Source organism: Tistrella mobilis, assembly GCF_041468085.1.
GTDB lineage: Bacteria > Pseudomonadota > Alphaproteobacteria > Tistrellales > Tistrellaceae > Tistrella > Tistrella mobilis_A.
Genome location: NZ_CP121017.1, coordinates 1 through 225,333 on the forward strand (window position 1 = coordinate 1; position 225,333 = coordinate 225,333).

Below are 225,333 nucleotides of genomic sequence, written 5' to 3' on the forward strand. Positions count from 1 at the left end.
CGTGGCCCGAGAGGGGGCGGCGCGGTTGCCGTTCGTCCGCATGAAGCCGGACGACCCCCGCCAACTCCGACTGCCGCTGCCCATGACCTCGGTTTCCGATCCCGCTGACTTCGCCGAATATGAGGCACAATGGGCCCGTGTGCGCGACTCGCTCCGCAACGAGTTCGGTGATGCTGCATTCTATTCCTGGTTGAAGCCGTTGGCTCTCGCTTCGGTCGCCGATGGCCGGGTGACGATCCAGGTGCCGACCCGCTTCATGCGCGACTGGGTGGTGTCGCATTATGCCGACCGCATCCGCGTGCTGTGGTCGTGGGAGAACCCGGCGGTCCGCCGGGTCGATATCGCCGTGGCCGGTGTGAAACCCGTTGCCGCAGAGGCTGCGGCCCGGTCAGCCGCCCGGCCTGCGGAGGTCGTGGATCTGCCGCCGGTGCCGATGGCCATGACGGCACCCGTGGCTTCCAGATCCGCCGTTGCTGCTGCCGCCCCGGCGCGGGCCGCGACACCGCGTGCCGCCTCGGCGGCGGCGCCTGCGATCGTCATGGCCGATGGGGATGCCGAGGCGGAGGCGGGCAGCCGCGCGGCGGAGCGGATCGATCAGTGGTCGGCCGGGCTGGACCCGCGCTTCACCTTCGACAATTTCGTTTGCGGCAAGCCCAATGAACTGGCCCATGCGGCGGCGCTGCGCGTTGCCGAAAGCGAAACGGTCCAGTTCAATCCACTGTTCCTCTATGGCGGCGTCGGTCTGGGCAAGACCCATCTTATGCATGCCATCGCCTGGCATATCCGCGGCCGCAATCCGCGCCGCAAGGTCGTCTATATGTCGGCCGAAAAATTCATGTACGAGTTCATCCGGGCGCTGCGCTACAAGGACACCATGGCGTTCAAGGAGCAGTTCCGCTCCGTGGACGTGCTGATGATCGACGACGTGCAGTTCATCAGCGGCAAGGACTCGACCCAGGAAGAGTTCTTCCACACCTTCAACGCGCTGGTGGATCAGAATCGCCAGATCGTGGTTTCCGGTGACCGCTCGCCTTCGGACCTGGATGGTATGGAAGAGCGGCTGCGCTCCCGCCTCGGCTGGGGCATGGTCGCCGACATTCATCCCACCACCTATGAACTGCGCCTCGGCATCTTGCAGCAGAAGGCGGATCAGCTGGGTGCGGTGGTGCCGGTGAAGGTGCTGGAATTCCTGGCCCACAAGATCGCCTCCAATGTCCGCGAGCTGGAGGGTGCCCTCAACCGTGTCGTCGCCCATGCGACCCTGGTCGGCCGGGCGATCACGCTGGAGACCACCCAGGAAGTGCTCCAGGATCTGCTGCGCGCCAACGAGCGCCGGCTGACGATCGAGGACATCCAGAAGCGGGTGGCCGAGCATTTCAACATCCGGGTCTCGGACATGCACTCCGCCCGGCGCTCGCGCGCCATCGCGCGGCCGCGGCAGGTGGCGATGTACCTGGCCAAGCAGCTCACTCAGTCGAGCCTGCCCGAGATCGGCCGCAAATTCGGTGGCCGCGACCACACCACGGTGATGCACGCGGTCAAGAAGGTCGAGGAACTGGCCGGTCAGGATGCCGGTTTCTCCGACGATATCGAGCTGCTGCGGCGGATGCTGGAAAGCTGAACGGAGCCATCCGTCCCGTCCCGGCTGCGCGGTCCGCGCCCCGGTGAAATCTGCCGTCGCACTGGCTTCACGCGCGCGCGGGCGGTATACTCCTAGCCCCTGACGGGGCCAGAGTCCGGAACCGTCTCCGGGGCCGTCACCGCCCTCTCAGATCTGCCGGCCGGGCATGCCCCAAGCCGATCGACAGCCCTCACCGGGAGCGCACATGAAGCTGACCATCGAACGCGCCGCCCTGCTCCGCGCGCTGACCCACGTGCAGAGCGTCGTCGAGCGCCGCAACACGATTCCGATCCTGGCCAATGTGCAGGTCGAGGCGGAAGCCTCGGGCCGGCTTCGCCTGACCGCCACCGATCTGGATCTGTCGGTGGTGGAGGATGTGCCGGCGACGGTGGGGCAGCCGGGGCGGACCACCGTGCCGGCGCACACGCTGCACGACATCGTCCGCAAGCTGCCCGACGGAGCCGAGGTCGAGCTGGCGCTTGATGCCGCCAAGGGCCAGGTGAAGCTGACTGCCGGGCGCTACGCTTCGGCGCTGTCGGTGCTGCCGGCCGAGGATTTCCCCGAGATCGCCGAGGGCAACCTGCCCTTCGCCTTTTCGCTGCCGGCCGAGGAGCTGAAGCGGCTGATCGATAAGACCCGCTTCGCAATCTCCACCGAAGAGACGCGCTACTACCTGAACGGTATCTATCTGCATGTGGCCGAAGGGCCGGATGGCCGCCGGCTGCGTGCGGTCGCGACCGATGGTCACCGCTTGGCGCGTGTCGAGGCGGATGTACCAGAAGGCGCGGCCGGCATGCCTGGCGTGATCGTGCCCCGCAAGGCGGTGGGCGAGTTGCGCAAGCTGGTCGACGAGGTCGAGGCTGAGGTGTCTGTGGCACTGTCGGAAACCAAGATCCGCTTCGTCTTCGGCGATGTGGTCCTGGTCTCGAAGCTGATCGACGGCTCGTTCCCGGATTACGAGCGGGTGATCCCGGCGGGCAACGACAAGATGGTGCGCATCGACTGCAAGCCCTTCGCGGCCGCGGTGGATCGTGTCGCCACGATTTCGAGCGAGAAGTCGCGCGCCGTACGGTTCTCGCTCACCGATGGCCGGCTTGATCTTGCCGTGACCAGCCCGGATAACGGCTCGGCAAGTGAAGAGCTGACGGTCGACTACGAAGGCCAGCACATCGATATCGGCTTCAACTCGCGCTATGTGCTTGATGTGGCCGGCCAGATCGACGGCGATCTGATGGAGCTGGCGATCGCTGACGGGGCTTCGCCGGTGGTGATCCGCGACACGGCGGACGCCGGTGCGCTCTATGTGCTGATGCCGATGCGGATTTGATCACGTCCGACCTCACCGATTTTCCGGAGCGCGTGACCGGTGCCGCGTCCTTGCGGCCCGGCGTGATGCGACCGGCCATCACCAGGCTGGTCCTGACCGGCTTCCGCAATTACCCGACCCTGCGTCTGGCGCTGGATCCGGCACCGGTGGTGCTGACCGGGCCCAATGGTGCCGGTAAAACCAATCTGCTTGAAGCCGTGTCTATGCTGGCTCCCGGGCGCGGTCTGCGCGGTGCGCGGCTTGGGGAAATGGACCGGCTGGCTCCGGGCGAGGAGATCCGCGCTGCCGGCGGCGGTTGGGCAGTTGCGGCGACGGTCGAGACGGCCGACGGTCCGGTCGAGGTCGGCACCGGCCTGGCCGGTGGCGGTCTGGAGCGTGAGCGCCGGATTGTCCGGGTGGATGGGCGTAATTCGAGCGCAGCGGAACTCGGGCGGCGCTGGTCGGTCCTCTGGGTGACGCCGGCGATGGACCGGCTGTTCGTCGAGGGGGCGGGCAACCGGCGGCGGTTCTTCGACCGGCTGGTCTATGGGCTGGATCCCGACCATGCCGGGCGGATCGCCGCCTACGAGCAGGCGATGCGCGAGCGGGCGCGTTTGCTGCGAGATGGCCGGCGGGATCCCGCCTGGCTTGGCACGCTGGAGGCGACCATGGCCGCCAAGGGCGTTGCGATCGCGGCTGCGCGGCTGGGTTTCGCAAGCCAGCTGAAATCGGTTCTGGTGGCGGGTGGTCACGGCTTCCCCAAGGCCCGGATTGCGATTGAGGGCGAGGTGGAGGCGGCACTTGCCGGCCAGCCCGCCCTTGCGGTGGAAGACGGGCTGGCCCGACGGCTGGCCGAAAACCGGGGGATCGATGCCGAGACCGGGACGACCCGGGCCGGTGTCCATCGCACGGATCTGGCCGTGACCCACGAGGGCAACGGCATGCCGGCGGCGCGCTGCTCCACCGGCGAACAGAAGGCGCTGCTGCTGGCCCTGGTGCTGGCGGTGGCACGGCTGAAACGGACGGTGGAAGGATCGGCGCCGATCCTGCTGCTGGATGAAGTTGCAGCCCATCTCGATGCCGAGCGACGCGACGCGCTGTATGACGTGCTCGTTTCGCTTGGCGCCCAGGCCTGGCTTACCGGCACCGACCGCCCGCTCTTCGCCGGGCTCGGCGGCGGACGGGCGCAGTTCGTGCGGATCACCGATGCCTCGGCGATCCGCGACCAGATCGTCGACCCTGCCGGCACTTCCCTGCCGGCGGCGGACGACCATGACCGAGGATGATGGAACCGGTTCGATGACAGAGCAGCCCGCACACTCCCCGTCCGAGACTGCCATCGCAGCCACGTCCTATGGCGCCGATTCGATCAAGGTGCTGCGCGGCCTGGATGCCGTGCGCAAGCGTCCCGGCATGTATATCGGCGATACCGACGACGGCTCGGGCCTGCACCACATGGTCTACGAGGTGGTCGACAATGCCATCGACGAGGCACTGGCCGGCTGGTGCGATACCGTCGATGTGGTGTTGAACCCGGACGGGTCGGTGACCGTGCGCGATAACGGCCGCGGCATCCCGGTTGATATCCACGAGGAAGAGGGTGTGTCGGCGGCCGAGGTCATCATGACCCAGCTGCATGCCGGCGGTAAGTTCGACCAGAACTCCTATAAGGTCTCGGGCGGTCTGCACGGCGTCGGCGTGTCGGTGGTGAATGCGCTGTCGGAATGGCTGGAGCTGCGCATCTGGCGGGCGGGCAACGAGCATTTCATGCGGTTCCGCATGGGCAATGCCGAGGCTCCGCTTGAAATCGTCGGGCCCTCCGGCGACCGGACCGGCAGCGAAATCACTTTCCTGCCGTCGACCGACATCTTCACCAGGACCGAATTCGACGCGGCGACCCTTGAACGGCGCCTGCGTGAGCTGGCCTTCCTGAACTCCGGCGTGACGATCGAGTTCACCGACCTGCGGGCGGAGACACCGGCGGTCCATCGCATGCATTACGAGGGCGGTATCGAAGCCTTCGTGCGCTATCTGGACCGCAGCAAGTCGCCGCTGCACTCGCTGCCGATCACCGTGTCGGGTGAGCGCAGCGGGATCACGGTCGAAGTATCGATGCAGTGGAACGACAGCTATCACGAGAATGTTCTCTGCTTCACCAACAACATCCCGCAGCGGGACGGCGGCACCCATCTGGCCGGTTTCCGTGCGGCGCTGACCCGCACGATCAACGCTTATGCGGCGTCTTCCGGCCTTGCCAAGCGCGAGAAAGTTGCGATCTCGGGCGAGGATGCGCGCGAGGGTCTGACCTGCGTTCTGTCGGTGAAGGTGCCGGACCCGAAATTCTCGTCCCAGACCAAGGACAAGCTGGTCAGTTCCGAAGTGAAGCCGGCGGTTGAGAATCTGGTGGGCGAGCGTCTGGACCAGTGGTTCGAGGAACACCCGCAGGACGCCAAGGCGATCGTCGGCAAGGTGGTCGAGGCGGCGGTGGCGCGCGAGGCGGCACGCAAGGCCCGCGAACTCACCCGGCGCAAGAGCGCGCTCGATATCACCAGCCTGCCCGGCAAGCTGGCCGACTGTCAGGAGCGCGACCCCGCCAAGTCCGAAATCTTCCTGGTCGAGGGTGATTCGGCAGGCGGCTCCGCCAAGCAGGGCCGCAATCGTGCCAATCAGGCGATCCTGCCGCTGCGCGGCAAGATCCTGAACGTGGAGCGCGCCCGCTTCGACAAGATGCTGAGCTCGGCCGAAATCGGCACGCTGATCTCGGCGCTGGGCTGCGGCATCGGCCGGGACGACTTCGATCCCGACAAGCTGCGCTACCACAAGATCATCATCATGACCGACGCGGACGTGGACGGCAGCCATATCCGCACCCTGCTGCTCACCTTCTTCTATCGCCAGATGCCCGAGCTGATCAAACGCGGCCATCTGTTCATCGCCCAGCCGCCGCTCTACCGCATCAAGCGCGGGTCGAGCGAGGTGTATCTGAAGGGCGAGCTGGAGCTAGAGAACCACCTGATCGCCCAGGCGCTGGAGGACACCGTTCTCACCCTGGCCTCGGGTGCCCAGCATGCCGGCGGTGACCTGCGGGTGATCGTGGAGCGCTCACGCGATGTCGCCAACCAGCTGAAGGCCATCGCACGGCGTGCGCCGCTCTGGCTGCTGGAAGAAGCGGCCCTCGCCGGCGCGCTTTCCGAGGCTGCCTTTGCCGACCGGGCGGCGGCGGAACGCGCCGGTACCGTCCTGGTCAGTCGGCTGGATGCCCGTGCCAACGAGCATGATCGCGGCTGGTCCTTCGCGGTCGAGACCGGTGCCGCGGAAGGCGAGATCGGCCCCTCGGCCGGTGCCGGCCGGGCGGGCGAGGTGCGGCGGATCCGGGTGCGCCGCGAGCTGCGCGGCATGCAGGAAAGCTATGCCATCGATGCCAGCCTCTCGCGTGGCGGCGAGGCGCGGCTGATCAGCCGTCATCTGGCCGAACTGGGCCCGGTCTTCGACGGCGTTGCCACGATCGCCTTCGACAAGGGGCGCGAGGTGCGGGTCGTCGCCCCGCGTGATCTCTTCGAGGCGGTGCTGGAGGCCGGGCGTCGCGGCATTCAGGTGCAGCGCTATAAGGGGCTGGGCGAGATGAACGCCGACCAGCTGTGGGAGACCACCATGGATCCCAACAGCCGCACCCTGCTTCAGGTTCGGATCAATCACGCCGACGAGGCGGATGAAATCTTCACCACCCTGATGGGCGATGTGGTGGAGCCGCGCCGCAACTTCATTCAGGACAACGCGCTGAACGTTTCCAACCTGGACGTGTGATCTATGGCCGATGATGCTCTGCAGGGACGGCAGTCATTCAAGGACGCACTGCTGATCCTTGCAGAAGCATCGCGGAAACTGGAAGCGCAAGGGGTTGCGCGGCCGATCCTGGTGGGTGGAGCAGCTGTAGAATTCTATACGGCTGCACGCTTCATTTCGGGCGATTTTGATATCGTTACTCCCAGCCAGGATAAACTCGAAGCGGTCTTGCGCGACTCGGCTTTGAAACGCCACGCGATGGGACGCATGGATTGCAAAATTACGCGTTGAATATTGGTATAGAGGTGGTTGGTTCACGTCTCCTGGACGGCATGGGATCGATCGACCATGTTTCGCGGATCGAATTTGAGCCGGGGTTTTATGTCGATTTTATCGGAGTGGAAGATCTGATTGCTGACCGGGTGGCGCAGGCTGATGCGACGTCTCGGTTGGATCGCGATCGCCTGGAGCAGGCGATCGTGCTGTTCAAAATGCTTGTTGACCGGATTGATCGCCCATATCTTTCTCACCAGATTGAGCAGCAGGCACCCGGACGATCCTTGGAATGGTTCGAGGTCGAAGTCTATGCGTTTCCTGGGAAAATATGACGACTTCACCCGCGAACAGGCGCGCCGCGCCCGCGAGATCGGGCTGACGGATGATGTCGTGCAGCGCTTGCGGACCCGGGATGAAACTCGCACACCATCCAAGCTGATTCTGTTGGCAGCCATCCGAGAACGCAGTCAGGATGAAGACGCGCCGGTCTGGTAGCCGCGAGGCTCACCTGCGTCAATCGAACCGGAACGCCGAAACCGTCGTCTCCATCACCCGGTCGGAAAAGATCTTCCGGCCCCGTCCTTCGGGTGCCGCACCCGCGGCGACCATGAGCGGTATCAGGTGCTCTTCCGCCCGGGGCGGGTGGCAGAGCCGTGCCGCGGGTGCCTCCGCCCAGTGCGTCAGCGCCGCATGGCGGGCGGCGGGGGTGGCCTCTACTGCATCGGTCAGCCAGGCGTCGAAGCTGTCGGAGATCGGGGCGAAGCGCGGATCGCCATAGCCACGCATGTTGTGGAAGCTCATGCCGCTGCCCAGGATCAACACGCCCTCGTCACGCAATGCGCCAAGGGCTGTACCGGCGGCGAGGTGGCTTGCCGGATCCAGATCATTGCGGATCGACAGCTGAACCACCGGCAGATCGGCCTCGGGGGCTGCGAGCAGCAGCGGGATGAACATGCCGTGGTCGAAACCGCGCGCGGGGTCGACATGGGCGGCGAGGTCGGCGGCCCTCAGCAGATCGACTACCCGGGCGGCGAGGGTGGGATCGCCGGGCGCCGGATAGCGCAGCTGATAGGTGTGTGGCGGGAAGCCGTAATAGTCGTAGATCAGCTCCGGCGCCGCGGCACCGGTGACGGCAAAATCGTCGGTCATCCAGTGGGCGGAGACCATCAGGATCGCGCGCGGCCGCACCGGCAGCCCGACGATCAGCCCGCGCAGAAAGTCGCCCATGCGGGCCCAGGTGTCGCGGGGCGTCCAGTCCATGAAGAAGCAGGGGCCGCCGCCATGGGGGATGTAGATTGCGGGTATGCGCGCGGTCGCGGCCTGGCTCATGGGGGCGTCCTCCGGCTGGGGTTCGATCCCGAGTATGCGTCTACGGACTGATCCGGCAAAGTCGCATGAAGGTCACGACCTGGAACAGGCCGTTCCACGTAGTGTCCGCAAGTGCAAAGTCATTGTTCCCGCCCCGTTCCGAGACCTGCCATCCATGCGCCGAGCCTCAGTTCCCGTCCGTCGTGATCCCGTGCTGTCGCCGGCTGCCGCCGAGGTCCCGGGACGGGATGGCCCGCTTCTGATGGCAGAGCGCCGCCCCTCTGGCGGTGAGGCCAGAGCATCGGGTCGTGGTGGCGGCAACGGGCGTCGTGGAGCGGGAAGGGGGGGGACCGGTGGCCGCGGCGGTCGGCCGCCGCGACGCTGGTTGCGCCGGGTCGGCATCGCTGCTGGCGTGGTGGCGCTGGTCTTTGCCGGCTACATCGCCTGGGTGTTGCGCGATCTGCCGTCGCTGGATGAACTGAACAAGCCTGCGGCGGAGCCGGGCATCACCGTGCTGGCGCGCGATGGTACCGCAATCGCCGTCTACGGCCGGCTGACCGGCCGCCAGATCACCGTCAACGATCTGCCGCCGGCCCTGGTCGAGGCGGTGCTTTCCACCGAAGACCGGCGGTTCTACGAGCATCCCGGTATCGACATCTTCGGCATCGGTCGCGCGGTCTATGCCAATCTTTCGGCCGGCCGGGTGGTGCAGGGCGGCAGCACCATCACCCAGCAGCTGGCCAAGATGCTGTTCCTGACTCCGGAACGCTCTTTCGAGCGTAAGCTGCGCGAAGCGGTGATGGCGCTCCGCCTGGAGGCGGTCTACGACAAGAACGAGATCCTGGCCCGCTATCTGAACCGGGCCTATTTCGGCGCCGGCGCCTATGGCATCGACGCGGCGGCGCGGCGCTATTTCGACAAGCCGGTCGAGGAGCTTGATGTCGGCCAGTCTGCGATGCTCGCGGGTTTGCTCCAGGCCCCCTCGGCCTATGCACCGACCTCTGCGGCCGAGCGGGCGGAGCGGCGGATGAGGGCGGTGGTCCAGAACCTGGTCGATGTCGGCTATCTGACGCCGGAGGCAGCGAAAGAGGTGCGGGTGCCCAAGCTCGCTCCCTCGGCCCGGGCGACGGTGGGCGCCACCAACCGGCGCTGGTTCGCCGACTGGGTGCTGGACCAGCTCTCGGCCCATATCGAGCCCACCACCCGCGACATCGTGGTCCGCACCAGCCTGGATGCGGAGTTGCAGAGTGCCGCGGAAGCCGCGGTGAGCGAGGTGCTGGCAGCCGACGGGCCGCAACTCAAGGCGGGCCAGGGAGCTTTTGTGGCGGTGGCGCCTGATGGCGGCGTTCTGGCGATGGTCGGCGGCCGTGACTATCGCACCAGCCAGTTCAACCGCGCGACCCAGGCCTGGCGGCAGCCGGGGTCCACCTTCAAGCTCTTCACCTTTCTGGCCGCGCTGGAAGCGGGTTGGGCGCCGGACAGCCTGGTACTGGATGCGCCGGTGACGGTAGATGGCTGGTCGCCGGCCAATTTCGAGCCGGAATATGCGGGCGAAGTGCCGCTGGCGCAGGTCGCGGCGCGCTCGCTCAACACCGCAACCGTGCGGGTGGCCGAAGAAGTCGGGCGTGATCGGGTGATTGCCACTGCCCGCCGGCTTGGCCTGTCGGGCGACCTGCCGCGGGTGCCGAGCGTGACTCTGGGGACCGGTTCCGAGACCCTGCTGGAGATGACCGCGGCCTATGCGGCACTTGCCAATCAGGGCCGTCCTGTCCAGCCCTGGGCCATCGAGGACGTGCGGGCGGCTGACGGGAGCGTGCTTTATCAGCGTACGGCGCCGGACCCTGTCGAGCCGGTTCTGTCGGCCCATACCGTCGAGGCGATCAACGCCATGCTGGTCAAGGCGGTGGAGACGGGGACCGGCCGTGCCGCTCAGCTGCGGGGCGCCGTCATCGCGGGCAAGACCGGCACGACCCAGGACTACCGTGACGCCTGGTTCATCGGCTATACCGGCGCCGTCTCGGCCGGTGTCTGGGTTGGCAATGATGATGACGCGCCCATGCGCGGCGTGACCGGTGGCCGGCTGCCGGCCAAGATCTGGGCGCGGGCGATGTCGGAAGGTGGCGGCCGGATGATGCTGGTGCCGCCGCCGGTGCTGGAGACCAAGGCACCGGCACCGGTGCCCCCACCGTCGGATGATCCGCTCTCGCGCCTGCTGCGCGGCCTGTTCGGTGAGGAGACGACAGAGCCCTCTCAGCCTGGGCGCCCGTCGGCACCGCAGCCTGCTCACCCGGCACCTTCCCAGCCGTCACGACTTTCGAACCCACCGGCCTTCCCCGGGGAGCGTTTCGACCGCTGACGGCGAATGCCGGTTCAGGCCGGCCGGTTGGGCCGGTGGACCAGCAGCCTGTTGGCGGTGAGGGCAATGGTGGCGAGTACCAGGATGGTGCCCGCGATCGGGATCGGCGTGCCGTCGGCAAGCGGCGCCGTGGCGGCAGCGACGATACCGCCCGTGGTCATCTGGGTGCTGCCGATCAGCGCGCTGGCGGTGCCGGCCATGTGGGGATAGGGCAGAATGGCCGCGGTGAAGGCCTGAGGCAGGGCGAAACCGGCACCGGCAAGCAGGAAAGCGGCGCCGGCGGTGACGCCAAGGGCGCTGTCGGTGCCGGTCAGCGCCTGGGCCAGCATGACCAGGCCGCCGGTTGCCATCAGGCAGAGTCCGATGGTCAGCAGACGCAGCGAGCCCAGCCGCATCACCAGCCGCCCGCCGATACCGGCACCGGCCACATAGCCGGCGACGGCCAGACCGAAATAGAGACCGAAACGCTCAGGCCGGATGCCGTAGCCCTCGATCAGCAGCACCGAGGAATTCGACACCCAGGCGAAAAGCGCGCCGAAGGCGGAGCAGGTGCAGATGCCCAGACCCACGAAACGGCGGTCGTGGAGCAGGTCGCTCATCGCCCGCAGGATGGCGACCGGCCGGATCCGGCTGAGATCGCGATTGGTGATCGGCTCCGGCAGAATGGTGACGGCGCTTGCGATCAGCAGAATGCCGAGCACACCGAGGGCGGCGAAATTGCCGCGCCAGCCGAACAGCACCTCGATCTGCCCGCCGATCATCGGTGCCACCATGGGGGCGAGCGCGGTTGCGGAGGTGATCGAGGCAAAGATCGATCCGGCGCGTTCGGGCGGAAACAGGTCGCGGACCAGGGCGCGGCCGATCACGGCACCCGCACAGGCGCCTGCCCCCTGCAGCACCCGGGCCATGACCAGCTGGTCGATGGTCGCAGAATAGAGACAGAGAACCGAAGCCACGACCTGCACCGCCATGCCGGCGATCAGCACCGGCCGGCGGCCCAGCGCATCCGATACGGGGCCGTAGACCAGCTGGGCAAGGGCCAGCCCCCACATGTAGCCGGTCAGGGTCAGCTGTGCGGTCGCGGCATCCGCGCCCAGATCCCGCCCCATCGCCGGCAGCGAGGGGAGATAGAGATCGGTCGAGAGCGGCCCGAGGGCCGTCAGCGCGATCAGGACCAGGGTGATACCGCGGCTGGGGGCGGCACCGCGGCCGGAGCCGGGGGTGGGGGAGGACATTGCGGCGATGCCGATCGGAAGCGCGTGGAGATCTGCCAGCTTATAGGCTGTCAGGCGTTGCCGGCCAAGGGGCACGCCTTGATCGCCAGGCGCACCGCAGAGTCTCGCTTTGTGAGACAAATTTCGCCGGACAGGATTTCACACCTTGTCTCGAAGAATACTTATGCATGATGATTTCTGCTCTGGCACCTCAAAAATGTCAGCGATGCTGACATGTCTGTTTGAAAATAAGAACGGGATTACAGTAGGTTGTGAAATATCGGCGAACCGATGGCCGTCCGGACAGGTCTGAGACAGGTTGTTGCGTAACGGGCGTTTCCGTCATTCTATGGTGACATGTTGTCCCGCGATAATCGCGAATAAATTGACGGACTGCCGCCTGCGGAGTTATATCTCCCCCACATGTTGAGGCCCGGACGCAGGGGCCCCCCGGAAATCCGACGCCCGCCCCAGCGGGCGGCGCCGGCAGCGAGGGACTCCGCCGACGGAGCACGCCCCGTAGCTGGAGAGGATTTGAGCGTGACGATCAATGCAGGTCTCGAAGGGATTGTCGTCGCCGAGACGGATCTGTCGCTTGTCGACGGCAAGAACGGCTATCTGGTCTATCGTGGCAATTGGGCCAAGGATCTCGCGATCTCCCGCACCTACGAGGATGTGGTCCACCTGCTGTGGCGCGGCCACCTGCCCGACGAACGCGAGAGCGAGGCCTTCCGTGCCGAGCTGGCGGCCCGCCGCAAGCTTCCCGACTATCTGAAGACGATCATCCGGGCGCTGCCGCCCGAGACCGACACCATGAGCGTGCTGCGCACGGCGACCTCGGCGATCGGTGATCGCAGCTTTGCCTGGCCGCCTACTTTCGAGCAGGCCTCGGAGATCCTGGCCAAGGCGCCGACGATCATCGCCTATCGCAATGCGCTGAACACCGGCCGCGATCCGATCGAGCCGGATGAGCGCCTCGGCCATGCCGAGAACTATCTCTATATGCTCCATGGCGAGAAGCCGACCCGGGTCCATACCCGCGCGCTCGACGCCTACATCATCCTGACTGCTGAGCACGGGCTCAATGCCTCGACCTTCACCGGTCGGGTGATCACCTCGACCCGTTCCGACATCGCGTCTGCGATCACCGGCGCGATCGGTGCGCTGAAGGGCCCGCTTCACGGCGGCGCGCCCTCGGAAGTCGATACGATGCTGGAGGAGATCGGCACCAAGGAGAATGCCGAGCCCTGGCTGCGCCAGCAGATCGAGGCCGGTGAGCGCCTGATGGGCTTCGGCCACCGGGTCTACAAGACCATGGATCCGCGCGCCGTGGCACTCCGCCAGGTGGCAGACAGCTTTGCCGGCGAGGATCCCTGGTTCGATCTCTCGGTCCATGTCGAGGAGACCGCGGTACGACTGCTGTCGGAATACAAGCCCGGCCGTAATCTCTATCCGAATGTCGAGTTCTGGGCGGCGGCGGTGCTGCGCGGCGTGCGCATCCCCACCGACCTTTATACCCCGACCTTCGGGCTGGCGCGCATGGCCGGCTGGTCGGCGCATATCCTGGAACAGGCCGACAAGAACCGCCTGATCCGACCGGAATCGACCTATGTCGGCGAGATGCCCAAGGCGTCCTGACCTCTGGCATCCTGACATCTGGCGCCTCGATGCAGAACGGCCGGTCGCCCCGTCGGGGCGGCCGGCCGTCTGTTGATGACGACCTTTGCGGTGGCCGATCAGTCGCGCGGCAGAGGGCTCACGCGCCAGTGGCCGGGACGCTTCGGATCTGCCGCCAGCCTGCGGGCGCACCAGTCCAGCAGATCGGCCATGCCTTCTTCAACCGGCCAGGCGGGGTTGATTGCGATCAGCCCGGTGGTGGTCATGCCGTCGGCTGTGCTGCCGGGTGGCAGGATCGACAGTTCCGCGCGCAGGCCCTCGACATGGGGTGGCAGAGCGCGGCCAAGTCTCCGCGCCAGATCTTCGGCAGCGTCGGCCCGTTTCACCGGATACCAGATCAGGTAGCTGCCGCTGGCCCAGCGTTCGATCGCAGCCTCCATGGCGCGGGCCAGACGATCGAACTCGTCCACTTCTTCAAAGGGCGGGTCGATGATCGCAAGACCGCGCCGTTCTCCCGGCGGCAGGCAGGCCTTGAGCACGCCGTAACCGTCATGGCGCAGCACCTCGATCCGCGGGCCCGGGCGGGGCGCCCGCGCGGTCAGAACCCGTTCCAGCCGCGCACGCACCGGGTCGACGGTCTCTGCCGCAATCAGTCGGTCCCCCGGACGCATGGCAAGGGCGGCAATGAGGGGAGAGCCGGGATAGCGTCGGCGCGTGCCGATGGCACCTCGGCCGTCATCGACGGCATCCAGTGCCCGCCGCAACCCGGCGATCAGCGCAGGTTCGTCGGTGGCAGGCCGGTCGGCGATACGGAATATGCCGCCACGAGCCTCGCCGCTGCGCAGGCTTTCGGGGGCTTCCAGGTCATAGAGCCCTGCGCCGGCATGGGTATCGATCACCACGAAGGGCTTCGACTTACGGGCCAGATGAGCGACCGTGGCGGCCAGCGCCGCGTGTTTGATGATGTCGGCAAAATTGCCGGCGTGAAAGTCGTGGGCGTAGTTCATGCCTGGATCGGGCCCTGTCCTGGAAACGCCATGGGCGGTCACCCGGATGGTGACCGCCCCGGCGTCTTTCGACAAGGCCTGGCTGGCCGGTATCAGCCTTGCGTGCTCTGCGTTGGCTTCGAGAAATGCACATCCTCGGGCTTCAGCCCGTAGAAGCGCATGGCATTGGGGCCGAAGATCAGGTCCTTATGCGCATCGGGCACGTCGTCGCGCTCGCGGATCGAGCCGAAGGCCTCCCCCAGCTTGCCGCCCGCATAGTGGGTGTGCGGGAAGTCCGCGGCTCCCAGAATGCGATCGGCACCGATCAGATCGACGAAGGCCGGCAGGTTGGCCTCGTCACCCTCGACGGTGAAGTAGATCTCGCGCTCGCGCAGATAGTCGATCGGTGCCTTTTCCGCCGGCCAGACCTCGGCCGCGGGTGTCACCCGCCACTTGTCCATCCGGTCGAGCACGGTGGGGAACCAGCTGGCGCCACCTTCCAGGAAGCCGACCTTCAGCGACTTGAAGCGATCGAGGATGCCGCCGCCCAGGAAGCTGAAGAAGCCGAAGACGATGGTCATCTCGAAATTGAGGATGAAGGCTGCAGCCGGGCTGTCGAGCCCTTCGCCGATGCCGTCATGGGCCCAGCCGACATGGACGCAGATCGGCAGGCCGACCTCTTCCGCTGCTGCCCAGACCGGATCGAACCGGCGATCATGCAGCAGAACCGATCCGACCGTGCCCAGCACCATCAGGGAGGTCGCCCCCAGGGCCTTGGCGCGATGCACCTCCTTCACCGCCTGATCGGGCAGGCGCATCGGCAGAAGTGCCGCCCATTTCAGCCGGGTGGGCTTCTTGGCGCAGGTTTCGGCCATCCAGCTGTTATACGATCGCATCAGCGCCGCCTCGAACAGCGGATCGCGGGTCAGCGGCTGGAGGAAAAGGGTCGAGTAGATCGTCGCCACATCCAGCTGAATCTCGTCCATCTTCGCGCAATAGGCGTCGACGTCGAGAATGCCCTGGATGGCGGTGCTGACCGGCTTCAGCTTCGCATAGTCGGTGACGATCGGGCTGGCATGACAGGACGCCTGATAGCCCTGCATCTTGGGGCGCATCTCGCCATCGATCAGCCAGGCATAGTTGCGCTGGGTTCGATGGGCGATCATGTCGCCGATATGGACGATCTTGGGCCGCCGGTGCCAGTAGGCACGGTCCAGATAATCGAAGATGCCGTCGTGATCCTCAATGTGAGAATCGGCATCGATGAAGGGATGTTTTTTCTCGGCCGACGCGAAAGCGCCACGCCGGTTCGGAACGGACTGATAGGTCATCGGGCTGCTCCGCCGTGCTGCCTGCCTGAAATGGCAAATGTCTCATTCTGCGAGACGATTTCGGGCGATCCACCATTGCGTGATATTGGCCGCCCTGTCCTAGCCAAAAATGAGCACCGAAAACCGGCTTGTCAATTTTTGCGATCTATTCTGCCGTAAATAATCGCCGCTACCGCGATATCTCCGGACCTTGGCGGGGAATGTCTCGTTATATGATACTTACGCAGACAAATTGCTCGCAAAGGTTGAGAAAACGGGTTGCCGGTTAGATAGCGATGTTTTAGGGTCTTCCAACTGATGGTAGATAATCCGTCAGGATAGTCATCGGTGGGAACGATCGCCAGCGGCATTGCACCGGCACAAAGCCGGGCGAGATCGCGCCGGAAGGGACGGCGGCTGGTGGCGGAACCAGGGCAAGTGGCGCAGGCGATGCGGCGGGCAAGCCGGCTTTGTCTGCGAAGTGGGGCAGTCGCGAACGGGGGGCCGGCGGGTACTGATCTGCCGGCGTGAAGACGCAGACCGGATGTGAAGCGCGCAGCGGCAGGTCGCCGCCACGCGCAGTGGGTGAGCCATTGCCTGCGGTCCGGTTTGAGGATCAACCCTGATGGCACGCGACCTGTTCCTTCAAAGGGAGCATGTCCGATGCATCACGATCTTCCGACCGTCGCGGCCAGCGGGTTTCGGACAGCCAGACTGGTTGACGCTTCTCTTGCCGACGGCCGCGGTGCGACGGCACCGACGGCGAAGCGGCTGGATATCCTGCTCGCTCTCGACGATCTGGGCATTGATGCGGCGCTGATCGGTTATCCGGCGGCCCGGCCTGCGGATCTGGCCCTGCTGGAGGCCAGTCGTGGACGTTGCCGGCAGGTGGCCCGCATGGTCTGCACCGCGCTGGCCGATGCGCCGGTTCTGGCGGATCTGCTGGGCCGCACCGGACCGACCGAAAGTGGGCCTCCTGTCGAGGTCGTGCTGGAATGCGGCACGGACCCGCGTCTGGCAGAGGGGGGGGATCCGGTGGCGCTGCTGACCGGCGCAATCATCCGTCTGGCGCCCCGGGCACCCGTCTGGGTAGAGCTTGCGGCGATTGCTGCAGCCGCGCCCGAAATGCTGCGGAGTCTGGTTCATGCCGCCCTTGCCGCTGGCGCCCGGGGGCTGATCCTTGCCGATACCACCGGCCGGATGCTGCCGGCCGAGACGGCGGCCACGCTCGGCATGCTGCGGGCGATCACCGGCCCGACGATCCCGGTGATCGTGGCGCCGGCCGACGATCTGGGCCTTGCCACCGCGAATGCGTTGGCCGGGCTTGCCGCCGGTGCGGATGGGGTGTTGGGCGCCATTGGCGGTTTGGGGGAGCGGGCCGGTCTGGTACCGATCGAGGAGGTAGCGACCGCGATCCGCTATCGCCCCGATCACGTCCGACTGGACCATGCGATCGATCTTGCGGCCCTGGTCCGCACCGGCATGGCAATCGCCGAAAGGCTCTCCGTCGATCTGGGGCGTAACAAGGCGCTGCTCGGCGATTACGTCTTCGGTACGGCGGCGGGGCTGCATCAGCACGGGCTGCTCAACCACCCGATCACCTACGAATATCTCGACCCGGCGGATTTCGGCCGTGAGCGGCGGATCCTGATCGGTCGCCATTCGGGGCGTGCGGTGCTGCGCGCCCGGCTGACCGAGGCCGGAATCAATCTGGAGCCGGCAGGGCTGGAGGCCGTCTATCAGGCGGTGATGCGCAGCGCCGATCCGGAACGGTTTAACGACACGGCCGAACTGGTCGCGCTCCACCGCCGGTTGTCGACCGACGATGCGCTGGCAGGCCCTGTCGTCCACGTCAGTCAGGGGGCATGAGGACGATGGAAGTAGCACTTGGCGTACCCGATGACGAGGTCGTCGACGATGCCGAGGTGGAACATGTGTTGGGGGTCATCCGCGGCGGCGGCCTGACCTTGCTCAAAGCCAATATCGGCTATGGGCTGATCGGCCATACCGAACGCTCTATCCGCCGGATGTACGAGGTGAAGGGCCGGCCGCTGACCAATCCCTGCATCACCATCGGCAGCATCGATGTGCTGCGCGATCTGGTGATCATGGAGGATCCCCGGCTGCTGGACTGGATTGCCGAGGTATCCGAGATGACGACGCTGGCGGTGATCAACCGGCTCAATCCCGAAAGCCGGCTGTTTGCAAAGCTGACGCCTTATGTCCGTCGGCAGTGTAGCGAGAACGGCACGGTCGCGACCTTCATTCGGACCGGCGCATTCATCGAGCGGCTGGTCGAGAAGGCGCTGGCCGAGGATGTCCTGCTGGTCGGATCTTCGGGCAACATCTCATCCACGGGCAATCGCTACACGTTTGCCGACGTCCAGCCGCAGGTTCTGGAGGGCGTGGACTTTTGGCACGAGAAAGGTGATGCCAAGTATCTCAACGACCAGAAACTGGCGACCAGCATCGTCAACCTGACCAACTTCACCTTCCGTCGCAAGGGCGTGAACCACGAATACATCGCGGCCAGCCTCGACGCCTTCAGATCGCGAACCGGTCTCTGAGGTCGGCCGGCCTCTGATGTCGGTAGTGCGACGTCGACACGGGATGCAGTTTCCAGGGACATGGACAAGTCGGCCCGCCCGCGGCGGGCTTTCGGAAGGACGATGACGCATGTCGGAATATTTCGAGGAGTTCGACCGGATCATCCAGGCCAACAAGTATTCACGCCACTCCTTCGTGAAGGAGATCGAGGCGGGCCGGGTGACGCGCGACCAGATGAAGCGCTGGGCGATCCAGAAGTACCATCAGGTCTATCTGCAGAACAGCTGCTACAGCGGCATTCACGCCAACAGCTGGCACGAGGACGTCCGCGCCTTTGAAATGGAGCAGCTGATTGCGGAAGAAACCGCGATCGCCGACGGGTCGGACAGCCATTACAATCTGATGAAGCGCTTCGCGCTGGCCCTCGGGGCCACCGAAGCCGAGATCCGGGAAACGCCGGCGGCGCCGGAAGTCTGGGATTTCGTGACCTATCTGGTCGGTCACTGCCGGAACAATCACTTCGTCTACGGCATCCTGGCGATCTATGTGAATGAAAGCCAGACTTCGGAAAGCGCCATGAAGATGTATCGGGCGCTCAAATCCGGCTTTCAGCTGGATGATCACGCGCTCGAATGGTTCACCGTCCATGGCGAAGCCGATATCGAGCATTCGTCGCACGCCAAGGATCTGATCGTGAAATACGCCCACGAGGCGCCGAATTTTGAATGGCGCGGCCGGCAGGTGGTCGAGACCGGATCGAAGATGTGGACCAAGCTCCACGACTTCTACTACGGCCTCATCACCGGCTGAGACCGGGCCGGGTTCCGCCGCGGCGGCGTCGGGGGAGGCCGCCGCGGCGGATGCCGGGTCGTCAGGATGCCGCCGGGGTTCTGCCCCGCCGTTTCATCGCCGCCATGGCCAGAGCGACCAGGATCGTGCCGACGATGAAGACGAAGGCCGCGGCGGCTATCGCCGGGCTGATGTTCTCACGGATGGTCGAGAACATCTGACGGGCGAGAGTGCGCTGATTGGGCCCGGCCACGAACAGGGTGAGGACCACTTCGTCGAGAGATGTGGCAAAGGCCAGCACCGCACCAGATGCGACCCCTGGCATGGCCAGCGGCAGGGTCACCCGCCGGAAGACGGTGACCGGCGATGCGCCCAGACTGAGGGCGGCGAGTTCGACCCGCCGGTCGATACCGGCGAGCGCACCGGTGACGCTGACCACCACGAAGGGGATCGCCACCACCGCATGGGCGACGATGACGCCCAGATAGCTGCTGGCGATGCCCAACCGGACGAACAGAACCTGCATGCCCACACCCAGTACCACTGCGGGCACGACCATGGGCAACAGGAACAGCGTCCGGGCGATGCCGGCGAAGGGCAGGCGCCTGTTGCGCAGACCGAGCGACGCGGCGGTACCGAGCACCGTGGCCAGCAGGGTCGCCCCCGTGCCGATGATCAGGCTGTTGATGATGGAGCGCTGCCAGACCGCGGCCGTCGCAAGTTCTTCGAACCAGCGGGCGGAGAATTCCGGGATCGGATAGGTCAGGAAGACGCTGGAGGTGAAGGCGAGCGGCAGGATCGCGACCAGCGGTGCCACCAGAAAGATCACCACCGCAAGGGCATAGAGCAGCTTGAACGCCTTGGGCATGGGCTGTCAGCTCCTTCCCGTGGCAGGATCGGCCGAGAGCCGGCCATAGACCGCATAGAGCAGCAGGGTGACCACCAGCAGCACCAGGCCGAGTGCGCCGGCCATGCCCCAATTGGCCGAGCCGGTGGCATAGAAGGCGATGACCGAGCTGATCATCTGGTCGCCCGGGCCGCCGATCAGGGCCGGGGTGATGTAGTAGCCGATGGCCGTCATGAACACGAGCAGCGCGCCCGAGGCGAGGCCGCGGAAGGCGAGCGGGAACACCACGCGCAGGAAGGCCCGGAGCGGGTTGGCCCCCAGAGAGGCTGCGGCCGGAACCAGATTTTTGGGAATGGCGATCAGCACGCTGTAGATCGGCAGCACCATGAAGGGCAGCAGGACATGGGTCATTGCAATGACCACGCCCAGACGGTTGAAGATCATCGGCACCGGTGCGCCGACAATGCCCAGACCGAGCAGAACTTCGTTGATCAGCCCCTTTTCCTGCAGGATCACGAACCAGGCCGCGGTCCGCACCAGCAGAGACGTCCAGAGCGGCAGCAGTACGGCGGCGAGCAGCAGGTTGCGTTTCCAGCCCTCGGCCGCCGCGATCAGCATGGCATAGGGAAAGCCGATCAGGGCGCAGGCGATGGTAACCAGGGCCGCAATCCAGAAAGTGCGCAGCATGATCACCCGGTTGGCCGAGGCCTCGTCGGCCATCGACACCACCTCGCCCGCGGCGTCGCGCTTCAGATCGACAGCGGCGAGCAGGTGGCGATCGGTATAGGGGGAGAGTGCGCCGGCGATCGCCTGCCAGTAGCGGGGTTGATCCCATCGGCGGTCGACCTCGGCCAGGTCGGCCGGCATGTCGCCATCCTCGATGGCCCGGATGGTCTTCGACATCAGGGTGCGGAAGCCGGACTGGGCGCTGTTCAGCCGGCGGACCATGTCGCCCACCGCCTGGGTGTCGGTCGCCGCCTTCAGATCTTCGACGATGGCCGCTTTCATCTCGGGCGTCGGCGGCGACTGACGGTCCCAGTCGGCGGCGACCTCGGCGGTGCGGGGCAGAATGCGCAGCACCGCCGGATCCGACACCGCCTGTGACATCATCGTGGCCAGTGGCCAGAGGAAGAAGACACCCAGGAAAAGCAGCAGCGGCGCCAGCAGCAGTGCTGCGGCGCCCTTCGACCCGCCGCCGCTTGTATGAATTCCACTCATCGGGCCGTCTCCTGGTAGGATGTTTGGCCTGATAGCCGGGAGAGGGTCGCCGCGTTGCGCTCGAAGGATGATCTTCGTGCATGAGATTGGCGCCCTCGCCCGGTGCTTTTTGCCCGAACGGTATCCGGCGGTGTCGTGGCGAGGGGGCGGATGACCGCCCCGATCGGGGCGGTCATCCGCGCATGGACAAGCAGGGGCACGAGCACCGGCTCCGAGGCTTCCGGCTCATCCGCACGGGAGGCGCCATGCAATTCGTCGGCATCGACATCGCGTCGGAAACCCATGTCTTCGCCATCCTTGATGCGGACGGCACGGTCCTGGCCAAACCCAAGCCGTTCACCGAAGACGCGGCCGGGCACGGCGCGTTGCTGGCCGCGCTGGCCCCGCCGGGTGAGGCGCTGGTGGTCATGGAGGCGACCGGGCATTACTGGAAGAACCTGTTCGCCGTGCTGGCGGCCAAGGGCTACGAGGTCGCCCTGATCAACCCGCTGCGCACCCACCGCTTCCAGGGCGAGAGCCTGGAGCGCACCAAGACCGACGCCATCGACGCCCTCGGCCTGGCCCGCTTCGGGCGGGAAAAGCGCCCCTCCCCGACCCGGCTGGGCAGCCGGGCCAGCGAGGAGCTGCGCGAACTGGTTCGCCACCGCGACCGGCTGCGCCAGGATTTCGACGACCGCGTCCGCCAGCTCCGCCGGCTGGTCGATCTCGGCTTCCCGGAATTCCGACGCTATGTCCGCACGCTCGACAGCATGCTGGCCACCGCCATCCTGGCGGAATACCCCACCGCCGAGGCCGTCGCCAAAGCCACGCCACGCCGGCTCGCCAAGCTGCGCTACGATGGCCGCCACGCCGTCGGAAGCGAACTGGCCGACCAGATCATCGCCGCGGCCAAGCGCTCGGTCGGCCAGCACCACGGCCCCGCCTACCGCGTCCAGGTCCGCGACATCTGTCAGGATCTCGATCTGTGGCGCCGCCGCTTGGCCGACCGTGACGACGACATCACCCGTCTGCTCGACGAGCACGAGGTCGGCTCGCTGCTGACCTCCATCGACGGAATCGGTCCCAGCACCGCAGCACGCCTCATCGCCGAACTCGGCGATCCGGCCCGCTTCGACAGCCCCGCAGCCCTGGCAGCCTACGTCGGCGTCATCCCAGCCCTGCGCCACTCCGGAAAGCGCCGCCCCACCCGCGCCGGCATCACCCCGATCGGCAACGCGCGCCTGCGCACCGCCTTGTGGATGCCAACCCTCACCGCTGTCCGCCGAAACCCGTGGCTCAAAGCCTTCTACGACCGACTGCGCGCACAGGGAAAGCCACCAAAGCTCGCCCTCGTCGCCGCCATGCGAAAACTCCTCGTCGCCGTCTACGCCGTCGCCAAGGCTCGAAAACCCTTCGTGCCAAAGCTCGCCGACTGAAAAAAGCGCTTGCTCAGCGTGACGGTATCTCATGGGGCGATGACCCGGCAGTCGGCCGGGCGGAATTCGGCGAAGACTTCGGTTCCGGGCGCCCATTCTCGGGATTTGCGATCGAGCCGGACCGTGAAGCCATGGGCGCCGTCATCGAGTTGAACCCTCAGATGATCGCCCTGATAGATACAGTCGGCGATCCGGGCCGCCAGGCTGTTGCCGGTGCCGCCCGGGCGCTCCACCAGCTCGATCCGTTCGGGACGGATCGACAGCAGAACCTCCTGACCAGGGGCGACGGGTTCGGCGACCGCGGCAATGACATGGCCGCCGGCGGCGAGGACGATCCGCGCCTCGGCTCCCGCGCTGTCTTCAACCCGGCCCTCGGCGAGATTGGTCTCGCCGATGAACTCGGCCACGAAGCGGGTGCGGGGTTCGTCGTAGATTTCGCGTGGGGAGCCGATCTGTTCGATCCGGCCGTGATTGAACACCGCGATCCGATCGGACATCGTAAGTGCTTCGGACTGGTCATGGGTGACGAAGACGATCGTCAAACCCAGCCGGTTGTGCAGGGCTCGGATGTCGAGCTGCATCTGTTCGCGCAGCTGCTTGTCGAGCGCGCCCAGCGGTTCGTCCATCAGCACGACCCGGGGTTCGAAGACGAGCGCGCGGGCAAGGGCCACCCGCTGCTGCTGGCCCCCGGAAAGCTGAGACGGTCTGCGATCAGCCAGCGCCGAGAGCTGGACCATGTCGAGCACCCGCGCCACCCGCTCCGCGATCTCGGCGCGGCCGGTGCCGCGCATCTGCAGCGGAAAGGCGATGTTCTCGCCCACGGTCATATGGGGGAACAGCGCATAGCTCTGGAACACCACGCCCATATTGCGGCGATGCGGCGGCAGGTCATTGATCGGCTGGCCGTCGAGCAGGATAGTGCCCGCCGTGGGATGTTCGAAGCCTGCCAGCATCATGAGCAGGGTGGTTTTGCCCGAGCCGGATGGCCCGAGCAGGCTGACGAATTCTCCCTCGGCAATATCGAGGGTCAGGTCGTTGACGACTTTCAGGGCCCCGTACGACTTGCTGATGCCGTCGAAGCGGATGCGAACGTTTTCCAACAGCGTCCTCCAGCTCTGGCCGGGTCGGCGCGGAGGCGGGCGAACGATCGTGCGGGGGGAACGATGCCGCGCCGGGCGGGTGTCGCCACCCGCCCCTCGCGCCGGTCGCGGGCTCAGCGCGCCAGCCAGGCGTTGAAGCGCCGGGTCAGTTCCTCGGAATTGTCGATCCAGAAATCGACGTCGAGCGGGATGGCATCCGTGATGTTGGCGGGTGCCGTCGGCAGGTCTGCCGCATATTTCGGATCGACCATGCCGGCCGCTTCCTTGTTCGGCAGACCATAGGCGATGGTTGCCGGCAGCTTGATCATGTTCTCAGGCGCGCTTGCGAAGGCGATGAACTCCTGCCCGGCTGCTGCATTCTCGGCGCCTTTCAGCACCACCCAGCTGTCGATCGCATAGATGCTGCCCGGCCAGACCACCTTGAACTGCTTGCCTTCGGCCTTGTTGATGGCGGTGATGCGGCCGTTATAGGCCGTCGTCATCGCCACCTCGCCCGAGGCGAGCAGCTGCAGCGGCTGGGCGCCGGCTTCCCACCAGATCAGGTTGGGCGAGAGTTCATCCAGCTTCTTGAAGGCGCGATCCACCCCTTCGGGCGTGCCGAGCACGTCATAGACCTCGTCCTTCGACACGCCGTCGGCGAGCAGGGCGAATTCGAGCGTGTATTTGGCGCCCTTGCGCAGGCCCCGCTTGCCGGGGAACTTCTCCACGTTCCAGAAATCGGCCCAGCTCTTGGGACCGTCGGCGAGCTTCGCGCCGTCATAGGCGATAGCGGTGGTCCAGACAATGGCACCCACGCCGCAATCACTGCCCGACTGGGCCAGGAACTTGTCCTTGCCGCCGAGCTTCGCCCAGTCGATGGTCTCGTAAAGACCGTCGGCGCAACCCAGTGCCAGTTCCTCGGCCTCGACCTGAACCACGTCCCAGTTGGGTGCGCCGGCCTTCACCTTGGCCTGCAGCACGCCATAGCCGCCATCCCACGATTCATCCAGCAACGGCTTGCCGGTCTTGGCGGCAAACGGCTTGAAATAAATCTCGCGCTGTGCGTCCTGATAGTTTCCCCCCCAGGAAACCACGGTCAGATCCCGGGCGAGTGCCGGTTGACTTGCGGCGACACAGATGCCCGCCAGAAATACGCCACCGGCCCCGATGTTCCGGAATACAGTCTTCATAGGAACAGCCTCCCCTGGCTTCCCTGAACTTGCCCCCTTCTCAGGATGTCCTCACGCCAAAATCCCCAACGTCGTTGCGACGACTGTGAGCGCAGCCCGAGCGTCATAATTGCTGCATCTTTTCCGGCGCTCCGCAACACCTTTTGATGGCGTGTCGACAAGCGGACGTCCTGTCGCAGCGGTATGCAGAGGGGGCGGGGGCCGCCGGATCACTCTCCGGAGGCGAGCAGGCGGCCGTCGCGGCGGGCAGCACGGGTTGCCCGGGTGAAGGCCACTGCCGCCATCACCACCAGCACGGCGTCGAGGGCGAAGGCCCAGGCCAGATGGCGCCAGGGGACGGCGCCGTCGATCAGCACCTGACGCATTCCTTCGAAGATATGCGCCGAGGGCAGGATCCAGGCGACGGGCTGCAACCAGTCGGGCAGCACCTCGATCGGGTAGTAGATGCCCGAGACCGGCTGAAGTACGAAGATTGCCGCCCAGGCCAGCCCCTCGGCACCGAGCCCGACGCGGAGCAGCAGGCTGGCCACCATCAGCCCGATCGACCAGCCCATGATCATCAACGCCGCCAGGAAGGGCAGCAATGGCCAGCCGAGGGTGAAAATGTCGTAATGGTAGAGCGGCCAAGCCAGCGCCGCCGCTGCCCCGGTGCCAATCGCAACCCGGATGCCGGCGACCGTCAGCATGGCGGCGATCATCTCCCAGGGCCGGAGCGGACTGACGAAGAGGGTGGCGAGGTTGCGGGCCCAGATTTCTTCGAGCAGGGCGAGGTTGACGCCCAGTTGCGAGCGGTAGAGCACCTCCCAGAGCAGCAGCCCCGAGAGCAGGGTGCCGGCTGCCTGAGCCAGCCAGTCGGTGCGTTCGGTCAGGAAGAGGGTGATGAACCCCCAGAGCAGCATCTGCATCGTCGGCCAGTAGACGATCTCGACCAGCCGGGCCCAGGAACCGAACAGCAGGCGGAGATGGCGCAGTACCAGCGCCTGGATGCGCTGTAGGGAAGCGGCGGTGCCGGTGACCCGCTCGGGCGCCTCGCTCAACGCCGCTTCCATCGCGGCGGTGGGCGGCATCATCCGTTCGTGGTTCATACCCCCTCCACAGGCTCCGGGTCGGGCGACCGCGCGACGTCGAGGAAGACGTCTTCCAGGCTGGCACGGCCATAACGGGTCAGCAGCTCTGCAGGCGTGCCATCATCGACCACCCGACCGGTGCGCATCATCAGAACCCGATGGGCCAGCCGTTCCACCTCGCCCATATTGTGCGAGGCGAGCAGGATGGCCGCGCCCGACAGCTCACGGAAGCGTTCCAGCAGCCCGCGCAGCCGGTCGCCGGTATCGGGATCGAGCGAAGCGGTGGGCTCGTCCAGCAACAGAAGTTCGGGCCGGTTGAGCATGGCCTTGGCGAGCGAGACCCGGGTCTTCTGCCCGGCCGAGAGCCGCCCTGTAGGGCGATCGAGCAGGGCATCGAGATCGAAGGCGGCCGAGATCTCGCGCACCCGCCGTGCCGGATGAGCGATGCCGTAGAGCCGGGCATAGACATCGAGATTCTGGCGCACGGTCAGCCGGTGAGGCAGGTCGACATAGGGCGATGAGAAGTTCATCCGCGGCAGGGCGTGCTTGCGATCACGGGTCATGTCCTCGCCGAACAGCCGGATCCGGCCGGCAGTGGGGGTCACCACACCCAGGATCATCGACATGGCCGTGGTCTTTCCGGCGCCGTTTCCGCCGAGAAGTGCAACGGTTTCGCCACGCCGGACGGTAAAATCGAGACCGGCGACCGCCTCGACGGTGCCGTAGGTCTTGCGCAGGTGCTCGACGGCAAGGACGATCTCGGTCATGGATACGCCGTTCGGCCGGTGCAGGCTCAACAGAGGGTGGGGGCTCAACAGAGGGTCGGAGCCCTTTCGGGCCCGCAGGCTGTCCGATCGAAGGTGGTCCGGTGCCGGCCGGGGGTCAAGCGCGACGGCCGGGCGACCCGGGCACCATCCGCCTCAACTGGAGCCATCCGTGAGCCGTCTCGACAGTTTCATTCGCCGCCTGACCGCCCAGCGTGCCTGCCTCGATCGTGCCGCAGAGATCATCCGCGATCTCGACGGACCGGTGCTGGAGCTGGGGCTCGGCAATGGCCGTACCTACGACCATCTGCGCAGCATCCTGCCGGACCGGGAGATCTTCGTTTTCGAGCGCAAGGTCGCCGCCCATCCCGACTGCATCCCCGACGACGCGCATCTGATCCTGGGTGATCTGGCCGATACCCTGCCGCAGGCGGCAGGGCGCATTCCGGCAGCTGCTGTCCTTGCCCATGCCGATATCGGCAGCGGCGATGCCGAAGCGACGGCACGGAATGCCGCCCGGGTGGCGGCGGTGCTGCCGGAGCTGCTGGTGCCGGGTGCGGTGGTGGCGGCCGATCAGCCGCTCTATGATCCGAGGCTTCGGCCGATCGACCTTCCCGAGGGGGTGGCGCCTGGCCGCTATCACCTCTACCTCAGGATCGGGGTGCCGACATGAGTGCGGCCGGCCCCACTCTCCCGCCGGCTGCCGCCCTGCCGCCGGGCATGGGCTCTCCCGATGGCGGGCGTGTGCGTGCGCATACACTGGTCACCATCCGCTGGCTGGCGATCGCCGGGCAGCTGGCGGCAATCATGCTGGTCTCGCAGGGGCTGCGTTTCCCGCTGCCGTTGCTGGAATGCGTGGCCGCCGTCGGTGCCTCGGCCCTGCTCAATCTCGCCACCACTCTGGCGCGGCCGGCCAATGCCCGGCTGACCGACGGCCAAGCGGCGCTGTTTCTGGCCTTCGACGTCTGTCAGCTGGCGGTGCTGCTCCAGCTCACCGGCGGTCTGGCCAATCCCTTTTCGGTGCTGGTGCTGGCCCCGGCCACGATCAGCGCGACCGTCTTGTCGGTACGCTCCACCGTCGTGCTGGCCGGCATGTCGCTGATCGCGGTGACCCTGCTCGCGGTCTGGCACCATCCCTTGCCCTGGGACGGTGAGGGCGGGCCGCTTGCCCTGCCGCCGCTCTATGTTGCCGGGGTCTGGGCGGCGCTGGTTCTCAGCCTGCTGTTCCTGACCGTCTATGCCGCCCGGGTCGCGGCCGAGGCCCGGCGGATGTCGGATGCGCTCTCTGCGACCCAGATCGCACTGTCGCGGGAACAGCAGCTCTCGGCAGTGGGGGCGCTTGCGGCGGCGGCGGCCCATGAACTCGGCACGCCGCTCGGCACCATCGCCATCGTCGCCCGCGAACTGGAGCGCGATCTGGGGCCCGGCAGCCCGCAGGCAGAGGATCTGGCGCTGTTGGTCTCGGAAAGTGCCCGCTGCCGCGAGATCCTGGCCCGGCTGGCGCGGGCGCCGGAACAGGCAAGCCCCGCCTTCAAGCGCCTGGGCCTGCCGGAGCTTCTGGAGAGTGCTGCGGCCCCCTATCGGCGTAGTTCCGGACCCGAGATCGTGGTCGAGATCGACCCCGGATCCGACCGTGCGCAGATGCCGGATGCGGCGCCGGTCCCCGAACTGCTCCATGGCCTGGGCAATCTGGTGGAGAATGCCTCTCAGTTTGCCGTCGGCCGGGTAACGCTTTGGCTTGGCTGGGATCCGCGCTATATCACGATCGAGGTGCGTGACGACGGCCCGGGATTCCCGGCGGATCTGCTGCCCTGGATCGGCGAGCCCTACATGTCCACCCGCCGCGAGGCGGGGCGCATGGGGCTCGGCGTGTTCATCGCCAAGACCCTGCTGGCCCGCACCGGCGCCGATGTCCGTTTCGCCAACCGGCCCGAAGGCGGAGCCGTGGTCAGCCTGCGCTGGTCGCGTTCCGCCCTGGCGGGTGGCGGCAAGGGTGCCGCCCGGCCGGTGTCGTTCTGAATGCAGCCTGCCCCTGCTGCGGATCCGTATCGCAAGAGGAAATGCCGTCCGATGTCCACGCCGCCACATGTCGATGCGGAAGATGCCGATCTGATCGACCTCGCTGCCGCAGCTCCCGAAGATCGTGTGCTGATGATCCTGGATGACGACGCGCCTTTCCGGCAGCGCCTGGCCCGGGCGATGGAGCGCCGCGGTTTCGACGTCCATGCGGCCGGCTCCGTCGCCGAGGCGCGCGACCTGCTCACCAGCCTGCGGCCCGCCTTTGCCGTGCTCGACATGCGGCTGGACGACGGCAGCGGCCTGGATCTGGTGCCTGCCCTGCGGGAACGGCGCGAGGACGCCCGGATCGTGATGCTGACCGGCTACGGCAACATCGCGACCGCGGTGGCGGCGGTGAAAGCCGGTGCACTCGACTATCTGGCCAAGCCTGCCGATCCGGATGATCTGGAGCGGGCACTGCTGTCCCGGTCGGGGGTTCTGCCGCCGCCCCCCGAGCATCCGATGTCGGCTGATCGCGTGCGGTGGGAGCATATCCAGCGGGTGTTCGAGCAGTGCGACCGCAATGTCTCCGAAACGGCACGTCGGCTGAACATGCATCGCCGGACCCTGCAGCGCATCCTGGCAAAGCGTTCGCCTCAATAACGCCCGGTTCTGCCTGACAGGTGATGTGGGCTGGTCGCCCGGATCGGCAAGCGATAATCTTTGGGGCATGGATCAATTCCGGCGCGAATTTGTCGCCGACCTGCCCCGAAGGCCGCCAACGCCATGACCACGTCCGAGACCCTGCCGCCCTATACCGCCGACGACCTGCTGATCGATACCGTGCCGCCGCCGACCGATCCGGCGGCCATCGGTCCCGGTGCCGGTCGCTTCCGACTCTGGATCCCCGAGCGCATCCGTTTCGGCGAGACGGATATGCTGGGGCATGTCAACAACGCGGTATATGCCCGCTGGCTGGAACTGGGCCGCACCCGGCTGTTCGATCTCTGCGGTCTCGCCACCCGCTATGATCAGGACGCGCCCACGGTGATGGTCCAGGCGGAGCTTCGGATCGGCTACAAGGCCGAGCTGCGCTATCCGGGGCTGGTGATGATCGCGACCGGGGTTCAGCGCATCGGCCGCAGTTCGATTGCCATCCCGCAGGCGCTCTATGCCGGCGGCGTGCTGATCGCCGACAGCGACAGCATCTGCGTCGCCATCGATCGCGACACCCGGCGACCAGCAGAAGTGCCCGCAGATCTGCGCCGGGCACTTGAGCGATATGCGACCCGTGAGCCCGCCGTGGGGTGACGGACGGGACAGCCGGTCTCAGCGCCGGCCTTCGGCTTCGCGCCGGCTCTCTTCGAATTCGCGAAGGGCCAGCGGCTCGAACGGACCGGTGCCGTTCTCGGCCTCACCAGCCTCCCGCCGGCCGGCGGTGCGGCCGGATTTGAAGGTGCGCTCGTTGACATATTCGACCAGTGCCGAAATCAGCTTGTCGCCCTGGGCTTTGTCGACAATGCCAGTATCGCGCAGCGCGGCGCGGAGATACTCATCGAAACGCCGCTTCACCTCGGGCATGCGCTGGGCCCAGAACTCGACCGATCCGGTGAGATAGCCCAGCATGAAGACCTGATCGGCATGACTGCTGCCGAAATCCGGGCTGGCAAGCGCGCGGGCAAGGGCGACGATCCGGCTGACTTTCAGCAGCACGTCATCATTCTGAATGGTCGGCGGCGCACCTTCTGACAGCTTCAGCTGGCGGGTGATCAGTTCGGTCTGCGGCTTCGCCAGGGCATCACGGGCGCTGGTCAGCACCTCGCGGCGGCGTTCGCGGGCATGCGGCGTTTTCGGGCGAGTCCAGAACTCTACCCGCTCCACCAGCTTGGCCAGGCTTTCCGACTTGATGATGTAGTCGTCGCCGCCTGCTTCCAGGCACGCACGCACGGTCTCGCGCGTGTCGAGCGACGACAGAAAGATGATGGGGACGGTGGACCCCAGGATCCGGCGAATCCGCCCGCAGGCTTCGATCCCGTCCATGCCAGGCATCATGATGTCGAGCACGACCAGTTTGGGCGTGTTCGAGGTGCACAGCTGGATGGCCTGCTCGCCGTTATTGGCGGTAAAAACCGAAAAGCCATGCGCCTCCAGCACGTCTCGGTAGAGCTTGCGGAGACTGTCCTGATCCTCGGCGAGGACGATGAGACCACGGCTGGTGACGGTCATGTTCTGCCTGTACGCGGGCCGACCCGTTGCCGGGTGGTCATCTGACGTCCGAAGTGGACGCGGGCCATTGAATTCCGACGGAGGCGGTGCCGCCGTCACGGGAATCCACACCCCTCGGATACGCCTTCGAAGGTACACCGGGCCGCAGGCGCACACCAAGGAAATCCGCCGCTTGCCGGCTGTGCTGCGCGATTGACAGCACAGGTTCGACGCCGGATACTCGCCCCTTTCCAGCGTGTCCGTTGCCGTTATGACGGGTGCGGACACCCAACCGCCACGAGGAGCGAGGGACAATGATCCCGGCCGTGATGCCGACCTATGCGCGGACCGATCTGACGTTCGACAAGGGCGAAGGCGCGTATCTGTATACGGCGGACGGGCGACGATTCCTCGATTTCGCCAGCGGCATCGCCGTGAATGCCCTCGGCCATTCCCATCCGCATCTGGTCTCTGCACTGACGGAGCAGGTGGGGAAGCTCTGGCACGTGTCGAACCTGTATCAGAGCCCCGGCCAGGAAAAGGCAGCGGAGCGCCTGGTGGCAGCCACCTTCGCCGACACCGTGTTCTTCTCCAATTCGGGTGCCGAGGCGATCGAGTGCGGCATCAAGATGGTGCGGCGCTATTTCGACCTGTCGGACCAGCCCGGCCGCTATCGCATCATCACCGTCCAGGGTGCCTTTCACGGCCGCACGCTGGCGACGCTCGCCGCCGCCGGCAACAAGAAGTACCTCGACGGCTATGATCCGGTGGTGGACGGTTTCGATCACGTGCCCTTCGGCGACCTTGCGGCGGCCGAAGCGGCGGTGACGGATGAAACCGCGGCGATCCTGATCGAGCCGGTTCAGGGCGAAGGCGGCATGCGGCCCGCGGCACTCGACTATCTGCGCGGCCTGCGCAAGCTCTGCGACCAGCACGGGCTTTTGCTGTTCCTGGACGAGGTCCAGTGCGGCTTCGGCCGGACCGGGAAGCTGTTCGCCCATGAATGGGCAGGCATCACTCCGGACATCATGGCGGTCGCCAAGGGCATCGGCTCGGGCTTCCCCATGGGCGCCTGCCTTGCGACCGAAAAGGTGGCGGCGGTGATGGGGCCTGGTACCCATGGCTCCACCTTCGGCGGCAATGCGCTCGCCATGGCGGCGTGCAACGCGGTGCTGGACGTGATGCTCGAAGACGGTTTTCTCGACCGGGTCCGTCAGGCATCCGAACGGCTGTGGGGAGAGCTGTCGCAGCTGATCCCCAACTATCCGGGCGTGCTGGAAGAGATCCGCGGCGCCGGGCTGATGCTGGGATTGAAATGCGTGGTGGCCAACGGCCGCATGGTCGATGCCTTCCGGGCGAACGGCCTGCTGACTGTGCCTGCCGGCGACAATGTGGTGCGCCTGCTGCCGCCGTTGATCATTGGCGATGCCGAGATCGATCAGGCCATTGATGCGATCCGTCGGGCTTGCGACAGCGTCGCATCCGAGGTCGCCACAGAGGAGGCCGCTGGATGACGGCCCTGGACATGACCATCGACGCGCCGCTCACCGCGGCGCGGGTCCCCCGCCATTTCCTGGACCTGGATGCGCTGCCGACCGCGGAGTTGCGACGCATCCTGGATTTCGCTCATGCTCTGAAAGCCCGTCGTGCGGCGGGCGAACGCCCGCCGCTGCTCGGCGGCCGGACGCTGGCGATGATCTTCGAGAAGCCTTCGACCCGGACGCGCGTATCATTCGAAGTTGGCATGAACGAACTGGGCGGCTCGGCCCTGATCCTGAACCCGCAGGACAGTCAGTTGGGGCGTGGCGAGACCATTGCCGATACCGCGCGGGTGCTCTCGCGCTATGTCGACGCCATCATGATTCGTTGCCACGCGCATGAGACCCTGACCGAACTGGCGGCTCATGCCAGCGTGCCGGTGATCAATGGCCTGACCCGCCGTTCGCATCCCTGCCAGCTGATGGCCGACCTCATGACCCTGGAAGAGCAGTGGGGGCCGGGGAACCTGGCTGGCCGCCGCATCGCCTGGGTCGGTGACGGCAACAATATGTGCGTCACCTTCGTGCAGGCGGCCGTGCATTTCGGTTTCGATCTGGCGATTGCCTGCCCTGCCGCCTATCAGCCGGATCCGGACGCGGTGGCGGCTGCCGTGGCTGCCGGCGCCCGGGTGACGCTGGGCGAGGATGTCGATGCCGCCGTGGCTGACGCCGATTGTGTGGTCACCGACACCTGGGTGTCGATGGACAGCAAGGACGCCGAAGCCCGCCAGCGCGATTTCCCGGCCTACCAGGTGAATGATGCGGTGATGGCGAAGGCGGCACCCGGCGCGGTGTTCATGCATTGCCTGCCGGCCCATCGCGGCGAGGAAGTTACCGACGCGGTCATGGACGGCCCGGCCTCGGTCGTGTTCGACGAGGCGGAGAACCGGCTTCATGCCCAGAAGGCGGTGCTCGCCTGGTGCCTGGGTGTCATGGAGACTGAATGATGACCACGACGCCGACCCGCGGCGCCGGAACCCCTGCCGAGCGGTCGACCCTGGTCGACCGCTCGTTGCCGTTCCGGCTCCCCTGGGCCGAGGCCCGCGGCCGTGTTGCACGGCTGGGTCCGGCGCTGGACGAGATTCTTGGGCGCCATGCCTATCCGGCGACGGTCTCGGCCGTGCTCGCTGAAGCAGTGACGCTGGCCGCTATGGTGGCCCATTCGTTGAAGACCGACGGTGTGTTCACGGTGCAGATCCGAGGCGACGGCCCGGTCTCGCTGATGGTGGCGGATGCGACGGCCTCGGGTGCATTGCGGGGCTATGCCCAGTTCGATGCCGATGCGGTGGCGGCCCTGGACGCGGCCGTTGCCGGCGTGCGTCATCAGGGTGCGCCGTCGATGCCGCGCCTGTTCGGCCGGGCTTATCTGGCGCTGACGCTGGATCCGGGCCAGGGCATGGAACGCTATCAGGGTATCGTCGAACTCGATGGCGAGCGTCTGGCCGACGCGGTTCACGCCTATTTCCGGCTGTCGGAGCAGATCGAAAGCGCGGTGCGCTTTGCCGTGACGCCGCCCGATGACGATCGGGGCTGGCAGGCCGGTGGATTGCTGCTGCAGCGCATGCCTGCAGAGGGCGGGACGGCGACGGTGGCCGAGGATGCCGAGGACGGCTGGCACCGTGCGGTTGTTCTGGCATCCAGCCTTCGCGACGGTGAGCTGACCGATCCGGATCTGCCGCTGGAGACCCTGCTGCTCCGCCTTTATCACGAGGACGGTGCCATCGCCTATGAGGCGCTGCCGCTTGATTTCGCCTGCCGTTGTTCGCCGGAGCGGGTCGAGGGGCTGATCCGCAGCCTGCCCGGCAACGACCTGACCGAACTGACCGTAGACGGCAAGGTCGATGTGGTTTGCGAGTTCTGCGGCACATCTTATGTCTATGACGACGCGGACATCGCCCGGCTGCGTGCGGACGATGCTCATCGGCACTGACCGGCCGCCGGATCGTATCAGGGAAGCCGGCCATATCGAGGGAGACTGACCGACGATGACCACCTCCCCGCTTCATCCGATGCGCCTTGATCCGACCCGCCGTCGGGTGTTGGGCCTGGCAGCCGGCCTTGCTGCCGCAGGCCTTCTGGCGGCCTGCGCCTCGGAGCCGCTGCCCGAGGGGCCGAAACCGATCCGGTTCGACGACAAGCCGAAATTCCGGCTGAACGTGGCCCGGGTGCAGCTGCTCGACAACTACCAGCCGCCGCGCAAAGCGCCCAATGTCGAGCATCTCTTTCCGACCTCGCCGGCCAGGGCTGCCGGCGACTGGGCGCGGGACCGGCTGGAGGCGGCAGGTGTCTCGGGAACTGCTCGTCTCGTCATCCGGGATGCCAGCGTGATCGAGAAGCCGTTGCCCCAGACCGGTGGTCTTCGCGGCACCTTCACGCAGGAACCCACCGACGAGTACGCCGCGACTCTGATTGCGACCCTCGAAATCCTGTCGGAGACTGGCGAGCGGCAGGCCTATGTCGATGTCGAGGCGCGCCTGGTTCGTGCGATCGATGCCGGCGGCTCTCCGCTTGCCCGCGAACTTGCCTTCGATCGCATGACCCGCGACCTGCTGGCGGGATTCGATCAAAGGTTGAGTGAAAATCTGAATACAACCCTCAAGGACTATGTTCTCTGACGGTTTGCGTCTGATCGCCGCAGAGCTCGTCTTTCAGTTAAAGCAAAACCCATGGTGGTTTGACAGGGGTGATCATATCGCCTAGGTTCATCCGACCGTCGGCCGCGATTGCGCCGGCTGCGGTCGGAATGGAGGACCGGGGCATGAACCGGATGTCGGGTGTCGAGGAGCTGCCGCGGGTCGTCCGTGGCGAGGGTGGCCATCGTGGGGACGCGGCGCCAGCGGCACGGCGTTCAACCGATGCCGGCAATGTGCAAAGTGTGGCGCGTGCCGCGGCGATCCTCCGCGTCCTCGCCGGTCATGTGGGTGAAGGGGCGCGACTGTCCGAGATTGCAGGTGCGACCGGGCTGCACAAGGCGACGGCCCATCGTCTGCTTGCGGCCCTGAAAGAGCAGGGGCTGGTCGACAAGGCGGCAGATACCCATCGCTACCATCTGGGACTGGAGCTGTTCCTGCTCGGCTCCTCAGCGTCCAACCGTTTCAGCATTCGCGACATCGCCCGGCCGTCGCTGCAGCGTCTGGCGGAGCAGACCGGCGACACGGTCTATCTGTTCGTGCGCAGCGGCATGGACGCGCTCTGCGTTGACCGGGTCGAAGGTGCCTTTCCCATCCGCACCCTCAGCCTCGATGTCGGCGGCCGACGTCCCCTGGGCGTTTCGGCGGGCTCCCTTGCCCTGCTTGCGGCGCTGGGCGATGAAGAGGTCGGGCAGGTGATTGCGGCCAATGCCGAGCGGTTTGCCCGCTTTGACTGCGTCCCTGATGACGTCGGTCGGATGGTCGAAGCCACACGGCGGGCCGGCCATGCCGTCAGCGACGGTATGATCGTGCCCGGGATGTGTGCCGTTGCGGTGCCGATCAACGATCGCACCGGCATGCCGGTCGCCGCCATCAGCATCGGCGCGATCAGCCAGCGTATGGATGCGACCCGCCGTGCCCGCATCGTGGCCCTGATGACGGCCGAGGCGCGGCGCATCGAGCAGGGCCTGCAGCCTGCCGCCGCCCCGGGGCGGCGCCGGCGTGCCACGCGTAGCGCCGGCGCATCCGCCTGATCAGCCGTTAACTTCCTATTCTCAGGACCCGGGTCGTGACGCGGGCGAGCTGGACGGGATCCGGTTCGGTGCCAAGGCCCGGTGCATCCAGCGGGGCGACCAGCCCCCGCCCTGCCAGTTCGACCGGCAGGGTGGTGATGTCGGGTGCGAAGTAGCGGGCGCTTTCGGCGACATCCGATGGATAGATCATGCCGGGCAGGGTCGCGAGGGCGATATTCGTCCAGCGGCCGATGCCGGTCTCGAACTTGGCGCCGGTGAAACAGCCGATGCCCGCGGCTCTGAGGCGATCGTGGATTGCCTTGGCCCGGATCAGCCCGCCCACCCTGCCGACCTTGACGTTGACGGCGCGTGCCGCCTGCCTCTCCAGCAATTCGTCCACGTCTTCCATCGTGTGAATGCTCTCATCCAGGCAGACCGTGGTGTCCAGCCGGGCTTGAAGGGCCGTATAGGCCTTCCAGTTGTGGGCGGCCATCGGCTGTTCCAGCAGCATCAGCCCGAACCGGTCGAAGCCGGCCAGATGATCCAGGTCTTCAGGCCCGTAGGCGCCGTTCGCATCCGCCAGCACCGGCATATGGGGCAGTTCGGTGCGGAGTGCCGACAGCGGCTCGACGTCCCAGCCCGGTTTGATTTTCACCTTGATCCGATGATATCCGCCGTCCTCGGCGCGCCGGGCGGCTGCCAGCAGGTCGGCGACACTGCCGGTCACGCCGATGGTGGCGCTTGCCTTCACCGGCTGAATGTTGCCGCCAATGCGCACCGCCAGCGGCACGCGATCGCGACGGGCGAGCAGGTCGTGGAGGGCGACCTCTAGTGCAGCAACCGTTTCAACGTGGCCAGCGACGTCGCGGAACCGGTCGAGCATCTCTTCCGGGCCTTCGATGTCGTTTCCGACCAGCATCGGCGCCAAGTGGCGCTCGATGATGTGCCAGGCTGTCTCGATGGTTTCGTAATGGTAAAAGGGCGATTCCATGGCCGTGCATTCGCCCCAGCCCGACAACCCGTCCGATCGGATCTCGACGATCAGCTTGGTCCAGCGTTCCATGCGTTGCCAGCGATTGGCGAAGGGCGCCACCATCTTCGGCGTCACGAAACGCAGCACGATCTCGTCGATCCGCATCGGGGAGTCTCCCTGGGGTTGAGATGATCCAGGGATGATAGCGGCAGGAAAATATCAATCCAACGTTGAATATTGAGGTAAGGAAGACCGCGGGGCCGGAGGGCGCCGCGGCCTTGCGGTTCAGCGTGTCATGGCACCATAGACGCCCTGGCGAACGATCAGCCGATAGGGCTCACGTTGCGAGACGCTCTGCATCATGTAGACCACCAGCAGCTTCTCGCGCGGGTCGATCCAGAAATAAGTGCCGGCATAGCCGCCCCAGTAGAGATCGCCGGTGCTGCCCGGCCAGGCGCCGTCTTCACCGCGACGCACGGCGAAACCCAGGCCGAAACCATAGCCCAGAGGCCCCAGCCCACCGGTATCGATCTCGGGCGTCAGATGATCGGCCGTCATCAGTCGCACGCTTGCCGGGCTCAGGATCCGGGTGCCGTCCAGCTCGCCACCATTCAGGATCATGCGCAGGAAGCGCAGATAGTCTCGGGTCGTGCCGTACATACCGCCGCCGCCTGAAAGGAAGGCGTCTGGATGTGCGGGGTCGAGAAGCTCGGGGGGCTTGTTGCCGAAGGCGGTTTCGGGATCGGCGGCAGCCACCCGGTTGCGCAGGGCCTCGGGCACGTGGAAGAAGGTCTCGGTCATGCCGAGCGGTTTCAGCACCAGCTCGGCCACGATCTGATCCAGCGGCTTGCCGGCGGCGACTTCCAGCACCCGGCCGAGCAGGTCGGTGGAGCGACCATACTCCCAAAGTGTACCCGGTTCTGCCACCAGGGGCAGCTTTGCCAGCTTGGCCGCATACTGCTCGTTGGTATCGGTCCAGAGATGGGTGCCAGCGGCAAGGTAGCGGCTTTTGATCGCCGATTTGCCGAACACGCCATAGGTCAGGCCACTCGTATGGCGCAGAAGGTCACGCACCGTCATCTTGCGTGTGGCGGGTGCGGTCTCCACCGCGGGCTTGCCGTCGGCGCCGGTGATTTCGCGGCCGACCTCAAGATTGGCGAAGTCGGGCAGATAGGCAGAGACCGGTGCCGCGAGCAGCAGCCGTCCATCCTCGATCAGGCGCATGGCCGCTACCGAAACGATCGGCTTGGTCATGGAATAGAGCCGGAACAGGCTGTCCTCGGCCATTTTCGTGGCAGCGGCCCGGTCCTGCCAGCCGACGGCACGCAGCGTGATCAGCTGCCCGTCCCGCTCCACGGCAAGAACGGCGCCCGGAATGCGCCCGGCCTCGGCATCCGCCGCCAGCCGGTCGCCAAGGGCGGTGAGCCGGGCGGCATCGAAGCCGACACCTGTGGCATCCGCTACGACGGTTTCCGCAGCCCGGGCGGCGGGCAGCCCGGGCATTGCCGTCAGCAGGGCTGCAGCCACAAGGACGGCGTGCAACGACCGGCGCCGGCCGGTGACCGGCCCGGCAAATGTCTTGAGACAGATCATCTGGGTCTTCCTCCCTCCGTCGCCCGATGCGTTGCCGGGCGATCATGGTCGGCCTGAATGTGGATCCAGGCCTTCCATGATCAGGCGGGGCTGACGGTCCGCTGTCAACGTAGGCGGGAGAGAAAACCGCCATGCGAAACCCGAATCCCCACCAGTCGTCACGCCGGCCGGGTTGCTGCCACCAGGGCGGCGACGTCGCGGCAAAGCGGCTGAGGCAGATTGTCGGGATCGGCCCAGATGGCGTCGCGGGCGTCGTCACCCGCCCGCAGCCCGGCAACTCCCGTCAAGGCCAGGCGAATGGCCACCAGTACGAAATGATGGTCTGGCCGGTCGGCAGCACCTTCCGCCACCTCCAGCACCGCTATGGGTTCCGGTGCAGGCGATGCATCGGCCCGAGCCTTCAGGCCGGTCTCTTCGGCCAGCTCACGGATGGCGGCGTCGACCAGCCCCTCTCCCCATCGCACCCGACCGCCGGGGAAACCCCAATGACCGGCCTGGGGCGGGTTTGCGCGCAGCACCAGGGCGACGCGCCCGCCATGCCAGGCGATGGCAATGATGCCGAGCCCGGGCATGGCCGGATGCGGGAGGGCGGGAGCTGTCTTGGTCACGGGTCGGGGGCTCCGGTCATGGCTTCCCCGCCGGGCCGGTGATCAATGCGGTGCGAGGCGGCGGAGCAGGTCGGCGGTGTAGCGATCGAGCATTGCCTCGGCATTGCTGCCGAGCGAGCCCAGCCGATGGGTGCAATCGCAGATCAGCAGGCCCATCAGATAGCTGAACACCTGACAGAGTTCCATACGCCTGGCGTCCGCGTCCAGCCCGGCATAGGCGGCGAGCGCGTCTCCTATGACGTCCAGCGCCTCGGACAGCTTGCGGTTCAGCCGGCGGTCGAGTTCCGGCGTCAGCCCGGCCGGCTTCAGCCCATGATAGAGATAGAGGCCGAGGCTCATCTCGTCCGGCCGGCTGCGGTAGTAGGCGAAATAGCTGCGCAGGGCGATTTCGACCCGTTCGCGCGAATTCGCGGCGTTGCCGGTCGCCGTGGCCAGGTGCTCGTACAGGCTGGTCAGCCCGTCGGAGAGCACGGCGGCATAGAGTTCTTCCTTGTTGCGGAAATAAGGATAGATCGCCCCGGTGGTGCAGCCGGCTGCGGCAGCGATGCCGCGCATCGACGCTGCTTCCAGGCCCATTTCGGCGAAGACCGACCGGGCGGCATCGACGATGATCTGGCGCTTGAGTGCCCGGACCGCCTGATCGCGCGCCATGCGCGGCCGGGCGGCCGGCGCAGGCCCGCGGGCTGGCAATTTGATGGCTGCGTTTGTCTGCGTGTGGCTGAGCATCATGGTCAGGATCCCCCCTGTGCCGCCCGGCCTGTGATCGGCTGGCGGCCGCGGACCCGGAAATTGGCGGGCATGGTTGATCCATGCTCCGTCCGGGGCGCATGTTCTCGGCATGGCGCCGTGGTGGTCGAGCCCGGTTTTTCGCCTGGGCGATTGCGGATCCGGCAAGCCGGATGCCGCAGGCTCGTTCCGATATGAGGAAAAGCCTACTCGAACCGCAATTTTTAGTTCCTCGGTGTGTTGACAGATGGGATGACGTGAATCATGCTATATGTGCAGAATCTTTTCCAAAATGCCTTATGCGGATCGCAGATTTGGCAGGGTAAGCTTCCGCGTGGCAGTACAGGGGGGCCCTCAGAAGCTGTACCGCATGGCGATCAACCGGGACAGCCGCCCGCGCCGGGGTTATCCTTGACGTACCAGCCGACGATCGGCCGATCGACCGGTGCCCCACCTGACAAGGGATGCCATGCTCTCTGAAGCGAAGTTCCTGACCGTCGCTCACTGGGCAAAGGATCTGAACGAGGAAGATCGCGAACTCGCCCGCCGCAACACGACCGAAAAGCTGCTGCCCAAAGGCGCCTATCTGTTGCATGAGCACGATCATGTCGACGCCTGGTTCGGTGTCATCGACGGATTGCTCAAGATCAGCGTGGTGGCGGAAAGTGGCGAGATGGTCAGCCTGGCGGGCATCTCCAGCAGCGGCTGGGTGGGCGAGGGGTCGGTGATCAAGAACGAGCCACGACGCTATGACGTCGTGGCGCTGCGTGATACCAGCATCGCCCTGCTCAATGGCCGCACCTTCCGGTGGCTGATGGACAACAGCCCGCCCTTCAACAAATTCCTTGTGCGGCAGCTGAACGAGCGCCTGGGCCAGTACATTGCGTTCGTGGGTTACGGGCGGCTGCTTGATCCGACCGCCCGCCTCGCCCGTTCGATCGCCTGGATGTTCAATCCGGTGCTCAGCCCCAACAATCAGCTTCAGCTCGGCATTTCGCAGGAAGAGATCGGCCTGCTCTCGGGCATGTCGCGCCAGACCGCGAGCAAGGCGCTGCGCCAGCTGCAGGCAGAGGGATTGCTCAGGCTGCAGCACGGGCAGATCGAGATCCTCAATCTGGAGCGGCTCAGCCGTTACGGCACCAAGCTTTGAACCCTGCCTGGAACCGGGTCAATCAGCCTTGAGCCTGCCAGCATCAGAAGCAGGCCCGGCAGTTACGAGGATGGAAACGCACCCATGTCGACCACTGACACCGCGCCCCGGGTGGCGCTGGTCACCAACGCGACCAAATATGCCGGCGCCCCGACCGTGGCGGCACTGGCCGCCCAGGGCTGGCGGATCATCGCCCATGACACATCCTTCACCGATGTCGCGGCCCGCGCCGCCTGGGAGGCGGAAAATCAGGGCATGACCGCCGCCGAGGCCCAGGATCCGGCTGGTCTGATCGCCGAAGTGCTCGACCGGAGGGGCGGGCTGCACGGCATCGTCTCCAACGACGCCTATCCCGCCATCCGTCGCCGCATCGAAGAGACCGAGGCGGATGCGCTGCGCGAGATGCTTGAGGCGCTGACCGTCTTCCCCTTCGCGCTTGCCTCGGCGGCGACCCCGCATCTGAAGGCGCAGGGCGCCGGTGCCATCGTGATGGTCACCTCCGCTTCGCCGCGCCGTCCCTATCCGGGGTTTGCGATGTACGCGACCGCCCGCTCGGCCTCGACCGGACTTGCCAAGGCACTGGCGAACGAGCTGGCCCCCCATGGCGTCCGGGTGAATGCCGTGGCGCCGAACTTCCTCTACAGCGAAACCTATTACCCGCGTGCCAAATGGATCGACGATCCCGCCGGCGCCGCCCGGGTGCGCGAGATGGTGCCGCTCGGTCGTCTGGGCCGGCCCGAGGAGATCGGCGAGCTGATCGCTTTTCTGCTGTCGGACAAGGCCGGCTTCGTGGTCGGCGAGACCGTGGGCTTCACCGGCGGGTGGCCGTGACCGCCGCCGGCAGATGCCCCCGCCCGGCCCACCGGATGGCGGGCCGGGCGGGGGGCGCGATCAGCGAAAGACGCCGCCCTCATCCCAGGTCACGACCCAGGGCAAGGTGGTTGTGGAGGTGTTGAACAGCTTGATGTTGCCGTCGAGGTCGGCTCTCAGCTCCAGCAGCCCGTCCTTCACCACGTCATGCAGCGTCATCAATGGCGCAGACACCGATTTGGCTGCCCGGACCTGATGGCAATAGGTGCCACCGGAGCTGCGCACCTCGATCGTGCCCATCCACCCGAATGGAATCTCATCCGCCGCCCACAACGTGATATCGGCGCCACTGGCGAGCCCGCTGCCGCGACGGCTTCGATACCAGCCGGCCGGCGTCCCTGCGGCCAGAATTGCCGCCGGCAATGTGGCGGTCAGCGCCTGTTGGCCGGCCAGATCATGAACCGTCAGCAGGTTCGACGCCGCCATCCGCATGTCCGGACCAAGCAGGGCGGTCGATGGCGGGCTCGCACAGGTCACCCTCAGATCGTTGCCGATCACCGGGCTCTTCACCGTCAGGATCCGACCGATCACGATCCCACCCGCACTGACCTCATCATCGTCTTTGAAGCCGGGCGTGATGCTGCGAATGATCAGGCTGCCATTCGCCTTTGACCAGATAACGACACCTTCGCCACCCGAGGCACCGGTGATGACATCGCCTTCAACCGGCTTCGTCGCCCCCGCATTCACAAGTAAGCTCGCGGAGGTCACCGTGTCGATGGCCATATCGATCGTGGATGGCGACAGGGCATCGACCGTGATCCGGTTGTTCCTGCGCGGCGTGTCCGTGAAGATCTGACCGGTCCGGCCGCTCGCCAGTCCACCGAGGCTGCTCTCGACAGCCGGCGCAAGATCGATCAGCCGCCGGGCCCGGCCCTTGAACACGGCGTCGATGCGGTTATCCGACCCCATGCACGACACGACTGCGCCGATCTGCATGTTGTCGGGATTCATGATCGTCACGTCGAGATGGCCCGATCCGCCGAGCACCTCGATCGCGCCCGACACGTCGCCGGGATATGCGCCCGTCCCGGGGGCGTCGTAATTCTGTGACGATAGCCCGACTTCATAGCCCACCAGCCCGGTCATCCGAACCGAATGCATGGCCGCGACATCCGTATTGATCATTTGCAGCAGACGGACGATCCGCGACACGCGGCGAGCGATCAATCCGTTCACCAGCACATTGCGGATGACCGACTGATCGACATCGTCACGTCCGGCGCTTTCCAGGGACACCGCGATGAATGCGTCCTCAACCCGTGCATCCGAAATGACGACATCCTCGACACCAAACTGGAATGTCAGTGCCTTGCCGCCCTGGCCGCCATTGGTATCGCCGGTGACGTTGTAGACATAGGGACGCTCCAGACGGAAGCGACGGGCGGTCGCTTTGATCCACCGTTCCCATCCACTGGTGCCGAGACCGATGCCGTTGTTGGTCTGGGCCCCTCCGGCATCGATGACGGCGTCAACAATGGTGACATTCTCGACGCTGTCGCCGGTACGCCTCAGGTTGAGAAGGCCTCCACGAAGTGCCAGCCAGTTTGCATCACATGCGATTGGCGTCTGGCCCAACCAGCGCAGCGTCGTGTTGCTGCCGACGTCGATCTGGTGGTGCGCCAGCACCATCGGGTCGCCGCAGTGGTATTTGCCAACGCCGCCCGGCACCTGAACCTCGCCGCCAGCGACGTGAACGGCATCGAGCGCGGCCTGAATGGCCGGGAGACTGTCGACAGCCTCTGTCGCCGATGCGCCGAACCAGCCGATTGACGACACCTGTCCCGCCGCGAAGCGGATATCGCCATCAACAAAGACATGTGCGGTCAGCGGCGCGGTGACCGGGGCGGTGAACGTGATACGGTGTGGCCTGGCAACGTCCCAGTGGGCGTCGATCACCGTCTTCTGGACCCAGATCCGTCGGGGCTGGTCGCGAAATGCCGCGAAGCCCCACAGCGCGTGCGGCTGGAACGCGTGCTGGAACACGGCACTGACCGTCCCCAGGGGCTGCCACGGCGCAGTCGACGCGCCCCGATACTGCAAGGCCGTTCCAACAGGCAATGAGCTGGCGCCGTCGAAGGCGGAGGCATACAGGCGGTTGTCTCTGATGGCGGCGATCGTAAATTTGATGGTCCCTGAGGCATCGGCCACCGCATATCCCGGCGCAAGCGACGGCATCGGCGTGATATCGACATCACAGGCGAAGATGAGCGGCGGCTTCGGCAGCAGATGCATTGCCCGGATCGGATGCGACGCGTCGACCGGGGACGTGCCGTTGAGCCGGAGATAGACGGTCGACTCGTCCTGCTCATCGGCGTTTCCATAGGACCAGCTCTCGGCGCCCATATCGGCTGTGGTCGGCCGTGAGGCCAGGGCGACCTCGTCGATCTCGATACGGGACGGCCTCGGAATCTGGCCGCGCAGCACAATCTGGCCGTCGACCTGAACGTTGCCGTGCCTGAAGTACCATGTGTCGGGAAGAGCGGATTCCGCCCAACTCGCCGTCGCCGTGGGCAGCAGCGCCTCGCCGAACTGGACGAAGCGACGGCCGCGCACGGCAGCCGTCTGGCCGATGAACAACAAATAGGGCGGAACCTCGTCCGCAGCGACGACAGGCCCCGCTTTCTGCACATATATGGGCGGAGAGTCCGATATCGCCGGGGGCGAGTAGGAAATCTCGCTCCCGGTGAACGACAGCACCTCATGCCCCACCACCAGCCGCCCGGCGGCTTCGAACACCACCGGCGCCGTGAAGGTCAGATCCTGATCCACCCGGTGCGGCTGTTCGATGAACAGGCTGCTGCCGATTGTGGCTGCATAAGCGTCGGCGGCGGCGAGTGCGGCGCTGTCGTCGGTGGTGCCATTGCCGGCAGCCCCCCACCAGCCGGCTACCGGGCGGGCGGTGTCGCGGCGCAGCCACCGGCCGGGCTGGGTCGTGGTCAGCGCCGATGGCCGCAGCACGGTGGCGCCATCATCGGGTGCGGATGACGTCTCGTCGAAGCGGAAGGTGCCGCCCCCGGCGGTGGTGCCGGTCGTGGCGCGGATCACTTCGACCAGCAGAATGGCGGGCACGCCGCCGGCAAGCGGCAGGGCGCGCAGATCGGCCAGGATGTCGACGAACTGGATATCGGTGGATGCCACGGATCGGATCCTCACTTGGGTTCAACGCTGGCGGCAGACATGCCATGGCGAGAGACTCGAGTGTCGTCCACATCCGAATAATATAAGTATATCAATGTGTTGTAACGTGCGGCAACATCGCCGGTCCACGAAAAAGGCGCCATGCTGGAAATCCTGCATGGCGCCTTTCGGAAATCTCTGGTGCCGGCGGTAGGAATTGAACCTACGACCTACTGATTACGAATCAGTTGCTCTACCCCTGAGCTACGCCGGCGCGGTGCGGAGAGGGGCGAGCCTCTCCGGACGGCGCGGACGATAGCGCCGGAAGCGGGGTTTGGCAAGCGGTTAAGCTGCGGCCGCAAAGCCGGCTGCCGCCGCGGCTGCGGCAAGCAGAAGGGCGATGGCCACGGGCAGCGGAGTGGCCGCCCGGCGGATGGCCGCTTCGTCGGCGGGATGTGCGCCGGCCAGGGCCGCGGCCATGGCAAGGCGCATGGGGGAGATCATGGTCGCGATACCGCCTGCGGCCAGCAGGGCGGCGGTGATGCCAAGCGGCAGGGGCCCCGTGGTCGCGGCGGCATCGAGCCCGGGCAGGGCGCCGATGAGCGGTGCGATCATGGCTGCGACCGCGACATTGCTGCCGGTCAGGAAGCCCGCAATCCCGGCCAGCGGGGGCACGATGGCCGGGGCGGCTGCCCCGGCCGTGCCGGCCCAGGCCTGGGCCAGGAGTGCGGGCGCGCCGCCTGCGGCCCAGAGCCCAGCCAGCAGCACGAAGGCGAAGGTGGCTGCGGCGGGGCGCAGGCTGCGCAGAAGGCCGGTGCGCGCCGCGCCGATGATGCCCTTGCGGCGGGCATGGAGGGCGACGCCGAAACCGGTCGCGAGCAGCCAGAGGGAGGGATGATGCAGCGGTGCCCAGCCCGGCAGGTCGGCGAAGGGTCGGATCATCGGTCCGCGGAGCAGCCCGGCCAGCGGGTCGATCAGCCGCGTGGCGAGGAGCACCAGGGTCAGCACCAGATAGGGGGCAAGTGCCGTGATGGTGGCGTTCTGCCCGCCCGACTGCCGCCGGCGAAGCAGCAGATCGACGGCGATCGGCAGGCCGAGTGCTGCGAGTGCCGCCGTTTCGGGCCCGATCAGCAGATTGGCGCCGGCAAGCAGCAGGATGGTGAGGGCGATCAGCAGTGGATCGGTCAACCGGTCACGCCCCCGCGGGCAGGGGAATCGCATTTGAAAATCCCGGGTAGCGGAATGGTCAGAGATGGATTCTTTATTCGGTTCCAAGGAGGAACCGATGCCATCTCTGATCACCATCCTGCGCCAGGTGCCCGACCCGCGCACGGGTAACGCGAGACGCCATGAGCTTCTGGACCTCCTGGTGATCGCGCTGACGGCTTCGATCTGCGGCTGCGAGAGCTGCGTCGATTTTGCCGACTTCGCAGAGGACCGCGAGGAGCTCTTCCGGGAGTTTCTCAGCCTTCCCAACGGCTTGCCAAGCCATGACACGTTCTCGCGGCTGTTCCGCCTGATCGATCCCGCAGCGTTGTCGGCGTGCTTCTCACAGTTCCTCGACGATCTCGGAGCCGATGGTCCCGGCGTAATCGCCATTGATGGCAAAACGCTCCGGCGTTCGTTTGACCGGGCTGCGGGTAAGAGCGCGCTGCACGTGGTGAGCGCCTTTGCCGGCGAGGCCGGGCTGGTGCTCGGCCAGGCGGCGGTTCCAGAGGGCGGCAACGAGATCACCGCCGCCCGCGCCCTCCTCGCCATCATCGATCTGAAGGGCATGCTCGTCACCGCTGACGCGATCCACTGCCAGGGCGAGACGGCGCGCCTCGTGCTGGAGCGCGGCGGCGACTACCTCTTCGCGCTGAAGAAAAACCGCCCCGCCACCCTTGCCGACGTCGAGACCTGGTTCGCCGATCCGGCGACGGCGCCGGCCGAGACGCTGCAAACCACCGACGCAGACCACGGCCGTCTGGAGATCCGTCGGCACGAGGTGGTTCATGACGTCGACTGGCTGTTCCCGGAAAAGCGGGACCCCGACCGGCCTGCCATGCCGGCGCTCGCCACCATCGCCCGGGTCGTCGCCACCGTCGAGCGGGACGGAAAGACAAGCACATCTACCCGCTATTACCTCTCCTCCGCCCGCTTGTCCGCCGCCGCCTTCGCCAAGGCCGTCCGCGGCCACTGGGCCATCGAGAACGGCCTGCACTGGGTTCTCGACACCACCTTCCGCGAGGACGAGGCCCGCGCTCGCAAGGACCACGGCCCGGAAAACCTCGCCATCATCCGAAAACTCGCCCTCAACGTCCTCAAAACTGCCAGGCCAACCATCTCCATCCGTCGCAAGCGAAAGCGATCCGGATGGTCCGACGCATTCGCCCGATCCGTCATCGGGCAAATGCGATAGCCCTGCGGACCATCCCCGCACCGGTTGCCGCAGCGCGCGTTTGCACTATACTGCGCCGATCCGCGGCCCCTCGGGGGCCTGGGCGGCGCGCTTGCGGCCGTCCGCATGGTTCCTGCCGCCGCGATGCCCGCACCTTCCGCCCACATCCTGTCGTTCCCGGGGGCTTCAGATCATGAGCCGCGACGTCAAGAAAGTCGTCCTCGCCTATTCCGGCGGTCTCGACACCTCGATCATCCTGCGCTGGCTGCAGGAGAATTACGGCTGCGAGGTCGTCACCTTCACCGCCGATCTCGGCCAGGGCGAGGAGCTGGAGCCGGCGCGCGCGAAGGCCGAGATGATGGGCGCCTCCGAGATCTTCGTCGAGGATCTGCGCGAGGAGTTCGTGCGCGATTACGTCTTCCCGATGTTCCGCGCCAATGCCCTTTACGAGGGCGTCTATCTGCTCGGCACCTCGATCGCCCGGCCGCTGATCGCCAAGCGCCAGATCGAAATCGCCCGTCAGGTCGGCGCCGATGCGGTCGCCCATGGCGCCACCGGCAAGGGCAATGATCAGGTCCGTTTCGAGCTCGGCTATTACGCGCTCGAGCCCGGCATCAAGGTGGTCGCGCCCTGGCGCGAATGGGATCTCAACTCCCGCACCAGGCTGATCGACTATGCCGAGAAGCATCAGATCCCGATCGCCAAGGGCAAGCGCGGCGAGGCGCCGTATTCGACCGACGCCAACCTGCTGCACATCTCGTATGAAGGCCGCGCCCTGGAAGATCCCTGGGTCGAGCCGGACGAGGAGATGTTCACCCGCTCGGTCTCGCCCGCCGCGGCCCCTGACGAGCCGACCTATGTCGAGATCTCGTTCGAGCGGGGCGATGCGGTCGCGATCGACGGCGAGGCGCTGACGCCTGCGGCCCTGCTGACCCGCCTGAACGATCTGGGCGGCGCCAACGGCATCGGCCGGCTCGATCTGGTCGAAAACCGGTTCGTGGGCATGAAGTCGCGCGGCGTCTACGAGACCCCGGGCGGCACCATCCTGCTGGTCGCGCATCGCGCGATGGAGAGCCTGACCCTCGACCGCGGGGCCTCGCACCTCAAGGACGAGCTGATGCCCCGCTATGCGGAGCTGATCTATAACGGCTTCTGGTTCTCGCCCGAGCGCGAGATGCTGCAGGCGCTGATCGACCGGAGCCAGGAGAACGTCACCGGCACCGTCCGGCTGAAGCTGTTCAAGGGCAATGTGATCGTCGTCGGCCGCAAGTCGCCGAAGAGCCTCTATGACGAGGCCTTTGCGACCTTCGAGGCCGACCAGGTCTACGACCAGCGCGACGCCCAGGGCTTTATCAAGCTGAATGCCCTGCGCCTGCGCCTGCGCCTCGGCGCCCGCCGCGGCGACCGCCGCTGAGCGGACCCGGCGGGGCGGCGCCGGTTCCATGAACCGGTCCCGCCCGCGTCGCTTGATGACAAAGCCTTGAAATCTGTGACGCGCGCGGTGGACAAGCCGCGCGCGTCGCCGTTCCATAGAGAACTGACTGTCCGCATCCGCGGACGGACGGACGGCCGGCGCAGCCGGCGTCTCCCAAGGAGTGCATTTCGCATCATGACCAAGCACGCCGCGCTTCCCGGCCGCCTGCTGATGCTCGGCTTCGGCAGCATCGGACAGGGTGTCCTGCCGCTGATCCTGCGCCATATCGACATCACCCCGGACCGGATCACGATCATCTCGCCCGACGATGCCGGCAAGGCCGTCGCGGAGGAATACGGCGTCACCTTCCTGAAGATGGCGCTGACCCGCGAGAACTATGTGGCCGAGCTGGAGCAGCGGCTGGGCCAGGGCGATTTCCTGTGCAACGTCTCGGTCGAGGTGTCGAGCGTCGCCCTGATCCGCAAGTGCCGGGAGCTGGGTGCGCTCTATGTCGACACCTGCGTCGAGCCCTGGCCGGGCGGCTATACCGACCCCGATCTCACCCCCTCGCAGCGCAGCAACTATGCGCTGCGCGAGAGCGCGCTCGACGTGAAGCGCGAGCTGGGTGCCGGCCCGACCGCGGTGATCGCCCATGGCGCCAATCCGGGTCTGGTGTCGCATTTCCTGAAGGCGGCGCTGCTGGACATCGCCAAGGCGAGCGGCATGGACGCGACGCGGCCCGAGAGCCGCGAAGGCTGGGCGGCGCTGGCCCGGGATCTGGGCGTGAAGGTCGTCCATATCGCCGAGCGCGACACCCAGAAGGGCCTGCCGCCCAAGGAGCGTGGCGAGTTCGTCAACACCTGGTCGGTGAACGGCTTCGTGGGCGAGGGCTGCCAGCCGTCGGAACTCGGCTGGGGCACGCATGAGCCCGAGCTGCCGCCGGAGGGCCGCCGCCACGAGTTTGGCTGCGATGCCGCGATCTATCTGATGCGTCCGGGTGCCGGCACCCGCGTGCGCACCTGGGTGCCGAGCGAGGGCCCGATCCACGGCTGGCTGATCACCCATAACGAGTCGATCTCCACCGCCGACTATTACACGCTGCGCAACGAGGCGGGCGAGGTGGTCTATCGGCCGACCTGCCACTACGCCTATCACCCCTGCGACGAAGCCGTGCTGTCGCTGCACGAATTCGCCGGCAAGAACTGGGAACTGCAGCCCCGCGTTCGTATTCTGATGAACGAGACCCAGCCGGGCGGCGTCGACGAACTGGGCGTGCTGGTCAACGGCCCGGCCAAGGGCAGCTACTGGTACGGTTCGCAGCTGACCATCGACGAGGCCCGCGAGCTGGTCCCGCACAACAACGCCACCAGCCTGCAGGTGACGGTGTCGGTACTGGCGGCGATGATCTGGGCAATCGAGAACCCGAATGCCGGCGTGGTCGAGCCCGAGGATATCGACGAGCGCCGTATTCTTGAGATCTCGACCCCCTATCTCGGCACCATGGCCGGGTACTGGACCAACTGGACCCCGCTTCAGGACCGCGAGACCCTCTTCCCCGAGGATCTGGACCGGAACGAGCCCTGGGCGTTCAAGAACGTCATCGTGCGCTGATCCGCAGTCCGGATCGGTTCTGACGACAAAGCCCGGCCCGCGATTGCGGGCCGGGTTTTCTTTTCGCCTGGCCCGGTTCTACGGCCGTACACCCTGAGCGGAGGCCGGAGCCTTTCCGGTCGATTCCGTTCCGAGAAGGGGGACATGCGCCACACGGTCAAGACATCCCTCCGCCAGCTGCATGATGTCTACCGCGTCCACATGGCCCCGGACCGGCAACGGCCAGGCGTCGGCGGCGAAAGCCGCGGCAGCAGCCGTGACCGGGGCTGCCTCCGCGGCGCCGGTCAGGGTCAGATGCGGATCGAAGGGCGTGTCCGGGCGGCGGGTCGGCAGGCCGGGGCCGTCATGCAGGGCGGCGTGGAGGCGGGTGAGCGGCCCGGCGCCGTCGAGAGTACGCAGATAGAAGGCGTATTCGCGCCGTGTGTCGTCCAGATGGGCATGCGGATCGCCCAGTGTCAGGTCGAAGGCCGGTGCGGTGGCCGCAAGGGCAGCCAGGGTGGCTTCAAGGGCCGGGCGACAGGCGATGGCCGCGCCGAACACCAGCGTCAGATGCGGCGGCACCAGGGTCGCCCGCGCCGGTTCGTGGCGGCGGCGGAAGGCATCGATGCGGGCGGCATCAGCAGCGGCGAAGCGCGGGAGGCAGAGGACATAGAGCATCGGCCGTCGCTCCCCTCCCGCGATACCCTGCTCAGAGCCGGGTCATGTCGATGCCGCGCCGGGCGCAGGCGGCCTGCAGTGTGTTGGAGAGCAGGCAGGCGATGGTCATGGGGCCGACGCCACCCGGCACGGGCGTGATATGCGCCGCCACCGCCCTGGCCTCGTCGAAGGCGACGTCGCCGACCAGGCGGTCCTTGCCGCCTTCGGTCGCCGGCGGCAGGCGGTTGATGCCGACATCGATCACGGTCGCACCCGGCTTGATCCAGAATCCGCGGACCATCTCGGGCCGGCCGACGGCGGCGACCACGATATCGGCGGTGCGCACCATCTCGGGCAGATCCCTGGTGCGCGAATGCGCGATGGTGACGGTGCAGTCGCGGCCGAGCAGCAGCTGGCCCATCGGCTTGCCGACGATGTTGGAGCGGCCGATCACCACGGCATGCCGGCCGGCCATGTTCTGGCCGAGGGTCCGGTCGAGCAGCATCAGGCAGCCGAGCGGCGTGCAGGGCACCAGGGCCGGCTGGCCGGTGGCGAGACGGCCGGCATTGACCGGGTGGAAACCGTCGACATCCTTGGCCGGATCGATCGCCTCGATCACTTTCTGGGCGTCGATCTGGCGGGGCAGCGGCAGCTGGACCAGGATACCGTCGACCTCGGGATCGGCATTCAGCTGCGCCACTAGGTCGAGCAGGGCCGCTTCGGAGGTGTCGGCAGGCAGCTTGTGCTCAAGGCTGCGCATGCCGGCTGCTTCGGTCTGGCGATGCTTGTTGCGGACATAGACCTGGCTTGCCGGGTCCTCGCCGACCAGCACCACGGCCAGACCGGGGCGGATGCCATGACGGGCGTAGAGCCCGCCGACGCGGGCCGCGGTGGCGGAACGCAGATCGGCCGCGACGGCCTTGCCGTCGATCAGCTCAGCTGAAGCCATGAGACTGATATCTCCTTGGAACTCGGATCAGGCGTCGCCGCCAAGGCCGCGGGCGCGGGCGGCGATGTCTTCGGCATCGGCGAAGCCCTCGCCTTCGATGCCGAGTCGCTTGGCACGATCGGTCACACCCTGGACGACGCGGACCCGGTTGCGGGCGATGCCCAGCGCCTCGGCGACCAGCCGTTCGACCGCGGCATTGGCTTTGCCGTCCTCGGGGGCGGCGGTCACCTTGACCTGCAGCCGCATCCGGCCATGGCCGTCATCGCGGGCAGGTTCTATGGCGGCCTTGCGCGCCTTGGGCTGGACCTTCACGAAGATCGAGACATTGGCCGGCCCTTCGCGTTCAACCGCAGGCGCCGCCATGCCGGTGATGTCATCGCTCATCGGATCAGTACATCATCCCGTAGGCATAAGGCGCGAGCCAGCCGTTGACCACGATCTTCAGGAAGTTCAGCAGCAGCAGCAGGACCAGCGGCGACAGGTCGAGCCCGCCGAGGCTGGGCAGGACGTTGCGGATCGGGCGCAGCACCGGTTCGGTGATCCGGTGAATGAAACTGCCGATCGTGTAGACGACCTGATTGTTGGTGTTGACGACGTTGAACGCCACCAGCCAGCTCAGGATGACGCTCGCAATCAGGATCCAGGTGTAGATCTCGATGGCGGCATTGAACAGGAAGAGCAGGCCTTGGAGAAGCGACGCCATGCGGGGCTCCCTCGTACTCGGGCTGCCGCATGTCCGATGCGGCGTTCTGACGGGTCGGGCGGAGTATAGCGCAGCCGTTGCGGGCGGCCAGTCGATTGTGACGATTCTCTGAGAGAGGCGCTTGACAGTATCCCGACCTCACGCCAATATCCGCGCCGTTCACCACCGGTGCCCGACGGGCTGCCGGCGGGGCGGGTGCGGGGCCGTAGCTCAGTTGGGAGAGCGCTAGAATCGCACTCTAGAGGTCGAGGGTTCGACTCCCTTCGGCTCCACCAATTCCCGCTTGAACGCGACGAAAAGGCCGGCATATGCCGGCCTTTCGTGTTTGCGGCCGATCATCTTCCGGCCGTTCGCATTCGAGGCTTCCGTGTTTTCCGGGGGGCGCGTCGCCCTGAAGGCAGCCGCCCTGAAGGCACTGGCGCCGCCCAGGAGAGGTGATGCCGTGACCGGACCGTCCGAAACCATTTATGCCGGGCTCGAACAGCTGGGCCGGACCACCGATCTGCCGGCTTCGCCCGATCAGGCCGTGCTGGAGCGGGTGGCCAACCCGCATCCGGGCACGCGCTATGCCGTGCGCTTCGTCTGCCCTGAATTCACGTCGCTCTGCCCCATCACCGGCCAGCCGGACTTCGCCCATCTGGTGATTGACTATGTGCCCGGCGACTGGCTGGTGGAGAGCAAGTCGCTGAAGCTTTATCTGCACGCCTTCCGCAATCACGGCGACTTCCACGAAGCCTGCACCGTGGGTATCGGCAAGCGTCTGGCGGAGCTGCTCGCTCCGGAATGGCTGCGGATCGGCGGCTACTGGTACCCGCGCGGCGGCATCCCGATCGACGTGTTCTACGCCACCGGTCCGGTGCCGGCGGATCTCTGGATTCCCGACCAGGGCGTGCCGCCTTATCGCGGGCGAGGTTGATCCAGCTGTATTCCTGATGAATTGAGAATCAGTCGCAATCTCTCTATCCTGTCGCCCGGGCGCGACGGATGGTCGGAGAGAGGGCGATGGCAGAAGCATGTGCTGCGATCCGTGAGGTGATGCCGGGGTTGTTCCTGGTCACGACGGATTTCACCCTGGATGCGCCGACGGTGGTGGAGAGCACCAGCTTTCCGGTCGCCAGCCTGTCAGTGGCGCTCGACGGTCTGGGCGAAAGCCTGGTACCCGGGCTCGACACCGGTTTTGCGCCAGGTGGCATGGGGCTGGCTGTCGGCGCCAGCCGCCGGCCGATCCGGACCCGTCTTGCCTCCGGCCGGCCGGTGCGCGTGGTAGATCTGGCGGTGGTGCCGGCCTGGTTCGACGGGCCGGGCGCGGCTGATGCGGATGAGACTCTCGACGCCCTGCGTGAGGCGATCGACCGGCCGACGCGATTGGTTCGTCGGCCGGCGGCGCGCCGGTTGCTGGATCTTGCCGGCAGCGTGCTGGCGCCACCTGCCGGCGGTGCGCTCGGGCGGTTGCATGCCGAAGCCCGTGCGCTCGACCTTCTGCTTGAACTGGTTGCTGCGATGGCCGATCTGCCGGGCAGCGGCGCCGTTGCCCGGACCCCTGGGCTCAGGCCGCGGGATCGCGACCGGATCGAGGCACTGCTTGCCCGAATCGATGCCGACCCGGGCTCGGCCGGCAGCCTCGCCCGGCTTGCGGCCGAGTCCGCGGTGAGCGTTGCCAAGCTGAAGCGGGATTTCCGCGCGGTGACCGGTGGCTGTATCGGGGGCTATATCGCCTCCCGCCGTTTGATCCTTGCCCGGGATCTGCTCCGCGACGGCCTGTCGGTTTCCGAGGTCGCCTGGCGCGCGGGCTATGACCATCCGGCGAATTTTGCCACCGCCTTCCGCCGCCGCTTCGGTTGCACGCCGTCCAGCTTGCGTAGTGGCGCCGGTTCGCGCGGGGAAGCGTGAGCCGCCCTCAAACGGGAATGATCCGCTCACAGAGGTCGCGGTGAACGCGACTGCATCTCATACGCAGTATGATCCGGGCGTCTCGTCCTTTCCTCGACGGCGGTGCCTGATGATCCGTTCCCTGCCCCTCTCTCCCGTTCTGCTCCTGTCCGTGCCTCTGATCGTGGACGCCCCGGCCCGGGCGGCGGACGCCGCCGACGCAGAAGCACTGCCGGCATTGACGGTGGAGGCCCAGCGCCGGACGCAGGCGGCCGTCGAGGTGCCGGTGAGCCTTCGCGCCCTCACCGGTGAGGAAGTGGAGGCGCGTGGCATCCGTGATCTCGGAGATGCCTTCGAGGCAACGCCCAATACCGACCTGCGCAGCCAGCGTGGTGGCATGGATGCTGCCACGGTCTCCATCCGCGGCGTCTCGTCGACGGCCTTCGGTGTCGACCCGGCTGTGGCGATCTATATGGATGACGTCTTCATCGGCAGCGATGGCGGTTTCCAGGTGCCGCTCTACGACGTGGAACAGGTCGAGATCCTGCGCGGGCCCCAGGGGACGCTTTACGGCCGCAATGCCCTTGGCGGCGCCGTGAATCTGCGCAGTCACCGGCCTGATCCGGAGGCCGGTGCCGGCGGCTATCTGCGTCTGGGTTTTGGCGAAGATGTCACCCGCCAGGCGGAAACGGCGCTCAATCTCCCGCTTGGCACCGACGCTGCCCTCCGCCTGTCGGCTCGGGGGGATCTGGCCCATGGCCGGGTCGACAATCGTGCCGGTACCGGTGATCCGGCCGATATGGATGATCTGGCCGGCAGAGCGCAGCTGCTTCTGCGGCCGGGGGAGGCGACGGAGGTGCTGTTTGCCGTCGATCATCTGCGTGACCGGTCCAACCCTGCCGCCTATGGCGACTATGAGCGTGTCTGGGACGAGGGGGTAAATCAGGCCATCCCGTTCAATGGCAAACTCGACACATCGGGCGCATCGCTGCGGCTCTCCCATGATCTGGATTGGGCCTCGGTCGAAAGCGTCACGGCCTGGCGGAGCACCGATGCGCGGGGTGATGGCGGCGACTTCACAGCCTCGCCGCTGCGGGTGAACGGCTATGACCGCGACCATGACCAGATGACCCAGGAAATCCGGCTGGTATCGGCATCGGGTGGCCCTCTGGACTGGACGGGTGGCGTCTTCCTGCTCCGGGCGCGGGACGACCGCTACGAATATACCGGGCTGTCCACCGCTCTTCCGGCCGATGTGCTCTTTCCAGGTCAGCCGGCCATTCCCTTTCCCTATCGCGAAGGTACGACGTCGCGGATCGAGAGCACCTCGCTTGCCGGTTTCGGCGATGTCACCTGGCATGCGACCGACCGGTTGGACCTGATCGCCGGCCTGCGGGCCGGATGGGATCGGCGCGAGATCGACTATGATCATCGCTCCAATGTACCCGGCATGACTTTGGGCGCACCCGGTCAGACCCGGTCGACGCGAATCGACGGGACGGATCTGTCACCGCGCGTCGGCGCGTCCTGGGCTCTCACCTCCGAAACCCGGCTCTATGCCACCATCTCCCGTGGTTACAAGGCTGGTGGCTTCAATGTCAGCTTCGCCCAGGGCGCCGACCTTTCCTATGATCCGGAAAGCGCCTGGAATTATGAGATCGGCGTGAAGGGCGATGTGCTTGACGGCCGGCTGGGCTTTGCAGCTTCGGCGTTCTGGATGGATTGGCGGGATCAGCAGGTCTATTCCTTCGACGGCTATGCGCTCTCTATCGCCAATGCACCCCGGTCCCGCAGCATCGGTGCCGAGTTCGAGCTGACGGCCCGGCCACTGCCGGGGCTCGATCTCTTTGCCGGACTGGGTTTGCTGGATGCCCGCTTCACCGACTATCCGAACGTCACTGTCGGGACCGATGGTGACGGAAACCGTCAGCCGCTTGCCTCGCGGACCAGCCTGTCGCTCGGCGCCGAATATCGTGAGCCGGTAACGGAGACGGCCGATGCGGTGGCGCGGATCGACTGGAACTGGCGGTCCGCCTTCTATTACGACGCCGCCAACACCATGCGTGAGCCCGCCTATGGCCTCGTCAACCTGCGCAGCGGTATCGACGGCGGTGATTGGGGCCTGTTCGTGCGGGTCGCCAATCTGTTCGATACGGCCCATCGGGCACTGGCCGCACAGCAGGCGGCGGGTATCCACGCCATTCCCGGCCAGCCACGCACCGTCGGCATTGAAGGCGTGCTGCGCTTCTGAGGCAGGGAGGCCGCTTCGCCATGACCGATCTTTCCCGCCTGAAGGTGCTGGTCTCGGGTGCGGGGCCAGCCGGGTTGACCATGGCTGCCTGCCTGGCAGCCCGCGGCTGCAGGCCCGTGCTGATCGAACGCGCGCCCGCTGCCCGTACCACCGGCTATGGCATCGATGTTCACGAGAACGGATGGGATGTGGCGGCGCGCCTGGGTGTGCTCGATGCGATCCGCGCCGCCGGTATGGAGCTGGGGCCGCTCTGCTATCATGATCTCGACGGGCGGTTGATCGTGCGCCGGGACGGCGCCCTGCTGGAACGGTCGGCCCGGGGCAAGCTGGTGGTGCTGGGGCGCGATCGTCTGGTTGCGATCCTGGAGGAGCATCTTGCCGCAGCCCATGATCTGGCGCCGGAGCGTGGCCGCAGCATTGCCGCCCTCGATCAGGACGAGAAGGGTGTCACAACCCGCTTCGAAGACGGGCAAACCGGCCGCTGGGATCTGGTGATCGCGGCGGACGGCATCCGCAGCCGGACACGTGATCTCGCCTTCGGCTCAAAGGCGGTCGGGGCCGTTCTGCCTCTCGGCTATTCCGTTGCCGCCTGGCACATGCCCGGGCTGGACATACCGGGGAACGGCTTTGCGGGCTTCATGGGCATCGGCCGCCAGGCGTTGTTCTATGCGACCGAGGCGGGGCGGACCGCAGCCCTGTTCTGCTGGCGGACCGACGACCGGCCGCCACGTGATCCGGCGCTTCTGGTGCCGCTGCTTCGTCATCTGTTCCTGGAAAACGGGCCGGCAGCACCCCTGATCCGATCCGCTCTGGAGGGATCGGTAGACTGGTCCCGCGCTCATGTCGATCAGGTGGCCCAAAGCGTCATGCCCGGCTGGTCGGCAGGGCGGGTCGTGCTGCTGGGGGATGCCGCTCATTGCGGCTCGTTCCTGTCCGGGCAGGGCACGTCCATGGCCATGGCGGGGGCCTGGATTCTGGCGCGGGAACTCGCCCGGCTGAACGCAATCCATGACGCGACGGCGGCATATGAGGCGCAGCTGCGGCCGGTGGTCGATCGCCTGCAACGGGCGGCACGGCGGGTCGGGCCGCACTACCTCCCGGCCAGCCGGAGGGCATTGCTGCTCCGCCGTCTGCTGTTGCCGGTGTTGACCTCGGCTCCGGTCTTCGCTTTGGAGAGCCGGGGGTTGATGCCGCGGAGCCTGATCACCGACGCATGATCAGGCTCCGCGGCCGGCTGGATCACTTGAACGGCAGCGGCACGTATTTGCCGTTTTCAACCACGGTCATCTGGAAGGCGCTGGCCATGTTGTTGTCGGCATCCACGCCGGTCAGTTCATAAGGATTACGTTCTGCCGGCAGCGTCTTGGAGGCTTCGGCCAGTGCCGCCATGATCTTCTCGGGATCCTCGGTGGTGCCGGCCAGTTCCATTGCCCGCACAAAGACCATCAGCGCGGTGTAGTTGAGACCGATTTCCGCCACGGCCTCCTCGTTGGCGCCATACTTCTCCTGGTATTTCTTGATGAAGGCCGGCGCGTTCTTCGAGGGGTAGTATTCAAGCGGCAGGTTGCCGACCAGGCCGTTCATCATCTCGATGGGGACGATGTTGTCCATCTCCTCGGGCTTGGCCTGATCCATGATCACGAAGCCGCCCTTGAAGCCCTGTTCGCGTGCCGCCTGCACGATCAGCGCGGTCGGCTGCGAAGGGCCGCCGATGAACAGGACATCGGGCTTTTCAGACAGTGCCTTGGCAACCGCGCCCGAGAAGTCGGTGGTGGTACGATAGTCGACGGCATTATCCGTCAGCACCTCGCCACCCATCTCTTTCCAGGTGGCGCTGAAGCCCTTGGTCCATTCCTTGGCATAGGCGTGGGTGCCGGGGACCATGCCCAGCCGCTTGCCGAACCGGCTCATCGCTGCCTCGGCATAGGGCTTGAACAGGGCATTATAGCGCGGCGGGATCATCATCTGCAGCGGGTTGCCCTGCTTCAGGATGGCAGGCTCGCTGGTATAGGCGCCGATGATGAATTTCTGCGGCCCCTTGGTGTTGAAGCCCTGCGCCGCCAGAATACCGCCCGAATGGGGGATGAACACGATCCGCGCACCGTTCTGATAGACCAGACGCTGGGCGTTGACCGCGGTTTCGTTGGGCAGGTAACGGTCGTCCAGGGACTGGATCTCCAGCTTCACCTTCTGGCCGCCGATATCCATGCCGCCGGCCGCGTTCACATCGTCGGCGGCCATTTCCAGGCCGCGAAGCGCGTTGCGGCCATAGAGTGCCGCGCCGCCCGAGAGCGGGCCGGAATAGCCGATCACGGCGCTGTCGGCGGCTTCGGCCGCGCTGCTGCCGAACAGCGTAGCCCCGGGCAGGGCCATCACCGCCGCCACGGCCGCCGCGATCAGAACCCGGCGGCGGGTCGTCTTCCGGATCTCGTCGATGACCATCTTCATGACATCTTGCCTCCCTTGACTGTCCCGGTTCATTGCCGGGTTTGCCGATCCCTGGTGCGATTCGAGCGTCGTCGTTCCGTTTGCGTCAGGCGCCGACATAGGCGCGGCGGACCTCGTCGTCGGACATCAGCGCCTCGCGCGTGCCCTCGGTGGTGATGTGGCCGGTTTCGATCACATAGCCGCGGTCGGCGATGGCGAGAGCGGCATGGGCGTTCTGTTCGGCGAGCAGCACGGTGGTGCCGCTGCGGCAGATCTCGGCCGCAGCATCGAGTACCTGGCGGACCACCAGCGGTGCCAGACCCAGCGTCGGCTCGTCGAGCATCAACAGACGCGGCCGACCCATCAGGGCGCGGCCGATCGCCACCATCTGCTGCTGCCCGCCCGACAGTGAGCCGGCCGGCTGATCGGCTTTTTCAACCAGGATCGGGAACAGCTCGTGGACCCGGGCGAGGGTGCGGCTGACGGCAGCCTGGTCGCCGCGGCAGGTATAGGCGCCGAGCATCAGGTTCTTGGCGACCGACAGATCGGGGAACAGCCGCCGGCCCTCAGGGCAGTGGGCGATGCCGCGGGCCACGATTTTCGCCGGTGCCGCCTTGGAAATGTCGTCGCCGTCGAAGACGATCCGGCCGCGGGTAACGCGATGCAACCCGCTGATCGTGCGGAACAGAGTGCTCTTGCCGGCGCCGTTGGCGCCCAGCAGCACCACCAGCTCCCCCTGGCCGACCGTGATCGAGATGTCCTGCAGCACCCGGAAGGCGCCGTACTGGACCGAGACCCCGTCAAGCGTGAGCATGGGCGTCGCTCCCCAGATAGGCGGTGATCACCGCGTCGTCGGTGCGTATCTGGTCGGGCGTGCCCTCGGCAATCTTGCGGCCGTGATGCAGCACCATGATCCGGTCGCAGAGCCCCATCACCATCTTCATCTTGTGCTCGATCAGGCAGACGGTGACCCCGGCCTCGGCGATGCGCCGGATCAGCCGACCCAGATCATCGGTCTCTTCCGGATTGATGCCGGCCGCGGGCTCGTCGAGCAGCAGCAGCCGGGGGCCGCCGACCAGGCCAAGCGCAATCGCGGCACGCTTCTGCTGCTCCTGGCTGATCAGCCCGGCCGGACGATGGGCGACCTCGGCGAGGCCGACGAAATCCAGCGCTTCCATCGCCCGCGCGCGCGCTTCGGCGATTTCGCGGCGCTCGCGCGGGCTTGCGATCAGGGCATCGAGCAGACCTGATCGGGTGCGGTGACGATAGCCCACGATCACGTTCTCAAGCACGCTCGCTTCGGCGAAGAGATGCGTGGTCTGAAAGGTGCGGGCCATGCCGCGCGGCGGCATGTCGTGGGTGCGCAGACGGGTCACGTCCTCGCCGCGGAAGGTGATGGTACCCGACGTCGAGCGGTAGAACAGGCTGATCAGGTTGAAGAAGGTCGACTTGCCGGCCCCGTTCGGGCCGATGATGCCGGTGATGCCGCCTTCCTCGACGGCAAAATCCACGTCGCCCACCGCGACGAGGCCACCGAAGGCCTTGGTCAGGCCGCGGGTTTCCAGGATGGCGGTCATGGGCGGACGGTCTCCCCGGTCTGGCCGCGGACGGCGGCGGCGCTGCGCGGGCGCGGCCGGTCGGGCATCAGGCGGTGCAGGATCAGAGTGGCAGCGCCGGCGATGCCATAGGGCATGAAGATCACCAGTGCGATCAGTGCCGGGCCGAAGGCCAGCATCTGGTACTGCTGAAAGGCCTGCAGGAACTGGGTGAGCGTGTAGACCAGCAGCGTGCCGATCAGCGGTCCCGAGATCGAGGCGATCCCACCCAGCAGCACGTAGAGCAGCATGTTGAAGGTGATATCGACCGAGGCGATATCGGGGCCGAGGAAGCCGATGAAGCTCGCATAGAGCCCTCCCGCAACACCGGCATAGATGCAGGCCATGGTGAAGGCCAGCCGCTTGGCCGACATCACGTCGATACCGGAGGCCGAGGCCAGCGGCTCGCTCATGCGCACGGCGAGCAGGGTGCGGCCGAAGAGCGACGATTTGATCCGCCAGGCACAGAGCATGGCAAGCAGCAGGAAGCCGGCGGTCAGATAGTAGCGTGAGGTGAAATCGTCGAAGGTGATCGGCCCGATCGGACTGGGACCGGGAATACCGACCACACCGATCGGGCCGTTGGTCAGGCTCTCCCACTTGTCGAGCACCTGATAGATGATCATGCCGACGGCGAGGGTGAAGATTGCGAGGTAATGCCCCTTGGCACGCAGGCAGATGCTGCCCACCACGAAGCCGGTCGCGCCTGTGACCAGGATTGCGACCAGCAGCGACGGCCAGAAAGGCCAGCCGAGATCGGTGGTGAGCAGGGCAACGGCATAGGCGCCGATGCCGAAGAAGCCGGCATGGCCGAGCGAGAGCAGCCCGGTATAGCCGAGCGCGATATTGAGCCCGTAGGCGCCGATCGCGAAGATGAAACCGGTCAGCACCACCTGCATGTGATAGGGGTTGGTGACGACCATGGGCAGAGCCAGAACGGCCGCCAGGAACAGGCCGAGCCAGACCCGGCTGACCAGCCGGCGGGCGGGGTTGACCGGCGGGCGGGGATCGGGAAGCGCCATGATGTCAGGCCCCCTTCGCGAACAGGCCGGAGGGTCGCAGGGTCAGCACCAGCGCCAGGATCGCAAAGGCGATCAGATCCTGATAATCGGTGGCGAGATAGGTGCCACCCAGGCTTTCGGCGAGGGCGAGGCCATAGCCGCAGATGATCGCCCCGGCCACACTGCCCATGCCGCCGATCACCACGATCACGAAGGCCTTGAGGCCGACGACCAGACCCATCGAGGGTGAGATCAGGTTGATGGGCGCGATCAGCGCCGCCGCCGCGGCTGCCAGGCCGGCAGAGAGCGCGAAGGTGATCATCGAGATCCGCTCAGGATCGATACCGACCAGCTGCGCCCCGACCCGGTCCTGGGAAACCGCTTCGATCGCGGCGCCGAGTGCGGTGCGCTTCAGGAACAGGAAAAGCACCGCCATCAGCCCCATGCCGGCGATGATCAGGATCAGCTTCTGCTCCGTCACCGTGGTGCCCCAGAGGTCGACGACTGCGCCGTAAGGCGACGGCAGTCGACGGAAATCCGCCCCCCAGACCAGCTGTGCGAAGGCTTCCAGGAACAGCATCAGCCCAACGGCCGCGATCATCATATTCACGTGCGGTGCGTGGCGAAGCGGCCTGAAGGCCAGCCGTTCGACCAGAATGCCGACCACGGCGAGAGCCGCCACCGCCAGCGCCATGCCGATCCAGTAGTGCAGGTCGAGCCCGGTGACGGCGGCAAAGGTGACATAGGCGCCCAGCATGTAGAGATGCCCGTGGGCGAAATTCGGGATCTCCATCGTTCCGTAGATCAGTGTCACGCCAAGGGCCACAAGGCTGTAGACACTGCCCAAGACCAGACCATTCATGACCTGTTGGGCAAACAGCTCCATCGCGCGCATCCCTCCCAGGGTGTGCCCGGCCGGGCGTCGGGTGGTGGCGGCTGCGTGGCGCGCGCACGTCTTCCCGGCCCTCCGGTGGCCGGTCGCGAAACACGCCGGCCATTTGTCCCGGAAGCTTAGCGACGTATTTTCATCTCGGTCAAACGTCTAATTGAAATAGATGTCCATCGCGAAATTCTGCATTGCACAATAATTTCGCCTTCGGTGATCAGAACGGCGCAGAATTGCGCCATTCGTGGGCGGACATGCAGCGCAATATGTCTCGGAGATGAATGTCAGCGGCGGCGCCGGCTGCGACCATGGCGGCCCGGCAGTTCAGGCCAGTCGACCAGCTCCGGCGGCCGCTTCGCGATCCAGCGCAGGAAGCCCTGCATTTCGGGCGCGGCCCGCAGCGCCTCGGCGGTGTTCAGCTCGCGGGCGAGGCGCTTCTCGTCGAACAGGCGGTGGATCATGCGATGACAGATCCGGTGCAGCACGGCCTGATCGTGCCCGCCTGCCGATACCGGCACCCAGTGGTGCCGGTCGACCGCTGCCGCCAGCGTCGGCAGCGGTCGGCGGCAGATGGGGCAGATCGCACTCAGCGCCGTGCCATATGGCGGTTGAGCCGGGCCTCTACACGCGCAAAGACGCGGGTCAGCAGCAGGGTGATGACGAGATAGATCACGCCTGCGGCCACGAACAGCTCAGTGACGGCGAAGGTCCGGGAGATCAGGGTGCGGGTGACGCCCATCAGATCGAGGATGGTGATGGTGCTGGCGAGCGCGCTCGCCTTGATCATCAGGATCACCTCGTTGCCGTAGGCCGGGAAGCCGTAGCGGATCGCGATCGGCAGGATGATCCGGCGGAAGGTGAGCGCCCGGCTCATGCCCAGCGCCTGGGCCGCCTCGATCTGACCGCGCGGCACGGCCTGGATGGCACCGCGCAGGATCTCGGCGGTATAGCCGCTGGTATTGAGCGCGAAGGCGATGATCGCACACCAATACGGCTCACGCAGGATCGGCCACAGGAAGCTGCTGCGGATCGCCGGAAACTGTGACAGGCCGTAATAGATCAGGAACAGCTGCACCAGCAGTGGCGTACCGCGGAAGAAGAAGATGTAGCCGCGGCCGAACCAGGCGAGCAGCGGGTTCTGCGAGATGCGCGCCATAGCGACCAGCAGGGCGAGAGCCGCCCCGATGATCAATGCCAGGGCGACGAGCTGGAAGGTGGTGGCCAGACCGCCGGCCAGCCGCTCCCAATTGTCGAAGATGACTTCCCACCGCATCGCTCAGGCCCTCGCGCCGGTCGCGGGCACACCCGATGCGCGTCGGCCCGTACCGCGGGCCGCCCAGCGTTCCATGCGGGCGATGCCGATCTCGGCGATCAGGGTGAAGAACAGATAGATGAGTGCCGCGGCGAAGAAGAAGGTGAAGGGCTCCCGCGTGGCGCCGGCGGCGACATGGGCCTTGCGCATCAGCTCGTCGAGCGCCACCACCGACACCAGGGAGGTATCCTTCATCATCACCAGCAGCAGATTGCCGAGGCCCGGCAGGGCCAGCCGCCAGACCTGCGGCAGAACGATGCGCCGGAAGGTCAGGCGCGGGCTCATGCCCAGCGCCCGGGCGGCTTCGATCTGGCCCTTGGGCAGGGCTGCGAGCGCGCCGCGGAACACCTCGGTCGCATAGGCGCCATAGGCGAGGCCCAACGCCACCACGCCGGCGACGAAGGGACTGACCGAAACCTGGGTCTCGGCACCGGCAGCAGTGAGGGCATTGTTCACGATCACCGGCAGGGCGAAGAAAACGAACAGCACCACCAGCAGCTCCGGAATGCCGCGGATGACGGTGGTGTAGGTCTGGCCGATACCGCGCAGAACCCGCGACCGGCTGGATTTTGCGAGGGCGCCGGCAAGGCCCAGAACCAGCCCCAGCGCCAGCGAGGGCGGAATCAGGGCGAGGGTGATCGCCGCCCCTTCGATCAGCAGGCCGCCATAGCCCTTGAAGTCGAACATCGAAGCGTGACCGTTCCCAGAAAGCGGTGCATCAGCCCGGCGTCAGGCCGATGCCATCGAACCGCGAAAGCCGGGACATTTCTGTCCCGGCCATCCGACGGTTCCAGTCGACAGGACCCGGCCATGAGCCGGGCAGGCGGTCACTCGCCATAGATGTCGAAGTTGAACCACTTGTCGTTGATCTGCTTGAAGGTACCGTCGGCGCGGATCGCGGCGATCGCGTCGTTGAACTTGTTCACGAGCGCGGCATCGCCCTTGCGGACCGCAACACCGATGCCTTCGCCGTACCACTTCGGATCGGCAACCGGCTTGCCCACGAAATGGAAGCCCTGGCCATCGCTGGTCTTCAGCCAGTCACCCAGAATCGGCTGGTCGGCGAGCGTGAGGTCGGCACGGCCCGACACCATGTCCAGATTGGCCTGGTCCTGGGTGTCGTAGAGACGGATGTCGCTGTCCTTGTAATTGTCTTCCAGGTAGGTGACGTGGGTCGTCGACCGCTGGACCGCAATCACCTTACCGGCAAGTGCCTTGGGAGAAGTGTCGTCATAGGTCTTGTCCTTCGGCGCCACGAACTGACCCGCCGACAGGGCATACTTGCTGGAGAAGTCCACCGACTGCTTGCGATCCTCGGTGATCGACATGGCAGCAATGATGGCATCATATTTGTTGGCGAGAAGGCCGGGAATGATGCCGTCCCAATCCTGGGCGACGATCTCGCACTCCGCCTTCATTTTCGCGCAGAGGGCATTGGCGATGTCGACGTCGAAGCCGTCGAGCTTGCCCTGCTCGTTCACGAAGTTGAACGGGGGATAGGCACCCTCGGTCGCGATGCGGATCTTGTCGGCCGCGGCAGCACTGCCGGTGGCCAACCCCAGTCCGATGACGGCGGCGCTCAGGATACGGAAAATGCCCACGTGTCGATCTCCCTCGACGATACTCGACCCTCCGCCCCGCCCGGGACCGGCCCTCAGGCACGGTCCACCGGCTCCCCCGAACCGGCGGCCGGACCCCGCGGGCCTGCCGCTGACGGATGCGGTATTGCTAAGGTCTAGTAAAGCCGGGCCGCAGGGGCCGGTTCAACGACAAAACGCGGGCAAGGCCTGTGAAACGGTCAGGACGCGTGGGCGGCTGACTCATGCTCGTGATGGGCGTGGCCGGCAACCCGCAATGCAGGACGGTCGATCTGGCCAAGCCGGGTCGGATCGGCCGCCAGAACCTCCATCACCTGCCGCCAGGCTTCCGCAGCACCGGGGCCAACGGCCGCGAAGGCCTTGTCGAGATAGCCGGTCTGCAGGGCCGACAGCCGGGCTTCGAGCTTCGCGCCTTCGTCGCTGAGCCGCACATTCAGCATCCGCCGGTTCGACGGCACCGGCGTCAGCAGAACCAGCCCCTGATCCAGCAGCTGGCGCATCGGTCGATGCAGGGCCTGACGCGACACCCTGAGCTTGTCGAGCAGGTCGGTCAGGGTCATGTCGGGGCCGCCATGCCCCACGAAATACAGAATCCGATGGTGCGACCGGTTCAGCCCCCGTTCGGCCAGAATGCGATCAGGTTCCTCGACGAGAAACCGAAACGCGAAGTGGAACAATTCCAGATCACGATCGTTGCTGCCGCCCTCAGTGCAGGATGCCATCAGCTTTGCTCCATGCGCTCGTTATGTTTCTTGCGCAACTGATTTCGGGCAGATCATGAAGCGACATGCCTGATCAGTCACGACCTGTACACAAGATATAGCACAAGAGTTAACTATGTGTATCCAACGCTCCAGAATTATCGCAGTCGGCTTGCAAGAAACTGACGACAACGGTCGTTGACTGGATTTTCAAAGACCTGCTCAGGCGGACCGTCTTCAGCGATGATACCCTGATCGAAGAATGCAACCCGCGAAGACACCTCGCGCGCAAAGCCCATCTCGTGCGTGACGATCAACATCGTCCTGCCTTCTTCGGCAAGACTGCGAATGACACGCAATACTTCGCCGACCAGCTCAGGATCGAGCGCCGAGGTCGGCTCGTCGAACAACATGACGCGGGGGTCCATGGCCAGCGCCCGGGCAATGGCCGCCCGCTGCTGCTGACCTCCTGAGAGTTCCGCGGGATAATGTCCGGTCTTGTCGGCGATCCCGACTTTCTCAAGCAGACGGCGGGCGGTATCGGCCGCCTCGTCACGGGGGCGGCCGAGCACGTGGACCGGTGCCTCGGTCACGTTCTCGAGCACCGTCAGATGGGGCCAGAGATTGAAGCTCTGGAACACCATGCCCAGCCGGGCACGGATCCTGTCCAGCTGGCGCGGATCGGCCGGCTCCATGCCGCCACCGCGTGCCGGCTTCAGGCGAATCTCCTCGCCATCGACACGGACGACGCCCTGATCGGGCATCTCCAGCATGTTGATGCACCGCAGGAAGGTGCTCTTGCCTGATCCGCTGCTGCCGATGATCGAGATCACATCGCCTTCGGCCGCCTGGAGAGAGACCCCCTTCACCACCTCCAGATTACCGAAGCGCTTGTGCAGGCGCTCCACCTCCAGCGCCCAGCGTGTCGTCGTCATGTGCCCCCTTCGTGGCCGCCACCGGCCGTTCTGGTTTCGCCGATCTCCGCCGCCCCTACGGACGAAATCTGTCTCTGAGACGGGATTATGACGGGCGGGCAGCCCGGAGGAAACCGGCAGTGGCATCAATCAGTCGGCGGGTGGCGGCACGTCACTGGTGGTGTCATCGAGCGCGGTGATACGCGCTTCGACCTGAGCGCGTTCCGGCGAGCCCGCCGGCAGCACGTCGAGCAGGCGGTGCCAAAGGCTGCGGGCCTGATCCAGCTCGCCGTCGCGGGCATGCACTTCGCCACCCAGCCAGAGCGCCATGTCGTGTTCAGGGGCCAGCGCCAGTGCCCGGTCGCGGGCTGCATGGGCGGCGGTGATGATCCGGGGATCGAGTTCGCCGTCGTCCGGAACCTCGACCCGCGCCTGCATCAGCGCGAGTTGCAGGTCCATCACCCGCGGATTGGCTTCGGCGCCGCGGGCAAGGGCTGCGCGCGCCGCCGCCGGATCACCGAGAACGGTGTAGGAGCGGGCGAGACGCAGCCAGCCCTCCGGATCCTCGGGCGCATTTTCCAGGCGTGACGCCAGCCCCTGAACCATGCCGCGGATCATTTCGGCCTGGGCAGGCGGCACCGCCATGCCGCCGGGTGCCTCTGCGGCCTCGCCCGGGCTGCGCCAGCTTTCGGGGATGAGGCTTACCACCGGTTTGCCCAGATCGCCGGCGGCGCGACGGATCTGGCGTTCCAGCTCCGCCCGCCAGGGGGCGTCGGCGGGGGTGTCTGCGGCAAGCGCCACCCAGCGCTCCAGAGCCTCTGCGATCCGCCCGGCCTGGGCATCGGCGAGGCCCAGATAATAGCGGGCTGCGGCATTTTCGGGATCGCGGGCGACGGCACGGTCGAACAGCACCCGGGCATGTTCATCCACCTGGCCGCCGCGGGCGATCACCTCGGCGGCGGCAGCACTCGTCAGCAGGTCGACGTCATCGGGGGCAAGGGCCAGCGCCCTGGCAAAGGCACGGGCGGCCTCGTCATGGCGCCCCAGGCTGCTCAGGGCGCGGCCAAGCAGGGTCCAACCGCGAGGATCCTCGCTGTCGGCACCTTCAAGTTTGGTCGCCAGTTCTTCGGCCAGCTTTGCCAGATCGGCATCGCCCGCCTGGGCGAGCGGCCGTTCTGCCGCCGGATGGTCGGGAAGGCCGGGCTGTCCCAGACGCAGATAGACACCGACCGCGATCATCGGTACCAGCAGGATCAGAATCGCAGCCAGGCGATTGGCCCGGCGCCGTTCCTTGCGGCCCGACGGTGCGTGATGGGGTTCCGCCCCGCGGGCGGCATCCGCGGCAAGCAGCCGACGCTGGATTTCGAGCCGTGCCGCCGTCGCCTCATCGGCGGTGAGCCGACCCTGAGCCAGTTCGGTATCGACCTCGGCCAGCTGATGGCGATAGATCGCGATGTCGCCCAGCCGGGCGGCTCCGCGTTCGCGGGCGCGACCTTTCAGAACCGGCAGCAGCAGCACGGTCAGGGCAAGCAGGGTAACCAGGGCGATGACCGCCCAGAACCAGAGACCGGTCATTTCTGGGGGCGTCCGTCCTTGGGCGGCGTGTCGGCTTCGTCAGACCCGGAAGCATCGGGCGCGGCGCCCCCTGCTTCGGTCGCATCGGTGGACGGTGTCGTATCCGCCGGTGCGGCACCTGTGGGCGCGGTCTTGTCCGGTGCCGGGTCGAAGATCTCGTCCGTGCCCGCACGTGCATTGCCCGTCTCGTCGAGCAGCCGGGCCAGACGCCAGGCCTCCTCATCGTCGAGCGGACGGGCAAACCCGTCTTCGGCGGCACGGGCGGTATAGGCGCGGCGCTGACGGCGGATGAAGCCGATCGCGATTGCGGCGCCGACCAGCAGCGCCACCGCCGGGGCAGCCCAGAGCAGATAGGTGGTCGACTTGACCGGCGGCCGCATCAGAATCCAGTCGCCATAGCGGTCGACCATGAAGGTCAGGATGTCGTCGCGGCTGCGGCCGGCCGCCACCTGCTCGCGCACCACCTGCCGCAGGTCGCGGGCCAGTTCGGCATTGCTGTCTTCGATCGACTGATTCTGGCAGACCAGGCAGCGCAGTTCCTTCGAGATCTCGCGCGCCCGGCGCTCTTCGGCCGGATCGGCCAGCGGAATCTCGGGCTGGGCGAGCGGTCCGGGAGCGACACTGCCGGGGGCCGGCATTTCCTGCGGTGCACGCTGTGCCGGGGCGTCGGTCTGCTGGGCCAGTGCCTGCAGGGCGGAGACCGCCAGCAGGGCGGCGATCGCGAGGCAAGCGGCGCGGGTCATTCGGCCGCCTCCTTCAGCAGCGGACGGATCCGGTCCTCCAGTGCCTCTTCGGTCAGCACGCCGATATGCTGTGCCAGGATGTGGCCCTGGCCGTCGACCACGAAGGTCTCCGGCACGCCCGAAATGCCGAACTCGATGCCGGTGCGGCCCTCGACGTCGGCGCCGATGCGGGCATAAGGATCGCCATGGCGGTCCAGCCAGCGACGGGCATCCTCGGGGCGATCCTTGTAGTTGATACCGACGATCCGGACACCCTCTTCCCGGGCCATCTTCATCAACAGGGGGTGTTCGGCCAGGCAGGGCACGCACCAGGATGCGAAGAAGTTGACCAGAACCGGCCGGCCATCAGCCAGATCGGCCGCCGCAAGCCCCTGTTCCCGCCCCTCGATCGGCCCGAGCGCAAAGGCGGGGACCGGCTTGTCGATCCGACCCGACGGTACGGCCCGCGGGTCGAGGTCAAGCCCGGTCAGAAACACCGCGGCCAGTGCCAGGAACACCAGCACCGGCAGGACGTAGATCAGACGCTTCAGCATCGACGCGGCCACTCACTCGGCAGGGGCGGGGGGCAGGGAGCCGGTGGTCTGCGGGGTCCGGGCGCGGCGCGGCGCCCCGACCCTGAGGCGCCGGTCGCTCAGCGATATCATGCCGCCAAGGGCCATGACCAGTGCACCGCCCCAGATCCAGGGCGTCAGCGGGTTGTGGTAGAGCCGGAAGCTCCATTTGCCGTCGACCGGCTCGGCGCCGGCCAGGGCCACATAGACGTCGGCGATGGCGTTGGTCCGGATGGCGGCCTCGGTGGTGGTGGTGCCCTGGGCCGGATAGAAGCGGATCTCCGGGCTGAGCTTCGCCACCGCCCGTGCGCCGGGCCCGTCGCCCGACATCAGACGCAGATCACCCATGGTGCTGCGGTAATTGGGGCCCGGCTGCTGGGTGACGCCACGGAACTCGACCACCCGGCCGCCGATCTCGGCGCGTTCGCCGGGTGCTAGGGTGACGGTCTTCTCTGCCTGCCAGATCGAGGCGCCGGTGATGCCCAGCACCAGAATGCCGACACCGAGATGGGCGACCGCCGTGCCCCAGGCGGCGCGCGGCAGATTGCGGGCACGGCGCCAGGCGGTGCCGGCACCCTTCGCGATCTGGATGCGCTCTGCGACATCGGCCAGGCTGGCGGCCACCAGCCAGACACCGAGCATCAGGCCGAGCGCGCCGAGTGCACCATCGACCGAGATGCCCCCGACGAAAAAGCCGGCCGCCGCGGCGAGCAGGGCCGCGACCATGGCGAAGCGCAGCCGCTGGAGCACGGCCCCCAGATCGCCGCGCTTCCAGGCGAGCGACGGGCCCATGCCGGCCACGATCAGCAGCGGCACGGCCAGCGGCACCACGGTGGCATCGAAGAAGGGCGGCCCCACGGTCACCTTGGCGCCGGCGAAGGCGTCGAGGAACAGCGGATAGAGGGTGCCGATCAGCACGGTCGCAGCCAGAGCCGACAGCAGCAGATTGTTTACCACCAGCCCGCTTTCACGGCTGACCGGAGCGAACAGCCCGCCCGGTTTCAGCGCCGGCGCCCGCCAGGCATAGAGGGTGAGGCCGCCGCCCACCACCACGCACATGAAGCCCAGCACGAACACGCCGCGGGTCGGATCGGTCGCGAAGGCATGGACCGAGGTGATGACGCCCGAGCGCACCAGGAAGGTGCCGAGCAGGCTGAGCGAGAAGGTCAGGATTGCGAGCAGGATGGTCCAGGACTTCAGCGTGTCGCGCTTCTCGACCACGATCGCGGAATGCAGAAGGGCGGTGCCGGCCAGCCAGGGCATCAGCGAAGCATTCTCCACCGGATCCCAGAACCACCAGCCACCCCAGCCGAGTTCGTAGTAGGCCCACCACGAGCCGAGCGCGATGCCGACGGTGAGGAACACCCAGGCTGCCAGCGTCCAGGGCCGGACCCAGCGCGCCCAGGCGGCATCGACCTTGCCTTCGATCAGGGCAGCGATCGCAAAGGCGAAGGCGATCGAGAAGCCGACATAGCCGAGATAGAGGAAGGGCGGATGGAAGGCGAGACCTGGGTCCTGGAGCAGCGGGTTGAGGTCGCGCCCCTCGGCCGGCGGCGGCATCAGCCGGTCGAAGGGGTTGGAGGTCAGCAGCATGAACAGCAGGAAGCCGATCGCGATCATGCCCTGAACCGCAAGCACCCGTGCGCGGAGCGAGGGCGGCAGGTTGCGGCCGAACAGGGCCACGGCGCCGCCGTAAAGCGCCAGGATCGTGGCCCAGAGCAGCAGCGAGCCTTCGTGATTGCCCCAGACGCCGGTGATCTTGTAGAGCAACGGCTTGGCGGTGTGGGAATTTGCCGCGACCAGCAGCACCGAGAAATCGCTTTGGATGAAGGCGATGGTGAGTGCCGCAAAGGCGCCCAGAATCGACAGCATCTGGGCCATGGCGGCGCCGCGGCCGGCGGCCATCAGTGCCGCATCGCCCCGGGCGGCCCCGATCAGCGGCACCACCGCCTGGACGATGGCCATGGCGAGCGCCAGGACCAGGAGGTAGTGGCCGAGTTCGGCGATCATCAGCTGGGATCCCCGCTGCCGGTCTTCAGAAGCTTCTGGTGGCTGCCCTCGGGCGTGCCCTCGCCATGCCAGGTGCCCGCACGTTTCATGGCGTCGACCACTTCGGGCGGCATATAGGTCTCGTCATGCTTGGCCAGAACCTGTTCGGCGGTCACGGTGCCGTCGGGTTCCAGCCGGCCTTCGGCGACGATGCCCTGGCCCTCGCGGAACAGATCGGGCAGCAGGCCGTCATAGCGGATGACCAGGGTCTGGGCACCGTCGGAGACGGTGAAGGCGACATTGGTGCCGGGGCCGCGGATCACGCTGCCGGCCTCGACCAGGCCGCCGACCCGAAGCCGGGTGCCGGGTTCCACCTGCTTTGCCTCAATGTCGCTGGGGCTGTAGAAGAACAGCAGATTGTCGCGGAAGGCGCCCAGCACCAGGGCGACGGCGACGGCGACCAGCAGCAGGATACCGCCCAGCGCATACATTCGCCGACGCTTGCGGCTGAAGCGCCGGGGGGCAGGCGTACGGGCGGCGGTGCCGCGTCCGGCGGCGGAAGCTTCAGGCGCGGGCGGCATCGTCGGCGGCTCCGTCGGTGCGGGCGGCGGTGCCCGGTGTGGAAGAGGCGGGACGGCGGCGGCGTGCGCGCCGGTCCAGCCCCAGCGCCTCGAGCCGGGCCAGGCGGGCCTCGGCACGACGCAGCGCCGCGCGGGCCTGCAGCCACAATCCTGCCAGCACCACGAAGGCGAAGCCGAAGGAGGGCCACACATAGGCGGCATAGCCGCCCATCGCCAGGAAGGTTTCGAGGTCGTTCACCGCCGTCATGTCCTCAACAATGATCGTCGTCCGGCGGGTCCGGCGCGATCTTGCGCAACAGATAGTGTCAGGCCGGGGCCCGCGTCCAGTGCCGCGGCAGGCTTGCGCCGCTATGTCGCGGAAGTTGCGTGACAAAAATCCGCGGAGCCGCAGCGTGTTCCGATCACTCGGCGCGGCCGAGGGCCGCCTGCATCTCCAGGCTGCGCGCCCGCCGCTCCAGAAGTTCCGTCCGCGCGCGCAGGCAGACGATCGCCACGAAGATCAGCGTGAAGCCCAGCGCCATCGCCAGCAGCGGCCAGAGCATGGAGGGGTGGATGGAGGGGGCATCGAGCTTCGAGATCGTTGCCGGCTGGTGCAGCGTGTTCCACCAGTCGACCGAAAACTTGATGATCGGCAGGTTGACCACACCCACCACCGCCAGGATGGCGGCCGCCTTGGCGCCGCGTTCGGGCGCATCGAAGGCGTCGCGGAGCACCATGTAGCCAAGATAGAGGAAGAACAGCAGCAGCACCGAAGTCAGCCGCGCATCCCACACCCACCAGGTGCCCCACATCGGCTGGCCCCAGAGCGAGCCGGTGACGAGCGCGATGGCGGTGAAGGCGGCCCCCGCCGGCGCGATCGCCTTGGCGGTGACGTCGGCCACGCCGTGACGCCAGATCAGATAGACCGCGCTTGAGACCGCGAGTCCGGCATAGGAGAACATCGCCATCCAGGCCGCGGGCACATGGACATACATGATCCGGAAGCTTTCGCCCTGCTGATAGTCGGGCGGCGCCACGAACAGGCCGAGATAGAGCCCGACCAGGATCAGGGCCAGCCCCGCCAGCGCCGCCGGGCGGCGGACGCGGTCGACGATGCGGCCGTAGAGGGTGGGATTGGCGTAGCGATGCATCGCGGACGGGACCCCGCCGGCTGAAGGAACAGATGGAACACAGGTTCCGGAACCCGGATCCGCGAGGAGGTGCACGCCTGGCGGCCGGGCGTCAAGCCTTGCTGCGCCTGCGCGACCATCGGACGCGGATCCGGGTCGCCCAAGTGTCGCGCGCAGGCCGCGATCAGTCCAGCCCTGCGCGCAATCCGGCGGCCGCGGCCAGCGGTGCCAGGGCGAGAGCCAGCACGGAACCTGCGGCAAGCAGCATCAGATGCGGCCCCATGGGCAGACCGTTCGCCGCCGCTTCGACTGCGCCGACCCCGAAGATCAGCACCGGGACATAGAGCGGCAGCAGCAGCAGCGGCATCAGTGCCGCGCCCCGACGGGCCCCCAGGGTGAGCGCGGCACCGATGGCGCCGATCAGCGACAAGGCGGGCGTGCCGAGGGCGAGCGACGCCATCAGTGCGGGGACGAGGCGCAGCTCCGCCTGCAGCATGATTGCGACCAGCGGTGCCATCAGGATCAGCGGCAGGCCCGTGGTCAGCCAGTGGGCCGTCGTCTTGGCCAGCACCACCACGGCGAGTGGCGCGGGCGAGAGGGCCAGACCTTCGAGCGCCCCGTCATTGCGGTCGGCATCGAACAGCCGGTCGAGCGAGAGCAGCACGGCGAGGAGCGCCGATGCCCAGACCACGCCCGAGGCGATCCGCGCCAGCACCTGCGGGCCCGGGCCCACGCCCAGCGGGAAGAGGGTGGCCGCCACCACGAAGAAAGCGAGGACTGCGACGACATCGCCGGACCGGCCGGCGGTGCGGGCCAGGTCGCGGACGAGGATTGCTGTGAAGGTGCCGGCGAGGCTCATGGCGCCGCCTCCTCGATGTCGAGCGGCACGACCCGGTCATCCAGGCCGAGCGCCAGATGCGTGGCGGTGACGACCATGCCTCCCTGGTCCAGGTGGTCGCCGATCAGCCGGGCGACCAGTGCCTGGCCGTCCCGGTCGAGCGCCGTGGTGGGTTCATCGAGCACCCAGAGCGGCCGATGGGCGAGCAGCAGTCGGGAGAGGGCGAGACGCCGGCGCTGGCCGGCCGAGAGTACCCGCACCGGCAGTTCCGCCAGATGCGGAATGTCGAGGGCATCGAGAGCGGCTTCCACCCGTGCCACCCGCTCGGCCCGCGGCACGCCGAGGATCGCCGCCCAGTGCCCGAGATCGGCGCCGGCGGCGAGTTCGGCGGCGATACCGTCGCGATGGCCCAGATAGTGCAGTCGTTCCCGCCAGGGCAGGTCGTGTTCGTCGCGGTCGATCCCGTTCCAGAGCACCTGTCCCGCATCGGCGCGCACGAAACCGGCCAGGATGCGCAACAGGGTCGATTTACCGGCGCCATTGCGGCCGGTGACGACCAGCGCATGGCCGGCATCCAGTTCGGCATCCAGGCCGAGGAAGATCGGCCGGTCGCCGCGGAAGCATGCCAGCTCTTGCAGCGTCAGCCGGTCTGGGGTCTGATCCAGCGGGTCCGTGGTCACGCGATCCTCATGAAACGGCCTCGGTTGACGGCTTCCGGGCTTGCCTTCGGGGCGTCACAATGCATAGACCAAAGGGCGCTTTGCGGAAAGGCCGGGATCCGATCCAGATGGTGAAGACGACAGGAGGACAGATGGCGGAGCGGACGATCGGCGCATGATCCTGTCCAGCTTCCTCGCGGGCATCGGCATCGGTCTGGTGGTCGCGGCCCCGGTGGGGCCGGCGGCTGTGATGGTGATCGGGCGCAGCCTCGATCGCGGCTGGCGGGTGGGGTTCGCCACCGGCCTCGGCGTCGTGCTGGCCGATCTGGTCTATGCCGGTATCGCCGTGGCGGGGCTGGGCTGGATCGAGCAGATCTATGCCTTCGAGCGGCCCTTGCAGCTGTTTGCCGGCCTGCTGCTGCTGATCATGGGTCTGGTGACCGCGACCGGCGCGCTCAGCCGCGACGGCGGCCAGATCACCGCCCTGCCCAACCCGACCTATCACGGCCGCAACCGGATCATGGCGGCCTGTTCCGGTTGTATCGCGACCTTCGCGCTGACCATCGTCAACCCGACCGCGGTTGCGGCCTTTCTTGCCCTGTTCGCGACACTCGGCCGCTTCGCCGAAGACAAGATCCCGCTTCTGGGCGGCATTGCGGCCGGTGGTGCGCTCTGGTGGGCAGGCCTCGCCTGGGGGGCAGCCCATGCCGGCCGCAAGCTGGCCCCGCGCTGGCCGCTACGGATCAAGCGCGGGGCGGGTGCCGTTCTGGCAGTGATCGGTGCCGGTGTCCTGATCTATGCCGGGATCGACTACTGGTCCTGACCCGGCACAGATTTTCAGAAGTAATCCGGATGGCGCTCCATGATTCGGGCAACGGCACTGAGCGTGCCGGAAAGATGGCCGCGCACCGCCTCTTCGACCCCGGCAACGTTGCCCGCGTCGATCTGATCCAGGATCCGGCCGTGGTAATCCAGAATCCCCTGGGCCTTGCCGGGATCGACCAGGTTGAGGGCACGAAGCCGGTCGATATGCCCTGAACGTTCGGCGATCATGTACCAGAGATCGGGGTGGCCGACCGCATCATAGAGCGCCAGATGGAAATGCCGGTCGAGGGTGGAGAACCGCTCGATATCGCCATCGGCGAAGGCCTGGCCCTGCAGATGCAGCAGACGATGGGCATAGGCGGTCAGTCCGGCAGGCGCCTGATGACGGGCGATGGTCTTTGCGACCTCGATCTCGATCGCGAGCCGCAGGAACTGGGTTTCGCGCGCATGGGCGATATCGATCTTGGCGACCACCGTCCGTGACTGGGGAAAGATCTCGACCAGCTTCTCCCGCTCCAGCCGCAGGAAGGCGTCCCGCACCGGCGTCTGGCTGACGGCATATTCCTCGGCAAGCTGGGTACGGGAGAGCAGGGCTCCGGGCTTCAGCTCCAGGTCGATGATCCGGCGCCGGAGAGCGGCATAGATGCCCTGTGATGCCAGCGGTCGGCGGTCCAGATCGGCCAGGGTGGCGATATCGGTGAAGTCGGGCAGGACGGATCGCCTGGGGGACATGGGCGGCGGGCTCCCTGAAGCACTCTCTTCCCGGACCATATCAGATGTTGCGTCCGGGCGACTAATATATTAGTGCTTTTATCAACGAGGTGGACAAAACCCTCGATGCCCCAGGGAGGATATGGAATGCGCCCGACGATCACGGCCCTCGCGGGCCTGGCTGCCTGCGCCGTCGCGATGCCCGCCACGGCCGCGACCTACACCATCCAGACGTCGTTCAATGCCGGTGATTTCTCGACCCAGTATCTGACCGAACACTGGCTGCCGAAGATCGCCGGAATGACCGGCGGCCGGGTGGAAATCACCCTCACCCCCAATGGTTCGGTGGTGCCGGCCAAGGAAACGCCCCATGCGGTAGGGTTGGGCGTGATCGACGGTGACTGGACCTCGGTCAACTATTTCTCCGGGCTTGAGCCCGCCTTTGCCATTCTGGGTGATCTCGTCTCAGGTTATGACACGCCCCAGCAGATGGCCGGCTTCTGCGAGACCGGCCCGGGCGAGGCAGTCTGGCAGAAGGCGCTGGACGAGGTTTCCGATGGCGAGGCCCATCTGGTCGGTTGCGCCCCCTACAGCCGCGAGGCTTTGCCGGCGCGGGTACCGATCCGCACCTTCGAGGACCTGAAGGGCAAGAAGATCCGGGCGCCCGAGGGGTTGGCCTCGGCGGTGTTCCAGGCGGCCGGCGCAAGCCCCGTCTCGATTCCATTCTCGGAAGTCTATGGCGCGCTGGAGAAGGGCATTGTCGATGCGGCGGATGCCTCGGCCTATGTGAACAATGCCAGCACCGGCCTGAACGACGTCGCGCGCTACCCGCTCTATCCCGGCATCCATTCGATGCCGTCGATGCAGCTCTCGTTCAACCGGGAGAAATGGGAAAAACTCTCGGAAGCCGACCGCAAGGCGCTGCGCGACTGGTTCTATATGGCGATGGCCGATCTGACGAGGGTGGTGGCCGAACAGGATGCGGCGCTGGCCGCCAAGGATGCCGCTGCCGGCAAGGTCGAGGTGATCGACTGGGCCCAGGCCGATCGCGACAAGCTGCGCGATGTCGCCCGCATCGAATGGGAAAAGTTCGCAGCCAAGGGCCCGCTCGCCAAGGAGGCGCTGGACGCCAACCTGGCCTATATGAAGCAGATCGGCCTGCTGAAGTGATCACCGGTCGGCCGCGGCACCGCCCGATACGGAGGCTGCCGTGGCCGGCCTGGGTTCAGTTCCGTCAGCGGGAGGCCCGATGAGACGGTTCTTCGCCTGCTGCGCCGCGGCCATGGACCGGGTGAGCGTCTTCACCGGCCAGGCCTGCGCGTCGCTGCTCTTCGCCTGCATCGCCTTCTCGGCCCTGGAAGTGGTGATGCGCTATGGCTTCGATCATCCGACCAGCTGGTCGATCGAGGTCACCATGGCCCTCTGTGCCACGGCCTGGGTGCTCTCGGTCGGTTATGTTACAGAGCGCAACCGCCACATCTCGATCACCATGCTCGAAATCCTGGTCGGCCCGAAGCTCTGGCGCCGCTTCCGCCTGATCCAGATCCTGGTGTCGATCGGCGCCGTGACCGGCCTGATCCTGGCGATCTGGAGCCCGGCCATGCGGGTGATCGCGCGGCCGGAATATTCCGGCACGGCACTCAATTCCATTCAGCCCAGCTACCTGAAGGTCGTGCTGCTGGCGGGGTGCGTGCTCTATGTTGCGCAGCTCTTCGCCAACCTGATCCGCTGGTGCCAGGGGACCGAGAAGGAAGACGGCGGTGGGCATTGAGATCATCACCATCCTGATCGTCCTGGGGCTGCTGGCTCTGATGGCGATCGGCATCCCGCTCGGCGTCACCACGCTTACGGTGTCGCTGGTGACGGCGGTGCTCTATTTCGGTGAACGTGCCGGCTTCTTCATCGTTTCGGCCAATGTCACCGAGGTTCTGCACAAATACGAACTGATCGCCGTACCGTTCTTCGTGTTCATGGCCAATGTGCTGGAGCGGTCGGGGATCGCGCATACGCTGTTCGAAAGCATGGCGATCCTGGGCGGGCGTTTCCGCGGCTCGGTCGCGGTGCAGACGACGGTGGTGGCCGTGGTCCTGGCCGCGATGAGCGGCATCATGGGCGGCGAGATCGTAATGCTGGGGCTGATTGCCCTGCCGCAGATGCTGCGCCTCGGCTATGACCGCAAGATGTCGATCGGCATCATCTGTGCCGCCGGTGCGCTGGCGACCCTGATCCCGCCTTCGGTGGTGCTGATCGTCTACGGGTTGGCCGCCCAGGTCTCGATCACGAAACTGTTCGCGGCTTCGGCTGTGCCGGGGCTGCTGCTCGCCTCTCTGTTCATCGCCTATGTGCTGGTGCGGGTGCGGCTCAACCCCTCGCTGGCGCCGATCTACGACATCCCCGAGACGGGCCTGCCCTTCGTGCAGCGCCTGCGCTTCCTGAACGGGGCCGTCCTGCCGGCCGTGCTGATCATGGCGGTGCTGGGGGTGATCTACAGCGGCGTCGCCACAGTGACCGAGGCGGCGGCAATCGGCGCGGTCGGCGCGCTGGTGGTCGCAGCCGTGCGGGGTGAACTTTCCTGGGCGATGACCCGCGACGCGATGCGGCGAACGGCGCTCACCGTCGGTTCGATCATCTGGCTGGTGCTGGGGGCGGTGTCGCTGATCGGCATCTACAACCGGATCGGTGGCGGCGACTTCCTGCGCGGCATGCTCACCTCGCTGGACATCGCGCCGATCTGGGTGATCGTGGTGATGATGGCGATCGTGATGGTGCTGGGCACCTTCCTTGAATGGATCGCCATCCTGTTCATCACCGTGCCGATCTTCGCACCCGTGGTTCAGGATCTGGGCTACGACCCGGTCTGGTTCGGCGTGCTGTTCGCGATGAACATCCAGATCTACTACCTGTCGCCGCCCTTCGGTCCGGCCTGTTTCTTTCTGAAATCGGTGGCGCCCAAGGATGTCGAACTGCAGGAGATCTTCGCCGCGGTGATGCCGTTCATCGCCCTGCAGATCGTCGGCCTGCTGCTGGTGCTGGCCTTCCCCGACATCGCCCTCTGGCTACCCTCGCTGGTGGAATAAGGAGGCATCGATGCGACCCCACGACCCGATCCAGGATCAGGACGAGGCGGTGACCGCCGCCGCTTTCGCCGCGGAAGAAGCGGCCGAGGGCTTCGATTTCGGCAACTGGCCCGAAATCATCGGCGCCCTCGCCGCCGGCGCCCTCACCTGGCTGATCTTCGTCTTCACCGGATGACCCCCATGACCAGAACCTATGACGAGCTGCGTTCGGCGCGCTGGTTCGCGCCCGACAATTTCCGCGGCTTCGGGCACCGCTCCCGAACCCTGCAGATGGGCTATGACGAGCAGGACTGGGTGGGCAAGCCGGTGGTGGCGATCCTGAACACCTGGTCCGACATCAATCCCTGCCACCAGCATTTCAGGCAGCGCGTCGACGACGTGAAGCGCGGCGTGTTCCAGGCCGGCGGCTTCCCGATTGAGTTGCCGGCGCTGTCGGTCAGCGAGAATTACGTCAAGCCGACGACGATGCTCTATCGCAACATGCTGGCGATGGAGACCGAAGAGCTGATCCGCTCTCACCCGGTCGACGGCGTGGTGCTGATGGGCGGCTGCGACAAGACCACCCCGGGTCTGGTGATGGGCGCGATCTCGGCCGGGCTGCCGGCGATCTATCTGCCGGCGGGGCCGATGCTGCGCGGCAATTGGGAGGGGCGCACCTTGGGCTCCGGTTCGGATGCCTTCAAATACTGGGATGAGCGCCGCGCCGGCACCATCACCGAGGCGCAGTGGAAGGGCATGGAGCGGGGCATCGCGCGCTCCTACGGCCATTGCATGACCATGGGTACGGCATCGACCATGACGGCGATCGCCGAGGCCCTGGGCCTGACCCTGCCGGGTGCCTCTTCCATCCCGGCGGCTGATTCCAATCACATCCGCATGTCGGCGGAGTGCGGGCGGCGGATCGTCGGCATGATCTGGGAGGATCTGACCCCGGCAAAGATCCTGACCGCTGCGGCTTTCGACAATGCGGTGACGGTCGCCATGGCCACCGGCTGCTCGACCAATGCGGTGGTGCATCTGATCGCCATGGCCCGGCGGGCAGGGGTTGACCTCACCCTCGACGATCTGGACGCCAAAAGCCGGGTGACCCCGGTGATCGCCAATGTCCGCCCGGCCGGCTCCACCTATCTGATGGAGGATTTCTTCTATGCAGGTGGCCTGCGGGCGCTGATGGCGCGGCTGGGGGACCGGCTGCACCGCGATTGCCTGACCGTCACCGGCCGCAGGCTGGGCGAGGAGATCGAAGGTGCCGAGGTCTGGAACGACGACGTCATCCGCACGGTCGACAATCCGATCTATCACGAGGGCTCGCTCGCCGTCCTGAAGGGCAATCTTGCCCCCGACGGTGCCGTGATCAAGCCGGTCGCCTGCGACCCGAAATTCCTGGTCCATGAAGGGCCGGCCATGGTCTTCGACAGCTATCCCGAACTGAAGGAGAAGCTGGACGACGAGGACTGGGACATCACGCCCGATGCCGTGCTGGTGCTACGCAATGCCGGCCCCAAGGGCGGGCCGGGCATGCCCGAATGGGGCATGATCCCGATGCCCAGGGCGCTGCTGAAGCAGGGCTGCCGCGATATGGTGCGGCTGTCGGACGCCCGGATGTCGGGGACGTCGTTCGGTGCCTGCGTGCTGCATGTGGCGCCGGAATCCTATGTCGGCGGGCCGCTCGCTTTGCTGCGGACCGGCGATATCGTGCGCCTCGACGTGCCCGGCCGCCGGTTGGACATGCTGGTCGAGGATGACGAGATCGCCCGGCGCCGGGCGGCCTGGACTCCGCCGCCGCCGCGCTTCCATCGCGGCTGGGGCTGGATGTTCACCAATCACATTCAGCAGGCCGATAAGGGTTGCGATTTCGACTATCTGGAAACGTCCTTCGGGGCGCCCGTCGACGAACCCGTGATCTATTGAAGGCAGGCCGTCAGATGACCGGATATCCGTTGAAGGACGAGACACGCGCGAAGCTTGCCCGTGTCTCGACCGCTTCGCTCGCGACCGCGCTGTTCAAGCGCGGCCTGCGCAACCAGTTCATTCAGGGAGCATTGCCAGTGGCCTGGAAGGGCCTGACCATGGTCGGCCCGGCCTTCACGCTCCGCTACATTCCCGCCCGGGAGGATCGCAACCCGATCACGGTCTTCCGCGATCCGGAGCACAGGCAGCGTGTGGCGGTGGAGACCTGCCCGCCGGGCCATGTGCTGGTGATCGATGCCCGCAAGGATGCGCGCGCCGCATCGGCCGGCTCGATCCTGGTCACCCGGCTCCAGATGCGCGGCTGCGCCGGCATCGTCACCGATGGCGGTTTCCGGGACGCCGAGGGCATCGGCCGGCTGGATATGCCGGCCTATCATGCCCGTCCCTCGGCACCCACCAACCTGACTTTGCACGAAGCGATCGAGATCGACGGGCCGATCGCCTGCGGCGACGTCGCGGTCTTCCCCGGCGACGTGCTGGTCGGTGATGCCGATGGGGTGATGGTGATCCCGGCCCATCTTGCCGACGAGCTGGCGGAGGAATCCACGGCCATGGAGAGCTACGAGGATTTCGTGCTGGAGCGGGTGAAGGCGGGGGCGGCGATCATCGGCCTCTATCCGGCGACGAAACAGGACTCACTCGATGCCTATGAAATCTGGCGGCAGACGACCGGGCGGTGAGCCCGGCTGGTGCCCCGGCCCTCATCCATTCCCTCAAAAAAACGCGGGGCGCGGCCCTGGGCCGGCCCCGCGAGATGGGCCGCGGGAGGATGGAAAGGAAGGCTCACTCAATTCGGATACGAGCCCGCTTCAATCATAGACGCGGGCATCCTCAATGACTTTGCCGTCACCGGGCAGGGCGCCTGGGGTTACCAGCTCCACCTCGGCGCGCAGATTGGCCGCCGTACGGAAAGCATCGGCCAGCCGGCCGGCGAGGCCGGCGGCATCGACTTCGGGCACCTCGCAGCGCAGGACAGCCGTGTCCCGGCCTTCGGGGTTGGTGACCACCAGCCGTGCGCGCGAGACGCCGCCCACCGCCTTCAGCGCCTGGGCGACCTGCCCCGGATGGACGAACATGCCGCGGATCTTGGTGGTCTGGTCTGCCCGGCCCAGCCATCCGCGCAGACGCATTCCCGTGCGGCCGCAAGGGCTGGTGCCGGCCATGAAAGCTGAAAGGTCGCCGGTGGCGAAGCGGATCAGCGGATAGGTGCCGCTGAAGGTCGTGACGACCACCTCGCCGATCTCGCCCTCCGGGACCGGATCGCCGGTGCCGGGGCGGACGATCTCGACGATCAGATCCTCGTCCAGAATCATGCCTTCCGAGGCCGGTCCCTCATAGGCGATCTGGCCCAGATCCGCCGTGCCGTAGACCTGGCCCACCGTCACGCCGCGCCGGCCCAGTTCCTGCCGCAGCGTCTGGGTGAGCGCTTCACCGGTGACCAGGGCCTTGGTGATGGTGACGGCTTGCCCGGCCTCTTCCTGCCGCTCCAGCAGCAGCTTCAGGAAGGAAGGCATGCCGGTGAAGGCGGTGGGCTTCAGTTGGGCGATGGCCGCCAGCTGTTGCTCGGTATTGCCGCCGCCGGCCGGGATCACCGCGCAGCCGACGGCCCGGGCGCCGGTGTCGAACATCCAGCCGCCGGGTGTGAAGTGGTAGGCGAGCGTGTTGTGCACCACGTCTCCGGGTCGGAAACCCGCTGCCCAGCAGGCGCGGGCAAAGCGGAACGGATCCGGCCCCGAGCCCTGGGGATCGTAGATCGGCCCGGGGGACATGAAGAGATGGGCGAGTTCCCCCGGCGCCTCGGCGTTGAGACCGCCGAAAGGCGGTTCCGCCGCCTGGCGCGAGGTCAGTTCGGACTTGCGCAGCACGGGCAGCGTGGCTAGGGCTGTGCGATCCCGGATTGCGGGGGCGTCCACCCCGGCCAGCAGCCGGGCCATGGCCGGGGCTTTGGCTTTGGCGAGGGCGATCTGCGCCGGCAGCCGTGCGAACAGTCCCGCCTCCCGCCGCTCGGGATCCATGGTCTCACGGTCGTCGTAATGGATGCTGTCGGTCATCGTCCTGTACCGGATGCGGGGGCGGCGGGCGCCCGTCGGTGTCTGGTTGCGGGAGAGGTGGCCGGCGATCAGAGCCAGCGCTTGCGGCGCTTGAACGACTTGATCGATTTGAACGACTTGCGTTCACCGCCACCGGTGCCGAGATAGAATTCCTTCACGTCCTCGTTGCCCATCAAATCGTCGCGGCTGCCGTCGAGCACGATCTTGCCGTTCTCCATGATGTAGCCGTAGGAAGCGTGCTTGAGGGCCTGACGGGCATTCTGCTCGACCAGCAGAATGGTCATGCCCTGCTCTTCATTGATCTGTTTGATGATCGAGAAGACTTCTTTCACAAGCAGTGGCGACAGACCCATGGACGGCTCATCCATCAGGATCAGCTTGGGGCGTGCCATCATCGCGCGGCCGATCGCCAGCATCTGTTGCTCGCCGCCCGAAAGATAACCGGAAAGCCCGGTCCGCTCCTTGAGGCGTGGGAAGTAGTGATAGACCATTTCGATATCGGCCTTTACCCCGCTGTCACGGCGGGTATAGGCCCCCAGGCGCAGATTTTCGGCGACGGTCATGTCTTCGACCACACGCCGGCCCTCCATTACCTGGAACAGGCCGCGCTTGACGATTTCCTGGGGCTCAAGTCCGCTGATCTTCTCGCCCATGAAGGTAACGTCACCACGGGTGATCTCGCCATCCTCGCTCTTGAGCAGACCTGATATGGCCTTCAGCGTGGTCGATTTGCCGGCGCCGTTGGCGCCGAGCAGGGTCACGATCTGGCCCTGGGGCACGTTCAGGCTCACGCCGTGCAGCACCAGGATCACGTCGTTGTAGACGACCTCGATGTTGTTGACGGTCAGGATCGGCTCGGCTTCCGCAGCGGGGCGGGTGCCGGTGCCGGGCCGGGGGCCGGATGTGGCGGTCTGGGTCATCGACATGCGAGGTCTCGTGCAGGAAAGAGTGGTCGGGTCGGGAAGAGGGGAGGACCCGTCCGCCGCGGCGACGCGGCAGACAGGTCCCGTCGGATCACCAGCCCAGCCACTCGGGACGGCGGTCGATCCGGGTTTCGGCCAGGCGGTTCATGGCGAACTTCCCGTCCTTCACCTCACCCTGATAGACATACATGTCGATCGTCCCGCGATGGTCCTCGGGCGTCCAGGTGGAGGGGAAGCACACGCCTTCCAGGCCGGCTGGCACCCAGTCGGTCTTCTGGTACATGCCCTGCTTGATGTTCGGCCCGGTGACGCCGCCATTCTTGTCGGCCCACTCCATGGCCTCCTTCATATAGAAGGCGGTGCAGACGCCGCGGACATAGTGGACCGCGCGATAGCCGTCACCGCCGGCGATCTCGTGCACCAGTTTCATGCCCGGGGCATCATCCTGCCAGGTGGCGGAGCCCACCACCCAGACCACGCCGTTGGCGGCCGAACCGGCGGCTTCGGCGGCGCTCTCGTCGAAGCCCCAGATATTGGCCATGAACTGGGCGTCGACGCCGACGGTCTCGCAGCTCTTCAGCAGCGAGATGTTGGAGCCGGCAGTGTTGCCCAGATAGGCATAGTTGGCGCCGGATTCCTTCAGCGTCAGGCACTGCGCCTTGAAGTCGGCCGGAGCCAGCGAGTACTGGATCGCCGGCAGGATGTCGAAGCCCAACTCCTTGGCGTATTCCTCACCCGCCTTGCGGGCGGCATTCGGATACGGGTGATTGTCACCCATATGAACGTATTTGGGCTTGCCTTCCTTGCCCTGCTTCTTCCAGTCCTCAGCCGCCCACTGCAGCATGCCGCGCAGCGCATCGGAATAGGACACGTTGTAGAAGAAGTTGTAGGGGGCCGGTGCCTTGACGACATTGGACTTGCCGGTCGGATCGGTCAGATGGGCGGAGTAGGAGCCCGAAAAATAGGGCATCTCGTCCTTGGCCAGGAAGCCGACCAGAGCTTCGGTATCCGCAGTACCCCAGCCGGCGATTGCGACCGCACCGAATTCCGACACCCAGCGCTTGTAGGCGGCGATGGCACGCGGCGCCTGATAGGAATAGTCGACGGTATCGAGGGTGATCTTCTTGCCGTTGATGCCGCCATGGGCGTTGATCCAGTTGAAGGCGTCGATCTTGCCTTCCGAGAACGGCTTGCTGACCGTCGAGGTCGCACCGGTGTAGTCCACCAGATTGCCGATCTTGATGTCGTCGGCCGCGATCGCCGCCGAGGCGGTGCCGGCGACCAGGATGGCGGCGAACGCGCCGGTCAGAGTCTTCCTGGACATGTGTCTCTCCCTGAAGAAGCGGAATGCTTCGTTCTTGTCTTCAGTCGCAGCCGTTGTCGGCTGCGGATGGGGCGGGCGGGGTGCATGCACGCAGGGCGCGAGATCCGGGCCCGCCGGGGCCGGGTCCCGTCGCGGCCGGGGCCGCGACGGCAACGGGTCAGTACGAGAACGGATAGAGTTTCCAGTAGGCCTTGATCTGCCGCCAGCGATGGGCGAGCCCGTCGGGTTCGAAGATCAGGAACAGGACGATGACCAGACCGATCGCAGCCTCCTTGAGGAAGGCGACATTGGTCATGAACGAGGCGCCGATCAGTCCGGCACCGTTCATGGCCGACACGACACCTTCCAGAACCTCGGGCAACAGCACCATGAAAGCGGTGCCCATCAGTGTGCCCATCACCGAGCCGAGGCCGCCGATGATGATCATGCCCAGGAACTGGATCGACAGCAGGATGGTGAAGCTTTCGACCGAGACGAAGCCCAGATAGTGGCCGTAGAGCGCGCCCGCGATGCCGGCATAGAACGAGCTGACACCGAAGGACATGAGCCGGTACTTGGTGAGGTTGACGCCCATCACCTCGGCCGAGAGGTAGTGGTCGCGCACCGCCACGAAGGCCCGGCCATCGCGGGAGCGCAGCATGTTGGTGGCCAGCAGGAAGCAGATCACCATGAAGACGAGCGCCACGTAGTAGAAGTTGTGCTCGCCATAGGCTTCCCAGCCGAACAGCGAGAAGGACTGGGCGAGTGCACCCGCCGAACCGCCGGTGAAGAAGTCCGCCCGCGAGAAGAAATCCTGCAGGATGAACTGCGAAGCCAGCGTCGCGATCGCGAGATAGAGACCTTTGATCCGCGCTGCCGGGATGCCGACGATCAGGCCGACCGCCGTGGTCATGAGCCCGGCGAGCGGGATGGCGAGCACCACCGGTACACCATAGGTGTTGTTGAGGAAGGCAGACGAGAAGGCGCCGAAGCCGAAGAAGGCGGCATGGCCGAGCGAGATCTGGCCCGTGAAGCCGACCAGGATGTTCAGGCCGAGGGCGGCGATGCCGTAGATGGCGATCGTGATCGCCAGATTCATATGGTACTGGCTGGCGATCAGCGGAAAGAGTGCTGCGAGGATCAGCCCCAGGATCGCGAAGTTCCGCGACCACTTTGTCGGGAAGATCGTGGTGTCCTTGGCGTAGGAGGTCCGGTAGTCGCCGCAGGGGCGGAGGGACATGCTGCTCATGGATCCGGCCTCACACGCGCTCGATGTTCTTGGTGCCGAAGAGCCCGTAGGGCTTGATCATCAGGATGATGATCAGGACGTAGAAGGGTGCGACCGCGTAGAGGTTGCCCACATGCAGGAACTGGCCATCGACATATTCGGCCATGTTTTCGAGCACGCCGATGATCAGACCGCCCACGACCGCACCGATGATCGAGTCGAGTCCGCCCAGGATCACCGCCGGGAACACCTTGAAGCCGAAGAGCGACAGGCCGGCCGAGACGCCGTTGACGATGCCGACCACCACACCGGCCAGCGCCGAGACCACCGCCGAAATCGCCCAGGAGATGGCGAACATCTGCTTCACCGACACGCCCAGCGACTGGGCGACCTGCTGGTTGAAGGCGGTGGCCCGCATGGCGAGGCCGATCTTGGAGAACTTGAAGAACCAGGCGAAAAGACCCATCGCGATCAGCGAGATCACCAGGCTCATGACATAGGCGGTCTGGACCTGCAGCCCCAGAATGGTGACGGAACTGGTCTCGAAGATCGGCGGGAAGGGCTGTACGAACACGCCGAACATCCACTTCATCATCGCCTGGAAGAAGATCGAGAGACCGATCGTCACCATGATCACCGAGATGATCGGCTCGCCGATCAGTGGTCGCAGGACGACCACCTGAAGCAGGATGCCGAATACCACCATGAAGGCGAGGGTAAAGAGGAAGGACCAGAAGAAGGGCAGCTGCAGATCGGTCATGATCCACCAGCACACCCAGGCGCCGATCAGCAGGAATTCGCCCTGCGCGAAATTGACGATCTGGGAGGCCTTGTAGATCAGCACGAAACTCATCGCGACCACGCCGTAAAGCGTGCCGACGATCAGCCCATTGACCAGAAGTTGTACGAACAGTGAAGACGTCATGGCGCGGAAAGCTCCTCGCTTGCGCAGGGCCGGCAGTGCGGCCCCTCCGGGCGGAAACCTGGGGCCGCAGCGGGCCCGAAACGGCAGGACGGAGCGGTCAGCTCGCCTTGCGCAGCGGTACCACTGGTGCCCCCAGGTCGACGATGCGCAGAACCGTCTGGATCCGTGCCTGTTTGCCGTCCTGGAAGGTGATGGTCGTATCGATGTCGATGTCGTCGCGGCCGTCGTAGATCGCGTCGATGATCCGGCCATAGCGCTCGTTGATGACGTTGCGCCGCACCTTGCGGGTGCGGGTCAGTTCGCCGTCATCGGCGTCCAGCTCTTTGTAGAGCAGCAGGAAGCGCCGGATGCGCTGGGCCTCGGGCAGGGTCTCGTTCACCCGCTCCACTTCCTGACGCAGCAGATCATAGACATCCGCCCGCGCCGAAAGGTCGGTATAGGTGGTGAAGGCGATGCCCCGCTGCTCGGCCCATTTGGAGACGACCGAATACCGGATGCACAGGATCGCCGAGATGAATGGTTTCTGGTTGCCCAGTACAACGCATTCGCCGATGAAGCTCGAGAATTTGAGCTTGTTCTCGATGAACTGGGGCGAGAAGCGCACCCGGTTCGCGGTTTCGGCGATGTCCTTGATGCGGTCGATGACGACCAGATGGCCCTTCTTGTCGAAATATCCGGCATCGCCGGAATACATCCAGCCGTCGCGCAGATCTTCGGTCGTCGCCTTCTCATTCCTGTAGTAGCCGGCCATCAGGCCGTCATGACGGGCGACGATCTCGCCCACGCCATTTTCGTCGGGCGCGACAATCTTGATTTCCACGCCCGGGAAGGGCTTGCCGACCGTGTTCATGTCGACATCGTCGGCCAGATGCACGGTATAGGCGCCGGCGGTTTCTGTCTGGCCATAGATCTGACGCAGTGGCACACCCAGCGCCTGAAAGAACTTGAAGGTGTCGGGACCGAGTGCCGCACCGCCCGTCGCTGCCGATTTCAGGTTCGAGAAGCCGAGCCGGTCACGCAGTGCCCGCAGCACCACGAAACTGGCGAGTTTCGACCGGCGGCCCTGCTCCAGCGCCTTCAGCGCCCGCTTCATGCCGAAATCATAGAGCGCATTCTTGAGGGGCGTGCTCTCCATCATCCGGGCGCGAACATCGGCGGCGATCTGCTCCCAGACCCGCGGTGCCAGCAGCACGAAGCTTGGCCCGATCTCGCGCAGATCAGCCATCATCGTCTCGGGTTCTTCGACGAAATTGACCCGGATCCGGCAGATCAGCGGCTGAGCCACGGCGTAGATCTGCTCCATGATCCAGGGCATCGGCAGCACGGAGACGTAGTCATCGGTCGGACCTTTGGGGTCGACCATCAGATAGCGCGCGCAGTGTTCGAGGAAGCGACCGCCCTGCAGCATGGCCATCTTGGGGTTCGACGTCGTGCCGGAGGTGGTGCAGAGGATCGCGACGTCGTCACCCTTGCCGGCAGCCACTTCCCGCGCATAACGGTCGGGGTCGCGGCTGTGCAGTGCCCGGCCGAGCTCATAGACCTCGGCCAGGTCCTTCAGCCGCGGGTCGTCGTATTTGCGCATGCCGCGCGGATCGGCATAGACGATGGTGCGCACCGTCGGGATCTCGTCATCGAGTTCCAGCAGCTTGTCGACCTGCTCTTCATCCTCGCACAGCACCACATGGGCACCGGCATAGTTGAGCAGATAGGCCACCTCGCTCGACATGGCGTCCTGATAGATCGCGAGACTCATGCCGCCCAGGGCATGGATCGCGATCTCGCCATAGAGAGCTTCGGGCCTGTTCTTGGACAGGATCGCCACCACCTCGCCACGGGTGACGCCGAGCGAGATCAGACCGAGCGCCATCTCGCGCACCCGGTCGTTGTAGTCGGACCAGGTGAACTCGTTCCAGATGCCGAATTCCTTCTCCCGCAGGGCCACCTCGGATCCGTGGGTGGCGGCGTTGTGCGCGAGCAGCTTCGGCAGCGTGTCGTGGACCGTGAAATCGGGGAATTGCTGGGACATCACGCCACCGCCTCTTCGTCGTCATCCTCGCCGAGATAGGCCTTCTTGACGTGCTCGTCGTTGAGCACGTCCTCGGCCGAGCCTTCGGCAAGCTTGCGCCCGAAATCGAGCACCATGATCCGGTGCGAAATGTCGGCGACCACCCCCATGTCGTGCTCGATCATGATGATGGTCATGCCCCATTCCTCGGAGAGGTCGATGATGAACCGGGCCATGTCCTCTTTTTCTTCAAGGTTCATGCCCGCCATCGGCTCGTCGAGCAGCAGCAGCTTGGGTCTGAGGGCGATTGCCCGTGCCAGCTCCACCCGCTTGCGCAGGCCATAAGACAGCTGGCCCGCCGTGGCACGGCGGACATGGGCGATCTCGAGGAAATCGATGATGTCTTCCACCGCACGGCGGTGTTCCAGCTCTTCGCGGCGGGCGCCGCCCAGCCAGTAGAGCGAGCCGGTGAGGATATTGTTCTTCAGCAGGTGATGCCGGCCGACCATGATGTTGTCGAGCACGGACATGTGGCCGAAAAGTGCGAGATTCTGAAAGGTCCGGCCGATGCCGAGGGCCGCGCGGTGGTTGGGCGACAGCCCGGTCACGTCGCGGCCTTCGAACAGGATGCGGCCCTCGGTGGGCGTGTAGCGGCCCGACACGCAGTTCAGCATCGAGGTCTTGCCGGCACCGTTCGGCCCGATGATCGAGAACAGCTCGCCGGGCCGGACGTGGAAGCTGACCTCGGTCAGGGCGCGCACGCCGCCGAATCGCAACGATACGTCCTTGACCTCCAGGAGCGGGGTCTGTTCGCCCATGGGCCTCGGGTCTCCCTGTATGGGGCGCGACGGGCAACGGCTCCCGGTGTCCATCCATCGGTTCCGCCCGGTCCTCCCCGGCATCCCTGGATGCCAGACCGGTTGCGGAAGCTGCGGCGGCTGCGCCTCGTTCTTTGTTTTGTCATGCCGTTTTGTCATGACATTACATCATCACGCTGGCCCGGGGGTCAAATCCCAAGTGGCGCGACGAGTGTCTGTTTGCCAAAGTTACGAAAGCAAACCCAGCAATATTTCAATAACACCGTTATCATACTGGGGGATGGGGAGCTGTGGCCTTCGTGGTGCAGTGCGGCATAGTCGATGATCTCACACGCGAACTTGAGCTTGCCTGCCGGTGTCCGCTCCGCCCGGCGTGAGACACGCGGGATGAAGAAGCGGTGCAACGGCCGGAACAAAGGGGGGTGTGATCGCCTCAAGATGCGTCGACGGCAACGGTGGCGCCGCGTTGCGGCGGCGGTCCAGTCCACCCCCGACCATCGTGCAATGCGGCGGTTTTCGTGGACTTTCCGGGCGATCCCTGCTATCACGGCGCGCGAACGCGGCATCGACGCCGCGACGTCCGTTTGCGGTGCACCCGCCCGTGACCCTCGGGGTTCGGGAAAGCCCGCAACAGGATGGCCGCGGCGGACGCCCGTCTGTCCGCCGTCCGACCCGACCCCTCTCCGATGCCGGTACCGGTCCACCGACCGCCGCCCGCCCCGGCCCGAGGTGACGCGGCCGCCGGCGAGGCGGGCCCGTCACCCGTCGCCCGAACGCGATGCCCGTCAGTCGATAAGACAAGGCGACAAGGTCCATCGTGAGGAGAGGTCGTCGTGACAGCGAACCGCCTTGACAGCTTCAGCACCCGTTCGACCCTGACGGTCGACGGTAAGGCGTATGACTATTTCAGCCTGCCCAAGGCGGAGGCCGCCGGCCTCGAGGGTGTTTCGCAGCTCCCCTTCTCGCTCAAGGTGCTGCTTGAAAACCTGCTCCGCTACGAGGACGGCCGCAGCGTCACCGACGCCGACGTCAAGGCTCTCGTCGCCTGGGTGAAGGACCGCAAGAGCGATCACGAGATCGCCTATCGTCCGGCCCGCGTGCTGATGCAGGACTTCACCGGCGTGCCGGCGGTCGTGGACCTCGCCACCATGCGCGCGGCGATGAAGCAGCTCGGCGGCGACGTGAACCGCATCAACCCGCTCTCGCCGGTCGACCTCGTGATCGACCACTCGGTGCAGGTCGACCGCTTCGGCACGTCGACCGCGTTCGAAGAGAACGTCGACCTCGAGATGGAGCGCAATGCCGAGCGGTATTCGTTCCTGCGCTGGGGTCAGGGCGCGTTCAACAACTTCCGCGTCGTTCCTCCGGGAACCGGCATCTGCCACCAGGTGAACCTGGAATATCTGGCGAAGACCGTGTGGACCGCCGAGGAAGACGGCCGCACCGTCGCCTATCCCGATACGCTGGTCGGCACCGACAGCCACACCACCATGGTCAACGGCCTGGCGGTTCTGGGCTGGGGCGTGGGCGGCATCGAGGCCGAGGCCGCGATGCTGGGCCAGCCCGTCAGCATGGTCATCCCCGAGGTGATCGGCTTCAAGCTGACCGGCAAGCTCAAGGAAGGCACCACCGCCACCGACCTCGTGCTGACCGTCACTCAGATGCTGCGCAAGAAGGGCGTGGTCGGCAAGTTCGTCGAGTTCTATGGCGAAGGCCTCGACAACATGGTCCTGACCGACCGTGCGACCATTGCCAACATGGCGCCGGAATATGGCGCGACCTGCGGCTTCTTCCCGATCGACGGCGAGACGCTGAACTATCTGCGCCTGTCGGGCCGTGACGACGAGACCGTGGCGCTGGTCGAGGCCTATGCCAAGGCCCAGGGCATGTGGCGCGAGGCCGGTTCGCCGGATCCGGTGTTCACCGACACCCTCGAACTCGACATGTCGACGGTCGAGCCCTCGCTCGCCGGTCCGAAGCGCCCGCAGGACCGCGTGCCGCTTTCGACCGTGCCGGCCTCGTTCCGCGAGAGCCTGCCGACGCTGACCAAGAACAAGGGCACCGCCGCCGACGCCGTCGCCGAGGTCGCCGGCGCCGATTACAAGCTGACGCACGGCCATGTCGCCATCGCCGCGATCACCAGCTGCACCAACACGTCGAACCCCGACGTCATGCTCGGTGCCGGCCTGGTCGCGAAGAAGGCGGTCGAGCGCGGCCTGACGGTGAAGCCCTGGGTCAAGACCTCACTCGCCCCGGGCTCCAAGGTCGTGACCGAGTATCTGCGCGCCGCCGGCGTGCAGGATGCGCTCGACGCGCTCGGCTTCAACCTGGTCGGCTATGGCTGCACCACCTGCATCGGCAATTCCGGCCCGCTGGCCGAGCCGATCTCGGCGGCCGTCAATGCCAATGATCTGGTCGTGACCTCGGTGCTGTCGGGCAACCGCAACTTCGAAGGCCGCGTGAACCCGGACGTGCGCGCAAACTACCTCGCCAGCCCGATGCTGGTGGTGGTGTATGCGATCGCGGGCTCGGTTCTGGTCGATCTCGACAATGAGCCGCTCGGCCACGACAAGGACGGCACCCCGGTCTATCTGCGCGACATCTGGCCGACCTCGGCCGAGATCCGCGAGACCGTCCGCTCGGTCATCACCTCGCAGATGTTCCGCGGCGAATATGCCGACGTGTTCTCGGGCGACGCCGCCTGGCAGGCCATTCAGGCGCCGGAAGGCGAGACCTACGAGTGGGATGACAAGTCGACCTACGTCAAGATGCCGCCCTATTTCGACGGCATGTCGCCCGTGGCGTCCGACGAGATCGCGCCGATCAACGGTGCCCGCGCGCTCGCCATCCTGGGCGACAGCGTCACCACCGACCACATCTCGCCGGCCGGTAACATCGCAAAGAACAGCCCCGCCGCCCGCTATCTCACCGAGCATGGCGTGGCCCCGGCCGACTTCAACTCGTACGGTGCCCGTCGCGGCAACCACGAGGTGATGATGCGCGGCACCTTCGCGAATGTCCGCATCCGCAACGAGATGGTCCCGGGCGTCGAGGGCGGCTACACCCGCCATATCCCGACCGGCGAACAGCTCAGCATTTATGATGCGGCCATGCGCTACATCGATGCCGGCACCCCGCTGGTCGTGGTCGCCGGCAAGGAATACGGCACCGGTTCGTCGCGCGACTGGGCGGCGAAGGGCACCATGCTGCTGGGCGTGAAAGGCGTCATCGCCGAGAGCTTCGAGCGCATCCACCGCTCGAATCTGGTCGGCATGGGCATCCTGCCGCTGGTCTTCGGTGAGGGCTGGGACCGGGCGAAGCTCGGCCTCGACGGCACCGAGACCTTCGACATCGTCGGCCTCGGCAACGATCTGAAGCCGCGCCAGGCGCTGACCCTCAAGGTCACCCGCGCCAATGGCGAGGTGGTCGAGGCGCCGCTGGTCTGCCGCATCGATACCCTCGACGAGCTCGAGTACTACAAGAACGGTGGCATCCTGCACTACGTGCTGCGCCGCATCGCGAGCGGCCAGGCCTGATCCGGCCTCAGCGCGCAGCTCCTCACACGCCCCGGCGCTTCTGGCGCCGGGGCGTGTGTCGTTTCAGCGATAATTCCCGCCCCTGGCGGGCCGCGGGTGGCATGGTCGGGCGCCGCGTGGTTTACTGACCCTGTGTCATCTCACCGGATCTCCGCGCTTCACCGGCGCGCCGGTGCCGCCCTTTTCCGCCAGACAGGACGGCCGGAGGTTCACGGCCGGAATTTTCATCCGATGAGCACGGTTCTCGCCTCAGTCGCCGCGGTGCTGCTCAGCATCGCCATCGCCCAGCTGGGCAACGGCATGCTCTCTTCGCTGGTGGGCCTCCGGCTTGCCGTCGAAGGGGTCAGCACGATCGCCATCGGCCTGGTCGGTGCAGCCCATTTCGTGGGCTGGATCATCGGTGCCGCCACGGCCCAGCGGGTGATCGTGCGGGTCGGGCATATCCGGGCCTTTTCGGCCTTTGCGGCGATCGGCTCGGTGGCGATCCTGTCGCTCGGCTTCTTTCTGGATCTGGTCGGCTGGGCACTGCTGCGTGTCGTTACCGGCTATTGCATGGCAGCGCTGTTCATGACCGCGGAAAGCTGGCTCAACTCGGCCAGCACCAACCAGACCCGCGGCAAGGTGCTCTCGGCCTATATCATCTCGCTCAACCTGGCACTCGCCGGCGGTCAGTTCCTGCTGACGCTGGAAGACGTGCGGATGCCGCTGCTCTATGCGCTCGCCGCCATGGCGCTGTCGCTGGCGCTGGTGCCGTTGGCCCTGACCCGCAGCCTGACGCCCGAGATCCATGCGGCGCCCCGGCTGGGGCTTCTCTCGCTCTGGCGGGTCTCTCCCCTCGGCCTTGCCGCGGTGGTGTCCAGCGGGCTGATCATCGGCAGTATCCAGGGTGGTATGGGGGCCGTGTTCGCGCGCGGCATCGGTCTGGACACGGCCGGCGTCTCGGCTTTCGTCGCCACGGTCTTTCTGGGCGGGCTTTTCCTGCAATGGCCGGTGGGCTGGCTGTCGGACCGCATCGATCGTCGCCGGGTTCTGGCCGGGGCGGCGATCATGGTGACCATCGGCAGCCTGGTGGTGATGGCCGGTGCCGGGGGCATGCCGCAGGCTGAAACGCCTGCTGACGGTGTGCTGGCAGGGTCGGGACTCCTTGCCGGCATCATTCCGGAAGGCACGGCGATCTGGCTGCTGTTCATCGGTGCGGTGATCGTTGGTGGTGCCGGTTATGCGCTCTATCCCGTTGCCACCGCCCATGTGAACGACCTGGTCGAGCCGGGTCGGATGATTGCCGCCGCCGGCGGGCTGGTGCTGGGCGGCGGGCTCGGCTCGGCGATCGGCCCGATTATGGCCTCGGGTATCATGAGCCTTGTCGGCCCCTCGGGCCTCTTCGCCTGGGCAGTGCTGGCCGGAGCGGGGTTGGCGGCCTTCGCCCTCTATCGTGCCCGAATCCGGCCGCAGGTGCCCGCCAGTGCCAAGACGCCGGCCGTGGTCTCGCCCCGCACTACCCCGGCGGTCACGGTGATGGCGACAGACATCTCGGGCGCCGAGTCGCCGCTTGAAAGCGACGAGGCGATGATGGCTGCCGCAACGGCAGAATCTGCCGTCGAGCCCGTCGTCGTTCCCGAAGCGGTGGTCCTGCGGAACGGCGATGTTCCCAGGGAAACGACCGACAGGTTTGCCGAATCGGCCCGCAAGGCGATTTCCGACGAGGAAGGAGGGGGCCCCGACAACGAAAAAAGGGCCACCGACGGATCGGCGGCCCCGGATCGGGATGGTGCGGATGCCTCCGCGCCGAAGGATGATCAGGCCCGGTAAGCCCGGGTCATCAGCTGGGCCAGCCTGCGGGCAAAGGCGGCGGGATCGGCTGGTGCCTCGCCTTCGGCCAGCCGCGCCTGATCGAGCAACAGCTCGGCCGGCTCGGCAAGAGCGGCGGCGCGGGCGGCCGCATCCTCGCCGGCCTCGGCCGCCAGACCCTTCAGGGCCTTCAGCAGGGCATGGTCGGGGTTGATCTCAAGGATCGGCGCCCGCACCGGGCCACCGCGTCCCGAACGCGCCAGCAGACGCTCCAGCGCCGGATCCGGCCCGTCGCTGCCGGCGGCCAGGCAGGCCGGGCTGTCGACCAGCCGGGCCGAGGGCCGCACCGCCCGCACCCGGTCACCCAGCGCCCGCCCGATCAGATCGGCGAGAGCGGCACCGTCGATGCCGGCCTCACCTTCGGCGGCCTCGTCCTTGGTCTCGGGCGCCGCCTTGCCGTCTGCATCCACCTTGGGGAAGGCCGCGAGTTCGTCGTCGGCGACGCGGCCCACGGCGCGGATCGGCTTGCCGTCGAAATCGGGCGCGATCATGGTCCAGAAGCCGTCGATCGGGTCGCCGAGCAGCAGCACCTCCAGCCCGCGGGCCTTGAAGCCTTCAAGCTGCGGGCTGACCCGCGCCGCATCGACACTGTCGCCCACCATCACATAGATCGCCTTCTGCTCGGGCTTCATGCGGGCGACATAGTCGGCGAGGCTGGTCCAGCCGTCGACGGCGGTCGACCGGAAGCGGGCAAGGCCCAGCAGCCGATTCCGGTTCTCGAAGTCCTCGTACAGGCCTTCCTTCACCACGGCGCCGAAGGCGTCCCAGAACCTCGCATAGGCCTCGGCATCGGACTTCGCCCGCGACTCGAGTTCGCCCAGCACGCGCTTCACCAGACCCTGACGGATCTTGGTCAGCAGCGGTGTGTTCTGCAGCATCTCGCGGCTGACGTTCAGCGGCAGGTCGGCGCTGTCGACCACCCCGCGCAGGAAGCGCAGCCAGCCGGGCAGCAGGGCCTCGCAATCGTCGGTGATGAACATCCGCCGGACATGCAGCCGCAGACGCGGCTTGCGCTCCGGCTCGTAGAGATCGGCCGGCCGCTCGCTCGGGATGAACAGCAGGTTGGTGTATTCGATTGTGCCTTCGTTGCGGTTGTGGATCACCGCCCAGGGTTCATCGAAGGCATGGGAAATGTCGCGATAGAAGGCGGTATAGGTCTCGGGCTCGATCTCCGCCTTGGGCCGGGTCCACAGCGCCTGGGCGGCGTTGATGGTCTCGATACCCTCGTCTTCCTTGCCGCCCTCAGCCCTGCGCGGGTCCAGCCGGATCGGCAGGGCGAGATGGTCGGACCAGCGCTTGACCACCGCTTTCAGCCGCCAGGGATCGAGGAACTCGGACGCATCCTCCTTGAGGTGCAGGATGACGTCGGTGCCGACGGTATCGCGGGCGATGGCCTCGATCCGGTAGCCGCCGCGGCCATCCGACGTCCAGCGCCAGCCCTGCGCCTCACCCAGCCTGCGGGTCTCCACCACCACCTCGTCGGCGACCATGAAGGCCGAATAGAAGCCGACGCCGAACTGGCCGATCAGGCTGCCGTCCTTCGCCGCGTCGCCCGAGAGCTTCTTTGCGAATTCAGCCGTGCCAGAACGGGCGATGGTGCCCAGATTGGCGATCAGCTCGTCGCGGTTCATGCCGACGCCGGTGTCCGAGACGGTGAGGGTCCGGGCGCCGGCATCCGGCACCAGGGTCACCGCAGCATCACCGGCCCCTTCCGCCAGAGCCTCGTCGGTCTGCGCCAGGAATCGGCGCTTGTCGCAGGCATCTGCGGCATTGGCGATCAGCTCGCGCAGGAAGACTTCGCGCTCGCTGTAGAGGGCATGGGCGACGATGTCGAGGATGCGGCCGACATCGGCATCGAACACGCGGGTCTCTTCAGTGTCGAGGGCTTCAGCCATGGGATCAGGTCCGTTCGGCAGGGCAATGATGAAAGGGTGAAGGCCGGCCGGTATGCGCGGCCGGCCATGAGCGGTCAGGCATGCACGGGTGGCGCGAAAGCCTGCCCGATATATGTGCGGTCTGTCACGGATCAAGGGCGTGGCCACACCCTCCCGGTCATGGAACGGCTTGCGTCATCCCGCTGTCTTCATTCCGTCGCAGATCCGCACTTGAACCGGAAGCGCAGCCGTACGATTCTTTTCCTATGACGATTGCGCCCGAAGGGTCGGCACGGCTGCGCGCGGTGCTGGGCCCCACCAATACGGGGAAGACCCATCTTGCCGTGGAGCGGATGCTGGCGCATCGCACGGGCATGATGGGTTTCCCCCTGCGCCTTCTGGCCCGCGAGGTCTATGACCGGGTGGCTCGGGCAAAAGGGGCTGACAAGGTCGCGCTGATCACCGGCGAGGAAAAGATCGTGCCTCCGGAGGCGCGCTATTTCCTGTGCACGGTGGAGAGCATGCCGCTGGATCTGGGCGTGGAATTCCTCTGCGTCGACGAGATCCAGCTCGCGGCCGACCCGGATCGTGGCCATATTTTCACCGACCGTCTGCTCCATGCCCGCGGCTTCGCCGAGACCATGTTTCTGGGGGCGGAGACGATCGCGCCGCTGATGCGCCGTCTGCTGCCAGGCATCGAGATCGACAGCCGGCCGCGCATGTCGAAACTGGTCTATACCGGCGCCAAGAGTCTGACCCGCCTGCCACCACGGACCGCAATTGTCGCCTTCTCGGCTGCCGACGTCTATGCCATCGCCGAGATCATGCGCCGTCAGCGGGGCGGTGCGGCGGTGGTGATGGGCGCGCTGAGCCCCCGCACTCGCAATGCCCAGGTCGAGATGTACCAGGAGGGCGAGGTCGATTTCCTGGTGGCGACCGATGCGATCGGCATGGGGCTCAATCTGGATGTCGACCATGTCTGTTTTGCGGCCACCCGCAAATTCGACGGCCGCGACCTCCGGCCGCTGACGGCGCAGGAACTGGCCCAGATCGCCGGCCGGGCCGGCCGCCATCTGCGCAATGGCAGCTTCGGCACCACCGCCGAGATCGGCGGGCTGTCGCCCGATCTGGTCGAGGCGATCGAGGATCACGATTTTCAGCCGCTGCGCCGGCTGTTCTGGCGGTCGCGTGAGCTTGATTTCCGCAGTGTCGATGCCCTGCTGCGCAGTCTGGAGGTCCAGCCGCATCTGGATGCGCTGGCCCCCGCCCCGCCGGCGGAAGATCATCTGGCGCTTGCCCATATGGCGCGCCAGCCGGAGCTGATGGCCCGTGCCTGCGGCTATGAGGCCGTCAAGCTGCTCTGGGAGGTCTGTCGCGTCCCGGATTTTCATGCGGCGGTAGGGGCAGCCCATGTCGGCCTGCTGCGCCGGCTGTTCCTCCATCTGACCCAACCCGAGCGGGAGGGGCGGCTGCCTGGGGCCTGGGTTGGCGAGAATCTGGCCCGGCTCGATCGGGTCGATGGCGATCTCGACCGGTTGACCGAGCGGCTGGCACGGATCCGCACCTGGAGCTATGTCGCCAACCGCCCCGGCTGGCTGGCGGATCCGGGTGAATTCCAGCTGCAGGCCCGGCGGATCGAGGACCGGCTGTCGGATGCGCTCCATGATCGGTTGACCCAGCGCTTCGTCGATCGCGACATGGCCCGTGCCAGCCGCCAGGCCGAAGCCTGGCGGGCGGTGGAGCCGGTGGTTGCCCATGACGGCGCGGTGGAGCTCGACGGCCGCGAGGTGGGCCGGCTCGACGGTTTCGATTTCCGGCCGACGGGAGAGGCGGCGGGGCTGCTTGAGATCCGCCCCGTGCGGGACCGGGTGCGCAAGGCCATCCGGCGCTTCCTGGAGGCGCGCTTCGCCCGGCTGGCGGCCCGCGATGATCTGAGCCCGGTGGTGGCGCTGGTCGAAGAGCCGGAGGACGCCCCTGTCGTCACCGTGGAAGGTGCGGTGCTCGGCAGACTGGGCGCTGAGCCCGATGGTCGGCCGAAGTTGGTGTTGCCCCATCGCGACCATCTTCCGACGGAGGCCACGGCCGATCTGGTCCGCCGGGTTGAGACGGTCCTGGCCGCCCGTGCCGCCGAGGCCGACGAGCCACTGATGCGGCTGGAGACGGCGGCCCTCAAGGGCGCGGCGCGCGGCATCGCCTTCCGGCTGGTCGAAGGCGGCGGCGTCGCGCCGGCGGAGGCGGCAGCCGATCTGGTTGCCGGTCTCGACGCCGACCAGCGCCAGCGCCTTGCCCGGTTCGGCGTCCGGCTCGGCCGGCGCTGGCTGTATCTCAAGCCGCTGTTCGAACCGGCGCGGATCCGGATGCGGCGGCCGTTTCTGGCGGCGCGATACGGCAGCCCTCTGCCCGAGGCGGCCGATGGGGTGCGAACCTCGCTTTCTCTGCCCGACGCAACAGGCGCCGTCCGCGCTCTGGCCGGGGCGGGATATCTTGCAGCCGGCCCACGGGCGGTGCGGGTCGATATGATCGAGCGGCTGGATGCCGGCATCCGGGCCGGCCTGCGTGACGCGCGTGACGGGTTTCCGGTCGAGCCCGGCCTTCTGGCACCGCTCGGCTGCCCTCAGGCAGAAGCGCCTGCCCTGCTGGCCGCTCTGGGCCATCAGGTCCGGCTGGCCGAGGATGGACGGATGACGGTACTGCCGGCACGTGGCGAGCGCGCGCGCAAGCCGCATCGCAGCCGCAAGCCGGCCCGGCCTGCCGCGGCCCCGGCTCCAGCTGTCGACCCCGGCAATCCCTTCGCCAAGCTCGGTGCCCTGGTTCAGGGTGCCGGATCTCCGGCCGCATCCGCGCGGGAGCGCGGCGGGCGGCCATCGTCTCAAGGCTCCGCACGTATCCGCAGAGGTGCCAGCCGATGACCCAGAGGCCTGCCACGGACCAGACCGACCATCCCCACCGCAACCGCCTTTCCGACAAGGGTACCGTTGGCCTTGCCACGGCCCTGCCAACCGATGACGCTGCCGATACGACATGTGTCGAAGCCGGGGGCGTCGAAGCCGGCCGCCAGCGCCTGGACAAATGGCTCTGGTGCGCGCGCTTCTACAAGTCACGCACTCAGGCGGCCCGGCTTTGTGCCGACGGGCTGATCCGGCTCAACCGGATGCCGGTCACCAAGGCGGCCCAGATGGTGAAACCGGGGGACATCCTGACCTTCTCTTGGGGCAACCGGATCCGGGTGGTGCAGGTGGCGCGGCTGGCAGAGCGGCGGGGGCCTGCGGACGAGGCGAGGGGGCTGTATACGGATCTGCGGCCGGTGGCGCCGTCGGCGCCGATGCTTGCCGAAGCTGCGGGCGTACCGGCCTGAAAGGCCATACGGTCGACACGCAATCCGACGGTGATCCGGCATGCGACCACATTCGCTGTTGCGGATCGGCCGGAAAAATGCTTCCACAAAGGACTTTTCCGGCGCTGCGGATTGAGTATGGTTGCGTCAGAAGACAGGACCGCACTGCGATAACGCAAGTGCCGGTTGTAAAATGATGCGCCGTCCGACGACTGCCGCTCCGCATGCCGTCCTACGCCGCCGAACGTGTTCCGAGGAGAGCAGCAATCATGGCCTACGTGGTCGTCGACAACTGCATCAAGTGCAAGTATCAGGACTGCGTCGAGGTGTGCCCCGTGGATTGTTTCTACGAGGGCGAGAACATGCTGGTGATCCATCCCGACGAGTGCATCGATTGCGGTGTCTGCGAGCCGGAATGCCCCGCTGAGGCGATCAAGCCCGACAGTGACGATGGTCTGGAGCAGTGGGCCGAGCTGAATCGCAAGTATGCCGAGCTTTGGCCGAACATCAGCCGCAAGGGGGATGCTCCGGCTGATGCCGATGAATGGAACGGCGTTCCCGACAAGCTTGCAAATCACTTCAGCGACAAGCCCGGCCAGCAGGGCTGACATCGCAAGTTCTTCCCGGCGCGCGGACACCTTCACCCGTTCAGCCCCGGCCATGCGGATCAGGCCCCGCGCACATGCGCTCGACGCATGTGCGCGGGGCTTTATCTCGTAAGCCCGTCATGTTATCTTCATTTTTGCACCAGGATGACGAGTCCGAGACCCTTGGCGGGTCTCCAGAGCCCGATTGAGGATGGTTCCCTTCAGCGGAGCCGGCAATCGGGCCCCGATCGTCATCGGCAAAATGAGTCCCGCGGCCCGGAGCGCGAGCCCCCGGCCGTCTCGTCCTCCCGAAGCGGCATCGCCGCGTTGCAGCATGCCCGGGCGCTTACAAGGTTGTGAGCGCCAGGGGTGGTTTTTCCGCCGACCCTGCCGGGCCGCCTCTGGATGGCTGCGGCGGGAGAGGCTTGCACGGCGGCCCCTGCGGGAGCGGTTCGTCAGAACGGAAGCGGAGCCATGGCGAAGAAGAGGTTCGGTACCGGCGACATGGTCGTCTATCCGGCGCACGGCGTCGGCAAGATCGAAGCGGTTGAGGCACAGGAGATCGCGGGCATGCCGCTCGAACTCTATGTGATCCGCTTCGACGACGATCGGATGACGCTGAAGGTGCCGGTGATCAAGGCTGAGAAGGCCGGCATGCGGGCGCTCTCGACGATGGTCGAGATGACCACTGCCCTCGACACGCTGAAGGGCCGGGCACGCGTCCGCCGCGCGATGTGGAGCCGCCGCGCTCAGGAATACGAGGCCAAGATCAATTCGGGCGACCCGACCTCGATCGCGGAAGTGGTCCGCGATCTGCATCGCACCGGCGATCAGGCCGAACAGTCCTACAGCGAGCGTCAGATGTATCAGCTGGCGCTCGACCGGCTGGCACGCGAATACGCGGCCGTTGAGCAGCTGGACCTGAAGACTGCGGCGATCAAGCTTGAGACGTTGCTCGACGCTGCTGCCTGACGGTCGTCAGTTCTACGGCGATCTTGTTCTGAACCGCCCGGCCTTGATGGCCGGGCGGTTTTTTTGTGCCGCTCTCCCGGCTGTCGAAAAAAAACGACCGGCCTGCATCCAAATCGCTTCCGGCCGTGTTTTTCCTGCAGGGGAGGTGATCCGTCGCCTGCCTGACCGCGTAGATCCAGGGCAACAAGGCAAAAGCTCGGCGCAAGGACGACGGGAGACGGCCATGGCGTACCTCGACACACAGGACTCGCAGACCGCCGACCGGCGGTATATCCGCCAGTCGATGCGTGCTCCCCTGCTTGAACGCGAGGAAGAGCTGGCCCTGGCCCGCGCCTGGCGCGAGACGGGCGACGAAGCCGCCCTGCACCGTCTGGTCAGTGCCTATGCCCGCCTTGTGGTCTCCCTCGCGGCCCGCTTCCGGAACTACGCACTGCCCATGGGCGATCTGGTTCAGGAAGGCAATGTCGGGCTGATGATGGCCGCAAGCCGGTTCGATCCCGATCGCAATGTCCGCTTCTCGACCTACGCCATGTGGTGGATCCGCGCCGCGATCCAGGACTTCATTCTCCGCAACCACTCGATCGTCCGCACCGGCACCACCGCAGGCGACAAGTCGTTGTTCTTCAATCTGCGCCGGCTGCGGGCGCGGCTGGGCGAAGGCACCAACGGCCCGATCAGCCATGAAGGCCGGCTGAAGATCGCCCTGGAGCTGGGGGTCGATGTTGCCGCCGTCGAGGCCATGGAGGGCCGGCTTTCGGCCGCTGATCAGTCGCTCGATGCAGGTGTCGACAGCGAGGGTGGCGGCGACAGCTGGGTCGATTTTCTGGCCGATGATCGCCCTGGCCCCGAGGAAGTGGTGGTCGAACTGCGCGATGCAGGCACCCGCTCCCGCTGGCTGCGCCGGGCCTTGCGCGAGCTGAACGACCGCGAACGGGTCATCATTCATGAACGCCGCCTGCGCGAAGACGCCGTCACATTGCAGGAACTGGGCGAGGAACTTGGCATCAGCAAGGAGCGCGTCCGCCAGATCGAGCAGCGCGCCATCGAGAAACTCCGCTCGTCGATCACCCGCCAGATGCGCGAGGCAGGCGAGCGTCACCGGATCGAGGCAGCGGCCGGCTGACCGGCCCGTCTCTCATCAGGTTCGCGAAGATCCGCCCGTGCAGCCAGTCTGCTGATCTTCGTGGACACTCTGTCGCATGGCGAACGTCACTTTGCCCCGGCTTCGGCCGGGGTTTTTTTGAGGCGACAGCAGAAATGGTACGCGGTTGTACTCTACGGGGCAGATACATCCCAATGGCGTCTAAAACCCGATTGGAGGTGTTGATGAAGGCGTCGACCAGGCGGCGATGATAGTCTTCAGGCAAGACGACGCGACTTCGACATCCTGGTTGATGGAGACGAACAATGCACGTCGAGCCTGCCGAAATCCCCTCCGTGCCCGAGGGCTTCGTGCTTCACGACCGCCGCAGCCCGGTCACCGACCCCTGGCGGCCGATCTGGGCGAAGCGGAGCGATACGGCATTTCATCTGGGGCTGCACCTGGCCGAGGCGCACACCAATTCGCGTGGCCTTGCCCATGGTGGGTTGATCTCGGCGCTTGCCGACAATGCCATGGGGCTGACCTGCTGGCTGCATCGGCCGGAATCCGGCGGGCTGGTGACGGTCAACCTCTCAGTCGACTTCATGGGGGCCGGGCGCATCGGCCAGTGGCTGGAGATCCGGCCCGAGATGATCCGGACCGGCCAGACGCTGGCTTTCGCCCGGGCGCTCATTCTGGCCGATGAAGCGGTCATCGCCCAGGCCGCGGCCACTTTCCACGTGGCGCCGCCACGCAGCTGAGCCCGGAGACATCACCATGTCCGAGACCATCGATACAGGCGCGCGCTTGCGGGCCTTCGTCCTCTCCATGCCGGCAGCCCGGCTGCTCGGCTTCGACTTTCTGGAGATTGCCCCGGGCCATGTGGTGCTCGACCTGCCCTTCCGGCCGGAACTGGGCGAGCATCAGGGGCTGTTCCAGGGCGGCATCCTGGGGGCACTGATCGATTTCGCCGGCGCCTCGGCGAACGCCACTCTGCTCGGCCCCTCCGACGCCCTGATGACACTGGATTACACGGTCAAGCTGCTGCGTCCCGCAAGAGCGGCCGGTCTGCGAGCCACCGGCCGGGTGATCGACGCCGGCGGCCGGATCGGTGTCGCCGCGGCGGAGCTGTTCCTCCGCGATGCCGACGGGCGGATGGACGAGTCCGGCCCGGTCGCGACCGGTCTTGTCTCCACCCGACGGGTGGATCTCAGACCCGCGTCCTGACTTTGCCAGGCTGCTACTGGACGACCAGCCGCACCCTGGTGCCGGGCGCCGGGGTCTCGCCGGGCTTCAAACCGTTGAGCAGGCGGAACAGGCCTTCGGGATCCTCGTTCAATGCCATGTGTTTCACCAGGCTTTCCACCGTATCGCCACTCTTCACCGTGGCGATATCAAGGCGCAGCGGCTTCACCGCCTTGGCCTCCGCCTCAGTCAATCTGCGGAAACTGTAGGTAAAGCGGCGCAGATCCTCCTGCACCTTCGGCAGCACGTCGACCGGCGTGATCAACTGCACCCGATACACCGTATCGGCATCGGCGCGCATGATGATCGGCCTGATCTCCAGCGTCGTGCCGCTGCGGTCCCGCACCCGGGCGACGCCGGTGGCGCCGTCCATACCGTTGATCGTCACGCGTTCGACGTTCTGGAGGCGCGGCTGGCCTTCGGCGGCGCTGCGGCTCAGCACCTCAGTGAGCGCCATGTTGCGCGGCGCGCGGGCCATGTCGAAGACGAAGCGGGCCCCACCGGGGCCGTAGCCGGTGATGTTCTCATCGCTGTTGATGATGGCGTAAGAGGGCGGGGCCTCGAAAGCGAAGCGCAGCTCGGGATGCTTGAAACTGCGGCCGTTGATCACGCCCTGCGCACGCGACGAGCCATAGACCATACCGTCGATGGCCTCCAGCTGAGGGTCCACCGGCCGCACGCCCGTGGCGCCACCTGCCAGCTGGACGGCGCGGGCCACCCGGTCGGGCGTCCGCGGGTGTGATGCCATCAGGTTGAACTGCTCGGCCGGATTGTCCTGACCGCGCAGCTTCGCTTCATATCCGGAATAGTCGTTCAGTCGCTGCAGGAAGCTCGCCATTGCGCCGGGATCGTAGCCCGCGGCCTGAAGATAGCGGGTGCCCCGCTCATCGGCCTCGAATTCCTGGTCGCGGCTGTAGGACTGCAGATAAACCTGCGCGCCCATATTGGCGATGTTGGTAACTGTGCTGCTGCCCAGAACCGCACCCAGCAGCCCGGCGCCGACCTGGGCGATCATCCCGGTGCTCATGCGCTGTGCCGAATGGCGTGCGGTCACGTGACCGATCTCATGAGCCATCACGCCGGCAAGTTCCGCCTCGTCGCGGGCGAGCGCGATCAGGCCGCGGGTGACGTGGACATAGCCGCCGGGCAGGGCAAAGGCGTTCACGATCGGGCTGTCGATGATGGTGAACGTGAAGGGCTGATCCTTCATTTCGGTCACCGCCATCAGACGGAAGCCGATATCCTCGACATAGCGCTGAAGCTTTTCGTCTTTGTATTCGCCGCCGAAGGCCTTCACCAGCTTGGGGTGTTCCTCGGCACCCATGCGGGAGGCCTGCTCGTCGCCGATCAGATTGAAGCCCTGGCTGCTGGCCGGGCCGCCGGCACAGCCGGCGGCCATCACGCCGATGACCGCGGCGCCGATCAGCCGGCGCAGGCCATGCATCCGACGGGACCGGCGGACGGGGTGCGGATCGCTGTCGGATGCCGGGGCGATCACGGGTGCTGCGGGCATGGGGCTCGGCCTCGTGAAGTATCTGGGGCTGTTGAAAGACAAGGACCGGATCAAAGATGGCGGTTGAGGTCGGATGAGGCAACCCGTGCAGGCGTGACAAGGCTGCGACACGACACGGTGCCGATCCTTCCGGTGTCACGGCCGCGCTTGCGTGCGCTGCGACGGATCGGCCACACTTCGGGTGGCGGCGGATCCTGGCCGGTATCGTTGCCGGAACCGCCGGAGGCCGCCGATGCCAGAGGAGACCCATCCATGATGGACGCCGCACCCCGCGATCTCCATCCGCCCATCGAGCCCGATTCGAGCGGCCGCCTGGATGTGGGCGATGGTCATGTTCTCTTCTGGGAGGCGTGCGGCCGGCCCGACGGCGTCCCCGTGGTTTTCCTGCATGGGGGGCCGGGCACCGGTACGGAGCCCGCCCATCGCCGCTTCTTTGATCCGCGGATCTGGCGAGCGGTTCTGTTCGATCAGCGCGGCTGCGGCCGATCGACACCCCATGCCGAGACCCGCGCCAACACCACTGATCATCTGGTTGAGGATATCGAGCGCCTTCGCCGCCATCTGGGGATCGATCGCTGGGCGGTCTTCGGCGGGTCCTGGGGGTCGACACTGGCGCTCGCCTATGCGACCACCCATCCGGAGCGGGTGACCGGGCTGATCCTGCGCGGCATCTTCCTCGGCACCGATGACGAGGTTGCGTGGTTTCTCCACGAGATGGGGCGCTTCTTCCCCGAAGCCCGGGATGTCTTTCTGGGCCATCTGGCCGAAAGCGCGCGGGGTGATCCGCTGGCCGGCTACCTGCCGCTGCTGATGGACCCGGATCCGCGCATCCACCTGCCGGCGGCACGCGCCTGGTCGGGCTATGAGGGGGCCTGTGCGACCCTGAGGCCGGTATCGCAGCTGGCGTCTGGCGCCGCTGCCGCCGCCGGCCGTGCCGACGAAGACCGTGCCATGCTGGCGGTGTCGCGGCTTGAAGCCCATTACTTTGCCCATCGCTGTTTCCTGGCCGACCGGCCGCTGCTCGACCGGATCGACGCCGATCCGCGGCTCCGGCGACTGCCGGTGCACATCGTCCAGGGCCGCTACGACGTGATCTGCCCCCCGGCCACCGCCGTTGCCCTGGCCCGCCATCTGGGTCCCTCGGCGATGCTGGAGATGATTGCGGATGCCGGCCATTCGGCCTTTGAACCCGGCACCCGCCGCGCCCTGGTTGCGGCCGCGGATCGCATGGGCCGGATGTTGCAGGCGGGCCTCCACCCCCGCAGCTTCTGACCCGTCCGCCGATCACGCGCCACCGCTTGGCCCGACGAGGCTTTCGTGCTACCAAAGGGCAGCCGCCCGTCCCGGCCCGCCGGAGCCCCGCTCCCGCCTGCCCGGAGGCGCAAGGTGTCCCCGTAGCTCAGCAGGATAGAGCACAGGATTCCTAATCCTGGGGTCGCAGGTTCGAATCCTGCCGGGGACGCCATATTCCAAGACCTTAGTTTGTTGTACGTCACGGGCTTTACAGTTTTGCCGGGAGGCGTTTTACAGTCGGGGCCTTTCGGGGGCCTGTTGTGCTCCGACCTTGTTCGGCCGTCGTCCTGCGGATCCCATGCAAATTTGCACGGCGTGGGGCTTATTCCATGCCGGCCGGTGCCCCCTCCCGTCGCCTGATTGCCTTCTCCGCCCGGGCCTTCCGGTCTGCCTGCTCGATATACTTTCGCAGGGCCGCCGTGGAAGACGGCCTTGAAGCCCTCGACCGTCAAGGGCCTGCCCCGTGCCCCGGTGACGATCATCTCCGATGTCCGGGGCGTTGCGTTCAGGATCTCTTTCAGCCTGCGGTGCACGGGCACCCATATGGGCTCGCCGGTCTTACCCTGCCGGGCTTCGAGCCGGCCGTCGGCATGGGCCGCCCGGGGCAACGCGACCACGTCACTCTCCCGCATGCCAGTGCAGATCCCGAGGGCCACGGCGGCCCGAAGCCCGGGTTCAGAGGCGGTGATCATTGCCTCGATCTCTTCCGCGCTCCATGGCCGGTTGCGCACGGGGCGCCGCGCGGTTTCGCGATCTCGGGGGCTGCGGCCGCCGGATTGATGTCGCAATACCCCCGGGGCTGCCCCCACGAGAAGAGAAGCGAGAGGAACTGCACCACATAGTAGGCGAAGCGCCGCTTGCGGCCCGCATCGCCGGACTCTGGCCGGCGGATGGATATTGTCTGCTGGTGAACTGGCTGGGGCCGACGGAAGAGGCGTTGCAGGGGGAAGAAGCGGCCCGGCTGTTTCTGGCTCGGCTGGCGGCCCATGCCGGCCCCCTGGACCACACGAGCGGGGGCGGTACCGGCTATCGGATCGACCTGGCCTGCCTGGCCGGGTGCCTCAGCCGCGAAAGATCTCTCTGCGGTGATAGCGCAGAAATTCCGGATGCGGCCGGAGATCCGGGATATCCGGCACCACCAGACGTCGGTCGGGATGGATGATCCGCAGGATCGTGTCCGGCACCCGGCCCCGGTCGAGCAGCAGGCTGTGATCCTCGTCCACCGAGACCAGGCCGTGATCGAACATCCAGTGCAGCGTACCGGTGAGAGCCAGGCCGTTGCGCACCGAATCCGGCCCGTCATCGGCGACCGGCCGGATATGGGCGGCCTCGGCCTCGCACAGTCCGTCGGCATCGACAAGGGCAAGGCCGGTCATCGCACAGCGCCGGCCATAGGCGCGGTGCACGACATCCGCAAAGGCGCGGTCACGGAAGGGACGGGTGACCAGGCGCTCGATCATCGCGCGGGGCGGGGTCGGCGCATCCTCGAAAGCGGCCGGTGCCTCGCCGAAGCCGTCGAAGGGTGTGGCCGCCTGCGAGACGATCACCGCTGGGGCGATCAGCCGGCCGAAGCCGGCGGTGACGATGCGATCGAATTCCGCATCCGACAGATTGCGCACCGCACGGCCGAAAGCGCCTTTGCTGGTGCCGCCATCTTCTCGCGTCAGACCGCGTTCATAGGTGTCGCCCGGGCCTGCCCGAAACGGGACGGGGTGTTCGAGATCGAGATAGGCGTCGATCCGGGCGTAGAAGTGATCGGGCCGGACCGGGTCGGGCTCGATCCCGGCCACACGAGCGATGGCGAAATAGGCCTGTCGGCCACCGCGGCTGCCGGGGTCGGCCGAACGTCGGCGGGGTTCGTAATAGACGATCCAGTCGCCGAGCGCCGCCTCGACCTGGCGCAGATAGCTGCGCGGGAAATGGTAATAACGCTCAGGCAGGTCGTCATAGCTCGGCGACACTCTGGTCGTGAACACCGCCTTGACCATGACCCGCCGGGTTCTCCCTGCCGCATCAACCATTGAAAGTTGTGAATGCGGCAAGGATACAGCAGCAGGTGGCGGTTCGACCAGGCCCCTCAGCCGCCGGCGAAGCGGGCGCGCTCGGTGCGGAAGGCCGCCCCCCGTGCCGATCCGGTGAACTGGTCGACATCGACCAGCGAGGCGGCGCTCAGGGGGGTGATGGCGCTGGCATTGAGCATGCGCTTGTTCATGCGGAGCGGTGTTGCCGGCTTGGCGGCAAGTTCCGCCGCCATGACCCGGGCAAGATCGAGGGCCGGAGTCTCCCCGTCGGCGATGCGGTCGACGAGGCCGAGCGGTGCCGCCTGCTCCGCCGTCAGCCGCTCGCCCAGGATCGCCATCCGGCGGGCCGGCTGCAGGCCGATGGTCGCGACAAGCCGCGGCAGGCAGCCCCAGCCGGGCGTGATGCCGCGGTCGATCTCGGGCAGACCGAAAAGAGCACCGCTGCGTGCCACCCGGAAGTCGCAGGACAGCGCCATCACCAGCCCGCCACCCAGGGCATAGCCCTCGACCGCTGCGATCGTGACCGGCGGTGTGGATGTCCAGGCCTCCACCGCCTCGCCGCCGGCCCTGGCGACCAGTTCCGCCAGCGCTTCATCGGAGGCTTCGGCAAGCGCGGCGACACCGTCATCCTTGAGATCGAATCCGCCGCAGAAGGCGGTATCGGATCCGGTGAGAATGGCAACGGCGATATCCGGCCGCCGGGCCAGATGGCGGGCGGCATCCGCCAGATCATGCAGCAGGGCGGGGGAGAGCGGGTTCACCCGCCGGTCTGGCCGTTGAAAACGCACCGTGGCGACGGCGCCCGCGGTGCTGATGGTGACAGCGGCGGTCGAGGAAACATAGGCGGCAGGGGCGACGGGCATGGCGGGTTCTCCTGGTCCTGTTCTGCACCGGATCCTGCCGCGTCGACAGGCGACAGGCCAGCTTCCATCAATTTGCAGCTTTACTTACCGACCGATCGGTTGGTTATATGAGCATATGACATACAGCCCTGCTCTCTCTGCCCCTGCCGAGCCCTCTGTCCTCTCCCGCCGGGAGCGTGGGGAAGAAACCCGCGCCCGTCTGATCGAGGCCGCGGAGGCGGCCTTCGCCGAGCACGGGTTTCACGGCATCGGTGTCGCGGCGCTTGCCCGTGCCTGCGGCCTGGGCAATGCCGGGCTGCTGCATCACTTCCCGAGCAAGGCGCGCCTGTACGGGGCCGTGCTGGAACGGGTGGCGGCAGAGGCCGACGGCTTGCTGGTGGCGGCACTTGATGCCGCCGGCGCCGATCCGCGTGATCGTCTGGCCGCCATCATCGCGGTTCAGGCCCGGTGGACGGTCGACCGGCCGGCAGCGGCGCGGCTGGTGCTGCGGGAACTGCTGGACAATGTCGACCGGGTCGGCCGCGCCCGGCATCTGCCGCTCAAGCCCTATGTCACGCGGATGTGCGACGAGATCGCGGCGGGGCAGGCGGCGGGGCTTGTGGCGCCCGGGCCGGCGGTGGTGTCGCTGACCCTGCTGCTCGGCGCCTTCGCCTATGGCCTGGCGGTCAGGCCCACTTTTGCCCAGATGCGGCCGCAAGATGCCGTACTGGCCGAGGATGCCGGCTTTGTTGCGGCGATCGCTGCCGCGGCCCGGACGGCATTGTTCTCCGGAGGACGCGCCCATGACCCCGATCCCTGCCGGGACCCTGCCGGCTGATCCCTCTCCCATGCCCGACATCGCCGACCGGCTGGAGCTGCTGCGCCGTGCCTGCGCCGGTCTTGCGGCCGGCCGGCCCGAGATGCCGGTGGCCCAGTTTGCAAGTCCGGTCCTGCGCTATGCCGATCCGGCGCGACTGGTGCAGGAACAGCGGCTGATCCGGCGTTTTCCGCAGGTGGCGGCCGCAGCCGGCGAGATGGGCCAACCCGGCGACTGGATCGCCCGCGACATTTCGGGTGTGCCGGTGCTGCTGGTTCGCGACGAGACGGGCCGGGTGAACGCCTTCCTCAATGCCTGTCGCCATCGCGGTGTGCGTCTGGCGCCGGACGGCTGTGGTACCGGCCGGCGCAGTTTCACCTGCCCGTATCACGCCTGGACCTATGGCGCCGACGGTGCGCTCAAGGCACTGCCCAAGGCTTACGGTTTCCCGGATCTCGACCGTTCCGGACGTGGGCTGGTACGGCTTGCCGTGACCGAGCGGGCCGGGCTGATCTGGGTAGTGACCGATCCGGCTCTGGCCGATCGGCCGGTCGACCCGCTGCTGTCAGGAGTGGCCGAAGATCTGGAGGCGCTGGGCTTCGCCAGTCATGTTCCCCATGCCCCGCGCGATCTGCCGCTTGCCTGTGACTGGAAACTGGTGCTCGACGGCTCGTTCGAGGCTTATCACTTCAAGATCGCCCATCGTGACACGATCGCGCCGATGTTCGCCGACAACCTTCAGGTCATCGACGACTTCGGTCTGAACCGGCGGCTCTATCTGGTGAAGGCAGGGCTGGACCCGGCAGATCCGCCGGCGCCGGAGATCTTCGTCACCCGCGACTGGGGCAACATCTTCTACTTCGTCTTCCCCAACACACTGATCCTGGTCCAGCCCGATCATGCCCAGGTGACCCGGGTGGAACCGGCGGCGCCGGGAAAATGTGTGCTGCGAGAGGTGGCCCTGATACCGGCGGCCCCCGATACCGAGAAAGCGGCCCGCCACTGGGCGCGGAATGTCGAGATCTATCGCGCGGCGCTGGGCGAGGATTATGCGCTGGCGGAGTCGACCTGGTCGACGCTCGCCTCCGGTGCCAATGACACCCTGCTCTTCGGTGGCTATGAATTCGCCGCCGCCCGCTTTCATGAACAGCTTGAGGCGGAACTGGCGGCGCTCAGGGATTGAGGCCGGCCGCCTTGAGGATGGCCGGGATGTCGGCCGGGTAGACCGGCGCATCGGCATGGATCAGATCGGCCGGATGCCACCAGCGATGGTCCGCCAGCACCCGGCGTTCCAGTTCGGTCCAGTTGTCCTGGACCAGGATATGACGGCCGGGAAGGCGGATCAGGAAAAAGCGTTCTTCTGCCAGCACGACCTCGCCATCGCTCATCCGCAGTTCGACCTCGTGTTCGAAGACGGTGGGGCCGGGATGGTCGACCACCAGCCCCACCTCTTCGTACAGCTCGCGCACGGCCGCCTGTTCAAAGCTCTCGCCCGGCTCCACCCCGCCGCCGGGCGTGGCCCAGCAGCCCTGTCCGGCCGTGGGGCCCGACAGGAAGGTGAAGCGGAAGAGCAGGACCCGCCCGTCGCCGTCGACGACGAAGAGCCGGGCGGCCGGGCGGCGGCGGTATGCGGACATCGGCCTGATCAGGGCTTCACGGCCGCGGTGACGATCACCTCGACCCGATATTCGGGAGAGGCCAGCTTCGCCTCGCCGGTGGCGCGGGCAGGGGTATGGCCGGGCACGACCCACTTGTCCCAGACCGAATTCATCTCGGCGAAATCGGCCATGTCGGCCAGCCAGATGATCGCCTGAAGGATGCGACTGCGGTCGCTGCCGGCCTTCTCCAGCAGGGCGTCGACCTCGGCCAGCGCGTCGGCGGTCTGCTCGGCGACGCTCTTGCCGGGCGTGCCGACCTGGCCGGCCAGCCAGACCATGCCGTTATAGACGACCGCGTCGCTCATCCGCGGACCGGTGTCGATACGGCGGATATCGGGGTTGGTGGCGTCGGTCATGAGATCGGCTCCTGGAAGTCTCCCGCCTGCGGGGAGAGGCAGTGGAATGACGGGGGCCGGATGGGGGTTCCGCCCGGCCCGGGATAGGTGTACCAGTGGGGCCGTCCTGCCGCCAAGCTTCCGGAGCCCGCGTCGCCCATGACTCCCACGGAAATCCGCGCCCGCGTGCTCCACCGCGACCGTCTGGTGGTGATCATCGACAAGCCTGCCGGCCTGCCGGTCCATGCCGGTCCCCGCGGCGGGCCCAATCTTGAGCTGTATCTCGACGCTCTGCGCTTCGGCTACAAGGAGCAGCCGTCGCTGGCTCATCGCCTGGATCGCGACACCAGCGGCTGCCTGGTGCTGGGCCGCAACCGTCGCGCGCTGGCGCGGCTGGGCCGGATGTTCCAGGGCGGGCGGGTCGAGAAGGTCTATTGGGCCGTGACCGAAGGCGTACCCGCAGACATGGCAGGTCGGGTGGACGCACCCCTTACCAAGCACACCCCCGGCCGGGGGTGGAAGATGGTGGTCGATCCCGCAGGGCAGACGGCGGTGACCGACTGGCGGGTGCTGGGCCAGGCCGGTGGACGGGCCTGGATCGAATGTCGCCCGCGTACCGGCCGCACCCATCAGATCCGTGTGCATATGGCTCATCTGGGCTGCCCGCTGGTCGGTGATCCGGTCTATGCCGAGGGCGTCGGCGATGCCTTTGCAGACGAGATGCGCACGAAGCTCGGGCCGATGCTGCTCCATGCCCGGGCGATCACCCTGCCGCTCCATCCCGATCAGCCGCCGGTCGAGGCGGTGGCACCGGTGCCGGGACATATGCGCCGGGCGCTGGAAGAGGTCGGGATGGATGGCGCCGCCGAGGATGCCTTTGCCCGCCGTCAGCGCGCCGAGGCGCTGGCGGCTGCTGAGACGGCACCCGTCGACGAAGAGCCGGCAGAGAAGTTGAAGAGCCGCCGGGGCCGGGGCTTCGACGCGCCGCGCGGCCCCGGGTCTGGCCGCGGCGGTTTCGGCGGCCGCTGAACGTCTTTTCCTGCCCGGTGTCGTCTTCTAGCCGGGTGTGTGGCAGGTCATGCCGGCGCTGCGGCCGCGCAGGGTGCACAGCCCGATCGATTGCCACCCGGCGGGGCTGCCGGCAAGTTCGATGACGGTGTCGCTCGCCACCACCGCAAGTCCCCGTTCCTTGGCGATGCTCTCGATCCGCGCCGCCACATTCACCGGATCGCCGAGCACGGTGTAGTCCAGCCGCTCGTCATCGCCGACGGGACCGCAATAGACCGTGCCGGCATGGACGGCGACCGCCACGGCCGGATCGGGCAGAGCGGTGCCGATCCCGTCGGCGGCCAGGGCCTCGCGCGCCCAGGCACTGACGTCGGCCGCCACCTCTCCGGCGGCGGTGAGGGCCGCCGCTGCTCCCGCATCGGGCGCTTCGGGTCCGGTTGCTCCGAACAGGACCAGAATGCCGTCGCCGACGAAGCCTGCGACCAGGCCGCCATGGGCGGTGACCACCCGGCGCACGCGGGCGCGATAGTCGCCGATCCGCCGGCCCACGGTCTGCGGGTCGAGCTTTTCAGCCAGCATGGTGGAGCCGCGCAGGTCGACGAAGATCATCGCCAGCCGCCGCCGGCCGCCGAGGCCGGTGGGATCGTCGCCGCTGCGTCCCACATCGGCGGCGATCTCGGCCGGGAGGAAGCGGCCGAGCCGGCCAGCTCGTGCCGCCTCCTCTACTGCACGGGCCACGATCCTGCCGTTACGGCGGGCGGCAAAGGCAAGCACGCCCCCTGCGAGCGCCAGCATGACCAGACGGGCAAGATTGGGTGGCATGGCGTGCATGCCGTTGATTTCATTGACCAGGGCGGCAGGATCGGGATCGATGGTGCCGTCGGCCAGCATCGGCAGGCCGAGGGCTGCGACCGTCATGGCGGTCGCGATCAGGATGGCGCCCGCCCGCAGGCGGAGCGCCGCAATCGCCAGGATCACCGGGGCGAGCCAGACGGCGGTCAACATCAGCGTGTAATTGCCGGGCAGCGCCGTCAGCACCAGCCCTGCCAGCACCGAGGCGCAGAGCAGGCCGGCATCGACGGCGGGGAAGACCCAGGCCATCCAGCGCCGGTAGCGGCCGCGCCGTGCGAGCAGCACGGCTGCGGCGCCGGCCAGACCGAAGGCGATCAGGGTCGAGAGTGCCACGACGAGCCGGATGTTGACCGCGCCCGTGAAGATCATGGCGGGCTGGAGGATCAGCAGTGGCCCGACCAGGGAGCAGAGCAGCACGGCGGAGATGGCGACGCGCAGCCAGCCGCCCAGCCGTTCGGCTGCGCGTTCCGCCGCGTCGATCCCGTCTGAAGGTGGCAGGGCCAAATGTTCAGCCCTGCCGGATGGCATCGGCCAGACGCGCGGCGATGCCGGCCAGTTCCGCCGGTTCCGCTCGCGGCATCGGCCGGATGGTGATGTCGGGTTCGGCGATCTGGCGCTTTGAGAGCACGTCGGTCACCTCGACCATGGGGAAGACATGGGCGTGGGTATGAGCGACGTCGATGCCGGTGAAGGCAAAGGCCACCCGCGGCACCTCCCAGATCCGCTTCATCTCGCGGGCGAGGCGCTGGCCGACATCGACGATACGCGCCGCGGTGGCCGGTGGAAGATCCTCGAAATACGCATGATGCGCCCGCGGGATGATCAGGGTGTGGCCGGGCCGGATCGGCTGGATGTCCATGAACGCCATGATCTCGTCGTCCTGATGGACGAGATGGGCGGGCAGGCGGCCATCGGCGATGGCGCAGAACAGGCAGGCGGTCTGGGTATCGGTCATCAGGGGGGTCCGTTTGCGGCGTGGGCGATCGTCGCAGGGGGCGACGAGGCCCGCATTGATACGCAACGGACAGTATACTCCGACGCGTCCGCTCAGCCGAAGCCTGTGCGTGTCACCAGATCCGGCTGGTCACGGTCGCCTGGGCGATGAGGTGCCCGTCGGCGTCCTGAATCTCGACCGAGGTCACGGTGCCGCTGCGGCTGCGTGACAGCACCCGGGTCCGGGTCTCCAGGTCGCAACCGTCGGCCGGGTGCAGATAGTTGACGACCAGGGTCTGGGTTGCGCCGCCGCGGGTCGTCGCCGGATCGACGCCCGAAGCGGAGGCGGCGGCGCCGGCGATATCGGCGAGGGTGGCGATGACGCCGCCATGGACGATCCTGTCCACAGTGACGTTTGCCATGGCGAATGGCAGGCGCAGCCGCACGTCACCCGGAGCCAGATGCCCGAGTGTGATATCCAGATGCCGGGCAACGGGCGAGGCGATCAGCAGAGAGCGAACCAGGGTCTCGATACGCGGGTCAATCTTAGTGGTTTCGGTCATGGCGGACGCCCTTCGGAAGGTGTGGGCCTCCATCTGGCCAGCCCTGCCGCCACCGATCCATGACCCCACAGGTAACGGCACGCGACTCGCGGCGGCGATAATAGATCATAGGTTGTTTTTAATGGAAGCGGTGTCTACTCTCTGGATCGAGACCACTTGCCGCGACGGGGGATGGATGACGGCGATCGAGATGACGGCCGCAGCTGGGGCAACCGAAACCAGGCGTCCGATAAGCGGTGCGGCCGTGGGGCTGGATGCGGCCCTGGGCTGGGCGGCCACCCGTGCCCTGGCCGAGGCCATACGGGGCGGGACGTTTGAGCGGCTGGCGGCTGGTCGGGCGGATCCGACCGAACTGGCTGCCGCGGTCGGGCTGCCGGTCGATCGCCTGCTGGCTCAGCTTGCGGCGCTTGGTGCCCAGGGCCTGGTGCAGCTTGAAGAGGATGGCCGCGTTCAGCTGGCGGACCATGCCGGCGATGTGGCCCGGGCTGCCGCCATGGTGCTGGGCGGCGATGTACCCGCGGCGCCGCCGCGGCTTAGCTGGCCGATTCTGGATCCGACACTTGGCGCCTGGGCAGCCGCGGCGCTGGCTCCGGCTGGGCGCTGGCTGGTGCTCGGCGGTGACGCCGGTTTCGTCCGGAGCTTCGGCGACGGGCTCGATCTCAGTCATCTGGCCGAAGACGCGGCAGAGTTCGGTGCCGCCCTGGCCGGTGAGGAGTGGCCCGCAGGGCTCGACGGGGTGCTGATCCTGCGCGGGTTGGGACGCAGCGCCAAGACGGCGATCTCGGCGGTGATCGAGGCGGCTGAGGAGGCGCTCCGTCCCGGCGGCTGTTTCGCCTGCCTGGATCTGGTGCTCGATGATGACTATGCCGGCCCCCGCCATGCCGGATTGTGGGCGTTCGCCCAAGCCGATCTGGGTGGAGAAGCGCCGCCGCTGACCCTGAACTTCCTGGGGCTGCGGCTGGCCGAGCTGTGCTTCGCCCCGCCGATTGCGGCCGAGGCACCGGATGGCGTTCATCGTCTGATCTGGAGTCGCCGCGACTGATCGACGCCCCGACCACCCCGGCCTTGCCGTCGCTGCACAGGTCGGCGATGCTTTGGTCATGGCCCGCCACGACCACAAGCCCGCGCCCCCCGCTCCAGCCCGCCTCGCGCGCCATGCGCGGCGGCGGCCGGCGCTCGCCCTCGGCTTCGCCCTGGCGGCAGGGCTTGGCGCTGCGGCCGTCGTGGCGCTGGATGTCGATCGGCCGCTGCGGCGGCTGCTGGGTCTTGAACATCGTGCAGCCGGCCATGTGGTCCGCAGCTTCCCCGATGCTGCCGGGCCCGATGCGGAGGCACGGGCCGCCCTTTATGCGGCCCTCGCCGAAATGCCCTCGGAACTCGATGCCGATGATCCCCGGAAGGTACGCGAGGGGGCCGCGATCTATGCCGATGCCTGCGCCTCCTGCCATGGTGCCGACCTTTCCGGGGCCGCGGACTGGCGAACCCGCCTGCCGTCGGGCCGTCTGCCGGCCCCGCCCCATGATGCGGCAGGCCATACCTGGCATCATCCCGACCAGCATCTCTTTGCGCTGACCGCCCTTGGCCCGGGCCCGTTTGCACCGCCGGGGTATGAGAGCGACATGCCTGCTTTCCGCGAGCGGTTGAGCGACGATCAGATCTGGGCGGTACTCTCTTTCATCAAGAGCCGCTGGCCCGCCGACATTCGTGCGGCCCATGACCGGATTTCGGCAGGCATGGCCCGATGACCACGTCCTGCGCCTTGACCCCATCTTTCATCGACCCTCGCCTTGCCGATCCGGCGGGCTGGCGGCGTCTGGTGCCCTGGCTTGATGTCGAGGGGCATGCCACGGTACCACCGGTGCAGCTGAACGATGCCGATCTGGCCCATGTGGCCGACGGGCTGCACGACCATGGCTGGTTCGCGCTGCCGCCGGTGCTACCGGTCGGGCTGGTCGACGATCTGCGCCGTGGCCTGCTACGCCTGAAGGCAGCCGGATGGCCACCGGTCTTCATTCATGTCTTCGATCAGGCCTGGGCGCTTCAGGCCGCCCTGGCGCCGCTCGCCGCACATCTGCTGGGGGAGCGGTTCGCAGTGCTGCCGCATCTCTGGGCCTGGGTCGTGCCGCCGGTCGAGGGGGCCCGCGGCTGGCCCGGGCATCGGGATCTGATCGGACGAAGCGTGTTTCCGGGCGGTATTCACATGACCCTGAGCTTCTGGGTGCCACTGGCCGATGCCGGGCTCGACAATGGCTGCATGCGGGTCGTGCCGCTTGAGGTGGAGCGCAGCCTGCCGGCGCCGCTCGAGACCCTGATTGCCGAGGGGCGGTTGCCGCGCGAGCCTGAAGAGATCGGCCTGGCGCTGCCTGCCGCCGCCGGCGCGGTGCTCGGCTGGCGGCAGGACCTCTATCACTGGTCCGGGCGCGCCCGGGCGGGTGCCGTGGCGCCGCGGATCAGCATCGCGATCGAGATGCAGAACACGGCCTTCGACCCGGTGGCCGAGCCGCTGATCCGGCCGGGGACGCTTCCAGACATGCGCACGCGTGTGGAGCTGATCCTCCGCGCCATCGGAACCTATGCACGCATGGAGCGCATCCCGGATCGTCTGCCGATTGAAACTCTCGCGCAAGAATTTCAATAGAAAATCGCCGGAGATATGCATGGCGAATTAAACGCAAAAGTTAATTTGAACGCAGATTGATTGCTCTAAAATCGTGTGAACAAATCCATGAAATTCCGCGCAACCTCGTTGCGCCAGCACCCTTGCCATTGTGCTTTTGGTGCTGAGGGCTATATTCAGGCCGACATTATACCCAGTCGACGCCTCCGCGCGGTGTCGCGCGGAGCGGCTCAAGGAGTCTTACCGCATGACCGAGAACACCGCCGTCCGTGCTGGTACCGTCACCATCACCGACGATATCAGCGGACAGAGCCACGAGCTGCCGATCTTCGGCGGCACTGCGGGCAACAAGGTGATTGATATCCGCACCCTCGGCGGCAAGACCGGCTATTTCACCTTCGACCCCGGCTTCATGGCCACGGCGTCCTGCGAGAGCAAGATCACCTTCATCGACGGCGACAAGGGCGAGCTGCTCCATCGGGGCTATCCGATCGACCAGCTCGCCACCCAGAGCAACTTTCTGGAAGTCGCCTATCTGCTGCTGAACGGTGAACTGCCGAACAAGGACGAATACGCGACCTTCGAGCGCAACATCACCCGCCACACCATGCTGCACGAGCAGCTGACCAAGTTCTTCACGGGCTTCCGCCGTGATGCGCATCCGATGGCGGTGATGGTCGGCGTGGTTGGCGCGATGTCGGCCTTCTATCACGACAGCACCGACATCAATGATCCGGCGCATCGTGTGATCGCCTCGCACCGTCTGATCGCCAAGGTTCCGACCATCGCGGCGATGGCCTACAAGTACTCCATCGGCCAGCCCTTTGTGTATCCGCGCAACGACCTGGGCTATGCCGAGAACTTCCTGCACATGATGTTCTCGGTGCCGTGTGAGACCTATGAGGTGAACCCGGTCCTGGCCAAGGCCATGGATCGCATCCTGATCCTGCACGCCGACCACGAGCAGAACGCCTCGACCTCGACCGTGCGTCTCGCCGGTTCGTCGGGTGCCAATCCGTTCGCCTGCATCGCGGCCGGCATCGCCTGCCTCTGGGGCCCCGCTCATGGCGGCGCCAACGAGGCGGTGATCAAGATGCTGGAAGAGATCGGCTCGGCCGACCGCATCGGCGAGTTCGTGAAGCGGGCGAAGGATAAGGACGATCCGTTCCGCCTGATGGGCTTCGGTCACCGCGTCTACAAGAACTTCGATCCGCGCGCGACGATCATGCGCCAGACCTGCCACGAGGTTCTGGGCGAGCTGGGCATCACCGATGAGCCGCTGCTCGACATCGCCATGAAGCTTGAGAAGATCGCGCTGGAAGACGAGTATTTCGTGGAGCGCAAGCTCTACCCGAACGTCGACTTCTACTCGGGCATCATCCTGCGTGCCATGGGCATCCCCACCAGCCTGTTCACCGTGCTGTTCGCGGTGGCGCGCACCGTCGGCTGGGTCGCCCAGTGGAAGGAAATGATCGAGGATCCCACCCAGAAGATCGGTCGCCCCCGTCAGCTCTACACCGGCGCTGCCGTCCGCGACTATGTGGACATGAACGCGCGCTGATCCAGGCCGCCATCATCCGCCATCTGCACCACCCCCCGGAGCGTTGCTTCGGGGGGTGGTGTCGTTTCAGGAAGCCTTGTGTCCTGTGGTTATGCAGGTCGCGTTTTGCGCGTGTGTGGGGTCATGGAATGCGACCGTCGCGCGCCGATGCCTGCGATGCTAATCTGTGATGGGGGAGGGCCGTCCATGGAGCCTCCACGAGGCAGGAGGTCGTCCGGCGAATGGATCGACGGATCTGGGGGCTGACATTCGCGATGGCCGCACTGGGGCTGGCGCTGATCCAGCTCGTTCGGGTCGAGGGTGAGCGGCGGGATGCGGTCGCAGAGGCCACACGACAGCTGAGCCGTGATGCCGCATCCGCAGAGATTGCGATCACCGGCCTGCTGCGTGACGCTTCCGCCAGGCTCGATCGCCTGGCCGGGGAACTTACCCCCCTGCTCCACACGGGTGGGGAGGGGCTTCAGGCCGGCGGGGAGGGGGCGCTCACCGCCCGGCTGCGCACGCGACTGCCGCACGATCTCGGCGGTGCGACCCTGCGTGTAACCGATGGTACCGGCAGGATTCTGGTTCAACTGGGGGAGGTTCTGCCGCTGGCTCCGTCGAGTCTGCTTGCGGTCACCGTTCACGATCGCACGCTGGCGCTTCCGCCCGATGCCGTGCCAAGGTTGATGCCGAACGGGTTGTTCATGGCAGCCGACCGGGACCGGGTGGTCCTCAGCCTGCCGATCGCCGGCGAGACGGGCGCTGGACAGGACGGACGCCCCGAGGGTGTGGTGGTGATGCTGTTGGGCCGGTCCGTCTTCCGGCAGATCACCGACAGTCTGGTCCCCAAGGGAAACACAGCCATCACCCTTGCCGATGCCGCCGGAGGGCAGATCGTTCTCACCGGAGGAACGCCCGTCACGACCGCTGCCGATCTGGTGGAACGTCCGGTCGACGGCTTCCCGTTGCGACTGATCGCGGCCCGCACCATCGCCCCGGGCGAGGCCAGTTGGGGATGGCTGGCGGTTAATCTCGGCGGCAGTCTGTTGACCGGCCTGCTGGCCGGAGCGGCGGCGGTTCTGCTGCTGGCACCGGCACGCCGGCAGAATGCGGCGGATATGCGCCCGGGAGAGGGCGATGCGACGGTGATGCGCGGGTTGGAACTTGCACGGGCGGCTGTCTGGCAGCATGACGCACGCACCCGTCATGTGAGTGTTCTGCCTGGCCTGCCGGCACTTGGTATCGGCGTCATCGGCACGGCGGATCTGTTCGAACGGGTTGCGCCTGCAGAGCGACAGGCGCTGCTTGCGGCACTCGCTGATCTGGGGGGCGGGCGCCGCAATACACTCGACATGGTGCTGACGATTCCGCCGCCGGGGACCGGGACGCCCCGCTATCTGCGGGTCGTGGGCGGGGCGCTGCCGGATGGCGGCCGCTCCACCGGCCTTATCCACGATGTCACTGAAGCCGAGGCGGCGCTCCGCCGGGCCGGCGACCGGCTGCGGTCGTTGACCGAGATCCAGTCGCTGTCGGGCATCGCGTCCTGGAGCTGGCCGATCGGTGCACCGCGGGTGTGGTGTGCCGACGAGCTGTTCTCCGCCTTCGGGCTGGACAGCCCGCCCGACGGAGCGATCGACGCGCCGCAGTTTCAGGCCATGGTCCTGGCGGAAGACCGGCCGCGGGTGCGCGAGGCTTTGCGCCAGGCCCGGCGCGGCACCGTTTCGGCGCTTGATTTCCGCCTGTTACGCATTGACGGCCGGATCGTGCGGATGCATGGGGCCGCGGCCCCCGGCTTCGATGACGACGGGCAGGTGGTGCGCATCAACGGCGCACTTGCAGTCGATCCGGGGGCCGACCCGGCCTGACGCCACGCCCCTGGGCGCCGGCTTGCATCTGCGGCCCGGACGGGTCAGGCTCGGGTCCCATAGTCTCGCCAGCCGCTGATGGAGATGCCCCCATGACCGTCACCAACCCGATCCGCGTCTGTGTCGCCGGCGTCACCGGCTGGACCGGTGGCGAGGTCGCCCGCGCGGTCGCCGCCGCCGCCGACCTCGACCTCGCCGGCGGGATTGCCCGATCCGCCGCCGGCCGCCGGCTGGACGAGCTGGTCCCGGGGGCCCTCCCCGAGGTCGTGATTGCCGCAGATGTGGAGGCGGCGCTTGCAGCAGGCGGGATCGACGTTCTGGTGGACTACACCCACCCTTCGGCCGTCGCCGCCCATACCGAGGCGGCGCTGGCACGGGGTGTCCATGTGGTGATCGGCACCTCTGGCCTGGATGCGGCGGCCTATGAGCGGATCGCCGCCTCGGCGAAGGCCGCCGGCCGCGGCGTGGTCGCCAGCGGCAATTTCGCCATCACGGCGGCGCTCGCCACCCGCTTCTCGCTGATCGCCGCCCGCTATATCCCGCATGTGGAGGTGGTGGAGATCGCAGGCCCCGCCAAGCCGGATGCGCCTTCGGGCACCGCGCGGGAACTGGCCGAGCGGCTGGGGCGCGTCGCGCGGCCTGAGATGCCCCGGGGCACCGTGCCGGTGGCCCCCGACAAGGTGCTGGGGGATCCGGCGCTGCGTGGTGGCACGATCGGCGGCGTGCAGGTCCATTCGCTGCGCCTGCCCAGCTATGCCGCGTCGATCGATGCCCATTTCGCCGTCGCCGGTGCGCGGCTGGTGATCTCCCACGATGCCGGGAAGGATGCCAAAGCCTATGTCGACGGCACCTTGCTCGCCATCCGCAAGGTGTCGGAGGTGACCGGTCTGGTGCGCGGGCTCGACGTCCTGCTCTTCGGTCCCGATGATGCGGCGGCGGGAGTGCAGGCATGACCGCGAAGACCGAAATCGGCGGAGCGGAACGCAGCATCACGCTCGACCGGACCATCCGGCACGGCACCTTCATCCTGATCGCCTGCGCCACCCTGTGCTGCCTGGTCCTGGGGGCCGCGGTCGAGGCCGAGATCCTGTGGGCGCTGGTGGTGCTGGTTCCGCTGGTGGTGCTCGGAATCGTCGATCTCGGCCAGGAGCGGCATGCGATCCGGCGCAACTATCCGGTGGTCGGGCATCTGCGCTGGGCCTTCGAGGCGCTTCGGCCATATCTGCGCCAGTACATCGTGGAAGACGATCTGGAAGGTCGTCCTTATGACCGTCTGGCCCGCAGCCTGGTCTACGAGCGTGCCAAGGGGGACGAGGACGCCCAGCCACTTGGCACCCAGCTCGACGTCTACGCGCCGCGCTACGAGGCGATCGTGCATTCGATCGCTCCCCGGCCGGTGGCGACCGAGCCCTTCCGGGTGAAGGTGGGCGGGCCACAATGCACAAGGCCCTATCACGCGCAGGTGCTCAACATCTCGGCCATGAGCTTCGGCTCGCTCAGTGCACGCGCGATCGAGGCGCTGAACCTGGGGGCGGCCCGTGGCGGCTTTTATCACGACACCGGCGAGGGCGGGCTCAGCCCTTATCACCGCATGCATGGCGGCGATCTGGTCTGGGAGCTGGGATCGGGCTATTTCGGTTGCCGTGACGAGCATGGCCGCTTCGACCCCGACCTCTTTGCCGAGACCGCCCGGCTCGATCAGGTGAAGATGATCGAGATCAAGCTGAGCCAGGGCGCCAAGCCCGGCCATGGCGGCATGTTGCCCGGCCCCAAGGTGACGGCCGAGATCGCCGCCACCCGCAAGGTGCCGCAGGGCGTCGACTGCATCTCGCCGGCCCGGCATTCCGCCTTCGACGACCCGCAAGGCATGATGCGTTTCGTGGCCCGGCTGCGGGAGCTTTCCGGCGGCAAGCCGGTCGGGATCAAGCTTTGTGTCGGCCAGCCGCACGAGATCTTCGCCATCGTCAAGGCGATGCGCAGCACGGGCATCCTGCTCGACTTCATCGTCGTCGACGGCGCCGAAGGCGGGACTGGTGCGGCGCCGCGTGAATTCTCGGACCATCTGGGCCTGCCGCTGCGCGAAGGGCTGGTGCTGGTGCGCAATGCCCTGGTGGGTGCGGCCCTGCACCCGCATGTGCGTATCGGTGCGGCCGGCAAGATGGTCAGCGCCTTCGACATCGCCGCGGCGCTCGCGATCGGTGCCGACTGGTGCAACGCCGCCCGGGCCTTCATGTTCTCGATCGGCTGCGTACAGTCGGTGAAGTGCCATACGGGGCGCTGCCCGACCGGCGTGGCGACCCAGGATCCCGATCGTCAGAAGGGGCTGGTGGTGGAAGACAAGGCCGAGCGGGTGCGCCGCTTTCAGTCGCGAACGGTGCATGCCCTGGCGGAACTGGTCGCGGCCGCCGGGCTGGACCATCCCTCCGACCTGGAGCCGCGCCATCTGCTCCACCGGCGGTCACCCAACGAGATCGTGCCGATGGACCGGCTCTATCCCTTCCTGACCCCCGGCGCGCTGATCGATGCGCCGGATGCCACGCCCTATGCCTCGGAATGGGCGGCCGCGGATCCCGCGAGCTTCGCGCCGCGTCGCGCTGCCTGACGGATCAGCGGGCGGCGAGCCTGTCCAGGATCGCCGCAACCAGCACCGCCGGGGCGTCGGTCTGCACCAGATGACCGGCACCGGCGATGCCTGTGAAACGGCAGCCGATGGCGCGGGCGAGGTCGTGTCCCTGTCCCGCCGGCAGCCAGCGATCCTCCAGCCCCCACAACACCTCGGCCGGGCAGCGCAGACGGCCCAGATGCGGCACCGTTTCGTCGGTGGCGGCCGGATCCATCCATGCGATCTGGGCGTAGAAAGCCTGTCGGCCATGGGCATCTCCCCAGGCATCCAGGATATCGGTGAGGATGTCGTCCGGGATCGGCCTGTGGGCGGCTTCGGCCACATAGGCCGCAACCAGCGCCCGATGCAGATGGTCGGGCAGGCCGGCGAAGGCCGCAGCGTGGTCGCGTACATGGGCGACGAAGGGGGAGCCCCAGGGCCGGAGCATCACCGCATCCGCCAGGATCAACCCCGACATCTCCGTCCCGCGGAGCAGATGGGCGCGGAGTGCCGTCGCCCCGCCGAAATCATGGGCGACAACCAATGGCGGTCCGGCGAGATCCAGATGCGCCATCCAGTCGGCCAGGATCCCGTCCTGGACATGGAGTGACACATCGGATCCCGGCGGTACCCGCGACTGACCATAGCCGGCCAGATCGAGCAGATGCACCCGGGCCCGCGATACGAGCGCCGCGGCGACCGGTGCCCAGACCGCGGCGTTGAACGGGGTGCCATGGATCAGCACGAGATCCGGTCCTGTCTCTCCGAAACGGTCCCAGGCGATGGTGCCGGCGGGATGGTCGAAGCGACGGCAGAGCGGCAGGTTGTGACGCATGATCGGCCTCCGGTCGACGTTGGAGATGTCTCAGCCAACCACGGTGCCTGCCGGTGCGGCCAATTCAATGGCCTGATCCGATCATGACCGATGCTGATCTTCAGCCGCTGCAGAAGCCGAGCATCGTGGCCAGCCAGCATTCCACCCGGCGGCGGTTGGTGCCCATGTCCCAGCGGCCGATGCGGGAGCGTGACAGGATCACCGGCGCGGCTGCGATACGGCCGTCCGGCATCGGTACCGGCATGGCCCAGAGGGAGACGTCGTCGGTGAAGCGGCAGACCCGGGTGCGCTGGATGGCGTCGATCCGGTAGAGCGTGGTATCGGCCGCCAGGATCCGGCTGCGCGGCTGGGCCCGCACGCAACGGGCCATGGCGGCGAGCAGACGGTCGGGGCCGGCCTGCAGCGGGCCGGTCGGGATATGCGGCCGCACGCGAAGCGCGCCTTCAGGAGCGGCCAGACACCAGCCCGGCTTCTGGTCGCCGCTGAACGCCGGAAGGTCGAACAGCTCGGGGGGAAGTGCGCTATCGTCCAGAGGCATCGAAGGAAGGCTCCTCGGGCGGCCTGCCCGGCGATGTCAGGAGAAGGGCATCTCCTGGCGCCGCTGGCGCAGCCAGTCGACGTAATGATCGATGAAGGCACGGACCTTTGCCGACAGATGCCGGTTATGTGGATATACCGCGTAGATATCGACGGGGGGCGGTGCGAATTCCGTGAGCACTGCCTCAAGGCGTCCGGCCGCGACGTCTGAACCGATGATGAAGGCGGGCAGTCTGGCGACGCCGGCGCCGGCAAGGGCGGCATCGCACAGGATCTGGCCGTTATTGGCGTTGAGGGAGCCCGAGACCCGGACGGCGATGCTTTCACCACCATCGATGGTCCGGAAGCGCCATTCGTTGCGGGTGGAGAGATAGGCATATTCAAGGCAGTTATGCCGGGAGAGGTCGCGTGGATGGCGGGGCCGACCATGAGTTTCCCAATAGGCCGGGGTGGCGACGATCATCGTCCGGCTCTCGGCCAGCTTGCGGGCGATCAGGCTGCTGTCGGCCAGATTGCCGATGCGGACCACCAGGTCGTAGCCTTCCTCGACCACGTCGACGAAACGGTCGTCGAGTGCGACCTCGACCCGGACATGGGGGTGGGCCTTCATGAAGCCGGGCAGGCAGGGGGCCAGATGCAGCAGGCCGAAGGACATCGGCGCGTTGATGCGCAGCGTGCCGCGCGGCTCGTCCTGCAGGCGGCCGACCTCCAGATCCGCCTCCTCCGCCTCGCGCAGGATGCGGGCGCAATGGCGGTAATAAACCTCGCCCATCTCGGTGAGGCTGAGCCGGCGGGTGGTGCGGTTCAGCAGCCGGGCACCGAGCCTGTCCTCCAGCCGGCCGATATGTTTGGACACGGCGGATTTGGACAGGCCCAGCGCCCGGGCGGCGGACGAGAAGCTCTGCGCCTCCACCACCCGCGCGAAGACCGCCATGCTGGTCAGATGGTCCATGCCGCCCTCATCGCGCATTGTTTCCTTAAGGCTGACAATTCATTTCCATTGTTGCCGGTGGCGCGCAAAACCGCCAGTGCTACATTTAAAGCGACGACAGGGGCGGCCTCTCCGACCGGCTGCGCCCATACCCTCATCAACCGGGAATGACGGCGATGACCAAGGTTCTGGTTCTCTACTACAGCACGTATGGCCACATCGAGACCATGGCCGGCGCCGTGGCCGCCGGTGCCGCCGAGGTAGACGGCGTCGAGGTGACCGTGAAGCGGGTGCCCGAGCTGATGCCGCGCGACGTGGCCGAAAAGGCCGGCGCCAAGCTGGATCAGGCGGCCGAGGTGGCCTCGCCTGCCGAGCTGGCCGATTATGACGCGATCATCTTCGGCGCACCGACCCGTTTCGGCAATGTCGCCTCGCAGATGCGCAACTTCCTCGACCAGACCGGCGGCCTCTGGGCCCAGGGCAAGCTGCTCGGCAAGGTCGGCAGCGTGTTCGTGTCGACCGGCACCGGCGGTGGCAACGAGTCGACCGCGCTGACGCTCTGGCCGACGCTGGCGCATCACGGCATGGTCATCGTCGGCCTGCCCTATGCGGTGGCGCCTGAACTGGCCGACATCTCGGAAGTGATGGGTGGCAGCCCCTATGGCGCCGGCACCATCGCCGGCCCCGACGGCAGCCGGATGCCGAGCGAGAAGGAACTCTCCACCGCCCGCGCCCAGGGGCGTCACGTCGCCGGCATCGCGAAGAAGCTGGCTGCCGGCTGATGCCCGCCTGACTCCTGTACCGCCGCCTGTGCCGTTCTGCAGGCGGCGGTTTCCGTCACCTTCAGCCATCCCGGGGAGACCGCTCATGGGCGTGATGATCGACGGCGTCTGGCACGACCGCTGGTACGACACCGCAAAAACCGGCGGCCGCTTCGAACGCGAAGCCAGCCGTTTCCGCGACCGGCTGGCGACCGAACCCGGTGGTGAGGGGCTGCCGGCTGAACCCGGGCGCTACCATCTTTATGTCTCGCTCGCCTGCCCCTGGGCGCATCGCACGCTGATCTGGCGGCGGCTGAAGCGGCTGGAACAGGCGATTTCGGTGAGCGTGGTCGATCCGCGCATGGGCAGTGCCGGCTGGACCTTCGGCGCACCCGCCGAGGCGGGGGAGGGGGCTGCCCCCTTCGCTGGTGCCACCGGTGACGGGTTGTTCGGCAACCGGGCCCTGTACGATGTCTATGCCCGTGCCAACCCCCGATACAGCGGCCGGGTGACCGTGCCAGTGCTCTGGGACAAGGCCCGTGGCACCATCGTCAATAATGAGAGCGCCGAGATCGTGCGCATGTTCGACCGCGCCTTCGACCATCTGGCGCCTGAGCATGGCAATCCCGATCTGATCCTGTGCCCCGACGCATTGCGCGATGAGATCGACGCGGTCAACGCCGACGTCTACGACAGCATCAACAACGGCGTCTACAAAGCGGGCTTCGCCACCACCCAGGACGCCTACGAGGCGGCCGTCGTGCCGCTGTTCGATGCTCTCGACCGCATGGAAGCCCGGCTCGCGGACGGGCAGGGCTGGCTGGTCGGCGGCCGGATGACCGAGGCGGATCTGCGCCTGTTCACCACGCTGGTGCGCTTCGACCCGGTCTATCACGGGCATTTCAAGTGCAACCTGCGCCGCATCGCCGATTATCCGATGCTGACCGCACTCACCGCCCGGCTGCTGGCGGTGCCGGCGATCCGCGAAACGGTCGACGACGCCCATATCCGCTGGCACTACTACTGGAGCCATACGACCATCAATCCGACCCGGGTGGTGCCGCTCGGCCCGGCGGAGCCGCCGCGCCTCGATCCGTCCTGGCCGGCGCCTGCGCTCGACTGAGAGCCATTCCCGGCATCACGCTTTCGTTGCATCGCACAACCGGTGCGCCCATCCGGTATACCAACATGAAGCGCCAGCGTGTGTTGCAGCGGCGTTGACGCTCCCCGGAAAGCTGGCATAGGCTTTCGGAAATCCGCGGGCAGGAGGAGGGCCGAGGAGCCCGGTATCTTGGGGGAGATGCCGCCGACGCCCTGGTCCCGCGGGACGATTTCCGGAGGGAGACTTCATGAATAAGGCTCTGATGGGCGCGGTTGCCGCCGCGGCCCTGCTCGGCGCGGTCGGCGCTGCCGAAGCCAAGACGATGGTTTACTGCTCGGAGGGCAGCCCCGAGGGGTTCAACCCGCAGCTGTTTACGACCGGCACGACCTTCGATGCCAGCTCGCGCAATGTCTACAACCGGCTGGTCGAGTTCGAGCGCGGCACCACGACCGTGCAGCCCGGCCTGGCCGAGCGCTACGAGGTGTCGGATGACGGCCTGACCTACACCTTCCATCTGCGCAAGGGCGTGAAGTTCCAGACCACCAAGGGCTTCACACCCAGCCGTGACTTCAATGCCGATGACGTCGTGTTCAGCTTCATGCGCCAGCTGGACCCGAACCATCCGTACAACAAGGTCTCGGGCGGCACCTACGAGTACTTCCAGGGCATGAGCATGCCCTCGCTGCTGAAGACGGTGGAGAAGGTGGACGATCATACCGTCCGCTTCGTCCTCAACCGTCCCGAAGCGCCCTTCATCGCCAATATCGCGATGGATTTCGCCTCCATCCTGTCGGCCGAATATGCCGATCAGATGATGAAGGCCGGCACGCCCGAGAAGGTCGATCTGGAGCCGGTCGGCACCGGTCCGTATCAGCTGGTGAACTACCAGAAGGACGCGGTGATCCGCTACAAGGCGCATCCCGACTACTGGCGTGGCAAGAGCAGTCTTGACACGCTGGTGTTCTCGATCACGCCGGATGCTTCGGTCCGCTACGCCAAGATCCAGGCGGGCGAATGCCATGTGATGCCTTATCCGAACCCGGCCGACCTCGCCAAGATGAAGGAAGACCCCAAGGTCAACCTGATGTCGCAGGAAGGCCTGAACATCGGCTATCTGGCCTTCAACGTCCGCAAGAAGCCCTTCGACGACGTCAAGGTGCGCCAGGCGCTGAACCTTGCGGTCAACAAGGCGGCGATCATCGACGCGATCTATCAGGGCGCCGGAAAGGCGGCCAAGAACCCGATCCCGCCGACCATCTGGTCGTATAACGACAAGGTCGAGGACTATGCCTACGACCCCGAGAAGGCCAAGGCCCTGCTGAAGGAGGCCGGTTTCGAAAACGGCTTCGAGACCGATATCTGGGCGATGCCCGTGCAGCGGCCCTACAACCCCAATGCCCGCCGCATGGCGGAGATGATCCAGGCCGACTGGGCGGCGGTGGGGGTGAAGGCCCAGATCGTGTCCTATGAATGGGGCGAATATCTGAAGCGCGCGCAGGCCGGCGAGCATCAGACCCTGCTGCTGGGCTGGACGGGCGACAACGGCGATCCCGACAACTTCCTGGCGGTGCTGCTGGGCTGCGATGCGGCCAATGGCGGCTCGAACTATGCCGGCTGGTGCTACAAGCCCTTCGACGATCTGGTCATGAAGGCCAAGACGGTCTCGGGTCAGGCGGAACGGACCAAGCTCTATGAAGAGGCCCAGGTGATCTTCAAGGAGCAGGCCCCCTGGGTGACCATCGCCCATTCGGTGGTCTATCAGCCGATCCGTCCCGAGGTCACCGACTGGAAGATCGACCCGCTTGGCGGTCACTACTTCTACGGCCCGGGCCTCAAGGACTGAGGCGCGCGCTGGCGCCATCTGCGGCGGCCGGCCGGAGGTGCGGGGGCTCCCCACACCGCCGGCCGGCCTCGGTGCATCCCAACTCCCCCGTCCATGTGCCATCCCGTGTCCGCGGATGATGCCGGCCGCGCCGCAGCTGCGGTCGCCGTCAGATGTTCGCTTTCGTGTTCCGACGCCTCGGGCTGGTCGTGCCGACCTTCCTCGGCGTCACCCTCTTCGCTTTCGTCCTCATCCGGCTGATTCCGGGCGATCCGGTCGCCCTGATGGCGGGCGAGCGCGGTCTCACACCTGAACGCCACGCGCAGATGCTCGCCCAGCTCGGCCTCGACCGGCCGATGGTGGAGCAGTATTTCAGCTATCTGGCAGCTCTCGCCCAGGGTGATTTCGGACGTTCCCTCGTCACCCGCTCGCCGGTGCTGAACGACTTCCTCACCCTGTTTCCTGCCACGCTGGAACTCAGCTTCGCCGCGATGCTCTTCGCGGTGGTGATCGGCTTGCCGGCGGGCATTCTTGCCGCGGTGCGCCGCGGCTCGACGCTCGACCATACGGTCATGGCGGGGGCGCTCACCGGCTATTCGATGCCGATTTTCTGGTGGGGGCTGCTGCTGATCATGCTGTTCTCGGTGACACTCGGCTGGACGCCGGTGTCGGGCCGGATCAGCGTCATGTACTACGTGGAGCCGGTGACCGGCTTCATGCTGATCGATACCCTGCTTTCGGACGAACCGGAGGCCTTCTGGTCGGCGCTGCACCATCTGGTGCTGCCGGCCATCGTGCTCGGCACCATCCCGCTCGCGGTCATCGCGCGCATGACCCGTTCCTCGATGCTTGAGGTGCTGGGCGAGGATTATGTCCGCACCGCCCGTGCCAAGGGGCTGAACCCGACCCGGGTGGTGCTGGTCCATGCGCTCAGAAACGCGCTCATCCCGGTGATCACCGTGATCGGCCTGCAGGTCGGCCTGCTGCTGGCCGGCGCGATCCTGACCGAGACCATCTTCGCCTGGCCCGGCATCGGCAAGTGGCTGATCGAATCGATCGGCCGGCGTGACTATCCGTCGGTCCAGGGCGGCATTCTGCTGGTCTCCTGCGTGGTGATCGCCGTCAACCTGATCGTCGACCTGCTCTATGGCATCATCAATCCGCGGATCCGACATGCACGCTGATCTCTGCTGCCGCATGCCCGCGGCGGTCTTGCCCCCTCCGGGCATGACCTCTTCCGATGCGGCCGGGGACCGCGGGTGCCGATGAGCACCGCCGCCCCGCCGACCACTGCACCGACGCCACCAGGGGCGATTGCTGCCTTCTGGTCCGATTTCCGGCGCAATCCCGGCGCCGTCGCCGGGCTGGTGGTGATCGTGATCCTCACCCTGCTCGCGGTCTTCGCCGATGTCGTGGCGCCCCACGACCCGTCGGCACAGTTCCGCGATGCCCTGCTGGTGCCCCCGGCCTTCGCCGATGGCGGCAGCTGGCGCTTCCCGCTCGGCACCGACGATGTCGGCCGGGACATGCTCTCGCGGCTGATCCACGGCGCCCGGCTCAGCCTGCTGATCGGCGTCATCGTCGTGACCCTGTCGCTGGCGGCCGGCATTCTGCTCGGTCTGCTCGCCGGCTATTTCGGCGGGGTCGTCGACACTGTGATCATGCGGCTGATGGACATCATGCTGGCCCTGCCCAGCCTGCTGCTCGCCATCGCCATCGTCGCCATCCTGGGCCCCGGGCTCGCCAATGCCATGTTCGCGATCGCGATCGTGGTGCTGCCACATTACGTCCGTCTCACCCGCGCGGCGGCGATGGGCGAGGTGAACAAGGAATATGTCACCGCCTCGCGCCTGGCCGGTGCCGGACCGTTGCGACTGATGTTCAGCGCCATTCTGCCCAATTGTATGGCACCGCTGATCGTGCAGGCGACGCTCGGCTTCTCGACCGCGATTCTCGACGCCGCGGCCCTCGGCTTTCTGGGCCTCGGCGCCCAGCCGCCGACCCCGGAATGGGGCACCATGCTGGCCGGCGTGCTGCAGTACATCCAGCGCGCCTGGTGGGTGGTTACCCTGCCGGGCCTTGCGATCCTCATCACCGTGCTTGCCTTCAACCTTCTGGGTGATGGTCTGCGCGATGCCCTCGATCCCAGGATGAAACGCTGATGGCCCTGCTCGATATCGACGGCCTGACCGTCACCTTCGGCACGGGGGACCGTGCCTTCCGGGCGGTGGACGGCGTCTCGCTTTCCGTGGATGCGGGCGAGGTGCTGGGCATCGTTGGCGAAAGCGGTTCCGGCAAGAGCGTCAGCTCACTCGCCGTCATGGGGCTGCTGCCGCCAACGGCGCGGGTGGAGGCGAAGCGCCTGAACTTCGCCGGCACCGACCTGCTCTCGCTGTCGGGCCGCGCCCGCCGCAGGCTGACCGGCAAGGACGTGGCGATGGTCTTCCAGGACCCGCTGACCAGTCTCAACCCCTGTTACACCGTGGGCTTCCAGATCATCGAGGCGCTGAAGGTGCATGAGGGCGGCAGCCGCCGCCAGCTGCGCGAGCGCGCCGTCGACCTTCTGGCCCAGGTCGGCATTCCCGACCCCCGGGCTCGGATCGATTCCTACCCTCACCAGCTCTCGGGCGGCATGAACCAGCGGGTGGTCATCGCCATGGCGATCGCCTGCAACCCGAAGCTGCTGATTGCCGACGAGCCGACCACCGCGCTCGACGTCACCATTCAGGCCCAGATCCTGGATCTGTTGCTGGGGCTGCAGCGCGATCGGGGCATGGCGCTGATCCTGATCACCCATGATCTGGCCGTGGTGGCGGAAACCGCAAGGCGGGTTGCGGTGATGTATGCGGGCCAGGTGGTGGAGGCGGGGCAGGTGCCCGGGATCTTCCGCCATCCCCGTCATCCCTATACTGCGGCCCTGCTGGAGGCCCTGCCGGAGCGGGCGGCGGGCAAGCGGCGGCTGAATGCCATCCCTGGTGTCGTGCCCGGCCAGTATGACCGCCCGCCCGGCTGCCTTCTGGAGCCGCGCTGCCCGCATGCAACGCCGCATTGCCGGGCGGTGCAGCCTTCCCTGCGCCCCTGGGGGCCTGATGCGGCAGTGCGGTGCCACACCCCGCTCGACGATGCCGGCCGGCCGATCCCGGCGGAGGAGGCGGCCCATGGCTGAGCCGATTGCACCGATTCTGGTATCTGAAAACCTCACCCGTCACTACGAGGTCCCGCGCGGCTTCCTGAAGGGCTCTGCCGTGCTCAAGGCGCTCGACGGGGTCAGCTTCGAAGTGGCGCCCGGTCGCACGCTGGCGGTGGTCGGCGAAAGCGGCTGCGGGAAATCCACGCTCGCCCGCCAGCTGGTGATGATCGAGAAGCCGACGGCGGGCCGGCTGGTCATCGGCGGCGCCGATGTTGCGGGCGCCGATGCCGCCACCCTGCGCGGACTGCGCCGGCGGGTGCAGATGGTGTTCCAGAACCCCTATGCCTCGCTCAACCCGCGCAAGACCGTTGCTCAGACGCTGGAGGAGCCGCTCGCCATCAACACCGGCCTCGACCGCGCGGCCCGGCGGGAGCGGGTGGCGGCGATGATGGCGAAGGTCGGGCTCCGGCCGGAACAGGCGGGGCGCTACCCGCATATGTTCTCGGGCGGTCAGCGTCAGCGTGTCGCCATTGCCCGGGCCCTGATGCTCGATCCGGCGGTGGTGGTGGCGGACGAGCCGGTCTCGGCGCTCGATGTGTCGATCCAGGCCCAGGTGCTGAACCTGCTGATCGATCTGCAGCAGGAATTCGGCGTCGCCTATGTCTTCATCAGCCATGATCTGTCGGTGGTGCAGCACATCGCCGATGAGGTGATGGTGATGTATCTGGGCCGGGCCGTGGAACAGGCCGATAAGGCGGTGCTGTTCGACACACCCGCGCATCCCTATACCCGGGCCCTGCTTGCCGCCACGCCCAGGATCGACCCGGATGAGCGGGCGGTGCGCCAGCCGATCGGCGGCGAGTTGCCCTCACCGCTGGCGCCGCCGCCGGGCTGCACCTTTCACCGCCGCTGTCCGTTTGCCATCGACCGCTGCAAGGCCGAGCGGCCGGAACTTCGGCCGGTGGGGCCGCGACGGGTGGCCTGCCATCGCGCCGAGGAGGTACTGGCCCAGGCCTGATCTCCATCCCGGCGCTCGTCTTCCGGCCGGCCGTGACATCATCCTGTCACGGCCGGCTTTGCCGTTGTGGGGGCCGGTCCGTCGACAGCCATCAACAGGACATGTCACGGCCACTGGCGGTGCCGTCCGGAATTGTCTAAACTCCGACCATTCCAGGCGTTTCCGTCCCGTACAGCCTGTTCCGCCGATGCCTGGACCCTTCCGCATCCCCCATATCTTCTGCTCGACTGCATTTTCGGGAGCCTTCGGCTGTCCATGTCCGCGCTCGACGCCATCCGCCGTATCGAGACGGCCCGCCCGGTTCCGGGCTGGGGTGGGGCGACGACGCGCAGCCCCATCGTGGGCGAAGGCTGGCAGGATGAAATCCGGCGGGTCGATCCCTCGGGCACCGGCGGCGAGGATGGCGGCAATGCCTTCGAACAGGCGCTGGCGCGTGATCAGCAGAACCAGGAACAGCAGCGGGGCTCCGGTTTCGGGCAGCGCTTTTCCTCCGGGACGCTTTCGGCCCTGATTGCGCTGCAGGCGGATCCGGGGTTCGCAACCCGGAGCTACAGCTCTGCCGATGTGACCAGCCCGTCTCGCGCGGCCGCCCGCTACGAAGCGACGGCCAACTCAACTCTCGTTGACGATGCCGCCGGCAGTGCGGAGAGCGACGCCGCGACGTCGCGTGGCATCGGCAGCCTGTTCGGCCTGTTCCAGAATTTCGTCGCCAATCGCCCCGAGGCGGCATCGGTGGTGGCCGCCTATAAGGCCGTACAGTCGGTGCGTGCCGATGATCTGGGGCGGCAGCTGGCGGTCACCCGTTTCGGCTGATCAGGGCGCGGCATCGTCGCCCGGAAAATCATAGGCGAGATCCGGGCGCAGGGCCCGCATCCGGCGGGCAAGCTCCCGCGCCGGCGTTGTCCCGGCCCTGGCCAGCCGGTTGGCCACTGCCACGTGGTCGGCGTCGACCTTATGCTGGTTGAGCTTGGACTGACCCTCGATCCGGTCGACGAGCACCTCGACGACCCGAATGGCCTCCAGCATCGCCTGACGTTTCCGGTGCTCCATCGTCGCAAGGCTCCAGGCGGGCTTGGGCAGCCGTGCCTCGGCCGTGGCGAGGAGGGCATCGCCATGTCTGCGATTGCCGTCCATCTCCTCCAGGCGCGCCGGGCCCGAGAGGTGCACCGCCTCGTAGAGCCAGGTCGAGACCTGATCTTTCGAGGCGTACCAGTCGTTGGAGACATAGGCGTCCGCCCCGGCGACGGCGATCAGGAACCTGGCACCTGCGGCTGCCTGTGCCACCAGCGGATTGCCCGCCGTCAGGTGGAACTGCACCACGACCTGATCGGGCTCCCGCCGGATGATGAAGGGCACGTGCGCCCCCACAGGATCGCCGCCATCTGCCGCGACAGCCAGACCGAAGCCACGGCTGGCTGCGAATTCCAGGGCGGCGTCGTCCTCCATACGGAACGGCGGACGCAGGATGTGCATGCTCTCCACTCCCTTGCGCCCCTCCGGGTCTTCGGCCGGTCATGCTGCGGCGGGGCAGTCTTTCGTGGTTAGCACGGGCCCATGCGGCCGGCCAGTGATCCATACGAAAAAGCCGGCCTCCCGATCGGGAGGCCGGCTTTTCTGCAGGGGGTCCGAGGCTGCCGGTCAGACCAGCAGTTCGGCGATCTGCACGGTGTTGAGGGCGGCGCCCTTCAGCAGCTGGTCGCCGCAGACGAAGAAGTCGAGACCGGTTTCGCCGAAGACCAGGCTCTCGCGGATCCGGCCGACTTCCACGTCATACTTGGACGACGCCGTCAGCGGCATCGGGTAGAGCTTGTTGGCCGGATCATCGGCCAGCGTCACGCCCTGGGCCCGGGCCAGAACCTCGCGGGCGGCAGCCGGGGTGACCGGGCGCACCGTCTCGATGGTCACGGCTTCGGCATGGGCGCGCATGGTCGGCACGCGCACGGCCGTGCAGCTCAGCAGCACCTCGGGCGCCTCCATGATCTTCCGCGTCTCCCAGAGGACTTTCATCTCCTCGCGGGTGTAGCCATTGCCCTGGAAGCTGTCGATATGCGGGATCAGGTTGAAGGCCAGCGGGTGGGCGAACTTCGAGGCCGTCACCGGCTCACCCGCCAGATACTGGCGCGCGCCCTGTTCCAGCTCGGTCATGCCTTCGGCACCGGCGCCGCTTGCCGCCTGATAGGTCGAGACGATGGCGCGCTTCACGCCGAAGGCCTCGTGCAGGGGGGCGAGCGCCATCAGCAGGATGGCGGTGGTGCAGTTCGGATTGGCGATCAGCTTCTGGCCCATCGCCCGGCGCCCGTTGATCTCGGGCACGACCAGCGGTACCGCGTCGTCGTAGCGGAAGGCCGAGGAGTTGTCGATCACCACCGCACCGCCTTCAGCGGCAATCTGCGGCGCGTATTCCTTGGCGAACTCACCCGAAACCGCCAGGAACACGATATCCATGCCCCGTGCGGCCTCCACCGAGAACGGCTCGATGGTGATGGTGCCGAACGCGGTTTCGGTGGTTTTGCCGGCGCTCCGCTCGGAGGCGAAGAGATGAAGCTCGGTCACGGGGAAACCACGGTCCTTCAGGACCTGGATCGTCTCCTGACCGACCGCGCCGGTGGCGCCGACGATACCGATCCGCATGGGTCTGTTCCTTGGAGGCAGAGGGGTTGATGAGCGCAGGACGGAGATATGACAAAAACTGCCGCCTGCAAGCGCGGCGCACGCTAACAGCTTGGACAGCCACACGCAATGGGCGCCGGTATACCGGCGCGCTCAGGTGAAAACTTCTCGGGGGATCCTGTGACGCAGGATCAGTAACCCAGCGCGCAACCGTCCTTGCGCGAATCGGAGCCGCCGATCAGCACGCCGCGCTCCCAGTCGATCCGGATCGCCTGGGCGCCGCCCAGCGGCTGAGCGGCCGCCCGCACCCGGTGACCAAGGCCGATCAGCCGGGGCATCAGGGCAGGATCCGACCCGGTCTCCACCTCCAGAACGCCGCCCATCGCCATGGAGCGCGGCAGGTCGATCGCGGCCTGGGGATCCAGACCATGATCGATGATCCGCGACAGCAGTGTCGCATGGCCTATGGCCTGGTAGTGCCCGCCCATCACCCCGAAACTCATCACCGGCCGCCGGCCGTCGCCGGTCATACCCGCGACCAGAGTGTGTGGCGGCCGCAGACCCGGCCGGTAGTGCCCGGCCTTGCCCGGGGCGAGCCGGAAGCCGGTGCCCCGGCTGTTGAACAGCACGCCCGATCGGGGACAGGTGATGCCGCTGCCGAAGGCATGGAAGATCGAGTTGACCATGGATACGGCCGTCTGGTCGCGGTCGACCACACTGACATATACGGTATCGCCGCTGCCGCCGGGGCGGTGTGAGGCAGGCTCCGCCCGGCCGCCCGCGGCAATGCCGGCGGCCGCGGCGCGGGCGCCCTCCATGATCTGTGCAAGCCCGCCATCAGCGGCACCGTGATCATCCGCGGGGTCGGCCAGAAACCGGTCACGCAGGGCAATACCGGCCTCGGAGGCCCGGGCGATCAGGTCGTGGAAGGCGGCGCCGTCCGGGTCGAGGGCGGCAAGATCGGCCGGCTCCATCATCGCCAGCAGGGCAAGCACGATGGCCCCCTGGCTGTTCGGCGGGGTTTCGAACACCCGCGTGCCGCGATAGCTTCCGGTCGCCGGGTCGACATAATTGCCGGTATGGCCGGTGAAGTCCTCCAGTTCGTGCGGGCCGCCCAGCGCCTTCAGGGTGGTCACCATGTCGTCTGCCACCCAGCCGTCGTAAAAGCCGCGCGCGCCATCTTTCGCGATGGCCGACAACGTGCGGCACATCTGGGTCTGGGGCATGCGGGTGCCCACCACGGGTGCGCGGGTTCCGGCCAGGAAGCTCTGGGCGGTGATGTCGTTCGCCTGCAGCAGGGGCACGTGGCGGATCCAGTCGGCGGCGACCCGCGGGGCCACCGGTGCGCCGGCACGGGCCAGATCTATGGCCGGCGCCAGGATCCGGTCCAGGCCCAGGCGACCGTGATCGGCGGACAACCGGTCCCAGGCTTCCACGGCGCCGGGGATGGTGACGGCAAGCGGATGGGATTGCGGCACGGTGGCGGCCCCCGCATCCAGCAGCTGCCGGACCGCAGGTTCCGCGCCGCGGGCGGCACGGCCGGTGCCGTTATAGCAGAGCGGGGCCTCATCGCCGGCGCGCTGGATCAGCATCCAGCAATCTCCGCCGATACCGGTCATATGCGGTTCCAGAAGCCCCAGCACCGCGACGGCGGCTATGGCGGCATCGACCGCATTGCCGCCGGCGCGAAGTGTCTCGATCGCCGTCAGGGTCGCGAGCGGGTGCGATGTCGCCGCCATCGCCTCGTTGGCATAGACGGCGGAGCGGCCGGGGCGCTGGAAGTCACGCATGGGGCGTGGCCCTTTCCGGAAAGATCGTGATACAGGGGGCATTGTGGCATAAATGTGCGCCATGCGCGAGACATGGCGCCGACCGGCACCGGTTGCATGGCCGCCACCCGTGCTCTGCGGGTTGTGCAATGCGGCAGAATGCCCCATCTTCAGGGCCGATGCAGCCCGCCGCCCGTTGCGGGCCGCTTTCCGCCGGTCGCCCTCCAACCCGTCGACGAATGTCCGCACCCGTGCCCGACGCAGCCCAAGATCCTGCACGCGCCTATGCCGCCCTGGTGGCCGAGGGGCGTATCGCCGCCGATCCCGCCCAAGCCGCGGCGGCCGACCGGTTGAGTGCGTTGATCCGGCGCATGCGCGATGACAAGGGGGTGCCGCCACCGGCACCGGCCCCGAAGCGCGGTCTGCTGGGCCGGCTGTTTGGCGGCAGCGCGCCTGAAGAGGGCCCGCCGCCCATGCCGCCCGGACCGCGCGGCCTCTATCTTTGGGGCGGTGTGGGTCGCGGCAAGTCGATGCTGATGGATATGGCCTTCCGGGCAGCCCCGGTCGCGCCGAAGCGCCGGGTCCATTTCCACGCCTTAATGCTCGACGTCCACGCCCGTCTGCACGCCTGGCGGACGACGGGCGATCAGAACCGCGAACCGGATCCGTTGCCGCGCATCGCCGATGCGGTGGCGGCCGAGGCGAAGCTGTTGTGCTTCGACGAGTTTCAGGTGCGCGACGTCGCCGATGCCATGATCCTGGGCCGGCTGTTCACCCATGTCCTGGCCCGCGGCGTTTACGTGATTGCGACATCCAACCGCCCGCCCGAGGATCTTTATCTCGACGGGCTGCAGCGCGATCGCTTCATCCCCTTCATCCGCCTGGTCCGCGACACGCTCGACGTGATGGAACTCGATTCCGCCCGCGACTATCGTCTGGATCGACTGACGCTGATGCCGGTCTATCATGTGCCGGCCGATGCCGCAGCGCGTGCGGCGCTCGACGCGGCCTTCCGGGATCTGTCGGGCGGCGCGCCGGCCACGGCCGAAGTGCTTGACGTCTCCGGGCGGCGGATCGAGGTGCCCAAGGCGGCGGGCGGGGTTGCGCGTTTCGGCTTCGACGACCTGTGCAACCGGCCGCTCGGTGCCGCGGACTATATCGAAATCGCCCGTCACCACCACACGGTGATCATCGACGGTATTCCGGCGATGGGGCCGGACAGCCGGGATCGTGCCGCGCGGTTCGTGACCCTGATCGACGAGCTGTACGAACACCGGGTGAAGCTGGTCTGTTCGGCGGCGGCCCTGCCCGATGATCTGTACCCCGCCGGTGACGGATCTTTCGAATTTGCCCGCACCGCATCGCGGCTCGCCGAGATGCAGAGCAAAGAGTATCTGGCCCTGCCGCATCTGGTCTGATGCGGCGGCCGAAGCAGGGCGCGCCCCCTTGCTTCGGCGCGCGAAAGAGAGTAGTTACGGCGCGAGATTTTCCGAACGGAAACGCCGGGTTCACCGGCTTCTGCTTCGGTAAGATTACAGCTTCGTGTCGTGGGATTGCCGGCATCTCAATACCGGCAGATCTGCGGCGTGAGTGCCGGCCGGAGACGGCCGCGTCGATCCCGGACAAGCGGGATCCGTGGCCTGAACTGGCGGTACACGGAGGGACGGATTTCACATCCGCACAGACGGGCGCATGAAGGCCCTTCTGTGCGTCGGCGGCGCGACCGGCGCGCGTGACCGTACCCCCCGCTCCTCGCGGACGGGCGGCCCGGCCCGCTCCCGGCCGACGCCAGACGCTGGAAAGTCGCGAGGAAACCCGATGGCACGCAACAAGATCGCACTGGTGGGCGCCGGCAATATCGGCGGCACCCTGGCCCATCTGGCCGGGCTCAAGGAGCTCGGCGACGTCGTTCTCTTCGACGTCGTCGAAGGCATGCCGCAGGGCAAGGCGCTGGACATCGCCGAGTCGTCCCCCGTCGACAGCTTCGACAGCCGTCTGACCGGTGCGAACGACTATTCGGCCCTTGCCGGTGCCGACGTCGTCATCGTCACCGCCGGCGTCGCCCGCAAGCCGGGCATGAGCCGCGACGACCTGCTGGCGATCAACGCCAAGATCGTCGGCCAGGTTGCCGACGGCATCAAGACCCACTGCCCCGATGCCTTCGTGATCGTGATCACGAACCCGCTCGACGTGATGGTCGGCCTGATGCAGAAGTTCTCGGGGCTGAAGCCCGAGAAGGTGGTCGGCATGGCCGGCGTGCTCGACAGCGCCCGCTTCCGCTATTTCATCGCCGAGGCGCTGAACGTGTCGGTCGAAGACGTGACCGCCTTCGTGCTGGGCGGCCATGGCGACACCATGGTGCCGCTGGCCCGCTACTCCACCGTTGCCGGTATCCCGCTGACCGATCTGGTCAAGATGGGCTGGCTGACCCAGGAGAAGCTGGACCAGATCATCCAGCGCACCCGTGACGGCGGTGCCGAGATCGTCTCTCTGCTCAAGACCGGTTCGGCCTTCTACGCGCCGGCAGCCTCGGCCATCCAGATGGCCGAAGCCTACCTCAAGGACAAGAAGCGGGTTCTGCCCTGCGCCGCGAAGCTGTCGGGCCAGTATGGCGTGGACGGCCTCTATGTCGGCGTGCCGGTGGTGATCGGCGAGGGCGGCGTCGAGCGGATCGTCGAGATCGAGCTGAACGAGGAAGAGAAGGCTGCCTTCCTGCACTCGGTCGATGCGGTGAAGAAGCTGAATGAGGCGCTGTCGGTCTGATCGGCACCGCGCGTGAAACCCTGTTGCAGCCTTGCCGAGACGGTCTCGGAAAAGGTCCGGAGCCGGGTTTCAAGCGCTTGATTTCGCGGGGGACGGCGGTTGCGCACCGGGAGACCGGTGCTATAACTGCAAGCGTCGGCACCTCCGCGGCTGATCGAGCGGTCTAGGGAAGAGGCTCAATGAACATCCACGAATACCAAGCGAAGGCGCTCCTCGCGAAGTACGGCGTCGCGGTGCCCCGCGGCGGCGTCGCCTACACGCCGGAAGAGGCGGTCGAGGTCGCCAAGAGCCTGGGTGGCCCGGTCTGGGTCGTGAAGGCCCAGATTCATGCCGGCGGCCGCGGCAAGGCCGGCGGCGTCAAGGTCGTGAAGTCGCTCGACGACGTCGCGGCGACCGCGAAGAACATGCTCGGCATGACCCTGGTCACGCACCAGACCGGTCCTGAGGGCAAGGAAGTCAAGCGGGTCTACATCGAGGAAGGCTGCGACATCCGTCGCGAGCTGTATCTCGGCGTCGTCATCGACCGCGAGACCTCGTCGGTGACCTTCATGGCCTCGACCGAAGGCGGCATGGAGATCGAAGAGGTCGCGAAAGAGACCCCTGAGAAGATCATCAAGGTGCCGGTCGACGTCATCACCGGCATGCAGCCCTTCCACGCCCGCAAGATCGCCTATGGCCTTGGCCTCGAAGGCAAGCAGGTGTCGGTTGCGACCAAGTTCATGCTCGCCATGTACCAGGCCGTGATCGGGACCGATGCGAGCATCGTCGAGATCAACCCGCTGGTCGTGACCGGCGCGGGCGACGTCATCGCGCTCGACGCGAAGATGAATTTCGACGACAACGCCCTGTTCCGTCACAAGGACATCGAGGATCTGCGCGACGAGAGCGAGGAGGATCCCTCCGAGCTTGAAGCCTCGCGTCACGCCCTCAACTACATCAAGCTCGACGGCAACATCGGCTGCATGGTCAACGGCGCGGGTCTCGCGATGGCGACCATGGACATCATCAAGCTGTATGGTGGCGAGCCGGCGAACTTCCTGGACGTCGGTGGCGGTGCGACCCGCGAGCGCGTGACCACGGCCTTCAAGCTGATTCTCTCGGATCCCAATGTCGAGGGGATTCTCGTTAACATCTTTGGCGGTATCATGCGTTGCGACGTGATCGCCGAGGGTGTCGTGGCTGCGGCCCGCGAGATCAGCCTCCAGGTTCCGCTGGTGGTGCGTCTTGAGGGCACGAACGTCGAGAAGGGCAAGGCGATCCTGGCCAATTCCGGCCTGCCGATCATGTCCGCCGACGATCTGGCCGATGCCGCCGAGAAGATCGTGAAAGCCGTGAAGGAGGCCGCCTGACCATGGCCGTGCTCGTCAACGCCCAGACCAAGGTGATCTGCCAGGGCTTCACCGGCCAGCAGGGCACCTTCCATTCCGAGCAGGCCATCGCCTATGGCACCCGCATGGTCGGTGGCGTGACGCCCGGTAAGGGCGGCACCACCCATCTCGACCTGCCCGTGTTCGACACCGTGGCCGACGCGGTGGAGAAGACCGGCGCCGATGCCTCCGTGATCTACGTTCCGCCGCCGTATGCGGCCGACGCGATCCTGGAAGCCATCGATGCCGAGGTGCCGCTGGTGGTCTGCATCACCGAGGGCATTCCGGTGCTCGACATGGTGCGTGTCAAGCGGGCGCTGGAGCGCTCCAGCACCCGCCTGATCGGCCCCAACTGCCCCGGCGTCATCACCCCCGGTGAGTGCAAGATCGGCATCATGCCCGGTCACATCCACCAGCGGGGCAAGATCGGCATCGTCTCCCGTTCGGGCACGCTGACCTATGAAGCCGTCGCGCAGACCACTGCCGCCGGTCTCGGCCAGTCGACCTGCATCGGCATCGGCGGCGATCCGATCAACGGCACCAACTTCATCGACGCGCTCGACCTGTTCCTGAAGGACCCCGAGACCGAGGCGATCATCATGATCGGCGAGATCGGTGGTTCGGCGGAAGAGGATGCCGCCGAGTTCCTGAACCAGTCCAAGGTGAAGAAGCCGACCGTCGGCTTCATCGCCGGGCGTACCGCGCCTCCGGGCCGTCGCATGGGCCATGCCGGCGCCATCATCAGTGGTGGCAAGGGCGGCGCCGACGACAAGCTTGAGGCGATGCGGTCCGCCGGTATCGTCATCGCCGAATCGCCCGCGGCTCTCGGTAGCACCATGGTCCAGGTGCTCCGAGGCTGACGGATCCACGAACCAGACCCAAACCTGGAGAGGGCGCCGCGTAAGCGGCGCTCCCATTGCTCAAGATGGCTGCGCAAAGCGAGCAACTTTCGTTCCTGTTCGGGAGCAACGGCGCCTTTATCGCCGATCTCTACGCGCGTTTCGTCCAGAACCCCATGTCGGTCGATGAGAGCTGGCAGGGGTTCTTCGCCGATCTGGGCGACGAAGCCGCGTCGGTGCTGGCCGAAGTCCGCGGTGCCCCCTGGGCGCCCGGCATCGTGCCCGGCACTGCGACCAACGGTCATGCCGACACCCTGGCCTTCAAGGCCGACGGCGCGACCGGGCTGCGGGTCGGCCCGGTCAACGGCAAGACCGCCGAGGTTTCGACGGAACGTTCCGCAACGGTGGACAGCATCCGCCTGCTGATGCTGATCCGCGCCTATCGCGTGCGCGGCCATCTGGTGGCCAATCTGGATCCGCTCGGGCTTGAGAGCCCTTCGGGGCATCCCGAGCTGGATCCGGCTTCTTACGGTTTCACCGAAGACGACCTCGATCGCACCTTCTATGTCGATGGCGTGCTCGGCCTTGAGAACGCCACGCTCCGCGAGATCCTGCACAAGCTGCAGTCGACCTATTGCGGCAAGGTCGGCGTCGAGTTCATGCACATCCAGTCGCCCGAGCAGAAGGCCTGGCTGCAGTCGCGCATCGAAGCCGACCGCCCCGAGCAGGCCTTCGATGCCGAGACCCGCAAGCGGATCTTCGGCCAGGTGGTGATTGCGGAAGGCTTCGAGCGCTTCCTGAACATCAAATACACCGGCACCAAGCGCTTCTCGCTCGAAGGCGGCGAGGCTCTGGTCCCGGCTCTTGAGGCGATCCTCGAAAGCGCGTCGGATCTGGGCTGCGAAGAGGTCGTGCTGGGCATGCCGCATCGCGGCCGCCTGAACGTGCTGACCGCGGTGATGGGCAAGTCCTTCACGGCGGTGTTCAACGAGTTCAACGGCGGCTCGGCGACCCCTGAGGACGTCCAGGGTTCGGGCGACGTGAAGTACCACCTGGGCACCTCGACCGACCGCACGCTCTCCAACGGCAAGACCGTGCATCTGTCGCTGACCGCCAACCCCTCGCATCTCGAGGCGGTGAACCCGGTGGTCGTCGGCAAGACCCGGGCGAAGCAGGGTCAGCGCGGCGACACCGACCGGGTGAAGGTGCTGAGCATTCTGCTGCATGGCGACGCCGCCTTTGCCGGCCAGGGCGTGGTGGCCGAATGCTTCGCGCTGTCGGAGCTGAAGGGCTACCGCACCGGCGGTACGGTCCACGTGATCGTGAACAACCAGATCGGTTTCACCACCAGCCCCAAATACTCGCGTTCCTCGCCCTATCCGTCTGATGTGGCGAAGATGGTCGATGCGCCGGTCTTCCATGTGAACGGCGACGATCCGGAGGCCGTGGTCTGGGTGGCGCGTCTGGCGGCCGAGTTCCGTCAGATCTTCCACAAGGACGTCGTTCTCGACATCTTCTGCTACCGCCGCCATGGCCATAACGAGGCCGACGAGCCTTCGTTCACCCAGCCGCTGATGTACCGCAAGATCGCGCAGCACCCGACCCTGCTGCAGATCTATGGCGACCGGATGGTGAATGACGGCGTCATGACCCGCGACGAGGTCGATGGCGCGCTCAAGAGCTTCCATCAGCGCCTTGAGCAGGATCTGGAGCAGTCCCGGACCTATAAGCCCAACAAGGCCGACTGGTTCGAGGGCGTGTGGAAGGGCTATGAGCGGGCGCCGAACGACGACCGCCGCGGCTCCACCGCCGTGTCGCTGGAGCGGCTGCGCGAGATCGGCTTCAAGCTGACCGACGTGCCCGAGGGCGTGAACGTCCATCGCAAGATCCAGCGTCAGCTGGGCCAGAAGCGCGAGGCGATCGAGAGCGGTGAAGGCCTGGATTGGGCACTGGGCGAGGCGCTGGCCTTCGGCACCCTGCTGACCGAGGGCTATCCCGTTCGTCTGTCGGGCCAGGATGTCGGCCGTGGTACTTTCTCGCACCGTCATTCGGTCCTGGTCGACCAGAAGACCGAAGAGCGCTATGTGCCGCTGAACAATCTCGGCGCCCCGGCGGGCTATGAGGTCGTGGACAGCCTGCTGTCCGAATATGCGGTGCTCGGTTTCGAGTACGGCTATTCGCTGGCCGAGCCGAATGCGCTGGTGGTCTGGGAAGCCCAGTTCGGCGATTTCGTGAACGGCGCGCAGGTGATGATCGACCAGTTCATCAGCTCCGCCGAATCGAAGTGGCTGCGCATGTCGGGCCTGGTGATGCTGCTGCCCCATGGCTATGAAGGCCAGGGCCCGGAGCATTCCTCGGCGCGGCCTGAGCGGTTCCTGCAGCTCTATGGCGAAGACAACATCCAGGTCGCCAACTGCACGACGCCGTCGAACTACTTCCACATCCTGCGCCGCCAGATCCACCGCAAGTTCCGCAAGCCGCTGATCATGATGACGCCGAAGTCGCTTCTGCGTCACAAGCTGGCGGTGTCGAAACTGTCGGATATGGGGCCGGGGTCCAGCTTCCATCGGGTGCTGGGCGAGGTGGATCAGCTGCGCCATGCCGACAAGATCCGCCGGGTGCTGCTCTGCACCGGCAAGGTCTATTACGACCTGCTGGAAGAGCGTCGCGCCCGTGGCATCGAGGACATCGCCATCATCCGTGTCGAGCAGCTGGCGCCGTTCCCGGCGACCTCGATCGCGGAAGAGCTGCGGCGTTATCCGAATGCCGAGGTGCTCTGGGTGCAGGAGGAGCCGAAGAATCAGGGCTACTGGTTCTTCATGAGCCCGCGCCTGGACGATCTGATCGACAGCATGGGTGCCTCCGGCAAGCGCGTGCGCTATGCCGGTCGTCCCGAGGCGGCGGCACCTGCCACCGGCTCGCACCACAAGCATGTCGCAGAACAAAAGGCGCTGATCGACGACGCACTGGCGGGCTGACCGCCGGGAACATGGGCCGCATGCGTCGCATGCGGCCCTTCTCGTGCGTTAATGCCTTGTCATCCGTGCGTGGATACGCCACCTAAGCCACGTGTTGTAGCTTCCCGGCCGTCGATGCCGGGACATGAACGAAATCGGGATCGTGATGAGCGTCGAGATCAAAGTTCCGAGCCTGGGCGAATCGGTTACCGAGGCCACCATCGGCCAGTGGTTCAAGAAGGTCGGTGACCGCGTCGAGGCCGATGAGCCGCTGGTGGAGCTGGAGACCGACAAGGTCACCCTCGAAGTCAATGCCCCCGCATCGGGCGTGCTGACCGAGATCCTGGCCGAGGAAGGTGCCGACGTCGAGGTCGGCGCCCTGCTGGGCGTGATCGGCGAGGGCCAGGGCGCCGCTGCGGCGAAGCCCGCCGAGGCGCCGAAGAAGGCAGAGGCGCCCAAGGCCGAGCCTGCGCCGGCCCCTGCTGCCGAGAAGATCCTGTCGCCGGCGGCCCGCAAGGCCGCTGCCGATGCCGGCATTGATGCCGCTTCGGTCGAAGGCACCGGCCGTGACGGCCGGGTCATGAAGGATGACGTGCAGCGCGCCGCTGCGGCGAAGCCCGCCGCTCCGGCGGCCCCCGCCGCTGCCCCGGCGCCCAAGACGGCCCAGCCGGCCGGCGAGCGCGAGACCCGCGTGCGCATGACCAAGCTGCGCCGCCGCATCGCCGAGCGCCTGAAGGATGCCCAGAACACCGCCGCGATCCTGACCACCTATAACGAGGTGGACATGTCGCAGGTGATGGCCCTGCGCAACCGCTACAAGGACGGCTTCGAGAAGAAGCACGGCGTGAAGCTGGGCTTCATGTCGTTCTTCGTGAAGGCCTCGATTGCGGCGCTCAAGGAGTACCCGGCGGTCAATGCCCAGATCGACGGCGACGAGCTGATCTATAAGAACCACTATGACATCGGCGTTGCCGTCGGCACCGAGCAGGGCCTGGTGGTTCCGGTGGTGCGCGATGCCGATCAGCTGTCCTTTGCCGGCGTCGAGGCGACCATCAATGCGTTGGGCGTGAAGGCGCGCGACGGGAAGCTCACCATGGAAGAGCTGACCGGTGGCACCTTTACCATCTCGAATGGCGGCGTTTACGGCTCGCTGATGTCGTCGCCGATCCTGAACCCGCCGCAGTCGGGCATCCTGGGCATGCACAAGATCCAGGAGCGTCCGATGGCCGAAAAGGGCCAGGTCGTGATCCGTCCGATGATGTATCTGGCGCTGTCCTATGATCACCGCATCATCGACGGCAAGGAGGCGGTGAGCTTCCTGGTGCGCGTCAAGGAATGCATCGAGAACCCGGAGCGGCTGCTGTTCGATCTCTGATCGGACCGCAGGCCCCTCCCGCGCCCGCCGCCTTCATCCGGCGGCGGGCGTTCCGACTTCTTGAGGATGCATGAGATGAGCGATACCCAATCCTTCGACGTCGTCATCATCGGCGGCGGCCCCGGCGGCTATATTGCGGCGATCCGCGCGGCCCAGCTTGGCCTGAAGACCGCCTGTGTCGAGAAGCGCGGCGCATTGGGCGGCACCTGCCTGAACGTCGGCTGCATTCCGTCGAAGGCGCTGCTGCAGTCGTCGGAGCTTTATGCCGAGACGAAGCACGGGCTGGAAGAGCATGGCGTGAAGCTGTCGGGTGTCGAACTCGACCTCGCCGCGATGATGACCCGCAAGGGTAAGGTCGTCTCCCAGCTGACCGGCGGTATCGAAGGCCTGTTCAAGAAGAACAAGGTCGCCTACTTCAAGGGTACCGGCCGTTTCGTCGATGCGACCACCATCGAGGTGGCGCTGAACGACGGCGGCACCGAGACGATCAAGACCCGTGAGACGATCATCGCCACCGGCTCGACCCATGTCGACCTGCCGGGTGTCGAGATCGACGAGAAGCGGATCGTCAGCTCGACCGGTGCGCTCGAATTCGAGAAGGTGCCGGGTCGTCTGGTCGTGATCGGCGGCGGTGTTATCGGCCTCGAACTCGGCTCGGTCTGGAGCCGGCTCGGCTCGGCCGTGACCGTGGTCGAGTTCATGGACCGGATCACGCCCGAGATGGATGGCGAGGTCTCCAAGCAGTTCCAGCGCATCCTGGGCCGCCAGGGCCTGAAGTTCCGCCTGTCGACCAAGGTCACCGGCGCCGATACGTCGGGTGAGGTCATCAAGCTGACGGTCGAACCGGCCAAGGGTGGCGATGCCGAGACCATCGAAGCGGATGCCGTACTGGTCGCCATCGGCCGCAAGCCCTATACCGAGGGGCTGGGCCTGGAGGCTGTTGGCATCGAGACCGGTCCGCGCGGCCGGATCGAGGTCGATGATCATTTCCGCACCAATGTGCCGAACATCCGCGCCATCGGCGACGTCATCAAGGGCCCGATGCTCGCCCATAAGGCCGAGGAAGAGGGCGTGATCGTGGCCGAAATGATCGCCGGGCAGTCGGGTCATATCGACTACAATCTGATCCCGGGCGTGATCTACACCTGGCCGGAAGTGGCCAGCGTCGGCCGGACCGAGGAACAGCTGAAGGCGGAGGGCATTGCCTACAAGCCCGGCAAGTTCCCCTTCTCTGCCAACAGCCGCGCCCGCGCAGTGGGCGAGACCGACGGCTTCGTCAAGATCCTGGCCGATGCCGAGACCGACCGGATCCTGGGCGCGCATATCATCGGCCCCGATGCCGGAACCCTGATCTCCGAGTTGGTGCTCGCCATGGAGTTCAAGGCCAGCGCCGAGGACATTGCCCGTACCAGCCATGCTCACCCCACCCTCGAAGAAGCGGTGAAGGAAGCGGCGCTGGCGGTCGATGGCCGCACGCTGAACATGTAAAAGAAAGATCTCGTGACAAAAATTTCACGAGACAATTCGGGAACGAACGCCCGGCAGCGGTTTGCGCTGCCGGGCGTTTCCATGTCGGCTTCCGCTCCGGTGGTGTCAGCGGGTTCTGCGGATCTCCGCCACAATCTGTTGCCGGGCCTCAAGAGATGCATCGGCCAGGGTCTCGACGAACATGTCGATCATGAGATCGGCTGAGCGGCTGCGGATCGATCGCGCCTCGTCGAAAGCTGCATGCAGGGCGGCGCGGTTGACCTCGGGCCGTTCAATCTCGGCGATGACGGTGATCATCGCCTGACGGAATGCCGTGTCCAGCGCCTCCATTCCGGGGTGCCGCGCCTCGTACAGGGCGGTCAGCCGGGCACCTTCTGCCGGCGGCAGGCGGCTTGAGATCATCTCGACCAGATGTGTGGCGCGCGGTGCCAGGTCCCGACCGAAAGGACGCGGCGGTTCGGCGGCAAGCAGATAGACGGCAACCACGAGATTGGCTGCCACCGACAGGATGAGCGCCAGCCGTTCCACCCCGGGGCGAGGCAGCCGGCGGATGAGGGTGCGGATCACCGGGCGGCTCCATCAAGCAGAATAAGATCGCTGTCAAACAACAGGGTCATCATGGCTGCCCCCTCTGTGGTGCCGGACGGGTCGTGCAGGCCGATCGCAAGCAGGATGGCGGCCGCGCTGGCCAGGGCCGCCAGCGGCCATCCGACACGACCTGCCCTGGCCGGGCGCCGGCGGGATGTTTCCAGCCGGTATCCTACGGCGGCGATGGCCGCGGCGATCTCCTGCTCCCTGACCTGTGGGGACGTTTCCAGGATGGCGGCATCCAATGCGCCTGCCCGGGCAAGCGGGGCAAGCAGCTCCGGATGGGCTGCCAGACAGGCGCGGGCCGCTAGCTGCCGGTCTTCCGGCCAGCGCGAGATGTCAGCGCCCCAGGCATCGAGCAGCCGGCAGAAGCTGTCTGGGGTCATGATCCGGTCTCCTTGCGGCCGGCGCGGGCGTCCGGGTCGATGGGGGTAAGGCTGCGCCGCAACTTGCGGCGCGCCCGGGCAAGCAGGCTTTCGAAGGCATCTTCGCTGATGTCCAGAATCCGGGCGCAGTCGCGGCCGGCAATGCCTTCGTAATGGAACAGAACGATGGCGGCGCGCTGGCGCTCTCCCAACTGATCGAGCCCGGCCTGAAGCAGGGCATCGCGTTCCGCGCCGATCAGGCGCGTGAGGGCGTCGGGTGTTGTATCGGCGACGGTATCCGCGCTCTCCAGCTCCAGCGCAGCCGGCCGCCGCCGGTGATCGAGGGTCAGGTTCAGCACGATGCGTGCGAACCAGGGTGTGAAGCCGCCACGAGCCGGGTCGAAACGTGCGGCATGGGTCCATAGTCGCAGAAAGGCATCCTGCGCGATCTCGTCGGCATCGGCGGGATTGCGGCCAACACCCCGGGCTATGCCGATGGCGCGCCGCATATGGCGCGCCATCAGCCGGGCGAAGGCGGCGTGATCTCCTGCCGCCACGCGGCCGACCAGGACGTCGTCTTCGGGCTCATTCATGCCTCACTCGGATCTGCGGGCGTCCCATTCCGCCTGGGACAGACTGCCATCGCCATCGGCATCGAGCGACCGGAAGCGGCGATCGAGCATTTCGGTGCGGCGCCCTTCCGGCAACTCGGCAAGACGCTTCGCCGCCCGGCTCTCGCCGGCAGCGATCTCGGCCGACACCATCCTGCCCCATTCTTCGCGGCTGATGGCTGCATTCCCGTCGGTATCGATCGAGGTGAAGCTCCGTGGCTCGGCAGCGCCGCCATGACCGGGCAGGCCCGCGGCAAGGGCAAGGCAGGCGGTCAGGAGAAGGCGGCGGTGATGGCTGGTCATCGGATATCTCCGGTCTGGTTGGCGTGATTCGTCGGCGGCCCCGGCAGCCCGGCATCTGCCGCTCATTCCGTCTCTACGGACCGGGGCAGGGCTTTCCGTCGCGGGAAATCGGCAGGCGTCGTCGCCGTCGTGCCGTCCGGGCAGGCAGGGCAAACCCCTTCTTCCCGCGACGGGCCTTCTGATTCGGGGCGAAGCCGGGTATCGTGCGTCGCGGCTGTCCTGTCCTTGCGGCACAGCCATGCGTGTGGAGACATGGGATCGACGGCATGAGAACCGCCTCCCGGGACAAGACCACCCATCGCCGCCGGTCGCGGAAGGCGTCTCTGCTTATGCTTGCCATGGTGCTGGCGCCTGCCGCCCTTGCGGAGGAGGTGGCGGATCCAAAGGGTGCAACCGCTCCGGCGGAAGAGATGCCGGCCATTCTGGATGCCGGCCCCGATGACGAGGCAGAACTGTCGGGTCCGTCGGGACGGTGGATGCGGATCCCCGTAGCCGATGGCCGCCTGATCTTTCGGGCGGCGCGCTATGGTGTAAACACTGCTCCGGATATCGCGCGTCATCATCTGCGCGCGGACGGGGAGGTCGACGCCGAGGGCGCATTCTGGGCGCCCGCTGACGAGGCAGAACCCATGGCTGGCCTCTATGTCGGGGCGCTTGCCGCTTCGGGTGCGCAGACCCGCTCTCCCCGGTTCGACGATCTTTTCGCCTTCAAGGATGATGAGGGGCCGATCCGGCTGGCGGTCGAGCCTCTGGCCGTCATTCCGAGCCGGTTCGGTCCGCTGCCGGTCGAGCGTTTCCGGGTGACGGAGCGTGATTGCATCGGTTTTCTCGCGCCGATGGAACCGGGTGCCTACGGTTATGCCCCTCCGCCCGCCATCGAAGAGCTTCCTCCTTCGGTTCCGGCCCCCGAGCCTGCCCTGCCTCCGGTGCCGACGGCCGAGGCGGCGCCGGTGCCCGCGCCGCCCGCGGCGGTGGTCGCCGGCTTCCATTGCCTGGAGCCGGGCCGGCGCTATGATGCCGATCTCGCCGCCCTGGCCGTAGGGTCGATCGGCGTGGTGGGAGAGGCGATGCCGCCGCGTACGCCGCTTGGTCGCCCGGTGGTGGTCGACCTTGCCGTGCGGGCCTTGCCTGATGCCGGACCGGCTGATGCGACACCGACGGATGGTGATACGGGCGGGGCTCCGCCGGCGGATGACGGCCCTCCGATCGGCCTCTGGCGTGGCGTGGCCTATGTGGATGGTATCGGCCTCGACATGCGCGCCGGAGCGAAGGGCCAGATGCTGATGCTCTTCGCCGGCCCGGGTGCCGAGCGCGATGGCCCGCGCCCGACCATCTGCCGCGGACAATGGGAACTGGATTCGATCGCCTACGAGCCGCGGAACATCGGCTCGGAATGGATCGACGATCCGGTGGATCCGATCCCGCTCTCCGGCTACTGGTCGATGCTCTGCGACGGCCTGTTCGGCGATCTGCTCGGCCCGGCCGAAGGGCGGCTGCAGGGGCGCATCCCCGACAAGCTCAGGGTGGAGGGCAGGGCGCCCGAGGGGCGGCGCGCGGTGGAGCTCATGCTTCCGGAATTCGCGCCCGGGCCCTGACGTGGGAGGCATCGCGAGACGCGATGTGACGGATGTCTCAATAACTTGCCGCGATGCGACGATTACTTTCGCATCGCCGCAGAGACGAGGTGGACAGGCCTTCCGGCCACGGTTAACGTCTCGGAGTAACGGCAGAGTGGTCGGGCGGTGCAGACAGCCGTCCGCCCCCCGAACGGCTGTCCCCGAGGCGTCGCCCGGGGCATTTCCGTGCCGGCTCCGGGGTTCCGTTCGCCGCCGCATCGCATACCGCCAGGAGCCCTGTTGCCGATGACGACTCTCGCCGTAGAGCTGGCCCGTGTCGATCTGCTCGCCGATCTGCCGCGCAACAGCCTGGCCGCAGTGGCGGCGCAGGTGCGTACCATGCGCCACGGCGCCGGCGCGGTGGTGCTGGATGCCGATGACGGCAGCAGCAATCGCGACGTCTTCCTGGTGCTGGAAGGTGTGGTCGACGTCATCAACTATGCCCTGACCGGCCGCGAAGTCTCGTTCGCCCGTATTGAGTCCGGGGGCTATTTCGGCGAGCTGTCGGCGATCGACGGGCTGCCGCGCTCGGCGCGGGTGGTGGCTGCTACCGATTGCCGGCTTGCCGCCCTGTCGCCCCAGCTCTTCGACCGGCTGGTGACCGAGGAGCCGACGGTGGCACGCAAGGTGATGCTGCGCCTGGCCCGGATCATCCGTGCCTGCGACGAACGGATCATGGATCTGAGCACGTTGCGTGCCGTCGAGCGGGTGGCGGTGGAGATTCTGCGCCTGGCCCGGCCCTCGGACGGCAATACCGGCGCCCCCGGCCGCTGGGTGGTGGACCGTCTTCCGGCCCAGCGCGACATTGCGGCGCGGGTCGGCACGGCGCGCGAGACGGTGGCCCGCGTGCTTTCCCAACTTCAGGAAGATGGGGTGGTGGAACGCCGGGGTCGCATGCTGGTGGTGCCGGACCGGATGCGCCTGCTGCGGGTGGCTGCCGGTGACCGACCCGAAGCGCTGCTCGCCCGCTGATACACCCCGCAGGCACGCTCCCATGCGCCGCATCGCCCTCGTCGCCCTTACCGTTTTTGCCCTGGTCCTGACCGCCTGGTCGGGTGGGGGCATGGCGGCATCGCGTGCGGCAGAGGCGATGCCGGCGATGATGGTCATGGCCGCCGGCCCCTGCCCCGACCATCATGCCGGGGCGCCTGATCGCCAGCATCGGGCCTGCATGGCCGCCTGTGCGATGCTGTGTGCGCCGGCAACTCTGCCGGTCTTACAGATCCCGGTCGGTTTCGGCCATGCGGGCCGGCCATCGCTGCCCGCGACTTTCCTGCCCGACGGCCGCAACCCGGCAGGTCCGTTCCGTCCGCCGATCGTCTGAAGGCGCCCCGCCCCGGGGCCTCTCTTCAGATATCGGATATCCGGACGGAAAGGGATTTTCCATGTCCATGAACATCACCCGCCGCCGCCTGCTCGGCGCGGCGGGCGCCGCTGTGGCCCTGGCCGCGGCCGGACGCAGCCTGCTGCCGTCGGCCTATGCTGATACGCCGCGTCATCATCTTTCGGCCGCAAGCCGGGTCATCGACATCCGGGGCCGCGCCGCCACGGTCTGGGGTCTCCGCCGTCCCGACGGCGGCAACGGGCTGGAACTGATGCCCGGCGAGCGGTTTCACCTGGCCCTCCACAATCGAATGGAGGAGCCGACCATCATCCACTGGCACGGTCTGACCCCGCCGTCGGATCAGGATGGCGTGACCGATACCGGCTATGTCGGGCTGATTCCGCCCGACGGGCAGGCGGTCTACGATTTTGCGGCCCGGCCCGGGACCCACTGGATGCACTCCCATGCCGGTCTTCAGGAACAGCAGCTGCTGGCGGCGCCCCTGATCGTGCGCAGTGCCGCCGATCTGGTGGCCGACCACCAGGAGGTGGTGGTCATGCTCCATGACTTCAGCTTCCGGGCGCCGGACGAGATCCTTGCCGGTCTGACCGGCATGGCCGGGATGGATCACGGCGCCCAAGGCCATGGGGCCATGAACCATGGCACAATGCGTCATGCTCCGGCCGGCCCCGATCTCAACGATGTCGAGTATGACGCCTTCCTTGCCGAAGACCGCACGCTCGACGATCCGCTGGTGGTGCGCACCGAGCGGCGCGGGCGGGTCCGGCTCAGGGTGATCAATGCGGCAGCCGCCACCGCCTTCCGGCTCGATCTGGGGGGGCATATCGCCCGCGTGGTGGCTGTGGATGGCAATGCGGTGCCGGCACAGGAGGTGGCAGACGTCCCGTTGGCGCAGGGGCAGCGGGTCGATCTGCTGGTCGACATGCCGGCCCAGGGCGGGGTGGTGCCGCTGTTTGCCACGCGTGAGGGCGATACGATACGCACCGGCATTCTGCTCGCCACACCGGGGGCGGTGGTGGCGAGGCTGTCCGATCGGGCGGCGCAACCGGCGGCACCGGTCGATGCGATGCTGGAACGAATTCTGGTGCCGGCCGATGCGCCGGTTGGGCCGCCGACACGGCAGGTGGAGATGGTCCTGGAGGGCGGGATGATGCCCTATCGCTGGACCATCGACGGGCGCAGCTGGGCGGACCGCAGGCCGGTGCAGGCCCGGGCCGGCGACGTGCTGGCAATGACCATGGTCAACCGTTCGGGCATGGCGCATCCCATGCACCTTCACGGCCACCACTTTCGGGTGACGGCGATTGACGGCCGGCCTGTGAGTGGTCTCCTGCGCGACACGGTGCAGGTGGTGCCCGGCAGTGCGGTCACCATTGCGGTCACCGCCGACAATCCCGGCCGCTGGCTGTTCCACTGCCACAGCCTCTACCACATGGCCACCGGCATGATGACCGAACTGGTCTATGTCTGAGGGGGGCGGTCCGAGCCGTCCGTCTTGTCCTCGCCGCTGCGCAGCCGCGCCCGGGGATGCGCGGCGGCATAGGCGGCGATCATCCGTTCGGTCGCAACCGCCGTGTAGCGCTGGGTGGTCGCCAGGCTTTCGTGGCCAAGCAGATCCTGGATGACCCGAAGATCGGCGCCGCCATCCAGCAGATGGGTGGCGAAGGCGTGGCGCAGCGCATGGGGGGTGGCGGTCGCTTCCAGTCCCAGCGCGCGCCGCGCCGCCGCCATGTGCCGTTCCGCCACCGCCCGATCCAGCCGGCCGCCGCGCACGCCGGTGAAGACCGGCCGCTCGGGGGTCTGCGGATGCGGGCAGGCGGCACGATAGGCTTCGACCGCGCTGACCACCGCCGGGATCAGCGGCACCCGGCGCTGCTTGCCGCCCTTGCCGCGCACCACCAGTGCCGGCTGTCTCGTGTCCGGCGCCGGCCAGTCGCGCCCGTCCAGCGACAGGGCCTCGCCGATGCGCAGCCCCGCCCCCCAGAGCAGGGCGAAGAGGGCGCGTTCGCGCAGGGCCACCCAATCGCGTCCGCTTTCAGCGCCGATATCGGCGGCGGCGGCGATCAGCCGCCCGGCATCTGCCGCCGCGACGGGGCGGGGGGCCGGGCGGACGTGTTTCGGAGCCGAAAGGCCCGCCAGCCCCGGGGCCGGCAGGTTGTGGACCCGATCGAGCCGTCGGTAGAAGCCACGTATGACGGCGAGCGCTCTGGCGGTGGAAGACGGCTTCAGCCCGTCGGCCCGCCGCCGGGCCATCCAGGCGCGAAACCCTTGAATGTCGACGGCGGCGAGTGCCGGCAGATCGGTGATGCCACCGGCCCAGTCGTTGATGAACCGCAGGAACTGCGTCAGGTCCCGATCATAGGCGGCGACCGTGTTGGCCGAAGCCCGGCGCTCGGCCACCAGCCAGCGCCGCCAGTCCTCGACTGCCGCTGCGATATCCGTCGGCCAGACGGCCGCGGGTTCCTGCGTCAGCTGGCGGACCACGACCGGGTCAGACAGCGGGCGGCCACTGCGGCCAGAAAGTCGAGCAGATCGCTCGCCTGACCATCATGCCAGGTGGCCTCGCGGCCATTGCCCAGCACCAGCACCATAGGCGGCATGTCGGCGCGGGTCTCCAGCCGGACGACGGCGTCCGATCGGACGGTGTCGTTGTCGGCCCAGAGCGGTGCGCGGGCGTCGGCCTCGATCCGGCCACGCAGCCTGAGCGGACGGCCGGCGCCCAGCATCCGGTCGATCGTGCCGGGGGCGAGGGTCATCACACCCGCCGGCATGCGACCGGCATTCCCTTCGACTGCAACCAGCGCACATTCGATACCCAGTGCCTGTGGCACGGCCTGGACCAGGCGATCGATCACGGCATCGACGGTCTGCGCCTCGACCAGGGTCAGGACCGACTGGCGGACCCGCTGGTCGATTTCGGCATTGGCCTGAACCGTGCCGATGAGGCGCTTCTGATTGCTGCGCATGTCATCCACCGTCCGTGCCAGCCGGTCGATCTGGAAGCGCTGCATGTCGACGACGCCGTCGCCGTGGCGACGGCCCGGCAGAACCAGGGCTTCCAGGGCTTCGGGATGGCGCTGGAAGAAATCCGGATGGCGGGCGAGATGCGCCAGCACGTCGGCGTCCTGGATCGGGCGGCCGGCGGCGGGGGCGGCGGTGTCGGAGCTGCTGGTCATCTTGGCGGGTCGGTCTGCCTCGGGGTGTCGGGAAAGGGGGTTGCCCTTCAATATGGAACGGCGCGGCTGCGGGGTCGACCCTCAGGGTCATCGCCGCAGGCCGCGCCGTTCCGCATCGGATGATGCGCAGGGTCAGATGGCCGTGGCTGGCTCAGAGAACCGTCTGGCCGGTCTTCTCCCAGTCGGCCATGAATGCGGCCAGGCCCTTGTCGGTCAGCGGATGCTGGTACATCTGGCGCAGCACCGACGGCGGCACGGTGACGACATCGGCGCCGATGCGGCCGGCTTCGACCACATGCAGCGGGTTGCGCACCGAGGCGACCAGCACCTCGGTCTGGAAGGTCGGGTAGTTGGCATAGATCTCGACGATCTGCTCGATCAGTTCCATGCCGCGCGCGCCGATATCGTCATAGCGGCCGACGAAGGGGGAGATGAAGCGGGCACCGGCCTTGGCGGCCAGGATCGCCTGGGCGGGCGAAAAGCACAGCGTGACGTTGACCGGCGTGCCCTCGTCCGAGAGCGCCTTGCAGGTCTTCAGCCCGTCGATGGTCAGCGGCACCTTGATGGTGACGTTGGGGGCGATGCGGGCCAGATACCGGCCCTCGGCCAGCATCTTCTCGTGATCGAGGGCGGTGACTTCGGCCGAAACGGGGCCGGCGACCACGGCGCAGATCTCTTCGATCACTTCGACGAACTTGCGGCCGCTCTTGGCGATCAGCGTCGGGTTGGTGGTGACGCCGTCGACCAGGCCGGTGGCGGCGAGATCGCGGATTTCGGCAACGTCGGCGGTATCGACGAAGAACTTCATGATGCGGGCCTCTGGAAACCAGGGTATCGGCGGTCGGATGACGGACCGGGGAAAGTGGCGGACCGCCCCGACCGGGCGAAGACAGGGGAAGCCGGCGTTCGGGCGGGCACTTCCGTGGCGGTCGGGGATGCCTGAAAACCCGGCTCGGGTCTTCCGGCAAGGGATGACGGGTCCGCCGGTTTGGCGCGGAGTTTAACGAAAGCCTTGCGCCGCCGCCAGTTGCATGATGCCATCCGCCCGACCCGTCCGCACCCGACTGCTGCTTATGCGATGACCGCTCCGGATACAAGTCCGAACCCGTCTGCCGGGTTGTTTCCCGACCATCCGTCCGTCGAAGCGTCTCGCGTGGCCGTTCTGCCGCTCCAGGCGATAGGCGGCCCGGCTGGGCGCCGGTTGGACCGGCTGGACTATCTCGTGCCGCCCGGCATGACCCTTGTGCCCGGTGATGTGGTGCAGGTGCCGCTTGGGCCGCGTACGATCACCGGCGTGGTCTGGGGGCCAGGGGAGGGTGATCTTGAGGCGCGGCGGCTGAAATCGGTAACCGCACGCCGCGATTGTCCGCCGGTACCCGAGGCACTGCGTCGGCTGGTGAATGCCGTGGCGGCCTATACCGTATCTCCGCCGGCTGCCGTGCTGCGCATGGTGCTGCCCGTCGACGAGGCGCTGGATCCGCCGCGACCTGAGATCGGGCTGGTAGCGACCGGTGCCGCGCCCACCGGCCGGCTGACGCCCCAGCGCCGGGCGGTGCTGGAGAAGCTGGACCAGGTGACGGCCGATGACGGCGGGGTGCCGCCCACGATCGCAGCGCTCGCCGCCGCCGCCGGCGTGTCGGACGGCGTGGTCCGCGGCCTGATCGAGGGCGGCGTGCTGGCTGTGGTCGACCGGCCGGTCCCGCCTGCCTTCGAACGGCCGGATCCCGGGCGGCCGGGACCTGAATTCGGCCCGGATCAGGCAGAGGCCGCCGCGGCGCTGGTTCGTGCCGTAGGCGAAGGGTTTGCGGTCGAGGTGCTGGATGGCGTCACCGGTTCCGGCAAAACCGAGGTCTATTTCGAGGCGATCGCTGCCGCATTGCGTCAGGGCCGTCAGGCGCTGGTTCTGGTGCCCGAGATCGCGTTGACCAGCCAGTGGCTGGAACGCTTTCGTGGCCGTTTCGGTGCACCGCCCGTTGTCTGGCATTCCAATCTGGGCCAGGCCCATCGCCGCCGGGCCTGGCGGGCGGTGGCCGAAGGGGCCGCCCCGGTCGTGGTCGGCGCGCGCTCCGCCCTGTTCCTGCCTTTCCCGGCGCTGGGCGTGATCGTGGTCGACGAGGAACACGATGCCGCCTTCAAGCAGGAAGACGGCGTCGTCTATCATGCCCGCGACATGGCGGTGATGCGCGGCGCGCTGGAAGGCGTGCCGGTGGTGCTGGCGTCGGCCACGCCGGCCCTGGAAACGCTTGCCAATGTCGAACGCGGCCGCTATCGCCGCCGCCGTCTGGCCGCCCGCCACGGCGCCGCCGTGCTGCCGGCGGTGGAGGCGATCGACATGCGTACCGAGCGCCTGCCCGCCACCCGCTTCGTCTCGGAACCGCTCAAGGGCGCCGTGCTTGCCGCGAAGGAGCGCGGCGAGCAGTCGATGCTGTTCATCAATCGCCGGGGTTATGCGCCGCTCACCCTGTGCCGGGCCTGCGGACACCGGATGCGCTGCCCGTCCTGCGAGGCATGGCTGGTCGAACATCGTTTCCGTGCCGGCGGCCCGCGTCTGGTCTGCCATCATTGCGGCCACGAGGAGCCTGAACCCGACGCCTGCCCCGCCTGCGGCGCCGAACACAAATTCGCCCCCTGCGGGCCGGGCGTCGAACGTCTGGCCGAGGAAGCCGGCAGCCTGATGCCCGAATTGCGGGTGGCGGTGATGACCAGCGACACCATCGCAAGCCCGGTCGAGGCCGCGGATCTGATCGCACGCATGGAGGCGGGAGAGATCGATGTGCTGATCGGCACCCAGATGATGGCCAAGGGCTATCACTTTCCCCGACTGACCGTGGTGGGGGTGGTGGATGCCGATCTGGGCCTTGCGGGCGGCGATCTGCGAGCGGCGGAGCGGACCTATCAGTTGCTCGCCCAGGTCGCCGGCCGGGCGGGCCGGGCCGAACATCCGGGGCGGGTGTTGTTGCAGACCTATGATCCGGGTCATCCCGTCATACGCGCCCTGATCGCAGGTGATCGCGACGGCTTCCTGGAAGCGGAAGCGGATGCACGGCGTCAGGCCGGTGCTCCTCCCTATGGTCGCTGGGCAGCGGTGATCGTTTCGGCGCCCGATGCAGGCGATGCGCGCGCCACCGCCGATCTGTTTGCCAGGGCGCTGCGTCGGACCCTGCCCCCCGGCGCCCGCCTGCTGGGCCCGGCGCCGGCGCCGATCAGCCTGTTGCGCGGCCGCCATCGGATGCGGCTGCTGGTGATGGCCGATCGTGCCGCGGATCTGCCGCTGGCGATGGCGCAGGCGCGCGAGCTGGTGCCGGTCAGGGGGGCCGTCCGCGTGCAGATCGATGTGGATCCGCAGAGCTTCCTGTAAGGGGCCGACCGTTCATGCCGGGCGGGCACGGGCATGGCGCCGCCGGCGCAGCCAGGCGAGCAGGCCCGTGACATAAAGCAGGGGCAGGGCGAGACCGGCTGCAAACACCACCGCCCGGCCGACATCGCCTGCCAGAAGCCGGCCGTGGATCGTGGCGAGCAGATGATGCACCACGCCCTGACGATCGATCGTGACCGCTCCGCAGCCGTCGATGGCTACCGTCAGGGGAGGCAAGATGTCGCCGGTGGCGAGGCGGATCCGCACCAAGCCGTCGGGTCCGGCCGGGGTGAGGCCGAGGAAGCGGGCCTGCGGCACGGCGTCGTTCGCCATCGCCAGCGCAGCATCCGGGTCCGGGGCGGAGGCCCGGCAGATCGTGGCCGGACCGGTCGGCCGCGAGGGGCCCGGTGGCCCGCCCAGGGGCCAGGCCAGCATGGCACCGGTGATGGCCACCACCAGCATCGGCAGCGCCAGCCACACGCCTGAAGTGTCATGCAGTTCCTGAACCCGCCGGCGTCCCTGCGCGGCACGGGTGAGCCGCGGTAGCCGGAACCGCCTCGGCGCACGGGGCCACCAGAGCCATAGACCCGAAACGGTCGACAAGATAAGACCACCGCCAGCGATGGTGCCGGCGATGCTGCCCCAGGGGGGCGGCAGCAGCAGCCGCCGGTGCAGATCGACCACGATCGAGAACAGCGTGTCGTCATAGGCGATCACGCCCAACGGCCGGGCCGTTGCCGGGTCGATCAGTACAATGCTGAACCCGCCTGCCGCCGTGGGGCCATAGACGGTCGCGGCATCGGTGGGCAGGAAGCCGGCACGAGGGGCCGATATTCCCATCACCCGGACGAGATCTGGCTGGGCGGTCCGGGCGGTCGCGATCCAGCTGCCGGGGCTGACTGGTCCCGGCGCGGCGATGATGCGGCCGGTTTCCCAGCGGAACAGCGGCCCCTTCATCACAAGCGCCGCGCCGGTCAGACCGAGCAGGGCAATCACCGCGCCGAGGCTGAGTGCCAGCCAGAGATGCAGCCGACGCCATGTTCGCCGCCGCACCATCATCCGTGATGTCGCCTGCCCGGATGTCATCTTCCCCTTCGTCATTTCGCAGGCGACAGCCGGCCGGTGCGCTGGACCGGGCCCTGGACGTGGTCGCCCGTCAGCACATTGGTCTGATATTGCTGGGTGGGCCCGGACAGATCAGCGGCACTCAGATCAGCACGGAACAGGGCGAAGCCGCTTGCGGTGATGGCGTCTGGGATCGGTTCCGCGCCGTAAAGGCCGCGCTTTGCGTCATCAGGTGCGGCGTCACGGATACCGCCGGAGGTGACAAGATCGAGCACCAGCCGGTCGGTGCGCCATCGGCCGCTGCCGGTTACGCCAAGCTCGGCATCGTCGAGCAGAAAGCTGCCGGCGATCAGATAGTCGCCGCTCGGCAGCAGGGTGAAAGCCAGACGCAGAGTGGCGGCCTCGCCATCATCGGCGGTCCAGGCCCAGCGATGTTCACCGGCCCAGGCCGGAGCCTCGACGGCGGTCGCTGGCGGGGAAAGCCGGGCGGCACCGGCGGGCGCGTCCGTCGTCATCGCCAAGATCATGGCCATGATCATGACGAGGCGGGTTGCAGGGTGCTGCATGGCGCGGGATGGGAACGGCGGGCGGATCATGAGATGTGCTCCGGGGGCGGATTACCAGCGATAGCGCAGGCTGGCGATGATCTGGCGGTCATAGCCGGCATTGCAGCTGGTTGCGGAACAGCTGCTCCAATAGTCGTGACCGGTGAGGTTGGTGGCGTTGATCAGCAGCGCTGTGCCGCTGAATTGCGGATCGACCGCGCCCAGCTCATAGGAAACCGACGCATCGACCAGGGTGTGGGACGGCACCTTGATGGTGTTGGCGACATCGGCCATGCTGGTGCCGACATAGCGGATGCCCGCGCCGATCCCCAGACCGTCGAACGGTCCGGCAGCCACGGCATAATCGGCCCGGAGTGATCCTGAGTGCTCGGGCAGGCCGGTGGGGCGCCGGCCCAGTTCGGCCGCATCGCCCGAGGCGGTGACCTCCAGATCAGAGAACGTCCAGGCGGCGGTCAGGGTCAGCCCGGGCAGGGGCCGGGCGCCGCCCTGGATTTCGATACCGCGCGACCGGACTTCGCCGGTCTGGATGGTGTTCAGCGTGTTGTCGGGGTCGGTGGTCTTGACATTGGTCTGGCGCAGATCGAACAGCGCTGCCGTGACGAAGGCCCCGTCGAGGCCCGGCGGCGCGAAGCGCAGGCCGATTTCCGCCTGGTCGGCCAGGCTGGGTTTGAAGGCCGCGCCATAGAAATCGGTACCGGATACCGGCATGAAACTGGTCGAATAGCCGGCATAGGGGGCGAGGCCGTGATCGCCCAGATAGACCGCGCCGGCGCGCCAGGTGAAGCGCTGGTCGTTCTGGCGGGAGGTGGTCTCAGTCACATGATTGTCGGTCGTGGTCCGCACCCAATCCTGACGGCCGCCGAGCGTCAGCACCCAGCGGTCGGCGATCCGGGCCTGCTGCTGGAGATAGAGGCCCAGCTGGTCGGATGTCTGCCATGTATCGGCGTATGTGGTGGTGAGCGGTCCCATGCCGCCGGTCGACACGCCGGTGATGATGTCGATGTCTCCGGCCCTGCCACCCTGCAGGACATAGTCTTCGGCGGTATGGCGATAGTCGACCCCGGCAAGGCTGGACATAGTGGCCAGCCCCGTCTGCCAGCGGGCTTCGGCGTGATTGTCGGTGGCGACCGTATCGCCGGTGATCCGGAAGCGATAGGCCGCGCGATGCAGGGTTCGCATATCCGCATCCAGCCTTATGCCCGAGGCGGTGTTGGTCAGCAGATCGACCCGGCCATAGCGGGCCGCCGAGGTCAGGGTCCAGATCTCGTCCGGCCGGTGCTCCAGTTCATAACCGGCCGAGCTTTGGGTGCGCTGGTTCTTCAATCCCGGCTCATCGAGATACTGGTTGTGCGGGATCGTGCCATTCGGGTTGGGCAGCAATGTGCCCTTCAGCGGGATGAAGGGGCGGGGCGGGCCGAATTCTTCGCGGGCGTGTTCGGCAAGCAGGGTCAGCCGGGTGTCGGCTCCACTCCACGAGAAGGCGGGCGCGATGAACAGCTTGTCGTCGGGCACGTCGTCGAACTGGGTGTCGGAGCGGCGCGCCAGGCCGGTGAGGCGGAAGGCCGATCCCGGGACGATGTCGTCCGCCGGTCCGCCCAGATCGAACCGACCCTGTCTGCGGCCGAAGCTGCCGCCATCAAGGATGATTTCCCCCATGGCGGTGTCGGTTGGCCGCTTGCTGATCTGATTGACGACACCGCCGGGCGCGTTCTGGCCATAGAGCACGGATGACGGGCCACGCAGCACTTCCACCGCCTCAAGGCCATAGGGCTCAACCTTCGGCCAGGCCTGGGCGGTGGTGCCGCGCAGGCCGTCACGGAGCATGCCGGTCGAGCCGACATCGAAGCCGCGGATCGAGATGCCGTCGAAGCGCTGCGATATTGCAGTGGTGGTCACCGTGACGCCGGCCTGATAGCGCAGCGCGTCGCTCACGCTCTGAACATTGCGGGCCGCCATGTCGTCGGCGTCCACGACACTGATCGATTGCGGGATTTCTACGATCGGCGTTGCGGTCTTGCTGCCAGTCTGGCCGGCCGGCACCACGTCGACCTCGGTCGTGGCGGCCTCGCCATTGATGGTGAGGGCCGGCAAGGGGGTCGTCTCGCCAGCGAGAGCATCCGCATAGGGTGCAAGGCAGGCTACGGCAACAAGGCAGCCGGGTGCGGTGACGATGCGTCGGCGGGCACGGGCGGTCTGGGGAGACATCTGCAACCTCATCTATGCGGTTGCAAATCACTCGCATCTCAACGCCGGGCCAGACAATGCCGGCGGCTTTCGATTTTCTGGCGCCGGCTTTCGATAATCCGACGTGAGCATGTCGGCGGCCATGCCTTATCTCTGACGAAGGCGGCCCGGTGTGATGCCGAAACGGCGACGGAAAAGCGTGGTGAAATGGGCCGGGCTGTAGCCGACGCGCCAGGCGGCGTTCACGACATCAAGTCCCTCGGAGCGCAGCAGACGGTGAGCCTCGCAAAGCCGCAATTCCTGAAGCAGAGCATGAACGGAGCGGCCGTGGAGGTCATGGACCCCGCGCACCAGCCGGCGTACCGGCAGGCCGACGGCACGAGCGAGGACAGCAGGTTCCGGCGGGTTTGCAAGGCTGCTTGCCAGGATCGCACAGGCGGCATGGACACGGTCGGTCTCCGCGGGCGAGAGCGGCCGGCCGGTGCCGGCACGGGTGGCATCGGTCGGGAGGCCGCTTTGCGGAGTGAGGGTGTCGAGGGTGAGGCCTGCAAGTTCCAATGCCTTGCCAGCGAGATAGAGCCGCCGCGCGGTTCCTTGTAAGGGGCAACGGCGGATCTGCGCCGCAAGCTGGCGAAGCACTGCCGGTGCCGGTGCATGAAGCAGCCGGGGAGCATCTGCGGGGGTAGTGTCGGCGATGCAGATCATCGAATAGACCAGGGGCGCCGGTGACACCACCTTCTGCCAGCCGCGCTGTGGCGTCTGCATTCCGTCGACGGGGCCGGCGGTAATGGCACAGATCGCCGGCCCGCGGATCAGGCAATCGGGTTGGCCGGCCAAGCCGCAGGCGAGGGCGCCGCTTTCGATCAGCACCACCTTCAACCCGGCAAACAGCAGCTCCTCATCGACGGGGGCGGCCGTGGCGGTGGGGGCGAGGGTCCCGGCCGCGACCGACACACCACCCTCCAGAGTCAAAGCCCAGCCGGCACCTGTCGATGGCAACCGCCCGACGGCCGGGGCCGCGACGGTTTCCAAAATGGCACCTCCTGGTGCTGCATCATGCGCGCCGGTCGTGGCGCACGGGGCCGATCAAGCCACCAGCCGAGGCGGACTCTAGCAGATCAATTTTGCGAATAATAGGCAGTTGCAACTGAGGGCGGCCTTGCACCGGGCCTGAACCGGGTCGGATCGTACGGCAGACCATTGGCCGACGCGACGGAGAGGTTGCCCGGGTCGTGGCGGCGGGGCGACGTACACGTCCGACATATCGCGAGAGAAGGGCGATTTTCGCTGTCGCAACGCGGGTTGCACCTACCCGGTGCTTGTGTTAGGTATCGCCTGCCCTCGGCATGACGGCGTCCACGGACGGCGTGTGTCGTGGCCTTGGTCCTGCTCGCGCGTTCTATTACGTGACCGCAGGGCCTCGTCGCTTTTCTTTTCACGACAGGCTTCAGGGACGGTCCCAGTGGCAGGTGCGCAAGCGGATGCGACCGGACTGGCGGGGCGTTATGCGACCGCCTTGTTCGATTTGGCGCAGGAGCGTGAAGCGCTCGATGCGGTGACCGGCGATCTCGCCCGATTCAGGCAGCTGCTGGACGAGAGCGCAGAGTTCGCTCGGCTGGTGCGCAGCCCGATCGTGTCGCGAGACGACCAGGTCAAGGCGGTGACGGCGATCGCCGACAAGCTCGGCATGAACGAGCTCACCCGGAACTTCGTCGGCTATGTGGCGAGCCAGCGGCGGCTCTTCTCTCTCGCGGCCATGATCCGCTCCTTCGAGGCGCTGGTCGCCCGGGCGCGCGGTGAAGTGATCGCGGAGGTGACCTCCGCCCATGCCCTCACCGATGAGCAGAAGAGCGCGCTTGAAGGCGCTCTCAAGCAGGCGGTCGGCGGTGCGGTCGCGATCCGCACCGACGTCGATCCCTCCCTCATCGGAGGTCTCGTCGTGCGTGTCGGTTCGCGCATGATCGACGGCTCGATCCGCACCAAGCTGCACAGTCTGAAACTCGCCATGAAAGGGGTTGGATGATGGACATCCGCGCCGCTGAGATATCGGCGATCATCAAGGAGCAGATCGCCAGCTTCGGTACCGAGGCCGAGGTTGCCGAGGTCGGGCGGGTGCTGTCGGTCGGTGACGGCATTGCGCGCGTCTACGGCCTCGACCAGGTCCAGGCGGGCGAGATGGTCGAGTTCGCCGACGGTACCAAGGGCATGGCGCTGAACCTCGAGGCCGACAATGTCGGTATCGTGATCTTCGGCGAAGACCGCAACATCACCGAGGGCTCGCTGGTCAAGCGGACCAAGGCGATCGTGGACGTGCCCGTCGGTCGTGGCCTGCTCGGCCGCGTCATCGACCCGCTGGGCAACCCGCTCGACGGCAAGGGTCCGATCCAGGCGACCGAGCGCGCGCTCGTCGAGAGCAAGGCCCCCGGCATCATCCCGCGCCAGTCGGTGCACGAGCCGATGCAGACCGGCCTCAAGGCGATCGACGCCCTGGTGCCGATCGGACGTGGCCAGCGCGAGCTGATCATCGGTGACCGTCAGACCGGCAAGACCGCCGTGGCGATCGACGCGATCCTGAACCAGAAGGCCGCTCACGCCGGTTCGGACGAGACGAAGAAGCTTTATTGCATCTACGTCGCGGTCGGCCAGAAGCGTTCGACGGTCGCCCAGATCGTGAAGACGCTCGAAGACAACGGCGCGCTGGAATACACCGTCGTCGTGGCTGCGACCGCCTCGGACCCGGCGCCGCTGCAGTTCCTGGCGCCCTATTCGGGCTGCGCGATCGGCGAGTTCTTCCGCGACAACGGTATGCACGCCCTGATCATCTATGATGATCTGTCGAAGCAGGCCGTCGCCTACCGCCAGATGTCGCTGCTGCTCCGTCGTCCTCCGGGACGCGAAGCCTATCCCGGCGACGTGTTCTATCTCCACAGCCGCCTGCTTGAGCGCGCTGCGAAGATGAGCAAGGAACGGGGCTCGGGCTCGCTCACCGCGCTTCCGGTCATCGAGACCCAGGCCGGTGACGTCTCGGCCTATATTCCGACCAACGTGATCTCGATCACCGACGGTCAGATCTTCCTTGAGACCGAGCTGTTCTATCGCGGTATCCGTCCGGCCATTAACGTCGGTCTGTCGGTGTCGCGCGTCGGTTCGGCGGCGCAGACCAAGGCGATGAAGCAGGTCGCGGGCCGCATCAAGCTCGACCTCGCTCAGTTCCGCGAGATGGAAGCCTTCGCCCAGTTCGGTTCGGACCTCGACGCCGCGACCCAGAAGCTTCTGGCCCGTGGTGCGCGCCTGACCGAGCTGCTGAAGCAGCCCCAGTTCTCGCCGCTCAAGATGGAAGAGCAGGTCTGCGTGATCTTCGCGGGCGTGCGCGGCTATCTCGACGCAATCCCGGTCAATTCGATCGGCAAGTTCGAGCAGGCGCTGCTCGCCGACCTGCGCGGCGAGAACAAGGCGATCCTCGACGCCATCGCGACCGAGGGCAAGCTCTCGGACGAGGTGGAAGCGAAGCTGGCTGCGGTCGTCGACCGTACCGCCAAGACCTTCGCCGCCTGATCCGGCGGATGCCTGAAGGGCGCCGCCCGTATCGCCGGGGCATCCCGGATGATGCGGGCGGCGTCGTCCGGACCCGGTCCGGGCGGACCGGCCGCGGCCGGGCAAATCAGGTCCGGGTTACCGGGCCGCGACGGACAGGATCCACCTCCGGGGTCGATCAAGGGTCAGCCGAATGCCTAACCTGAAGAACCTCAAAGTCCGCATCAACAGCGTCAAGGCGACGCAGAAGATCACCAAGGCCATGCAGATGGTCGCGGCGTCCAAACTGCGCCGTGCCACCGAGCAGGTCGAGGCTTCGCGTCCCTATGCCGAGCGCATGGAGCGTGTGCTCCGCTCGCTCGCCTCGCGCGTGATCGTGACCGACACCACGCCGAAGCTGCTCGCCGGTTCGGGCAGCGATCAGGTGCATCTGCTGATCCTCGCGACGGCGGATCGCGGCCTGTGCGGCGGCTTCAACACCAGCCTCGTGCGTGCCGCGAAGCGTCAGATCCAGATCCTGACCGCCCAGGGCAAGACGGTGAAGGTGCTGTGCGTGGGCCGCAAGGGTCGCGACCAGCTGCGCCGTGAATACGGCAGCCTGATCATCGACACCGTCGAGGGCATCGGCCGCAAGCGTCTGGCCTTCTCCGAGGCCCAGGCCATCGGCGACAAGGTGATCGCGCTCTACGAAGCCGGTGAGTTCGACGTCGCCACCCTGATTTTCAGCCACTTCAAGTCGGCGATCAATCAGGTGGTGACCCTGCAGCAGCTGGTGCCGTTTGCGACCCCCGAGGCCGCGAACGACAGCCAGGCTTCGGCTGCAGGCAGCGGCGCGGTCTACGAGTACGAGCCCGAGGAGGAGGCGATTCTCGCCGACCTTCTGCCGCGCAACATCTCGGTCCAGATCTTCAAGGGTCTGCTCGAGAATGCGGCCAGCGAGCAGGGCGCGCGGATGACGGCGATGGACAACGCCACCCGCAACGCCGGCGACATGATCGGCAAGCTGACGCTGGAGTACAACCGTACGCGTCAGGCGGTCATCACGCGCGAGCTGATCGAAATCATTTCCGGCGCCGAGGCGCTGTAAAGAACGGTCCCGGGAGCGGCGGCCGGTTCCGGTCTCCGCCCGCAGGTTTTAGAGAGTTCCGACGGGAGCGACAGCATGAAGAACAAGGTCGGCAAGATTACGCAGGTCATCGGCGCCGTTGTCGACGTGCAGTTCGACGGCGACCTGCCGGCGATCCAGAACGCGCTTACCACCGACAACAACGGCAACAAGCTGGTCCTGGAAGTGGCGCAGCACCTGGGTGAAAACCAGGTCCGCACCATCGCCATGGACGGCACCGAAGGCCTGATCCGTGGCCAGGACGTGGTCGACTCCGGCGCGCCGATCAGCGTGCCGGTCGGTCCCGCCACGCTGGGCCGCATCCTGAACGTCGTCGGCGAGCCGATCGACGAGAAGGGCCCGGTGGACAACAGCCGCGTTGCCCCCATCCACGCCGAGGCGCCCGCCTTTGCGGAGCAGTCGACCGAGGCTGAGATCCTCGTCACCGGCATCAAGGTCATCGACCTTCTGGCGCCCTACGCCAAGGGCGGCAAGATCGGCCTGTTCGGTGGTGCGGGCGTGGGCAAGACGGTGCTGATCATGGAGCTGATCAACAACGTCGCGAAGGCCCATGGTGGTGTGTCGGTGTTCGCCGGTGTCGGCGAGCGCACCCGCGAGGGTAACGACCTCTATCACGAGATGATCGACTCGGGCGTCATCAAGCCGGACGATCTGGGTGCCTCGAAGGTGGCCCTGGTCTATGGTCAGATGAACGAGCCCCCGGGAGCCCGTGCCCGCGTCGCGCTGACCGGCCTGACGCTGGCCGAGTATTTCCGCGACGAGGAAGGCCAGGACGTGCTGTTCTTCGTCGACAACATCTTCCGTTTCACCCAGGCGGGTTCGGAAGTGTCGGCGCTGCTCGGCCGTATTCCTTCGGCGGTGGGTTATCAGCCGACGCTGGCGACCGAAATGGGTCGTCTGCAGGAGCGGATCACCTCGACCCGCAAGGGCTCGATCACCTCGGTGCAGGCGATTTACGTGCCGGCCGACGACCTGACCGACCCTGCGCCGGCCACGTCGTTCGCCCATCTGGACGCCACCACCGTGCTGTCGCGCCAGATCGCCGAGCTCGGCATCTATCCGGCGGTGGACCCGCTCGACTCGACCTCGCGCATGCTCGACCCGCGCATCGTCGGCGACGAGCACTATCGCACCGCCCGCGAAGTGCAGCGCGTGCTGCAGAGCTACAAGTCGCTGCAGGACATCATCGCCATTCTGGGCATGGACGAACTGTCGGAAGAGGACAAGCTGGTCGTCGCGCGTGCGCGTAAGATCCAGCGCTTCCTCTCGCAGCCCTTCCACGTCGCCGAAGTCTTCACCGGCTTCCCGGGCAAGCTCGTCTCGCTCGAGGACACCATCCGGGGCTTCAAGGAGATCGTGGACGGCAAGCACGACGACCTGCCTGAGGCGGCGTTCTACATGGTGGGTTCGATCGAAGAAGCGATCGAGAAGGCCCGCGAGATGGCGAAGGCCGCGGCCTGAGCCGCAGCCTTTCGTCACGCTTAACGGCCCGCCCACCTACGAGAAAGGCGCTGACCGATGTCGGACAAGGTCAGGTTCGAGCTGGTGTCGCCGGAGCGTCTGCTTCTGGCTCGGGATGTCGACATGGTCGTCGTCCCCGGGTCGGAGGGACATTTCGGCGTCCTGCCCGGCCACGCACCCCTGATCGCGACCATGCGTCCGGGGGTGATCGAGGTCTATGAGGGCCAGACGGTCGTCGACCGTCTGTTCGTCGCCGGCGGCATGGTCGAGGTTACCGAAGCGAGCTGCATCGTGCTCGCCGAGGATGCCCTCAACCTCAAGGACGTCAACCGCGGCGACGCCGAGGCCCGTGCCAAGGCGGCTCGCGAAGATCTGTCGCTGGCGCGCGACGAGGCCGAGCGCCTCTCCGCCGAGCGTAAGATCGCCGAGGCCGAGGCGCTGCTCCAGGCGGTCGCCTGACCGTCCGGCGCATGACGACATAGCGGCCATCGGCATCATGCGATGCCGTGCAGGTTCCGTGAAAAAGAAGCGGCCGTCCCTCGGGGCGGTCGCTCTTTTTTTGTCACCCGCAACCGGTGCCTTTTCGGTCAGGATGGCAATAGATGATGTGGCCTTGACCTTGGTAAAGCGTTCACCACTTGTTAAGAGATGCGCCGCCAACGCTCCGCCTACGAGCGGCGGGGAAGGAAAGTTGGCCCCCTGTCCCCGCCTTGCGTGAACCGGATTGACGCGGGTAAGCCCTATGAAACATTGGACGATCGACGACATCGCCTGGGACCACTTCGACCGCTCGAAGGTCGATCCCGAGATCCTGAAGGCCGTGAAGGCGGCCGCGCTGGTTGAGCATAACGGCTACGACTACGCGGCTTACCTGTGCAGCGTGTTCGCCGATGATCCCGACTTCTGCCAGGCCGCGAAGGACTGGGCGGAAGAGGAAGTGCAGCACGGTCGTGCACTCCGCCGCTGGGCCGAATACGCCGATCCGACCTTCGACTTCGATGACGCCTTCGCCCGCTTCACGCGGGATATCACCCTGCCGCTCGACGCCAAGCAGTCGATCCGCGGATCACGCTCGGGTGAGCTGGTCGCCCGTTGCATCGTCGAAGTCGGCACCTCGTCCTTCTATGGCGCCATGGCGGCCGCGACCGAAGAACCGGTGCTGAAATCCATCGCCATGCGCATCAGGGCCGACGAACTGCGCCATTATAAGCTGTTCTACAACCACCTGAACCGCTATCTGGAGCGGGAGCAGCTGGGCCCCACCCGCCGGCTGATGATCGCGCTCAGCCGCATCCGCGAGACCGAGGATGACGAGCTGGCCTATGCCTATCACTGCGCCAACGGCCTCGCCGGCCCCTACGACCGCTCCGCCTGCATCGCCGCCTACAGCCGGCGTGCCTATGGGATGTATAAACGCCCCCATGTCGAGCGTGCGGTCATGATGACTTGCAAGGCGGCCGGACTGGACCCGCAGAGCCGGGTGGCCCGGCTGCTGGGCGATGCATCCTGGTGGCTGATGCGCAAGAAGGTCGGCTGGCTGGAGCGGCGCGCCGCCTGATGGCCGAGGCTACGCCTGCCGCCGTGCACCCTCCTGCCACACTGTCCCTGCGCATCGATCTGCCGGGCGGTCGCCGGTTCGGACCGGGGAAGGCCGCCCTGCTTGCCCATATCGAGGCCTTGGGATCGATCGCGGCGGCTGGGCGCGAGATGGGCATGTCCTATGCACGTGCCTGGCGGCTGATCGAGGCCATGAACGCCGAGTTCGCGGCGCCGCTGGTCCAGCGTCAGGCCGGCGGCGCCGGCGGCGGCGGCGCCCTGCTGACAGAAACCGGTCATGCCGTGCTGGCGGCGTATAGGGCTGCGCTGGAGGCTGCCTCCGTGGCCGCTGCGGCGCCTCTTGCCCGGTTCGCCGATCTGGCGGGACCGGTCAGCCCGGCGTCCCCAGAGCCAGGGTCTTGATCAGGGCAAGGACCGGTCGCCCGGCCTTGAGGTCCAGATCCCGCGCTGCCCCAGGTGTGATCCGTGCGAGCAGCCGTCCGCCCCGGCTCCCGCCTTCGGCGCCGTCAATGTCGAGCGCCACCGCGACCAGGCCATCGGCCTCCAGCGTCACGGAGCTCACCCGGCAGGGCAGACGATTTCGAATGCTGAGGCCGGCGGCATCGAGCGCGGCACCGTCCAGCGCCAGCGCCACGTCGCGGGCCGCCACCCTGAGCCGCATCACGCTGCCCGGTGGCGGTGGCGTCGGGCCGGCCGCCAGGTGCAGCCGGCTTCTGCCGGCAGCCAGTTCAAGCAGACCGTCGGCATCCGGCAGCCCGGTGACCAGCAGATCGAGCACGCCGCCACGCGCAGCCTCGCCGGCGATCCGCGCCAGGGCGGGATCGGCGGCCACCTCGGCGGTGCTCCCGTTCGCGATCGCGCGCCCGTCTTCCATCAGCACCAGATGGCCGGCCAGCCGCATGACCTCGTCGAGCGCATGGCTGACATAGAGCATGGGAACCTCCCCCGCGCGCGCCAGCCTGTCGAGGAAGGGCAGGATCTCGTCCTTGCGTGCGCCGTCGAGGGCGGCAAGCGGCTCGTCGAGCAGCAGAAGCCGGGGCTCCGCCAGCAGCGCCCGGCCCAGCGCCACACGTTGTGCCTCTCCGCCTGAGAGCGTGCGCGGCTTGCGTTCCAGCAGCGCTTCCAGTCCCAGAAGATCGACCACCGCATCGAACCGCCCGATGGCCGGCCGCGCCGGGCCATGGCGGCGGGCATAGTCCAGATTGCGCCGGACGGAGAGATGCGGGAACAGGCGGGCATCCTGAAACACCACCGCCACCCGCCGCCTGTGCGGGGCAAGATCGGTACCGGCGGCGCGATCGAACAGGGTGGTGCCGTCGATGCTGATCCGGCCGTCTTCGGGAGAAAGGAAGCCGGCAACGGCTGAAAGCAGCGTCGATTTGCCGGCTCCGGAGCGGCCGAAGATCGCGGTGACGCCATGGGTCGGCAAAGCGAGGTCGATATCGAGCGCGAAGCCGGCGGTCAGCCGATGAGCGATGCGAATGGCGATCGTCATGCCGGGCCTCGCGACCGTCGCGACCGTGGCAGGTCGAGGCCGAGCCGGCGGCGCATGATCCGGGTCACGATCTCGGCCAGGATCAGGGCGGCGACGGCAATCACGATCCCGACCAGGGCCAGGCGCAGGGCCGGGCCGTCGCCGCCCGGGGCGGACAGCAGGGTCTGAATCGCCAGCGACAATGTGCGGGTTTCGCCGGGGATGTTGGAGACGAAGGTGACGGTCGCCCCGAACTCGCCCAGGCATTTCGCAAAGCCCAGAATCATGCCGGCAAGAATGCCGGGCAAGGCCAAAGGCAGGGTGATGGTCAGGAAGGACCGCCAGGGCGGCACACCCAGGCTGGATGCCGCCTCGGACAGCCGCGGATCCGCCGCCTCGAAGGCCAGCCGGATCGGGCGTACCACCAGCGGCAGGGCCATCACCGCCGCGGCGAGGGCGGCGCCGGTCCAGCGAAAGGCGAAGACCAGGCCGAAGGCCTGGTCGAGTACGGAGCCGATCGGTCCCTTGCGTCCGAAGGCGAGCAGCAGCAGAAAACCGGTTACCACCGGTGGCATGACCAGCGGCAGGTGGACGATCACGTCCAGAATCACCCGCGCCTCGGATTTCCAGCGAGCCAGAACCCAGCCTAAGACCAGCGCCACGGGGAGAAGACAGGCCAGCGCCACCGAGGCCACCTGCAGGCTCAGCAGGATGGCGTCGCGTTCAGCGGGCCCCAGCCAGTCAAGGCTCTGCCAGCCGGTCATACCACCGTCCTGTCGTTCCGGTTTCCGCAGGTCACTTCGTGATCGGCTCCAATCCGTGTCTGCGCAGGATATCTGCGCCGTCCGGACCTGTCAGGTAGTCCAGAAAGGCGACCGCCGAGGGGGCCGCTTCTTCATCCGTACCGCCCAGCAGGGCCGCGGGATAGCGGACCGGCTCGTGGAGGCGTTCCGGCAGCACCGCCAGAACCTTGACATCCGGCTCGGCCGCCGCGTCGGAGGCATAGACGATGCCGGCCGGCGCTTCGCCGCGGGCGACCAGGGACAGCGCAACCCGGACATTCTCCACCGGCGCGGCGCGCGGTTCGATCTTCGACCAGATGCCGAGAGAGATGAGGGCGTCGCGGGCATATTGCCCCGCCGGCACGCTGGCCGGATCGCCGATCGCCAGGCGGCCGTCGCTCCCGATCACCGCGCCGATGGCGGCCGAGAGCGCAGCATCGCCGTCATCGGCAGGCGGGATGGCGGCGGAGTCGTTTGCCACCACCAGCACGAGCCGGTTGGCAGCATAGGGCCGGATCTCCCTGGTCAGCCCGGCCTTCTCGACCTCGTCGACCCATTTCGGATGGGCCGAGATGAACAGCGTCGCCGGCGCGCCGGCGATGATCTGTCGTGCCAGGGTGCCCGATCCGGCGAGGGAGACCTGCGGTGCCACACCGCCCTTGGCGACGAAGCCTTTGCCCGCGTCGTCCATCACCTCGGCAAGGCTGGCGGCGGCAAAGACCAGCAGCGGCCGATCCGCGGCCTGTGCCCGGCTTTGAACGCTGGTGACGGAGAGGGTGGCGAGCAGCAGGCCGGTCAGGAGGGCTTTCATGGGGGGGCTCCGTTATATCTGAATGGATATAACGGTGAATGAACGGATCTCCCGCGTCAATGGGCATGCCACCTGCGGGTGGTGAACATGCCCCCCATTCGCCGCCGGATCAGCGCAGCAGATGGTCGAACTCTGCCAGCACCTGCTCATAAAGGGCGCGCTTGAACGGCACGATCATCCGCGGCAGGTCGTGTGCCGGCAGCCAGCGCCAGCGGTCGAATTCGGGGTGTTCGGTGGCGAGGTCGATATCGGCATCGGTGCCGAGGAAGTCCATGGCGAACCATTTCTGGCGCTGGCCACGATACCTGCCGCCCCAGACCTTGCCGATCAGCTCTTCCGGCAGGTCATAGGTCAGCCAGCCGGCGGTTTCGGCCAGAATCCGGGCCTTGTCGGTGCCGATTTCTTCCTTCAGCTCCCGCAGGGCGGTGACCTCGGGGCTTTCCCCGGGATCGATACCGCCTTGAGGCATCTGCCAGGCCTCGGCCGTGGTGTCGATGCGCTGGCCTACGAAGACCTCGCGGGCGGGGTTGAGCAGCATGATGCCGACACAGGGACGGTAGGGAAGATCGGCGGGATCCACGGCCATGATGTTCTCCGGAAAGCTGTATGGGGAGCTGCGGGCGGGGGCGACACCGTCGGCGATTCAGTGCCCGCCGCCATGGGTTGCATCGCCCGGCGCGTGTGCCTCGGCTGCGGGTGCCGTCGGCCCCGATACGGCAGGCGGCACCGCGCCGCCATCGGGGGTGAGACCCGGCGCATCGGCCAGCGCCGTAGCCGGCGCGAAGGCGACCCCACGGCTCTCGATCGTGCGGATCCAGTTGGCCACCCGTTCCAGGGTGACCGGCCAGGCATCGGCTACGGCCAGCGCCTTGCCCTCGCGTCGGGCCAGGCTCTCCAGCGCATTCAGCCGCTGATCGATCGCCTGAGGCGTCGCCACGGCGTCGACCGTCAGCCGTGCGGTGGCGCGCGGTACGCCGATCTCGCGGGCAAGTGCCGCGCCGACATCGGTGTCGCTTTCTTCCTGCACCACCATCATCACGCCCCGCTCCTGCAACTCGTCGAGCACGGGCCGGAGATGCTGGGGGGAGCGCATGAACCGGTCGCCCATCAGCGGCTTCACCCCGACATAACCGGTCACCCGGCTGAGCGTCCATTGCAGTCGTTCCCGGTTGCGCGCGGGCTCCAGCGTGGTGAGCAGAGCGGCAGGGCCGGCATCGTTGCGCGGATAGCCGTCGGGCTCCATCGGCAATTCGATCATCACCTCATGCCCGGCCTGGCGGGCAAGGCCGATCCAGCGGCCGAGTTCCGGTGCGTAAGGGGAAAAGGCCAGCGTCACGGCGCCCGGCAGATTGATGGCTGCCTTGGTCGCCGTCTCGGAAAAGCCCAGCCCGCCGATCACCAGCCCGACCCGGGGGCGGGCATCGCTGCGATCGAAGGGGCGGGCATAGACCTGCCAGGGTGCCTCTCCGTCGGTGCCCCGCACCGGCAGGGGCCCCTGGGTGCTTTCCTGGGTCAATCCCGGCGCAGGAGCGGCGGCCATCGTCACGGCTGCATCCGGTGCCGTGGGCGGCGGCGGTGGCGGCGGGGTTGCGGGCGGCTGGTTTGCCGCCTCGCGCACCGTCGCCAGCGTGTCGCGGGCCAGTGGTTCCTCACGGCTGGCCTGGATCGGATTGCCAGGCGGGGCCGGGTCGGTGAAGGCGGGCATCGGCAGCACGATCAACGGCAGATCCCGCTCCGCCTGCTTCTGCGCCTCTGCCTCCGGATCGGGACGGGCGGCGGCAAGCGCGATCAGCCCGGCCGCGGCGACACCGGCAAGCGCAAGCAGGCCGGTGATGGTCCAGATCGTGCGTGCACCATCTCTCCGGCCGCTTGCAGCGGTCGGCAGGTCGCGCCTGCGTTTGGATCCTGCGGCCATGGTTCGTCCCCGTCCGTCGCGCCCGGCCGTCCGATGGTCAGCCGTTGAGGGCGAGCGCGTTGTCCCGCTGGCGGTTGAACAGGGCGACGCCCCTCAGCAGTTCCAGCGCTCTTTGCAGCTGGTAGTCTTCGTCGCTGCCCGGCACCGGCGGATTGCCGACGGGCGGGCTGCCCGGCGCCGGCTGCCCGTTCTCAGCGCCGGGCGTCTGGGCACCGGGCTGGGTCGGTGCGGGCTTGGCGTCCTCGGGCAAGGCCGAGGCCGGACCGGTCTTCTCCTGGTCGTTTTCCAGATGACCGCGCAGATCGGCTTCGCTCCGCGGATGGATCACGACGCCCAGCGGCGAGACGATCGGCTGATCGACAACCACATCCGGCTCGATGCCCTTGGCCTGGATCGACCGCCCCGAAGGGGTGTAATAGCGCGAGGTGGTCAGCCGCATGGCCCCGTGGCCCGGCAGCGGGATCAGTGTCTGGACCGAGCCTTTGCCGAAGGATTTGGTGCCGAGCACCACGGCGCGCCCGTGATCCTGCAGCGCGCCCGCCACGATTTCGGAGGCCGAGGCCGAGCCGCCATTGATCAGCACCACCATCGGCAGGCCGTTGATCACGTCGCCGGCGCGGGCGTTGAAGCGCTGCACCGCCTGCGGATCCCGGCCGCGGGTGGACACGATCTCGCCCTGTTCCAGGAAGGCGTCGGAAACCGCCACCGCCTGGTCGAGCAGGCCGCCCGGGTTATTGCGCAGGTCGAGGATCAGCCCGGTCATGTGCCCGGTTTCGCGCTCAAGCTTGGCGATGCCGTCTTCCAGCTGCTCGTCGGTCCGCTCGTTGAAGCTGCGCACCCGCATATAGCCGATCGAACCCTTGGCCTCGACCCGCACCGCATCCACCGGGATCACCGCCCGGGTGATGCTCACGTCGAAATCCTGGGCGACGCCCTCGCGGCGCAGCGTGACCACGATGCTGCTGCCGGCGGGGCCACGCATGCGTTCAACCGCATCGGCCAGGGTCAGGCCCTGCACCTGCTCCCCATCGATCGCCACGATCAGGTCGTTCGGCTTCACCCCGGCCTTGTCGGCCGGGCTGCCGTCGATCGGCGAAATCACGCGCACCAGACCCAGTTGGGTATCCATGGTGACCTCGATGCCGAGGCCGCCGAACTCGCCGCGGGTCTGGACCTGCATGTCCCGATAGGCCTTGGCATCCAGATAGCTGGAATGCGGGTCCAGAGACTGGAGCATGCCGTTGATGGCCGCCTCGATCAGCTTCTCGTCGTCCACCGGCTCGACATAGTCGCGGCGGATGCGCTCGAACACCTCACCGAACAGATTGAGCTGGTTGTAGCTGTCCCGGTTGGCGGCGCTGCCCACCAGGGGCAGGGAGAGGACCACGAGGCTCACCAGCCCCGTGACGAATCCGCGTCGCATCGTCGTCCCGACCTTTCCTGTCGACCGTCTGCCGCCTGCCGCTGTGCCGGCGTCGTCCCTGGTTCGACCTGTCGTCCCTGCCGTCATGCGGCTTCAGCCTCCGTTGGCGCGGGCGAGAAGCGGCGCCGGATCGACCGGATCGCCGCCACGGCGAACCTCGAGATAAAGATAGGCGGTTCCGCCCCCGTCGGCCATGGCGCCGATCGGATCGCCGGCGGTGACGCGATCGCCGACACGGGCGTCGAGCCGGCCAAGGCCGGCAAGAAGAGTATGATATCCGTCGCCGTGTTCCACGATCAAGAGCAGCCCATAATGGCGGAACGGCCCGGCGAAGGCCACCCGCCCGGCAAAGGGCGTCAGCACGGTGGCACCGGGCGGTGTTGCATAGGTGATGCCCGGCCGCTCCTGTCCCTGATGCACGTCGCCGAAGCGCGAGACGATCCGGCCCGAGACCGGCAGCCGCCGTGCGATGCCGGCACCGGGGGCGGGGATCGCCGCGACCTGCCGCTCAGGCGGGTTGCCGGCGGCCCGCGGCATCACCGGATCGCGAGGCGGCGCCTCGGCGGCCACCGGTGGTGGTGGCGGCGGCGGAGGCGGAGGAGGTGCGGCGACGGCAATCTGCCGCGGGGGCGGCGGCGGTGGGGGAGGTGGCGGCGGCGGCTTCGGCTTCGCGCGCGGGATCACCCCGGCCCTTGCCTCCGGGCTTGCCGGCTTGACGACCGGGCCGTTCTGCATGCGCTCGGCTTCCAGGGCCACCAGCAGATCGCGGATACCGTCGGCCCGTTCGGCGAGCTGGCTGGCGCGGCTGGCTTCCTGGGTGGCCTCGCTGTCCAGCGCGCTGGCGCGCCCCTGGCGGTCTTCGATCAGTTTCGCGAGGCGGACCCGTTCCCCCTCCAGCATGGTGCGGGTGGCGGCGATGCGCTCGCGCTGGCGTTCGGCCTCGGCCTTCGCATCGGCCAGTTCGGCGAGCTTGCCCCGCAGCACCTGCGCCTCTGCCTCGATCTCGGGCAAAGTGGCGCCCATCAGGATGCCGGCATGGATCGGGGCGGTCGCCGGTCCGTCGCGGGCGATCATCGCTTCCGGCGGCTGACGACGAAGCCGGATCAGGGCCTCGGTCAGCCGGCCCAGATGCGCACGTTCCACCTGAAGCTCGGTCTCGCGCGCCGAGATTTCGGCCTCCAGCCGGGCAAGGGCGTCGCGCTGTTCGGCGAGGGCGGCTTCCTGGCGCTGCACGGCAGCCGCAGCCTCCCGTGCCTGCAGCCCCAGGGCTTCGGCTTCGGCGCGGGCATCCGCGGCCCGGCGTTCCAGCTCGGCCCGGCGGGCACGGGCCTCGTCGCGGGCGCGCTCGGTGGCCTGAAGATCACGGCCGCTGGGCGGATCCTCGGCGCGTGCAGACGATATCCCTCCCGGCCAGACCGGGCCGGGCAGGATCAGGGACAAGGAAAGCGCGACCGCGGCCGCGCGGCGGCGACGGTCGCGTCGGGACATGGGATCAGGCGCCGGCCGCGCGGCGGGCCGGGGTGGCATCGTGGATCAGAACCCGCCCGGTCATCTCCGCCGGCTGGGCCAGGCCCATCAGCTTCAGCACGGTGGGGGCAAGATCGGCCAGCCGGCCGTCATCCAGACCGACACCCTTGGGCGCTCCGGCGCCGGCCAGCACCAGCGGCACGACATTGGTGGTGTGGGCAGTGTGGGGGCCGTTGGTCTCGGGGTCGAACATCTGCTCGGCATTGCCGTGATCGGCGGTGATCAGAATGCAGCCGCCGACCTCGTCAAGGGCAGCAATCACCTCGCCCAGGGCGGCATCCACCGCTTCGGCGGCCTTGATCGCCGCAGCCAGAACGCCGCTATGGCCGACCATGTCGCCATTGGCGAAGTTGACCACGATCAGATCGAAGCGCTGTGAACGGATCGCCTCGGCCAGCTTCGCGGTCACTTCCGGTGCCGACATCTCGGGTTGCAGATCGTAGGTCGCAACCTTCGGGCTCGGGACCAGGATGCGCTCCTCGCCCTCGTAGAGCTGCTCCTCACCGCCGTTCAGGAAGAAGGTGACATGGGCGTATTTCTCGGTCTCGGCGATGCGCAGCTGCTTGCGCCCGGCCTTGGCCACCACCTCGCCCAGAATGTTCTTCAGCTGGGTGGGCGGAAACAGGGCCGGGATCATCTTCGCCAGCGCCGAGGAATACTCCACCATGCCCAGCACGGCGGCGAAGTCGGGGCGGGCGGTCCGTTCGAAGCCGTCGAAGGCGGGATCGATCAGGGCATGGAGGATTTCGCGGGCGCGGTCGGCGCGGAAATTCGCCATCAGCAGCCCGTCGCCGGGCTTCACGCCGGCATAGTCGCCGATCGCCGCTGGATCGACGAATTCGTCGGTGGTGCCGGCGGCATGGGCCGCGGCGACCGCTTCCTCCGCCGTGGCGAAACGGCCGCCCTCGGCCTTCACGATCACGTCATAGGCACGGACCACCCGTTCCCAGCGCTTGTCGCGGTCCATGCCCCAATAGCGGCCGCCGACGGTGGCGATGGCGATGTCGCCGGCGCCTGCAACCGCGGCTTCCAGCCGGCGGATGAACTCCGGCGCGCTCTTCGGCGGCGTGTCGCGGCCGTCGAGCAGGGCATGGATGCGGACCGGAACGCCCTGCGCGGCGATGATCTTCGCCATACCGGCGATGTGATCCTGATGGCTGTGCACGCCGCCATCCGACACCAGGCCCAGGATATGGGCCGTGCCGCCCGATGCCTTGAGTGCCGCGATGAAATCCGTCAACCGTGGATTGGTTGCCAGGCTGCCATCGGCAAGGGCGGTGTCGATCTTGGGCAGCTCCTGCATCACCACCCGGCCGGCACCGATGTTCAGGTGGCCGACTTCCGAATTGCCCATCTGACCGGCAGGCAGGCCGACTTCCTCGGCCGAGGTGTTCAGGAAGGCCATCGGCTGTTCCGAGGTCAGCCGGTCCCAATTGGGGGTGTTGGCGAGCGCGATGGCATTGTCGTCGGCGGGCGCACGATAACCCCAACCATCCAGGATGCACAGAACGACGGGGCGCGGCGGCTGCGTATGGGCGGTGGTCATGGGGCTCGGATCCTCGGGCAACATCGGCGCAGGCGGTCGTGAACGGTCCTGCTTCTATCAGGTTTTCCGCTCTACATATAGGGGGTTGGCGGGGCGGATCACAGGCCGGAGGGCCATGCCCCCGGCTTGTCACGGGCCGGGCCGGCTGCGGGGACGGCCCGTCAGTCTTCGGCCGCCGCTGTCGTTTCGGACATTGCACGGGCCACCGCCTCGGGATGGTCCGGCGCCCAATCCCGCCAGCTCGGGCGATCGATCGAGAACAGATCGGTGCTGCGCGCATACCAGCCGCCGCCATGCATGCGCCCGATCAGGTCGAGCGCCGGGGTGTCGACATGGTGGCGGGCAGCGTCCAGGATGGCGTCGTCGCGGACATGGGCGACCAGCACCTCGCCCAGGATGATCGCCTGGCGGGGGCCGGTGGTGATGGCGGTGTGCAGCCGGCATTCGAAGGCGACCGGGGCGCTCGCGATCCGGGGCGGGCGCACGGCCGTGGAGGGCAGGGTATCGAGCCCGGCCAGTGCCAGTTCATTCACGCCGGCCGGGGCGTCGATGCAGGTGATGTTCATCTGCGGCGCCACCGCTTCCGAGACCAGATGAACCACGAACTCTCCCGTCGCCAGGATGTTGGCGGGGGTGTCCTTGAACCGGTCCTCAGGGTGACGGAGCATGCCGATCGCCAGGATCGGCGGCTCATGGCCCATGCAGTTGAAGAAACTGTAGGGGGCGGCGTTCACCCGGCCTTCGGAGGACAGAGAGGTGATCCAGGCGATCGGGCGGGGGGTGATGGTCGATCCCAGGATCTTGTAGCGGTCGGGTGCCGCCATGCGGCGCATGTCGAATTCCATGGATCCCCCCGGGTCTCTGGCGCTGGCTCGGCGGCCTAGTCCCGATGATAGGGATGGCCGTCGAGGATGGTCTGTGCACGATAGATCTGTTCGGCGATCAGTGCACGTACCAGCATGTGGGGGAAGGTGAGGCGGCCGAGAGCCAGGACCAGATCGGCCTGATCGCGGAGAGAGGCGTCCAGCCCGTCGGCGCCACCGATGACCAGCGCGACATCGCGCCTGCCGCTTTCGGCGAAACCGCCGAGCGCCGCAGCGAAGCCCCGGCTGTCGAGCAGACGTCCGCGTTCATCCAGCGCCACGAGCGCAGCGCCCTGAGGCAGTTTCGCGCGAATCGCCGCCGCTTCTTCGGCCTTCAGTGCCTCACCCTGCAGGGTGGCCTTGCGGGCCTGGACCTCGACCAGGGTGAAGGGCCAGCGCAGGCGTCGGACATAGTCCTCGACCAGCGCCGCTTCCGGACCGCCGCGGGCACGGCCGACCGCGACCAGTGTCACCTTCAGCATCAGGCTCATGGCGCAAAACGCATGCCCGCGCGGCCCGGTCCGGACCGCGCGGTGACACCGCGCCGGATGGCAGACGTCACTCGGCGACGCGCTGAGCGCCGTCGCCCGGCAGGCTGGCGCCCCACATCTTCTCCAGATTGTAGAAGGCGCGCACTTCCGGCCGGAAAAGATGCACCACCACCGGTCCGGCATCGACCAGCACCCAGTCGGCGAGGGGCAGGCCCTCGGTGACCGGCAACTGGTCGCCCGACGCCTTGATGCGCATCTCGAGCTTCTCGGCAAGCGAGGCGACGTGTCGGCTCGACCGGCCGCTCGCGACCACCATGTAGTCGGCGAAATCGGTCTTGCCGGCCAGGTCGATGACCACGACGTCCTCGGCCTTGTCGTCGTCGAGTGATGCGCGAACCAGATCGAGCACCTGGTCTGCGCTGAGCGGTGCCGGCGGCGTCGCGGGCACCGTGATGGGACTGTCGGTCTGCAACAGAGCGAACCTCATCAAGCGTTGGCGGGGGCGGGGAGGCGGTCTGACCGCGGATCCCGCAGGCGCCATGGTGTAACCATAACAGGCATCGCGGCTTTTCGCGATGGTCTAGCGAGGCGGGGCGACCGGAAGACCCGGCCGCCTGCCCTCGCGGATTTCTGTGGCCGAGCGCGGGTCCAGCCTGCCATGCAGCAGAACCCAGGCCGGGGGCTTCGTCCGGGGCAGGGCGCGGGCCCTGACCTCGGGCAGGCGGTTGCGGGCGAAGCGGCGGGCTGCCGGCGCCGCCGCAGCCCGTGCGCCATAGCCGGGGCGGTCGATCACCAGGAGCGGCAGCTCTGCCATCAGCTTCGGCCAGTCACGCCAGCGATGCAGTTCCGCCAGCCCGTCGGCACCCATGATCCAGACGAATCTGATATGGGGACGGCGGGCCTTGAGTGCACGCACCGTATCGAGGGTGAAGCGGGTGCCGAGCCGGCTTTCGATCGCGGTGACGCGCAGTCGCGGATGGCGGGCCAGGGCGCGGGCGCCGGCCAGACGGTCGGCGAGCGGTGCACTCACCCGTCCCGCCTTCAGCTTCAGCGGGTTGCCGGGGCTCACCAGCCACCACACCTCGTCGAGGCGAAGCCGCCGGAGCGCCCGCAAGGCAACATGCAGATGACCTTCATGCGCCGGATCGAAGGATCCGCCATAAAGACCCACCGTCATGCCCCGGCGGCGGCCGGCGGCCCGCCATAGCGGGTCACCCTGGGCCGCTTCGGGGGCTGCCCGCTCAGGCGCGAAGCGTGCCCTGGCCGCGAACGACATATTTGAACGTGGTCAGCTGTTCGACGCCCACAGGTCCGCGGGCATGCATGCGGCCGGTGGAGATGCCGATCTCGGCCCCCATGCCGAACTCGCCGCCATCGGCGAACTGGGTGGAAGCGTTGTGCATCACGATGGCGCTGTCGACCTCGGCCAGGAAGCGGTCGGCAATGGCCTGGTCTTCGGTCACGATGCTGTCGGTGTGGTGCGAGCCATAGGCCTCGATATGATCGATCGCCCCGCCGACCCCGTCGACGATCCGCGCGGAGATGATGGCGTCCAGATACTCTGTCCGCCAGTCCTCCTCGGTTGCCGGCACCACGCGGGGATCGGCCGCCTGGACCGCGTCGTCACCGCGAACCTCGCAGCCGGCGTCGAGCAGCGCCGTTACGATCGGCGTCAGCATCCGTGGCGCCGCGGCGCGGTCGATCAGCAGGGTCTCGGCCGAGCCGCAGATACCGGTGCGGCGCAGCTTGGCGTTCATGACGATCGCTTTCGCCATCTCCGGATCGGCGGCGCCGTCGACATAAACGTGGCAGAGGCCTTCAAGATGGGCGAAAACCGGCATCCGGGCCTCGGTCTGGACGCGCTCGATCAGCGAACGGCCGCCGCGCGGCACGATGACGTCGATCAGCCCCGAGGCGGCGAGCATGGCGCCGACGGCGGCACGGTCGGTGACCGGCACCAGCTGCACCGCATCGGCGGGCAGGCCGGCCGAGACCAGACCCTCCACCATCGCGGCGTGAATGGCGCGCGAGGAGTGGAAGCTCTCGGAGCCGCCGCGCAGGATCACGGCATTGCCGGCCTTGAGGCAGAGCGCCCCGGCATCGGCGGTGACATTGGGGCGGCTTTCGTAGATCACGCCGACCACACCCAGCGGCACCCGGACACGGGCGATATGCAGCCCCGTCGGCCGGTCCCATTCTTCCATCACATGGCCGACCGGATCGGCCAGACGGGCAACGTCTTCCACGCCTTTGGCGATGCCGGCGATACGGCCTTCGTCGAGCGCGAGGCGATCGAGCAGGGCACCGGTCAGCCCGCGGGCGCGGCCGGCGGCCATGTCCTCGGCATTTGCGGCCAGAATGGCGGGCACGGCCTTGCGGATTGCCGCGGCGGCAGCCGTCAGCCCGGCGGTCTTGGCCTCGGGCGTCGCCTGGGCGAGCGCGCGCTGCGCCACGCGGGCGCGGCGGCCCATATCGGCGATCAGGGCGATGGCGTCCACCGGTTCGGCCGGGGTGGCGACCGGAGCGGCCGAAACGGTCCGGGCGGCGGTGCTCAGGGTGTCGGTCATGACGCTTGGGCCTCCTCCGTGTCGTCTCCGGTCGTGGCGGGGGTATCGCCGCCATGGAAGACGAGGTCGTCGCGATGGATCATTTCGTCCCGGCCGCGGAAGCCGAGGATCTGCTCGATTTCCGCCGAGCGATGCCCGGCGATGGCGCGGGCATCGGCATCGCCGTAAGCGGCGAGGCCGCGGGCGATCTCGCGGCCCGAGGGATCGACCACCGCCACCGCGTCGCCGCGCTGGAAGCGGCCGGTCACCAGCCGCACGCCGGCGGGCAGCAGGCTGCCGCCACGGGCAAGTGCCCGCACCGCCCCGTCATCGACCGTCAGCGTGCCGCGAGGGCTTAGCCGGCCACCGATCCAGCGCTTGCGGGCGGTATGGGGGGTGGTTTCGGGATCGAACCAGGTGGCACGACCACCGGCTTCCACCGCGCCGACCGGACCGATATGCCGACCGAGGGCGATGACCATGGCGCAGCCCGCGGCGCCGGCGACCCGGGCGGCGGCAAGCTTGGTGGCCATGCCGCCGGTACCGACGGCTGAGCGGGAGCCGCCGCCCATGGCCATGATCCGGGGCGTCAGCCGCGGCACGCGCGGGATATGGCAGGCCGTGGGGTCGATGCCGGGATCCGCGGTATAGAGCCCGTCGATGTCGGAGAGCAGCAGCAGCAGATCGGCCGACGCCATTTCGGCCACCCGCGCCGACAGCCGGTCATTGTCGCCGAAGCGGATCTCGGCGGTGGCGACGGTGTCGTTCTCGTTGATCACCGGTACGGCCCCGAGCTTGAGCAGGGTGCCGAGGGTGGCGCGCGCATTCAGATAGCGCCGGCGGGCCTCGCTGTCCTCCAGCGTCAGCAGCACCTGTGCGACCTGGATGCCATGGGGCCCGAGCACGGTTTCATAGGCATGGGCCAGGCGGATCTGGCCGGTGGCCGCAGCGGCCTGTTTCTCTTCCAGCCGCAGCACGCCCTGGCCAAGCCCCAGCAGCCGGCGGCCGAGCGCGATCGCGCCCGACGAGACCACGATGACTTCCTGGCCACGGGCGCGCATGCGAACGATGTCGTCGGCCAGGCTCTGCAGCCAGGCCTCACGCAGCCGGCCGGTGGTCTCGTCGACCAGCAGGGCAGAGCCGACCTTGATCACCACGCGCTTCGCGGCCCGCAGGCCCGTTGCCGCAGGTGTGTCGGCGAGGTCGGTATCGGCGATGGTCACCGTTTCCTCCCGCGGCCGGGGATGTCCCCCTCCTCACCATCATCTGCCGCGTCGTCTTCCGCCTCATCCTCGTCGAAATCGTCCTCGTCTTCGAAATCGTCCTCGTCGTCATCGAGGTCGTCTTCGTCGTCGAGGTCTTCATCCGTGTCCGGATCCTCGTCCTCGTCCTCGTCGTCGAGGTCATCCTCCTCGTCGTCGAGGTCGTCTCCGATATCTTCCCCGGCCTCTTCGGCGTCGTCTTCCGCCTCGTCCTCGTCCTCGTCCTCATCGCCCCAATCGTCCCACTCCTCGTCGTCAGAGGCGGTGACGACCAGACGATCGGCTTCCAGGCCGTCGACCAGGTCTTCGTATTCATCGAAAAGATCAGAGGTGCCGGCGCGGGCGCGGCCTTCGGCCGGAGCGTCCTCGGGGGGCGGCAGGCGCAGCAGGGGCGCACGCTTTTGTGCCGAGGCGTCGACGGGGTCGTCGACCACGCCCAGCTCGCGGCGCTGACGCTCGCGCGCCTCGCGCTCTGCCTCGCGCACCGCATGGACATGGGGGAGCAGAGCGTGCAGCGCCTCGGTCACGCCCCGGCGCGAGACGCCGGAGAGCGCCAGCACCGGCCGGCCAAGCTCTTCCTCCACATAATCCTTCACCAGCGCGAGCGTGTCGTCGTCGACCGCATCGATCTTGCTCAGCGCCACGATCTCGGGCTTGTCGGTGATGCCGTGGCCGAAGGCTTCCAGCTCGCCGCGCACGATCCGGTAATCCTTCACCGGATCCTCGGCGGTGACGTCGAGCAGGTGGAGCAGCGCGCCGCAGCGCTCGACATGGCGCAGGAAGCGGTCGCCGAGCCCGTGTCCTTCATGGGCGCCTTCGATCAGCCCGGGAATGTCGGCCAGCACGAATTCCTCGTCGCCGGTCCGGACCACGCCCAGATTGGGATGCAGCGTGGTGAAGGGATAATCGGCGATCTTGGGGCGTGCCGCCGTGACGCCGGCCAGAAAGGTCGACTTGCCGGCATTGGGCAGCCCGACCAGCCCGGCATCGGCGATGACCTTCAGCCGCAGCCACAGCCAGCGCTCGGTACCCTCGGTGCCGGGATTGGCCCGGCGCGGGGCCTGGGTGATCGAGGATTTGAATCGGGCATTGCCGAAGCCGCCGCTGCCGCCGTCGCAGATCAGCACCCGCATGCCCGGCTCGGTCAGGTCGATCAGCATCCGCTCGCCATGCTCGTCCCAGATCTGGGTGCCGACCGGCAGATGGATTTCGACATCGGTGCCGCGGGCGCCGTGGCGGTTGCGGCCCATGCCGTGGACACCGCGGCCGGCCTTGAAGTGCTGCTGGTAGCGGAAATCGATCAGTGTGTTGAGGTTTTCGACCGCCACCGCGATCACGCGGCCGCCATCACCGCCGTCGCCCCCGTCCGGGCCGCCGAACTCGATGTACTTCTCTCGCCGGAAACTGACGCAGCCATTGCCGCCGTCGCCGCCGCGCACGTAGATCTTGGCCTGGTCGAGGAACTTCACCGGGGGCGACTTTCGAAGGGCGGACGGTCCCGATCGTCGCTGGGATCGCCGTTCGCCTGCAAAATGAGGATGGGCGGGAACGCAAACAAGGGGGATGGCCGAGCCATCCCCCTCGTGTCGCATTTCCGGAACCGACGACCAGCCATGCCTTCAGGCAGTGGCACGCATCAGATCCGGCATGTCTCGCGTCGGGCGGCCGGCCTGGATCAGGCCTGCGCCGGCTCGACGTGAATGATGGTCCGGTCGTCGCGGCCGCGGCTGAAGGTCACGGTGCCGTCGGTCAGGGCGAACAGGGTGTGGTCGCGGCCCATGCCGACATTGCGGCCGGGGTACCACTTGGTGCCGCGCTGACGGATGAGGATGTTGCCGGCAATCACGGCTTCGCCGCCGAACTTCTTGACGCCGAGGCGCCGGCCGGCACTGTCGCGACCGTTGCGGGAGCTGCCGCCTGCCTTTTTATGAGCCATCTCGGAAACCTCCGTGATGCCCGTCCGGGGCCGGATTGCCGCGAACGGGGAAAGTTGCTTGGAGAGCTGTCAGGTCTGGGACCCGTCGCGGACGTTCATGCCGCGGTGACGGGATCAGGCCGAAATCGAGGTGACGCGGATCTTCGTCAGGCTCTGACGATGACCGTTCAGGCGACGATAGCCCTTGCGCCGGGTCTTCTTGAAGATCAGCACCCGACGGGTGCGGACCAGGTCGACGACCTCGGCCGTGACCTTCGCGCCGGCAACGACCGGGGCGCCGATCTTCACGCCATCGGCGGTGCCGACCATCAGCGGCTCGAACTCGACCGTCGCGCCCGGCTCGACGCCCAGCGTCTCCACGGCGATGACGTCGTTCTCCGCGACCTTGTACTGCTTGCCGCCCGTCTTGATGACCGCGAACATGATCGATCTTCCCGATAGTCGTCATCACGCCGCCCATCCGGTGGTCCGCCGTCAGGCGGTCCGCCCGGCCGGCTCGCGGCGCGGAACAGTTGGAGTGGTTACACCCGCGGGTCACCCGCCGACCGGTCTCCCCACATCGCTTGGGCAGTGACCTGCCGTCTGCGATCATCGGGTGTCCCGCCTCGGGTTGCGGACGAAAGCGACCGGGTCGGCGCCGACTGTGAGATCGCCGCCGCTGCCCGGGACCCCGCGACTATATGTGTCGCGCGTCCTTTGTCAACAGCGACGGGCAGATAACCGACCTGCCGGAACCGCCCTGCAACTTCCGTTGGCACGTCGAGGCGACGGATCTTCGGGATCTGTTGCATTGCCGCAGCACTTGGCTATGCTCATGCGGCACGAGCTGCACCGGCACGCGAGAGTGGCGGAATCGGTAGACGCAGTCGACTCAAAAAGGGATTTGTCTACCAATCCACAGAAAATCACGGTGAAGTGAAAGCGTCGTGTTTTCAACGGACTGGCGGTATGGAAGTGAAGTGAGAGGTTTCCGTCGAAATGGCGCTAGGGGTCGGCTAGGAGCCGAGACCTAGAGTAAGATCGGCGGCAAAGTGCGGGCGTGGCGGAATTGGTAGACGCAGCGGATTCAAAATCCGCCGTCCTTACGGATATGTCGGTTCGAGTCCGACCGCCCGCACCATTGTCTCATTCACTGCAAAAGGCGCTTCTTGATAACGCGAAGTTCGCACTACCTGTCGAAGGACTTCACCAGATCATCGACGGCCTTCTCCTGCGAAAGGGACGCGGGGAGTGCAGCGAGACACAAGGGGCTTGGACCGTCGCACAATGCGTGGTCAGGATCGGGATGGGCTTCAAGGAATAGTCCAGCCAGCGACAAGGCCATTGCCGAACGGACGAGTGAAGCCGGTGGCGCGTGTAAAAGACTTCGGGGTATCGCCCTCAATGGCTTCCCGGCGCTTCATCGCGTAGCATCTACCTAGCCGGGGCTCTCAATGAACACGTCCAATCGACGAGCCGCGTGCGCACATGTTCCGGTCGGAAGCCGATCCCAATGAGGCGGCCGGTCAGCCGCGGCAGTAGGTGTGACTGGGCAATCAGGCGCATGAAAAGCGGAGGTCTTCGAATTTGCGTGTTGCCCGCTTCACCGGCACGCTTCCGGCTGCGCATCATCAATTGCAGTTTCTGGGTTGCCTTGGTCGGGAAGTTGCGACGGCGCTGTACGGCTTCGAGCATGCGCGTTTGCAGCCGCCCCTCGCGAAGAGCCTCCGCCAGCGTGTTGGCGGTGGCGATCGCGTCCTGGATCGCGAGATTCACACCGACCCCGCCAATGGGCGACATGGCATGGGCCGCGTCCCCAATGCAAAGCACGCCGGGTTTCCACCACGACTTGAGACGGTCGATGCGAACACTGAGCAGATGGATGTCATCCCAGGAACGGATTTCTTCAAATCGATCCGCCGACAATGGTGCTACGTCGGCAATCCTGGCGCGAAGCGCCTCAAGCCCTTGCTCTTTCAGCGAATCAACGGTTCCCTTCGTGATTACATAACCGCATTGCCAGTAAACGCCACGATCGATCAAGACCAGCCCTTGGCTCGGACCGGCGTGGCCCATTGCCTGCTGCGGATCGCCTGCTTTTTTGGAGATCTTCATCCAGAGAATGTCGGTAGCGATACCGAAGCTCTGAACCTCAAGTCCAGCCGCCTTGCGGATGATCGAATTGCGTCCGTCCGCCCCGATGACGAGAGCGGCTTCCATGGCGAGTTCACGTTCGCCCTGGCGAGCATTCAGGCCGACAACCCGGCAATTGTCCCAACGGAGCGAAGTTGCCTCAGTGGACATGATCAACCGAAAGCGCGGAAACTCGCCTGCCTTTCGCGCAAGAAAATTCAGGAAGTCCCATTGCGGCATGAAGGCGATGAACTTAGCGCGCGTCGGTAGTCTGGAGAAATCGGCGATCGTGGCCTTGCGGCCGGCGATCTCAGCGTGGAGATGGTAGGCTCTCTGATGGGGGAGAGAAAGAAGCTCATCGAGCAAGCCAAGCTCATGAATCGCTTCGAGGGTCGATGGATGGATGGTGTCCCCGCGAAAATCGCGCAGAAAGTCTTGATGTTTTTCGATGACCGTAACATCGACGCCCGAGCGGGCCAGCAAGAGCCCGAGCATCAGGCCCGCCGGTCCCGCACCGACCACGACGCAGCTCTGGCTCCTTTTCACATGGGAATAGTATCTCAACGTCGTCGGTCCTTGGGATGAGGCTAGTGAATCGATTCGCGGCCTTTGCTTGAAGTTTTCACCTCAGCATCGCCATCGCGGCTGGTGTCTTTCAAGGGCAAAATATCGAGCGGGATCAGATCCCCGTCATTCTCGCTTTCGGCAACGAGCTGGATCATCTTTTCGAGTGTTTCCAGTTGAGCGATTTTTTCCTCGACCGCAGCGAGTTGCTCCTTTGCGATGCGGAGCGCTTCGGCCGGACTTGAGAACGAGACGTCGGCAAGTCGAAACAGGTCCTTGATCGCCTCGATGCTGAAGCCGAGATCGCGGGCGCGGCGGATGAAGAGAAGGCGATGGACCGCGCCGTGGTCATAGCGTCGCTGGTTTCCCTTGCTCCGCAAGCGCTCGCGCAGCAACCCAATCTGCTCGTAGTAGCGGATCGTCGGAATTTTGACGCCGGTGAGCTGAGAGAGTTCGCCGATGCCGATATCCATGTTTGAAGTCCCTTCCGGATAGCCGCGTGTTTATGATTTGCTGCGTGTTCGATCGCTGAGGCCCTGACGGCCCGACCGCGCCGGGGTGCGGCAGCAGCCATGGGCCGCCCCGGCGTGGAATTGTGTGTCGGCCTGCTCAGGTATGGACTTCGGTCGCCTGTTGGGGCGACGCGCTCCGCCTGATCGCGAGCCGCCGCACGACCACATAGAAGATCGGCGTCAGAAGCAGGCCGAATAGCGTCACGCCGAGCATGCCGGCAAAGACGGCGATGCCCATGGCGTGCCGCATTTCGGCGCCCGCTCCGGTGGCGATGACGAGCGGAATCACGCCGGCAATGAAGGCGAGCGACGTCATCAGGATCGGCCGAAGGCGCAGGCGGGCCGCTTCGAGAACGGCGGCCAACGGATCGACGCCTTCATCCTCCTTCGCTCGGGCGAACTCGACGATTAGGATTGCGTTCTTCGCGGCAAGTCCGACCAGAACGACAAAGCCGATCTGCGTGAAGATGTTGTTGTCGCCGCCAGTGAACCACACCCCGGCGATCGCCGAGAGGAGCGCCATTGGAGCGATCAGCAGCACCGCGAAGGGAAGCGACCAACTGTTGTACTGCGCCGCGAGGATCAGGAACGCGAGCAAGACGGACAGCGGGAAGACATACATCGCTGTGTCGCCGGCCTGCTTCTCCTGATAGGCGAGATCGGTCCATTCGAAGGCCATGCCCGCTGGCAAGGTTTCGGATGCGATGCGCTCCATGGCGGCGGTGGCCTGCCCGAACGAGTATCCGGGCGCGGGACTGCCGCTGATGTCCGCAGAGGGGAAGCCGTTATAGTGCATGACACGATCGGGGCCTGAGCTGTGCTTGATGGTCAGCAGAGCCGAAAGCGGAATCATGTTGCCGGTCGCGTTGCGGACCTTCAGGCGGCCGATGTCCTCGGGCTGCATGCGGAACGGCGCGTCCGCCTGCACCATCACGCGGTAGGTGCGGCCGAAGCGATTGAAGTCGTTCGCGTAGAGCGAGCCGAGGTTGACCTGCAACGTCTCGAAGATGGTATTGAGCGGCACGCCTTGCGACTTCGCTTTCACCCTGTCGATATCGACCTGCACCTGCGGCGCGTTCACCTGGAAACTTGCCAGCATGCCGGCCAGCTCGGGCGTCTGCATCGCTCTGCCCATGACCGCGCCTTGAGCCTGCGCGAGCGCCTCGAAGCCGAGGCCCGCTCGATCCTCGATCTGGATCTTGAAGCCGCCGGTCGAACCAAGTCCCGGAACGGGCGGCGGCGGGAAGATGCCGGCGAAGCCATCGGGAATCTGGCTGAACTTGCCCATGAGCTTGCCGGCGATGGCAAAGGCCGAAAGAGACGGGTCCTTTCGTTCGTCGAACGGCTTGAGCATCGTGAACATGACGGCCGCATTGGGGATGTTGACCATGCCGTTGACCGAGAGCCCTGGAAACGCGACGACACTCTCCACGCCCGGCTCGGCCAGCGCGATCTCCGACATTTTCTTGACGACGGCCTCGGTGCGGTCGAGCGAAGCGCCAGTCGGGAGCTGGGCGATGCCGACGAGATAGTATTTGTCCTGGGCCGGCACGAAGCCGCCCGGCACCGTCTGGAAGCCGACCCACGTCATGCCGACCAGGCCGGCATAGACGAGCAGGACGAGAACACTGAGCCTCGCGGCACGGCGCACCGACCAGACGTAGGCGGTCGAAGCGCCGTCGAAGAAGCGATTGAACAGCCGGAAGAACCAGCCGAACAGGAAGTCGATCACGCGGGTCAGGAGATCGCGCTTCACGTCGCCGTGGTGGGGTTTCAGGAGCACGCCAGCAAGCGCGGGAGAGAGCGTGAGGGAGTTGATCGCCGACAGGATGGTCGAGATCGCAATCGTCAGCGCAAACTGGCGGTAGAATTCGCCCTGCAAGCCCGAGAGGAACGCCGATGGAATGAACACGGCCGACAGGACAGAGGTGATGGCTACGATCGGCCCCGTCACCTCGTCCATGGCCTTGCGCGCCGCCTCTTTCGGCGTTTCCCCAAGCGCGATGTGGCGCTCGACGTTCTCGACCACGACGATCGCGTCGTCGACCACGATGCCGATCGAGAGAACGAGGCCGAAGAGGGACAACGTGTTCAGCGAGAAACCGAACATATACATCAGCGCAAATGTGCCGACCAAGGAGACGGGAACGGCGACAAGGGGAATAATCGACGCCCGCCACGTCTGGAGGAACAGAACCACGACGATAACGACCAGCACGACGGCTTCGAGCAGCGTCATGACCACAGCTTCGAGAGACGCCTTGACGAACACCGTTGGATCGTAGGCGATCCGATATTCGATGCCTTCCGGAAAGCCCTTCTGAAGTTCGGCCATGGTGGTGCGGACGGCGCTCGATACGTCGAGCGCATTCGCGCCGGGGCTTTGGATGATCTGCATCGCGAGCGCCGGCTTGCCGTTGAGGAGGCTACGAAGGGCATAGGAGTCTGCGCCAAGCTCGATGCGGGCAACGTCGCGCAAGCGGGTGACCTGACCGTCGGTGCCTGTCTTTACGACGATCTCGCCGAACTGCTGCTCACTGGACAGCCTTCCGAGCGTGTTGACCGTCACCTGAAACGCGGCCGAGGCTTCGGGCTGCTGGCCGACCGAGCCGGCGGCCACCTGAACGTTCTGTTCCTGAATCGCCCCAACGACGTCGCTGGCGGTCAGCCCCCTCGCGGCCACCTTGGCCGGATCGAGCCACACGCGCATGGAATACTCGCCAGCCCCCCAGACGAGTACGTCACCCACACCTGACAGGCGCGCAAGCTGGTCGCGTACCTGCAAGGTGGCGAAGTTCGACAGGTAGACGGGATCGTAGCGATTGTCGGGCGAGACGAGATGGACGACCATCAGGATGTCTGGGGACGTCTTCTGCGTCACGACCCCGATGCGCTGCACTTCCTGCGGAAGCCTGGGCAATGCGCGCGAAACGCGGTTCTGCACCTGAATCTGCGCCATGTCGGGATCGGTGCCCTGCTTGAACGCAATGGTCAGGGTCATGCGTCCGTCGGTCGCCGCCTGTGAACTCATGTAGAGCATATTCTCGACGCCGTTGATCGCCTGCTCCAGAGGGGCGGCGACGGTTTCGGCGATCACGGCGGGATTTGCGCCGGGATAGCTGGCGGTGACCTGCACCGTCGGCGGCGTGACCTGGGGATATTCGCTGAGCGGGAGCTTCAGGAGCGTGAGGCCGCCAGCGATCAGCATCAGGACGGACAGAACGACCGCGAAGATCGGGCGGTCGACGAAAAAGCGCGGGATATTCATTGACGCGCCTCCTGCGAGTCTGCCGCAGCCCGGTCATCTGTAGCGGTGTCGCCGGGCGCCATGGAGATCATCTGCGGAACTACCTGCATGCCTGGGCGGACGAGTCCTTTTACGATGATCTTGTCGGCCGGCTTGAGACCCGCCGCGACGACGCGCAGGCCATCGATCATGGGTCCGATTTCGACCGGGCGGTATTCCGCCTTGTTGTCGGCGCCGAGAGCGAGAACGTAGCGCCGCCCCTGGTCGATACCGATCGCCTGATCGTCGATGAGCACGGTCTGGGCTGGTTCGGCCGTGACGAGCTTGACCCGCGCGAACAGGCCGGGCGTCAGCCTGCCGTCCGGGTTCTTGACGATGGCTCTTGCGCGGATCGTCCCGGTGCTCCGGTCCACGCGGTTGCCGAGGAAGTCGAGTTCGCCGGCATGCGGAAAACCCGTATCGGTCATCAAGCCCAGATGCACCGGGAGCTTGCCGGCAACCGTTCCCGTCTCGGGTGCGCGGGCATTGGCTACGAAGCCGAGATAGGTGGCTTCGTCGATGTCGAAATAGACGTAGAGCGGATCGGTCGCGACAATCGTGGTGAGGAGCGTCGCAGCGCCTGCATTGCCGCCGGTGACGAGATTGCCTTCCGTGACGAGGACCCGGTCGATGCGCCCAGCAATCGGCGCGGTGACGCGGGCAAAGGAGAGATCGAGTTCGGCGGCCGAGACGGCAACCTTGGCGATGTCGACTTGCGCCTGGCGTTGACGCCGCATGGCCAGCGCGTCATCGAAAGCCTTGCGCGGCGCGTTGCCGTTCGAAGCGAGCGCCTCGGTGCGCCCGAAGTCGATCTCGGCCTGATCGAGCAGGACGTTTGCCTGCTGCAACTGCGCTTTGGCCGCGTTCAGGACCACCTCGAACGGTCGCGGATCGATCTGGAAGAGAAGCTCGCCGGGCCGCACGAGACCGCCTTCGGGAACGCTGGCGGCGACGATCGCGCCGCCGACGCGCGGACGCAGCTCGATAGCCTTGGTCGCTTCCAGATGGCCGGTAAACTCAACGGATGGCGCGACCTTGCGCGTGATGACCTCGGCAACCGGCACCTGCGGAACAGGCATCTGTGCCGGCTGCGCGACAGCCTCCGACGCAGCGGTCGAGGAAGCAAGCGCCAGAACGCTTTTGGCGTAGGGTCCGATCTCGTCGCGATAGACGATGGCAAGCGTGCCACCGGCGATGACGGCGCCGGCTAAAAACAGGGCGGCGGCTTTATTACTCATTCTCGTTCACCTTCAAAAGGCGCGCGCCCCCGGCCAGCCGGATGCGGCGACGTTCATTTTCTGCGAAGGTGCGGTTTCCAACGATGGAAAGGTCAAGGGCCTTGCAGGATGTTTCCGAACAGACCCTTGACGCTGCCGCCTAGCCATGTCGTGGCCAACCGCATGTCTCGCTTCGCCGACGTCTTGGAAGAAGCGGAGTCCGTCCCCGAATGAGCGCGATGGATCAGCGTTACCTCGACGGGCTCCAGTTGTGTGAAGCCGCCAGACCGATCCGGTTGGCGGCTCCTTGAGTGCGAGCGACTAGTGGCTTTCGGCCGGGACGAGAGGGTGAGAACGCATGCCCTCATCGCGACCGTCATCGGCAGACTTCGCACCCTTGAAGCGCAAGAGCCGCAACGCATTCAGCGTGACGATCGCCGTTGCGCCCGTATCGGCAAGGACCGCGATCCAGAGGCCGGTGATGCCGAGGACGCTGGTAACGAGGAACAGGCCCTTCAACGCGAGAGCGAAGACGACGTTCTGGTGGATGTTCGCCATGGTGGCGCGGGACAGCGCGACGAGATGGGCGACGTCCGTGACACGGCTCTTGAGCAGGGCGGCGTCCGCAGTCTCGATCGCCACATCGGTTCCGCCGCCCATGGCGATCCCGACGTCGGCCGTCGCCAGTGCCGGAGCATCGTTGATGCCGTCGCCGACCATGGCCACCTTGGACTTCCGCTTCATCTCGTTGACGAGATCGAGCTTGTCCTGCGGAAGCAGCTCGGCGCTCCACTCGATACCGAGACCCTTGGCAATGGCCTGGGCGGTGCGCCGGTTGTCGCCGGTTAGCATGACGGAGCGGACCCCCATAGCTTTGAGCTGGGCGACACCCTCCCGCGCGTCACGGCGCGGTTCGTCGCGCAGGGCGATGAGGCCGAGGACTTCCTTCGCCTGCTCGTCGAAAAGGACGGCAACGGTATTGCCGCGATCTTCGAGCTTCTCGATGGCGCTGCGCTCAAGCACCCCGAGCGTCACCATCTGTGCGGCATGGGTCGGGGAGCTGACGGCGAGGCGACGTCCGGCAACGGTCGCATGTACGGCCTTACCCGCCGTCGCCGATGCATCCTGTGCAAGGGGAACGGCGATGCCATCGGTTTCGGCACGGCCGATGATCGCCTTCGCAAGCGGATGGCTCGAACCTGTTTCGACCGCCGCTGCCAAAGCGAGAACGTCGCTCTCCTCGTTCTTGCCAAAGGCGAAGACTTCGGTGACGCGCGGCTTGCCCTCGGTGAGCGTACCCGTCTTATCGAAGGCGATGGCGCTCACCTTGCCAATGGTTTCGAGCGCATTACCGCCCTTGATCAGGAGGCCGCGGCGCGTGCCGACGGCGAGGCCCGAGGCAATCGCAGCAGGCGTCGAGAGGACAAGCGCACAGGGACATGCGATCAGCAGCAGCGCGAGGCCGCGGTAGATCCATGTGTCCCAATCACCGCCCATCGCGAGCGGCGGGACGACGACGATCAGCGCGGCGATCAGCATCACCGCCGGGGTATAGTAGCAGCTAAAATTCTCAATGAAGCGCGCGGTCGGGGCCTTGGCGGACTGCGCCTGCTCGACGAGCTGGATGATGCGCGAGATCGTGTTGTCGGAAGCCGTCTTTTCAACGCGGACCTGAAGAACGCCATCGACATTGATGGAGCCGGCGAAAATGCTGTCTCCCTTGGCCTTCGAGCGCGGCACGGATTCGCCGGTGATAGGCGACTCGTCTAGGCTGGAAGCGCCCTGTATGATTTGCCCGTCCGCCGGCACGCGGTCGCCGGGCCGCACCAGAACTAGATCGCTGACACGCAAGGACGTGGCCGGGACGCTGCGCTGCCCGCCATTCGGATCGAGCAGGACGGCCGTCTTCGGCACGAGCGATGCAAGGGCCTTTATGCCGGCGCGCGCCCTCCCGGCCGCGACGCTTTCGAGCAATTCCCCGACCGCGAACAGGAATACGACCGCAGCCGCCTCTTCAGCCTCGCCGATCACGAGGGCGCCTATCGAGGCGACGACCATCAACGTCTCTATAGAGAACGGAGATCCAGAGGTCGCGAGCGCGAATGCCTTGCGAGCGAAAGGAATGACGCCCGCGACGACGGCGGCGGCAAAGATCCATTCCGCATAAAGGGGGAAGAATTGGGCAATGGCGTACGCCGAGCCCATCAGCAGACCGAGCCCAATGACATGCTTCCCCTTGCGGGTCTGCCACCAGCGCTGATTGGGCATCGCTGGCGCTGGCGCGACGTCGATGGCCGCATCCGACGAAGCCGAAAGCTCGCGTGTGTTAGACACACCGAAGCCGAGGCTCTTGATCGTCTTTTCGATGTCGGCGACCTTGGTGATCGCGCCGGCAGCGAGCGTCAGTTCAAGCGTTTCGGTCGTGAAGTTCACGCGCACGTCGGAGACGTCTGGCATCCGTGCCAAGGCGACCTCGATCTTGCCGACGCAGCTTGCGCAATCCATCCCCTCGACGCGCATGGAGACATTGGGCGGAGAGGCCGGTGCGGCGCGGGGAGTTGGCGCAAGGCCCGCGTGATCATGTCCAGAGCAACCACCGTGGCCGTGATCATGATCGTGATGAGCGTGGTCGTGGTCATGGTGAGCGTGATCGTGACCGTGACCGTCATGACCATGGTCGTGCTTGTGATCGTGGCCGCCGCAGCCGCTGTGATCGTCGTGGCTTGCGTGACCGTGATCGTGATCGCCGGCGCAGCCGTTGTGATCATGACCAGCATGGGCGTCGGAGCGCTGCTCAGGCGCGGCGGGAATCGCAGAAGACGGCAGCTCGGTCACGTCGAACCCAAGCGAGCGAATCTTCTTGGCGATATCCTTCGACGTCGTTTTGCTCGTGGCATCGCGTGAGAGCAGCAATGTCTCGGTCGCGAAGTTGACGGCAACGTCGGAGATACCCCCCAGACGGCCCAAGGCCGTCTCGATCTTGCCGACGCAGCTTGCGCAATCCATGCCGTCGACACGAAAGCCGAGCCGTTCACCAGCGTCCGGCGTTGAAAGTCCAGTTGTCATTCCGATCTCCTTTCCGGCCGCCGTAGCGGGCGCGCGTGCTCACACGCCCTGCGCGGCTTCGGAAGGAGTCAATAACACACTTGAACAGCTATTCAAGTGTTAGTGGTAAAATTATGCTCTTCTCCAGGCGGATCAGTCGTCCGCATGATCCTCTGAAATATGCGTCGCCATATCCTGAAGAACATGGCTGACGTGCTGGTCGGCGATCGCGTAGAAGATCTGCTTGCCTTGGCGATCGCCCTTGACGAGACGCGCGCCGCGCAGCAGGCGTAGATGGTGGCTGACGAGGGTCACGGACAGGTCGAGCCGCTCGGCGATATCGCCCACCGAAATGGGCGCCGGTACACAGCTCAGCAGGATCTTCAACCGTGAGGGATCGCCGAGCAGGCGAAACGTTTCCGCGAGGATCGTGATCTCGTTCTGCGAGAGTGAAGGGAGCAGGAGGTGACCTTCAACCTCCATATGCTCGGGGGTCGCACGATCGTCTGGCTTCGTGGCGTTTGTCTTCTTGAGAGCAGTCATCTGCGTGCTTTACCTGAGTTCGGGACGGAACCTGCCGGCATTTGATCGCCAAGAGCTGTCCGTGTTTGATTGGTCTCGCCCAGTTTACCGGATGGGCGCGCAATCACAATGCGAAACACGGTCGCTGTCGATCGGCGGGACAGTTGGCGCAGTCCTTCTCTGCCCCTGCGTCATATCTCGAATTTTCCTTTTCCGCGCACGAACAGTCTTGACCTTACAAGCGCTGGAAGCCGCACGCTGACGACAATCCTGCCAAATCCGCCTGCGGTTGGGCGGCCTGGCGGCGGGGCAACCGTGTCGAATTCAGAGAAAGGCAAGACCGATGACGGAGAGCAGCAAACCCCAGATTCTCATCTACACCACACCGACCTGTCCGGACTGCCACGCGCTCAAACGCTGGCTCGACCAACAGGGCCTCGCCTACGAGGAACGCGACCTCACCGACCCGAAGATCGCCGAGGAGGCAAAGGCCCGGACCGGCGTCCGGGTCGCTCCGATCACCATCATCGGATCGGAAGTCTTCTACGGGACCTTCCCGAGCCAGAAGCCGGGCCTCGTCAAGGCGCTCGGTCTCGCCGGGAGCCTGTGAGGAGACGCAGATGACGAGCAAGTTCGTTGATATCCGGCAAGCGCGGACCAGCCTTGAGGTCCAAGAGGACCAAACCATCCTCGACGCCGCGCTCGCCGTCGGCATTCCCTATCCTCACGGTTGCCGTTCCGGCCGCTGCGGCTCCTGCAAGTCCCGCCTGATCGAGGGCGAGGTGGAATTGCTCCAGCACTCGCGCTTCGCGCTCACCGAGGAAGAGAAGGCCGATGGCCTGATCCTCGCATGCCGCGCTATGCCGCAAACGGATGCGGCCGTCGCTTGGCTGGGCAGCGATGACGACGATTCCGTGGAGACGCCGCGACGCCTGGACGCGATTGTCACCGGCCTCGACGATCTCACGCACGATATCAAGCTGGTGCGGATTGCACCCGCGGATGGTAGCCCGTTGCTGTTTACCGCCGGGCAGTATGCGCAGGTCGGCTTCGATGGAGCGCCGGCGCGCAGTTATTCGATGGCCAATCGTCACGGCGACGACAGCCTTGAATTCCACATTCGTCGCGTTCCGGGCGGCGTCACCTCGGAGCATGTGCATTTTGGGCTGAAGACTGGCGACAGGGTGGCGCTCGAATTTCCGCTGGGCTCTTCCTACCTGCGCCAGCATCATTCCGGCCCGATTCTTTGCATCGCCGGGGGCTCCGGCCTGGCGCCGATCAAATCGATCGTCGAAACCGCTCTTGCGCACGGCATGAAGCAGCCGATCCATGTTTACTTCGGCGCACGCGGCGAGCGAGATCTCTATCTCGTGGAGCATTTCCAGGCCATGGCCGAGCGTCACTCCACTCTTGCCTTCTCGGCCGTGCTCTCGGAGGCAGAGTCAGCGCAGCACCGGCGCGGTTTCGTGACCCAGGCGGTGGCCGAGGATCTGGAGGATCTCGACGGCTGGAAAGCCTACGTCGCCGGGCCGCCGCCGATGGTCGATGCAGCGATGGAGGTCGCCTTCGGACGGGGACTGCGCAGGGAGGACATGCACGCTGACGTGTTCTTCACGCCTGACGATCAGGATGCGTGAGGACGCCAGCCAGCAAGAGGGCAAGTCGCGGGCGAAATGGGGGAGAGCAGCTCGCCAGAGCGGGCAAAGGAGACCGAGAGTTATGAGCAGCCATACCGGGCGCCGCCCGAAGCCGACCGTTGCAGAGCTTCTTTCCGATCCGATTGTCCGCGCTGTGATGTCGGCGGACGGAGTGGACGAGGCCCAACTGCGAGAGCTGCTTGATCGCGTTTCCCGAGAGCAGTCGATGTGCGCGCCCCCCCACGCGCACGAAGCTGTGAAGATAGTCGGGAGCGCTATCGAGCAAGCCTGCGCCGCGATCCCTCGCGGCGCAGGCGCCCTATCACGCTGATACGCTGAACTCGGTCATCATGCCAGTTTGAAGGTGCGGCATGTGGTGGCAATGCAGCATCCAGCGCGCCGCCTCGCCAGCATCGAGCGCCACCGTCACCATGCCCATCGGAGGAACATAGACGGTGTCGCGCCGCGCGCCTTCGAACCGCTTGCCGTTGATCTCCACGACCTGAAAAACGTGGCCGTGCAGGTGCATCGGATGGCCCATCATCGACATATTGTGGAACATGATCTCGACGCGCTCGCCAGTCGTTGCGACAATCGGCTTGTGCTCTCCCCAGACCTTGCCGTCGATGGTCCAGAGGTAGGGCTGCATTGAGCCGCCTAGCATGACCATCTGGGTGCGTTGCGCGGCACGCGGCGGCAGATTGTCCGTCGCCCGCAGCCTCTGCTCTTGCGAAAGCTCGATGTCGAATGCAGGCGTATCCGCGTCGCCGAGTGCGGGAACCTTCTGAATAGTCGCGCCCGGCGTTGCGAGGATCAGCCCGGTGCGCTCCTTTGCGCCCTCGCGCAACGCCAGCACAGGCCAGGCTCCATCTCCGGCAAGCTCCAGCTCAAGATCGAGACGCTGGCCCATGGCGACGCCGAACCGTTTGCCCTCAAGCGGTTGCACGGCATGGCCGTCGACAGCTACGAGGCGCGCCGAAAGCTCGCCGGTATCGATCCAGAAGACGGTGGCCGAAGCGCCGTTGATCACCCGAAGCTTTATCCGTCCGCCCTTCTCGACCCTGACGATCTGCGGATCGGACAAGGTGCGGTCGTTGGTGAGGTAGGCGTCCCAATCGTAGTCGTTCAGGTCCACGGCCATGCCCTGCATCGAGGACATATCCATCTTCATGCCGGAATGGTCCATCGACGCGCCGGGATCGGATTGGCCTCCCATCGCGCTCATATCATGGCCGCCACCATGTCCGCCGGTGATCTCCTGCATGACCTCTTCGGGCGTCTTGAACGAGAAATCATGAAGGAACATCACGACCTCCTGGCGGTCGGCCTTCACGTCTTCGGCGCTGCGCACGATCAAGGCCGCGGCGAGAAGGTTCATTTCTTGAAGCGGGATATGCGCGTGCATCCAGTAGGTGCCGGGAAGCGGCTCATAGTCATAGGAGCGCGTTTCTCCGGGTTGCAGCATCGGGCGCGGCACGTCCGGAACGCCGTCCTGCTCGTTGGGCGGGATCTGGCCGTGCCAATGGATCAGGGTCGGCACATCGAGACGATTGGCCAGGTCGACGCGAAAGCGTTGTCCGGGGTCGAGAACCAATCCTTGCCCGCTCGACCCTTCAAGGCCGAAGACTGTGGCGGCGCGCCCGTCGACGTCCAGCACGCGCGTTGCAGCGCTGAGGGCCATCGCGCTTTGGGCGTTGGCGAAGCGCGGTAGAGCTGCTGCGGATAGCGTGGCAGCGCCTGCGGCGAGAAAGCTGCGGCGTGAGATAAGCTTCATTTTCGGTCTCCTGGGAGGACTATGCTCCCTCTGAATTCAGATCGGCGTGCGACTAGGCAGGCCACTTGCGTTCAGCAAGACCGTCGTTGGGAGGGCGTTCGTTGCGTGCGGGGCCGATGCCGGCGAGGTCCGGCATCTCGGTAATGCTCCAGATCGCTGCGGTAGGAGCGGTGGCATTTGTCGGCGCCTTAGGCGCAAGCCAGTGCGTCATGCCTGAGCATAGGGCATAACAGAAGGCATTGTTTCCGTTGCAGATTCGATGTTCCTGGCACGGCACGGCAGCGGTATCCGCGGCCGGATGCTGCGATCCGTGTTCCGAAATCATTACGTGGGAGTTACTGGCCATGCGAGCACCGAGCGCCGGAACGGTCAACGCCACGCTGGCGAAGGAAAGGAGCATGAGCAGAGCGATGAACAGCCGTTGCATCGCCGTCAAAACGCCGTGCAAGACAACATCATCCGCACCCTCGGCTTGCGTTCATCCAGGGTGGTCCGCTCCCACCCGCTCGCCGCGTCCGCCGCCGAGCGTCTTTTTTGGTGACACACCACGGCGGTTCCAGGCGACACTGGTTACTTGCCTCGGTCGGCGAGCCACTTCTTCATCATGGCGATCTCGCCCTCCTGGGCCTTGACCACCTCTTCGGCGAGTTTGCGGACCTCGGGGTCCTTGCCGTACTGGAGCACGACCTTCGCCATGTCGATCGCGCCCTGATGGTGCGGGATCATACCGCGCATAAAGTCCACGTCGGCGTCGCCGGTATAGGGCACCATCATGTCCTTCATCATGGCATCCATGGCGGTCTCGTATGCCTTCGTCGACGGCGTGTCCGATCCTGGCGTCTGCATGCCTGACATGTCGTGACCTTGCATCGTGTTGTTGTCCGTTTTCATTTGGGTTTGAGCGAATGCCAGGCCGCCGGCGATAGCGATGGCCCCTGCGATGAAGATCGGAGTGAGCTTGTTCATGGTCTCGCTCCCGTTCAGTTTGAGGTCGCCGGATAGCCGGCTTCTTCCAGAACCTGCAAGATCGCGGACGGCGTGGCGGTCGTCTCGACCTTGACGGCGCGCGCGGCGGGATTCGTCTCGATCTTGGCTGCGGAGTCCACCGACTGGATCGCCTTGGTGACGGACTTGGCGCAACCGCCGCAGGTCATGTTTTCAATTTTGAGGTCCATGAGACTTCTCCTTGTTTTGATCTCATGTCGCCCAAGGTGGTGCTTCCAACCGTGGTAAGGTCAAGGGTCAAAAAAAAGAAAATGCGCTATTGACCTTCCCATGGTTGGAAGCCTCATTTTCCGTCCGAACGTGAATTTCGGAACGAGAAAAGGAGGCGGCTATGAATGCCCCCGTTCGAGCTGCGGACACCAGGAACGCGGCAATTTCCCTGTCAATAGAAGGCATGACCTGCGCCTCCTGCGTCGGTCGTGTCGAACGAGCCCTCAAGGCCGTCCCCGGCGTTGCCGATGCGGTCGTCAACCTGGCGACCGAAAAGGCAAGCATCACGACGAATGCTCCCGTCGATCGCGCTACGCTCGTCAAGGCCATCGAGGATGTCGGCTATGAGGTTTCGGAGAGCCCTGCCGCACAAGCGGCCGCCTCGCTTGAAGTCGCGATCGAGGGCATGACCTGCGCCTCCTGCGTGGGTCGTGTCGAGAAGGCCCTGAAGGCCGTGCCGGGCGTCACCAGCGCCGTCGTCAACCTCGCGACCGAGAAGGCCACGATCCAGGGAACCGCAGACACGGCAGCCGTGATTGCGGCCATCGAGAATGCGGGCTACGACGCCAAGGTCATCTCGGCGGCAACCGGATCGAGCCAGGCCGAGACGAATGACCGCGCAGAGAAGAAGGAAGCCGAACGCCGCGAGCTGACCCGCGACTTCACCATCGCGGCGGTGCTGACCGCTCCGGTCTTCCTTTTGGAAATGGGCTCGCACCTCATTCCGGGCGTGCATGGCGTGATCGAATCCACCATCGGCATGACGAACAGTTGGTATCTCCAGTTCGTGCTGACGACGCTGGTGCTGTTCGTGCCGGGCATCCGCTTCTATGACAAGGGGCTTCCCGCCCTCTGGCGTCTGGCGCCGGACATGAACTCGCTGGTGGCAGTCGGCTCGCTCGCGGCTTACGGCTATTCGCTGGTCGCGACCTTCGCGCCGGGCTTCCTGCCCGCAGGGACGATCAACGTCTATTATGAAGCCGCCGCGGTCATCGTCACGCTGATCCTGCTCGGCCGGCTGCTCGAAGCCCGCGCCAAGGGGCGTACCTCGGAAGCGATCAAGCGTCTGGTCGGCCTTCAGGCCAAGACGGCGCGCGTCCGCCGTGACGGCAAGACGGTCGATCTTCCGATCGACTCCGTGCTGTCGGGTGACATCGTGGAGGTCCGTCCCGGCGACCGTATCCCGGTCGATGGCGAGGTCATCGAGGGCGAAAGCTATGTCGATGAATCCATGATCACCGGCGAACCGATCCCGGTTTCCAAGACGAATCGTAGCGAGGTCGTCGCCGGCACCGTGAACCAGAAGGGCGCCTTCGCGATCCGCGCCACGGCGGTCGGCGGCAACACCGTGCTGTCGCAGATCATCCGCATGGTTGAGGAAGCACAAGGCTCGAAGCTGCCGATCCAAGCGCTGGTCGACAAGGTGACGATGTATTTCGTGCCGGCTGTCTTCGCCGTCGCGGCTCTGACCTTCGCGGCATGGCTCTATTTCGGGCCGTCGCCGGCGCTCACCTTCGCGCTGGTCAATGCGGTCGCCGTGCTGATCATCGCCTGCCCCTGCGCCATGGGTCTGGCTACGCCGACCTCGATCATGGTCGGCACCGGCCGGGGCGCGGAGCTGGGCGTACTCTTCCGCAAGGGTGAAGCGCTGCAACTGCTGAAGGACGCCAGGGTCGTGGCCGTCGACAAGACCGGCACGCTGACCGAGGGCAAGCCCGCCCTGACCGACCTCGAACTGGCCGCCGGCTTTGACCGTGCGACCGTGCTGGGTCTAATCGCGGCCGTCGAAGCCAAGTCAGAACACCCGATCGCCCGCGCCATCGTGGAAGCGGCCGAGGCGGAAGGCATCGCGCTTCCCGCCGTGTCTGGTTTCGAATCGGTAACCGGCTTCGGCGTGAAGGCCGTGGTCGACGGCAAGCGTATCGAGATCGGCGCGGACCGCTACATGGTCGAGCTTGGCCATGACGTGGCGGGCTTCGCCGTCGTGGCCGAACGGCTCGGCAACGAGGGCAAGTCGCCGCTCTATGCCGCGATCGAGGGCAGGCTCGCGACGATCATTGCCGTGGCCGACCCGATCAAGGCGACGACGCCGGCCGCGATCAAGGCGCTGCACGATCTCGGGCTGAAAGTCGCGATGATCACCGGCGACAACCGGCGGACGGCCAAGGCCATCGCCGCGCGTCTCGGCATCGACGAGGTGGTGGCGGAAGTGCTGCCGGACGGCAAGGTCGAGGCGATCCGTCGCCTCAAGGCCGAGCACGGTAAGGTCGCCTTCGTCGGCGACGGCATCAACGACGCTCCGGCGCTCGCCGAGGCGGATGTGGGCCTCGCCATCGGCACCGGCACGGATATCGCCATCGAGGCGGCGGACGTGGTGCTGATGTCGGGCAGCCTGACCGGGGTGCCGAACGCCATCGCACTGTCGAAGGCGACGATCGGAAACATCCGGCAGAACCTGTTCTGGGCCTTCGCCTACAACACGGCCCTGATCCCGGTCGCCGCCGGCGCGCTCTATCCGGCCTACGGCATCCTGCTGTCGCCGGTCTTCGCCGCCGGCGCCATGGCCCTGTCGAGCGTCTTCGTGCTCGGCAATGCGTTGCGGCTCAAGACCTTCAAGGTCCCAACCTAATGAACCGAAGCAGCCGACCCTATATTCGGGGTCGGCTGTCGTACCTTACGGGAGAAAACGCATGAATATCGGACAAGCTTCGAAAGCGTCCGGCGTCTCGGCCAAGATGATCCGCTACTACGAACATACCGGCCTCATTCCGGCCGCCGATCGGACGTCTTCCGGCTATCGCGACTATTCGGACACGGACGTTCACATGCTGCGCTTCATCCGGCGCGCGCGTGATCTCGGCTTCTCGGTGGCCGAGATCGGCGATCTCCTCGGCCTCTGGCGCGACGAGTCGCGGCAGAGCGCGGAGGTCAAGCGTCTGGCGCAGGGCCACATCGACGCGCTGGAGAAGAAGATCGCGGACTTGCAGGACATGGCGCACACGCTCACGATGCTGGTGAAAGCCTGCACGGGCGACCATCGCCCGCATTGCCCGATCCTCCAGCGTCTGGAAACCGATCAGGACGATGAGGACCTCACGGTCCAGCCGCGCAGCGGTGCGATTACTCGTTCCGTGCAGTAGAGTAACACTCGGCCCGTTCGCCTAACCGAAGCGGCCTGATGTTTTCGTCCCTGCCAGATATGGCGGGGACTTGTCGTTTCAGGCTTGGGGTTTGCGCGCCGCCTGCCAGAGCAGCGGCACGAGGATCAAGGCGACCGGCGGAAACAACAGCCAGTTGATCGCCGCCCAGCCCGAGTTGTGCAGGACGCTGCCAGCCAGAAACGATACGGCGGCGGTCGTGCCGAAGACCATGAAGTCGTTCGCGCCCTGCGCCTTGGCGCGCTCGCCCGGCGTATGGCAGTCCGTGACCATAGCCGTCGCGCCGATGAAGCTGAAATTCCAGCCGAGCCCCATGATGGCGAGAGATCCCCAGAAATTGATCAGCTCAAGCCCGGCCAGTGCGACCACGGCCGAGACGGCGATGAGCAGCATCCCCGCAGCGGTGACCCGCTCCTTGCCGAAGCGTGTCATGAGACGGCCGGTGACGAAACTTGGCGCGAACATCGCCAGTAGATGCCACTGGATTCCGAGTGCTGCACTGTTGACCGAATGGCCGGTGTTGACCATCGCGATCGGAGCCGCCGTCATGACGAAAGCCATGAGGCCGTAGGAGACGACGCCGGCTGCGACGGCGAGCATGTAGCGGGGCATCATCAGGATCTGAATCAGGGAACGGCCGGAGCTTTCGGACTCGGATTGCGAACCAGATTGCGGCGCGCGTAGCATCAACAGAATCGGGATGGACAACAGCGGAAGCGCCGCCTGGCTGAGAAAGCTGCCGACATAGGGCGTGCCGGGGAAGGAATCGCGTGTCCAGATGACGAGCTGGGGACCGATGACAGCCGCGATCAGTCCGCCGACCATCACCCAGGAGATTGCGCGTGCCTTCAACGCGCCTTCGGCAGCGTCGGCGGCGGCGAAGCGATAGCTTTGAACGTAGGAGCCGTAGAGACCGGCGGTAAAGCAGCCAACGCAGAACAGCAGAAACGATGCCACAAAGATACCAAGTGCTGCGATGAGACCCGCCGCGAGGCCGAAGAAGGCGCCGAACAAGTAACCGCTCCGGCGTCCCCAAGCGCGCATGACGAACGCGGCGGGCAGCGTGCCGATCGCCAGGCCGACGCCGAACAGGCTGACCGGCAGCGTCACCCATGCGGGGTTGTCGGCGAGCTGCTGGCCGACCAGGCCGCCGAGCGACATGACGATTGGCGCGCTCGATCCGCCGAGCGCCTGAGCGGCGGTCAGCACGGTGATGTTGCGCCGGACAGTTGCAGTATCGTCCATGGGAACTCCCACAATTATTTGCTTCGACGTTGACATGCCGGCAAAACTTTTGGGTTTTGCGGGAACGAAACCTTTCCTGAAACGTATATATACCCATACCGGGTAGGGGTAGCTGGATGTGCAATAAAAACTCGAAGCAGATCATTGCGTCACTCAACCGGATCGCCGGCCAGGTTCGCGGCGTCGGTCAGATGGTGGAGGACGAGCGATACTGCATCGACATTCTCAACCAGATCCACGCGGTCAAGGCCGCCCTCTCGAAGGTGGAGAACCAGGTGCTGCGATCGCATGCCGCCTGCTGCGTCGAGGAGGCGATCGCCTCGGGCGATGGCGACCTGCAAAGAGCAAAGTTCAACGAGCTGGTCGAGGTGTTCGCAAAGGCGAAACTATAGATCGAAGGGATCAGACAATGGCGACCCATGCTGCCAAACGCGCCGAACTTCATCGAATGGTGATGGAAAACCATACGTGTCCCTACGGGCTGAAGGCGCTCGATCTCCTCAAGCGCGAAGGCTACGAGGTCGATGATCACCATCTGACGACTCGCGCCGAGACGGATGCTTTCAAAGCAAAGCACAATGTTCAGTCAACGCCACAGACCTTCATAGGCGGCAAGCGGATCGGCGGCTACGATGATCTCGTCCGGTTCTTCGGCGGCAAGGTCAAGGACAAGGACACCGTCACCTACAAGCCGGTGATCGCGCTGTTCGCGATGGCAGCGCTGATGGCATTGGCCGCGAGCTGGGCGGCGTTCGGCAACCTCGCGACGGTCCAGGCGGCCGAATGGTTCATCGCCATCGCGATGTGTCTTCTTGCCCTTCAGAAGCTGAAGGACGTGGAAGGCTTCGCGACCATGTTCCTGAACTACGACCTTCTGGCGCAGCGGTGGGTCCGATATGCCTACATCTATCCCTTCGCGGAGGCGCTCGCCGGCGTCCTGATGATGGCTGGCGCCCTGATGTGGGTGTCGATCCCCGTCGCGCTGTTCATCGGCGGCATCGGCGCGGTCTCAGTGTTCAAGGCGGTCTATATCGACAAGCGCGAGCTGAAATGCGCCTGCGTCGGAGGCGACAGCAACGTGCCGCTCGGCTTCGTGTCGCTCACCGAGAACCTCATGATGATCGGCATGGCGGTCTGGATGATCTTCAAGCCGATGGGCATTGGACACTGACAACCGCGAAAGGACGATCAAATGGCGAGCGACCACACATCTCATGGCGGGCATTCGAGGGGCTCCCATGGCCGTCCCTATCTGATGTTCTGGATCAACATGATCCTCTGCCTCATTGTGATGTATGTCGTGATGTTTTCGATGATCGACGGCTGGGGCGACTTCCGGAATAATCTGAACATGCTTTACATGGCGATAACCATGTGGGCGCCGATGGGCATCTTCATGCTGGCGACAATGCCGGGCATGTTCCCGAACCGGAGCGCGAATATCGCCCTTTACGTCGTCTTCGCGCTGCTGACCGCCGGTTCCTTCTGGGCGACGCGGAGCCAGACCCTGATCGATGATCGCCAGTTCATCGATTCGATGATCCCGCACCATTCCGGCGCGATCCTGATGTGCCGCGAGGCGAAGCTTGCCGACTCGGAACTGAAAACGCTGTGCGACGAAATCATGGCAGCTCAGCGTGAGGAGATCGACAAGATGACGAGCATTCGAAATCGTCTCTAGTGTAGCGGCGGCGATAAAGACTCTACATCACGCACGCCGTCGCCGCCGCCAGAACCAGATATCGCCCGAGCTTGGCGACGCCAACTAGGAGGAGAAAGACGGGTAGCGGCTCCTTCATGATCCCGGCCGCGAGGGTTAGCGGATCGCCGATGACCGGCATCCAGCTTAGCAGCAACGACCATTTCCCATAGCGGCGATACCAACGCCGCGCCCGCTGGAGACCGGCTTCCGACACCGGGAACCAGCGCCGGTTACGGAAACACTCGACGCCGCGCCGATGATCCAGTTGACGACCGAGCCGGCCACGTTGCCAAGGCTCGCTGCGGCGACCAATGCCCAGGCCGCGAAAGAATCGGCCAGCAGCAGCCCGATCAGCGCGGCTTCCGACTGCATCGGCAGCAGGGTGGCAGCAAAGAAGGCGGTGAGGAACAGGCCCAAGCAGGCCGCCAGTGTGCTCAAGCACCGGCCCCGCGATCGCGCGGCGAAGCCGGCCATCTTGTATGATGGCGGTCGATGACGAAGGCATGGCGGTGCCGATATCCGCCATCGGCGGCAGCCGCATCGGACAGATGCGGATGGCTCGCCTCGAGCGTGTCATGCATATGGTCGAGTTCGTCGGGATCGGCCGCGGGCCAGAGGACCGCAGCGGCCGATACGGCGGCGGCGGCCAGCAGCCCCAGCGCAACGAAGGTGATCGGGAGGCCAAACGCGGCGCCCAGGCGCTCCGCGAAGGTCGCTGCGATAGGGGCCACCCCCACATAGGCGACCATCTTGATGGCGAGCGCCGTTCCCAGCACCGCATCCGCATCGGGACCGGCGAGATCATAGGCCAATAGCCCCAGCGCGATCGTGGCAAGCCCTGTTCCGATAAGCGCGATAACCTGTGCCAGGAAGAGGTGGCGATAGGTGCGGTTTCCAAGAACCTGCAACATAGGAACCTCACAAGTACTTGGTTATTTCCTTGAATTCGTCGATCGAACGACGATCGTCCTTAACAAGCGGCCCGACCACGTCGTCGAGACAGTGGTCGAGGTGGTTCTGAATCAGCGTCCGCTTGGCTTGTGCGATGGCCTTTTCGACCGCGTGAAGCTGCTGCGCGATATCGAGGCATGGCCGACCAGCTTCGATCATCTCGACGATCCCGCGCAAATGGCCGTCCGCACGCTTGAGGCGCATTGTGATCGCGGCGTGGGATCTGTGGGCATCGGATTGTTCGCTCATCCAGATATCCTATCCCCCTGGAGAGGATATTGTAACGAGCCTGCCGCCGGCGTCGCCTCAACCCCATGATCGTCGATAAGCCGTCGGCGTCGTCCCGAGCCAGCGCTTGAACATGGCGGTGAGAGAAGCCTGCCTTTCAAATCCCAGCGACGACGCCACCGTGCCGATCTCGTAGCCTTGGACCATCTTTCAGACGCCGCCGTCGCATGGTGGCTGGCTACTTTCTCGTTGCCACGCCAGCGGCGAAGATGCCCAACAGGGTAAGAAGCGCGATGCCGAGCGTAACATAGCGTGCGGAATCCACCGCAGATTCCCCGCCTGCCGCCATCAGCGTGCCAGCGAGTGCGGAAGTGATCGAGAAAGCAATAAGCTGTGTGATGGTGATCGCAGCAGCAGCCTTGCCTCCTTCGGCGGGATCATGTGTGCTGCTCATCGCTGCAACACCGAGCAGCGGCCACGCCAGTCCGATGCCGACGCCGGCAAGCGCGAGGACAGCCGCCCAAATCAGCACCATCCCGATATCGGCACCGAACACTTGTAGAAGTCCATAAGCGATCAGCCCAGCCGTCAACAGCAGTGGGCCGACGCGGATGGCGCGGCGGCGGCCGCTCTCACTCTTGACCGAAACAATGAAGAGCTGGGCGATGACCCATGCCAGCGAAAGAACTGCGCCAAGGAAACCGGCGATCAGCGGCGAAAGGCCCGCCAGTTGCTGACCAAACAGGGGGATGAAGTTCTCCACCATCACGCCCGCGCTCAGGGCAGCGACCGTGAGATAGACCCATTTCAGGGAGTTGCCACGCCGATAGGTGATGTGCGGAAGGATGGTCTCTTTTGCTCGCCGCTCCACGACGACGAAGAGCCAGAGCAGCACGATGCCAATTCCGACCATTGCCAGCGTTGGCCAGCCTATCGGCACGATGGCGCTGAGGCTGATAGCGATGGTCGCAAGCACAAGCGGAATGAGGGAGGCGACGGGAACAGGTGAACGATGCCCCGATCCAGCCATGCGGCCGAACGCGCGTTGAGCGATGATTCCGAACAGCAGCGAAACGACCGCCAGCGCACCGTAGGACCAGCGCCAGAGGCCCAGTTCTGCGAACACGCCGCCAAGCGCCGGCCCGAACAGCGTCCCCAAGCCCCACATGGCCGACACGACGCCGGTTGCCCGCGCCCAATGGCGTTCGGGAAGTGCTGCACGAATTACCGCATAGCCGAGTCCTGCCAGCAAACCGCCGCCAAGTCCTTGCACGACGCGACCGACGATCAGCGGTTCCATCGTTGGGCTGGCGGCATTGGCCGCTGCGCCGAGAGCGAAGACGACGAACGCCGTAACATAGGCAAGCGCCGGCCCCTTCCAGTCGAGAATGCGGCTGACGAACAGCGAGGCTACGATTGCCGAGATAACGAACGCAGTCGTCACCCACGCATAATATTGCTGCCCGCCAATATCCGCGACGATGGAGGGCATCAGTGCGGCGGTGAAATAGAGGTTCATGGCATAGAGCAGCACGCCGCTTGCCATGACCAGAACAATGGCGAGGTGGCGGCCGGACAGAAGATCGGACCATCCGTCCAGATGCGCCGCAGGCGCATTTGCGGGATCGGCCGAACCGGCCGGGGTTGGTGAGCTATTCATCGGGGATTCTCCGAAAGGGGGAAGTTCAGTTGGCTGCGCGCCGGACGGCCAAGGACAGCCCCAACACGACTAGCGAGACGAGCAGGACAATGCTGGGAGCGACCGCATGGCCGTAATCAGCGTTCAGCAGTGTCGTGAGGGAAGCAGCGGCCATCACGAGCGCGCCAAGGCCGGCTCCATAGGGCCGCGAGCCAGCGCGGATCAGCATCAGCCCAGCCGCCAGTTCGAGAATGGCGGTGATGTAGTGGAACCAGTCGGGGTAACCCCAAGCCACATAGGCCGCCGCATTTTCCTCTGAGATGAAGATGTTGCCGTAAGCGCCGAAGAGAAAGAAAGCTGCCAGCAGCCAAGCCAGGCTGGTCGCTATGATCGGAAGGGGTCTGTTCATGTGGCCTCGCATCTTGGAAATCGGACCGGCTGAGGCAGCATAGGACTGGACCAACCAGCCGTTCCGACATAGATTGAATGCTCACTCTAGTTATGATCGACGTGTGGTCAAGCTATATTAGAGCGATCATTCTATGTTTATGGAGGCCCCATGGTCCGCAAGCGCGTTCCCGAGCAGCATGAAGGCAGAAGGCAGGAGATTCTCGCAGCGGCGCATAGGTGCTTCCTGCGCCATGGTCTGCAGGGCGCGTCGATTTCGATGATCTGCAAAGAAGCGGCGATGAGCCCCGGCCACCTCTATCACTACTTCCCCAGCAAGGACGCTATCATTGAGCAGATGGCGGATGATTACCTTGCCAGTCTCCACAGCCATTTCAGCGGCCACCCCGAGGACGAACAGACGGCGACTGTTCTGCTATCGGAATTGTGGAGCATGAAGGGGTGGGACGATCTCGGTCATTGCCGCATTCTGTTCGAGTTGCTGGCAGAAGCGGGGCGTAACGAAAGAATCAGGGCCATCCTCAAACAGAACACTGATGGTGTTCGAACATTGCTGGCAGAAGCGCTGACCGCAGGTCAGGCGCGTGGCGAAGTCGATTCCGGCCTTGACCCTAAGCACACCAGCGCGGTTCTGGTGGCGGTCCTTGATGCCGCGCCGATGCTGCCGTTGATGACAGCGGACCTTGACTTCGAGGAGAGCCGCAAACTGGTCACGACAATGGTTGGCCGATTTCTGAAGCCTCAACAATGAAGCGGATTATGAAAATGGGGGATGGCGGCCGGTCGAAGCATTGGTGCCAGTCGCGCCAAAAACTTCCCTTTGATGTCGCGGATCGCGTCAAGTCATGACAGATGTTTCACAGCTAACCTCGCCCGACTTGTCCGGGTTGCAAGCATTTCTGGCGCTGTGTCTCTATACAGCCGTAACATCGGTCACGCCCGGACCGAACAACATGATGGTGCTGGCATCCGGTGTTAATTTCGGCATTCGGCGGACATTGCCACATATTGCGGGCATCAGCATTGGTTTCGCCGCGATGATCGTCATCATGGGGATGGGCCTTGGAGTGATTTTCGAGGCGTATCCCATGCTCAACACCATCCTGCGATGGGTTGGCGGCGCCTATCTTCTGTATCTGGCATGGAAGATCGCCGGGGCCGCAGCACCGGAGAATGCAGAAAGATCGGCTGCCAGACCCTTGGGCTTCATTGGCGCTGCTGCGTTCCAATGGGTCAACCCCAAGGCATGGGTCATGGCGCTCGGTGCCGTCGCCACCTATCTTCCGGGCTCTCCCTCGTTGTCGTCCGTCGCCGCAGCTGCACTGCTGATGGCAGCGATCAACGCACCCTGCGTCGGCATCTGGGCGGCGTTCGGTGTTGGCCTCCGCCGGCTTCTTACGGAGCCTGCGAAGCTGCGCGCCTTCAATCTCACCATGGCAGCGCTGCTGGTTGTCTCGCTCTATCCAATCTTTGTGACGTAGAGCCAGCTGCTGTTCGCTAAATCGGCATCGAAACACTCCGCAGCGCCAGTCGGAACGGATGACGATCCCGGCTACGCTTCATTCCTCGAATTCAAGATAATCACGTTAAATGCGGATGGAATCTGATGGCAAATACTGAACACATGATCGTCGTAACCGGTGGCCCCGGTTCCGGCAAAAGCAGTCTGATCGATGCCATGGCCCAGCGCGGCTTCCGCACCATGCCCGAGGCCGGCAGGGCGATCATTCGAGACCAGATCAGGATCGGCGGTAAAGCTTTGCCTTGGGCGGATCGCGCACTCTTCGCCGAACTCATGTTGGGCTGGGAACTGCGTTCTTATCAGGAGGCACTTGCAAGTGACGCGCTTGTCTTGATGGACCGTGGTATGCCGGATGTTGTTGGTTATCTCACACTCTGCGGCCTGCCTGTGCCTGCTCATTTCGAGACGGCGGCCAAAACCTACCCTTACAACAAGCGGGTTTTTCTCGCCCCGTATTGGGATGCCATCTTCACGCAAGACACTGAGCGCAAACAGGACAGGCAAGAGGCCGAGGCGACCGGTATGGTCATGGCTGAGACTTATGGCAGGCTTGGCTATCAGATAGTCGAGCTGCCGCTGGTGGGAATCGAGCAGCGGGCCGACTTCGTTGCTGAAAATTTGAGAGCTTAGAGCGAAGTGACAGTCCTCATCCAATTGGCGCTAACTCATCCAGCAACTTCCGAGGCCGCGCCGGTTTCGCGCTCCGTCAAGACGCGATCGATCAAACCCCATTCCAACGCTTCTTCCACCGTCATGAAGCGGTCGCGGTCCATGGCTTGTTCGAACTCTTCATAACTGCGTTTGCAATGCTCCGCGTAGAGCCGGGTCATGCGCTGCTTGGTTTTCAGGATCTCCTCGGCATGGATCAGCATATCCGACGCCTGCCCTTGGAATCCGCCTGATGGTTGGTGAATCAGGATGCTGGCGTTCGGCAATGCCGCGCGTTCGCCGGGTTCGCCGGCCATCAGCAGGAATGACCCCATCGAGCGGGCCGTCCCCATACAAAGAGTATGCACCGGAGCGCGGATGTATCGCATGGTGTCATACATGGCGAGCCCGCTGGTAACGACGCCACCGGGAGAATTGATGTATAGCTGAATTGGCTTCTTGGGATTCTCGGCTTCCAGAAACAGTAGCTGCGCGCAGACGAGCGCGGAAACGGTGTCGTTGACCTCACCGTTCAGGAAAATGATCCTCTCGCGCAGAAGGCGGGAATAGATGTCGAAAGAGCGTTCGCCACGGCTGGATTGCTCGATGACCATAGGGACGAGTTGCATCGCTTCGCGCATAGGCGAACTCCTGTCTTCTAGATTTTGATGTGTTGTTTGAGGTGCTATGCTGCGAGCATAAGCACGGGCCAATTGTTGTTCGCGGCAGGGGGTGTTCGCCGAACGGATCGGGCGTCCACAAGATGATGGATGATCCTCAACCTCGTGCCGCCATAGACATTGGGACCGACTTGGAACGTCACAATGCTTTCGAGGAAAGGCGATTCTTCTTCGCGCATCCGATAGCGGACTTCCTCTCCCGGTTCTGCCGAGATCGGGACAGCATCGGCCAAGTCTTTTTCAGGCAGCCATTTTTCTCGAAGCTCTGGAATACTAATCGCCCGCCAAACCATTTCAGGGGGAGCGTCGATTTCATATTCCACGACGAGATTATCCTTGGGCTTCTTTGCCTCCGTGTCGCTCATTGGTCCATGTCCCTTAGTAAGCTCTTCAAAGCGTCAATTCTCGCAGGCCAATAGGCCCGATACTTCGCCAGCCATTCCGCGATGAGTGCCAGCCCCTCTGGATCGACCTCATAGTTCACAAAGCGGCCCTGACGTTCTTCCCGCACCAGCTTGGCGTTGCGCAGGACAGAGAGATGTTGCGACATCGCCGGCTGACTAATTTCCATACCCTGCCGCAGTGTGACGGCGTTCATGCTGCCGGACGCCAGCTTCTCGAAAATCGCGCGGCGTGTCGGATCGGCCAGAGCTTTGAATATGTCGTTCGGGATCATAACAATAGATAAGCGCACACTTATCTGATTCGCAAGGGCGAACCATCATCACAACATAATCCCTCGTTGCCGCCCTAGCTGCCACGACACCGATCCGCCCTGAACGACGCCCATAACCTCGCGACCGAGCTGTCGGTCTATGACCGGCCGCCATGGGACCAAGGTAAACTCGTGGGACTGCTCGACCACGGCGAACTTGCCGCTCGATAGCTGCACGGTGCCGGTGAATTTGCCGCTGATGTTCTCGCCGTCCGTGGCGGCACGGAAAGGCAGGCCCTTGCTCTCGGCCATCTCCCCGCCAACACGGGCAACCTCGCGCTCGCGCAGGGTGGCGAGAAGGCTGCTCCGGTAGAAGATGCGGCCATTCCGTGCTCGGGTAGCGTCGCCTTGCTCGATATGATGCTCGCGGCGCTGGTCCATGGCCTCGCGCACCTGCTGGCCGAAACCGGCCGGCGCAATATCGGCGGTTTCGCTGTGGATCAATCGCCGGTCCAGCCACGTCGCGCCGTCCGAATGTATCTGCCTTTCCAGATTGATGGGTGACAGGACGCGAACACTGGCCTGCCGGTCTCGGCCGGCATCGTAGTCGGCGGCGCGGCTAACCAGATCATTGGGGATGCGCCATTGGTCGGCGTCGATGCGCTCGACGATCCCGGCGCGGCGCAATGCCTCCAGCCGACGAACATGGGCATCGACATAGCCCTCATAGTCGCCACCGGGAACGCGGCCCTCGAATTTCGCCTGTTCCAGGGTCGATAGATGCCGTCCTCGGCGATGGCGGTGATGGTGCGGTCGGACGGCCGGGCTGTCGCCTCGGCCGGGCCGATCTGGATGACGCCGCGGATACGGGCTTCCGTTGACGACCCTGATGCAAACGCTGGCGGTCGATTCAATTGCCCACCGGAGATGACAGCGTCATTGTTGAGGCAGGCCATCGAATAAGGATTGAGAAAACTATATGGCCAAATGGCCTGCCTGGACGCTTTGAGAGAAAGATCACCATCAGCCCGGTTGAGCTTGGTGACGCACAGTAGCCATCCTGAACATCATACGGACCTCGGCTTCCGGATCGTCTCGAACCCATAGCAATGCGTGAGGGAACGAACGCTGGATGAAACGCCGAGGCGGATGCGACTAACGCTCGTTTAGAGTGCTATAGCGTAAACGTAGTTGTCATCTTCACCCGGTGCAGCGCTCCGCCTTCCTCATCGGCCAGAGTTTCAAGACGGCCACCGAAGAAGTCGATGCAATTTGCGGCCCCTCTCATCGTCGAGAATCCTTCGTTCAGCGCGGCTCCGATGCTTTGTTTGCCGCGTCGCAACTCTGTCATCGTTTTCCGTGCTCACGACGATCAGGAGTGTTGAACGCTGGCGTCGCGTTCGGCGACGCCTTCTCGTTCCTCACGGACATGGGAGAGCATATCGAGCAGGACGTCGCCCACATGCTGATCGGAGATTTCGTAGAACATCTGCTTCGAATGTCGGACCCGCGTTACCAGCCGCGCGCCGCGAAGCAGTCGCAGGTGGTGGCTGACGAGCGACTGCGACAGCTCAAGCGTTTCGGAGATATCGGTGACCGACTTCGGGCCTTCCTCGCAATGGAGGAGAATCCTTAGCCTGCTGGGGTCACCCAGCAGGCGGAATGTTTCGGATAGGAAGTTCAACTCCTGGGTCGAAAGGGGATCTGCCTTGTTCAACGGTTTTCCTTTCCAGCTTTCCGAGTGAACCCATGAAGAGTGGACGGTCAGTGCGAATGCCCTGCGTGGGACACAGCCGCCTTGCTCGGCTCCTCCAGGGTGCAACTGGCCACGCCGTCCCAGTCGATCCCGATCGTCGGGTGCTCGATCTTGAACTGCGTCTTCAGCTCGTGGTCGACTTGCTGCATGACGGTGCGCACATCGACGCCTTCCATCGGCTGCACCTGAAGGGTTGCCAGCACACGGCCGGAAGTCAGCGACCAGACATGGACGTGGTGGACGCTCTGGATGCCGGGAACGGTCTTTCGAAGATGCTCGGAGATCTTCTCCGCGCCGGCGTTGTCGGGCGCACCTTCGAGCAGGATATGCAGCGTGTTCCTGAGCAGGCTCCAGGCGCTGCGCAGGATCAGCAGCGACACGAACACCGACAGGATGGGATCGATCGGGGTCCAGCCAGTGTACCAGATGACGATGGCGGCAATGATCGCGCCGACCGAGCCGAGCAGATCGCCCATGACATGCAGCACGGCGCCCTTGACATTGACGTGATCGGAGTCGCCGCGCGTCAGATACCAGAGGACGAAGAGGTTCACGAGCATGCCGATGATGGCGACGACGAACATCGAACCGGCCATGACCGGCTGCGGCTCTTGGAAGCGCTCGATGGCCTCGTAGACGATCCAGGCGACGATGCCGAACAGGGTAAGGGCGTTGATGAGGCCCGCAATCACCTCGAAGCGGGCATAGCCGAAGGTGCGCTGGCTGTCGGCGACGCGGCGGCCGAGGCGGAAGGCAACGTAGGCGAGACCGAGCGCGATGGCGTCGGTCAGCATATGTCCCGCATCGGCAAGCAGCGCGAGCGAACCGGAGATCACACCGCCGACTGCCTCGACGACCATGAAGATGAAGATGATGAAGAAGGAAATGAGGATCTTGCGCTCGTTTTCCTTCGTTACGGTCGGTACGTGTGAGTGATCATGATCGTGGCCGTGGTGGTCGCTGTGGGAGTGAGAGTGGTCTGCCATAGGTCGGTCCAGTGGTTGCGTTCAGTCTAAACACTTGAATACATGTTCAAGTGTTTATTGTCAACCGGCCCGCGTAAGAAATTTGAAAGCTATTCGAAGGCACCGCAAAATCACGTAAATTTCCCGACAAGTGGGCTTGACCTTGTCACCGTTGGAATCTGCACGATGCCCCCTCGAATGGGTGACGCATGCGGAGGTAGAGGTGATTGCTCAGACGTGACCGCGAGCCTGAAATCCAGATGCGGCAACTCCACTATGTGATTGCAGCGGCCGAGCATGGCAGCTTCCGACAGGCGGCGATAGCGGTCGGCGTTCGAGAATCGGCGGTCAGCCGCCGCATCCGCGATCTGGAGGATCAGGCCGGTGCGGCGCTGTTCATTCGATATCAGCGGGGGGTGGTCATCACCGAGGCGGGACGGAAGTTCCTGACGCACGCTCGGAGGGCGATCGCGGAAATCGATCTGGCCGTGAAGGAAGTGAGAGCTGCGGGCCGCGCCGAAAAGGGCGTGCTACGCATCGGCATATTCTCGTCCCTCGCCTCGGGCTTCATCGCCGATCTGCTGGAGCGATACGCAGGGGAGCATCCCGGTGTTCGCACGAGATTCATCGAAGGCACGCCTGCCGACCACAAGGCCGCTGTCCGGCACCACGAGATCGACATCGCCTTCCTGACGGGCGAGCCGCACGTCGCGGGATGTGAGGTGACGCGGCTGTGGGCCGAGCGCGTGTTCGTCGTCCTGCCGGAAAAGCATGAGCTTGTGGCAAGGGAGGAGATCGAATGGGCCGACCTGCGCGACCGGCATTTCATCGTCAGCGAGGCGGAGCCTGGTCCCGAGATCCACGACTATCTCGTCAAGCATCTCGCCGAGCTGGGCCACCATCCGAGCGTCGAGCAGTGCCCGGTCTATAACCGGGACACGCTGATGCAGTTGGTGGCTCTGGGAAAAGGTATCTCGCTCACCAGCGAGGCCACGACGGGGACCAGATTCCGGGGCGTGGCGTATCGGCTTCTGGTGACGGAAGAACTGCCGTTCTGCGCGGTCTGGTCGCAACGCAACGACAATCCGGCGCTGCGCCGGATGCTGAGCCTCGCCCGCAACCTGTCGGCGAAACGGTTCGGGACTCGCCCGATCAGCGACGATCAGGCGTGACCGAGCGGCGGGCCTTGGCGAACCCGCGGTCGGTGGCGATGAAGCGCTCCAGCATGGGCACGATGAGCTTCATCGGATCGGCGACCGGCTGGCCGGTGTCCCGCCCCAATATCTGCGCGTAGGTGGCAAGGTCATCGGCGAGCGCAGCCGGCAGCTCAAGCGTGACCTTGACCGGCTTGTCGTTGGCGAGCGGACCGAGTTTCAGCTTGGTCATGGATCATCCCCTGTAGGGTTCGAGGACCAGATCGCGGGTCACGATCATCCGGACCGGGAAGCCCGGCCGGATGGTCAGCGTGGGGGCGACCTGCAATTGCCGCTGGATGATCTGCTGGCCCGCCTGATTGATCGTATCCTGCGAGCCGTCGCGGATCGCGCGGATCAGGCGGTCCTCGTCGCTCGTCGCGAGTTCGGCGCCGACGGCAAGCAGGGTGGAGAGCCCGGCCGCCTTGGCGAGATCCCACCAGTGGTAGTCGACACCATCCTCTAGCCCGGCATAGCCTTGGCTGTCCGCGCCGGGCTGGCGCTCCAGCACGATCGAGCGACCATTGGGGAAGATCAGCCGGTTCCAGACCAACAAGACCCTCCTTTGGCCGAACTGCACGCTGTTGTCGTACTGACCGATGATGCGCGTGCCCTGCGGCACGAGGAGAACGCGGCCGGTCGGGCTGTCATAGATGCTTTCCGTGACCTGCGCGGTGATCTGGCCGGGAAGGTCGGAGCGGATGCCGGTGATCAGTGCTGCCGGGATGACCGCGCCCGCCTGAAGCACGAAGGGCGATGCCGGAGCCATGACGCGGTCGGTCGTGGTGGTCCGGCGATCGACGGCGGCGTTGAGGAAGGCGTTCTGCCGGTCCTGCGCGGTATTTCCGCCGAGGCCGAGCCCGGCGAGATTGGGCAGACCTGCGCCGGCGGCCGAATCCGCGCCTGCGGTTGGGTTCGTGCGTGTCTCGGTCTGGAAAAAGACGCGGCTCGTGCGTGCGGCTTCCTCCTCGGCGCGCCGCCGCTGCTCTTCCTGATCCACGGTTGGATCGGGGACGGTGGGCGGAACGACGGGCTTGCCCTCGTTCTGCGCGCTGAGGATCGGCCGGCCGAGATCGCCGGGCAGTGCCGGGCCGAGGACCGGCCCGGTATAGTCGCGTGGAAGGCCGGCGAGCCCATCGGCCGTCGCCCGGTTCTCGGTCGAATAGAGTTCCTCGCCATCCGCGCCGCGATCGCGGGTCTGGAGCGCATAGATCAGCGCGCCGCCGATACCGAGCGAAACGATGAGGCCGGCTCCGGCCAGCGCCTTGCGCGATAGGCGCGTGACGCGCGGGGCTTCGGCGCGAAGGCGCATCGGGGCAGCATTGTTGTTTCCGGTGTCTGTCATGACGACTGCCCTCCCTTGTCCTGGCGGACATTCGTTGCGCGCGAGGAGCCGTCGATGCGTTCGATCCTGACGGTCTGCTGACGCTTGCCCCCGCCAAGCCGCAGCTCGGCCGCGCCGAACAGGCGATCGACGATCAGCACGTTGCGATAGGTGCGCGTATTGGCGATCTGGGCCTCGCCTTCGGGGCCGATCACGAAGATCGGCGGCAATTCGCCCTGGACGATGCCGCGCGGAAACTCGATGTAGACGCGCCGCCCGTCGTCATAGACGGAGACCGGCTTCCACGGCGGATTGTCGCCGGATGCGAAGCCATAGCGATAGTTCCGCGCCGCCACGGCCGGGATAACCGGCGTTGTCGGTATCGCCTGCGCCGAGCCTCCGCGGGCGCGCGGATAGGACCAGGCGACGGACGGCATGTAGGGTTTCTCGCGCGAGCG

The 225,333-nt window shown here is 66.4% G+C and carries 211 protein-coding genes, 4 tRNA genes and 3 pseudogenes (1 of these 218 only partly in view); 98 read left to right on the plus strand and 120 right to left on the minus strand.

Annotated elements, in window-relative coordinates; translation table 11 throughout:
• Positions 1-82: 82 nt before the first annotated feature.
• The 6 genes from dnaA to P7L68_RS05685 all read left to right on the plus strand — a co-directional run bounded on the left by dnaA (position 83) and on the right by P7L68_RS05685 (position 7,318).
• Complete coding sequence (gene dnaA / locus P7L68_RS05660; protein WP_372003309.1) at positions 83-1,621, plus strand: chromosomal replication initiator protein DnaA; 1,539 nt, start codon at positions 83-85, stop codon at positions 1,619-1,621.
• A gap of 205 nt (positions 1,622-1,826) precedes the next feature.
• On the plus strand, positions 1,827-2,948 hold the full coding sequence (gene dnaN / locus P7L68_RS05665) for a DNA polymerase III subunit beta (RefSeq protein ID WP_372003312.1): 1,122 nt from the start codon (positions 1,827-1,829) through the stop codon (positions 2,946-2,948).
• Positions 2,945-4,213, plus strand: coding sequence for a DNA replication/repair protein RecF (gene recF, locus P7L68_RS05670; RefSeq protein ID WP_372003315.1), 1,269 nt, complete (start codon positions 2,945-2,947; stop codon positions 4,211-4,213). Before dnaN ends, recF begins: the two co-directional genes overlap by 4 nt.
• A 13-nt stretch (positions 4,214-4,226) precedes the next feature.
• Positions 4,227-6,731 (plus strand): DNA topoisomerase (ATP-hydrolyzing) subunit B, encoded by a 2,505-nt coding sequence (gyrB, locus tag P7L68_RS05675; RefSeq protein ID WP_372003318.1) that lies wholly within the window; start codon positions 4,227-4,229, stop codon positions 6,729-6,731.
• Positions 6,732-6,734: 3 nt separating this feature from the next.
• Positions 6,735-7,001: a hypothetical protein gene (locus P7L68_RS05680; RefSeq protein WP_372003320.1), complete on the plus strand. Its 267-nt coding sequence runs from the start codon at positions 6,735-6,737 to the stop codon at positions 6,999-7,001.
• A 41-nt stretch (positions 7,002-7,042) separates the two neighbouring features.
• Positions 7,043-7,318, plus strand: a complete 276-nt coding sequence (locus P7L68_RS05685; RefSeq protein WP_372003322.1) for a hypothetical protein — start codon at positions 7,043-7,045, stop codon at positions 7,316-7,318.
• A 181-nt stretch (positions 7,319-7,499) separates the two neighbouring features.
• On the opposite strand, the gene P7L68_RS05690 is transcribed toward P7L68_RS05685, so the two are convergent.
• Complete coding sequence (locus tag P7L68_RS05690; RefSeq protein ID WP_372003325.1) at positions 7,500-8,315, minus strand: class III extradiol ring-cleavage dioxygenase; 816 nt, start codon at positions 8,313-8,315, stop codon at positions 7,500-7,502.
• Between the two features lie 364 nt (positions 8,316-8,679).
• On the opposite strand from P7L68_RS05690, the gene P7L68_RS05695 reads away from it, so the two are divergent.
• Positions 8,680-10,650: a transglycosylase domain-containing protein gene (locus P7L68_RS05695; RefSeq protein WP_372003327.1), complete on the plus strand. Its 1,971-nt coding sequence runs from the start codon at positions 8,680-8,682 to the stop codon at positions 10,648-10,650.
• Positions 10,651-10,664: 14 nt separating this feature from the next.
• On the opposite strand, the gene P7L68_RS05700 is transcribed toward P7L68_RS05695, so the two are convergent.
• A complete protein-coding gene (locus P7L68_RS05700; protein ID WP_372003330.1) occupies positions 10,665-11,885 on the minus strand; it encodes a multidrug effflux MFS transporter in 1,221 nt (406 codons plus the stop codon).
• Between the two features lie 519 nt (positions 11,886-12,404).
• Between P7L68_RS05700 and P7L68_RS05705 the strand changes: the two genes are divergently transcribed.
• A complete protein-coding gene (locus P7L68_RS05705) occupies positions 12,405-13,502 on the plus strand; it encodes a citrate synthase (protein WP_372003333.1) in 1,098 nt (365 codons plus the stop codon).
• Positions 13,503-13,600: 98 nt separating this feature from the next.
• On the opposite strand, the gene P7L68_RS05710 is transcribed toward P7L68_RS05705, so the two are convergent.
• Positions 13,601-14,563: a 23S rRNA (adenine(2030)-N(6))-methyltransferase RlmJ gene (locus P7L68_RS05710; RefSeq protein ID WP_372003336.1), complete on the minus strand. Its 963-nt coding sequence runs from the start codon at positions 14,561-14,563 to the stop codon at positions 13,601-13,603.
• A 17-nt stretch (positions 14,564-14,580) separates the two neighbouring features.
• A complete protein-coding gene (locus P7L68_RS05715; protein WP_372003338.1) occupies positions 14,581-15,798 on the minus strand; it encodes an amidohydrolase family protein in 1,218 nt (405 codons plus the stop codon).
• 642 nt (positions 15,799-16,440) lie between these two features.
• On the opposite strand from P7L68_RS05715, the gene P7L68_RS05720 reads away from it, so the two are divergent.
• From P7L68_RS05720 to P7L68_RS05730, 3 genes are all read left to right on the plus strand, one after another.
• Complete coding sequence (locus P7L68_RS05720; RefSeq protein WP_372003341.1) at positions 16,441-17,646, plus strand: hypothetical protein; 1,206 nt, start codon at positions 16,441-16,443, stop codon at positions 17,644-17,646.
• Between the two features lie 5 nt (positions 17,647-17,651).
• Positions 17,652-18,344 carry a Sua5/YciO/YrdC/YwlC family protein gene (locus tag P7L68_RS05725; RefSeq protein WP_372003344.1) on the plus strand — a complete coding sequence of 231 codons (693 nt, stop codon included), beginning with the start codon at positions 17,652-17,654 and terminating at the stop codon, positions 18,342-18,344.
• A 109-nt stretch (positions 18,345-18,453) separates the two neighbouring features.
• Entirely contained in the window at positions 18,454-19,134 is a 681-nt protein-coding gene (locus P7L68_RS05730; RefSeq protein ID WP_372003347.1) for a TenA family transcriptional regulator, read from the plus strand.
• A 61-nt stretch (positions 19,135-19,195) separates the two neighbouring features.
• On the opposite strand, the gene P7L68_RS05735 is transcribed toward P7L68_RS05730, so the two are convergent.
• Both P7L68_RS05735 and P7L68_RS05740 read right to left on the minus strand, forming a co-directional pair.
• On the minus strand, positions 19,196-19,981 hold the full coding sequence (locus P7L68_RS05735) for an ABC transporter permease (protein ID WP_372003350.1): 786 nt from the start codon (positions 19,979-19,981) through the stop codon (positions 19,196-19,198).
• 6 nt (positions 19,982-19,987) lie between these two features.
• The gene (locus P7L68_RS05740) at positions 19,988-21,178 is read right to left on the minus strand and encodes an ABC transporter permease (protein WP_372003353.1); all 1,191 of its coding nucleotides are present in this window, start codon (positions 21,176-21,178) and stop codon (positions 19,988-19,990) included.
• 182 nt (positions 21,179-21,360) lie between these two features.
• On the opposite strand from P7L68_RS05740, the gene P7L68_RS05745 reads away from it, so the two are divergent.
• Positions 21,361-22,593 carry an IS110 family transposase gene (locus tag P7L68_RS05745; RefSeq protein ID WP_372000016.1) on the plus strand — a complete coding sequence of 411 codons (1,233 nt, stop codon included), beginning with the start codon at positions 21,361-21,363 and terminating at the stop codon, positions 22,591-22,593.
• Between the two features lie 29 nt (positions 22,594-22,622).
• Here P7L68_RS05745 and P7L68_RS05750 read toward each other — a convergent pair whose 3' ends face one another.
• From P7L68_RS05750 to P7L68_RS05765, 4 genes are all read right to left on the minus strand, one after another.
• A complete protein-coding gene (locus P7L68_RS05750; RefSeq protein WP_372003356.1) occupies positions 22,623-23,693 on the minus strand; it encodes an ABC transporter ATP-binding protein in 1,071 nt (356 codons plus the stop codon).
• 113 nt (positions 23,694-23,806) lie between these two features.
• Entirely contained in the window at positions 23,807-24,862 is a 1,056-nt protein-coding gene (locus tag P7L68_RS05755; protein WP_372003358.1) for an ABC transporter substrate-binding protein, read from the minus strand.
• Positions 24,863-25,071: 209 nt separating this feature from the next.
• Positions 25,072-25,947, minus strand: coding sequence for an ABC transporter permease (locus tag P7L68_RS05760; protein WP_372003361.1), 876 nt, complete (start codon positions 25,945-25,947; stop codon positions 25,072-25,074).
• Complete coding sequence (locus tag P7L68_RS05765; protein WP_372003363.1) at positions 25,944-26,696, minus strand: ABC transporter ATP-binding protein; 753 nt, start codon at positions 26,694-26,696, stop codon at positions 25,944-25,946. Before P7L68_RS05765 ends, P7L68_RS05760 begins: the two co-directional genes overlap by 4 nt.
• A gap of 169 nt (positions 26,697-26,865) precedes the next feature.
• Here P7L68_RS05765 and P7L68_RS05770 point away from each other — a divergent pair, with 169 nt between their 5' ends.
• The 4 genes from P7L68_RS05770 (at position 26,866) to P7L68_RS05785 (ending at position 30,002) form a co-directional block, all read left to right on the plus strand.
• The gene (locus tag P7L68_RS05770) at positions 26,866-27,366 is read left to right on the plus strand and encodes a class I SAM-dependent methyltransferase (RefSeq protein WP_372003366.1); all 501 of its coding nucleotides are present in this window, start codon (positions 26,866-26,868) and stop codon (positions 27,364-27,366) included.
• The gene (locus tag P7L68_RS05775) at positions 27,363-28,712 is read left to right on the plus strand and encodes an ActS/PrrB/RegB family redox-sensitive histidine kinase (RefSeq protein ID WP_372003369.1); all 1,350 of its coding nucleotides are present in this window, start codon (positions 27,363-27,365) and stop codon (positions 28,710-28,712) included. Before P7L68_RS05770 ends, P7L68_RS05775 begins: the two co-directional genes overlap by 4 nt.
• Before the next feature lie 51 nt (positions 28,713-28,763).
• On the plus strand, positions 28,764-29,354 hold the full coding sequence (locus P7L68_RS05780; protein ID WP_372003372.1) for an ActR/PrrA/RegA family redox response regulator transcription factor: 591 nt from the start codon (positions 28,764-28,766) through the stop codon (positions 29,352-29,354).
• 123 nt (positions 29,355-29,477) lie between these two features.
• Positions 29,478-30,002, plus strand: coding sequence for an acyl-CoA thioesterase (locus P7L68_RS05785; RefSeq protein ID WP_372003375.1), 525 nt, complete (start codon positions 29,478-29,480; stop codon positions 30,000-30,002).
• Between the two features lie 18 nt (positions 30,003-30,020).
• Here P7L68_RS05785 and P7L68_RS05790 read toward each other — a convergent pair whose 3' ends face one another.
• Positions 30,021-30,917: a PleD family two-component system response regulator gene (locus P7L68_RS05790; protein WP_372003377.1), complete on the minus strand. Its 897-nt coding sequence runs from the start codon at positions 30,915-30,917 to the stop codon at positions 30,021-30,023.
• Positions 30,918-31,210: 293 nt separating this feature from the next.
• Between P7L68_RS05790 and P7L68_RS05795 the strand changes: the two genes are divergently transcribed.
• From P7L68_RS05795 to P7L68_RS05815, 5 genes are all read left to right on the plus strand, one after another.
• Positions 31,211-32,410, plus strand: a complete 1,200-nt coding sequence (locus tag P7L68_RS05795; RefSeq protein ID WP_372003380.1) for an aspartate aminotransferase family protein — start codon at positions 31,211-31,213, stop codon at positions 32,408-32,410.
• Complete coding sequence (argF, locus tag P7L68_RS05800) at positions 32,407-33,381, plus strand: ornithine carbamoyltransferase (protein ID WP_372003383.1); 975 nt, start codon at positions 32,407-32,409, stop codon at positions 33,379-33,381. The genes P7L68_RS05795 and argF overlap by 4 nt, the downstream gene beginning before the upstream one ends.
• Positions 33,381-34,364, plus strand: coding sequence for an Hsp33 family molecular chaperone HslO (locus P7L68_RS05805; RefSeq protein WP_372003386.1), 984 nt, complete (start codon positions 33,381-33,383; stop codon positions 34,362-34,364). Before argF ends, P7L68_RS05805 begins: the two co-directional genes overlap by 1 nt.
• A 55-nt stretch (positions 34,365-34,419) precedes the next feature.
• Positions 34,420-35,049 carry a hypothetical protein gene (locus P7L68_RS05810; RefSeq protein ID WP_372003389.1) on the plus strand — a complete coding sequence of 210 codons (630 nt, stop codon included), beginning with the start codon at positions 34,420-34,422 and terminating at the stop codon, positions 35,047-35,049.
• Between the two features lie 143 nt (positions 35,050-35,192).
• Positions 35,193-36,098, plus strand: a complete 906-nt coding sequence (locus tag P7L68_RS05815) for an IclR family transcriptional regulator (RefSeq protein WP_372003392.1) — start codon at positions 35,193-35,195, stop codon at positions 36,096-36,098.
• 7 nt (positions 36,099-36,105) lie between these two features.
• Here P7L68_RS05815 and menC read toward each other — a convergent pair whose 3' ends face one another.
• From menC to P7L68_RS05835, 4 genes are all read right to left on the minus strand, one after another.
• Positions 36,106-37,215: an o-succinylbenzoate synthase gene (gene menC, locus P7L68_RS05820; protein ID WP_372003395.1), complete on the minus strand. Its 1,110-nt coding sequence runs from the start codon at positions 37,213-37,215 to the stop codon at positions 36,106-36,108.
• Between the two features lie 120 nt (positions 37,216-37,335).
• On the minus strand, positions 37,336-38,643 hold the full coding sequence (locus P7L68_RS05825; protein ID WP_372003398.1) for a serine hydrolase domain-containing protein: 1,308 nt from the start codon (positions 38,641-38,643) through the stop codon (positions 37,336-37,338).
• A gap of 158 nt (positions 38,644-38,801) precedes the next feature.
• On the minus strand, positions 38,802-39,251 hold the full coding sequence (locus P7L68_RS05830; RefSeq protein WP_372003401.1) for an NUDIX hydrolase: 450 nt from the start codon (positions 39,249-39,251) through the stop codon (positions 38,802-38,804).
• Positions 39,252-39,293: 42 nt separating this feature from the next.
• On the minus strand, positions 39,294-39,902 hold the full coding sequence (locus P7L68_RS05835; RefSeq protein WP_372003404.1) for a TetR/AcrR family transcriptional regulator: 609 nt from the start codon (positions 39,900-39,902) through the stop codon (positions 39,294-39,296).
• Between the two features lie 544 nt (positions 39,903-40,446).
• Between P7L68_RS05835 and P7L68_RS05840 the strand changes: the two genes are divergently transcribed.
• Both P7L68_RS05840 and P7L68_RS05845 read left to right on the plus strand, forming a co-directional pair.
• The gene (locus tag P7L68_RS05840; protein ID WP_372003407.1) at positions 40,447-41,127 is read left to right on the plus strand and encodes a Crp/Fnr family transcriptional regulator; all 681 of its coding nucleotides are present in this window, start codon (positions 40,447-40,449) and stop codon (positions 41,125-41,127) included.
• Between the two features lie 84 nt (positions 41,128-41,211).
• Positions 41,212-41,958 (plus strand): SDR family oxidoreductase, encoded by a 747-nt coding sequence (locus P7L68_RS05845; RefSeq protein ID WP_372003409.1) that lies wholly within the window; start codon positions 41,212-41,214, stop codon positions 41,956-41,958.
• 60 nt (positions 41,959-42,018) lie between these two features.
• On the opposite strand, the gene P7L68_RS05850 is transcribed toward P7L68_RS05845, so the two are convergent.
• From P7L68_RS05850 to P7L68_RS05860, 3 genes are all read right to left on the minus strand, one after another.
• Positions 42,019-45,138, minus strand: coding sequence for a hypothetical protein (locus P7L68_RS05850; protein WP_372003411.1), 3,120 nt, complete (start codon positions 45,136-45,138; stop codon positions 42,019-42,021).
• A gap of 178 nt (positions 45,139-45,316) precedes the next feature.
• A tRNA-Thr gene (locus P7L68_RS05855) sits at positions 45,317-45,391 on the minus strand.
• A gap of 71 nt (positions 45,392-45,462) precedes the next feature.
• The gene (locus P7L68_RS05860; RefSeq protein WP_372003413.1) at positions 45,463-46,305 is read right to left on the minus strand and encodes a hypothetical protein; all 843 of its coding nucleotides are present in this window, start codon (positions 46,303-46,305) and stop codon (positions 45,463-45,465) included.
• Between the two features lie 97 nt (positions 46,306-46,402).
• Between P7L68_RS05860 and P7L68_RS05865 the strand changes: the two genes are divergently transcribed.
• The 3 genes from P7L68_RS05865 (at position 46,403) to P7L68_RS05875 (ending at position 50,522) form a co-directional block, all read left to right on the plus strand.
• On the plus strand, positions 46,403-47,518 hold the full coding sequence (locus P7L68_RS05865; protein WP_372006792.1) for an ISAs1 family transposase: 1,116 nt from the start codon (positions 46,403-46,405) through the stop codon (positions 47,516-47,518).
• 172 nt (positions 47,519-47,690) lie between these two features.
• Positions 47,691-48,911, plus strand: coding sequence for an argininosuccinate synthase (locus P7L68_RS05870; RefSeq protein WP_372003415.1), 1,221 nt, complete (start codon positions 47,691-47,693; stop codon positions 48,909-48,911).
• 195 nt (positions 48,912-49,106) lie between these two features.
• Positions 49,107-50,522 carry a homospermidine synthase gene (locus P7L68_RS05875; RefSeq protein WP_372003417.1) on the plus strand — a complete coding sequence of 472 codons (1,416 nt, stop codon included), beginning with the start codon at positions 49,107-49,109 and terminating at the stop codon, positions 50,520-50,522.
• Positions 50,523-50,600: 78 nt separating this feature from the next.
• Here P7L68_RS05875 and P7L68_RS05880 read toward each other — a convergent pair whose 3' ends face one another.
• The 4 genes from P7L68_RS05880 to P7L68_RS05895 are packed head-to-tail and all read right to left on the minus strand — an operon-like array spanning position 50,601 to position 52,810.
• Complete coding sequence (locus P7L68_RS05880; protein WP_372003418.1) at positions 50,601-51,179, minus strand: 2'-5' RNA ligase family protein; 579 nt, start codon at positions 51,177-51,179, stop codon at positions 50,601-50,603.
• Between the two features lie 31 nt (positions 51,180-51,210).
• Positions 51,211-52,107: a bifunctional methylenetetrahydrofolate dehydrogenase/methenyltetrahydrofolate cyclohydrolase FolD gene (gene folD, locus P7L68_RS05885; protein ID WP_372003420.1), complete on the minus strand. Its 897-nt coding sequence runs from the start codon at positions 52,105-52,107 to the stop codon at positions 51,211-51,213.
• Between the two features lie 27 nt (positions 52,108-52,134).
• Positions 52,135-52,491: a DUF167 domain-containing protein gene (locus P7L68_RS05890; protein ID WP_372003421.1), complete on the minus strand. Its 357-nt coding sequence runs from the start codon at positions 52,489-52,491 to the stop codon at positions 52,135-52,137.
• A 4-nt stretch (positions 52,492-52,495) separates the two neighbouring features.
• A complete protein-coding gene (locus tag P7L68_RS05895; RefSeq protein WP_372003423.1) occupies positions 52,496-52,810 on the minus strand; it encodes a YggT family protein in 315 nt (104 codons plus the stop codon).
• Positions 52,811-53,009: 199 nt separating this feature from the next.
• Between P7L68_RS05895 and P7L68_RS05900 the strand changes: the two genes are divergently transcribed.
• The 5 genes from P7L68_RS05900 (at position 53,010) to P7L68_RS05920 (ending at position 58,147) form a co-directional block, all read left to right on the plus strand.
• Positions 53,010-53,085: transfer RNA gene (locus P7L68_RS05900), tRNA-Ala, on the plus strand.
• 167 nt (positions 53,086-53,252) lie between these two features.
• A complete protein-coding gene (queF, locus tag P7L68_RS05905) occupies positions 53,253-53,726 on the plus strand; it encodes a preQ(1) synthase (protein ID WP_372003424.1) in 474 nt (157 codons plus the stop codon).
• An 86-nt stretch (positions 53,727-53,812) separates the two neighbouring features.
• Positions 53,813-54,700 carry a helix-turn-helix transcriptional regulator gene (locus tag P7L68_RS05910; RefSeq protein WP_372003426.1) on the plus strand — a complete coding sequence of 296 codons (888 nt, stop codon included), beginning with the start codon at positions 53,813-53,815 and terminating at the stop codon, positions 54,698-54,700.
• 109 nt (positions 54,701-54,809) lie between these two features.
• On the plus strand, positions 54,810-56,930 hold the full coding sequence (locus P7L68_RS05915) for a TonB-dependent receptor (RefSeq protein ID WP_372003428.1): 2,121 nt from the start codon (positions 54,810-54,812) through the stop codon (positions 56,928-56,930).
• 20 nt (positions 56,931-56,950) lie between these two features.
• Positions 56,951-58,147, plus strand: a complete 1,197-nt coding sequence (locus tag P7L68_RS05920; protein WP_372003430.1) for an FAD-dependent monooxygenase — start codon at positions 56,951-56,953, stop codon at positions 58,145-58,147.
• A gap of 22 nt (positions 58,148-58,169) precedes the next feature.
• Here P7L68_RS05920 and P7L68_RS05925 read toward each other — a convergent pair whose 3' ends face one another.
• From P7L68_RS05925 to ccmA, 20 genes are all read right to left on the minus strand, one after another.
• Entirely contained in the window at positions 58,170-59,378 is a 1,209-nt protein-coding gene (locus P7L68_RS05925; RefSeq protein ID WP_372003432.1) for an ABC transporter substrate-binding protein, read from the minus strand.
• A gap of 85 nt (positions 59,379-59,463) precedes the next feature.
• Positions 59,464-60,171 carry an ABC transporter ATP-binding protein gene (locus tag P7L68_RS05930; RefSeq protein ID WP_372003434.1) on the minus strand — a complete coding sequence of 236 codons (708 nt, stop codon included), beginning with the start codon at positions 60,169-60,171 and terminating at the stop codon, positions 59,464-59,466.
• Positions 60,158-60,934 carry an ABC transporter ATP-binding protein gene (locus P7L68_RS05935; protein WP_372003438.1) on the minus strand — a complete coding sequence of 259 codons (777 nt, stop codon included), beginning with the start codon at positions 60,932-60,934 and terminating at the stop codon, positions 60,158-60,160. The genes P7L68_RS05930 and P7L68_RS05935 overlap by 14 nt, the downstream gene beginning before the upstream one ends.
• Entirely contained in the window at positions 60,931-61,974 is a 1,044-nt protein-coding gene (locus P7L68_RS05940; protein ID WP_372003440.1) for a branched-chain amino acid ABC transporter permease, read from the minus strand. The genes P7L68_RS05935 and P7L68_RS05940 overlap by 4 nt, the downstream gene beginning before the upstream one ends.
• 4 nt (positions 61,975-61,978) lie before the next feature.
• The gene (locus P7L68_RS05945) at positions 61,979-62,839 is read right to left on the minus strand and encodes a branched-chain amino acid ABC transporter permease (RefSeq protein ID WP_372003442.1); all 861 of its coding nucleotides are present in this window, start codon (positions 62,837-62,839) and stop codon (positions 61,979-61,981) included.
• A gap of 284 nt (positions 62,840-63,123) precedes the next feature.
• Positions 63,124-63,300 (minus strand): HNH endonuclease, encoded by a 177-nt coding sequence (locus P7L68_RS05950; protein ID WP_372003444.1) that lies wholly within the window; start codon positions 63,298-63,300, stop codon positions 63,124-63,126.
• A 125-nt stretch (positions 63,301-63,425) separates the two neighbouring features.
• Complete coding sequence (locus P7L68_RS05955; protein WP_372003445.1) at positions 63,426-64,112, minus strand: ABC transporter permease; 687 nt, start codon at positions 64,110-64,112, stop codon at positions 63,426-63,428.
• 3 nt (positions 64,113-64,115) lie between these two features.
• Positions 64,116-64,838, minus strand: a complete 723-nt coding sequence (locus P7L68_RS05960) for an ABC transporter permease (RefSeq protein ID WP_372003447.1) — start codon at positions 64,836-64,838, stop codon at positions 64,116-64,118.
• Between the two features lie 140 nt (positions 64,839-64,978).
• The gene (locus P7L68_RS05965; protein ID WP_372003449.1) at positions 64,979-65,752 is read right to left on the minus strand and encodes an ABC transporter substrate-binding protein; all 774 of its coding nucleotides are present in this window, start codon (positions 65,750-65,752) and stop codon (positions 64,979-64,981) included.
• A gap of 197 nt (positions 65,753-65,949) precedes the next feature.
• Positions 65,950-66,471: a MarR family winged helix-turn-helix transcriptional regulator gene (locus tag P7L68_RS05970; protein ID WP_372003451.1), complete on the minus strand. Its 522-nt coding sequence runs from the start codon at positions 66,469-66,471 to the stop codon at positions 65,950-65,952.
• Between the two features lie 137 nt (positions 66,472-66,608).
• Complete coding sequence (locus tag P7L68_RS05975; protein ID WP_372003453.1) at positions 66,609-67,385, minus strand: ABC transporter ATP-binding protein; 777 nt, start codon at positions 67,383-67,385, stop codon at positions 66,609-66,611.
• Positions 67,386-67,514: 129 nt separating this feature from the next.
• Positions 67,515-68,939 carry a c-type cytochrome biogenesis protein CcmI gene (ccmI, locus tag P7L68_RS05980; protein ID WP_372003455.1) on the minus strand — a complete coding sequence of 475 codons (1,425 nt, stop codon included), beginning with the start codon at positions 68,937-68,939 and terminating at the stop codon, positions 67,515-67,517.
• The gene (locus P7L68_RS05985; protein WP_372003457.1) at positions 68,936-69,682 is read right to left on the minus strand and encodes a cytochrome c-type biogenesis protein CcmH; all 747 of its coding nucleotides are present in this window, start codon (positions 69,680-69,682) and stop codon (positions 68,936-68,938) included. Before P7L68_RS05985 ends, ccmI begins: the two co-directional genes overlap by 4 nt.
• On the minus strand, positions 69,679-70,215 hold the full coding sequence (locus P7L68_RS05990) for a DsbE family thiol:disulfide interchange protein (RefSeq protein WP_372003458.1): 537 nt from the start codon (positions 70,213-70,215) through the stop codon (positions 69,679-69,681). Before P7L68_RS05990 ends, P7L68_RS05985 begins: the two co-directional genes overlap by 4 nt.
• Positions 70,216-70,227: 12 nt before the next feature.
• Positions 70,228-72,243, minus strand: coding sequence for a heme lyase CcmF/NrfE family subunit (locus P7L68_RS05995; RefSeq protein WP_372003460.1), 2,016 nt, complete (start codon positions 72,241-72,243; stop codon positions 70,228-70,230).
• Positions 72,243-72,803, minus strand: a complete 561-nt coding sequence (gene ccmE, locus P7L68_RS06000; RefSeq protein ID WP_372003461.1) for a cytochrome c maturation protein CcmE — start codon at positions 72,801-72,803, stop codon at positions 72,243-72,245. Before ccmE ends, P7L68_RS05995 begins: the two co-directional genes overlap by 1 nt.
• Positions 72,787-73,050, minus strand: coding sequence for a heme exporter protein CcmD (gene ccmD / locus P7L68_RS06005; protein WP_372003463.1), 264 nt, complete (start codon positions 73,048-73,050; stop codon positions 72,787-72,789). Before ccmD ends, ccmE begins: the two co-directional genes overlap by 17 nt.
• 154 nt (positions 73,051-73,204) lie before the next feature.
• Positions 73,205-73,933, minus strand: a complete 729-nt coding sequence (locus P7L68_RS06010) for a heme ABC transporter permease (protein ID WP_372003465.1) — start codon at positions 73,931-73,933, stop codon at positions 73,205-73,207.
• Positions 73,934-74,096: 163 nt separating this feature from the next.
• Complete coding sequence (gene ccmB / locus P7L68_RS06015; RefSeq protein ID WP_372003467.1) at positions 74,097-74,771, minus strand: heme exporter protein CcmB; 675 nt, start codon at positions 74,769-74,771, stop codon at positions 74,097-74,099.
• Positions 74,768-75,430 (minus strand): heme ABC exporter ATP-binding protein CcmA, encoded by a 663-nt coding sequence (ccmA, locus tag P7L68_RS06020; RefSeq protein WP_372003468.1) that lies wholly within the window; start codon positions 75,428-75,430, stop codon positions 74,768-74,770. The genes ccmB and ccmA overlap by 4 nt, the downstream gene beginning before the upstream one ends.
• A 154-nt stretch (positions 75,431-75,584) precedes the next feature.
• Between ccmA and P7L68_RS06025 the strand changes: the two genes are divergently transcribed.
• Positions 75,585-76,232 carry a LysE family translocator gene (locus P7L68_RS06025; protein WP_372003470.1) on the plus strand — a complete coding sequence of 216 codons (648 nt, stop codon included), beginning with the start codon at positions 75,585-75,587 and terminating at the stop codon, positions 76,230-76,232.
• Between the two features lie 14 nt (positions 76,233-76,246).
• Here the strand turns inward: P7L68_RS06025 and P7L68_RS06030 are convergent, their stop codons facing one another.
• Positions 76,247-76,966 (minus strand): GntR family transcriptional regulator, encoded by a 720-nt coding sequence (locus tag P7L68_RS06030; protein WP_372003471.1) that lies wholly within the window; start codon positions 76,964-76,966, stop codon positions 76,247-76,249.
• 126 nt (positions 76,967-77,092) lie between these two features.
• Here P7L68_RS06030 and dctP point away from each other — a divergent pair, with 126 nt between their 5' ends.
• The 6 genes from dctP to P7L68_RS06060 all read left to right on the plus strand — a co-directional run bounded on the left by dctP (position 77,093) and on the right by P7L68_RS06060 (position 82,673).
• The gene (gene dctP / locus P7L68_RS06035) at positions 77,093-78,115 is read left to right on the plus strand and encodes a TRAP transporter substrate-binding protein DctP (protein ID WP_372003473.1); all 1,023 of its coding nucleotides are present in this window, start codon (positions 77,093-77,095) and stop codon (positions 78,113-78,115) included.
• A 79-nt stretch (positions 78,116-78,194) separates the two neighbouring features.
• On the plus strand, positions 78,195-78,716 hold the full coding sequence (locus P7L68_RS06040; protein WP_372003475.1) for a TRAP transporter small permease subunit: 522 nt from the start codon (positions 78,195-78,197) through the stop codon (positions 78,714-78,716).
• Positions 78,706-80,022: a TRAP transporter large permease subunit gene (locus P7L68_RS06045; RefSeq protein ID WP_372003477.1), complete on the plus strand. Its 1,317-nt coding sequence runs from the start codon at positions 78,706-78,708 to the stop codon at positions 80,020-80,022. The genes P7L68_RS06040 and P7L68_RS06045 overlap by 11 nt, the downstream gene beginning before the upstream one ends.
• Positions 80,023-80,032: 10 nt before the next feature.
• Entirely contained in the window at positions 80,033-80,197 is a 165-nt protein-coding gene (locus P7L68_RS06050) for a hypothetical protein (protein ID WP_372003479.1), read from the plus strand.
• 5 nt (positions 80,198-80,202) lie between these two features.
• Positions 80,203-81,933: an L-arabinonate dehydratase gene (araD, locus tag P7L68_RS06055; RefSeq protein ID WP_372003481.1), complete on the plus strand. Its 1,731-nt coding sequence runs from the start codon at positions 80,203-80,205 to the stop codon at positions 81,931-81,933.
• A gap of 14 nt (positions 81,934-81,947) precedes the next feature.
• Positions 81,948-82,673: a ribonuclease activity regulator RraA gene (locus tag P7L68_RS06060; RefSeq protein WP_372003483.1), complete on the plus strand. Its 726-nt coding sequence runs from the start codon at positions 81,948-81,950 to the stop codon at positions 82,671-82,673.
• 129 nt (positions 82,674-82,802) lie between these two features.
• On the opposite strand, the gene P7L68_RS06065 is transcribed toward P7L68_RS06060, so the two are convergent.
• From P7L68_RS06065 to P7L68_RS06095, 7 genes are all read right to left on the minus strand, one after another.
• A complete protein-coding gene (locus tag P7L68_RS06065) occupies positions 82,803-84,044 on the minus strand; it encodes a phenylacetate--CoA ligase family protein (protein ID WP_372003485.1) in 1,242 nt (413 codons plus the stop codon).
• A gap of 68 nt (positions 84,045-84,112) precedes the next feature.
• Entirely contained in the window at positions 84,113-84,964 is an 852-nt protein-coding gene (locus P7L68_RS06070) for an ABC transporter ATP-binding protein (RefSeq protein ID WP_372006989.1), read from the minus strand.
• A gap of 94 nt (positions 84,965-85,058) precedes the next feature.
• Positions 85,059-86,291, minus strand: coding sequence for an ABC transporter substrate-binding protein (locus P7L68_RS06075; protein WP_372003487.1), 1,233 nt, complete (start codon positions 86,289-86,291; stop codon positions 85,059-85,061).
• Positions 86,292-86,448: 157 nt separating this feature from the next.
• A complete protein-coding gene (locus tag P7L68_RS06080; protein WP_372003489.1) occupies positions 86,449-87,519 on the minus strand; it encodes a branched-chain amino acid ABC transporter permease in 1,071 nt (356 codons plus the stop codon).
• A 10-nt stretch (positions 87,520-87,529) separates the two neighbouring features.
• Complete coding sequence (locus P7L68_RS06085) at positions 87,530-88,423, minus strand: branched-chain amino acid ABC transporter permease (protein WP_372003491.1); 894 nt, start codon at positions 88,421-88,423, stop codon at positions 87,530-87,532.
• 97 nt (positions 88,424-88,520) lie between these two features.
• Positions 88,521-90,449, minus strand: coding sequence for a long-chain fatty acid--CoA ligase (locus P7L68_RS06090; protein WP_372003493.1), 1,929 nt, complete (start codon positions 90,447-90,449; stop codon positions 88,521-88,523).
• Positions 90,449-91,246 carry an ABC transporter ATP-binding protein gene (locus P7L68_RS06095; RefSeq protein WP_372003495.1) on the minus strand — a complete coding sequence of 266 codons (798 nt, stop codon included), beginning with the start codon at positions 91,244-91,246 and terminating at the stop codon, positions 90,449-90,451. The genes P7L68_RS06090 and P7L68_RS06095 overlap by 1 nt, the downstream gene beginning before the upstream one ends.
• Positions 91,247-92,079: 833 nt before the next feature.
• Between P7L68_RS06095 and acnA the strand changes: the two genes are divergently transcribed.
• Positions 92,080-94,782, plus strand: coding sequence for an aconitate hydratase AcnA (gene acnA, locus P7L68_RS06100; RefSeq protein WP_372003497.1), 2,703 nt, complete (start codon positions 92,080-92,082; stop codon positions 94,780-94,782).
• Between the two features lie 231 nt (positions 94,783-95,013).
• Entirely contained in the window at positions 95,014-96,591 is a 1,578-nt protein-coding gene (locus P7L68_RS06105; protein ID WP_372003499.1) for an MFS transporter, read from the plus strand.
• Here the strand turns inward: P7L68_RS06105 and htpG are convergent.
• Positions 96,579-98,525, minus strand: coding sequence for a molecular chaperone HtpG (htpG, locus tag P7L68_RS06110; RefSeq protein WP_372003501.1), 1,947 nt, complete (start codon positions 98,523-98,525; stop codon positions 96,579-96,581). The genes P7L68_RS06105 and htpG overlap by 13 nt on opposite strands.
• Before the next feature lie 245 nt (positions 98,526-98,770).
• Between htpG and P7L68_RS06115 the strand changes: the two genes are divergently transcribed.
• From P7L68_RS06115 to P7L68_RS06145, 7 genes are all read left to right on the plus strand, one after another.
• On the plus strand, positions 98,771-101,413 hold the full coding sequence (locus P7L68_RS06115; RefSeq protein ID WP_372003503.1) for a helicase-related protein: 2,643 nt from the start codon (positions 98,771-98,773) through the stop codon (positions 101,411-101,413).
• Positions 101,410-101,859, plus strand: coding sequence for an RNA-binding S4 domain-containing protein (locus tag P7L68_RS06120; protein WP_372003504.1), 450 nt, complete (start codon positions 101,410-101,412; stop codon positions 101,857-101,859). Before P7L68_RS06115 ends, P7L68_RS06120 begins: the two co-directional genes overlap by 4 nt.
• A gap of 248 nt (positions 101,860-102,107) precedes the next feature.
• On the plus strand, positions 102,108-102,446 hold the full coding sequence (fdxA, locus tag P7L68_RS06125; RefSeq protein WP_014746570.1) for a ferredoxin FdxA: 339 nt from the start codon (positions 102,108-102,110) through the stop codon (positions 102,444-102,446).
• Positions 102,447-102,899: 453 nt separating this feature from the next.
• Entirely contained in the window at positions 102,900-103,397 is a 498-nt protein-coding gene (locus P7L68_RS06130) for a CarD family transcriptional regulator (RefSeq protein WP_014746569.1), read from the plus strand.
• Between the two features lie 223 nt (positions 103,398-103,620).
• Positions 103,621-104,520 (plus strand): RNA polymerase factor sigma-32, encoded by a 900-nt coding sequence (locus P7L68_RS06135; RefSeq protein WP_372003507.1) that lies wholly within the window; start codon positions 103,621-103,623, stop codon positions 104,518-104,520.
• A gap of 284 nt (positions 104,521-104,804) precedes the next feature.
• Positions 104,805-105,239, plus strand: coding sequence for a PaaI family thioesterase (locus tag P7L68_RS06140; RefSeq protein ID WP_372003509.1), 435 nt, complete (start codon positions 104,805-104,807; stop codon positions 105,237-105,239).
• A 16-nt stretch (positions 105,240-105,255) separates the two neighbouring features.
• Positions 105,256-105,705, plus strand: coding sequence for a PaaI family thioesterase (locus tag P7L68_RS06145; RefSeq protein ID WP_372003511.1), 450 nt, complete (start codon positions 105,256-105,258; stop codon positions 105,703-105,705).
• 13 nt (positions 105,706-105,718) lie between these two features.
• Here the strand turns inward: P7L68_RS06145 and P7L68_RS06150 are convergent, their stop codons facing one another.
• Positions 105,719-107,236, minus strand: a complete 1,518-nt coding sequence (locus tag P7L68_RS06150) for a M48 family metalloprotease (RefSeq protein WP_372003513.1) — start codon at positions 107,234-107,236, stop codon at positions 105,719-105,721.
• 252 nt (positions 107,237-107,488) lie between these two features.
• Here P7L68_RS06150 and pip point away from each other — a divergent pair, with 252 nt between their 5' ends.
• Together pip and P7L68_RS06160 are read left to right on the plus strand one after the other, a co-directional pair.
• Positions 107,489-108,508 (plus strand): prolyl aminopeptidase, encoded by a 1,020-nt coding sequence (gene pip / locus P7L68_RS06155; protein WP_372003514.1) that lies wholly within the window; start codon positions 107,489-107,491, stop codon positions 108,506-108,508.
• Between the two features lie 116 nt (positions 108,509-108,624).
• Positions 108,625-108,701, plus strand: a tRNA-Arg gene (locus tag P7L68_RS06160).
• Between the two features lie 889 nt (positions 108,702-109,590).
• Here P7L68_RS06160 and P7L68_RS06165 read toward each other — a convergent pair.
• On the minus strand, positions 109,591-110,517 hold the full coding sequence (locus P7L68_RS06165) for an HNH endonuclease (RefSeq protein ID WP_372003515.1): 927 nt from the start codon (positions 110,515-110,517) through the stop codon (positions 109,591-109,593).
• Positions 110,518-110,606: 89 nt separating this feature from the next.
• Positions 110,607-111,413, minus strand: a complete 807-nt coding sequence (locus tag P7L68_RS06170; RefSeq protein WP_372003517.1) for an enoyl-CoA hydratase/isomerase family protein — start codon at positions 111,411-111,413, stop codon at positions 110,607-110,609.
• Between the two features lie 115 nt (positions 111,414-111,528).
• Here P7L68_RS06170 and P7L68_RS06175 point away from each other — a divergent pair, with 115 nt between their 5' ends.
• On the plus strand, positions 111,529-112,230 hold the full coding sequence (locus P7L68_RS06175; RefSeq protein WP_372003519.1) for a TetR/AcrR family transcriptional regulator: 702 nt from the start codon (positions 111,529-111,531) through the stop codon (positions 112,228-112,230).
• Positions 112,196-113,392, plus strand: a complete 1,197-nt coding sequence (locus P7L68_RS06180; RefSeq protein WP_372003521.1) for an SRPBCC family protein — start codon at positions 112,196-112,198, stop codon at positions 113,390-113,392. The genes P7L68_RS06175 and P7L68_RS06180 overlap by 35 nt, the downstream gene beginning before the upstream one ends.
• Here P7L68_RS06180 and P7L68_RS06185 read toward each other — a convergent pair.
• A complete protein-coding gene (locus tag P7L68_RS06185) occupies positions 113,382-113,846 on the minus strand; it encodes an NUDIX hydrolase (protein ID WP_372003523.1) in 465 nt (154 codons plus the stop codon). The two genes, P7L68_RS06180 and P7L68_RS06185, sit on opposite strands and share 11 nt — an antisense overlap.
• Positions 113,847-113,854: 8 nt before the next feature.
• A complete protein-coding gene (locus P7L68_RS06190; protein ID WP_372003525.1) occupies positions 113,855-114,223 on the minus strand; it encodes a RidA family protein in 369 nt (122 codons plus the stop codon).
• 138 nt (positions 114,224-114,361) lie between these two features.
• Here P7L68_RS06190 and P7L68_RS06195 point away from each other — a divergent pair, with 138 nt between their 5' ends.
• The gene (locus tag P7L68_RS06195) at positions 114,362-115,231 is read left to right on the plus strand and encodes an RluA family pseudouridine synthase (protein ID WP_372003527.1); all 870 of its coding nucleotides are present in this window, start codon (positions 114,362-114,364) and stop codon (positions 115,229-115,231) included.
• A gap of 27 nt (positions 115,232-115,258) precedes the next feature.
• On the opposite strand, the gene P7L68_RS06200 is transcribed toward P7L68_RS06195, so the two are convergent.
• The 3 genes from P7L68_RS06200 to P7L68_RS06210 form a co-directional block, all read right to left on the minus strand.
• Positions 115,259-116,566: an adenylate/guanylate cyclase domain-containing protein gene (locus tag P7L68_RS06200; protein ID WP_372003529.1), complete on the minus strand. Its 1,308-nt coding sequence runs from the start codon at positions 116,564-116,566 to the stop codon at positions 115,259-115,261.
• Positions 116,567-116,570: 4 nt separating this feature from the next.
• A complete protein-coding gene (locus tag P7L68_RS06205) occupies positions 116,571-117,017 on the minus strand; it encodes an HIT family protein (RefSeq protein ID WP_372003531.1) in 447 nt (148 codons plus the stop codon).
• A gap of 112 nt (positions 117,018-117,129) precedes the next feature.
• Positions 117,130-117,558 (minus strand): PaaI family thioesterase, encoded by a 429-nt coding sequence (locus tag P7L68_RS06210; protein WP_372003532.1) that lies wholly within the window; start codon positions 117,556-117,558, stop codon positions 117,130-117,132.
• A 175-nt stretch (positions 117,559-117,733) separates the two neighbouring features.
• On the opposite strand from P7L68_RS06210, the gene P7L68_RS06215 reads away from it, so the two are divergent.
• The 7 genes from P7L68_RS06215 (at position 117,734) to P7L68_RS06245 (ending at position 126,185) form a co-directional block, all read left to right on the plus strand.
• Entirely contained in the window at positions 117,734-118,600 is an 867-nt protein-coding gene (locus P7L68_RS06215; protein WP_372003534.1) for a hypothetical protein, read from the plus strand.
• Between the two features lie 58 nt (positions 118,601-118,658).
• The gene (locus P7L68_RS06220; RefSeq protein ID WP_372003536.1) at positions 118,659-119,303 is read left to right on the plus strand and encodes a cytochrome c; all 645 of its coding nucleotides are present in this window, start codon (positions 118,659-118,661) and stop codon (positions 119,301-119,303) included.
• Complete coding sequence (locus tag P7L68_RS06225; protein ID WP_372003538.1) at positions 119,300-120,196, plus strand: phytanoyl-CoA dioxygenase family protein; 897 nt, start codon at positions 119,300-119,302, stop codon at positions 120,194-120,196. Before P7L68_RS06220 ends, P7L68_RS06225 begins: the two co-directional genes overlap by 4 nt.
• 226 nt (positions 120,197-120,422) lie before the next feature.
• On the plus strand, positions 120,423-121,736 hold the full coding sequence (gene gltA / locus P7L68_RS06230) for a citrate synthase (protein WP_372003539.1): 1,314 nt from the start codon (positions 120,423-120,425) through the stop codon (positions 121,734-121,736).
• 221 nt (positions 121,737-121,957) lie between these two features.
• Positions 121,958-123,583, plus strand: coding sequence for a PAS domain-containing protein (locus P7L68_RS06235; RefSeq protein WP_372003541.1), 1,626 nt, complete (start codon positions 121,958-121,960; stop codon positions 123,581-123,583).
• Positions 123,584-123,675: 92 nt separating this feature from the next.
• Positions 123,676-124,536 (plus strand): 4-hydroxy-tetrahydrodipicolinate reductase, encoded by an 861-nt coding sequence (gene dapB, locus P7L68_RS06240; protein WP_372003543.1) that lies wholly within the window; start codon positions 123,676-123,678, stop codon positions 124,534-124,536.
• Positions 124,533-126,185 carry an FMN-binding glutamate synthase family protein gene (locus P7L68_RS06245; RefSeq protein WP_372003545.1) on the plus strand — a complete coding sequence of 551 codons (1,653 nt, stop codon included), beginning with the start codon at positions 124,533-124,535 and terminating at the stop codon, positions 126,183-126,185. The genes dapB and P7L68_RS06245 overlap by 4 nt, the downstream gene beginning before the upstream one ends.
• A gap of 4 nt (positions 126,186-126,189) precedes the next feature.
• On the opposite strand, the gene P7L68_RS06250 is transcribed toward P7L68_RS06245, so the two are convergent.
• The 3 genes from P7L68_RS06250 to P7L68_RS06260 form a co-directional block, all read right to left on the minus strand.
• The gene (locus P7L68_RS06250; protein WP_372003547.1) at positions 126,190-127,020 is read right to left on the minus strand and encodes an alpha/beta fold hydrolase; all 831 of its coding nucleotides are present in this window, start codon (positions 127,018-127,020) and stop codon (positions 126,190-126,192) included.
• Between the two features lie 100 nt (positions 127,021-127,120).
• On the minus strand, positions 127,121-127,558 hold the full coding sequence (locus P7L68_RS06255; RefSeq protein ID WP_372003549.1) for a DUF1499 domain-containing protein: 438 nt from the start codon (positions 127,556-127,558) through the stop codon (positions 127,121-127,123).
• 36 nt (positions 127,559-127,594) lie between these two features.
• Positions 127,595-128,509 (minus strand): LysR family transcriptional regulator, encoded by a 915-nt coding sequence (locus P7L68_RS06260; protein ID WP_372003550.1) that lies wholly within the window; start codon positions 128,507-128,509, stop codon positions 127,595-127,597.
• 155 nt (positions 128,510-128,664) lie between these two features.
• Here P7L68_RS06260 and wrbA point away from each other — a divergent pair, with 155 nt between their 5' ends.
• The 8 genes from wrbA (at position 128,665) to P7L68_RS06300 (ending at position 137,134) form a co-directional block, all read left to right on the plus strand.
• Positions 128,665-129,270, plus strand: coding sequence for an NAD(P)H:quinone oxidoreductase (wrbA, locus tag P7L68_RS06265; RefSeq protein ID WP_372003552.1), 606 nt, complete (start codon positions 128,665-128,667; stop codon positions 129,268-129,270).
• 85 nt (positions 129,271-129,355) lie between these two features.
• Entirely contained in the window at positions 129,356-130,372 is a 1,017-nt protein-coding gene (locus tag P7L68_RS06270) for a glutathione S-transferase family protein (protein ID WP_372003554.1), read from the plus strand.
• A 226-nt stretch (positions 130,373-130,598) separates the two neighbouring features.
• Entirely contained in the window at positions 130,599-132,194 is a 1,596-nt protein-coding gene (locus P7L68_RS06275) for an ABC transporter substrate-binding protein (RefSeq protein ID WP_372003556.1), read from the plus strand.
• Between the two features lie 152 nt (positions 132,195-132,346).
• Positions 132,347-133,357: an ABC transporter permease subunit gene (locus P7L68_RS06280; protein ID WP_372003558.1), complete on the plus strand. Its 1,011-nt coding sequence runs from the start codon at positions 132,347-132,349 to the stop codon at positions 133,355-133,357.
• Positions 133,358-133,438: 81 nt separating this feature from the next.
• Positions 133,439-134,335, plus strand: coding sequence for an ABC transporter permease subunit (locus tag P7L68_RS06285; RefSeq protein ID WP_372003560.1), 897 nt, complete (start codon positions 133,439-133,441; stop codon positions 134,333-134,335).
• Positions 134,335-135,339, plus strand: a complete 1,005-nt coding sequence (locus tag P7L68_RS06290; RefSeq protein WP_372003562.1) for an oligopeptide/dipeptide ABC transporter ATP-binding protein — start codon at positions 134,335-134,337, stop codon at positions 135,337-135,339. Before P7L68_RS06285 ends, P7L68_RS06290 begins: the two co-directional genes overlap by 1 nt.
• Positions 135,332-136,321, plus strand: a complete 990-nt coding sequence (locus tag P7L68_RS06295; protein WP_372003564.1) for a dipeptide ABC transporter ATP-binding protein — start codon at positions 135,332-135,334, stop codon at positions 136,319-136,321. Before P7L68_RS06290 ends, P7L68_RS06295 begins: the two co-directional genes overlap by 8 nt.
• A 255-nt stretch (positions 136,322-136,576) precedes the next feature.
• Positions 136,577-137,134: a hypothetical protein gene (locus P7L68_RS06300; protein WP_372003568.1), complete on the plus strand. Its 558-nt coding sequence runs from the start codon at positions 136,577-136,579 to the stop codon at positions 137,132-137,134.
• On the opposite strand, the gene P7L68_RS06305 is transcribed toward P7L68_RS06300, so the two are convergent.
• The 3 genes from P7L68_RS06305 to P7L68_RS06315 form a co-directional block, all read right to left on the minus strand.
• Positions 137,135-137,794 (minus strand): FMN-binding negative transcriptional regulator, encoded by a 660-nt coding sequence (locus tag P7L68_RS06305; protein ID WP_372003569.1) that lies wholly within the window; start codon positions 137,792-137,794, stop codon positions 137,135-137,137.
• A 165-nt stretch (positions 137,795-137,959) separates the two neighbouring features.
• On the minus strand, positions 137,960-138,952 hold the full coding sequence (locus tag P7L68_RS06310; protein WP_372003571.1) for an aspartate-semialdehyde dehydrogenase: 993 nt from the start codon (positions 138,950-138,952) through the stop codon (positions 137,960-137,962).
• A 170-nt stretch (positions 138,953-139,122) separates the two neighbouring features.
• Entirely contained in the window at positions 139,123-140,721 is a 1,599-nt protein-coding gene (locus P7L68_RS06315) for a gamma-glutamyltransferase family protein (RefSeq protein WP_372003572.1), read from the minus strand.
• A gap of 218 nt (positions 140,722-140,939) precedes the next feature.
• Between P7L68_RS06315 and zapE the strand changes: the two genes are divergently transcribed.
• From zapE to lpdA, 7 genes are all read left to right on the plus strand, one after another.
• On the plus strand, positions 140,940-142,118 hold the full coding sequence (zapE, locus tag P7L68_RS06320) for a cell division protein ZapE (RefSeq protein WP_372003574.1): 1,179 nt from the start codon (positions 140,940-140,942) through the stop codon (positions 142,116-142,118).
• A gap of 400 nt (positions 142,119-142,518) precedes the next feature.
• Positions 142,519-143,463: a malate dehydrogenase gene (gene mdh / locus P7L68_RS06325; RefSeq protein WP_372003576.1), complete on the plus strand. Its 945-nt coding sequence runs from the start codon at positions 142,519-142,521 to the stop codon at positions 143,461-143,463.
• A gap of 179 nt (positions 143,464-143,642) precedes the next feature.
• A complete protein-coding gene (sucC, locus tag P7L68_RS06330; RefSeq protein WP_014746523.1) occupies positions 143,643-144,812 on the plus strand; it encodes an ADP-forming succinate--CoA ligase subunit beta in 1,170 nt (389 codons plus the stop codon).
• A 2-nt stretch (positions 144,813-144,814) separates the two neighbouring features.
• Positions 144,815-145,690, plus strand: coding sequence for a succinate--CoA ligase subunit alpha (gene sucD / locus P7L68_RS06335; RefSeq protein ID WP_372003578.1), 876 nt, complete (start codon positions 144,815-144,817; stop codon positions 145,688-145,690).
• A gap of 65 nt (positions 145,691-145,755) precedes the next feature.
• The gene (locus tag P7L68_RS06340; protein ID WP_372003580.1) at positions 145,756-148,647 is read left to right on the plus strand and encodes a 2-oxoglutarate dehydrogenase E1 component; all 2,892 of its coding nucleotides are present in this window, start codon (positions 145,756-145,758) and stop codon (positions 148,645-148,647) included.
• Positions 148,648-148,792: 145 nt separating this feature from the next.
• Positions 148,793-150,001: a 2-oxoglutarate dehydrogenase complex dihydrolipoyllysine-residue succinyltransferase gene (gene odhB / locus P7L68_RS06345; protein WP_372006990.1), complete on the plus strand. Its 1,209-nt coding sequence runs from the start codon at positions 148,793-148,795 to the stop codon at positions 149,999-150,001.
• Positions 150,002-150,076: 75 nt separating this feature from the next.
• Complete coding sequence (lpdA, locus tag P7L68_RS06350; protein WP_372003582.1) at positions 150,077-151,489, plus strand: dihydrolipoyl dehydrogenase; 1,413 nt, start codon at positions 150,077-150,079, stop codon at positions 151,487-151,489.
• A 105-nt stretch (positions 151,490-151,594) separates the two neighbouring features.
• On the opposite strand, the gene P7L68_RS06355 is transcribed toward lpdA, so the two are convergent.
• The 4 genes from P7L68_RS06355 to P7L68_RS06370 are packed head-to-tail and all read right to left on the minus strand — an operon-like array spanning position 151,595 to position 153,356.
• Positions 151,595-152,056, minus strand: coding sequence for a periplasmic heavy metal sensor (locus tag P7L68_RS06355; protein ID WP_372003584.1), 462 nt, complete (start codon positions 152,054-152,056; stop codon positions 151,595-151,597).
• On the minus strand, positions 152,053-152,463 hold the full coding sequence (locus P7L68_RS06360; RefSeq protein ID WP_372003586.1) for a hypothetical protein: 411 nt from the start codon (positions 152,461-152,463) through the stop codon (positions 152,053-152,055). Before P7L68_RS06360 ends, P7L68_RS06355 begins: the two co-directional genes overlap by 4 nt.
• Positions 152,460-153,035: a sigma-70 family RNA polymerase sigma factor gene (locus P7L68_RS06365; RefSeq protein ID WP_372003588.1), complete on the minus strand. Its 576-nt coding sequence runs from the start codon at positions 153,033-153,035 to the stop codon at positions 152,460-152,462. The genes P7L68_RS06360 and P7L68_RS06365 overlap by 4 nt, the downstream gene beginning before the upstream one ends.
• A 3-nt stretch (positions 153,036-153,038) precedes the next feature.
• Positions 153,039-153,356 carry a hypothetical protein gene (locus tag P7L68_RS06370; RefSeq protein WP_372003590.1) on the minus strand — a complete coding sequence of 106 codons (318 nt, stop codon included), beginning with the start codon at positions 153,354-153,356 and terminating at the stop codon, positions 153,039-153,041.
• Positions 153,357-153,622: 266 nt separating this feature from the next.
• Between P7L68_RS06370 and P7L68_RS06375 the strand changes: the two genes are divergently transcribed.
• The 4 genes from P7L68_RS06375 (at position 153,623) to P7L68_RS06390 (ending at position 157,788) form a co-directional block, all read left to right on the plus strand.
• On the plus strand, positions 153,623-154,951 hold the full coding sequence (locus tag P7L68_RS06375) for a hypothetical protein (RefSeq protein WP_372003592.1): 1,329 nt from the start codon (positions 153,623-153,625) through the stop codon (positions 154,949-154,951).
• A 267-nt stretch (positions 154,952-155,218) separates the two neighbouring features.
• Positions 155,219-155,944, plus strand: a complete 726-nt coding sequence (locus tag P7L68_RS06380) for a Crp/Fnr family transcriptional regulator (protein WP_372003594.1) — start codon at positions 155,219-155,221, stop codon at positions 155,942-155,944.
• A gap of 22 nt (positions 155,945-155,966) precedes the next feature.
• Positions 155,967-156,296 (plus strand): hypothetical protein, encoded by a 330-nt coding sequence (locus P7L68_RS06385; protein WP_372003596.1) that lies wholly within the window; start codon positions 155,967-155,969, stop codon positions 156,294-156,296.
• Positions 156,297-156,357: 61 nt separating this feature from the next.
• Positions 156,358-157,788: a multicopper oxidase family protein gene (locus P7L68_RS06390; RefSeq protein ID WP_372003597.1), complete on the plus strand. Its 1,431-nt coding sequence runs from the start codon at positions 156,358-156,360 to the stop codon at positions 157,786-157,788.
• Here the strand turns inward: P7L68_RS06390 and P7L68_RS06395 are convergent.
• From P7L68_RS06395 to fsa, 3 genes are all read right to left on the minus strand, one after another.
• Positions 157,779-158,801 (minus strand): tyrosine recombinase XerC, encoded by a 1,023-nt coding sequence (locus P7L68_RS06395; RefSeq protein WP_372003599.1) that lies wholly within the window; start codon positions 158,799-158,801, stop codon positions 157,779-157,781. The two genes, P7L68_RS06390 and P7L68_RS06395, sit on opposite strands and share 10 nt — an antisense overlap.
• Positions 158,786-159,493, minus strand: coding sequence for a DUF484 family protein (locus tag P7L68_RS06400; protein ID WP_372003601.1), 708 nt, complete (start codon positions 159,491-159,493; stop codon positions 158,786-158,788). Before P7L68_RS06400 ends, P7L68_RS06395 begins: the two co-directional genes overlap by 16 nt.
• 151 nt (positions 159,494-159,644) lie before the next feature.
• A complete protein-coding gene (gene fsa, locus P7L68_RS06405) occupies positions 159,645-160,301 on the minus strand; it encodes a fructose-6-phosphate aldolase (protein WP_014746505.1) in 657 nt (218 codons plus the stop codon).
• 270 nt (positions 160,302-160,571) lie between these two features.
• Between fsa and P7L68_RS06410 the strand changes: the two genes are divergently transcribed.
• Positions 160,572-162,851: a primosomal protein N' gene (locus P7L68_RS06410; RefSeq protein ID WP_372003602.1), complete on the plus strand. Its 2,280-nt coding sequence runs from the start codon at positions 160,572-160,574 to the stop codon at positions 162,849-162,851.
• 12 nt (positions 162,852-162,863) lie between these two features.
• On the opposite strand, the gene P7L68_RS06415 is transcribed toward P7L68_RS06410, so the two are convergent.
• The 4 genes from P7L68_RS06415 to P7L68_RS06430 all read right to left on the minus strand — a co-directional run bounded on the left by P7L68_RS06415 (position 162,864) and on the right by P7L68_RS06430 (position 167,617).
• Positions 162,864-163,934: a PepSY-associated TM helix domain-containing protein gene (locus P7L68_RS06415; protein ID WP_372003604.1), complete on the minus strand. Its 1,071-nt coding sequence runs from the start codon at positions 163,932-163,934 to the stop codon at positions 162,864-162,866.
• A gap of 11 nt (positions 163,935-163,945) precedes the next feature.
• Positions 163,946-164,428, minus strand: coding sequence for a hypothetical protein (locus tag P7L68_RS06420; RefSeq protein WP_372003606.1), 483 nt, complete (start codon positions 164,426-164,428; stop codon positions 163,946-163,948).
• Positions 164,429-164,530: 102 nt separating this feature from the next.
• A complete protein-coding gene (locus P7L68_RS06425; RefSeq protein WP_372003608.1) occupies positions 164,531-166,684 on the minus strand; it encodes a TonB-dependent siderophore receptor in 2,154 nt (717 codons plus the stop codon).
• A gap of 126 nt (positions 166,685-166,810) precedes the next feature.
• Positions 166,811-167,617, minus strand: coding sequence for a helix-turn-helix domain-containing protein (locus P7L68_RS06430; protein WP_372003610.1), 807 nt, complete (start codon positions 167,615-167,617; stop codon positions 166,811-166,813).
• A 508-nt stretch (positions 167,618-168,125) separates the two neighbouring features.
• On the opposite strand from P7L68_RS06430, the gene P7L68_RS06435 reads away from it, so the two are divergent.
• From P7L68_RS06435 to P7L68_RS06465, 7 genes are all read left to right on the plus strand, one after another.
• Positions 168,126-168,686, plus strand: coding sequence for a F0F1 ATP synthase subunit delta (locus P7L68_RS06435; RefSeq protein WP_372003612.1), 561 nt, complete (start codon positions 168,126-168,128; stop codon positions 168,684-168,686).
• Positions 168,686-170,218 carry a F0F1 ATP synthase subunit alpha gene (gene atpA / locus P7L68_RS06440; RefSeq protein ID WP_372006991.1) on the plus strand — a complete coding sequence of 511 codons (1,533 nt, stop codon included), beginning with the start codon at positions 168,686-168,688 and terminating at the stop codon, positions 170,216-170,218. The genes P7L68_RS06435 and atpA overlap by 1 nt, the downstream gene beginning before the upstream one ends.
• Before the next feature lie 172 nt (positions 170,219-170,390).
• A complete protein-coding gene (locus P7L68_RS06445) occupies positions 170,391-171,284 on the plus strand; it encodes a F0F1 ATP synthase subunit gamma (RefSeq protein WP_372003614.1) in 894 nt (297 codons plus the stop codon).
• Positions 171,285-171,359: 75 nt separating this feature from the next.
• Entirely contained in the window at positions 171,360-172,784 is a 1,425-nt protein-coding gene (gene atpD, locus P7L68_RS06450) for a F0F1 ATP synthase subunit beta (RefSeq protein WP_014746500.1), read from the plus strand.
• Positions 172,785-172,841: 57 nt separating this feature from the next.
• Positions 172,842-173,243 carry a F0F1 ATP synthase subunit epsilon gene (locus tag P7L68_RS06455; RefSeq protein WP_014746499.1) on the plus strand — a complete coding sequence of 134 codons (402 nt, stop codon included), beginning with the start codon at positions 172,842-172,844 and terminating at the stop codon, positions 173,241-173,243.
• 283 nt (positions 173,244-173,526) lie between these two features.
• Positions 173,527-174,342 (plus strand): ferritin-like domain-containing protein, encoded by an 816-nt coding sequence (locus P7L68_RS06460; protein ID WP_372003617.1) that lies wholly within the window; start codon positions 173,527-173,529, stop codon positions 174,340-174,342.
• The gene (locus P7L68_RS06465) at positions 174,342-174,743 is read left to right on the plus strand and encodes a winged helix-turn-helix domain-containing protein (RefSeq protein WP_372003619.1); all 402 of its coding nucleotides are present in this window, start codon (positions 174,342-174,344) and stop codon (positions 174,741-174,743) included. Before P7L68_RS06460 ends, P7L68_RS06465 begins: the two co-directional genes overlap by 1 nt.
• Here P7L68_RS06465 and modC read toward each other — a convergent pair.
• From modC to rplU, 17 genes are all read right to left on the minus strand, one after another.
• Positions 174,712-175,836, minus strand: coding sequence for a molybdenum ABC transporter ATP-binding protein (gene modC, locus P7L68_RS06470; RefSeq protein ID WP_372003621.1), 1,125 nt, complete (start codon positions 175,834-175,836; stop codon positions 174,712-174,714). The genes P7L68_RS06465 and modC overlap by 32 nt on opposite strands.
• Positions 175,833-176,579, minus strand: a complete 747-nt coding sequence (gene modB, locus P7L68_RS06475) for a molybdate ABC transporter permease subunit (protein ID WP_372003623.1) — start codon at positions 176,577-176,579, stop codon at positions 175,833-175,835. The genes modC and modB overlap by 4 nt, the downstream gene beginning before the upstream one ends.
• A 31-nt stretch (positions 176,580-176,610) precedes the next feature.
• Positions 176,611-177,408, minus strand: a complete 798-nt coding sequence (gene modA / locus P7L68_RS06480) for a molybdate ABC transporter substrate-binding protein (RefSeq protein ID WP_372003625.1) — start codon at positions 177,406-177,408, stop codon at positions 176,611-176,613.
• A gap of 109 nt (positions 177,409-177,517) precedes the next feature.
• On the minus strand, positions 177,518-177,994 hold the full coding sequence (locus P7L68_RS06485; RefSeq protein WP_372003627.1) for an RNA pyrophosphohydrolase: 477 nt from the start codon (positions 177,992-177,994) through the stop codon (positions 177,518-177,520).
• Between the two features lie 57 nt (positions 177,995-178,051).
• Complete coding sequence (locus P7L68_RS06490; protein WP_372003629.1) at positions 178,052-179,323, minus strand: divergent polysaccharide deacetylase family protein; 1,272 nt, start codon at positions 179,321-179,323, stop codon at positions 178,052-178,054.
• Positions 179,324-179,360: 37 nt separating this feature from the next.
• The gene (locus P7L68_RS06495) at positions 179,361-180,746 is read right to left on the minus strand and encodes a S41 family peptidase (protein ID WP_372003631.1); all 1,386 of its coding nucleotides are present in this window, start codon (positions 180,744-180,746) and stop codon (positions 179,361-179,363) included.
• Between the two features lie 93 nt (positions 180,747-180,839).
• A complete protein-coding gene (locus P7L68_RS06500) occupies positions 180,840-182,234 on the minus strand; it encodes a murein hydrolase activator EnvC (RefSeq protein ID WP_372003633.1) in 1,395 nt (464 codons plus the stop codon).
• A 4-nt stretch (positions 182,235-182,238) separates the two neighbouring features.
• A complete protein-coding gene (gpmI, locus tag P7L68_RS06505) occupies positions 182,239-183,819 on the minus strand; it encodes a 2,3-bisphosphoglycerate-independent phosphoglycerate mutase (protein WP_372003635.1) in 1,581 nt (526 codons plus the stop codon).
• A gap of 161 nt (positions 183,820-183,980) precedes the next feature.
• Positions 183,981-184,664, minus strand: coding sequence for a flavin reductase family protein (locus P7L68_RS06510; protein ID WP_372003637.1), 684 nt, complete (start codon positions 184,662-184,664; stop codon positions 183,981-183,983).
• Between the two features lie 35 nt (positions 184,665-184,699).
• On the minus strand, positions 184,700-185,173 hold the full coding sequence (gene rlmH, locus P7L68_RS06515) for a 23S rRNA (pseudouridine(1915)-N(3))-methyltransferase RlmH (RefSeq protein ID WP_372003639.1): 474 nt from the start codon (positions 185,171-185,173) through the stop codon (positions 184,700-184,702).
• Between the two features lie 67 nt (positions 185,174-185,240).
• Positions 185,241-185,645, minus strand: a complete 405-nt coding sequence (gene rsfS / locus P7L68_RS06520) for a ribosome silencing factor (RefSeq protein ID WP_372003641.1) — start codon at positions 185,643-185,645, stop codon at positions 185,241-185,243.
• 108 nt (positions 185,646-185,753) lie between these two features.
• Positions 185,754-186,449 carry a nicotinate-nucleotide adenylyltransferase gene (locus P7L68_RS06525; RefSeq protein ID WP_372003643.1) on the minus strand — a complete coding sequence of 232 codons (696 nt, stop codon included), beginning with the start codon at positions 186,447-186,449 and terminating at the stop codon, positions 185,754-185,756.
• On the minus strand, positions 186,415-187,740 hold the full coding sequence (locus P7L68_RS06530; protein WP_372003644.1) for a glutamate-5-semialdehyde dehydrogenase: 1,326 nt from the start codon (positions 187,738-187,740) through the stop codon (positions 186,415-186,417). Before P7L68_RS06530 ends, P7L68_RS06525 begins: the two co-directional genes overlap by 35 nt.
• Positions 187,737-188,942 (minus strand): glutamate 5-kinase, encoded by a 1,206-nt coding sequence (gene proB / locus P7L68_RS06535; RefSeq protein WP_372003646.1) that lies wholly within the window; start codon positions 188,940-188,942, stop codon positions 187,737-187,739. Before proB ends, P7L68_RS06530 begins: the two co-directional genes overlap by 4 nt.
• Complete coding sequence (gene obgE, locus P7L68_RS06540) at positions 188,939-190,450, minus strand: GTPase ObgE (protein WP_372003648.1); 1,512 nt, start codon at positions 190,448-190,450, stop codon at positions 188,939-188,941. Before obgE ends, proB begins: the two co-directional genes overlap by 4 nt.
• Before the next feature lie 206 nt (positions 190,451-190,656).
• Complete coding sequence (gene rpmA / locus P7L68_RS06545) at positions 190,657-190,917, minus strand: 50S ribosomal protein L27 (RefSeq protein WP_014746481.1); 261 nt, start codon at positions 190,915-190,917, stop codon at positions 190,657-190,659.
• A 114-nt stretch (positions 190,918-191,031) separates the two neighbouring features.
• Positions 191,032-191,340 (minus strand): 50S ribosomal protein L21, encoded by a 309-nt coding sequence (gene rplU / locus P7L68_RS06550; RefSeq protein ID WP_345958834.1) that lies wholly within the window; start codon positions 191,338-191,340, stop codon positions 191,032-191,034.
• A 610-nt stretch (positions 191,341-191,950) separates the two neighbouring features.
• On the opposite strand from rplU, the gene P7L68_RS06555 reads away from it, so the two are divergent.
• Positions 191,951-192,037: transfer RNA gene (locus P7L68_RS06555), tRNA-Leu, on the plus strand.
• A 48-nt stretch (positions 192,038-192,085) separates the two neighbouring features.
• On the opposite strand, the pseudogene P7L68_RS06560 reads toward P7L68_RS06555, so the two are convergent.
• From P7L68_RS06560 to P7L68_RS06590, 7 genes and pseudogenes are all read right to left on the minus strand, one after another.
• A pseudogene (locus tag P7L68_RS06560) lies at positions 192,086-192,271 on the minus strand (3-deoxy-8-phosphooctulonate synthase); the annotation flags it as partial.
• Positions 192,272-192,330: 59 nt separating this feature from the next.
• On the minus strand, positions 192,331-193,593 hold the full coding sequence (locus P7L68_RS06565) for an FAD-dependent oxidoreductase (RefSeq protein ID WP_046801861.1): 1,263 nt from the start codon (positions 193,591-193,593) through the stop codon (positions 192,331-192,333).
• Between the two features lie 23 nt (positions 193,594-193,616).
• Positions 193,617-194,066 (minus strand): MerR family transcriptional regulator, encoded by a 450-nt coding sequence (locus P7L68_RS06570; RefSeq protein WP_003500212.1) that lies wholly within the window; start codon positions 194,064-194,066, stop codon positions 193,617-193,619.
• A gap of 136 nt (positions 194,067-194,202) precedes the next feature.
• On the minus strand, positions 194,203-197,373 hold the full coding sequence (locus P7L68_RS06575) for an efflux RND transporter permease subunit (protein WP_003500205.1): 3,171 nt from the start codon (positions 197,371-197,373) through the stop codon (positions 194,203-194,205).
• Positions 197,370-198,629, minus strand: a complete 1,260-nt coding sequence (locus P7L68_RS06580) for an efflux RND transporter periplasmic adaptor subunit (protein WP_003500202.1) — start codon at positions 198,627-198,629, stop codon at positions 197,370-197,372. Before P7L68_RS06580 ends, P7L68_RS06575 begins: the two co-directional genes overlap by 4 nt.
• A 300-nt stretch (positions 198,630-198,929) precedes the next feature.
• On the minus strand, positions 198,930-201,674 hold the full coding sequence (locus tag P7L68_RS06585; RefSeq protein ID WP_080600488.1) for a heavy metal translocating P-type ATPase: 2,745 nt from the start codon (positions 201,672-201,674) through the stop codon (positions 198,930-198,932).
• 132 nt (positions 201,675-201,806) lie between these two features.
• Entirely contained in the window at positions 201,807-202,136 is a 330-nt protein-coding gene (locus P7L68_RS06590) for a helix-turn-helix transcriptional regulator (protein WP_003500195.1), read from the minus strand.
• A gap of 382 nt (positions 202,137-202,518) precedes the next feature.
• Here P7L68_RS06590 and P7L68_RS06595 point away from each other — a divergent pair, with 382 nt between their 5' ends.
• On the plus strand, positions 202,519-202,785 hold the full coding sequence (locus tag P7L68_RS06595) for a glutaredoxin family protein (protein WP_003500194.1): 267 nt from the start codon (positions 202,519-202,521) through the stop codon (positions 202,783-202,785).
• A 10-nt stretch (positions 202,786-202,795) separates the two neighbouring features.
• Complete coding sequence (locus P7L68_RS06600; protein WP_003500193.1) at positions 202,796-203,812, plus strand: 2Fe-2S iron-sulfur cluster-binding protein; 1,017 nt, start codon at positions 202,796-202,798, stop codon at positions 203,810-203,812.
• 322 nt (positions 203,813-204,134) lie between these two features.
• Here P7L68_RS06600 and P7L68_RS06605 read toward each other — a convergent pair whose 3' ends face one another.
• The 4 genes from P7L68_RS06605 to P7L68_RS06620 all read right to left on the minus strand — a co-directional run bounded on the left by P7L68_RS06605 (position 204,135) and on the right by P7L68_RS06620 (position 206,761).
• Positions 204,135-205,586 carry a multicopper oxidase family protein gene (locus tag P7L68_RS06605; protein WP_003500192.1) on the minus strand — a complete coding sequence of 484 codons (1,452 nt, stop codon included), beginning with the start codon at positions 205,584-205,586 and terminating at the stop codon, positions 204,135-204,137.
• Between the two features lie 52 nt (positions 205,587-205,638).
• Positions 205,639-206,034 carry a hypothetical protein gene (locus tag P7L68_RS06610; RefSeq protein WP_035243490.1) on the minus strand — a complete coding sequence of 132 codons (396 nt, stop codon included), beginning with the start codon at positions 206,032-206,034 and terminating at the stop codon, positions 205,639-205,641.
• 122 nt (positions 206,035-206,156) lie between these two features.
• Positions 206,157-206,552 carry a DUF305 domain-containing protein gene (locus tag P7L68_RS06615; protein ID WP_003500191.1) on the minus strand — a complete coding sequence of 132 codons (396 nt, stop codon included), beginning with the start codon at positions 206,550-206,552 and terminating at the stop codon, positions 206,157-206,159.
• 14 nt (positions 206,553-206,566) lie between these two features.
• Complete coding sequence (locus P7L68_RS06620) at positions 206,567-206,761, minus strand: heavy-metal-associated domain-containing protein (protein WP_003500190.1); 195 nt, start codon at positions 206,759-206,761, stop codon at positions 206,567-206,569.
• A 161-nt stretch (positions 206,762-206,922) separates the two neighbouring features.
• On the opposite strand from P7L68_RS06620, the gene P7L68_RS06625 reads away from it, so the two are divergent.
• Positions 206,923-209,430 (plus strand): heavy metal translocating P-type ATPase, encoded by a 2,508-nt coding sequence (locus tag P7L68_RS06625; RefSeq protein WP_024899654.1) that lies wholly within the window; start codon positions 206,923-206,925, stop codon positions 209,428-209,430.
• Between the two features lie 61 nt (positions 209,431-209,491).
• Positions 209,492-209,941, plus strand: a complete 450-nt coding sequence (gene cueR, locus P7L68_RS06630) for a Cu(I)-responsive transcriptional regulator (protein ID WP_003500188.1) — start codon at positions 209,492-209,494, stop codon at positions 209,939-209,941.
• 78 nt (positions 209,942-210,019) lie between these two features.
• On the opposite strand, the gene P7L68_RS06635 is transcribed toward cueR, so the two are convergent.
• On the minus strand, positions 210,020-211,204 hold the full coding sequence (locus P7L68_RS06635; protein WP_024899653.1) for an MFS transporter: 1,185 nt from the start codon (positions 211,202-211,204) through the stop codon (positions 210,020-210,022).
• 116 nt (positions 211,205-211,320) lie between these two features.
• On the opposite strand from P7L68_RS06635, the gene P7L68_RS06640 reads away from it, so the two are divergent.
• The 3 genes from P7L68_RS06640 to P7L68_RS06650 are packed head-to-tail and all read left to right on the plus strand — an operon-like array spanning position 211,321 to position 212,885.
• Complete coding sequence (locus P7L68_RS06640; RefSeq protein ID WP_003500186.1) at positions 211,321-211,596, plus strand: metal-sensitive transcriptional regulator; 276 nt, start codon at positions 211,321-211,323, stop codon at positions 211,594-211,596.
• 17 nt (positions 211,597-211,613) lie between these two features.
• Positions 211,614-212,375 carry a glutaredoxin family protein gene (locus tag P7L68_RS06645; protein WP_003500183.1) on the plus strand — a complete coding sequence of 254 codons (762 nt, stop codon included), beginning with the start codon at positions 211,614-211,616 and terminating at the stop codon, positions 212,373-212,375.
• A gap of 21 nt (positions 212,376-212,396) precedes the next feature.
• Positions 212,397-212,885: a DUF305 domain-containing protein gene (locus P7L68_RS06650; RefSeq protein WP_024899651.1), complete on the plus strand. Its 489-nt coding sequence runs from the start codon at positions 212,397-212,399 to the stop codon at positions 212,883-212,885.
• A gap of 22 nt (positions 212,886-212,907) precedes the next feature.
• On the opposite strand, the pseudogene P7L68_RS06655 reads toward P7L68_RS06650, so the two are convergent.
• The 6 genes and pseudogenes from P7L68_RS06655 to P7L68_RS06680 form a co-directional block, all read right to left on the minus strand.
• Positions 212,908-213,344: pseudogene (locus tag P7L68_RS06655) on the minus strand (YqaA family protein).
• A 257-nt stretch (positions 213,345-213,601) separates the two neighbouring features.
• Positions 213,602-213,817, minus strand: a pseudogene (locus P7L68_RS06660) (MFS transporter); the annotation flags it as partial.
• A 7-nt stretch (positions 213,818-213,824) separates the two neighbouring features.
• Positions 213,825-214,106: a metal-sensing transcriptional repressor gene (locus tag P7L68_RS06665; RefSeq protein ID WP_024899650.1), complete on the minus strand. Its 282-nt coding sequence runs from the start codon at positions 214,104-214,106 to the stop codon at positions 213,825-213,827.
• Between the two features lie 57 nt (positions 214,107-214,163).
• Positions 214,164-214,292, minus strand: coding sequence for an AraC family transcriptional regulator (locus tag P7L68_RS06670; protein ID WP_003500177.1), 129 nt, complete (start codon positions 214,290-214,292; stop codon positions 214,164-214,166).
• A gap of 31 nt (positions 214,293-214,323) precedes the next feature.
• The gene (locus tag P7L68_RS06675; RefSeq protein WP_003500174.1) at positions 214,324-215,745 is read right to left on the minus strand and encodes an MFS transporter; all 1,422 of its coding nucleotides are present in this window, start codon (positions 215,743-215,745) and stop codon (positions 214,324-214,326) included.
• A gap of 25 nt (positions 215,746-215,770) precedes the next feature.
• Positions 215,771-216,133 carry a DoxX family protein gene (locus P7L68_RS06680; RefSeq protein WP_003500172.1) on the minus strand — a complete coding sequence of 121 codons (363 nt, stop codon included), beginning with the start codon at positions 216,131-216,133 and terminating at the stop codon, positions 215,771-215,773.
• 150 nt (positions 216,134-216,283) lie between these two features.
• Between P7L68_RS06680 and P7L68_RS06685 the strand changes: the two genes are divergently transcribed.
• The 3 genes from P7L68_RS06685 (at position 216,284) to P7L68_RS06695 (ending at position 218,284) form a co-directional block, all read left to right on the plus strand.
• On the plus strand, positions 216,284-216,883 hold the full coding sequence (locus P7L68_RS06685) for a TetR/AcrR family transcriptional regulator (RefSeq protein ID WP_003500170.1): 600 nt from the start codon (positions 216,284-216,286) through the stop codon (positions 216,881-216,883).
• A 94-nt stretch (positions 216,884-216,977) separates the two neighbouring features.
• On the plus strand, positions 216,978-217,613 hold the full coding sequence (locus P7L68_RS06690; RefSeq protein WP_024899649.1) for a LysE family translocator: 636 nt from the start codon (positions 216,978-216,980) through the stop codon (positions 217,611-217,613).
• A 125-nt stretch (positions 217,614-217,738) separates the two neighbouring features.
• Positions 217,739-218,284 (plus strand): AAA family ATPase, encoded by a 546-nt coding sequence (locus tag P7L68_RS06695; protein WP_024899648.1) that lies wholly within the window; start codon positions 217,739-217,741, stop codon positions 218,282-218,284.
• A 35-nt stretch (positions 218,285-218,319) separates the two neighbouring features.
• Here P7L68_RS06695 and P7L68_RS06700 read toward each other — a convergent pair whose 3' ends face one another.
• The 6 genes from P7L68_RS06700 to P7L68_RS06725 form a co-directional block, all read right to left on the minus strand.
• Positions 218,320-218,943 (minus strand): ATP-dependent Clp protease proteolytic subunit, encoded by a 624-nt coding sequence (locus tag P7L68_RS06700; RefSeq protein WP_024899647.1) that lies wholly within the window; start codon positions 218,941-218,943, stop codon positions 218,320-218,322.
• Positions 218,944-218,987: 44 nt separating this feature from the next.
• The gene (locus P7L68_RS06705) at positions 218,988-219,347 is read right to left on the minus strand and encodes an SRPBCC domain-containing protein (RefSeq protein WP_024899646.1); all 360 of its coding nucleotides are present in this window, start codon (positions 219,345-219,347) and stop codon (positions 218,988-218,990) included.
• A complete protein-coding gene (locus P7L68_RS06710; protein ID WP_003500156.1) occupies positions 219,344-219,658 on the minus strand; it encodes a helix-turn-helix transcriptional regulator in 315 nt (104 codons plus the stop codon). Before P7L68_RS06710 ends, P7L68_RS06705 begins: the two co-directional genes overlap by 4 nt.
• A gap of 48 nt (positions 219,659-219,706) precedes the next feature.
• Positions 219,707-220,552, minus strand: a complete 846-nt coding sequence (locus P7L68_RS06715; protein WP_080600487.1) for a DUF3363 domain-containing protein — start codon at positions 220,550-220,552, stop codon at positions 219,707-219,709.
• A gap of 457 nt (positions 220,553-221,009) precedes the next feature.
• On the minus strand, positions 221,010-221,354 hold the full coding sequence (locus P7L68_RS06720) for a helix-turn-helix transcriptional regulator (RefSeq protein ID WP_035243485.1): 345 nt from the start codon (positions 221,352-221,354) through the stop codon (positions 221,010-221,012).
• Between the two features lie 47 nt (positions 221,355-221,401).
• Positions 221,402-222,379, minus strand: a complete 978-nt coding sequence (locus P7L68_RS06725) for a cation diffusion facilitator family transporter (protein WP_024899644.1) — start codon at positions 222,377-222,379, stop codon at positions 221,402-221,404.
• Between the two features lie 206 nt (positions 222,380-222,585).
• Here P7L68_RS06725 and P7L68_RS06730 point away from each other — a divergent pair, with 206 nt between their 5' ends.
• Positions 222,586-223,530 (plus strand): LysR family transcriptional regulator, encoded by a 945-nt coding sequence (locus tag P7L68_RS06730; RefSeq protein ID WP_003500137.1) that lies wholly within the window; start codon positions 222,586-222,588, stop codon positions 223,528-223,530.
• Here P7L68_RS06730 and P7L68_RS06735 read toward each other — a convergent pair.
• The 3 genes in view from P7L68_RS06735 to trbG are tightly spaced (at most 3 nt apart) and all read right to left on the minus strand, a layout consistent with a single transcriptional unit that may run on beyond the window.
• A complete protein-coding gene (locus P7L68_RS06735; RefSeq protein WP_003500135.1) occupies positions 223,511-223,744 on the minus strand; it encodes a DUF2274 domain-containing protein in 234 nt (77 codons plus the stop codon). The genes P7L68_RS06730 and P7L68_RS06735 overlap by 20 nt on opposite strands.
• A 3-nt stretch (positions 223,745-223,747) precedes the next feature.
• Positions 223,748-224,896, minus strand: coding sequence for a TrbI/VirB10 family protein (locus P7L68_RS06740; RefSeq protein WP_024899643.1), 1,149 nt, complete (start codon positions 224,894-224,896; stop codon positions 223,748-223,750).
• Positions 224,893-225,333 carry the 3' portion of a P-type conjugative transfer protein TrbG gene (gene trbG, locus P7L68_RS06745; RefSeq protein WP_003500131.1) on the minus strand. The gene runs 579 nt beyond the window's last position, so 441 of the gene's 1,020 nt are visible here — the last part of the coding sequence; the start codon falls outside the window, past its right edge; it ends in the stop codon at positions 224,893-224,895. The genes P7L68_RS06740 and trbG overlap by 4 nt, the downstream gene beginning before the upstream one ends.

Coding starts and splice junctions, on each gene's coding strand:
- P7L68_RS06085 (WP_372003491.1), bottom strand. CDS start 88,423: ATGACGTCTTCACTGTTCGTACAACTTCTGGTCAATGGGCTGATCGTC.
- zapE (WP_372003574.1), top strand. CDS start 140,940: ATGTCCGCACCCGTGCCCGACGCAGCCCAAGATCCTGCACGCGCCTAT.
- P7L68_RS06415 (WP_372003604.1), bottom strand. CDS start 163,934: ATGACATCCGGGCAGGCGACATCACGGATGATGGTGCGGCGGCGAACA.
- P7L68_RS05765 (WP_372003363.1), bottom strand. CDS start 26,696: ATGACCGAGATCGTCCTTGCCGTCGAGCACCTGCGCAAGACCTACGGC.
- dctP (WP_372003473.1), top strand. CDS start 77,093: ATGCGCCCGACGATCACGGCCCTCGCGGGCCTGGCTGCCTGCGCCGTC.
- P7L68_RS05915 (WP_372003428.1), top strand. CDS start 54,810: ATGATCCGTTCCCTGCCCCTCTCTCCCGTTCTGCTCCTGTCCGTGCCT.
- modA (WP_372003625.1), bottom strand. CDS start 177,408: ATGAAAGCCCTCCTGACCGGCCTGCTGCTCGCCACCCTCTCCGTCACC.
- lpdA (WP_372003582.1), top strand. CDS start 150,077: ATGAGCGATACCCAATCCTTCGACGTCGTCATCATCGGCGGCGGCCCC.
- P7L68_RS05880 (WP_372003418.1), bottom strand. CDS start 51,179: ATGCTCTATGTCCTCTGCCTCCCGCGCTTCGCCGCTGCTGATGCCGCC.
- P7L68_RS06140 (WP_372003509.1), top strand. CDS start 104,805: ATGCACGTCGAGCCTGCCGAAATCCCCTCCGTGCCCGAGGGCTTCGTG.
- P7L68_RS06635 (WP_024899653.1), bottom strand. CDS start 211,204: ATGGACGATACTGCAACTGTCCGGCGCAACATCACCGTGCTGACCGCC.
- P7L68_RS06385 (WP_372003596.1), top strand. CDS start 155,967: ATGCGCCGCATCGCCCTCGTCGCCCTTACCGTTTTTGCCCTGGTCCTG.
- P7L68_RS06725 (WP_024899644.1), bottom strand. CDS start 222,379: ATGGCAGACCACTCTCACTCCCACAGCGACCACCACGGCCACGATCAT.
- P7L68_RS06445 (WP_372003614.1), top strand. CDS start 170,391: ATGCCTAACCTGAAGAACCTCAAAGTCCGCATCAACAGCGTCAAGGCG.
- araD (WP_372003481.1), top strand. CDS start 80,203: ATGACCAGAACCTATGACGAGCTGCGTTCGGCGCGCTGGTTCGCGCCC.
- P7L68_RS06060 (WP_372003483.1), top strand. CDS start 81,948: ATGACCGGATATCCGTTGAAGGACGAGACACGCGCGAAGCTTGCCCGT.
- P7L68_RS06500 (WP_372003633.1), bottom strand. CDS start 182,234: ATGTCCCGACGCGACCGTCGCCGCCGCGCGGCCGCGGTCGCGCTTTCC.
- P7L68_RS05755 (WP_372003358.1), bottom strand. CDS start 24,862: ATGAAGACTGTATTCCGGAACATCGGGGCCGGTGGCGTATTTCTGGCG.
- P7L68_RS06215 (WP_372003534.1), top strand. CDS start 117,734: ATGACGGCGATCGAGATGACGGCCGCAGCTGGGGCAACCGAAACCAGG.
- sucC (WP_014746523.1), top strand. CDS start 143,643: ATGAACATCCACGAATACCAAGCGAAGGCGCTCCTCGCGAAGTACGGC.
- P7L68_RS05690 (WP_372003325.1), bottom strand. CDS start 8,315: ATGAGCCAGGCCGCGACCGCGCGCATACCCGCAATCTACATCCCCCAT.
- P7L68_RS06305 (WP_372003569.1), bottom strand. CDS start 137,794: ATGCACATCCTGCGTCCGCCGTTCCGTATGGAGGACGACGCCGCCCTG.
- P7L68_RS06640 (WP_003500186.1), top strand. CDS start 211,321: ATGTGCAATAAAAACTCGAAGCAGATCATTGCGTCACTCAACCGGATC.
- P7L68_RS06700 (WP_024899647.1), bottom strand. CDS start 218,943: ATGCGCGAAGCGATGCAACTCGTCCCTATGGTCATCGAGCAATCCAGC.
- atpD (WP_014746500.1), top strand. CDS start 171,360: ATGAAGAACAAGGTCGGCAAGATTACGCAGGTCATCGGCGCCGTTGTC.
- P7L68_RS06170 (WP_372003517.1), bottom strand. CDS start 111,413: ATGCCCGTCGCCCCTGCCGCCTATGTTTCCTCGACCGCCGCTGTCACC.
- P7L68_RS06185 (WP_372003523.1), bottom strand. CDS start 113,846: ATGTCCGCATACCGCCGCCGCCCGGCCGCCCGGCTCTTCGTCGTCGAC.
- P7L68_RS06585 (WP_080600488.1), bottom strand. CDS start 201,674: ATGACAACTGGACTTTCAACGCCGGACGCTGGTGAACGGCTCGGCTTT.
- P7L68_RS06605 (WP_003500192.1), bottom strand. CDS start 205,586: ATGAAGCTTATCTCACGCCGCAGCTTTCTCGCCGCAGGCGCTGCCACG.
- P7L68_RS06300 (WP_372003568.1), top strand. CDS start 136,577: ATGTCCGCGCTCGACGCCATCCGCCGTATCGAGACGGCCCGCCCGGTT.
- ccmE (WP_372003461.1), bottom strand. CDS start 72,803: ATGCCGCCCGCGCCTGAAGCTTCCGCCGCCGGACGCGGCACCGCCGCC.
- P7L68_RS06245 (WP_372003545.1), top strand. CDS start 124,533: ATGACCGCGAAGACCGAAATCGGCGGAGCGGAACGCAGCATCACGCTC.
- rlmH (WP_372003639.1), bottom strand. CDS start 185,173: ATGAGCCTGATGCTGAAGGTGACACTGGTCGCGGTCGGCCGTGCCCGC.
- P7L68_RS06650 (WP_024899651.1), top strand. CDS start 212,397: ATGGCGAGCGACCACACATCTCATGGCGGGCATTCGAGGGGCTCCCAT.
- P7L68_RS06280 (WP_372003558.1), top strand. CDS start 132,347: ATGTTCGCTTTCGTGTTCCGACGCCTCGGGCTGGTCGTGCCGACCTTC.
- P7L68_RS06080 (WP_372003489.1), bottom strand. CDS start 87,519: ATGAGCAGCATGTCCCTCCGCCCCTGCGGCGACTACCGGACCTCCTAC.
- P7L68_RS06145 (WP_372003511.1), top strand. CDS start 105,256: ATGTCCGAGACCATCGATACAGGCGCGCGCTTGCGGGCCTTCGTCCTC.
- P7L68_RS06370 (WP_372003590.1), bottom strand. CDS start 153,356: ATGACCAGCCATCACCGCCGCCTTCTCCTGACCGCCTGCCTTGCCCTT.
- P7L68_RS05955 (WP_372003445.1), bottom strand. CDS start 64,112: ATGCGGTGGGAAGTCATCTTCGACAATTGGGAGCGGCTGGCCGGCGGT.
- P7L68_RS05815 (WP_372003392.1), top strand. CDS start 35,193: ATGAACCGGATGTCGGGTGTCGAGGAGCTGCCGCGGGTCGTCCGTGGC.
- P7L68_RS05925 (WP_372003432.1), bottom strand. CDS start 59,378: ATGAAGATGGTCATCGACGAGATCCGGAAGACGACCCGCCGCCGGGTT.
- P7L68_RS06595 (WP_003500194.1), top strand. CDS start 202,519: ATGACGGAGAGCAGCAAACCCCAGATTCTCATCTACACCACACCGACC.
- P7L68_RS06710 (WP_003500156.1), bottom strand. CDS start 219,658: ATGATCCCGAACGACATATTCAAAGCTCTGGCCGATCCGACACGCCGC.
- P7L68_RS06025 (WP_372003470.1), top strand. CDS start 75,585: ATGATCCTGTCCAGCTTCCTCGCGGGCATCGGCATCGGTCTGGTGGTC.
- P7L68_RS06510 (WP_372003637.1), bottom strand. CDS start 184,664: ATGGAATTCGACATGCGCCGCATGGCGGCACCCGACCGCTACAAGATC.
- P7L68_RS06690 (WP_024899649.1), top strand. CDS start 216,978: ATGACAGATGTTTCACAGCTAACCTCGCCCGACTTGTCCGGGTTGCAA.
- fdxA (WP_014746570.1), top strand. CDS start 102,108: ATGGCCTACGTGGTCGTCGACAACTGCATCAAGTGCAAGTATCAGGAC.
- P7L68_RS05930 (WP_372003434.1), bottom strand. CDS start 60,171: ATGCTCACGCTTGACGGGGTCTCGGTCCAGTACGGCGCCTTCCGGGTG.
- fsa (WP_014746505.1), bottom strand. CDS start 160,301: ATGAAGTTCTTCGTCGATACCGCCGACGTTGCCGAAATCCGCGATCTC.
- P7L68_RS05735 (WP_372003350.1), bottom strand. CDS start 19,981: ATGCCCAAGGCGTTCAAGCTGCTCTATGCCCTTGCGGTGGTGATCTTT.
- P7L68_RS06285 (WP_372003560.1), top strand. CDS start 133,439: ATGAGCACCGCCGCCCCGCCGACCACTGCACCGACGCCACCAGGGGCG.
- P7L68_RS06315 (WP_372003572.1), bottom strand. CDS start 140,721: ATGCGTGACTTCCAGCGCCCCGGCCGCTCCGCCGTCTATGCCAACGAG.
- P7L68_RS05740 (WP_372003353.1), bottom strand. CDS start 21,178: ATGAGTGGAATTCATACAAGCGGCGGCGGGTCGAAGGGCGCCGCAGCA.
- P7L68_RS05805 (WP_372003386.1), top strand. CDS start 33,381: ATGACCACGACGCCGACCCGCGGCGCCGGAACCCCTGCCGAGCGGTCG.
- P7L68_RS06075 (WP_372003487.1), bottom strand. CDS start 86,291: ATGTCCAGGAAGACTCTGACCGGCGCGTTCGCCGCCATCCTGGTCGCC.
- P7L68_RS05990 (WP_372003458.1), bottom strand. CDS start 70,215: ATGCTGAAGCGTCTGATCTACGTCCTGCCGGTGCTGGTGTTCCTGGCA.
- ccmD (WP_372003463.1), bottom strand. CDS start 73,050: ATGACGGCGGTGAACGACCTCGAAACCTTCCTGGCGATGGGCGGCTAT.
- P7L68_RS05960 (WP_372003447.1), bottom strand. CDS start 64,838: ATGTTCGACTTCAAGGGCTATGGCGGCCTGCTGATCGAAGGGGCGGCG.
- P7L68_RS05910 (WP_372003426.1), top strand. CDS start 53,813: ATGGCAGAAGCATGTGCTGCGATCCGTGAGGTGATGCCGGGGTTGTTC.
- P7L68_RS06250 (WP_372003547.1), bottom strand. CDS start 127,020: ATGCGTCACAACCTGCCGCTCTGCCGTCGCTTCGACCATCCCGCCGGC.
- P7L68_RS06645 (WP_003500183.1), top strand. CDS start 211,614: ATGGCGACCCATGCTGCCAAACGCGCCGAACTTCATCGAATGGTGATG.
- modB (WP_372003623.1), bottom strand. CDS start 176,579: ATGACCGGCTGGCAGAGCCTTGACTGGCTGGGGCCCGCTGAACGCGAC.
- dapB (WP_372003543.1), top strand. CDS start 123,676: ATGACCGTCACCAACCCGATCCGCGTCTGTGTCGCCGGCGTCACCGGC.
- P7L68_RS06135 (WP_372003507.1), top strand. CDS start 103,621: ATGGCGTACCTCGACACACAGGACTCGCAGACCGCCGACCGGCGGTAT.
- P7L68_RS06455 (WP_014746499.1), top strand. CDS start 172,842: ATGTCGGACAAGGTCAGGTTCGAGCTGGTGTCGCCGGAGCGTCTGCTT.
- cueR (WP_003500188.1), top strand. CDS start 209,492: ATGAATATCGGACAAGCTTCGAAAGCGTCCGGCGTCTCGGCCAAGATG.
- P7L68_RS06120 (WP_372003504.1), top strand. CDS start 101,410: ATGACCCAGAGGCCTGCCACGGACCAGACCGACCATCCCCACCGCAAC.
- P7L68_RS06195 (WP_372003527.1), top strand. CDS start 114,362: ATGACTCCCACGGAAATCCGCGCCCGCGTGCTCCACCGCGACCGTCTG.
- P7L68_RS05935 (WP_372003438.1), bottom strand. CDS start 60,934: ATGACCGCCATCCTGGAAACCCGCGGCCTGACCAAGGCCTTCGGTGGC.
- P7L68_RS05875 (WP_372003417.1), top strand. CDS start 49,107: ATGACCAAGCACGCCGCGCTTCCCGGCCGCCTGCTGATGCTCGGCTTC.
- gyrB (WP_372003318.1), top strand. CDS start 4,227: ATGACAGAGCAGCCCGCACACTCCCCGTCCGAGACTGCCATCGCAGCC.
- P7L68_RS06115 (WP_372003503.1), top strand. CDS start 98,771: ATGACGATTGCGCCCGAAGGGTCGGCACGGCTGCGCGCGGTGCTGGGC.
- P7L68_RS05720 (WP_372003341.1), top strand. CDS start 16,441: ATGCATCACGATCTTCCGACCGTCGCGGCCAGCGGGTTTCGGACAGCC.
- atpA (WP_372006991.1), top strand. CDS start 168,686: ATGGACATCCGCGCCGCTGAGATATCGGCGATCATCAAGGAGCAGATC.
- P7L68_RS05810 (WP_372003389.1), top strand. CDS start 34,420: ATGACCACCTCCCCGCTTCATCCGATGCGCCTTGATCCGACCCGCCGT.
- folD (WP_372003420.1), bottom strand. CDS start 52,107: ATGGCTTCAGCTGAGCTGATCGACGGCAAGGCCGTCGCGGCCGATCTG.
- P7L68_RS05975 (WP_372003453.1), bottom strand. CDS start 67,385: ATGACGACGACACGCTGGGCGCTGGAGGTGGAGCGCCTGCACAAGCGC.
- sucD (WP_372003578.1), top strand. CDS start 144,815: ATGGCCGTGCTCGTCAACGCCCAGACCAAGGTGATCTGCCAGGGCTTC.
- P7L68_RS06490 (WP_372003629.1), bottom strand. CDS start 179,323: ATGGCCGCAGGATCCAAACGCAGGCGCGACCTGCCGACCGCTGCAAGC.
- P7L68_RS05730 (WP_372003347.1), top strand. CDS start 18,454: ATGTCGGAATATTTCGAGGAGTTCGACCGGATCATCCAGGCCAACAAG.
- P7L68_RS06180 (WP_372003521.1), top strand. CDS start 112,196: ATGACCCCGATCCCTGCCGGGACCCTGCCGGCTGATCCCTCTCCCATG.
- P7L68_RS05760 (WP_372003361.1), bottom strand. CDS start 25,947: ATGAACCACGAACGGATGATGCCGCCCACCGCCGCGATGGAAGCGGCG.
- P7L68_RS06400 (WP_372003601.1), bottom strand. CDS start 159,493: ATGACCAGCAGCTCCGACACCGCCGCCCCCGCCGCCGGCCGCCCGATC.
- P7L68_RS06095 (WP_372003495.1), bottom strand. CDS start 91,246: ATGGGCGAACAGACCCCGCTCCTGGAGGTCAAGGACGTATCGTTGCGA.
- rpmA (WP_014746481.1), bottom strand. CDS start 190,917: ATGGCTCATAAAAAGGCAGGCGGCAGCTCCCGCAACGGTCGCGACAGT.
- dnaN (WP_372003312.1), top strand. CDS start 1,827: ATGAAGCTGACCATCGAACGCGCCGCCCTGCTCCGCGCGCTGACCCAC.
- P7L68_RS06620 (WP_003500190.1), bottom strand. CDS start 206,761: ATGGACCTCAAAATTGAAAACATGACCTGCGGCGGTTGCGCCAAGTCC.
- P7L68_RS06270 (WP_372003554.1), top strand. CDS start 129,356: ATGGGCGTGATGATCGACGGCGTCTGGCACGACCGCTGGTACGACACC.
- P7L68_RS06680 (WP_003500172.1), bottom strand. CDS start 216,133: ATGAACAGACCCCTTCCGATCATAGCGACCAGCCTGGCTTGGCTGCTG.
- P7L68_RS06090 (WP_372003493.1), bottom strand. CDS start 90,449: ATGTCCCAGCAATTCCCCGATTTCACGGTCCACGACACGCTGCCGAAG.
- P7L68_RS06050 (WP_372003479.1), top strand. CDS start 80,033: ATGCGACCCCACGACCCGATCCAGGATCAGGACGAGGCGGTGACCGCC.
- modC (WP_372003621.1), bottom strand. CDS start 175,836: ATGACGATCGCCATTCGCATCGCTCATCGGCTGACCGCCGGCTTCGCG.
- P7L68_RS06575 (WP_003500205.1), bottom strand. CDS start 197,373: ATGAATATCCCGCGCTTTTTCGTCGACCGCCCGATCTTCGCGGTCGTT.
- mdh (WP_372003576.1), top strand. CDS start 142,519: ATGGCACGCAACAAGATCGCACTGGTGGGCGCCGGCAATATCGGCGGC.
- P7L68_RS06495 (WP_372003631.1), bottom strand. CDS start 180,746: ATGCGACGCGGATTCGTCACGGGGCTGGTGAGCCTCGTGGTCCTCTCC.
- P7L68_RS06735 (WP_003500135.1), bottom strand. CDS start 223,744: ATGACCAAGCTGAAACTCGGTCCGCTCGCCAACGACAAGCCGGTCAAG.
- P7L68_RS06570 (WP_003500212.1), bottom strand. CDS start 194,066: ATGGATATCGGCATCGGCGAACTCTCTCAGCTCACCGGCGTCAAAATT.
- P7L68_RS06410 (WP_372003602.1), top strand. CDS start 160,572: ATGACCGCTCCGGATACAAGTCCGAACCCGTCTGCCGGGTTGTTTCCC.
- ccmB (WP_372003467.1), bottom strand. CDS start 74,771: ATGAGCCTCGCCGGCACCTTCACAGCAATCCTCGTCCGCGACCTGGCC.
- P7L68_RS06190 (WP_372003525.1), bottom strand. CDS start 114,223: ATGACCGACGCCACCAACCCCGATATCCGCCGTATCGACACCGGTCCG.
- P7L68_RS06380 (WP_372003594.1), top strand. CDS start 155,219: ATGACGACTCTCGCCGTAGAGCTGGCCCGTGTCGATCTGCTCGCCGAT.
- P7L68_RS05950 (WP_372003444.1), bottom strand. CDS start 63,300: ATGATCCACCGCCTGTTCGACGAGAAGCGCCTCGCCCGCGAGCTGAAC.
- P7L68_RS05680 (WP_372003320.1), top strand. CDS start 6,735: ATGGCCGATGATGCTCTGCAGGGACGGCAGTCATTCAAGGACGCACTG.
- rplU (WP_345958834.1), bottom strand. CDS start 191,340: ATGTTCGCGGTCATCAAGACGGGCGGCAAGCAGTACAAGGTCGCGGAG.
- P7L68_RS05700 (WP_372003330.1), bottom strand. CDS start 11,885: ATGTCCTCCCCCACCCCCGGCTCCGGCCGCGGTGCCGCCCCCAGCCGC.
- P7L68_RS05895 (WP_372003423.1), bottom strand. CDS start 52,810: ATGGCGTCGCTTCTCCAAGGCCTGCTCTTCCTGTTCAATGCCGCCATC.
- gltA (WP_372003539.1), top strand. CDS start 120,423: ATGACCGAGAACACCGCCGTCCGTGCTGGTACCGTCACCATCACCGAC.
- P7L68_RS06695 (WP_024899648.1), top strand. CDS start 217,739: ATGGCAAATACTGAACACATGATCGTCGTAACCGGTGGCCCCGGTTCC.
- P7L68_RS06590 (WP_003500195.1), bottom strand. CDS start 202,136: ATGGAGGTTGAAGGTCACCTCCTGCTCCCTTCACTCTCGCAGAACGAG.
- P7L68_RS06150 (WP_372003513.1), bottom strand. CDS start 107,236: ATGCCCGCAGCACCCGTGATCGCCCCGGCATCCGACAGCGATCCGCAC.
- P7L68_RS06225 (WP_372003538.1), top strand. CDS start 119,300: ATGACCACGTCCTGCGCCTTGACCCCATCTTTCATCGACCCTCGCCTT.
- P7L68_RS06030 (WP_372003471.1), bottom strand. CDS start 76,966: ATGTCCCCCAGGCGATCCGTCCTGCCCGACTTCACCGATATCGCCACC.
- P7L68_RS06465 (WP_372003619.1), top strand. CDS start 174,342: ATGGCCGAGGCTACGCCTGCCGCCGTGCACCCTCCTGCCACACTGTCC.
- dnaA (WP_372003309.1), top strand. CDS start 83: ATGACCTCGGTTTCCGATCCCGCTGACTTCGCCGAATATGAGGCACAA.
- P7L68_RS05685 (WP_372003322.1), top strand. CDS start 7,043: ATGGGATCGATCGACCATGTTTCGCGGATCGAATTTGAGCCGGGGTTT.
- P7L68_RS06255 (WP_372003549.1), bottom strand. CDS start 127,558: ATGCCTCTGGACGATAGCGCACTTCCCCCCGAGCTGTTCGACCTTCCG.
- P7L68_RS05970 (WP_372003451.1), bottom strand. CDS start 66,471: ATGGCATCCTGCACTGAGGGCGGCAGCAACGATCGTGATCTGGAATTG.
- P7L68_RS06600 (WP_003500193.1), top strand. CDS start 202,796: ATGACGAGCAAGTTCGTTGATATCCGGCAAGCGCGGACCAGCCTTGAG.
- P7L68_RS05745 (WP_372000016.1), top strand. CDS start 21,361: ATGGACAAGCAGGGGCACGAGCACCGGCTCCGAGGCTTCCGGCTCATC.
- P7L68_RS05715 (WP_372003338.1), bottom strand. CDS start 15,798: ATGACCTATCAGTCCGTTCCGAACCGGCGTGGCGCTTTCGCGTCGGCC.
- gpmI (WP_372003635.1), bottom strand. CDS start 183,819: ATGACCACCGCCCATACGCAGCCGCCGCGCCCCGTCGTTCTGTGCATC.
- P7L68_RS06390 (WP_372003597.1), top strand. CDS start 156,358: ATGTCCATGAACATCACCCGCCGCCGCCTGCTCGGCGCGGCGGGCGCC.
- P7L68_RS05785 (WP_372003375.1), top strand. CDS start 29,478: ATGACCACGTCCGAGACCCTGCCGCCCTATACCGCCGACGACCTGCTG.
- P7L68_RS06615 (WP_003500191.1), bottom strand. CDS start 206,552: ATGAACAAGCTCACTCCGATCTTCATCGCAGGGGCCATCGCTATCGCC.
- P7L68_RS05835 (WP_372003404.1), bottom strand. CDS start 39,902: ATGGCGCGCGATCAGGCGGTCCGGGCACTCAAGCGCCAGATCATCGTC.
- P7L68_RS06295 (WP_372003564.1), top strand. CDS start 135,332: ATGGCTGAGCCGATTGCACCGATTCTGGTATCTGAAAACCTCACCCGT.
- P7L68_RS06670 (WP_003500177.1), bottom strand. CDS start 214,292: ATGGTCCAAGGCTACGAGATCGGCACGGTGGCGTCGTCGCTGGGATTT.
- P7L68_RS06165 (WP_372003515.1), bottom strand. CDS start 110,517: ATGGTCAAGGCGGTGTTCACGACCAGAGTGTCGCCGAGCTATGACGAC.
- P7L68_RS06065 (WP_372003485.1), bottom strand. CDS start 84,044: ATGACCGACAGCATCCATTACGACGACCGTGAGACCATGGATCCCGAG.
- P7L68_RS06530 (WP_372003644.1), bottom strand. CDS start 187,740: ATGACCGACACCCTGAGCACCGCCGCCCGGACCGTTTCGGCCGCTCCG.
- P7L68_RS05890 (WP_372003421.1), bottom strand. CDS start 52,491: ATGAGCGATGACATCACCGGCATGGCGGCGCCTGCGGTTGAACGCGAA.
- P7L68_RS06675 (WP_003500174.1), bottom strand. CDS start 215,745: ATGAATAGCTCACCAACCCCGGCCGGTTCGGCCGATCCCGCAAATGCG.
- P7L68_RS06040 (WP_372003475.1), top strand. CDS start 78,195: ATGAGACGGTTCTTCGCCTGCTGCGCCGCGGCCATGGACCGGGTGAGC.
- P7L68_RS06485 (WP_372003627.1), bottom strand. CDS start 177,994: ATGGCCGTGGATCCCGCCGATCTTCCCTACCGTCCCTGTGTCGGCATC.
- P7L68_RS06685 (WP_003500170.1), top strand. CDS start 216,284: ATGGTCCGCAAGCGCGTTCCCGAGCAGCATGAAGGCAGAAGGCAGGAG.
- P7L68_RS06275 (WP_372003556.1), top strand. CDS start 130,599: ATGAATAAGGCTCTGATGGGCGCGGTTGCCGCCGCGGCCCTGCTCGGC.
- P7L68_RS06130 (WP_014746569.1), top strand. CDS start 102,900: ATGGCGAAGAAGAGGTTCGGTACCGGCGACATGGTCGTCTATCCGGCG.
- P7L68_RS06740 (WP_024899643.1), bottom strand. CDS start 224,896: ATGACAGACACCGGAAACAACAATGCTGCCCCGATGCGCCTTCGCGCC.
- P7L68_RS05780 (WP_372003372.1), top strand. CDS start 28,764: ATGTCCACGCCGCCACATGTCGATGCGGAAGATGCCGATCTGATCGAC.
- P7L68_RS05845 (WP_372003409.1), top strand. CDS start 41,212: ATGTCGACCACTGACACCGCGCCCCGGGTGGCGCTGGTCACCAACGCG.
- P7L68_RS06105 (WP_372003499.1), top strand. CDS start 95,014: ATGAGCACGGTTCTCGCCTCAGTCGCCGCGGTGCTGCTCAGCATCGCC.
- P7L68_RS06310 (WP_372003571.1), bottom strand. CDS start 138,952: ATGCGGATCGGTATCGTCGGCGCCACCGGCGCGGTCGGTCAGGAGACG.
- P7L68_RS05865 (WP_372006792.1), top strand. CDS start 46,403: ATGCCATCTCTGATCACCATCCTGCGCCAGGTGCCCGACCCGCGCACG.
- P7L68_RS06420 (WP_372003606.1), bottom strand. CDS start 164,428: ATGACGACGGACGCGCCCGCCGGTGCCGCCCGGCTTTCCCCGCCAGCG.
- P7L68_RS06070 (WP_372006989.1), bottom strand. CDS start 84,964: ATGACCCAGACCGCCACATCCGGCCCCCGGCCCGGCACCGGCACCCGC.
- P7L68_RS06205 (WP_372003531.1), bottom strand. CDS start 117,017: ATGACCGATACCCAGACCGCCTGCCTGTTCTGCGCCATCGCCGATGGC.
- P7L68_RS05995 (WP_372003460.1), bottom strand. CDS start 72,243: ATGATCGCCGAACTCGGCCACTACCTCCTGGTCCTGGCGCTCGCCATG.
- P7L68_RS06705 (WP_024899646.1), bottom strand. CDS start 219,347: ATGAGCGACACGGAGGCAAAGAAGCCCAAGGATAATCTCGTCGTGGAA.
- P7L68_RS06010 (WP_372003465.1), bottom strand. CDS start 73,933: ATGCATCGCTACGCCAATCCCACCCTCTACGGCCGCATCGTCGACCGC.
- htpG (WP_372003501.1), bottom strand. CDS start 98,525: ATGGCTGAAGCCCTCGACACTGAAGAGACCCGCGTGTTCGATGCCGAT.
- ccmI (WP_372003455.1), bottom strand. CDS start 68,939: ATGACCGGTCTCTGGTTCTGGGCGGTCATCGCCCTGGTTACCCTGCTT.
- P7L68_RS05725 (WP_372003344.1), top strand. CDS start 17,652: ATGGAAGTAGCACTTGGCGTACCCGATGACGAGGTCGTCGACGATGCC.
- P7L68_RS06210 (WP_372003532.1), bottom strand. CDS start 117,558: ATGACCGAAACCACTAAGATTGACCCGCGTATCGAGACCCTGGTTCGC.
- P7L68_RS05825 (WP_372003398.1), bottom strand. CDS start 38,643: ATGATCTGTCTCAAGACATTTGCCGGGCCGGTCACCGGCCGGCGCCGG.
- P7L68_RS06625 (WP_024899654.1), top strand. CDS start 206,923: ATGAATGCCCCCGTTCGAGCTGCGGACACCAGGAACGCGGCAATTTCC.
- argF (WP_372003383.1), top strand. CDS start 32,407: ATGACGGCCCTGGACATGACCATCGACGCGCCGCTCACCGCGGCGCGG.
- P7L68_RS05790 (WP_372003377.1), bottom strand. CDS start 30,917: ATGACCGTCACCAGCCGTGGTCTCATCGTCCTCGCCGAGGATCAGGAC.
- P7L68_RS05945 (WP_372003442.1), bottom strand. CDS start 62,839: ATGGAGCTGTTTGCCCAACAGGTCATGAATGGTCTGGTCTTGGGCAGT.
- P7L68_RS05840 (WP_372003407.1), top strand. CDS start 40,447: ATGCTCTCTGAAGCGAAGTTCCTGACCGTCGCTCACTGGGCAAAGGAT.
- P7L68_RS05985 (WP_372003457.1), bottom strand. CDS start 69,682: ATGACCCGCGCCGCTTGCCTCGCGATCGCCGCCCTGCTGGCGGTCTCC.
- P7L68_RS05940 (WP_372003440.1), bottom strand. CDS start 61,974: ATGGCGCTTCCCGATCCCCGCCCGCCGGTCAACCCCGCCCGCCGGCTG.
- P7L68_RS06235 (WP_372003541.1), top strand. CDS start 121,958: ATGGATCGACGGATCTGGGGGCTGACATTCGCGATGGCCGCACTGGGG.
- P7L68_RS05920 (WP_372003430.1), top strand. CDS start 56,951: ATGACCGATCTTTCCCGCCTGAAGGTGCTGGTCTCGGGTGCGGGGCCA.
- P7L68_RS06260 (WP_372003550.1), bottom strand. CDS start 128,509: ATGGACCATCTGACCAGCATGGCGGTCTTCGCGCGGGTGGTGGAGGCG.
- P7L68_RS06425 (WP_372003608.1), bottom strand. CDS start 166,684: ATGTCTCCCCAGACCGCCCGTGCCCGCCGACGCATCGTCACCGCACCC.
- pip (WP_372003514.1), top strand. CDS start 107,489: ATGATGGACGCCGCACCCCGCGATCTCCATCCGCCCATCGAGCCCGAT.
- P7L68_RS06220 (WP_372003536.1), top strand. CDS start 118,659: ATGGCCCGCCACGACCACAAGCCCGCGCCCCCCGCTCCAGCCCGCCTC.
- P7L68_RS06365 (WP_372003588.1), bottom strand. CDS start 153,035: ATGAATGAGCCCGAAGACGACGTCCTGGTCGGCCGCGTGGCGGCAGGA.
- P7L68_RS06360 (WP_372003586.1), bottom strand. CDS start 152,463: ATGACCCCAGACAGCTTCTGCCGGCTGCTCGATGCCTGGGGCGCTGAC.
- P7L68_RS06665 (WP_024899650.1), bottom strand. CDS start 214,106: ATGAGCGAACAATCCGATGCCCACAGATCCCACGCCGCGATCACAATG.
- P7L68_RS06340 (WP_372003580.1), top strand. CDS start 145,756: ATGGCTGCGCAAAGCGAGCAACTTTCGTTCCTGTTCGGGAGCAACGGC.
- P7L68_RS06580 (WP_003500202.1), bottom strand. CDS start 198,629: ATGAGTAATAAAGCCGCCGCCCTGTTTTTAGCCGGCGCCGTCATCGCC.
- wrbA (WP_372003552.1), top strand. CDS start 128,665: ATGACCAAGGTTCTGGTTCTCTACTACAGCACGTATGGCCACATCGAG.
- P7L68_RS06460 (WP_372003617.1), top strand. CDS start 173,527: ATGAAACATTGGACGATCGACGACATCGCCTGGGACCACTTCGACCGC.
- P7L68_RS05870 (WP_372003415.1), top strand. CDS start 47,691: ATGAGCCGCGACGTCAAGAAAGTCGTCCTCGCCTATTCCGGCGGTCTC.
- P7L68_RS06290 (WP_372003562.1), top strand. CDS start 134,335: ATGGCCCTGCTCGATATCGACGGCCTGACCGTCACCTTCGGCACGGGG.
- P7L68_RS05775 (WP_372003369.1), top strand. CDS start 27,363: ATGAGTGCGGCCGGCCCCACTCTCCCGCCGGCTGCCGCCCTGCCGCCG.
- P7L68_RS06525 (WP_372003643.1), bottom strand. CDS start 186,449: ATGTCGTTCGCGGCCAGGGCACGCTTCGCGCCTGAGCGGGCAGCCCCC.
- P7L68_RS06375 (WP_372003592.1), top strand. CDS start 153,623: ATGAGAACCGCCTCCCGGGACAAGACCACCCATCGCCGCCGGTCGCGG.
- P7L68_RS05795 (WP_372003380.1), top strand. CDS start 31,211: ATGATCCCGGCCGTGATGCCGACCTATGCGCGGACCGATCTGACGTTC.
- P7L68_RS06175 (WP_372003519.1), top strand. CDS start 111,529: ATGACATACAGCCCTGCTCTCTCTGCCCCTGCCGAGCCCTCTGTCCTC.
- odhB (WP_372006990.1), top strand. CDS start 148,793: ATGAGCGTCGAGATCAAAGTTCCGAGCCTGGGCGAATCGGTTACCGAG.
- menC (WP_372003395.1), bottom strand. CDS start 37,215: ATGCGGATCGACGAGATCGTGCTGCGTTTCGTGACGCCGAAGATGGTG.